This window comes from Microbulbifer aggregans, assembly GCF_001750105.1.
Classification (GTDB): domain Bacteria; phylum Pseudomonadota; class Gammaproteobacteria; order Pseudomonadales; family Cellvibrionaceae; genus Microbulbifer; species Microbulbifer aggregans.
In genome coordinates, this window is record NZ_CP014143.1 from 922,747 (window position 1) to 1,153,432 (window position 230,686).

Sequence of the window (230,686 nt, forward strand, 5' to 3'; positions counted from 1 at the left end):
TGGATGCGAGCGTTAATCTGGCGCGCTGCCACTGGCAGCCGCGTCGTAGATCACCTGCCCCCCGTGGTAACTGCGCAATACATCGAGTTCGCGCAGTGCTTTTGACCCAACCCCATCCGGGCTGTCAGCGACAATGGTGAAGTCCCCGCTCTCGCCCACCTCCAGCGCGCCCTCAATCCGCTCTGATACTTTAGGCCCATGCTGATCGTGCGAAGACTCCACCCGGGGGATGATGACATCCACAACCGCCATCGCCGCCGGCTCACGAAACACCCCGATGACCAGGCCGTTGTCGTCGCGCTCAATCACACCGCTACTCGGCTGCAGCGTGTCGATATTGATCCCGGCGGCGGCTACGGCTTCGGAATTGGTCCAAAGGGTTTGGTGATCAGCTGAGAACATCAAGATAGGAATCAGATCGCTCACCTGGTCCAGCTGGCCTTTATGGGGCGACTGGTCACCAAAGTCGGATTCTCGCCAACCCGCACCCACGACGAGCTGCTGCTCGGGATATGCTTCGATAAATTCAGCAATAGTGCGCTGATAGTCGCCAACACCGGTTACTCCATAAAGATTGACCAATGCCTCGACAGCGTAACGATGCATGCGGGGATCTATCACACCAGGCAACACTAACTTGCCCTCAAGGTTTTCTACTCGGGTGCGGTCCCCGGTCAGCCGCAAATCGCTGTCAGCATCTCCCAGGTAGGTTATGCGCCCGTCACGAACGGCAATGGTTTGCCCCTTGAGTAACTCGCTCTGACCAGAATAAGTGGAGGCATTGGTGAGCACCAGGTCTGCAAACTCTGGCCTGGCATCTTCCGGCGAGTGGGATCCCGCCCGATCAAATCGTTCACCAGGCTCCCCCTGGCGGGCATCCTTTCCGCAGCCAGCTGCGAGTAACAGAATGCACAGAACCCAGGCCCATCGCATGACGCCCATCCCCTTTACCCGCATGGCTACCAGAACCCTCACTATAAATACGTCGAAGTTCGCCGGCACGCACCGGATCGGCTACTCGCGGGCGAACCGTCGACTGAGTATAGGAGGGGTCAGCGCTGGCAACTGCCGCAGAAAAAGGTGCTGCGCTGGCCCAACACCTGATCGCGTACCGGCCGCCCACACTTGCGACAGGGTTGACCGGTGCGGCCGTAGACATTCAAACGCTGGGCAAAGTAACCGGGCTGGCCGTCACCTCCGACAAAGTCTCGCAGGGTGGTGCCGCCCTGCTCGATAGCGCTGGCCAGTACCTGCTTGATGGCATCGGCCAGACGCAGGTAGCGGGCACGGGAGATACCGCCGGCGGGGCGATCGGGGCGGATACCGGCCAGGAACAGTGCCTCACTGGCGTAGATATTGCCCACGCCAACGACGATGCGGCCATCCATGACGAACGTCTTCACCGACTGTCGCCGGCCGCGGGAGGCGGTAAACAGATACTCGCCGTTGAATTCCTCGGACAGGGGTTCCGGCCCGAGATGCGACAGCAGGTCGTGGGCCTCCGGATCACCGGTGGTCCAGAGCAAGGCGCCAAAGCGGCGGGGATCGTGATAGCGCAGGTGCCACCCGCTGTCGAGGATCCAATCGATGTGGTCGTGCTTGCGAACCTCCGCATCGGGCCGCACCAGTCGCAGGCTGCCGGACATGCCCAGATGCCAGATGGCACAGCCGCGGTCGGTGTGTACCAGCAGGTACTTGGCGCGGCGCTCCAGGCGCAGGATCCTGGCCCCGGCAATATGCCGTTCAAAATCCGGATCGACCGGCCAGCGCAGGCTGCGCTGGCGTACCACCGCAGAGCGCACGATATGACCCTCGAGATGCGGGGCCAAGCCACGGCGGGTCGTTTCTACTTCTGGGAGTTCCGGCATCTCTGTTCTCGCTGTATCACTGCGGGCCTTTGCTCGGGACTAGTGGTTTTTCGCGGTTTTATACCCATCGCCCAATCCCAAGGCAAAAAAAAGCCCGGTAAAAACCGGGCTTTTCTGTGCAGGGAGGGCAATTACTTGATCTTGCCTTCCTTGTACATCACATGCTTGCGAACGACGGGATCGTATTTTTTGATCTCCATCTTCTCAGGCATGTTGCGCTTGTTCTTGGTGGTGGTGTAGAAGTGTCCAGTGCCGGCACTGGAATTCAGACGAATTTTATCACGCATTGTTCTGTCTCCGATCTCTCAGCAGCTAGCTGCCAGTTACACTTTTTCGCCGCGGGCGCGCAGCTCGCTCAGTACGGTGTCGATGCCTTTCTTGTCGATCACGCGCATGCCTTTGGCGGAGACGCGCAGCTTCACAAAACGCTTCTCGGACTCAACCCAGAAACGGTGGCTGTGCAGGTTCGGCACGAAGCGACGCTTGGTGCGGTTTTTGGCGTGGGAAACATTGTTACCGGTGACCGGGCGCTTACCGGTTACCTGACATACCTTGGACATCTGTTGGCCTCTTCAAAACTCTCGTGCCCGCATGACAGGGAGTGCGGGGACATCTATTCGGGATTCTAATCCGGTTCCTGGGCGGCGGCGGAAACTGTTCAGAATCTGGCCCGGCCGCAAAGAGCGGCGTTTTATACCAGAACAGACCCCGGGGAGCAAGTTTTGTACAACAAATCATCTTCATCGGGAGACAGACCCCCGTTACGGGGCACTGAACCCGTGTGACCCTCCTACAACAGGCCCTGCTCGGCGAACGACAGTGCCGCTCCTTCGCCGACGATCATATGGTCGAGTACCTTGATATCCACAAGTTCCAGCGCCTGGGACAGGCGCTCAGTTATCCACAGGTCGGCCTGGCTGGGCTCACTGATGCCAGAAGGATGGTTATGGGCGAGGATGACCGCCGCCGCGCCCTGTTGCAGCGCCGCCTGCACCACTTCCCGCGGATAGACGCTGGCGGCATTGAGGGTGCCCTCAAACAGTTCCTCGAAGGCGATCACCCGGTGCTGGCTGTCCAGATAGAGACAGCAGAAGACCTCTCGCCGCCGGTGGCGCAGCTGCGCGGCGAGGAAATCCCGCACCGCCTGGGGGCTACACAGCGCATCGCTGCGCTGCAGAGTCTCGGCCAGATGACGACGTGCCATTTCCAAAACCGCCTGCAACTGCACGAACTTGGCGTCACCGAGCCCCTTGGCACGGCAGAAATCGGACCGACTCGCCTCCAGCAGGGGCCGCAGACCACCGAAATCCGCCAGCAGCTGGCGGGCAAGGTCCACTGCCGACAGGCCTGGTAGCCCTGTGCGCAGAAAAATGGCCAGTAACTCCGCATCGGAGAGGGCGCTTGCGCCCCGCTGCAACAGCTTCTCCCTCGGCCGCTCCGCCGCCGGCCAGTCCGTAATTGCCATGGTCTCCTCCCTGAGCCCCGCTTGCCTGATAAGATATGGCGCATCAATGCTAATCTTACCCGTTCCTCTAACTCCGGAAACAGCGCCCATGTCGTCTCTGGCCAACAAACGCATCCTGCTGGGTATCAGCGGCGGTATTGCCGCCTACAAGAGCGCCGACCTGGTACGCCGCCTGAAAGAGCGCGGTGCCGACGTGCGCGTGGTCATGACTGCCGGCGCCCAGGAGTTCATAAAGCCGCTCACGTTCCAGGCCCTGTCCGGCAATCCGGTGCACAGCGATCTGCTGGATCCGGCCGCGGAGGCCGCAATGGGCCATATCGAACTGGCCAAGTGGGCAGAGCTGATCCTGATCGCACCCGCCAGCGCCCAGGTACTGGCAAAGCTGGCTGCAGGTATGGCCGACGACCTGCTCAGCACCCTGTGCCTGGCCAGTGAAGCAACGCTGGCTGTGGCTCCGGCTATGAATCAGGCCATGTGGCGGCACCCTGCCACGACCGCCAACGTGGAAACGCTGCGGTCCCGCAATGTATCGATCTGGGGGCCTGCTGCCGGCAGCCAGGCCTGCGGGGACGTGGGGCCAGGGCGGATGCTGGAGCCAGAGGCACTGGCGGCAGAGGCAGAGTCTCTATTGCAGCCCTGCAGCGATTTGCACGGCAAGCACTTTGCCATCACCGCCGGCCCTACGCGGGAGTCCCTGGATCCGGTGCGCTATCTCACCAACCACAGCTCGGGCAAAATGGGGTTTGCCCTGGCGGCCGCGGCGCAACGCGCGGGTGCGGAAGTGACATTGATCGCCGGCCCGGTCAGTCTGCCGACACCACCGGGAGTCAAGCGCATCGATGTGGTGGATGCCCGACAGATGCAGGAAGCCGCCGAACGGGCCGCTGACCTGTGCGACGTGTTCATCGCCGCCGCTGCAGTGGCCGACTTCCGCCCCGAGCGGATAGCGCAGGAGAAGATCAAGAAGACCGATGACAGCAATCGCGACACCCTGGCGCTGGTGAAGAATCCGGATATTGTCGCCGCTATCGCTGCACGCTGCGAGAGAAGGCCGTTTACCGTCGGCTTCGCCGCAGAAACGGAAAAGGTCCTCGAGCACGCAAAGGGCAAGCTGGCGCGCAAAAATCTAGACATGATTATTGCCAATGATGTCAGCGAGGCAGATAGCGGCTTCAACAGTGAGCGCAACCGGGTAACCGTGATCGACCAGACTGGCGGCACTGAGCTGCCCTCCTCACTGAAGACAGAGCTGGCAGAACAGCTGATCCAAATGATCGCCACACAGGCTTTCGCACAATAACTACAAGACGTTCTGGATTTAACGTGGCTTCAAAATTCAATAACGCCCTCTCTTTCCATCGGCGACTCGTCCTTCCGGCAGCGCTCTGCGCGACCGTTTGGCTCGGGGGTGCCGCCCTGCTCGACCGCTCGGTGGTCTCACCCTATAACGCGGCTTCCGTAACCGAAGCCGCTGAGTCACTGGCGAAGAGCGAGTCCACCCGCCTGAATAGTGCGCTCGAACAGCAGGCTCAACAGTTACACGCCTTCGTTGCCGGCGGCGCGCGAAAAGCCACGGCCAAAAACGCCTCGCATCAAGAAGCCGGCGGGCGATTGCAGTACTTTTCACAAAGTGATCTCCGTGTCGGTGCAGGCTCCGAACCGGCCCTCAACTTTGCCCTGCTGGATCTGATCAAGCGCACCCTGGAGGCGGGTCCGCAAGCCGTGGAAATTCTGCGTACCGGCAGCGAGGACAGCTGGCAGCTGCACCGGGTGGTTGCCAATGGTGATGGGGCGCTGCTGCAATCGCGGCCATTTACCGAACTTGGACAGACACTGCAGGCTCTCTCTGAGGGCGCCGGAGAATGGGTGCTGCTGCAGCAGTTCCCCGGCGGACCGGCGCAGACTCTGTGGCGCGCGGGGCAGGGCGATGGTTCCCGGGTCAACGCGGCTGTTGCCGGCTCCCACCTGACCCTGGCTTTCCGCCCGGGCACGGAGTTTTCGAAACAACACAGTATCAGCGCCGCCTGGATATACAGCATCGCCATGATCGGCCTGATGCTTTCCCTGGCCGCCCTGTGGCGCTTCCTGCCCCGATATACCCAGGCACCCTGGGAGCAACAGGGCAAGCGCCCGCGGCCAGGCGGAGCGGCTCTGCAATCCCGGCAAAAGAAGAGCGAGGGGACTCCTGTCGCCGAATCCGGGGCACACAGCTCCGGCGCGCCGCTTTCCCCAAGGGACCAGCTGCAGGAGAAGGTGGAGTTTCCGCAGCACGTGTTCCGCGCCTACGACATCCGCGGCATCGCGGGTTCCGAGATCAACGAGCCCTTCGCCTACCAGCTCGGCCGCGCTCTGGGTACCTTGGCCCAGCGCGCCGGCGAAGATCTGCTGATGGTCGGCCGTGATGGCCGCAACAGCAGCGAGTTACTTTCCCGCTGTCTGGTAGAGGGCATCCTGGAAACCGGTTGCAGCTGCGTGGATCTGGGCCTGGTGCCGTCACCGCTGCTCTATTTCGCCTGCGCCCGCGGCACCAATACCAGCAGCGGTGTCGTGGTGACCGCCAGCCACAATCCGGCTGAATACAACGGCTTCAAGATTGTGATGAAAGGCCGGTCGATGGCAGAGGAAAAACTGCAAAAGCTCCGGACACTGATGCAGCAGGGGCCTTTCGACAGTGGCCAGGGCAGTTACCGCGAACAAGACATCCGCGACCACTATATCGACGAGATCTTCAACGACGTGGCGTTGGCCGGGCAGCCCCGCCTGGTCATCGATGCCGGCAACGGCGCCACCTCTAACCTGGCTCCTCAGCTGTTCGAACAACTGGGCTGTCAGGTGACACCGCTATTCTGCGAAGTGGACGGCAACTTCCCCAACCATCCGCCGGACCCGTCGCGACCCGAAAACCTACAGGCCCTGATCGACAGAGTGCGTGAAACCGGCGCCGATCTGGGTGTGGCACTGGACGGCGATGGGGACCGGGTGACCCTCATTTCCAGCTCCGGCCGCATCGCCTGGGCCGATCAGCTGGTGATGCTGTTGGCCCGGGATGTGCTGGCTCGTAACCCGGGCGAGGATATTGTCTTCGATGTGAAGTGCAGCCGCGCCCTGCGAGAGCTGGTCAACCAGTACGGCGGCCGGCCGGTGATGTGGAAGACCGGCCACGCTCCGATGAAGAGCAAAATGCTGGAAACCGGTGCCATTCTTGGCGGTGAGCTTTCCGGCCACATCTTTATCAAGGACCGCTGGTTCGGTTTCGATGACGGCCTCTATGCCGCCGCGCGGGTCCTCGAAATCATGGCCCTGCGTGAGCAGAGCCTCGATGAGCTGCTGGATTCGCTGCCCAAGATGGCCAGCACACCGGAAATCCTGCTGCCGGTACCGGAGGAGGACAAGTTCCAATTGGTGCAGGCAATCCAGGAAAATGCCGATTTCGGCGATGCGGATATCAACACCATCGACGGGCTGCGCATCGAGTTCGCCGATGGCTGGGGGCTGGTGCGCGCTTCCAATACCGGTGCCGCCCTGACACTGCGCTTCGAGGCGGAGACCGAGGAGCAACTGCGCCGCATCTACACCGCGGTGGGCAAGCAGCTTCTGGCGGTTTCACCGCAGCTGTCACTGCCCAAACTTTGACCCGGGGGGCTGGAGTAGAGCTCCTCGCCCGATCACTGGATAGGAAAGTCCAAGCATGTCACTGGATCAGAAATCAGCCCTGCGCGTAGCCCAGGTACTGAACGAGGCGCTGCCCTATATTCAGCGCTTTACCGGTAAGACCGTCGTCGTCAAGTTCGGCGGCAACGCCATGGTGGACGAGGCACTGCAGAACAGTTTTGCCCGCGACATCATTTTGATGAAACTGGTGGGGATGAACCCCGTGGTGGTGCACGGCGGCGGCCCGCAGATCGGCGGACTGCTGGATAAACTCAACATCGAGTCCCGTTTTGTCGACGGCATGCGGGTAACCGACAGCGAGACCATGGATGTGGTTGAAATGGTGCTGGGCGGCACCGTCAACAAGCAGATCGTCAATCTGATCAACAAAAATGGCGGCCGCGCGGTGGGCATCACCGGCAAGGACGGCCTGCTGATCCGGGCGCGAAAGCTGCAGATACAGAGCGAAACCGCCGGACTGCACGCTTCGGAGATCATCGACATCGGTCATGTGGGCGAAGTGGAACATGTCGATACGGCGGTCATCGACATGCTCATCCACGGCGACTTCATCCCGGTGATCGCCCCGATCGGCGTCGGCGAGGACGGAGCGTCGTACAATATCAACGCCGATCTCGTGGCCGGCAAAGTGGCCGAGTACCTGCACGCCGAAAAGCTCATGCTGCTGACCAATGTGGCCGGCCTGCAGGACAAGAATGGCGAGGTACTCACCGGGCTGACCACCCTGCAGGTGGACGGGCTGATCGCCGATGGCACCATCTACGGCGGCATGCTGCCAAAGATCGCCTGTGCCCTCGATGCGGTAAAAGCGGGTGTGACCTCCGCCCATATCATTGACGGTCGCGTCCCCCACGCCGTACTGCTGGAAATTTTCACCGATACCGGTGTCGGCACGCTGATCACCGACAACAGCGAGTGATCCACAGCGGCAGTGTTCCAGTAATTGAAGCGGCGCCGGTGAATCGTTAGGATTCCCGCGCCCGCCCTGTAATTTGCCGGGGCGATAACAAGAAACGATGTTCCCGGTCTCCTCCGGGTAAAAGGCAGTCAATGAGCAGCGAAAAAATCAACCGGCGCCAACAGATCCTGCAGGCACTGGCCCATATGCTGGAGGCCAGCCCCGGTGCCCGCATCACTACCGCGGCACTGGCCAAAGAGGTCGGCTTCTCGGAAGCGGCGCTTTATCGTCACTTCCCCAGCAAATCGAAGATGTTCGAGGGGTTGATCGAGTTTATCGAGGAGACCATCTTCAGCCGGGTTTCCCTGATCCTGCAGGATGAGCCCTCTGCACTGGCACGCTGTCAGAAAATCCTGCACTTGCTGCTCGCGTTCTGCGAGCGCAACCCGGGCATCACCCGCCTGCTTACCGGCGACGCACTGACCGGTGAAACCGAACGCCTGCACGGACGTATCCTACAGTTCTTCGACCGCCTGGAGACGCAACTGAAGCAGATCCTCCGCGAAGCGGAACTGCGGGAGCAACTGCGGCCCGCCATTCCCCTCGGCAGTGCCGCCAACCTGCTGCTGGCGAGCGCCGAGGGTCGTATCGTGCAGTACGTGCGCAGTGGCTTTAAACGCAAACCGACCGATTACTGGGCCGAGCAGTGGCCGGTCCTGATGGCGGGGTTTTTCCGCGAGCCGGCCGTAGCGACGGCCCGCTAGAGGGAAGGCAGAAGGAAAATTCGACTGTTCGAATAGGGCGGGGGGATTAGCCGGCGAACTACTTGCCGGCGATCTGGGTAAAACGCTCCGCCGCGCGGTCAAACTCACGCTCAATACGGACCGCTTCATCCTTGCGGTGCTGCATACGCTCGTTCAGCACCCTTACTTCCTCGCGCAGGTTGCTGATCCGTTGCAGCCTTTCGGGCGCCACCTCATCGCCGTGGCGCTGGATACGGGCCGCGGCAGCCTCTTCCTGCTCGATCTGCTGCCGGAGACTGGAAAGGTTGGAGCGCAACAGGGCCATATCCTGCTTGACGATGGCTATCTTGCGACTCTTAGCGCTCTCAATATCGGCCAGGCTGCTGTAGCGGCGCATCAGTTCGGCATCGGCCTGGCGCTGGGCCTCCAGCTGCCGCTTGCGCTCCAGCTCTTCGCCAGTCAGCTGCGGCGGCACCACCTCCAGTACCCGGCCGGAGGGAGTGAGGATTTCGTAGCCACGGGGCGCATAGCGTGGCGGCACCACGTCGTCCAGGACCTGAATGCCCTGCTCATTGGTATAGCGGAACAGCACCTCCCCCTTGCCGGGCAAAGCGCGGTTTTGCTCAGCACTGATTGCTGCGCCGGTGGCCATAAGTGCCAGCCATCCGGCGAGTATACGGGGGGCAACCCTCATCGAAGTTCTCACTGATTTCAGGCAGATCTGGGTAATCGTCGCCGCGCTACCCTCGCGCAGAGACCCCATAACGCTGCCGATACTCCACAATTTTTTTCAGAGTATCACCTTCTTGCGGCGCTTCCTCAAGGTAGCTGATGATGTCATCCAGCTCCACGATGCTGACCACGGGGACACTGTATTCACTTTCCACCTGCTGGATAGCAGACAGTTCCGTCTCCTCGCCGGCACGCTCCTGGCGGTTGAGGCCGATGACGACACCGGCCGGCTCTGCACCCTGGACTCGGATAATGTCCATGACCTCTCGCACGGCCGTACCGGCAGTAATAACGTCATCAATGATCAAAATCTTGCCTTCCAGCGGCGCACCCACTAAGGTTCCGCCTTCGCCGTGATCCTTGGCCTCTTTGCGGTTGTAACAGAAGGGCTTATCGACGCCTTTCTGCGCGAGCGCCACGGCGGTCACCGCTCCCAGCGGAATACCCTTGTAGGCCGGCCCGAAAATGACATCGAACTCCACTCCCGAGGCGAGGATCGCTTCGGCGTAGGCGTGACCCAATGCCGCCAGGGCAGCGCCGGAGTGAAAGCGGCCGGCATTAAAAAAATAGGGGCTGCGGCGACCCGATTTCAGGGTGAACTCACCAAAACACAGCACCTGATGATCCAGGGCCAGTTGGATAAAATCGCGCTGATACTGCTGCATGGAAATTTGGAAACTATTGGCTAAGGTGAAGGAAGACCTCCCCACGGGAAGCTGCGGGAGGGGTATGCACATAATGTTACTAATGATACACAGTCCGCTGGTAAGGGGCTAATAATGCGAATAGTGAGTTTGTCGGTTGACGGCATTCACCAAGCGGCACAGCGTGGCCTCTATGACTGGCTAGCGGAACAGGATGCAGACATCATTTGCCTGCAGGACTTACGTTCGCTGGAACCGGAGCTGGATCACCCGGTTTTCCACCCAGACGGTTACTACAGCTACTTCTTCGACTCCGGAACGCCCCACGAGAACGGCGTGGCCATCTACACCCGCAACCAGCCCAAAGCCATCATCTTTGGGATGGGCTTTGCGAACGGTGAAGATATGTATGGCCGCTATCTGCAGGCGGACTTTGAGCGCCTGAGTGTCGGCTCGCTGCTGGCACCGGCGGCAACCGATGAGTCGTCTCTGGAAAAGAAAGTACAGTTTTTCGACGACATGCAGGCGCACCTGATCAAAATCAGCCGCAAGCGCCGGGACTTCATCTTCTGCGGCAACTGGGGCATGGCCCACCGGCGCGCCGACGTCGAGAACTGGCAGGATCACCAGGACACCCCCGGCTTTATGCGCCACGAGCAGCGCTGGCTGGACCAGCTGTTCAATGAAATCGGTTACGTGGATGCTTTCCGCAAGGTAGTAAAGGACGCCGACGAGTTTAGCTGGTGGCCCAGTGGGACCGTGGGCGAGGGGGACGGCTGGCGGACTGATATGCAGGTGACCTCGGCCACCCTGAAAAACCGTATCGAGTACGGCGCCATCAACAAGAACGTGAGCTTTTCCAGTCACCTGCCGGTGATCATGGATTACGACCTGGAAGTCTGATCCCTCGGTTGCTCGCCCGCTCACCGAGAGCGGGCGGTGTCCCGCCCGCACCCAGCCCTTGTTACGACTGCCCTTATTTGGCCAGAGCCTTGCGTTGCAGTTCGATCAGCTCGTCAATGCCGGATTTACCCAGCGCCAGCATTTGCGCAAACTGCTTTTCCGTAAAGGGCGCTCCCTCGGCGGTCCCCTGCACCTCGATCATGCCGCCATCCGCTGCCATGACCAGATTCATGTCGGTATCGGCACGGCTGTCTTCCGGATAGTCCAGGTCGAGTACCGGCTCGCCTTCGTAGATCCCCACAGAAACCGCGGCCACCAGATTCTGGAGAGGATCCGTCGCGATCATTTTCTCCCGCTGCATAAAACGCAGTGCATCTACCAGTGCGACGCATGCCCCGGTGATCGCCGCCGTACGGGTGCCACCGTCGGCCTGGATTACATCGCAATCGAGCGTGATCTGGTTTTCGCCGAGCAGCTCCAGATCCACTGCCGCGCGCAGTGAGCGGCCGATAAGACGCTGGATTTCCACCGTGCGCCCGCCCTGTTTTCCGCGAGCTGCCTCCCGCGCCATACGCGAACCGGTCGAGCGCGGCAGCATGCCGTATTCAGCCGTGATCCAGCCGCTGCCCTGGCCGCGCAAAAAGCGCGGCACCTCGTCTGCAACCGATGCAGTGCACAACACCTTGGTGTCGCCGAACTCCACCAGCACAGAACCCTCCGCGTGGCGGGTGTAGTTGCGCGTGAGGCGCACGGGGCGCAGTTGCTCTGGTTTCCGGCCGCTGGGTCGCTGCATGAATTCACCTCGAAAAATTGCGTTGAAAAGACGACAGTATAACCCCGCGGCGGGAGACACCCGAGCCCTCAAAGCCCTGTGCTATGATGCCCGGCCAGCTCCAACACGCCCGCAGGGAAGAATATTATGGCCAGTAAAACCGTGCGCAGCATGACCGCTTTCGGTCGCGCTGAATCCTCATACGATTCCGGTATCGCGACATGGGAACTGCGCTCGGTCAACCACCGCTACCTTGAGCCCCATTTCCGCCTGCCGGAGACGGCACGCCCGCTGGAAAGCCAGCTGCGCGAGCGCCTTCGCAAACAGCTTGCCCGCGGCAAACTGGAACTGAGCCTCTCTCTCAAGGCCAATCCTGGTGAGGAAACCACGCTGCAGGTAGACGAGGACCTGGCACGGGCCGTCGTCGACGCCGCCAAGCGTGTGTCTCCCGGACTCGACACACTGCCGCTGAACCCGCTGCAGCTTCTGCAGTGGCCCGGCGTCATCGCCGAACGAGAGACAGACGCCGAAGCCCAATCCCGCGCAATCCTTGAAGCCTTCGAGGCAGCCCTGTCGCAGTTGAATGAGAACCGGGCCCGTGAGGGCGCAGAGTTACGTCGCTTTATCGAACAGCGCCTCGATGCCATTGGCGAACAAGTGGCAGGCGTGAGGGAACTCCTGCCTCAGATTCTGCAAGCCCAGCGGGAAAAGCTGCGCAGCCGGCTTGAGGAACTATTGGCTGAACTGGATCCCGAGCGCATCGAGCAGGAAATCGTATTGCTGGCCCAGAAGGCAGATGTGGATGAAGAGCTGGATCGCCTCGACGCCCATGTGACCGAGGCCCGGCGTGTGCTCGCCGGTGGCGGCCCCATCGGCCGGCGTCTCGACTTCCTGATGCAGGAATTCAACCGTGAGGCCAACACGCTCTCATCCAAATCCGTCGTCACGGATACCACTCAGGCAGCGGTTGAGCTGAAAGTGCTCATCGAGCAAATGAGAGAACAGGTGCAGAATATCGAATAGTTTTCTATTAATGCGCCTCTGATGTGCCTTAATTTCAGTTAAAAGCCGCAAATAATTTTGCGGCTTTTTTATTTATGCATGGCTATCTGTCCGGCCAGGCTAGTCCTTCTGCGATCCGTATCCCTTCCCGCGCGCATATCTCGCTTCAGAAAAATCCGCTCTCCCCACGAAGACAATACTGCGCCACTCACCGAGATTCAGTTCCCGAATTTTTTTCACTGCATCCAAGCAATGCTCTGAAGAGTAAATTTTGGCGCGAAATGGAAAGAGTTGTACGGCCAAGCCTATGTGGTAGCAGTGCCATTTATCGTCAAACCATCACCTCGGAAATAAACCCCGCAACACAATTGCAGCGTTTTTCCGCGGTGCACCGCTCAGGACCTCCGTGGTGTTAAAAGCGACGACTGAATCCAAGGTCGTCGACAAAAATAATCAAGGAGAAATTCACACCAATGAAATTTTCTGACTTTTTGAAAGGCTATCGCCTGGCTCTGCCAGTCGTTACTGCCGTTTTATTTGGCTCCGTAATCACGGCCAGTATTCCGGTCCATGCCGTCGAACCGAGCTTGTCTTCCGCAACTGTTGAGCCCCCGGAAGTGGTAACCGATCGCATCATCGTCAAGTACAAAAGCAGTATGCCGAGCGCCAACATGGCGGTAATGCCGCAAAACGCCATCGATCGTGTCTCACAGGTTGCCGGTCACCGGCTTGCCCATGTCCGCCAACTCGCAACCGGTGCGCAAGTACTGAAACTGCAACAACGCACCAACAGAGTGGAGCTCGAGGCCATCATCAACCGCTTGCGGCAGGACCCGCAGGTGGAATATGCAGAGCCAGACCGGATCATGCAGGTGATGGCCACCCCCAACGACACCTACTACAACCAGCAGTGGCACTATTTTGAAAGCACCGGCGGCCTCAACTTGCCTCCAGCCTGGGATGTAACCCAGGGTGAAGGGGTTGTGGTGGGTGTAATCGATACCGGCTATCGCCCGCATGCAGACCTGGCGGCAAATATCCTGCCCGGCTACGACATGATCTCCGACACGACCGTTGCCCAAGACGGGAATGGGCGGGACAGCGACGCCAGCGACCCCGGCGACTGGTCACCTGCAGGCGCTTGTGGTTCTGGCCAGCCTGCGCGTGACAGCAGCTGGCATGGTACGCACGTTGCGGGAACTATCGCCGCAGTCACCAACAACGGTACCGGCGTGGCCGGAGTCGCCTACAAGGCAAAGGTGGTACCGATCCGCGCGCTGGGACGCTGTGGCGGTTATACATCCGATATTGCCGACGGCATTATCTGGGGCGCCGGGGGCAGTGTCAGTGGCGTGCCGTCAAACCCCAACCCGGCCCAGGTGCTCAACCTGAGCCTTGGCGGCGGAGGCAGTTGTGATACCACCACTCAGAATGCGATCAATACCGCGCGCAGTCTTGGTACTACCGTGGTGGTAGCCGCCGGTAACTCCAACGCCAATGCCGGCAATTTCAGTCCTGCCAGCTGCTCCGGTGTCGTCACCGTGGCCTCGACCAATCGCGCTGGCGGCAGGGCTTACTATTCCAATTACGGCAGCGTGGTCGATGTGGCCGCACCGGGCGGTGAGACTTCGGTTTCCTCCAACGGCGTGCTCTCGACCCTGAATAGCGGCAGTCAGGGACCCGGGAGTGACAACTACGAGTTCTACCAGGGAACCAGCATGGCGGCTCCCCATGTCGCCGGCGCCGCAGCACTACTCTATGCCGTTGACGGCAGCCTGACCCCCGCCGAAGTTGAGTCACTGCTTGTCGATAGCGCCCGAAGTTTCCCCGCGGGTTGTAGCGGCTGTGGTGCAGGGATTGTGGATGCAGCGGCGGCCGTGGCAGCCGTATCCGGTGATCCCGGACCCGGCCCGGGCAACGGCGAACTGCAAAATGGTGTGCCCGAAACGAATCTCTCTGGTAACAGCGGCAGTGAACTCTTCTTCACCCTGGAAGTGCCCGCCGGGGCCAGCAACCTGACCTTCCAGATCTCCGGCGGCAGCGGTGATGCGGACCTCTATGTGCAGTTTGGCTCTGCTCCGACGACCAGTAGCTATGCGTGTCGCCCGTACCTGAATGGCAACAACGAGACCTGCTCCATCAGTAACGTACAGGCAGGCACCTATCATGTGATGCTGCGTGGCTATACCAGCTTTTCAGGGGTCACCCTGGTCGGCAGCTTCGATGAGGACAGCGGTGGTAGCGGGGCTTCCGGCTGGACCGAAAGCAACCTGTCTGGTAACTCCGGCGCCTGGCAGCATTTCACTCTGGAGGTTAATCCCGGTATGGCCACACTGGATGTCTTGATGTCCGGTGGCAGCGGCGATGCGGACCTCTATGTGCGATTCGGCTCACAGCCAACCACCAGTAGTTACGACTGCCGACCCTATCGATGGGGCAATGATGAAAGCTGCTCTTTCAGCAATCCGCAGTCTGGCACCTGGTACATCAGCATACGGGGCTATGATGCCTACTCCGGTGTGACTCTGGAGGCACTGGCGTCGCCGTAACATTTCGGCATGGTATAGGTATCATTATTAAGGCCGGCTTCCTGCCGGCCTTTTCCCTTTCCTCCAATGCCCGGCAAGGTTTGAGCTAGATGGAACCCGGCTCCCCGGCCAACAAATAGAACTCAGGGCACCAGTGCCGCGGGCCGAGATTTTCCGCCTGTTACTCCTCCTCTACTTCTTTTCTGGTGGCTGGATATTCGACCTCGTCGCACATTTTTCGCCCAGGCACGCTATATGTGATGTGACTGGGAGAAACGTATGTTTTCTGTTGTTGCGAGTGTTGCGAGTTGTGCAAAAGAGAATCGTGGATTGCGATGGCCTGCCCTGATGACCTTACTGGCGATCCTGTTGGTTACCCAAACACCGACGGCCGGAGCCCGGCAAAACCTGCGCCTGGTAGATGCCATTGATCGCACCCTGACTGAAAACCCGGAACTCGCGGTATTCCGCCTGCGGGAAGACGTACTACGGGGTCGAGTGCAAACTGCCGACCAGCGACCGCCTCTCGCAGTCCGCGGCGAATTCGAGAACTTCGCCGGGAGCAGTGGCGCTGCAGAGCCTGAACTGACAATTGCTCTGTCATCGGTGATTGAGCTCGGCGACCAGCGCCGCGCCCGCGTTGACGCTGCAGAGGCTTCATTAGATCTGTTGAGCGCAGAACAGCAGATCAAGGCGCTGGATCTTCTGGGGGAGGTGATACGTCGCTATGTCGAGGTTGTGGCAGCCGTAGAGAGAGTGGCGCTCGCCAATGAATCATTGCATATCGCGCAGCAGGCACTGGAAGCTGTCAGTCATCGGGTCAGAGCGGCGGCGGCGCCGCAGGCAGAGCAGCGACGCGCCGAAGCGGCACTGGCGGAGGCACGACTCACCCTTCAGTCAGAGCAGCGCAAACAGGAATATTACAAACTCGCACTTGCCGCGCTTTGGGGCGGCAATTCGGCGGAATTTCAGGTAGATAGCAGCGCGCTCTTTCGAATCGAGCCCGGCGCCGGATTTCCGGAGCTTTATGCCCGCGCACAGGAGAATCCTGCACTGACAATTTTTGCATCCCGCGAGCGTCTGCGCGCCATGGAACTCCGCTTGCAGGAAACCGAATCCAATCTGGATATCGGCTGGGCCGTCGGGGCACGTCGATTCAATACGACAGATGAAACGACGTTAGTGGCGCTCGCTGAAATACCGCTGTTTTCGGTTAGGCGCAATGCCGGGGCCGTGGCGTCAGCAGCTGCGGAGCTCGAGCGTGTCATGGTGGAGCGGGAGGCCGCCAGAATCCGCATCCATAGCCAGCTTTTTCGCGCCTACAACAGTCGCGAACAGGCCCTCGCTGCCGTGAACAGCTTTAATCAAGATGTCATTCCAGCACTGCGCGAGGCGCTACGTGAGGTAGAACAAGCATATCAGCGCGGTCGCTACTCTTATCTGGAGCTGGTATCCGCGCGTCGGGAACTGATCGCCGCCCAACGGGCAAAAATCGATTCGGCCGCCGCTGCACTGCGCTACGGTGCAGAGATCGAGCAGCTGACAGCATCCTCTCTGCTGCCTGCCGGGCGGACATTCACCAAATAAAGTTAGGTCATTTGATGAGAGGGTCGACCGCCATCCGTTCCATCCCGATCGCCCTGCTTTGGGTTATCGTCCTGTCGAGTTACCTCGGATTGGCCACTGCCCGCAAAGCAGTTGCTGGCAGTGGTGCGGTTTCGGAAGTGAGCACCGAACTGAGAGGACCCAACGGTGGAAAGTTATTGCGCGACGGCAATGTCACGGTCGAACTCAAACTGGTAGAGCAGGGCAACAAGGCACAGTTTCGCGCCTGGATTCAGCAGGACGAACGTTCAATCGCAGAGAAAAGTGCCGTGACTTTGTCGGTGGAATTGCAGCGCCTGGGTGGAGAGACCGAGCGCTATCGACTGGTTCCCGCAGACGATTACTGGCACAACGAGACAGCGGTTCGAGAACCGCACTCGTTCGATATCAATGTGTTACTGATCCTTAACGGTGAGAGAAGCGAATGGAATTACGCTTCCCACGAGGGCCGCGTCAAGATTGCCGATGACATGGCCGAAGAAAACGGCATCGCCACCGCGATTGCCGGGGCGGGAAAAATTCGCAGGGCACTGACCCTCTATGGCAGAACCGCCCTGGCCCATGAGGATATGCGCCACGTTCGCGCGCGCTTTCCCGGCCCGGTCACGGAGGTGCTCGCGGAACTCGGCGACCAGGTCCGCCGCGGCCAGAAGCTGGCCGTAGTGGAATCGAATGACAGCCTGCAGACTTATGCGGTGGTATCACCCATCGACGGTCTTGTCGTCGAGCATGAAATCGGTGCCGGGGAGTTCAGCGGTGACCGGGTGCTGTTTACGGTGGCCAACTACGACACCCTGTGGGCAGAGCTGCAGGTATTCCCACAACAGCAGGGTGAAATTCGCCGTGGGCAGCGTGTCACGCTGTCCAGCGACGAGCGGCGGGTCGGTACCACTATTTTCGACATACTGCCCAGCACCAGTGGCCAGTCATTTCTGCTGGCACGCGCGTCTTTCGACAACCGTGAGGAAAACTGGCCGCCGGGCCTGCTGATCGAGGGCAGGGTGATTGTTGAGGACGTTCAGGTGCCCCTGGTCGTGGAGAATCGGGCACTGCAGCCGTATCTGGATGGATTCGCGGTTTTTGTCAAAGTGGGCGACATTTACGAGGCCCGCCCGCTCGAGCTGGGGCGCAGGGATGATCAAGTCACCGAAATAGTGGACGGTTTGAAAGCCGGTGAACGCTATGTGACGGCCAACAGTTTCCTGATCAAGGCAGACATCGAGAAATCCGGTACGGCGCACGATCACTAGGGAGGGCAGGGGTTGATTGAATCCATTCTGCGCTTCTCCATTGCGCGGCGATATTTGATGCTGTCCCTGACCCTGCTGCTGATTGCTCTCGGGCTGTGGAGCTATCAACGGCTTCCCATCGATGCCGTGCCTGATATCACCAATGTGCAGGTGCAGATCAACACCGAGGCAGCCGGATTCTCGCCCCTGGAAACGGAGCAACGCATTACCTTCCCGGTGGAAACCGCCCTCGCCGGACTGCCGCAACTCGAATACACCCGCTCCCTTTCCCGGTATGGGTTGTCCCAGGTCACTGTAGTTTTTGAGGATGGGACAGACCTCTATTTTGCCCGCAATCTCATTAATGCGCGCCTCAATACCATCAAGAGCCAGCTGCCCCAGGGGCTCGAGCCGGAGATGGGCCCGATCGCCACCGGGCTCGGTGAGATTTTCATGTACACCGTCGAGGCACTACCCGGTGCCGCTGGACCCGACGGTGATCCCTATGACGCAATGGACCTGCGGGAAATCCAGGACTGGATTATCCGCCCGCAACTGGCTCTGGTGTCCGGCGTCACTGAAATCAATACGGTTGGCGGTTTCGACAAGCAATACCACGTGACCCCGGACCCGCGACAACTGCTCGCATTCGGCATTTCGCTCGGGGATATCAGCGCGGCACTGCGACGTAACAACGACAACCGGGGTGCCGGTTATATCGAAGGCAACGGCCGGCAGTTGCTGGTGCGCTCCCCTGGACAATTGCAGAGTATTGCGGATATCGAAAATGTGGTGGTCGCGGTGCGCTCGGGGACACCGGTGCGGATTGCGGATATTGCCGACGTCGCCATCGGCAGGGAACTGCGCACCGGTGCCGCCACGCGCGACGGCCGGGAGACCGTACTCGGTACAGCGATGATGCTGGTGGGGGAGAACTCCCGCGCCGTGGCCCGGAACGTTGCCACGGCTCTGGAGGCAATCAAGCCAACCCTGCCCGAGGGAATCAAGCTGGAGGCGGTCTACGATCGCACCAGTCTGGTGGACAAGACCATCTCCACGGTGCGAAAAAACCTGCTCGAGGGCGCACTACTGGTCATCGCGGTGCTGTTTCTGCTACTCGGCAACTTCCGCGCCGCACTGATCACCGCCGCGGTGATTCCGCTGGCAATGCTCGCCACCATCACCGGCATGGTCGAGGCCGGCATCTCCGCCAACCTGATGAGCCTGGGTGCACTGGACTTCGGTCTGATTGTCGATGGTGCGGTGATCATCGTCGAAAATACCGTGCGCCGTCTGCGCGAAGCACAGGAAGAGAAGGGCGGGGCGCTCATTCTGGAGGAACGGCTCGAAGTGGTGTTTCAGGCCACCGACGAGGTGATTCGGCCCAGCCTGTTCGGGGTTTTGATCATCACTGTGGTCTATATCCCACTCTTCTCGCTCACCGGGGTGGAGGGCAAGATGTTCCACCCCATGGCGGCTACCGTGGTGATGGCACTGCTCTCCGCACTGGTATTTTCCCTGACCGTCGTTCCCGCAGCCGTGGCGGTCTTCCTGCGCGGGGAAATCCGCGGCCGGGAAAGCCGGCTCGTCACCGGCGTTAAAGCGCTGTACAGACCGCTGCTGCTGGCCGCGATGAAAGTGCGCTGGCTGGTCCTCAGCGGAGCACTTGTGCTGGTCGTGTTTTGCGGTTGGCTGGCAACCACCCTGGGCTCGGAATTTATTCCCGAACTGGTCGAGGGGGATATCGCCATGCATGCCCTGCGGATACCCGGCACCGGACTCGAACAGGCTGTGGAGATGCAGGAGATCCTGGAGCGGCGTCTGCGCGCCTTCCCCGAGGTGGACAAAGTCGTGGCCAAGATCGGCACGCCGGAAGTGGCCACAGATCCGATGCCGCCGAACGTAGCGGACAACTTCATCATCATGAAACCCCGCTCTGCCTGGCCCGACCCTCGCAAGCCGCAGGCACAGCTGGTCGAGGAACTGGAGACCGTCGTCCAGCAGGTGCCCGGCAATAACTACGAGTTCACACAACCGATCCAGATGCGCTTCAACGAGCTGATTAGCGGGGTGCGCTCCGACCTGGGGATCAAGGTGTTCGGTGACGACCTGGGGTTGCTGCTCAATTCAGCGCAGGACATCCTGGGCGTCTTGTCCGGCATCGATGGCGTGGCGGACGCCCGTATCGAACAGGTTGACGACCTGCCGATGCTCTCCGTGGTCCCGGATCGGATCATGCTCGCCCGTTACGGGCTGGATCTTCAGGGCCTGCAAGATCTGGTAGCGGCAGCGGTGGGTGGTGAAATGGTCGGCCTGATCTACGAGGGGGACCGCCGCTTCAAACTGGTGGTACGCCTGCCCGAGTCGATCCGGCGCGATCTGGATCGGCTCGGCAACCTGCCGGTGCCACTTCCCGGTGGCGGATTTGTTCCCATGGAAGAAGTGGCCACCCTGCAGGTCACCCCCGCCCCGAGCCAGATCAGCCGCGAGAACGGAAAACGCCGCGTAGTGGTGACTGCCAATGTACGCGACCGTGATCTCGGCTCCTTTGTTGCGGAAACCAAAGAACGCATCGCCGATGAGGTAGTACTACCCGCCGGTTACTGGCTCGATTATGGCGGCACTTTTGAACAGCTGGAATCCGCCAGTCGGCGACTGGCGGTGGTGGTGCCGCTCACTCTGGCACTGATCTTCGCGCTTCTCATCACCGCGTTTGGCTCGGTGCGCGACTCGCTGATTATTTTTACCGGCGTGCCACTGGCCCTTACCGGTGGTGTATTGTCTCTGTGGTTGAGGGGCATGCCGCTGTCGATTTCCGCCAGCGTCGGGTTTATTGCTTTATCGGGCGTCGCCACCCTGAACGGGCTGGTGATGCTCGCATTCATCCGCGAGCTGTGGCGCGAGCGGACCGACCTGGAGTCCGCCATCATCGACGGTGCACTGATCCGGGTCCGCCCGGTGCTGATGACCGCGCTGGTAGCCAGCCTCGGCTTCGTGCCCATGGCGCTGAACACCGGCACCGGAGCCGAAGTGCAGCGCCCCCTGGCCACCGTCGTGATCGGGGGCATTATCTCCTCAACGGTACTGACCCTGTTCGTGCTGCCGCTGCTCTACCGCATCGTGCATGGTCGCGGTCATCGGGCCGACTGACACAGCCGCACATTGCGACGGCTATTTCCCAGCCTCAAGCACAACCCGGTAGCGTACGTCGCCATTTTTCAGCCGTTCCAGCGCATCGTTCACCCGGCTCATGGGAAAGCGCTCCACTCGGGGAGCAATTTTGTGGCGCGCAGCGAATTCCAGCATCTCGGCAATGGTGGTCGGACTGCCCACCGGGGAACCCGATACCTCTCGCTGGGCGAGGATCAGCTGGAAAACGTTGATATCCAGCGGCTCGGTGGTGGCACCGACGAAATGCAGGCGCCCGCCGGCCTTGAGCGTCGACAAGTAGAGATTCCAATCCAGCTTCACGCTGACCGTGGACAGGATCATATCGAAACGACCGGCGGCTTCAGCCACCGCATCCTCGTCACGGGAGTTCAGCGTATGGTCGGCACCCAGCTCCAGGGCCTCGTTGCGCTTGGCGTCGGAAGTGAACGCCGTAACCTCGCATCCCCAAGCGTGCAGGAACTGCAGGGCCAGATGGCCGAGCCCGCCGATACCGACCACCGCCACGTGGCTGTTGGGCTTGATGTCGAACTGCACCAGCGGATTGAAAACAGTGATACCTGCGCAGAACAGAGGGCCCGCCACGGACGGATCGATACTGTCGGGAATCGGCACCACACTGGCCGCCTCCGCCCGCACCTTATCGGCAAAGCCGCCGTGGTGGCCGATGATCGTCGGCTGTGCCTCACCACAGAGGTTCTGCTTGCCGGAGTTGCAACTGTGACAGTGGCCGCAGTATCCGGCGTGCCAACCGAGGCCCACCAGCTGGCCCTTGTCGAGATGGGTTACCTGGTCGCCGAGCTGACCAATGCGGCCCACGACTTCGTGCCCCGGCACCACCGGGAACTCGGACATGCCCCACTCGTCCTCAATCACGCTGAGGTCACTGTGGCAGAGTCCGCAATAGAGCACGTCGATTTCCACTTCGTGAGGGCGGAGCTCGCCGGGATCGTATGTGAATGGCTTTAATTCACCGCCGGCTTCGTGGGCAGCATAGGCATTGATCATCGTCTGTTCCCTCTGCAAGTGATCGGAGTTGGGTCAGAGTGTTACGGCGCCGCAGGCCGGTCGGACCTGCGACGCGGGGATTCACCGGTCGCTCAGCGCACGAATGGCTTGAACTGCTCGTCGACCGGGGTCTGGGCGAAGTGATTGATATAGTTGCTCATTACTTTTTGCGCCACGCCCACAATGATCTCCAGCAGGTTTTGCTGAGTGTAGCCCGCATCGTAAAAGCGCTTGAGCACGGCATCACTGACCACGCCGCGGTCGCGGACAATGGCCAGGGTGGTGTCCCGCAGAACCTCCAGCTTTTCATCCCCGAGAGCCTCTCCATCGCGCAATGCATCATTCAGCTTTCCATCAACCTTCATCGCCCTGGCAATGGCACTGTGTGCCGGCACGCAGTAGTGGCAATCGTGCTCCACGTTGATGGACTGCCATACCACGGTCTTTTCCTCGGCGGAAAACGAGGTGTTGAGGAACTGCTCGTGCAACTCCTGATAAGCGGCAAGGGCGGTGGGCGCCTCGGCCATGACGCCATGCAGGTTGGGAATGGAACCAAAGACGTCGACGGACTTTTGCAGCAGTGGTTTGCTGGCTGCGGGCCCGGATTGCTGATCGTGGACCTCAAACTTCTTCACGGGTTACCTCCCAGTGCAATGATGAATGACATGATTCGGCACTAAAATTGAGCGATTGCTCAAGCGCGCAAACATTAACCCATTTTGAACGGCCGCTCAACAGCCCGGAATTTGCCTGCCATGGTGGCAGCGGATACTATTTGAGCAGCTGTTCAAGAGAGGAGGATCATGGCTAACACCGCAAAGTTCGATCGCCGCGAGGTGCTGGAGAAAGCGACCCGGCTCTTCTGGCAGAAGGGTTTTCACGCCACCTCTACCCGTGATCTTCAGCAGGCAGTCGATATGCGCCCCGGCAGTATCTATGCCGCTTTTGGCAGCAAATCGGGACTGTTTCGCGAGGTTTTACACTTTTACGCCGACGATATGGCCTTGAGGTTGCAGCAGTGCATGGACAGCGAGCGTTCGGTTCTGGCGGGATTGCGTGCATTCTTTCGCCAGACCCTGCTCGAGGGCGGCGACAATGCGCCGAGCCAGCTGTGCCTGCTGGCCAAGTCCCTGTCGGAGCTGGAGCAGGGGGAAGAGGAACTGCTGCGAGAGACCCGAGCGCTGCTGGCCGCTACCGAGGCCACTTTCCGCCACCACCTGGAAAGCGCCGTTGCTGCGGGAGAACTGTCCCCGTTGGTGAAGCCGGCGGTACTGGCGCGCCAGCTGCAGGTCCAGCTGATCGGGCTGCGCAGTTACCTCCGCGCCACTGGCAACAGCGAGGCAACGGGCGAGCTTGTGAACAACCTCTTCAGCGGCATGTCTCCCTCGGCCGACTGACCCCCAACCGCGCCGGCAGTCCACCCTGGGGGCCGAAACCTAACGGATTTCAAAATTCGCCCCCTTTGGACATTTGCCCCCGGGAGTGCCTGTGGCATCGTTGGAGCCATCGACGGGACAAAAATAAACAGAGGCTGCCGTGAATCTCGTTACCCTGGCCATCCCCTTCTTTCTACTCGCGGTGCTGGTGGAGCTGGCGCTGGACCGCCGCTATGGCTGGGGCCTCTACCGCCTCAATGACGCCATCGGCAGCCTGAGCGCGGGCATACTGAGCCGCATCACCGGCCTGATCCGCAAGGGCCTGCTGCTGGTGATCTACATTCCCCTGTTCGAGCTGTTGCAGCCGTATTACCAGGCCATGGGTTTCAACTGGTCTCTGGACAACGGCTGGCACCTGCTGCTCGCCGTGGCAGCCTACGACTTCTGCTATTACTGGAAGCACCGCTTTGCCCACGAGATCAATATCTTCTGGGCCGACCACCTGGTGCACCACCAGAGTGAGGACTACAACCTCACCACAGCACTACGGCAGCCCAGTGGCGGACTGCCGATCGGGTGGATCTTCTACATGCCGCTGCTGTTGATCGGCATGCCCGCAGAGCTGCTGATTACTGCCGGCGCCATCGACCTGATCTATCAGTTCTGGGTGCACACACAGAAATTCCCCAAAGTGCGCTGGATGGAGTGGATACTGGTCACCCCCTCCAATCACCGGGTTCACCACGCCCAGAACAAGGTCTACGTGGACAGGAATTACGGCGGCGTCTTCATCATCTGGGACCGCCTGTTCGGTACCTATCAGGAAGAGCTGGAGGGTGAGCCCTGCATCTACGGCGTGCGCAAGCCGCTGAACTCCTTCGACCCCCTGGCCGCCAACCTGCAGCACTACAAGCGCATGGCGCTTGACGCCTGGCATACCAGGAGCTGGTGGGACAAGCTGACGCTGTGGTTCCGCCGTACCGGCTATCGTCCGGCCGATGCGGAGACCGCCATGCCGGTGCCTTCCTCGGATCTCGCGGATTTCCAGCGCTACGATCCGCAAATCAGCTCCGGCCAGCGCTACTATGCCCTTGCGCAGCATGTCGTCTACTCGGGTGCCACGCTGGTATTGATCTGGGCTGCCGCCCAGCTCAATTACGGCCAGCTGGTGGCCGCCGTGACCCTGCTTGGCACGGGACTCATCATCAATGGACGCATCCTCGACGGGCACCGGCTGGCACGGGTGGCAGAGCTGGCGCGCCTGGGCGTCCTGCTGGCCGCCGCGCCGCTACTGCCAGCCGCACTGGGGCTGGGGATTGGCACCTACGCGGTGCTGAGCGCGCTGACCTGGTGGCGGTTGGCTTTTGCAGACAAAGGCGCTACAGTCGCCATCGTTAGCGATTAGCAACAGGAAGTGAATACCGGCCACAGGGGGTTTGTGGTGGCCGGCCGATCTTCCGCAGGGCGACCCCGGCCGGGTTCGACGGCGCATGCAGTACCGCGCAGCCGAAACTCCCAACACTTCCCCCCCAACCGGCCGGGGTTTAGCCTCCCTGCTTTTTCCCGCATCAGCTTCCGTTCCCCACTCAATCCCCGCCCATGTTCGTTATAATGCGCGGCGCGTTTGCCTCGGAAACAGGATCAGTTGTGCAGAAAGGTACCCTCTATACCGTCTCAGCGCCCTCTGGCGCCGGCAAGACCAGTCTGGTCAAGGCCCTTGTGGACAGTGACAGCCAGGTCACCGTGTCGGTTTCCCACACCACCCGGGCCCAGCGCCCCGGCGAAGAAAATGGCATCAACTACCATTTCGTCGACCGCGAGGCGTTTCTCGCCATGCTGGATCGCAATGCCTTTCTCGAGCACGCCCAGGTTTTCGACAATTTCTACGGCACTTCCCGCGACTGGGTCGCCGAAACCCTGGACAGCGGCCGGGATGTCATCCTGGAAATCGACTGGCAGGGCGCAGCACAGGTGCGCAGGCTGATGCCGGACACCGTCGGCATCTTTATCCTGCCGCCCTCCCAGGAAGCGCTGCGTGAGCGCCTCACCGGCCGCGGCCAGGACGAGGCCAGCGTGATCGAACGGCGCATGGAGCAGGCCATCGATGAAATGTCGCACTACGTGGAAGCAGACTATGTGGTGATCAACGATGACTTCCAGGTGGCTCTGTCGGAGCTGAAATCGATCGTGGTGGCACAGCGCCAGCGCCTGGATCGGCAACAGCAGCGTCACGGCAAACTGCTGCAAGCGCTGTTGCAACACGACTGACGCCCCCATGCCACTGTTTTCTGTGGCGCCCCCGGCAACTGGTCGATTTACGTACACCGCCGGCTGCGTTAAACTTGCCGGTCCCGCGCCGGAAGAGCCGCAGGCACCCGCGCGCCCCGAATTCGCCCTCCCGGGCACTGCAATGGAACCGAGATTTTATGGCACGTATTACCGTTGAAGATTGCCTCGATAACGTCGACAACCGCTTTGAGCTGGTGATTGTGGGCAGCAAGCGCGCCCGCCAGATAGCAACCGGTGGCAAAGATCCGCTGGTGCCCGAAGAGAATGACAAGCCCACCGTACTCGCCCTGCGCGAAATCGCCGACGGCCTGGTGGATGCCAGCATCCTCGACGAGGTGGATGAAGACGAAGCACCGATGGAGCGCCCCTCCACTCCGGTCTACCTGTCCGAGCAGGATCTTTAATCCTCCACCGATCGTTTGAGTTCCTATCGAGAGGCGCGCGCGGCTTTGCATACCATCGACAGTCTGGCCCACCGCCTCTCCTCATATCTCCCTCCCGACCAGATCCAGATTGTCCGCCGCGCCTACTTCTACGCCGAGCAGGCCCATGACGGACAGCAGCGCCGCTCCGGTGAGCCCTACATCACCCATCCGCTGGCGGTAGCCACCATCCTCGCCAGCATGCATATGGACCACCAGAGCCTGGCCGCCGCCATGCTCCACGATGTAATCGAGGACACCGGTATTCCCAAAGCCGCGCTGGCAGAGCAGTTCGGTGAGGAAGTGGCGGAGCTGGTGGACGGGGTTTCCAAGCTGACCCAGTTCGAGACTGACAGCCCGGCGGAAAAGCAGGCGGAGAACTTCCAGAAGATGGCGCTGGCCATGGCCCGGGATATCCGCGTGATCCTGGTCAAGCTCGCCGACCGCCTGCACAACATGCGCACGCTGGGCGCCCTGAAACCGCAGAAGCGCGTGCGCATTGCCCGCGAGACCCTCGAAATCTATGCCCCCATCGCCCACCGCCTGGGCATGAACGATGTGCGCATCGAATTCGAGGACCGCGCCTTCTTCGCCATCTACCCGCTGCGGGCCAGCCGCCTGCGCGCGGCATTGGTAGCAGCGCGCGGCAACCGCAAGGAGCTGCTGGAAAAGATCCAGAACGCCATCGAGGTACGACTGCAGCGGGAGGGCATCGATGCACTGGTGATCGGCCGCGAGAAGCACCTGTACAGCATTTACCAGAAGATGCGCACGAAGAAGAAGTCGTTCAAGGAGATCATGGACGTCTACGCCTTCCGCATCATCGTCGACAGCGTCGATACCAGCTACCGGGTGCTGGGTGTAACCCACAACCTGTACAAGCCGGTCATCTCCGAGTTCAAGGACTACATCGCCATTCCCAAGTCGAACGGCTACCAGTCCCTGCACACGGTGCTGCTGGGGATGCACGGTGTTCCCATCGAAGTGCAGATCCGCACCAAGGAAATGGACGAGATGGCCAATAGCGGGATCGCCGCCCATTGGCTCTACAAGGCCTCCGGTGATGAAGTCATCAACACCGGCGGTACCAGCCAGGTGCGCGCGCGGCGCTGGGTACAGGGGCTGCTGGAGATGCAGCAGCGCGCCGGCGACTCGCTGGAATTCATTGAGAACGTGAAGATCGACCTCTTCCCGGATGAGGTCTACGTGTTCACCCCCAAGGGCGAGATCATCGACCTGCCCGCGGGTGCGACCGCCGTCGATTTCGCCTATTCAGTGCATACGGATATCGGCAATACCTGCGTGGCGGTGCGCATCAACCAGCGCCTGGCGCCGCTGTCCCAGCCCCTGCAGAGCGGGCAGAAGGTGGAGATCCTCACCAACAAGAAGGCGCAGCCGAACCCCAACTGGCTCAATTTCGTCGTCACCGCCAAGGCCCGCAGTGCCATCCGACACTTCCTCAAGCACCAGCGCCACCACGACTCGGTTGCTCTCGGCCGCCGCCTGCTGGAAAAGGCACTGGGCAAGTTCGATACCGCCCTGGACGAACTGAGCGAGGAGCAAATCGAACGCGGTGTCCGCGAGGCCAAATGCTCCTCACTGGAAAACCTGCTGGAAGAGATCGGCCTCGGCAACAAGGTGGCTTTTTCCGCCGCCAAACTGCTCGCCCCGCCCGGCAAGGAAGAGGCAGGGGCCAGCAACATTTCGTCGCCGCTGACCATCGACGAGCAGGAGGGCATGCTGATCAGCTTTGCCCGCTGCTGCCGCCCGATCCCAGGCGACACCATCATCGGCCACATCAGCTCCGGCAAGGGTGTGGTCGTGCATCGCGAGTCGTGCCGCAACACGGTGGATTTCCGCGATCATCCGGAGAACATCATGGCGGTCAACTGGTCACCGGATGTGAAGGGTGAGTTTCTCGGCGATGTGCGCGTCGAGGTGGAGTCCGAGCGCGGCATCATCGCCCGGCTGGCCACCAGGATCACGGAAGAGGGCGCCAGCATCGAGCAGATTCACGTCGATGAGAAAGACGCGCGCAACAGCGTTATCTCCCTCACCCTGGAAGTCAGCAATCGCGTGCATCTGGCGCGGGTGATGAAACGCCTGCGCAACCTGCCCTCGGTGATTCGTATCGCGCGGCCCGGCTGATCTTGTGACAGCCGCCGGCGATCCGGCACCGTTGCGACAAAAGTCTCACTTTCTGATTGGCTCGGCCCCGGCGCAGCTCCCATTCCCGCTTGAGGCGCGCTATATTTGCCCGCTTTCTTTTTCGGAAAGTGGTGGAGTTAACCATGACCAATCGCGCCGTAATAAAAACTGACAAGGCGCCGGCCGCCATCGGCAGCTATTCTCAGGCCGTCAAAGTAGACAATACCGTGTATCTCTCCGGCCAGATTCCCCTGAACCCGCAGAGCATGGAAATCGTCAGCAGTGATTTCACTGAACAGGCACGGCAGGTCTTCAGCAACCTGCGCGCAGTCTGCGAGGCCGCCAACGGCAGCCTGAGCCATATCGTGAAACTGAACCTCTATCTCACCGATCTCAGCGACTTTGCAGCCGTCAATGAAGTGATGGCGGAGTTTTTCGAACAGCCCTATCCGGCCCGCGCCGCGGTCGGAGTCAAGGAACTGCCGAAGGGTGCACTGTTCGAGGCCGAAGGGGTAATGGTGATCTGAACCGGGGAGCCCGGCTGGCGCGCTAGTCCAGATCCAGTAGCGCGCTGTAGCCAGCCCGGTAGTCCGGATATTTCAATGCGTAACCGGTAGCCAGCATGCGCCGGTTGCGGAGCCTCTTCGACCGCCGCTGGCTGGTCGTCACGTATTCGCGCAGGTGCGCGCCGGTATAACCCATGGCCCGGGCCAGCCACTGCTGTAACTCGTGCATGGGCACCGGTTCGTTGTCGGCGCCGATATAGACCCGTTCCGGCGACCAGCCAGCCTTCTGCCGCTCCATCAAGTGAGCAATAAAGCCGATGCAGTCATCCACATGGATGCGGTTGCTGAACTGGGGGGGCTCGGGCGGCGCACAGCGACCAGCCCGGACCTGTGACAGCAGGCGATCGCGGCCGGGGCCGTAGATGCCGGCAAAACGCAGCACCACCGCCTGCGGCACCGCACTGCAGATGATTTCCTCTGCCGCCAGCAGGGCATTCCCCTGAAAGCCATTCGGCACTGCCGGCGTCTCCTCATCCAGCCACTGGTCACCACCCTGGCCGTAAACCCGGCTCGAAGAAACCCAGATGACGAGACGCGGCGGCTTCTCCAGTTGCGGCAATGCCGCGGCCAGTGCCCGGGCCGTTTCCACGTAGGCGCGGCGATAGCCGCCTTCGGTGTATTCGTCCGGGGTGAAGGTGGCCAGTACTACATCGGCGCCATCGGAGAGCAGACGGAGGATGTCTTCCTCGCGGGTGGCATCGCCACGACGCCAGTTGACCACATCGGCGCGGCGTTTGCGGGCCAGCGCCACCAGCGGGTTTCGGCGCACGCCGAATACGCTATAAGACTTTTTATCCAGTTGCAGGGCCAGCCGTGCCCCCAGGTCGCCGCAACCAAATATCCAGAGTTTTTCTTTTGACATAAACAGTCCGCGCCAAGTTGCGGGCCGAACCGCACCCCCCTTGTCGCAATCCCCTTAAAAAACACCATCGGCCGGCAGCTCCCGCGCTGCCGGCCAACTCCAGTGGTCTCCAATCCCGGTTTCTCGCGGTCAGACGCTCTCCGTGCGGCGCCGCGACCCGGGAAAAGCGCTCTCAGCTGCCCCGACGGCGGAGAGCGCGAAAGATGAACAGGAAAATCAGCGCACCAATGGTGGCCGTCACAATATCACCGAAGCCGAAGCCGGTGACTGGACCGCCGATACCCACCAGTGAACCCAGCCAGCCACCGATGAACGCGCCGACAATGCCGATCACGATGGTCACCACCCAGCCACCCGGATCGGGTCCGGGCATGATCCACTTGGCCAGCGCACCGGCGATGAGTCCGAGAATAATCCAGGAGAAAATGCCCATGGGATCGCTCCGCTCAATTTGTTCTTACACATATAGCAAAATTTTGCGCCGTGTACGCTGAACAGAGCCCACAAATAGCAATTTTTACTAAAGAACCGGACTCGTATCACTGGTCAGACTTGCCGTTGGCCGACGGCGATTATTTATGAATAATTGCTATGGCCCCTTAACAATTGATTGTTTCCTCTATGACGCTCAACGAATTGCGCTACATCGTCACCCTGGCACAGGAACAGCACTTCGGCCGCGCTGCCGAGCGCTGCTTTGTCAGCCAGCCGACCCTGTCCATCGCGGTGAAAAAGCTGGAAAAAGAGCTGGGCGTAGCCCTGTTCGAACGGTCCAAGACCCGCGTCCAGGCCACCCCGCTGGGGGAACGCATCGTCGCACAGGCGCAGCTGGTACTGGAGCAGGCCTCAGCCATCAAGGACATCGCCAGCGCCGGTAAGGACCAGCTCTCCAGCCCCCTGTCGGTGGGCGCAATCTTTACCATCGGGCCCTATCTGTTTCCCCATTTCATTCCGCAGCTGCAGCGCATGGCGCCGGACATGCACCTTTTCGTCGAGGAGGGCTACACCGCTACCCTGCGCCAGCGCCTGCGCAAGGGGGAGCTCGACGCCATCATTATCGCGCTTCCGTTTACCGAGCCCGATGTGGTCACCCAACCGCTCTACGATGAACCGTTCGTGGTGCTGATGCCCGCCGGCCACCCGCTGGCGAAGGAAGAGAGCATCTCCCCGCATCAGCTGTCCGAGGACAATGTGCTGCTGCTGGGGGAGGGGCACTGTTTCCGCGACCAGGTGCTCGAAGCCTGCCCGCAGCTGCAGCAATCCATCGAGAAAGAGTCTGGCAGCGGACGAATCAGGACCGCAGCCGACGGCAGCTCCCTGGAGACACTGCGCCATATGGTGGCATCCGGGCTGGGTATCACGGTGTTGCCGCTGTCGGCGGCGACCGCATCCCAGTACGCCAGCGGCCTGCTGGAGACTCGCCCCTTTACCGCCCCCGCGCCGCGGCGCACGGTAGCGTTGGCCTGGCGGGCCAGTTTCCCCCGTCATCGCGCCATCGATATGCTGCGCGACGCGATCAGTCAGTGCCACCTGGGTGACCAGTGACGGATCTGGCCACCCAGCCGATTACCACCCTCAAGGGGGTCGGCGACAAGTTCGCGCAGGTGCTGGCAAAACTGCATATCGCCACCGTGCAGGACCTGCTGTTCCATCTGCCCCTGCGGTATCAGGACCGCACCCGCGTCACGCCCATTGCTGCGCTGACGCCGGGTCTCGATGCGGTGATCGAGGGCGAAGTGCGCGCCGCCGACGTGGTCTTCGGCCGGCGGCGCAGCCTGCTCGTGCGGCTGCAGGACGGCAGCGGCACTCTGTCGCTGCGCTTCTTCCATTTTTCCGCCGCGCAGAAAAACCGCTTTGCCCGGGGCGTGCGCCTGCGCTGCTTCGGCGAGGCCCGGCGCGGGTCCGCTGGGCTGGAACTGGTACACCCGGAGACAGAGATACTGGGCGAAAACAGCCCACCGGCCGAGGATACCCTCACCCCGATCTACCCGTTGACCGAGGGCGTCAGTCAGGCCCGTCTGCGGGGCCTCGCACAACAGGCCCTGGCCATGCTCGACTCCGGCGCGGTCAGCGAGCTGTTGCCTACCGAGCTGCTGCCGCAAGCCATGCGCTACCCCCTGGCGGCGGCACTGCGCTACCTGCACAGTCCGCCTGCGGGCACCGACCTGGCGCAACTGGCGGAGGGCCAGCACCCGGCCCAGCAGCGACTGGCACTGGAAGAGTTGCTGGCCCACCACCTGAGCCTGCTGGCCCTGCGCCGCGACACTGCTCACCTGCGTGCACCGGCCCTGCCCGGTGATCCGGCGCTGGAGCGGGACTTTCTCGGCCGCTTGCCGTTCTCACTGACCGGCGCCCAGCAACGGGTCTGCACAGAGATTGCCGAGGATCTGGCCAGCAGCCACCCGATGATGCGCCTGCTGCAGGGCGACGTTGGTGCCGGCAAGACACTGGTTGCGGCCATGGCCGCACTGCGCGCGGTGGGTTCCGGCACCCAGGTGGCCGTCATGGCGCCCACAGAAATCCTCGCCGAGCAGCATCGGCGCAACTTCCTCGGCTGGCTCGACCCCCTTGGAATCCGGGTGGCCTGGCTCACCGGCAGCCTCAAGGCGGCGGAGCGGCGCAAGCAACTGGCCGCCATCGCCAGCGGCGAGGCACAGCTGGTAGTGGGCACTCACGCACTGTTTCAGGCCGATGTGCTCTTCCATCACCTCGGACTGGTGGTGATCGACGAGCAGCACCGCTTCGGCGTGCGACAGCGCCTGGAACTGCGGGAGAAAGGCGCCGGTGAAGCCGGCTCGGTGCGGGTGCAACCTCACCAGCTGATCATGACCGCCACCCCGATTCCGCGCACGCTGGCCATGTCTGCCTTTGCCGACCTGGATTGTTCAGTCATCGACGAACTGCCCCCCGGCCGCCAGCCGATCAACACCGTTGCCATCTCGAACGAGCGCCGCGACGAGGTGGTGGAACGGGTGTACAACGCCGTAACCCAGGGGCGGCAGGCCTACTGGGTCTGCACGCTCATCGAGGAATCCGAAACCCTGCAGGCCCAGGCCGCAGAGTCCACTGCCGACGAACTCGCGGCTGCACTGCCGAATACCCGCGTCGCGCTGGTACACGGGCGCCTGAAACCGGACGAGAAAGAGCGGGTAATGACGGCGTTCAAGGCCGGTGAGGTGGACCTGTTGGTGGCCACCACGGTCATCGAAGTGGGCGTCGATGTGCCCAATGCCAGCCTGATGATCATCGAAAACCCGGAACGCCTGGGCCTGGCACAATTGCACCAGCTGCGCGGGCGAGTCGGTCGGGGATCGGTGGCCAGCCACTGCGTGCTTCTCTATGGCACCCCTCTGTCCCAGGGGGGCAAGGCCCGATTGCAGGCGCTGCGCCAGCATAGTGACGGCTTTGCCATTGCCGAGGAGGACCTGCGCCTGCGCGGTCCGGGCGAGATACTCGGCACTCGCCAGACCGGAGAGGTCCAGCATCGTATCGCAGACCTGCAGCGGGACGCCCACCTGCTGCCACAGGTGCAGCGAATCGCCGCCGCTCCGGGGCTGTCCGAGGGGGCACGCCAGCAACTCATCGCCCGCTGGCTGCAAAACAAGCCCCGCTTCGCCGAGGCGTGACCAGGCAGACACTCTCCGATACCAATTCTCTCTTTACGGTCACCAATATTTTTGCGCTATGCCGTTACTGGTGGCAGCCTGACCGGTAAGCCACATAAAAATAAGCGGCCCCAGCCGCAGGCAATTTGAGAGAAAACGGAGACCACCATGGACGACTCACGGAGCGATCGCACGGGGGCAGGTCCTGTGCGGACCACCCTCTTGGCGCTGCTGACCAGCGCAGTGCTAATGTCCAGTCACAGCGCCAGCGCGCAACAGGGCTTCTTCGGCGACGACGGGCAGGCCCCGAGTGTCACCCTTAACGCCGGGAATATCCGCCTCGATGTCCCAACCCCCGTGAGCGGCAACGATCTGGCACTGCTGCTGGCGCAGGCAAACAATGGCGGGCTCAGTCAGCTGAAATCGCAGGCCGCGGCCCGGTTCTCAGGCCATCTCCAGCAGGCATTGGACGCGCTGCTCCGCGAGCACTTCGAAGATGAGGAGGTACCGCTGGTACAACAGGGCGGCTTCCTCACCTTGCGCAGCCAGGTCGAGGCAACGATCAGCAAACAACTGACAGACCTGAACAATTCCGACCGCTACGAGACCGAACGCGGCACCCTCAAGGTAAGCGGCGAATTCCGCTACCAGCTGGTATCGCTCAACGGCCAGATGTTGCGGGAAAAACGCATCGATCTCGGCGATCTCCGCCTCGAACAACGCTACCGGGTCAGGACTGCCCACCGCAGTGGCGAAACCGAGGACAGCACCGACGAGGCGATCGAGGAAATGCTCGAGGAGATGGCGGAGCAACTTCTGGACCGCATCGAAGATCAGCTGGAGGCTGACGAGCTGCAGAAGCTGGCACAGCTATAGAGCGAAACAGGAAAAGCTCCCACAGACCTGCCGGTCAGCGATTGCTTTTGCTTCTGAGCTCCCGCAATGGCAGCCTAGCAATGAATTCGACCAGAAATATACATCTGGTCAACATAACGATAGGCAGAACGCAGGGAGAGTGCAGTGATCAGGTTCGCACGTCGCAGGCTGGCCATGGCCGGCTTGCTCTTGGTCTCGACCATCCATACCGCCCAGGCTCAGGGCTTTCTCGGCCTCGGCGGTGAGGACACCAACCCCAGCCTTTCCCTGGCACCGCCCTCCATCGCGCTCAATATCCCAATGCCGGTCAACAGCACCAACCTGACGCTGCTTCTGGCCCAGGCCGGGGAGGGCGGCAGCCTGACCTCGCTCAAGGAGGCCAAGGTACGGCGTTACAGCGAGCATCTGCGGGTGTCATTCGGAAGCGAGCTGCGGCAATTCCTGCTCGATGAAGAGGTCCCGCTGGTGGACGACCGCGGACAACTGGACCTGCTCACGGACTTTGACCTCACGGTCGTCAAGCAGCTCGGCGATATGCGCAGCGAGGGCAACTTCGACCTGGAGCGCGGCAATATCGAAATTACCGGTCGATTTTCCTACCGCATTGCCGATCGGGGCGGACGCTCCCTGCAGGAGGAAACACTGGATATCCACCGTCTGAAACTCCGTGAGCCATATCAGGTTCGGGTCCAGCGCGGGGGAGGTCAGGTCGAAGACACCACAGACCAGGCGATCCTGAAACTGCTGTCCGCTCTGGCAAGTAAGGTCATCACGAGGATTGATGGGGATATCGAGGCCGATGAACTGCGGGATCTGGTGGAGGGCTGATCGATTTCAGGGCGCTTTTCCATCCAACCACCGCGCAAAAAAAAGAAGGGTCGCTTATGCGGCCCTTCTCCGTATACGGCTCCCGGAGGAGCGCGCCTTTACCCTCAATGGCTGACCGGCAGTCAGCCCGGTGAACTCTCAACGCGGCCACCGTTGGCGACGCTGTCGTAGTTGCGATCGTAGAACACCTCTTCGGAGAAGGCGCCCTCGCTCTTCGCCACCACCGTACTCACCACAGAATCCCCGGTGATATTTACCGCGGTGCGCACCATATCCAGCAGGCGGTCGACGCCCATGACGATAGCGATACCCTCCAGCGGCAGTCCCACCTGCTGCAGCACCATGGCCAGCATGATCAGACCGACACCGGGCACGCCGGCGGTACCGATCGAGGCCAGGGTCGCAGTCAGTACTACGGTCAGATAGCCGGCAAGACCGATCTCGATACCGTACATCTGCGCGATGAATGCCGTGGCCACACCTTGCATGATGGCGGTGCCATCCATGTTGATGGTGGCCCCCAGTGGCACCGTGAACGCGGCCACCTTATTGTCGACACCGAGGCGCTTTTCCACCGTGGACAGGGTCACTGGAATGGTGGCAGCCGAGGAAGCCGTACTGAACGCAAAGACCATGGCCGGGCGCATTTTCTTGAGCAGTTCCAGCGGATTGAGTCCGGACAACAGCTTCAACAACAGCGAGTAGACGCCGAGACCGTGCAGGAACAGGGCACCGAGCACCACCAGGAAGTACTTGCCCAGCTGGAAGATGGCATCCGCGCCGAGCTGGGCGATCTTGTTGGCCAGCAGCGCGAATACGCCATAGGGGGCAAACACCATCAGTACACCCACCATGCGCAGGATCACATCGTTGAGATCATTGAAGAAGGAGGCCATTCGCCGACCCGGCTCACCACAGCGGGAGATGGCGTAGCCCATCAGCAGGGCGAAGACGATGATCTGCAGCATGTTGCCTTTGGCCATCGCATCCACCGGGTTGGTGGGGAAGATATCCACCAGCACCTCGGACAGGGGTGGCGAGGGCTTGGGTTCAAACGCGGCATCGGCCTGCAGCCCCTCCATGCCTGCGCCGGGCTGGAATACGAAGGCAAGCATCAGCGCCAGGGTGATTGCCAGCGCCGTGGTTACCAGGTACAGGGCAAGTGTCTTGCCGGCCAGTACACCGACACGGCCGCCCTCAGACAGGGCACAGGCACCACAGATCAGGGATACCAGCACCAGCGGCACCACCATCAATTTCAGCGACGCGATAAAGATCCGGCCGACGATGTCGAACAGGCCTCCGGTCAGGTAGCTGTTGATAAAACCGGTGACGGCACTGCCCAGTACCTGGGTGGAATCAAGAAAGTTGAACAGTACTCCGACGACAATGCCGAGCAGCATCGCCAGTACGATCTTGGTGGTCAGGCCCATAGGATGTTTTTCTCCGGAAGCGTCCGCGATTCTCTTTTAGTTAACGCATCATCATAGAGGAGCTGCCGCCACCGAGTACAGCCGCCAGTGCCTGACCTCGCGTGCGCCAGCCGTTACAATGGCGTCTTTGACCTTTTGATCCTGCTGCGGGGTTCGCGTTGTACCACTCTCCATTTTTGCCGGCAGCGGACTGGCAGGCCCAGCCGCTGGAATCCCTGCACGAGTCGCCGCCCGCTGATCTGCTGCCCTGGCTGCTGCACCCCGGTTCCCTGACGGCGGCGCTGAAACAGCTGAGCGGCGGCGACTTCGCCGTGCGGGTGCTCGACCAGAGCTGGCGCCAACCCACGCTGGAGGAGCGCCGTACCCTGGGGCTGCGGGATCGCCAGCGGGCACTGATCCGCGAGGTTCTGCTGTTCGGTCGCGGGCGCCCCTGGGTTTACGCCCGCAGCGTACTGCCGATGCGCAGTCTGCAGGGCAAATCCCGCTACCTGCGCAGCCTCGACAGTCGCCCGCTGGGCGAGCTGCTATTCAGTGAAGCCGGTATTCGCCGCGGGCCCATCACCCTCAACCGGCTGGAGCGCAACCACCGCTGCCTGCTGGAAGAGCTGGGCAATGAGAGCAGCAGTGCCTGGGGCCGACGCTCGACTTTCTGGCTGCGGGACAAGCCTTTACTGGTGGCAGAGACCTTTCTGTCTGCCTTTACCGCTGCCCATGACACCCTGCCGCACCCTCAGGAATCAAACACAGGGGAGAAAACCACGTGATCAGCCAAACCCTCGCCCGCCGCTGGCCGACAGCATTGCCCTACTGGCAACTGGCACGCCTCGATCGCCCCATTGGCTCTCTGCTTCTGCTGTGGCCCACCTGGTGGGCACTGTGGTTGGCGGCAGATGGCTGGCCCGGGCTGCACCTGTTTACCGTTTTCACCTTGGGTGTGCTGCTGATGCGCGCGGCCGGCTGCGCCATCAACGACTTCGCCGATCGAAAGATAGACGGGCATGTCAAACGCACCGCCGCGCGACCCCTCGCCACCGGTCAGGCGACACCACGGGGCGCACTGATGCTGTTTGCTGGCCTGTGCGTACTGGCTTTCCTGCTGGTGCTCACCACCAACCGTCTGACCGTATTGCTGTCACTGCCCGCGGTGGCCCTGGCCTTCTGTTATCCATTCGCCAAACGCTATACCCATCTGCCCCAGGTGGTGCTCGGTGCAGCGTTCAGCATGGGGATTCCCATGGCGTTCGCCGCCGCCACGGAAGAGGTACCCCCCCTGGCTTGGCTGCTCTATACCGCCAACCTGCTGTGGACCGTGGCCTACGATACCTTCTACGCCATGGTGGATCGGGACGACGACCTGAAAATCGGTGTGAAATCCACAGCCGTACTGTTCGGGGAGATGGATCGGGCCATGACCGGCGCCCTGCAGGTGATGGTGCTGTTCGCCTTGGTGCTGGCCGGTCAGCGCTTCGAGCTGGGCACTTTTTACTTTCTTGGATTAGCAGTGGCCGCCGGCTTGTTTGCCTACCAGCAATGGCTGATCCGCGAGCGTGAGCGGGATGCTTGCTTCCGGGCTTTCCTGAACAACAACTGGGTCGGTGCCGCGGTTTTTGCCGGCATCGCACTGCACTACCTGACCAGCTAGCCACGCTTTTTTGGATAACCTGTCGCCGGTCATATATTTGTAATGGAAATGCCGTTAAATAGCCGCAACGAAAGTGGGGCATGGCAGACAGATGCAGAGCAAAACCATACTGATCGTCGACGATGAAGCCGCAGTGCGCGATATGCTGCGGGTGGCGCTGGAAATGGCGGAATACCGCTGCCTCGAGGCGGAAAACGCCCAGGAAGCCCACGCCCTGATCATCGACGAAAAGCCGGACCTGATCCTGCTGGACTGGATGCTGCCCGATGTCTCCGGTGTGGAGCTGGCACGGCGCCTCAAGCGTGACGAGCTCACCTCGGCCCTGCCGATCATCATGCTCACCGCCAAAGGCGAGGAAGATCACAAGATCAAGGGCCTGGAGACCGGTGCCGATGATTACATCACCAAGCCTTTCTCTCCCCGCGAGCTGGTCGCCCGCCTGAAGGCGGTACTGCGCCGCGCAGGCCCATCCACGCCGGAAGAGCCCCTGACCGCCGGCCAACTGGTGCTGGATCCGATCAGCCACCGGGTAACCATCAACGGCAAATCCGTGGAAATGGGGCCGACGGAGTTCCGCCTGCTGACCTTCTTTCTCTCCCATCAGGAACGTGCCTACAGCCGCTCCCAGCTGCTCGACCACGTCTGGGGCGGCAACGTCTATGTGGAAGAGCGCACCGTGGACGTGCATATCCGCCGGCTACGCAAGGCACTCGCCATCGACGGACACGATCGCTACGTCCAGACGGTACGCGGAACTGGTTACCGTTTTTCTGTGCAAACCGCAGAAAAAGTGTGACAAACTTGCCCCACAAAATTTCAGTATCCCTTTGATGCGCTGACACAGGCGCGTCTGGCTGTCCTGCACGTCGGGCACGTACGCCGCCCGATCGCACACGGAGACCGCACATCCCATGCTGGAACGCAGTATCGGCGAATTCTCCCGCTTTCTGGTTATCGCTCTTGGCTTCACCATTTTTGGTTTTTCCACCGGAGAATGGTTGCTCGGCCTGACTCTGGCGCTGGCCATCTACCTGTTCTGGATCCTGCTGCAACAGACCCGTTTCGACCGCTGGCTGAGCAATGGCCGCCAGGGGCCTGCACCCACCAGTTTCGGCATCTGGGGCGAGATCAGCGATGACTTCTATCGCATGCAGCGCCGCCACCGCCGGGAAAAGCAGAAACTTCACGCCATGCTCCGCCGTGTACAGGACAGCACCAGTGCACTGCGCGAGGGTATCGTGGCCCTGGAAGACGATGGCAGTCTGGCCTGGTGGAATCCGGCCGCGGGAGAAATGCTCAAGCTGCGGTCGGAGGATGAAGGCCAACCGCTGATCAACTTCCTGCGCGATCCCGCCTTCGTCCGCTATATGCACGACGAGACGATCCAGGGTCCGCTGACACTGCCCGCGCCTGGCAACGACGCCCGTACGCTGCAACTGGAGATCACCCGCTACGGCAAGGACGAGGCCCTGGTCATCGTGCGCGATATCACCAGGCTGCACAATTTGGAGCAGATGCGTCGGGATTTCGTCGCCAATGTTTCCCATGAACTGCGTACGCCCCTGACCGTCATCGCCGGCTATCTGGAAACCCTCGAGGGCAGCGGGCAGGCACCCAAGCCCTGGGAGCGGCCGCTCGCGCAGATGCAGGAGCAGACCCGCCGCATGACTTCACTGGTCAATGACCTGTTGCTGCTGGCTCGGCTGGAGACCTCGGAACGCGATACCGGCCGGGAGAAAATCCACGCATGTGAGCTGGCGGAACGGGTTGCCCACGAAGCCCGCAGCCTCAGCGGAGGTCGGCACAATATCGTGGTGGATTGCGCCCAGGATGCGGTCCTGACGGGCGATTCCGGCGAGCTACACAGCGCGTTTGCCAACCTGGCACTCAACGCCGTGAAGTACAGCCCGGATGGCGGAGATATCGAACTGCGCTGGTGGGTGGACGAGCGGGGCGGGCACTTCTCTGTACGGGACCAGGGTATCGGCATCGATCCGATCCATATTCCCCGACTGACCGAACGCTTCTACCGGGTAGACGCCGGTCGCTCGCGGGAGAGTGGCGGTACCGGCCTCGGACTCGCGATCGTCAAGCACGTACTACTGCGCCATAGCGGCGAACTGAACGTGCAGAGTGTTCCCGGGCGGGGCAGTACCTTCTCACTGCACTTCCCCCCCAAAAAACTGGTCTCAATGGCTGACACCTGAGTGAGGCGCTACTCCAGTTCCTTCACCGGCTGTTCTTCGCCGTTCTTGGTGTAAGTGGGCTTTTCTCCCTCACTGATGGCATTGCACTGGCGGCGCAGAACCAGGTGGTGAAGGCGCATGTCGCCATCGCGCAACAGCAGATGCTCCCGCCCATCGTCATCCACCGGAAGCACGTCGGCGCTTACCAACGCATCCCGTAGCGTGCGCAGGCGTTTCACATCCCGGTAGCGATTCAGGTCATTGGATAGCCGCACTTTCATGCGCTCGCATTCGTGCAAAGCCGCCGCCGTCTCACGATATTTGGCCAGAAAAAATACCGCAGCGATGGCAAAAACAATGGTCACGCCAATCTCAAACCACTCGGGCATCTGTATTCCCCTCCGTTACTGCTCAATCAGTTTGTTTGTATTTTTTTCTTGGGACCGCCGCCAAACGACCAGGTGATTGTTGGCCGGCATGGCGATGGTCTCGCTGCGTGTCATCCCGACTCTGGCTGCCAGCGTATCGAGCCAGCACAGGTCGCGAATGCCGCTGTCAGGATCGCGCTCGCGCAACCAGCGGTCGAATTCCCGGTTGCTTTCCGCCGCGAAATCTCCCCCCTCACTGAACGGTCCGTACACAATCAGCTGCCCATCCTGGTCAAGTACTTGCGGGAGTGCAGCAAAAAAGGCCTCCACAGCCGGCGCCGACACAATATGCAGCGTATTGGCTGTAAAAATAGTGTCGGCGGAGACCGGCGGCCACCGGCCCTCCACATCCAGCGGAATGGGTGCAAGCAGGTTTTCAGCCGGGCATGCCTCCAACCACGCGCGGATACCCGCCAGTTTCGCCGGCAGATCCGTTGTCTGCCAGGCAAGGTGTGGAAGATGTGGGGCGAAATAGACCGCGTGCTGACCGGTACCGCTGCCGATTTCCAGTAGCCTGCGGCTATCGGCCAGGAGCCGTTTCAACTGCTCGAGGATAGGCTCGCGGTTGCGGCCGCAGGCTGGTGCATCTGGCAGGGATGGGGTGTCGGTCATTGCGGTTCGTCGCGAGTGAAGACCCAATCATTGCCGTCGGACAGAGAGGCATTGAAGGCATAGCCGCCGGCGTCAAAGCCCTTCAACTCTTCCGCCTTTTTCACCCGCTTGTCGATGGCCCAGCGGCTCATCATGCCGCGGGCTTTCTTGGCGAAGAAGCTGATCATCTTGTATTCACCATTCTTCAGATCTTTGAAGTGCGGGGTGATGATGTCGGCTTCGAGCAGTTTGGGTTTGACGGCCTTGAAGTATTCGTTGGACGCCAGGTTGACCAGTTCGCGGCTCTTGAGGCTTTTCAGCTGCTGGTTGAGCGCCGCGGTGAGCGACTCTCCCCAGAATTCGTACAGGTTCTTGCCGCGGGCATTGGCGAACCTGGTGCCCATCTCCAGGCGATACGGCTGCATCAGATCCAGCGGCCGCAGCAGTCCGTAAAGGCCGGAAAGCATGCGCAGGTGTTTCTGCGCATAGGCAAAATCCCGCTTGCCCATGGTCTCGGCCTCGAGGCCTGTATACACATCGCCCTTGAACGCCAGCAATGCCGGGCGGGCATTCTTGTCGGTGAACGGACGCTTCCAGTCCTGAAAGCGGTCGTAGTTCAGCACCCCGAGCTTGTCGGAAATTTTCATCAGGCCGGAGATGTCCTGTGGGCTCAGCGCCCGTAATTCCTTGATCAGCTGGGCTGAGTCATCAAGAAAACCTGGCTGGGTGGTTTCCAGGTCCGGAATCTCGCTCTCGTAGTCGAGGGTCTTGGCCGGGGAGATCACTATCAACATGGGCTAATGACTTTCCTGTGCGAAAAAAAGAGGGATGGAATTGCGATGCCCGGATCACTCCGGCTTGAGGATATCCTGCCACCAGTTCAGCGGCGTCTGGCCATCCTTCGGGTCGTAGACATTGCCGTAGTACCAGACACTGTTGGCGCCATCGCAGGCGCTGTTGAGAATCTGCTCGATCTTGTCGAAACCGCAGCTGACATGGATGCTGTAGACGAGCAGCCGCGGGGTTTCCATGTCCAGCTCGCCGCCGAGCTTCTCCAGCTGCGGTGTCAGCTGGTCGGAGAGGGCTGTGCTGTTGCCACGGCAGAACACGCGGATCGCCAGGTTACCAGAGCGTTTCACCAGCTCGAACTGCTGGTCTTCCTTGTTGACCTTGATGGTATCGCCACTGGCGATGCCCTTGATAAACGCGGGTGAGCGGACCAGCTGGCAGCTGTCATCCTCGTTGACGCGCACCTGCAGCCGCTCCACCACCGGCTCGCCATCCGGATTGGTACCGGCGAACAATTCAATTACCTGCAGTGCGGTCATAACCTCTCTCCCGGGACTGTGTAAAATGGATCGCTATGGATCACTATTGAACTGAGCATTATACAGGGAGGCCACCATGATTCCGCGCCTGATCACTTGCTGTGCCCTCACAGCGTCTCTTCTCTCCGGCTGTGCCGTCAACCCGGTCACCGGGGAGCAGCAGCTCTCTCTGATCTCTCAGGGCCAGGAAGTGGCACTGGGCGAGCAGCAGTACCCCATCAACCAGCAACAGCAGGGCGGCGAATATGTCGTGGATCCATCCCTGCAGGACTACGTCAGCCGTGTCGGCCAGAAGCTGGCAAAAGTCTCCGACCAGCCACAGCTGCCCTATGAATTCGTGGTACTAAACAATTCCACGCCCAATGCCTGGGCGCTACCCGGCGGCAAGATCGCCGTGAACCGGGGCCTGCTCACTATTCTCGAGGACGAGGCCGAACTGGCCGCGGTACTGGGCCATGAGATCGTCCACGCCGCCGCGCGCCATTCCGCCAGTGCCATGTCCCAACAGCAGGTGCTCGGTGCCGGCCTCGCCGTACTGGGAGCCACCACACAGAACACAGCCTACGGTGACCTGGTAGCCCTCGGTGGGCAGCTGGGCGGGTCCGCCTACATCGCCCGTTACGGCCGCAGCAATGAACTGGAAGCGGACAAGTACGGCATGAAATACATGGCCGCCGCCGGTTACGACCCCCAGGGGGCCGTGCGGCTGCAGCAGAAATTCGTCAAGCTGAAGGAGGGGCGCCAGTCCAGTGCACTTGAGGCACTCTTCGCCAGCCATCCGCCATCCCAGGCTCGAGTGAATGCCAATATCGAGTACGCCAAACAACTGCCAACAGGCAACGCCAATCGCGCCGCCTATCAGCGCGCCATTGCGCAGCTCAACCGCGATGCGGACGCCTACGGCAATTACGACCAGGCCCTGAAGGCAGCCTCCAACAAGCAATACGACCAGGCCCTGAGTCTGGTGCGCCGCGCCCAGCAGCAGCAACCCCGCGAAGCCGCCTTCTACCAGTTCGAGGGCGATCTGCTGACACACCAAGAACAGTACCAGGCCGCCTACAAGGCCTACGACAGCGCTGTGCAGAAAAACCCGGGGCTCTTCTCCCACTGGCTGAAGCGCGGACTCGTCGCCGCCAAGTTGAATAACTACACCGATGCCGAGCGCGACCTGACCCGTTCACTGCGCTACCTGGAAACACCGCACGCCCACTACTACCTGGGTCAGGTGTACGAAAAGAAAGGGGAAGTGAAAAACGCCTACAGCCACTACCAGACGGCGTCCAAGGCCGGCGGCGAAATCGGGTCGGCGGCCCAGGCGCGGATGCAGGCGCTGGGCAGTCAGGGTTAGAAACTATAAGAGTAAAATTGCGAGGCTTTTACCAAAAAGCGTGAGCAGGAATCAGGCCGCCCCGAGCGGCCTTTTTTGTACGCCTCCAGCTCAGTCGGGCTTCACCACCCACTCCGGTTCCTCAAACTCGCCGATCGGGGTGACCCCGACAAAAGGAGCGGCACTGCGAATGATCTCATCGATTTTCTGCGAGTGCTGCGCCTCCATCGCATCCCGATCTGCCTTGCTGTCCCAGCTTGCGATCGCCAGCAACGTATTGGGTTCTCCGATCTTGCGGCGTAATTCGGTACCACGAGCTCCGGGATGTTGCTGAATCAGCTCCGAAGCCCGCACCCAGGCATGTGCGTATTCCTCGACCGTGTGACCTTCCTTGATCCTGACCTCGAACAGGTATTTCACCGCTAGCCCTCCTTAACGGAAAAAGGCCGCAATTGCGGCCTTTTTCAGTCTAGTCCCTGGAGTCCTCAGACTTTCTTTAGATTGCTCTCGTGCCCGTGACGAATATCCGCTCCCTCGACCAGGTAGACCACCTGCTCGCAGATATTCTTGGCATGATCACCAATGCGCTCCAGTGAGCGCAGGGTCCACAGCACGTTGATCACGCGGGAGATACTGCGCGGGTCTTCCATCATATACGTGACCATTTCGCGTACGGCGCTGCGGTAGTCCATGTCCACCTGCTCGTCCTCCGCCAGGGTACTCATGGCCGCCTTCACGTCGAAACGGGTGTAGGCGTCGAGAGCGTCGTTAAGCATCTTGCGCACGGCATTGGCGATGTGGCGAATTTCCGTGTAACCCTTGGGGGCGGTGCCCTCGTCGGTCAGTGCGATCGCCATCTTCGCCACCTTGCTGGCCTCGTCGCCGACGCGCTCCAGATCGCGGGCAATACGAATGATGGACATCACCATGCGCAGGTCGGAAGCTGCGGGCTGGCGCTTGGCGATGATCAGCGTGGCGTGCTCATCGATGGCCATTTCCCGCTTGTCGATTTCCTCTTCGATGCGCAAGACTTTTTCCGCCAGCTCACTGTCGGCATTGGCGAGAGACTCCACCGCGTCGGCAACCTGACGGGTCACCATGCCGCCCATTTCCAGCATCTCGGTCTTGATGCTTTCGAGATCCTCATTGAATTGGCGGGAGATGTGTTGATCGAAATGCATTTCCATAGTTCGTTCGCTTTTGTTAGCGCAATAGTAGTTCAACCGATCAGCCGAAACGGCCGGTAATGTAGGCCTCGGTCAGCTCATGCTGCGGATTGGTGAAGACGGTTTCCGTATCGTTGACCTCCACCAGGTGACCCAGGTGGAAATAGGCCGTGCGCTGGCTGACACGCGCCGCCTGCTGCATGGAATGGGTGACGATAGCGATGGTGTAGTTCTTGCGCAGCTCGTCGATCAGCTCCTCGATGCGGGCGGTGGCGATCGGGTCCAGGGCAGAGCAGGGCTCATCCATAAGGATCACTTCCGGGCTCACGGCGATGGCGCGGGCGATACAGAGGCGCTGTTGCTGGCCGCCGGACAGGCCGGTGCCGGGCTTGTCGAGACGGTCCTTAACCTCGTTCCACAGACCCGCGCGGCGCAGGCTGTTCTCCACGATTTCATCCAGTTCCGCGCGGCGACTGGCGATGCCGTGGATCTTGGGGCCATAGGCGACGTTTTCGTAGATGGACTTGGGGAAGGGGTTCGGTTTCTGGAACACCATGCCCACCCGTGCGCGCAGCGGCACCACATCCACTTTCGGGCCGTAGATCGGCTCATCGTCCAGGGTCAGGTCACCTTCGACACGGCAACCCTCAATCGTATCGTTCATACGATTCAGGCAGCGCAGGAAAGTGGATTTACCGCAGCCGGACGGGCCAATCATGGCAACCACTTCGTTGCGGCCGATATCCAGGCTGACATTGTGAATCGCCTGGGTTTCGCTGTAGAAGACGTTCACGTTACGCATCTTCAGCTTGGCGTTGTCGCAGAAGGGGGCGCCCACGGTTTCGCGGACTTTAATCTGGCTATCCACAGTTTCGCTTTCCAGGGTTTGGGGGTTGGCCGGCTCAGTCAAGCCGGTGCCGTCCAGAGTCATGGTGTTCATCGAATCGATCCCAGTCTATCAGCCGCTACCAGCGGCGCTCGAGTTTTTTGCGCAGCAGCACTGCACTGGCATTCATCACGATCAGGAAGCTCAACAGCACCATGATCGCGGCGGAGGTGCGCTCGACGAAGGCGCGCTCGGGGCTATCTGCCCACAGGAAGATCTGTACCGGCAATACCGTAGCCGGGTCGGTGATACCGCTCGGCACATCGACAATAAAGGCCACCATGCCGATCATCAGCAGCGGTGCCGTCTCACCCAAAGCCTGGGCCATACCAATGATGGCGCCGGTGAGCATGCCCGGCATGGCCAGCGGCAGCACGTGGTGCAGCACCACCTGCATACGCGAGGCGCCCATACCCATCGCCGCTTCGCGGATGGAAGGCGGTACCGACTTCAGCGCCGCACGGCTTGAGATGATGATGGTGGGCAGAGTCATCAGGGTCAGTACCAGACCACCCACCAGCGGTGCCGAACGGGGCAGCTCAAAGAAGTTGATGAAAATGGCCAGGCCCAGCAGGCCGAAGACAATCGACGGTACCGCGGCGAGGTTGTTGATGTTCACCTCGATCAGGTCAGTCCAGCGATTTTTGGGCGCGTACTCCTCCAGGTAAATGGCCGCAGCCACACCGATAGGAAAGGACAGTGCCAGGGTTACCAGCAGGGTCAGAAGCGAGCCCACCAGCGCCGCGCGGATACCCGCCTGCTCTGGCTCGCGGGAATCACCATTGGTGAAAAAAGTAGTATTGAAGCGCTTTTTCAACTCGCCGCTGTCTTTCAGTGACTGCACCCAGGCCGCCATCTGGTCGGAGGTGCGGCCACGGAAACCCTCGGCGGAGTCATCGAGACTTTTGACGAAAGTATCCACATCGTCATCCGCAGCAAACCAAATGGTCTCGGTCTTGCCGAGCAGCTCCGGGTTAGCGTGCAAACGGTCACGCAGGGTAAACGGCGCCCCGGTAGAAACCAGAGAGTAGAGCTCGCGCTTCTCGCTGCGACCACTGACATCCGGGAAACGCTCCCGCAGCGCTTCGCGTACCACGCCGGTAAAGTTGGCCCAGGTCAGGCTCTCCTCGTCCACCTCATCGATACCCAGTACCGCAGGATCGTAGGTCACTTCCAGCTTCACCGCGGTCTGCACGAAGGCGCCATTGCCCTTGCTGATAATGTCGGTGAAGAGCACCAGTACCGCGAGCACGCCAAAGGCAATACTGGCGATACCGAGGCCGCGAAACAGTTTTTCCTTACGGTGGCGGCTGGCGAGGCGCTGCTCGATCCGCTCGCGCACCTGAATTTGTGTCAGATCAGTCATACTGTTCCCGATATTTTTTCACAACGTGCAGGGCAATAAAGTTCAGAACCAGTGTGGACAGGAACAGCATCAGGCCCAAGGCGAAGGCCGCCAGGGTCTTCGGGCTGTCAAACTCCTGGTCACCGACGAGCAGGGTCACGATCTGTACCGTTACCGTGGTGACAGATTCCAGCGGATTTGCCGTCAGGTTCGCAGCCAGGCCCGCAGCCATCACCACAATCATGGTTTCGCCGATCGCGCGAGACACTGCCAGCAGTACACCACCGACAATGCCCGGCAATGCCGCGGGGATGACCACCTTGCGGATCGTCTCTGACTGTGTGGAGCCAAGACCCAGCGCGCCATCGCGCAGGGACTGGGGCACCGCATTGATCACATCGTCGGACAGGGACGATACGAAAGGAATAATCATCACACCCATCACCAGGCCGGCGGCCAGTGCGCTCTCGCTGGAAGCCTGCAGACCAACTGCGGCGGCTGCTTCGCGAACGAACGGCGCCACTGTCAGTGCAGCGAAGAAGCCGTATACGACGGTCGGCACACCGGCGAGTACTTCGAGCACGGGCTTGGCCACGGCGCGCACGCGCTTGCCGGCGTACTCGGCCAGGTAGATGGCCGACATCAGTCCCACTGGCACCGCCACGAACATGGCGATGGCGGAAACCATCAGGGTGCCGGTAAAGAGGGGCACGGCACCGAAGGCTCCACTGGAGCCCACCTGATCCGCGCGTAGAGCCATCTGTGGGCTCCACTGCAGGCCGAACAGGAATTCCGTCACCGGTACCGACTGGAAGAAACGCAGCGACTCGAACAGCACCGACAGCAGAATGCCGACGGTGGTGAGGATCGCGGCCGAAGCACAGCCGAGCAGGATGATGCGGAATACCTTCTCCACCTTCTCCCGGGCGCGCAGCTGTGGTGAGAAGCGCAACATGGCAAAAGCACCGAGGCCCACGGACAGGATCAATACCAGAGCCGTTTGCAATATCTGGGCACCGCTGCGCAGGTGCGTAAGCCGCTCCGCCGCCGCTGCGACCTGGGGTGTTGCTTCACCGAACAGGTTGCCGGCAGCCTGGTTCTGTATTTGTGCGTAGAGCAGGTCGCGGCCGGCAATGGTCTCCGGCATGTCGGCGACACCATTCATGATCAGCGCACGGATAATCGGCTCGTCGAACACGAGCCAAACCGCCAGCAATAACAGTGCCGGGAGACCGCACCACAGTGCCGTGTGGGTACCGTAGTAACTTGGCAGGGCTGCCAGCTTGCGCATGCCGCCGCGGCCCCGGGCTGCGGCCGCTGCGCGACTGAAACCGGTGCCATAGGCAATCAGTACCAGCAGCAGCAACAGGGCAAAAAGGGTAGGTGTCTGCATCGAAATTCCGTGCGTTCGGTTTTTATCCAGGCCGCGGATTATTGCGGCTTTTCAGGCTTTTTTCATCGCCGCAAAAGGCGGCACTTCAATTACGAGAAAAGCCAAGCCCTTGCGGGCTTGGCTGGTAAATCCATCTACCTGTTCTTGTCGAAATCTTATCGCAACTTATTTCTGGGCCAGGTTGCTCAGGGCATTCATTTCGCGAACATTCTTGGCCACCTGCTGACGCTTGGCTGTGGGCAGGGGAATCATGCCCTTGTCCGCCAGGTAACCGTCTTCGCCCCAGGCGCGCTCGCTGGTGAATTCAGCCAAGAACTGCTTCATACCGGGGATCACGCTCGCGTGTGCTTTCTTCACATAGATGAACAGCGGGCGGGAAACCGGATAGCTCTGGTCGGCAATGCTGTCGAAGGTGGGCTTGTGACCTTCGATGATGGAACCGTGCACCTTGTCGGCGTTCTGGTCCAGGAAGCTGAAACCGAAGATACCCAGTGCGTTCGGGTTGGCCACCAGCTTATTCACGATCAGGTTGTCGTTTTCACCGGCTTCGATGTAAGCGCCATCTTCGCGTACGGTGTGGCAGATCGCCTTGTACGCATTCTTGTCTTCGCTTTTCTTGGCGGCAATCCAGTCAAACTTCTTACAGCCACCTTCCATCGCCAGCTCGGCGAACGCGTCGCGGGTACCGGAAGTGGGGGGCGGGCCCAGTACTTCGATCTTCACATTCGGCAGCGCAGGGTTCACTTCTTTCCAGGTCTTGTAGGGATTCTCGACCAGAGTTTCGGAACCGTCCGGATTCGGCACTTCCTTGGCCAGGGCCAGGAAGATGTCCTTGCGGCTCAGCTCGAAAGTCTCTTTGCTTTTGGCGTTGGCCATTACGATGCCGTCATAGCCCACCTGGACCTCAACTACATCGACGCCGTTCTCCTGACACATGTCCAGCTCGGACTGCTTGATGCGGCGGGAAGCGCCGGTGATATCCGCAGTGCTCTCGCCCACGCCCTGGCAGAACAGCTTCATACCGCCACCGGTACCGGTGGACTCAACGACTGGAGTCTTGAACTGGGTCGCGCGGCTGAAACGCTCCGCCACGGTGGTGGTGAACGGATAAACGGTGGAGGAACCGACAATGCTGATATGATCGCGGGCCGCAGTGGCCGCCTGGGACGCGGCGATGGTCAGTGCCGCCAGGGAAGTGGCCAGAATCTGTTTGTTCATGGATAGCTCCAATGTGTGCTTGTGTTTCAGCGGCGATGCTAGGAACAACGGGTGACGATTCTATGAATGAAATGTGACAAAAAGGTTACATGTCGCCCATTGCGGCCACTGGCACCGGATTGGCGCCGGGGTTAGTCTTTGCACACAGAACAATAAGATGTAGAGAGAGAACTCCCCATGCCCCCCCTGGTGCCCCTCGCCCGGCAACTTGACCGGCTGGCCACTTCTGCCGGCAGCCTGCTCGGCTGGTTTACCCTCGCCATGGTGCTGCTGCAGAGCGCCGTCGTCCTCCTGCGCTACGGTTTTGACGGGGGCTCGGTGGCCCTGCAGGACGCAGTCCTGTACCTGCACGGCGCAGTCCTGATGCTGGGCCTCGCCTACGCCCTGCACACCGACGCCCACGTGCGGGTGGACGTCTTCTACCGGCGCATGTCCCACCGTGGCCGGGCCTGGGTGAACGCAGTAGGTACCCTGGTCTTCCTGCTGCCCCTGTGTGTATTCATCATTCTCGGCAGCTGGCACTTCACCGCCGCCAGCTGGGCCGTGCGCGAAGCCAGCTCCAGCGCCGGCGGCCTGCCGGGTATCTTCCTGCTCAAGAGCCTGATTCCCCTGTCCGCACTGACACTGGGCCTGCAGGGCATCGCCCAGCTTTGCCGCAGCCTGGCGGAACTGATGCTGGTGGAGTCCAGGCCGCCGGCAGCGTCCGTTGTTGCCGAAGAACCCGTGACCAAAGCGGTAGAGGAGGCGGGCGCATGATGGAGCTCATCCCCCTGCTGATGTTTGTCGCCGTCTGCGCGGCGCTGATGTTCGGCTACCCGGTGGCTTTCACCCTGGGCGGCACGGCGCTGCTGGCCGCGGGCCTCGGTATCGTTTTCGGTGCCTTTGACGCCGAACTGCTGCGCGCCTTTCCCGACCGCCTGTTCGGCATCATGCAGAACGGCACCCTGATGGCGGTGCCGCTGTTTGTCCTGATGGGTGTCATGCTCGAGCGGGCGCGGATCGCGGAGGAACTGCTGGTGAATCTGGCGCGGGTATTCTCCCGGGTGCCGGCGGGGATGGCAGTATCGGTGGTGGTGGTCGGTGCGCTGCTGGCGGCCAGCACCGGCATCGTCGGTGCCACCGTGGTAACCATGGGCCTGATGTCCCTGCCCACGATGCTGAACCGTGGCTACTCGCCGCGGCTGGCCACCGGCACCATCTGTGCCACCGGCACGCTCGGACAGATCATCCCGCCGTCCATCGCCCTGGTCCTGCTCGGCGACACCCTTTCCAATGCCTACCAGCAGGCGCAGCTCTCTGCCGGTATCTTCAACCCGCAGCCGGTGAGTGTCGGCGACCTGTTCGTGGGGGCCATCATTCCGGGCCTGCTGCTGGTGGCGGCTTACATCATCTACCTGCTGTTCGTCGCCCGGCGGGAGCCGGCGGTGGCCAAGCCGGCGGCGGAAAGCGTGAACCTGGCCGAGACCCTGAAGAGCCTGGTGCCGCCCATCGGCCTGATGGTGCTGGTGCTCGGTTCGATCATCACCGGTGCCGCTACTCCTACCGAGGCAGCGGCCGTTGGTGCCCTCGGCGCCGGTATCCTGGCGGTGAGCCGCGGCGCCCTGAACTGGGACCGCGCCGGGGAAGTAGGGCAGAGCACGCTCAAGGTCACCGCCATGGTTTTCGCCATCCTGATCGGTGCGTCGCTGTTTTCGCTGGTGTTCCGCGGTTACGACGGCGAAGAACTGGTGACCCACTTCTTCAACAGCCTGCCCGGCGGTGTGGTGGGCGCCACCCTGCTGGTGATGGTGGTGATCTTCCTGCTCGGCTTTATCCTCGACTTTATCGAGATCACCTTCGTGGTGGTGCCCATTGTCGGACCGGTGCTGCTGGCCATGGGTGTGGATCCGATCTGGCTTGGCATCATGATCGCCATCAACCTGCAGACCTCGTTCCTGACCCCACCGTTTGGCTTTGCACTCTTCTACCTGCGCGGCGTGGCCCCGGAAACCGTCGCCACCGGTGCCATCTACCGCGGCGTGGTGCCGTTCATCATGATTCAGCTGCTGGTGATGATGCTGCTGGCCCTGTGGCCGTCGCTGGCTACCTGGTTGCCGGGGTATCTGGCGAGTTGAGGGAGGAATGCCGGATAAAAAATTCCGACAGATCAATAGGTATCTGTCAAAGGCGATGGCGCGTGGCTGCCAAGTCCCGGTGATCGTTAGCAAGCAGTAAGGCGTCGTAACTCTCACAGCCGGGGCGGCCGGAGCGTAGCGTAGGTTGTCCCGAGCAGGCCTGCAGGGCCGGAGCATACTGCCTGTGATTGTTAGGAGCGTGCTCTGATGTCATAAGTTGCTGCTAAATCTAGGATCAGACTCACCGTGGAGGCTTGATGATCTGATGCGGAAACCAACACCATCAATGTGTCGGCTCCTGATTCATTAGAAATGGCAAAGTCTAGCTTTTCAGATCCGCAGAATGAATATTCGAAGTATGCCGGAATTTCACTATCGGTACCCTCCATGCCAAATTCAATAGCGTCTATGTCGAGATCAGAAATTTTATAGCTAACTAGTCTAGCTAACTCATTAAGAACAAAGTCCTTATTGGATCGCCACACCCAAGAACTAACATTATATTTTTTCGCTGCGCTCAAACTAGTGAGCTACTAACGCCCGCCGCACAGGCGAGCAAATTGTTGTGAGTCCAGCGCATGAAGTGCGCGACTGTCCCGGCGCTTGTTAGGCAGAGTTACCTTCACAGGACATAGCCAGGCAACTAGCAGAAGTCGATAATTCAAAATAATTGCCCCCAATGTGTCAGGGATAGTATGGGAAATCATCCCTAGTAGCTGCCTCTAGCCATTCGCGATCAATTCCACCGCTAAAGCCAACAACAGAATCAAGATCGCAATACGGACATATGGCAGTTTTACCATTCTCACACCAAAATTTAATATCTTCTGGCTTAAACTCCATCAGACAGTTGAAGCATGCTGCGTAATCGCTTGCAAGAAGCTCCTTACGATGGAAGCAGCTAGCTGTCCTTACTATCTCCGTATATTTCTTGCTCAAGCTATCTGCCTAACACCCAAAGCAGCCGCTCAGACTACTGTGTCGGCTGCCTTAGCTTGTTAAGGGTCGATGGTCGATCCGCCCCCATTACGAAGTTGTGAAGCGCTTTACCTTTTCTAAGTAGGTAGTACGCCAAGCCAGTGTAAAGCAGAACCCTAATTAAGGCAGGAATAAAAACCGTCTCAGCACCAAAGCTAGCCAGTTCCGTTCCGAGAGTCTCAATATCTTCGATAAAGTTCACTCTAATCAGGAAGTAGCCATTCGCGATGACCTGAACCAAGCTCTCTAGCGACTTGTATAGAAAAAAGAGCCCCATTAAACGGATGGCGACCCAATATGTATCTGACTTTTCCAATATGTGGTCCTTAACGCCGTGCGCAGCGGCGGCTTACTTTGTGGAATTTTTGCGCAAAAGTGGGAGCGTAGCAACTGCGCAAAAAGTGCACAGAGTAAGACGTCGGTCTGCCGCACCTTGTTATGTGCGGGCTACCAGTACGCTCTTTTGTCTATATATGCTATTAATTTCGTATTTATATATGCAAAAAAGAATGCAAGGGGCGTTGTTATCGCCATAGGCTTTAACAAAACCCAAGAAAGCGCGCCAAGTGCGAGCAGAATATACTCTATGGCTAACATATGTGAGCGCCTTTTTACACCGAGTAAAAATACCCTAATGAACCATGGTTCAGATTTCCATGCTTCGCATTTTTTATCAATCACGATGATTTCCTCTGTAAGTTTTGAAAGTTCTACTTCAAAAACAGAGGCGAGTGATTTGAGAGTCTCTAGACTAGCTTTATTGCCTGCTTCAACTCTTTGGATAGTTCTTAAGCTCAAACCAGCTAGTTGAGCTAGCTGCTCCTGAGACCAATTTCGCTTTTCTCTTAGCTTCTTAACAATCATTCCAGTTCCTCACCTCTGTTCGAGGAAACTATGGGGTATTTTGAGTACTGTCGGTGACGTCATGCGGCCGCCACCATTGCGACTCGCTTAATAATTATGCACATAACGCCGCAATCAGACGCGGCTTACTTTGTGCACGTTTTGCACGAAAATGGGAGCGCAGCGACGGTGCAAAACGTGCACAAAGTAAGACGTCGGCTGCATTGCATTGTTATGGCCGGGAGCCAGGGCGGCTCTCTCCACCTTTGGTCCCCATCCGAAGACCGAGCCCTATTTTAAGGGTAACTAAGTGCAACCCTATTAAAGTTATTACCAACGCCGGAGCTCCGAAAATAAAACCGGCCACTAGAGCCAGCACTCCGAAAACAACAAAATTTTGAACCCAGCCAAGCTTTACATCTTGACCATCTAGATCACACCACTCCCACCAAAGTATGTTCCACCAAAGGCTCGAAGCAGCTATGTATTCCAGAAGTATACGTTTTGCTCCTACAACACCCCTGGATCTGAGTTCACCTTCAATTCGACTGATGTACTCATCATTAAATTGAGTATCGAGATAGCGATCTCCAATTAATGAAAATATGCTTCTTCTTGAAATACTCATAAGCCATAACAGTTTATTCTTAGGCGTGGTCATATCTGGCCACGTGAGTACATGCACCCATTTGGAGATAGATAAAGCCATAGATGGCCAGATATAGCCATGCCTTATATTTCGAAAGAGGCGGGGTGTCGATTGTGGCGCCAGCCGGCAGGCAGAGTATCGGCCACGACGTTCCAGAACTGTCGGCGCCAGTGCAGCGCCGACAGCTCTTATGGAGCAGTATTAATCGTGGCTTGAAAAACCCGGCCGGTGGCTTTCACTCACACCGGAAGCTACGAAGCATTGGCTAAATGACGCCCCTTCCAGAGTCGGTAGATCGCCGGAATCACCAATAGCGTAAGCAGCATGGCACTAACCATGCCACCCACCATTGGTGCGGCGATGCGCTGCATCACCTCTGAACCGACACCGGAGCCGATCATCACCGGGATCAGGCCGATAAAGACCGTAGCGGTGGTCATCAGCACCGGCCGCATGCGCTGGCCGGCACCCTCGCGAATTGCCCGCTGCAGGTCTTCCCGCGACAGGTCGCCGCCTGCCTCGGCGCGCTCTTCCTGCACCCGCTGCCAGGCCTGGTTCAGGTAGACCAGCATGATCACGCCGATCTCCACCGCCACGCCCGCCAGTGCGATAAAGCCGACCCCAACCGCCACCGAAAAGTTGTAGTCGAGCCAGTAAAGCAGCCACAGACCGCCGATCAGTGCCAGCGGCAGGCTGCCCATGATCACCAGTACCTCGCCCACATGGCGGAAACTGAGGTAGAGAAGCAGCACGATGATGCCCAGGGTCAGGGGCAACAGGATGCTGAGTCGCTCCCAGGCCCGTTCCATGTATTCGTACTGGCCGGACCAGATCAGCGAATAGCCAGGCGGCAGCTCCAGCTGATCCGCCACCGCCTGCTTGGCACTGGCGACCCAACTACCCAGGTCCACATCGGTAATGTCCACATAGATCCAACCATTGGGACGCGCGTTTTCAGTCTTGATCATCGGCGGGCCGTCCCGTACCTCAATGCGGGCCACGTCGCCCAGCGCCAGATGGCTGCCGTTCGGGGCGACCAGAGGCAGTTGGCGCATCTGTTCGGGGGAGTCCCGCCAGCTCTGAGGGTAGCGCAGGTTGACCGGATAGCGCTCCAGCCCCTCCACCGTGTCGCTGACGTTGCGGCCGCCGATGGCGGTGTCTACCACCGACTGCACATCGGTGATATTCAGGCCAAAGCGGGCGGCGGCGACGCGATCGATATCCACATCGATATAGCGCCCGCCGGCGACCCGCTCTGCGTAGACAGAGGCGGTACCGGGCAGATCGCCGAGAATGCTCTCCAGCCGCGTGCCGATCCGCTCGATCTCCATCAGATCCTGTCCGGCCACCTTGATGCCCACCGGCGTCTTGATGCCGGTGGCCAGCATGTCGATGCGGGTCTTGATGGGCATCACCCAGGCGTTGGTGACCCCGGGGACCTGCACCACCCGGTCCAGCTCGGCACGCAGCTTTTCCGGGGTCATGCCCGGCCGCCACTGTTCCTCGGGCTTGAAGCGGATGATGGTCTCGATCATGGTCAGGGGTGCCGAGTCGGTGGCGGTGTCGGCGCGGCCGATCTTGCCCCAGACCTGGGCCACCTCCGGTACCGTCTTGATCAGCTTGTCGGTCTGCTGCAGCAGTTCCCGCGCCTTGCCAATGGAAATGCCCGGATGGGTACTGGGCATGTACATCAGGTCACCCTCGTCCAGCGGCGGCATGAACTCAGTGCCGGTCTTGGTGAGCGGATAGAGGGCACTGGCCAGCAGGAGAAGGGCGGTGACAAGCACCAGGCGCGGAAAGCGTACCGCCAGCTCCAGCGCCGGACGGTAGACGGCCGTCAGGGCGCGATTGATCGGGTTGGCCTGTTCCGGCTTGACGTGACCGCGCACGAAATAACCCATCAATACCGGCACCAGGGTAATGGCCAGTCCCGCCGCCACCGCCATGGCGTAGGTCTTGGTATAGGCGAGCGGGCTGAACAGTCGCCCCTCCTGGCCCTCGAGGGCGAAGACCGGCAGAAAGCTCAGGGTGATGATCAGCAGGCTGAAAAAAAGCGGCGGCCCCACTTCACTCGCTGCTTCAGCCACCACCTGCCAGCGATTGCGCTCGGTCAGCGGAGTGCGCTCCATGTGCTTGTGCAGGTTCTCAATCATCACGATGGCACCGTCCACCATGGCACCGATGGCAATGGCGATGCCGCCCAGGCTCATGATATTCGCGTTGATGCCCTGCAGGTGCATGACGATAAACGCACCGAGAATCCCCAGTGGCAGGCTGAGGGCGATCACCAGCGATGAGCGCAGGTGATACAGGAACAACGCACAGACCAGCGCTACCACCAGGAACTCCTGCAGCAGCTTGTGGGCCAGATTCTCCACCGCGCTGTCGATGAGTTCGCTGCGGTCGTAAGTGGGTACAATTTCCACCCCTGCCGGCAGGCTTTGCTGAAGCTCGCCCAATCGTTCGGTCACCCGCTGGATCACAGCGCGAGCATTGTCGCCGAAGCGCATCACCACCACGCCGCCGACCACTTCGCCCTCGCCATCGAGTTCGGAAATGCCGCGGCGCATCTGCGGCCCCACGCGGATTTCTGCCACGTCACCGAGTAGCAGCGGTGTGCCGCTGTCGTCGACCCGCAGGGGGATCTGGCGCAGATCGTCGACGCCCTGGATATAGCCACTGGCGCGGACCATGTACTCCGCTTCCGCCATTTCCACCACCGAGGCACCGGTCTCCCGGTTGCCGCGCTGGATGGCGGTGCGCACCTGGTCGAGCGTCAGGTCGTAGGCGCGCAGACGCAGCGGGTCCACCACCACCTGGTATTGCCGCACCATACCTCCGACGGTGGCCACCTCCGAGACGCCGGGGATGGTCTGTAGCTCGTATTTCAGAAACCAGTCCTGGATCGAGCGCAGCTGGGCCAGATCGTGCTCGCCGCTGCGATCCACCAGGGCATAGCTGTAGATCCAACCGACACCAGTGGCATCCGGTCCGAGTTCCGGCTGGGCGCCGGCAGGCAGCCTGGGCGCCACCTGACTCAGGTATTCCAGCACCCGCGAGCGCGCCCAGTAGAGGTCCACGTCGTCATCGAAGATCACATAGACATAGGAATCGCCAAAGAATGAATAGCCCCGCACCGTGACCGCACCGGGCACCGACAGCATGGCAGTGGTGAGCGGGTAGGTGACCTGATCCTCCACCACCTCCGGTGCCTGGCCGGGATAGGAGGTCTTCACGATCACCTGCACATCGGACAGGTCGGGCAGGGCGTCGACCGGGGTGTGGCGCAGGCTGTAGAGGCCGCCGAGTAGCAGGGCGAAGGCGCCGAGCAGCACCGCAATGCGGTTGTGCAGCGACCAATGGATAATGCGGGCGATCATTTGTGCTCGCCCCCTTGGTCATGGTGGTCGTGGTGATCGTGGGAGTCGGACTTCTCCTCCTGCTGCGGCTGGTGGTGCTGGTGACCCGCCGCCGGTCGCACCGCCAGCACCTCGTACTTGCCATCCGGCCGTTCGCGGATCTGCACCTCGACCCGGCTATCGCTCTCCATCGCCTCACGCAACGCCTCGCCGGCGCCTTCCGCGACATAAAAGCCCATCACCATGCCCGGCCAGTCCCAGGCCGGTACCGGGTCGTGCTCCAGGCGCGCGTAGTGGTTGTCATCCGGCATGCTCAGCACCCGGGCGCCCACCCAGGGCTGGTCTCCGGCATCCAGGCGCTCGAGGCCGGCACTGACGCTGGACTCGGAATCCAGCAGGAACTGGGCGGAGGTCACCACCCGCTGCCCCGCCTCGAGCCCCTCGAGGATTTCCACCCGCTCGCCGAATTCGCGCCCGGACCGCACCTTGATGGAGCGGAAACGGCCGTCCCCCTCAGCGAGCACCACACGCTCCATGCTGCCGGTGCGGATCAGCGCTTCCCTCGGAATCGTCAACGCCTGCAGGGCGGGGCCGTCCAGTTGCAGTTGCACGAACATGCCTGGACGCAGGGTGCGGTCCGGGTTGTCGACCCGCACGCGCACGGTCAGGGTGCGCATCTGCTCGTTCAGCTGCGGCAGCACCTTGGCGATCTTGCCCAGCCAGATGCGACCGGGAGCAACGTCGGCGCGCACGGTGGCGGTATCCCCCGGCTGCACCTTGTAGCCCTGGCGGGGAAACACTTCACCCTCGATCCACACGGTCTGCAACGGCCCCACGCTCACCAGGGTGGTCTGCGGGGTAATGTACATGCCGTCGCGCACACCCAGGTTTTCCACGTAGCCGCTGGCTTCGGCATAGAGCGTAATCGCTTCGCGTGCCTTGCCTTCGCGCTCAACACTGGCAATCTCGGCGGCGGGAATACCCTGGCTGTGCAGGCGCTCGCGCGACGCGGCAATCAGGGCGCGATTGCCACTCTTGAGAGCGGCCAGCAGTTCCCGCTGGGACTTGACCAGTTCCGGTGAATAGATCTCGACCAGGGACTGGCCTTTTTCCACCCGGTCCCCCTTGGCCTTGACCCAGCTTTTTTGCACCCAGCCTGTCAGCCTGGAATGCTGATGCTCGATCCGGTCCTCGTCCAGGCGCACGATACCGACCGTGTTCAGCTTGGCGGACACGGAATCGCGCTCTGCCACGCCGGTGCGCACACCCAGGTTGCTCTCCACTGCCGGCGAGATACGCACAGTGCCTGCCGCCTCTTTTTCCTCTTCGCCCTCATACACCGGAATCAGGTCCATACCCATGGGCGACTTGCCCGGCCCGTCGCGACGGTAATTGGGGTCCATCGGCGCGACCCAGTAGAGGATCTTCTTTTCTTCCTGTGCCTGTTCAGACGAATCCCCGTCGCCGGCACCAAGCCACCAGCCCAGCGCCACGCCGGCCAGTACTGCCGCGGTGATCACGATTGGAGCCTTTTGCATCGTTCGTATTCCTATACAGTCCGCCCGCGGGGCGGGCCAATTCTTGTTGCTGGCAAGCCGCTCACTTGCCGTCCACCGGTACCGCGCCGGCGAGGTAATAGCGAATCCGCGCCAGCGCGCGGAAGTAGTCGTAATCCAGCTGCAGGGCCGCGATCTGCGCCTCGATGGCCTCCATTCGAGCGGTGATCACTGCGTCGAGGTCGGCGGTATTGGCGGCGTAGCCCTGCAGCAATGCCTCAGCCGTCGCCTCCGCCGTCGGCAGCAGCTGGCTTCGGTAAAGATGGCGCCGCGACTGCAGGCTCTCGGCCGAGGCCGCGGCACTGTTCAGGCCGCCGTGCAGCCGCTGCAGCAGGTTCTGGCGCTGAAGAATGCCGGCGCTCTCCCGCGCACGGGCGGCGGCGAGGCGCTGATCCTGGCGATTCTGGCGGAACAGGGGCAGGTCGACGGAAATGAGCGCGCTGGCGAAGTCGGCGCCGTCGCTCATGGGCGTGGGCTGGCGCTGGCCGTAGCTCAGCTCCAGCTTCCACTGCGGTTTGTAGGCCTCGTGAGCCAGCGCCACGTTGCGCGACTGCGCCTCCACCATGGCCCCGGCCGCATCCAGTGCCGGATGGCCGGCGATAGTCTCTGGCGGCACCGGCAGCTGCCGGGCCTGCAGCCAGGCCTCCGTGTCCGGCCAGTCCGGCAAGCGGGTGTTCACCGGCTGCCAGGCGGCTTCGCCGATCCAGCGGGTGAGTTCGCCGCGGGCGCGGTCGATATCGCCGTCCATGGTCTGCAGCCGGTCATCGATACGGGCCAGCGCCAACTGGGTCTGCAGCAGTCGCTGGGACTGGACTTCACCGGTGGCGAGGCGATTGCGGTCATACTCCACCAGCTGCTCCAGCCACTTGCGGTTTTCCAGCAGCAGCTGACGGCGCTCGAGCTGGGCAGAGAGCTGCAGGAAGGACTCATTCACCGCCAGCGCCAGCTGCAACTCACGATCGGCAGCATTCGCGTAGGAGGCCTCTGCCTGCAACAGACCGCGCTCGCCAGTCAGACGGGCGCTATCACCGCGGGGCAGCTGCTGGCTTACTCCCAACAGTTTCTGCGTCATGGGCTGCTCGTCGAAGGCAAAGCTGTCCGTGGGCAGGTTGGCGACGCCAAACTTGAGCATCGGGTCAGCCCACTGGCTGTCCGCCACCGCGCCGGCTTCCAGCGCCTCGGCCTCCAGGCGCTGGGCAGCGCTTTCCGGATCGAGCTCCAGGGCAATCTGCACTGCCTGGCGATGGTCTATGGATGCGAACGCCGGCGTCGCGAGGGCAAGCGCCAGTGCAATTGGGCCGCAACGCCGCGCGGCCCTTTTGGGGAAAAACATCGGTTATTCCTGTCTGTGTGATAGCTCGTCGGTGCGCAGAGCACCCGTTAACGGGACATCAGGCGGCGATAGGGGGCCGGAACAGACTGGAAAGAGGGGAATCGGGGCGGTCGATTGCGGAGAACAGGACCGTCGGGTGATAGGCGGCTACATCGAATGGCTGGAATACCGCCAGAACGGCAACCGGCGAGGCACAGGCACCCAGCGCACAGCTGAGCTGGCACTGGCTCGCCTGCTCCGAGGCTGCTACCGAGTTATCCACATCGTCGCAGCAGGGCATGTCACCTGGCATCTCGTGGTGCATATCCATGTCAGCATGGGACATGGAGCCGGCGCCACCCATTTCGCCACAGTCGTGCTGCACCGCAGAAGCGAAGCTCTGGGCGCTCAACATCAACAGCAGAAACAGGGTCAGGATGCGGTGCATGGCGGGATTCTAGGTGCCCCGGCAGCATCGGGCAAGTTCGCGCCGGGCTGAGGAACCGGGGAAGCTGCACCAGAGCGCACGATTGGCCTTGTCACCTGTGGCTAATTTATATGCACCCTGTGCTACAATGCGCCACCCGCTTCGCGGCAACACCCACAATAAGTCTAAGAGTTCGTAAGCAGTCCATGGCAGCACTAGATGAAGCGCCGCAACCTTCCGGCACCCTCACCCTGCAAACCCTGGCGATGCCCCGGGATACCAACCCCCAGGGGGATGTGTTCGCCGGCTGGCTGATGTCCCAGATGGACCTCGCCGGTGCCATTTTCGCCCAGACCATTGCCCGCGGCCGGGTCACCACTGTCGCCACGGGCAATATGGTATTCCTGCGCCCGGTGCCCGTAGGCTCGACTGTCAGCTGCTACGCAGAACCCGTCGAGGTGGGCCGCTCCTCTATCCGCACCATGGTGGAAGTGTGGCTGACACGGGTAGGCTCAGGCGAGCAGGTGAAGGTGACTGAAGGGGAGTTCGTGTTTGTCGCCATCGATGACAAAGGACACACCCGGCCCCTACCGAACTGACCTCATATCCCACGGGGCTTCCTACCGTGCGGCCCGAGTCAGTGGCGCACGTCTGAGTCGGGTAAGGTGATACCCAGTGTGCGCAGCTCGGCCGCCAGGCGAGGATCGCCGCTGGTGCGCCAGCGTTGATACAGGTTGATCACATCCGCCGCATCGAAGGCACGCTGCTTGGCACAGGCACGCGCGACCAATTCCAGCATGCGACTGAATTTTGCCGCCAGCTCGGCAAACACATGCCGGTACTGACGGGCGTTGTCGCCGAGATAGTCATATGCACCGCCGCCCATGCCGACAAAGTAATCCCTCACGATACCCTTGCGGGCGTAGCTCTCGGGGAACACCGCTCCGATAAACAGGGCGGTATCCCCCAGCTTGCGCAGTAACTGGCATCGCTCCCACTCACTGGGCGTTTCCACCGCATCCCGGTACAGGAGGGCAAGTGGCCGGATACCGCGCTCCCCCTGTTCGTAGGTAAACAACTCATCGCTGTCCCCGAAGCGGGCCAGCATATTGCCCATATACCAGAGCGTGTCCTCGTGGGGCGGCGGCGCCAGCTCCCGACCGTATTCCTGCAGGCGACCACGGAAATATTCCGCCAGGGTCAATTCAAAATCTGTGCGCTGTACCAATGCCATGGAGAATCCTCCCGCTCTCCCTGAGCCTCACAAAAACGCAGGAAAATCTCCAGCAATATTCCATTCCTAACAGCCCGGTTTATATAGATTTTCTTTCTAATAAATGCTGGCTGATCAGTGGCGGTGCCGGCCCACGAGAACAAACGACGGGCCGGCCCTGGGGCAGGCGGCATAGTGATACAGACATGGCGGCGTCAATAGCGCCCGGGGCGAGGGATTGCCCGGAGGGAGATGCGGTCGGCAATCAGCAGAGGATTTTTCCTCTGCTGAATTCATTGTCCGGCCATCACTTCCGCTGACGGCCAGGATGGCGCCCAATTATTGATCCAGCTCCAGTAAGCGAGTCTGGTAGTAAGCCTCTTCACTGATGCGGTGATAGGGAATCACTTGCGCCTCAAACTCGCGGAAGGCCTCATAGATGCGCGCGAACTGAGGGTCCTCTGCTGCCGTCTCCTCCAGAATCTCCGTGTTGATGGTCTTCAGGTGGGCCAGTACCTCGTCCGGCAGGCGCTTCAGTTGCACGCCGTGCTTATCCACCAACTCTTTCAGTGCACGGTTGTTGCGCGCGGTGTACTCGTCGAGCATGTCCTGATTGGCATCCCTCGCTGCAGCGCGGACGATGGCCTGCAGGTCCCCGGGCAGTTTCTCGAAGGCACTCTTGTTGATGATGAATTCGAGGATAGAGCCCGGCTCGTGCCAGCCCGGGTAGTAGTAGTACTCGGCAATCTGGTGAAAACCGAAAGCCAGGTCGTTATACGGTCCCACCCACTCGGTGGCATCGATCACACCAGTCTGCAGCGCGGTATACAGCTCGCCACCGGGAATGGTCACTGCGGTGCCACCGGCGCGATTCAGCACCTCACCACCGAGGCCGGGGATGCGCATCTTGAGGCCCTTCAGGTCCTCGACCGAGTTGATTTCCTTGTTGAACCAGCCCGCCATCTGCACACCGGTGGAACCGCCGGCCATGGGGATCAGGTTGAAGGGCGCGTAAAGTTCTTCCCACAGCTCCAGGCCACCACCGTGGTGCAGCCAGCCATTCATCTCCTGGGCATTGAGCCCGAAGGGTACGGCGGTAAAGAACTGCGCCGCGGGCAGTTTGCCCTTCCAGTAATAGGCGGCACCGTGGCCCATCTGTGCAGCACCCTCGGACACGGCGCCGAATACGCCCATAGCCGGCACCAGCTCACCAGCACCGTAGACCTTGATCTTCAGCCGGCCAGCGGACATTTCCTCGACTTTTTTGGCAAAGCGCTCCGGCGCACTACCGAGGCCGGGGAAATTTTTCGGCCAAGTCGTGACGAGTTTCCATTGAAAGGTTTCCTGCCCCGTGCCTTCGGCAAACTGCTGGGCCGGACCGAGAGAAGCGCGCGAAACCACCAGCGCGCCAAAGGTGATCACCAGCAGGGCCAGCAGGCCGAGAATGATGGGGGGGTACCAGTTGATCTTTTTCATTAACTGCCGTTTTTGTCTTTTCTTATGGTTGAAGTAGCCCTAACAAAATTATTTTACCTTACCCTTCACATTACTTCTTTCCATTTTAATCTTCGATTGACACATGTCATTCGCCTCAATAGCTTCAAATGGCTAGGCGAAATATAAGGATATAACCATGATAAAATCATCGACACGTAGACGGATTCTGATTTTCTTAGGATTTTCTTTGTTAGTTTCTATACCTTTCGGTGCCTCGGCTTTTCATATAAGTGAAACTAGTTGTACTAACTCATGCGTAGTTATATATGACTCTTCGACAGGTAGCTACACTATAAGAGATTGCTGCGGTGGCAGAGTTTATACAACGTTTCTTCCACACCCTGGAGAAGAATACCCAGGCGAAAAATAATTAACACCAGCACATTTTAACCCACATTTTCGCCTAGCCCTAATATCTTAATATAAGTGGAAATGAAATGAATAAGTCATTGATACTGGCATTCGCCTTCGCCTGCTCGACTGTTTTTTTTGCATTCGAGTACTTTAGACTCACCAATCCCCCAGAAGAGGCGATAACTAATAAAGAGACTTCTCACCTTACAGCTCACCAAGATACTGTAATGGCAATAAATCCAGCTCAACCGATAGTACCTATTGATGATTATGAAAACGAACATGAGCATTCAAATGAAAAGTCCACTTATAATATTCATGATGTTAAAAAAGAGCTTTGTAAGAGTGACCCGAGCGAACATTATTGCTCCATCAATACAGAGTTAGATTTGGCAGATATGATTTTCGATGGAAATCTAAGTGCAGCAAAAGTTGAAGAGACTGGCATCGTTCTTCAAGGCAGTAATTACAACGAAGTAATGCAGAATATCGTAGGAAACGATTCTGAAAACATCATGAAGTCTGAGGAATTCAATCAAAGAGCCATAGCTATGGCTAACAGTATTGATCCCCGGATTGAAAGCTCTTTCGCCTGCAATCCAAATCTTTGCCTGGCAAGTGTCCGGGCATATTCTGAGCAAAACTGGCAAGATTTTCAGGAGGCCTTCTTTACCGGGGACGCTGCTGGCAACCTGTTCATCCTTCCTGACCCGCATGAAGATCAGGTTTACAGGGTGCTCGTGGCGCTTGGGAACGGATTGCCCGTCCTGAAGAGAGAGAACTAAAACAGCGATTAGGAAAGGTGGCCATGTAGAAGCAGCTTTAAGACCTTCTTCCCAGTAAAGTAGGCCACCTACCTAACCCTGTTAATTGGTCGGTTACAGTGGCTGTAACTTGGCCATCGCCACCACCAGCCACTTGCTGCCGGCATCGTCGAAGTTGACCTGCACCCGCGCGCGCGGGCCGCTGCCCTCGAACTGGACCACCGTGCCCTCACCAAACTTCGGGTGATCGACGCGACCGCCCAGCGCCAGTGGCGGCAGATCGTCGAAATCCGGCGCCGGGTCGGAGAGTCGCCCCGCCTTGCCGTAGTCCGCGTTGAACAGTGGCCGCGAAATCTCGGTCTTGAGACGCACCTCGTGTACCAGCTCCGGCGGAATCTCACCAATGAAACGCGACGGGCTGTTGTAAGTCTCGCTGCCGAACAGGCGGCGGTTCTCCGCGTAGGTGATATACAGCTTCATCATGGCGCGGGTGATGCCCACGTAACAGAGGCGGCGCTCTTCCTCCATGCGGCCAGGTTCCTGCGCCGACATCTTGTGCGGGAACAGGTTTTCCTCCACCCCGGCCAGGAACACCAGCGGGAATTCCAGCCCCTTGGCGGAGTGCAGGGTCATCAGCTGCACCGCGTCTTCGAATTCGTCCGCCTGCCCCTCACCGGCATCCAGGGCGGCGCTGTCGAGGAACTGGTTCAGCAGCGGTGGCTCTTCCTCGCCTTCCGGAATCTCGATTCCGTCGAAATCGCGACAGGCACTCACCAGTTCCTGCAGGTTTTCCACCCGGGTCTGGCCTTTCTCGCCCTTTTCCTTGCCGTGGAAGTCCATCAGGCCACTGGTTTCGATCACGTCCTCGGCAATGGCGCCCAGCAGCTTGTCCTCGGCATTGGCCGCCAGCTGGTTGACCAGGTCCAGGAAGCCCTGCAGGGCGTTGCCGGCCCGCGCAGCCAACACCCGCTGCTGCAGCATGCGCGTGGCCGCCTGCCACATGGAGCAGCCGTGCTCGCGAGCGAAATTGCGCACCGCATCCACGGTGCGCGCGCCGATGCCGCGGGTAGGCGTGTTCACCACCCGCTCGAAGGCGGTGTCGTCATCCCGGTTGGTGATCAGGCGCATGTAGGACAGCGCGTTCTTGATCTCCATGCGTTCGAAAAAGCGCTGGCCGCCGTAGATGCGATAGGGCACCTGCTCCCGCAGCAGCGCCTCTTCCAGCACCCGCGACTGGGCGTTGGAGCGGTAAAGGATCGCCACGCTGTCGCGGCGGTGGCCGTCGCGGACCCAGTCCTGGATCCGCTCGACGATAAAGCGCGCTTCGTCCTGTTCGTTGTAGGCGGCGTAGAGGGAGATAGGCTCGCCTTCTTCACCGCGGGTCCACAGCTCCTTGCCCAGGCGGCCGGCATTGTGCTCTATCACCGCATTGGCGGCCTTGAGGATGGTACTGGTGGAGCGGTAATTCTGCTCCAGGCGCACGGTCTGCACCTCGTGCATATCGCTCTCGAAGTGCTGGATATTCTCGATCTTGGCACCGCGCCAGCCGTAAATGGACTGGTCGTCGTCGCCGACCGCGGTGATACGGCACTGGTCACCGGCCAGTAGCCGCAGCCAGGCGTACTGGATGGTGTTGGTGTCCTGGAACTCGTCCACCAGGATGTAGGGGAAGCGGTTGCGATAGTGCGCCAGTACGGAATCGTTGTTCAGTAGCAGCTCATGGGCGCGCAACAGCAGCTCACCGAAATCCACCAAACCACCGCGCTGACAGGCCTCCTCGTAGGCAAAGTAAGTCCTCACCATGGTCTGCAACCAGGGATCGCCGCCAGCCTCGATATACTGGGGGCGCAGGCCCTCATCTTTCTGGGCGCCGATCCACCACTGGGTCTCCCGCGGCGGCCACTTCTTCTCGTCCAGCCCCAGGTCATTCTGCACCCGCTTGATCAGGCGCAGCTGATCGTCGCTATCGAGGATCTGGAAGTTCTGCGGCAGGTTGGCCTCTTTGTAGTGGGCCTTGAGCAGGCGGTGCGCAATACCGTGGAAGGTGCCCACCCACATGCCAAAGGTGTTTACCCCCAGCAGTTCCTCGATCCGCGCGCGCATCTCGCGGGCGGCCTTGTTGGTAAAGGTGACGGCAAGGATGGAGTAGGGCGAGGCGCCCTCCACCTGCATCAGCCAGGCGATGCGGTGCACCAGCACACGGGTCTTGCCGGAGCCGGCGCCGGCCAGTACCAGCTGGTTACCGGGAGGTGCAGCAACGGCCTCGCGCTGCGCGTCATTGAGGGGGTCTAGAATCTGAGATACGTCCATGGGCGGCGATTGTACCAGAGCTGGCGCAATGGACCTGTGTAAATAAACAGGTTTTGGCCCTCAAGGCTGGAAGCGAAGGCTGCGATACCGGTCTCCTTGCGGGACTGTCGGCCGGAGGGATGTATGCACGGCGTGTCCCGCAAGCAGTCCCGGTATCCGAGCCGACCTGAAGTGACCGCAATGCCTGCTCGCCACAACAGGGAGCAGCCGCTAAACTGCGCGGTCTGTAATAGAGAAGGAAGTCCCGTGAAACCGGCGGAAGTCACGCAGAAAATCAGTGATCAGCTGTCGTCCATGCGCAAATCCGAGCGCAAGGTGGCGGAGTATATCCTCGCCAACCCGGACGAAGTCATTCATATGCGGATCGTCGACCTGGCCACCGAGGCCCAGGTAAGCGAACCCACTGTGGTGCGTTTCTGCCGTGCGGTGGGTTGTTCCGGCTTCCAGGAATTCAAACTCAACCTGGCCCAGCAACTGGCCTCCAGCCCCAGCTTTGGCCAGATCGCGGTCACCGAAACCGACACCATTGCCGAGTACAAGCGCAAAGTGTTCGACTCCACCGTCGACACCCTGCTCAATGTGCGCGACACCATCGACAACCGCGCGCTGGAAGCGGCCGTGGCCGCCATCGCCTCCGCCAAACGGGTGGAGTTTTTCGGTTTCGGCGCCTCCGGTGCCGTCGCCAGCGACGCCCAGCACAAGTTCTTCCGCCTGCAGGTGGCCACTGCCGCCCACTCAGACCATCACATGCAGAACATGTCCGCCATGTCGATGGAGCCCGGGGATGTCGTCGTGGCCATCTCCCAGAGCGGGCGCACCAAGGCGCTGCTGCATTCCATGGAGATGGTCAAGCAGCAGGGTGGCACCGTGATCGGCCTCGCCCCGAGCCGTTCACCAGTGGCACAGCAGGCCACCATCCCGCTGGAAGTGGATGTAGAAGAGGATATCGAGATCTACACGCCGCTCTCTTCCCGCATCGCCCACCTGGTGGTGATCGACACCCTCGCGATCGGGGTCGCCCAGCGCAAGGGACCACAGCTGCAGGACCACTTGCTCAAACTGAAACAGGGCCTCTACACCCTGCGCCAGGAGAAGTAACCCCGCGACGCTGGTAACACCGGGTCGGGGCCAGTACCATGCCGCGCCCACTGCCGGGGGCAGACTGCAACCCCCCCCGCTTCACCGAGCCCGTTATGAGCACCGCATCACTCACCGATGACAAACTGCCGCCACGCTGGCTGGCCCTTTGGCTCGCCGCCCTGGTGGCTCTGACGCCATTTGCGATCGATACCTATCTGCCAGCGATTCCCGCGATCGCCGAGTCGCTGGGTAGCGAGGTGGCGCGGGTACAGCATTCTGTCTCCAGTTTCCTGCTCGGATTCGCGTTGGGGCAGTTGCTCGGCGGACCGCTATCGGATCGCTGGGGGCGCCGCACGGTGGGAACCATCGGCCTGATCATCTTTATTGCCAGCACCTTCCTGATCCTGTGGATAAAAACTGCCGACCAGCTGATCGCACTGCGCTTCACCCAGGCCGTGGGTGGGGGATTCGGTACCGTTATCTGCGCCGCCATCGTGCGGGATCTCTACAGCGGCCGCGACGCCGCGCGGATCATCTCTGTCATCAGCACCATGATGTTACTGGCACCGCTGGCGGCACCGGTGATCGGCTCCTTGCTGGTGGTCGCCGGCAGCTGGCAGTGGATCTTCCTGTTCCTGCTCGGTTACGCCCTGGCAATGCTGATCCTGGTGCGGACCCTGCTGCCGGAGACCGTGTCCTGGTTCACCCGCGCCCGCCGGCAGTCGGCTCCCAAGCGTCACCTGCTGCGCAACTACGGCCAGGTGCTGCGCAACCGCCGCGCACTGGGCTTTCTCGGCACCCAGGCCTGCGTGAGTGGTTCGATGTTCATCTACATCACCACAGCGCCGTTTGTGTTTATGGAGTATTTCGATGTGCCCGCCGGACGATTCCCGCTGTTTTTCGGCGCCTGCGTCCTGGGGCTGATCACCATGGTGCAGATCAATATCCGCCTGCTGAAATACTTCGAGCCGCGGCAGATACTGCTGGCGGGAGTAGGCTTGCAGTTACTGGGTTGCGGGCTGCTATTGACCGGGACCCTGGCCGGTGAGCCCACATTGCTGCGCTGGATGGTGCCACTGTTACTGGTGATGGCCTGTATCGGCCTCACGGCCCCAAATGCGGCAGCCTGTTACCTGGAGTTTTTCCCCAACATCAGCGGCAGCGCCAACGCCCTTTACGGGGCCTCACTGTTTATAACCGGCGGTATTCTGGGTGGGCTGGTCAACGGGCTGCATACCGGCACCCTGGTGCCCATCGCCGCCGCCATGTGTGCCTGTGCGCTAACCGCCCTGACGCTGGTGTTGCTGGTGGCACGGGCCCGTGAGCCGATCACAATCGGTGGGGCCGACAAGCAAGTACCCACCCGGCTTCCCACCCGCTGAGATTACAGGCCTACGACAGTCCCTCGCTGTGCAGGGCCTCCTGGACGCCGGGGCGCGCCTTCATGCGTTTCTGAAAGGCCTGCAGTCGCGCCAGGTCGCTATAGTCCATACCCAACCGATCCATCCAGTTGGTCACGGTAAACAGATACGCATCGGCAACGGTGAACCGGTCGCCGAGGAGATAATCGCCAGCGAGCTGGCTGTCGACGTATGCAAAGCGCTCGCTCAGCTTCTCCTTCGCCGCCGCCTTTTCTTCCTCGGATCCATTCCAGAACAGCGGGACAAAGGTTTTGTGCAGTTCCGTGGAGATGTAGTTGAGCCACTCCTGTACCCGGTAGCGGTCCAGGCTGCCAACCTCCGGTAACAAGCCCGCATCAGGTTTCTGCTCGGCGAGGAACTGCACGATGGCAGGCCCCTCCGTGAGCCGCTCGCCGCCCTCCAGTTGCAGCACCGGTACATAACCCTTGGGATTGATTTCCCCGAAATCGCCACCGCTATCCACCAGGCGGTGGTTCTTCAGATCCACCTGAACGAGTTCGACCGGTATGCCCACCTCGCAGGCGACGATATGGGGGGAGAGGGAACAAGCACCGGGGGAATAAAAGAGTTTCATATCAGGCCTTCTCAGAAATCGGTCACTATTGCGTGAAGGTAAATTGACGCGCCCAGTACAGTGATGGCGGCGACTTCAGGGATGAGCCGCCGCCAGACTGCACGTCAATTCCGATGGTGGGGTGCGGAGTAATCCAGCTCCGGGCCCTTCGGCACCACGCCAGTGGGATTGATGGTGTCGTGGCTGGCGTAGTAGTGCGTCTTGATATGGTGGAAATCCACCGTCTCCGCCACACCGGGCCACTGGTAGAGCTCGCGCACATAGCCCCAGAGGTTGGGGTAATCCGCCAGGCGCTGCTTGTTGCACTTGAAATGGCCGTGGTAGACGGGGTCGAACCGCACCAGGGTAGTGAACAGGCGCCAGTCGGCCTCGGTTATGCGGTCACCACAGAGGTAACGGTTATCCGACAGGCGTCGCTCCAGCTGCTCCAGGGTGGCAAATAGCCGCTCGTAGGCGTGCTCATAGGCATCCTGCTGCGTCGCGAAACCCGCTCGATAGACACCGTTATTCACATTTTCGTAGACGATATCGTTCGTTGCATCGATATCGCCACGCAGATCGTCAGGGTAATAATCCTCGCTGTTGCCCGTGAGGCCATCAAACGCACTGTTGAACATGCGGATGATTTCTGACGATTCATTGCTCACCACGCAGCCGCGCTGTTTGTCCCACAACAGTGGCACCGTCACCCGACCGGTGTAGTCGGCCTTGTTGCGGGTGTAGACCTGATACAGGTAGTCACTCTGGAACAGGGCATCGCCGCTACTGCCCTCATCCTTGTTGAAGGTCCAGCCGTGCTCGTGCATGTAAGGACTCACTACCGACACACTGATCAGCTCGTCAAGGCCTTTCAGTTTGCGGAATATCAGCGTGCGGTGGGCCCAGGGACAGGCGAGGGATACATAAAGGTGGTAGCGATCCGCCTCCGCAGCGAAGCCACCCTCGCCGGAGGGGCCGGGGCTGCCATCGGCGGTGATCCAGTTACGCAGCTGCGCATCCTCGCGGACGAACTCGCCGCCACTTTTTTCCGTGTCGTACCAGCGGTCCTGCCACTTGCCTTTCACCAACAGGCCCATAACCCCTCCTCAATGGTTCAATAATTGTTCAACGTGTCGTTGCCGTGGCGCTTTCGCCGTCTCGGCAGTTATTTATTGCGTCGCAGCCAGTGATCGACGCTCAAATTTCCACCACCGGCGCAGGCCAGAATGAAGAAACCGCCGGCAATGGTGATGTTTTTCATGAAGCTGATCATCTGAGCCTGGTCCCCCGGGACATAGTGGAACAGCCAGGCGCTGGCGAGACAGAAGATCGCAAGGCCGAGCGCAGCCCAGCGGGTAAGGAAACCGAAGAGAATTGCCAGGCCACCGCCCAGCTCCGCAATGATGACCAGAGGTAGAAGGGCGCCGGGCACACCAGCTGACTCCATATAGGCTTGGGTGCCGGCATAACCGGCGATCTTGCTCCAGCCTGCACTGATGAATATCAGGGACATCAGCACGCGGCCGAGTAGTTTTCCGAAATCGCAGAGAGCTCCGCTGTTCATGGGCTATTCCTCACTGTGGATGCCAATCGAAAGTTGTCCACAGTGTAGTTCCAAGAACTGCGGTGAAAACCGCAAATTTTCGTGCCTTACATTCGATTTATTGAAACATCATTCCGGCATATACAGCCCGGAGCGCAGCACATCGATCAGGAAATGGGCGGCGGGACCCGTCTTGTCACTGTCCGAGTAGACCAGGTAGACGGTGACATTGCGCTCCCATGCCTCCTCCGTCGGCAGCGGCAGCAAGCGGTCGGCAGACAGGGATTCACGGATGCGGGTCTCCGGCAGCCAGGCAAACCCCAGGCCACGCTCGATCAGCTCGATGGAAGTCTGCACATTGGTGACGGTAATGCGCTGGTCGGAACCGAGCCAGCCAGAGTCCTGCCGGTTGCGGCTGGCGGAATCCCGCAACACGATCTGGCGGCTGGCCTTCAGATCCTTGCGCGCCACCGGCCGTCCCAGCCGGTGCAGCGGGTGATCCGGATGAGCGACCGGCAGGAAACGCACCACAGAAACCGGTTCGCCGACAAAGCCCTGCGGCACCCGCGCGGAGAGAATGAAATCCGCGTCCTGCTGCAGCAGCAACTCCTCCGCTCCGGACAGCACCGTCTCGCGCACCTCGAGCCGCGTCAGTGGAAACTCCTCGGCAAAGCGCTCGATGGCATTGAACAGGCAGTCGTAGTCGAAAATCACATCCACCGCGATGGTCAGAGCCGCCTCGCGACCGACCGCCAGGCTCGAGGCCACCGCTTCCAGCGCCTCGGCCTCGTTGAGCAGCCCCCCGGCCCGCGACAGCAGAATGCGGCCCGCATCCGTGAGTTCCGCCTTGCGCCCGCGCACTTCCAACAGGGGCACACCGAGGCTCTCCTGCAGTTTGTGCACAGCGTGGTTAATGGATGACTGGCTCTTGTGTACCGCCTGCGCGGCCTGGGAAAAGCCGCCGTGTTCGACGACGGACTGGAACATGCGCCATTGCTCGAGGGTGACCTTGGGCATTTGAGCTCCCTGCTCTGTGGTTGCCCGGAGGCAGTGATCCCCCCGGGCCTATTTATTCTCCGATGCAGTCGAACATATAGGGCGATTTTTTGCCATTTTCAATCGAATCCATCGTTTTATACTCAGAAAAATTCCATCGGGGAGGTGCGACATGAACAAACTCACGCTGCAACCGGGCGCTCGCCCACTGGTGCGGACTGTAGCCAGCCAGGCATCCGCTGACGGCGCCGGGGTAAAGATCCAGCGCGTGGCTGGTTTCCAGAGTCCGGATTTCAGCCCGTTCCTTATGCTGGATGAAATCCGCTCGGATAATGCTGATGACTATATCGCCGGCTTTCCACCGCATCCGCACCGGGGGATCGAGACGTTGACCTATATGCTGAACGGCGAGTTTGAGCATCAGGACCATCTCGGTAATCGCGGCGCCGTTTCCACCGGCGGCGCCCAGTGGATGCGCGCTGGCCGCGGCATTATCCACTCGGAGATGCCGGCACAGGGAGAGGGCGGCATGCACGGCTTCCAGCTATGGATCAACATGGCCGCCGCCAACAAGATGGACGCACCCACATGGCGCGATATCCAGGGTGGCGATATTCCTGAAGTGCCGCTGGACAGCAGGGGTTCTGTGGCGCGGCTGATCGCTGGCCACTGGCAGATTCAAGGTGAGGCAAAAACTGCGCCGCTGACGGAAACCGCAGCCGAGGCCGCAGTGGCCGACCTGCGCCTGCAGCCGGATACGGAATTCACGCTGCCAATGCCGGCCGAGCACGCGGTGCTGGTGTTCATCTACCGCGGCGGACTCATGTCCGAGCGCGGGCCCATCGGGCGCGGCAATATGCTGTTGTACGGTCGCGGGGAGTCGCTACAATTGCGCGCCGACGGCGAGGGCGCCGGACTCTTGTGCCTCCACGGACGACCCCTCAACGAACCGGTCGTGCATTACGGGCCTTTCGTAATGAACAGCCGTGAGGAGATCGAGCAGACACTGCGCGACTACAATAACGGCACCCTCGCCACCTGACTGGCCGCAACTTTCCTGCGGCAAATCCCCCGGCGCTTGATAGCGCCGGCAACCTGCCGCGACCGCGCCCGGTGGCCGCAGTATTTATCCTGCAATGGAGTCGTGCGCGACATGGAAGCCTATTACACCTTTTGTTTTCTCGCGGCGATTTCGGTCTTCCTGGGCTTCCTCAACCAGTATGTGCTGCGCGCGCAAACCACGATCGCCATCACTGCCGGTGCACTGGCGCTGTCGCTGCTGGTCATCGGCCTGGGCAAGCTCGGTATCCTGGAGCTGCGCGACTGGGCTGATCAGCTATTGCCGCTGCTCAATCTCGAAGACCTGTTACTCAAAGGTATGCTCGGCTTTCTGCTATTTGCCGGCAGCCTCCATATCGACCTGCTGATGCTGCGCAACCAGCGGCTGGAAATCGGTCTGCTGGCGGTAGTTGGGACGCTGATTTCCACCTTCGTGGTGGGCGCTCTTTTGTACTGGCTCCTGAATTTCCTGGGCCTGCCGGTGGCCTTCGTTTACTGCCTGTTATTTGGCGCGCTGATTTCCCCCACCGACCCCATTGCCGTACTGGCGATTCTCAAAAGCCTCAAAGCACCCGAGCAGGTGGCTATTCAGGTCGAAGGCGAGTCGCTGTTCAATGACGGTTTCGGGCTGGTGGTTTTTACCGTTATCTATGCGCTGTGCTTTGAGGGTGCCGATCCCTCGGTGCCGGCGGTCACGGAGTTATTTGCCATTGAGGCCATCGGTGGCGTGGTGCTGGGCCTACTGATCGGCGCACTGTTTCACTTTCTCATCTGCGCCACCGACGATCACAGCCTGGAACTGCTGCTGACCCTGGTGATCCCCACCGCCGGTTTCGCTCTGGCCAATATTCTCGGCGTTTCCGGGGCGCTGGCAATGGTGGTGAGCGGCATCATTATCGGCAACTTTACCCGCGAACAGGGTTTCTCCCGGGTGAGCCAACACGAACTGGATCATTTCTGGAGCATCACCGAAGACTTTCTCAACGGGCTGCTTTTCATGCTGGTGGGGCTGTTCCTGATCACCATTGATTTTGGCTCAATCGATTACATCCTGATGGCCGCGGCCATCGTGATTGTGCTGCTGGGGCGGGTGACGGCGGTGAACATACCGTTCTTCTTCCTCAAGCGCCGGCGCCGCTACCACCCCTACAGCGAACGCATCCTGATCTGGGGCGGACTTCGTGGAGGCCTGGCACTGGCTCTGGCTATGTCCATTCCCGCCGGCCATATCGCGATCGGCGACCAGGACCTGCGTCACCTGTGGGTGGTGATGACTTACGGCGTGGTAGTCTTTTCCATTGTCGTGCAGGGGTCGACCATTGGCCCGCTGATCAGACGCAGCCGCGCCGTGGCGGAGCCAGAGACCACCTCTGCAGAACCGGTGGGCTAAGGCCCGAACAGATACCGATTACAACCCGAATATAGTCGTATGGAACACAGCAGCTTTATCTTCCAGGCCGTCATCTACCTGGCCGCCGCCGTTATTGCCGTACCCCTGGCCACCCGGCTGGGCCTCGGCTCCGTGCTGGGTTACCTGATCGCCGGGGTCGCCATCGGTCCGCACGCGCTCGGCCTTGTCGGCGATGCCTCCGAAGAAATGCACGTGGCGGAATTCGGAGTGGCGCTGATGCTGTTCCTGATCGGCCTTGAGCTGCAGCCGCGCAAGTTGTGGCGTATGCGCGGTGCCATTTTTGGCACCGGCAGTGCGCAACTGCTGCTAACGGCAGCCGCAATTGCCGCCGTGGCACTGCTGATCTATGAAAAGAGCTGGCGTCCGGCCGTGGCCATCGGACTGATCCTGGCGCTGTCTTCCACCGCCATCGTCCTGCAGTCGCTGACCGAAAAGGGCTTACTGCGCACCGAGGGCGGTCGTGGCGCATTTTCCGTGCTGCTGTTTCAGGATATCGCCGTCATCCCCATCCTGGCACTGTTGCCACTGCTGGCCGGCAATCTGCCGGAAGTGGACGCCGGCGGCCTGAGTGGCTGGCGCTATGCGCTGGCAGTGATCGGCACCATGATCGCGTTCGTGCTGGCGGGACGCTATCTGCTCGGCCCGCTGTTGCGCCTGGTGGCCGGCAGCCAGCTGCGCGAGATGTTCACGGTGACTTCACTCCTGATCGTGGTCGGTGCGGCGGCAGTGATGATCTGGCTGGATTTATCGCCAGCCCTCGGCACATTTATGGCAGGCGTGATCCTGGCCGAAAGTGAATTTCGCCACGAGCTCGAGGCGGATATCCAGCCCTTCAAGGGCCTGCTACTGGGGCTCTTTTTCATCGCCGTAGGCGCCAGCGTCAACTTCAACCTGATCGCCCAGTACCCGCTGCTGTTGTTGGCCCTGGTAGTACTGCTGGTGGTGGTGAAATTCGCGGTGCTGTTCACACTGGCCAGGATCACCGGTATGTCGAAGGGGGAAGACTGGCTGTTTGCCTTGTCTCTGGCCCAGGCGGGTGAGTTTGGCTTCGTGCTGGTGTCCTTCGCCGCCCAGCGGCAAGTGCTGGAAGCGACCACCGCCAACTTGCTGGTGGTGGTAATTGCGCTGTCCATGGCGCTGACACCGATCCTGCTGCTGATTTACGAGCAGTTTGTGCAACCCCGTTATCTGCGCGGCACCAGCGTTGACCGCGAGAAAGAGGAAGCGCACCCGGAGGATCACGGTTCGCCGGTAATCATTATCGGCTACGGCCGCTTCGGGCAGATCGCCGGGCGCCTGCTGAATGCCTGTGGTTTCGAGACGACGCTGCTGGAGCGCAATGCGGAACAACTGGACCTGGTCCGGCGCTATGGCATCAAGGCTTACTATGGCGATGCCTCACGAGAGGAGCTGCTGCAGGCGGCGGGAGCCAAAAACGCGAGACTGGTGATCCTTACCCTGAGTGACCAGGCCGCTTCGCTGGAGATCGTCGCGCAGATCCGCAAGCATTTCCCGCACCTGATCATTCTCGCTCGGGCCCGCAACCGCATGCATCAGTACGCGTTGATGGAGGCGGGGGTGAAATACATCTTCCGCGAGACGGTGGACTCCGCCCTCTCCATCGGCGAGAAGGCGTTGCAGTTACTGGGCCTGTCCCCGCTGCAGGCCCGCCGCGCCACAAGGAAGTTCAAGCAGCACGACCAGCGCATGCTGGAATCCCTGTTCCCTTACTGGCGGGATGAGTCCCAGCATATCGCCCAGACCAAGATTTACCGCGAACAGCTGCTGCAGGCCCTGAAGGAGGATCGCCGGGACAAGGACCTGCACCTGGACCACCACTGGGATCAGGAGGAGGCCAAGAGCAAGCCGGGTCTGTGAATGGAAGCGTTCCGACGCTCAGTCGAACATATCCGGCTGTTCGGCGCAGATGGTGTCGTATAGCGGCTGAAAACTGAACATACCCGCCAGCTCGGTACCCACCACCGCGCGGGTACGGATCGCCACCTCCGGCTCGATCAGTTTTGGCGTGCCGGCGGCCTCGGCCAGTAGCTGTGCCTGGCAGCTGCGCTCCATGGTGATATACCACCAGGCGGCCTCGTCCACGCTCTTGCCCACGGTCAGCAGGCCGTGGTTCTGCAGGATCAGTGCTTTCTTCTGCCCCAGCGCCTGCACCAGTGCCTCACCTTCGCCCATTTCCAGCACCACGCCAGAAAAGGTCTCCAGCAATGCATGATCGTCGTAGAAAGCACAGGCATCCTGAGTGATAGGGTCGAGCAACCTGCCAAGGGAGGACCAGGCCTTGCCGTAGAGTGAGTGGGCATGAGCAGCAGCCACCACGTCCGGACGCATTCTGTGGATATGGGAGTGGATGGTGAAGGCCGCACCGTTCAGGAAACCATCCCCCTCGACCACCTCACCGGCGTGATTCACCAGCAACAGCTGCGACTGACGTAACTGCTTGAAGGAGACGCCCATGGGGTTCACCCAAAAATGATCTTCCTCCACTGGGTCGCGCACAGTGATATGCCCGGCCACCCCCTCATCGAAGCCGAATTTGCCGAACAGGCGGAAGGCAGCGGTAAGTTTCCGTTTGCGCTCTTCGCGCACTTCCTCCGGGGGCAGGGAGGGCTCCCCCAAAAGCATGTTCACATCGCCGTTCATCACCGGCGCATTGGGTTCGGAAGAAACCGCTGGCTTTTGATCGGTTTTCACGTCTGCAGTGGTCATACCCCGGCCTCTTTTCATAATTTGCCGAGCGCTGGTTATAGCACGGCGATTTCAGCGACGGCGAGGGGGAGTTTCTTGGTTGGCGCAAAATGAATCGCGAGCGGCAGCGAGAGGGCTTGGATCCACAGGGAAGGGAGAGGGATTGCCCGGCAGTGTTTCACTGCCGGGCGGTGCCGGTTACTCGACGGTGACGGACTTGGCCAGGTTGCGCGGCTGGTCCACGTCGGTGCCCTTGAGCAGGGCCACGTGGTAAGACAGCAACTGCAGCGGCACGGTGTACAGAATCGGGTGCAGGCTCTCCGGGGCATCCGGCACTTCCACCACGGTGATGCCCGGTTCGCTGGTGAAGCCGGCCTTGGGGCTGGCGAAAACGAACAGCTCACCGCCGCGGGCACGTACTTCCTGCAGGTTGGACTTGAGCTTCTCCAGCAGTTCGTCATTCGGGGCCACCACGACCACCGGCATATCCGCATCCACCAGCGCCAGGGGGCCGTGCTTCAGCTCGCCGGCGGGATAGGCCTCGGCGTGGATATAGGAAATCTCTTTCAGCTTCAACGCACCTTCCAGGGCAATCGGGTATTCGACGCCCCGACCCAGAAACAGAGCGTGGTGCTTCTCGGCGAAGGCCTCACTAGTGTCCTGCACGGTCTTGTCCAGCCCGGTGAATGCCTCCATCAGTTCCGGTAACTGGTGCAGGGAACGCACCAGCTCAGCCTCGCGATCTTTGGGCAGGCCGTTGACCTTGGCCAGAGCGATGCAGAACAGCTGCAGCGCCACCAGCTGGGTGGTGAAGGCCTTGGTGGAGGCGACACCAATCTCCGGACCAGCCTCGGTCATCAGAGAAAGTTCGGACTCCCGCACCAGCGAGCTGTTCGGTACGTTACAGATGGTCATCGAGGCCAGGTAACCCAGTTCCTTGGCCTGCCGCAGTGCTGCCAGGGTGTCAGCGGTCTCGCCGGACTGGGAGATAGTGACAAACAGGGTGCCGGGGCGAACCGCCGTTTTGCGGTAGCGAATCTCACTGGCCACTTCCACCGAGCAGGGGATTCCAGCCCAATCCTCCAGCCAGTAGCGGGCAACCAGACCGGCATGGTAGCTGGTGCCACAGGCGACAATCTGCACCTGTTTCACTTCCGGCAGGATCTCGTTGGCCCGCGCACCCAGGGCTTCCGGCAGCACCGTCTCGTTGCCGATACGCCCGGCCATGGTGGCAGCCACCACGGCTGGCTGCTCGAAGATTTCCTTCTGCATGTAGTGACGATAACGTCCCTTGTCGGCGGCATCGTGGCCACCATCCAGCTTGTGCACCGGGCGGCTCACTTCCTCGCCATTCCTGTCGCGCACGGCAATGCCCGCCGCAGTGACTTCCGCCACATCACCTTCTTCCAGGAAAATAAAGCGGTCCGTCACCTGGCGCAGGGCCATGGGGTCAGAGGCAATGAAGTTTTCCTCGATGCCCACCCCGATCACCAGTGGACTGCCGGAGCGGGCACAGACCAGGTTGTTCGGCTCCCGCGCACTGATCACGCCCAGCGCATAGGCGCCGTCGAGGCGCTCTGTGGCCGCCGTGACCGCGGACAAAAGATCGTGCCCTTCATCCGCAAGCGAGTGAATCAGGTGCACCACAACTTCCGTATCGGTGTCCGAGATGAACTGATAACCGCGGGCTTTCAGCTCCTCGCGCAGGCTCTGGTGGTTTTCGATGATGCCGTTGTGCACCAGGGCAAAATCGCCGGAGACATGCGGGTGGGAATTTCTGTCAGAGGGCGCACCGTGGGTGGCCCAGCGCGTGTGGGCGATACCCAGGCGGCCGGATGCCGGGCTGGCGGCGAGGCGTGCTTCCAGATCAGCAACTTTGCCTTCACTCTTACGCAACTGCAGCTGCCCGTCGCTGTCCAGCAGGCAGACACCGGCGGAGTCGTAACCGCGGTACTCCAGGCGGCGCAACCCCTCCAGCAGGATTTCATTCACATTGCGCTGGGCCAGCGCTCCGACGATTCCACACATATTAACAAACCTCTTCTCAGTCGGGCGGTACGGCTGCCCACCCTTTGGAAATAGAATTGCGGCTCTTGTCAGCCGCCTGATTCGCTAGGCGTAAGCGCTTACTTCGGCGCAGATCAGATTCACGCCGAGGGCCTCGATGGCGGTCGCGGTGGCATCTTCCAGCCCCGCGTCGGTCACCAGCGTGGAGACACTCTCCCAGGGCAGCTCCAGATTCGGGATGCGTCGACCCACTTTGCTGGACTCCGCCAGCACCACCACTTCGCGCGCCACTTCCGCCATGACGCGGGACAGGCCTATCTGCTCATTGAAGGTGCAGGTGCCACGCTCGAGGTCGATACCATCGGCACCGATAAAGGCGCGGTCGAAGTCATAGCCGCGCAAAACCTGCTCAGCCACCAGCCCCTGGAAGGCCTCGAAATGGGGATCCCAGGTGCCGCCGGTCATCAACAGAGTCGGCTCGTTCTCCAGTTCCCGCAGGGCATTCGCCACGTGCAGGGAGTTGGTCATTACCACCAGTCCACGCTTGTGGTTCAGCTCCGGAATCATGGCGGCGGTCGTGCGGCCATAGTCGATCACGATGCGGTGGTGGTCCGGGATCAGCGCGGCAGCGGCGCGACCGATGGCGCGCTTGACCTCGGACGGGGCCTCCTCGACCACCAGCTCCCGCGGCACGGGTATGGCACCGCCATGGCGGCGCAACAGCAGGCCGTGATTTTCCATCGCCGTCAGGTCCTTGCGGATCGTAACCTCTGAGGTTTCGAATCGCCGGGCCAGCTCCTCGACAGTGGCTTCGCCATTTTCGGTGACCACAGCGAGAATCTGGTGGCGGCGCTGCTGGGTATTGCGTTTCGACATACTTTTGCAAAGTTTCGTTTCGAAACTTAAATATAGCAAAGCGAAACCATTGCGCCCACCCCGGAGCCCCCTTATTTCGACAGGGCGGTGCCCAGAGCGGCGAGAAATCGGGCCAGCTCACCCCCGGTTACCGCCCGATGGTCGGCGCTCACGGAAAGCGGTAACAGCGGTCGCACAGCGGGTTTCCCATCGATGGGTACCACCGATTCCACCGTGCGACCGGCACCGATGATCGCCACGGTAGGAGGCATGACGACCGGCGTGGCGAATCGCCCGGCAAGGGCGCCGAAGTTGGAGAGCAGTATGGTGGCTCCCTGCAGGTCCTCGCGGTTGATACCGCTCTCCCGCGCCTGACGTTTGTAAGTGTCGATTTGCTGCAGCAGCTCCTCGTCGGTGCGCGCGCCAATATCCCGCAGGACGGGGACAAACAGCCCCCGGGGAGAGTCCACCGCAAGACCGAGATTGACGCCCGATGCAGGCGTGAGGCGATCGTCCTCATAGAGTGCGTTGAGGTTGGGCTCCGCCCGACAGGCGGCTTCGATGGCGCGGATCAGGCGCAGTGTCGCAGATTCTTTGCCCCACCAGCTGTGCACATCGACCTCGTCCAGAAGGGTCATAGGGGCGACCTGGTCCCGGGCTCGACTCATGGCGAGAGCCATGGCACGGCGCGCCGGTGAGCGGGTATCGTCCTTTTGCTGTGCAGCAGGCCGCAGCGTGCTTCCGGATTCAGCCCGGGTGGGCGCGGCGGCCGCGCGCACTTCTTCTGCAGTAAAACGCTCCGCGGCCGGGGTCAGTTGATCGAGGTCAACACGAAGTAGGCGGGCTAGCGCCCGCACCGAGGGTGTCGCGCGCCTGGCTGTGAGCGGTTGCGGCGCGAGCTCGGCGCCGATGCTGCCACCGCCCGCCTGAATCCTGCCCACCACCGTGCCGGCATCCGCAGTCTCTTTACTCGGCTCGGCCCGCTCATGGTGCCTGTCGCGCTCCCGGCGATCCGCCTCCTCGGCAAATCCGACCAGCGGTTGGCCGACATCCAGTGTCTCATCCTCGGCGGCAAACAATTTTTCGATGCGCCCGCCCCAGGGGGCCGGTACCTCGACCAATGCCTTGGCGGTCTCTACCGTGACCAGAGGCGCATGGGCCGCGATGGTATCCCCCTCGGCCACATGCCACTCGCGGATTACCGCGTCCGGCAGGCCCTCACCGAGGTCCGGCAGCTTGAAGAGCTTCACCGATCACCTCCCGCCGGGTAGTCGAGAGTCTTTCGCACGGCAGCGAGAATCCGCTCGCCATCCGGCAGGTAGCAATCCTCCAGCCGGTAATAGGGCATCACCGTGTCGTAACCGGTGACCCGCTGTACTGGTGCTTTCAGCAGGTCGAAGGCGTACTCATTGATCTGTGCAGTGATTTCCGCTCCCAGACCCGCAAATCGCGCCGCCTCGTGGATAACCACACAGCGGCCGGTCTTTTCCAGAGAGTCGATAATGGTGTGGATATCAAGGGGCTTCAGTGTCGCGGGGTCGATCACCTCTGCCTCGATGCCTTCCGCGGATAGCGCCTCTGCGGCTTCGAGGGTTTCCTTGAGGGCCGCTCCCCAGGCGACCAGAGTGACATCGCTCCCGTCGCGCAGGCGGAAACAGCGATCCAGTGGCAGGGCCTCGCCACCGTCCGGCACCTCCTGACGCACTGCCCGGTAGATGCGCTTGGGCTCGAGGAACACTACCGGATCGGGGTCACGGATTGCCGCCAGCAGCAGGCCGTAAGCCCGCGCCGGGGAAGAGGGCACCACGACCCGCAGGCCGGGGATGTGGGCAAAGATGGCCTCGGTATTCTCCGAGTGATGCTCCGGCGCGTGGATGCCACCACCATAGGGCGCGCGGTAGACCACCGGGCAGGACAGGCGCCCCCGGGTCCGGTTTCGGTAACGGGCAGCGTGACTGAGAATATGGTCGAGACCGGGGTAGATAAACCCCATGAACTGGAACTCCGCCACAGGCCGCAGTCCCTGCACCGCCATACCCACCGCGATCCCCGCAATCATGTTTTCCGCCAGCGGCGTGTCCCGTACCCGCTCATCGCCGAAACGCTTCTGCAGGCCGTCCGTGGCCCGGAAAACGCCGCCATTGGCACCGATATCCTGGCCGAACAGGATTACCCGCGGATCCGCTGCCAGCTCATGGGCCAAGGCCTGATTCACCGCCTCGACCAGCGTGATTTCAGCCATCAGCCAGACTCCTGCCTGTCGCGGGCACGCAGATACTGCAACTCTTCGTACTGCTCCAGAAATGCCTCGGGAAGCGTCCCGTAAAGATGGTCAAACATGGCGGTGGGCGACTCGGCAGGTCTTGCGTGGTAAGCCTGTAGCGCTCGCTCCATGACTTCTGCCTGCTCCCGCTGCATCTCACTCTCGGCGCCATCGTCCCAGAACCCCTGTTCGCGCAAGTAGGTACCCAGGCGCAGCAGCGGTTCCCTGGTCCGCGCCTGTTCCAACTGCTCCGGGGGACAGTAACGGCTGGCATCGTCGGCGGTTGTGTGGTCACACAGGCGGTAGGTGACCGCCTCGATCAACGCCGGGCCCTCACCACCACGCGCCAGTTCGATGGCGTCCGCGACTGCCGTACGCACCGCGATGACGTCATTGCCATCCACCTGCAATCCCTGGATGCCGGCGGCAATGGCTTTCTGGGCGATGGTTCTGGAGGCACTCTGTGCTCCGCGGCTGACAGAGATGGCCCACTGGTTGTTGTTAATGACAAAAACGACCGGCAGCTTCCACACGCCGGCCAGGTTCAGGGCTTCGTAGAAGTCGCCCTTGGAGGTGGCGCCGTCTCCGGCACAGGTGACGGCCACCCGGGCCGACTCTCCCATCTGTCGCTGCTTGTACTGGAGCGCGAAGGCGACCCCCGCGGCGTGCAGTAGCTGGGTGGCGATGGGGACACAGAGCGGCAGGTCCTCGGGGGCGTGCTGGTAATCCTGGCCGCGTTCATCGCCGCCCCAGATTGCGAGGATTTCCTCGATTTCGACACCCCGCTCAAGCAGTGCGCCGGTCTCACGGTAATAGGGGCAATACACATCGTCGGCTTGCATGGCGGAGCCGACACCGACCCCGATCGCCTCCTGGCCGAGACTGGAGGGATAGGTGCCAAGACGACCAGTGCGCTGCAGCTGCACCGCACGCTGATCCACCAGCCGCGCCAGGTTCATCTGCCGGTACAGGGACTGCAGCAGGTCCGGTGTGGCCGAATCCGGCAGCGCCTGAGTGGCCTGACCCCGCTCGTCCAGATACTGGAGAAAATTGATGTCGAATGAGGCAACCGGGTGCAGTCGCGGCTTGTGCATCGGGTTTTTCCTTATGATCCCGAAGCGCAAGTGTAGATGGGTAGGCCGGGACGGCCCGGAAGGGGAAGTGGGGATTCCCGCCGGAATTGCAGCAGTATGCGACCAAAAAGAACCGCAAGGCTCGAGCTTGGGTACGGTCAGCTCGTCGGCAAATATTTAACGTTCAGTTTTTTTGTCGACGAGCTGACCGTGCCCGAGCCCCACACAAGCAATTCAAGAGGAGCTGCCAAGGCAGATATGAAAGCTCCCGTAGGCGGGTCCAGACACAGGGTGTGCTCCAGCAAAAAACCTGATCGGTAAATATTTGCCGGAGCACACCCTGTGTCTGGACCCATCTGACTTCAGTTGACGGGAGCCTGGCTCAGACCGATATCACTTCTTTTTAGTCGGGCGCTGCCAGCCACTGATATTGCGTTGCTTGCCCCGCGCCACCGCCAGCTCGTCGCCGCCCACTTCACGGGTGATGGTGGAACCAGCGCCCACGGTCGCACCCGCTCCAACAGAAACCGGTGCCACCAGCGCAGTATTGGAGCCGATAAAGGCGCCGTCGCCGATCTCGGTGGTGGACTTGTTCACGCCGTCGTAGTTGCAGGTGATAGTACCGGCGCCGATGTTGACCCCCTCGCCAACCAGGGCATCACCCACATAGGAGAGGTGGTTCACCTTGGAGCCGCGGCCAATCTTCGCCTTCTTGGTCTCGACGAAGTTGCCGATCTTGGCCCCGTCGGCCAGCTGGGTGCCAGGACGCAGGCGGGCAAACGGCCCGATGGTGCAGGATTCGCCCACCTCGGCATCCTCGATGATGGAATTGGCTTCCACCCGGGTGCCATCGGCGAGTCGGCAGTTCTTCAGCAGGCAGTTGGGCCCGATCTGCACTCCGTTGCCGAGGATCACCTCACCCTCGAACACACAGTTGATATCAATGGAGACGTCGCTGTCGCACTGCAGGCTGCCGCGGATATCGATGCGCTGCGGGTCCAGCAGGGTGACACCGGCATTCATCAAAGCCAGCGCACGGCTGTGCTGCAGGGCGCGCTCCATTTGTGCCTGTTGCACCCGGCTGTTGACTCCGGCCACTTCCAAAGGGTCGCTGGCGCGCACACCGGTCACCGGCACTTCCTCACTCACCGAGCGGGCAATGACGTCGGTCAGGTAGTACTCACCCTGGGCATTATTGTTGGACAGTTCCGGCAGCCAGCGGGACAGCAGGTCGGCCGGGGCGGCGAGGATGCCCGTATTCACCTCGCGGATGGCGAGGGTGTCGGCATCCGCATCCTTCTCCTCGACGATGGCCAGCACGCGTCCGGCGTCATCCCGCACGATCCGGCCATAGCCAGCCGGGTTCGCCATATCCACGGACAGCAGGGCCGGGCCCTTGTCCGAGGCGCTGAGCAGGGATTGCAGGGTACCGCTCTTCACCAGTGGCACGTCGCCATAGAGCACCAGCACCGTCGACCCGGCGCGGAAGTTCGGGATCGCCTGGGCCACCGCATGGCCGGTGCCCAGCTGCTCGGTCTGCTCAACGAACTTCACGCCGCTTTCGGCAAAGCGCTCCTGCACCAGCTCGGCGCCATGGCCCACCACCACCGTAATCTCCACCTCACCCAGTTGCTTGGCGGCCTCGATGACCCGGCCCAGCATCGGCTGGCCACCAATAGGGTGGAGTACTTTGGGCAGATCGGAACGCATGCGGGTGCCTTTACCGGCGGCGAGGATCACAACATCAATGGTCATTGCAGGCCTTTGTGGGCTGGATGATTGGAAAGGGCCGCTATTTTGGCGGCTGAGCCGGATTGGCTCAACCCCGCTCCCGGGTCACCCCGGTCTGACGGAGTTCGCCGAGATTCGTTTGCCGCCACGGTCCGTTGCCGGTAGTTTAACCGGGTTGAGGCAACCCGCCTTGTTTCCCTGATGACTATCAGCAGATCGCTCGCCCAAAAGGCGTGGCGAAAGGACTAATAAATGACAACGATCAAGCAGAAACCACTGCGCCAGCAGCTGCTCGGTTTTACGGCGGCAGCGCTGCTGCTGCCGCTTGGCACCGGGGCGAATACCGGTGCCACCGAAGCTGTTAAAGAGAAAGAGAGCGCCGGCCAGGCCGAAAGCTGGGACGTGAACCAGCCCCCCTATGAATTCAAGCCGATTGCGCTGGATACCCGCGAGACCACCTGGAGCAACCTGGACGTCAGCCCGGATGGCAGGACCATCCTGTTCGACATGCTCGGTGACATCTATCAGGTGCCCGTAAGCGGCGGCAAGGCGAAGGCCCTGACCAACGAGCTCGCCTGGAACATGCAGCCGCGCTTCAGCCCGGATGGCCAATCCATCGTCTTTATCAGCGATCGCGACGGCGCCGACAACATCTGGGTCATGGATCGCAACGGCGACAAACTGCGCCAGCTGACCACCGAGAAGGAAAACCTGGTGCACTCTCCCAGCTGGAGCCCTGATGGCCAGCACCTGGTTGCGCGCAAGGGCTTTATGTCCGGGCGCAGTATTCCCGCCGGTGAAATCTGGATGTACCACTACGGTGGCGGCGAGGGCCGCCAGCTGAAGGAGCGCCTGGGCGGTGAGATCGCGCAGAAGAATATCGCCGATCCGGTGTTCTCCCCGGACGGTCGCTACATTTATTACTCAATCGATACCACCCCGGGCACGGTGTGGGAATACAACAAGAATTCCACCCAGCAGATCTTTGCCATTAACCGCTACGATCTGCAGGACGGCAAGGAAGAGACTTTCGTCTCCGGTCCCGGCGGCGCCATCGCGCCGATGCCGTCACCGGATGGCAACCAGCTGGCGTTTATTCGCCGCCAGGACAACAAAACCTCCCTGTTCCTGAAGGATCTGGAAACCGGCCTGGAAACCCCGGTATACAGCGAATTGGAGCGGGATCTGCAGGAGACCTTCGGTTCCCACGGCAACTACGTGCAGTACGACTGGATGCCCGACGGGGAATCCCTGATCGTCTGGTCAAAGGGCAAGTTCCAGCGTATCGCCGCCGATGGCAGCGGTAGCGAGGAAATCGCCGCTCACATCCAGGTCGAGAAGCAGGTGGCGGACGCGGTGCGCTTCCCTGTCGACGTCGCCCCGGAGGAGTTCCAGGTCAAGATGATCCGCTGGGCACAGAAGTCCCCGGATGGTCGGCAGATCGCTTTCCAGGCCCTGGGCAGGATCTATATCCAGGATGTGGAGAGCGGTGAACGCCGTCGCCTGACCCGCCAGGACGACCACTTCGAGTTCTATCCCAGCTGGTCCCGCGATGGCCGACAGATCACTTACGTGACTTGGGATGACGAAAAGCTGGGCCACGTGCGCGTTGTGTCCGCCCGCAGCGGTCGCGGCGAGAACATCACCAGTCAGCCGGGCCTGTACGTGGAACCGAGCTTCTCCCCCAGCGGTGAAACCGTCGCTTACCGCCGCTTTACCGGCGGTTATCTGCTCAGCCCGGAGTACTCGCTGGAACCCGGTATCTACCTGGCCGATGCCGATGGCGACTGGCAGCGGCGAATTGCCAAGGCTGGCTACGAGCCCCATTTCGGCGCCGATGACGAGCGGATCTACTTCTCCGAGTTTGTCTACGACGGCGGCGGCAAGCGGGTGCTGAAGAGTGTCGATGCCAACGGCAAGGATGAGCGCGAGCACCTGCACGGTGCCGAGATTACCTCCTTCCGCCTGTCCCCGGATGGCCGCTGGGTGGCCTTCACTCAGGACTTCAAGGCCTATGTGGCGCCGTTCATGCACACTGGCAAGTCCGAATCCATTGGCCCCAATGCCAAGGCAGTGGCAGTCAAACAGGTTTCCGCCCGTGCCGGCGAGCACCTGCACTGGTCTGCCGACAGCCGCACCCTGGGCTGGTCTCATGGCCCGAAGCTGTACGAGCAGCAGCTGAGGAATGCCTTCGACTTTGTCGCCGGCGCGCCAGAAGCCTTGCCGGAGCCGGTGGCCGAGGGCGTGGACCTGAGCTTCGTCCAAAAGCACGAAAACCACGATCGCCTGGTTGCGCTCACTGGCGGCAAGGTGGTCACCATGCGTGACGCCGAGCAGTCCCGGGAAGTCATCGACAACGGCGTGGTGCTGTTCCGCGGCAACCGCATCGTCGCGGTGGGCCCGGCCAATGAAGTGGAGATCCCGCTGGGTGCCAAGCGTATCGATGTCAGCGGCAAGACGGTGTTGCCGGGCCTGATCGATGCCCACGCCCACGGTGCCCAGGGCCGCGAAGAGATTATCCCGCAGCAGAACTGGAATCTGTTCTCCAGCCTGGCATTCGGGGTTACCACCATTCACGACCCGTCCAACGACAGCAGCGAGATCTTCTCCGCCGCCGAGATGCAGAAAGCCGGCCTGATCACCGGCCCGCGCATCTTCTCCACCGGCACCATCCTTTATGGCGCCAAGGGTCCCGGTTACAAAGCCAAGATCAACTCTCTGGAAGATGCCCAGTTCCATGTGGGCCGACTGAAAGAGATGGGCGCAATCTCGGTGAAAAGCTACAACCAGCCCCGTCGCGAGCAGCGCCAGCAGGTACTGCAGGCAGCCCGCGAGCAGGGCATCATGGTCGTGCCCGAGGGCGGCGGTAAGTTCCAGCACAACATGAACATGATCGTCGACGGCCACACCGGTGTAGAGCACTCCCTGCCCATCGCCAACGTCTACACCGACGTGGAGCAACTGTGGGGCCAGACGCAGGTAGGTTACACGCCGACCTTCGTGGTCGCCTACGGAGGCCTCTCCGGTGAGTACTACTGGTATGACCGCACCGAGGTGTGGAAAAACGAGCGCCTGACTACCTTTACTCCGGACTTTATCGTCAATCCGCGCAGTATCCGCCGGCCGACAGCCCCGGACAGCCACTACAACCACTTCAATGTGGCGCGCCACGCCAAGCAGCTGCGCGACAAGGGCGTTACCGTGCACATCGGTGCCCACGGCCAGCGCGAGGGCCTAGGTGCGCATTGGGAGTTGTGGATGATGGGGCAGGGCGGTTTCACTCCCTGGGAGGCGTTCCGTGCCGGCACCATCGACGGCGCCCGCTATCTGGGCATGGACGGTGACCTTGGCAGTATCGAGCCGGGCAAACTGGCCGACCTGATCGTGGTGGACGGCAATCCGCTCGAGGATCTGCGTCAGTCTGAAAACATTGCCTATACGGTGATCAACGGCCGCATCTTTGACGCCAGTACCATGAACGAGCTGGACAGCGAGGACCGGCTGGCCTTCTTCCACGAGCGCCTGCCGATCAGCGCCATGCCGACGCCCACGGCTGAAGCCATCCAGGAAAAGATGGAGCGCCATCACTGGGTACACTGATCTCAAACGATCGGTAGCCTGAAATGAAAACCCGCGGCCCCGGCTGCGGGTTTTCTTTTTTCAGCTGGTAAAAAATTACCGCGCTCTGTTGGAGGCGACACGGGTATTATCCACAGAACCACGGCAGCTATGCTGTTGGGACAAATTTCAGTGCCAATGACATCGAGCGAACACAGGCATGGAAAAGCTAGAGAACCGCGGGTTGTGGCTTTCGATCACCGGCTGCCTGTTTATGGCCGCGCTGGCTTTTGTATTCGCCCACCTGTCTGGATCGGCAGCGATCTTCCTGGATGGTGTCTTTTCGCTGGTAAATTTCCTTATGTCCCTGGTGATGCTGCGGGTTTCGCGGCTGATTCAGCGAAAGGCTGACCCTCGCTTTCCGTTCGGGTATGCCAGTTTCGAACCGGCCTTCAATGTGCTGCAGAGTCTGGTCTCCCTCGGCGTGATGTTAATGGCACTCTCTTCCGCGGTGTTTTCCCTGTTTCGGGGCGGGCGGGAGCTGGACACCGGCATCGCCACTATTTATGCCGCGGTCGCGTCACTCGGTTGCCTGGTGATTTACCTCTACCTGCGCAGAATCGGCAAAGTCACCGAGTCGAGCCTGATCCAGGTAGATGCCTTTACCTGGATGATTGACACGGTACTGAGTGCCGTCGTGCTATGCGCATTTGCATCCGCCTGGCATTTCGGTGAAAAACTCGGCGGTTTCCTGCCCTACCTGGATGCCTGGCTGGTGATCGGCATGGTGGTGTTGATGCTGCCGGTTCCGTTCAGAATCCTCTACCAGAACCTGATGGAGGTGCTGCTGGCAGCACCTTCAGCGGAGCACCAGCTATTGATTCACCAGGCCTTCACGAAGGCCATGCGGGATATCCCGGCTCAGGACTGGTCACTCAGTATCAGCAAGGCGGGACGATCTACCTACCTGCATGCACGGATCCTGCTGAAGGAGGGGGAGGACCAGTGCCCGATTGCGCTGGCGGATGAGTGGCGCGAAAACCTGACGGAACGGATGCGGGACTATGTTCAAGAGCGGGAGTTCGATGTGGTTTTTACCACCGATGCCTCCTACCTGTGATCCGGTGTCCACGGTCAGTCGTTGCTGATGTAGCCGTACTTGAGCATTCCCACAAACACCGCGCCGCCGATGGTATTACCAGCGGTGGCGATCAACTGGAATCGCAGCACGTCCATCCCGGTCAGTCCATTATCCGTCCCCAGCCAGGCGCTGAACGCCGCCACCGCACCGGCAATACAGTGCGCCAGGCCTCCCAGGCCGATAACGAACGTGATCAGACTGATCACCACAATGCGGCCGATGGTATCGGTGGAGGAAGCCACCACCCATCCAAGCAGCCCCATCAACCAACCGGCAAATACTGCGCCCAGAAAGAGACCGCTGCCGCCATCCACCATCATCTTGTCGCTGTAGTAGTCGAAGGCGAGACTGTCGACATTATCACTGAGCAAGGCAAAACGGATAAAGATCAGGCTGAAAATCAGGGCGCCGAGCATATTCCCGCCGTAGATCAACCCCCATACCCGCATCAGACTCAGGGGGCTCTGCTTGCCATCGAGTACGGGCAGGATCGCCAGTGTCGTATGTTCGGTGAAGAGATCACTCCTGCCGATAATGACGAGGATAAAGCCGACCGGATAACTCAAAGCGAGTATCAGATGCAGAAGAGAAGTGGTGACCTCCTGATGGAACTGGGTAAACAGCACGGCCATCAGAAAAAAACTGAAGCCAATCTCCAACCCTGCAGCCGTTGAGGATAGGGCCAGCGAAAGGCTGTTACGCTGGTATTCATGCTGACTCGCCTCCATCTGCTCCTGCAGGATCTGGCGGTCACTCTTCGGCTTGCTGTGCTCGGGCGCCGTCTCTTCCATTTGACTCTCTGTATGAAGGGGGGTGCAGAGCCGGTTGGTACGACCAAGCCCTCAGAGAGCTTAGATCAAGTTTGGATGGATCAAATCGGGCACTACGGCAGGGATAAGTTTCCTCAACTGCGGCGCCCACCAGACAATAAAAAAGCCCGCCGGTTGGCGGGCTTTTTCGTCGCTCGGGACGGGGATCAGTCGTTCAGGTGCGCACAGCGACCAAACTCTGCACCGCCCTGGACTTCCGCGATCAGCTGTTTCGGGAAGCTGACTTCGCGATCCTGCCCATCCTTACAGACAAAGGCAGTGTCCATGTCGATATCGAAAGTGATGGTGGCGCCAGCCAGGTTGCCCATCATTTCCGAACCGTCACCACTCAGGGCCAGCGGGTTGTCCACCGGGAACTGCGAGGCCTCGACCACACCCTGCTTGTTGAAGAAGTCACGGGTATTGATCCAGCCGATACCTTCCAGGTAAACCGCGCCGATAAAGCCGGTGAAGAAGGAGCCGGCGCGACCGACGATCACGCTGCCATCTTCATTCATATCGATCGGCATCACCTGAATCGGGCCGAAGTAGTTCTGCACGAACTCAGCGCCGTAACGCGGGTTGGTGCACAGGTTGCCGAGGAAGAAATGGTTGTAGTCCATGTCTTCACACCAGGTCAGACCACCGATACTTTCAAGCTCATCAGTTTTGGTATTCCAGAGCTGCACCCCGGTGTCCGTATCCAGCGCAACCATGCTGCCATCGCGAGTCATGGCAGTGGCATTTTTAGCCCCGAACTCGCTGTACAGGTCACGGAATTCACCATCGACCCACGCCACCTGCTTGTAGGTGTTGGAGCCAGTGATGACCTCGCCGTTACCGGAAACGCGGTCCGCGCGAACCCACTGTACATAGCCGGGAATATCATAGGGAAGCTCTTCGATGTTACCGTGCTTATCCCACTTGACCGGCACCATTTCGCCACCGCCGTTTCTCTGGCAGTTGCCATCGCCATCGACATCCTTGTAGCCCAGGCCGACCATCACCTCACCGGTGTCGTCCATGTCCCAGACAGATGCGGCCTGAGTGCCAAGGGAACCAGAGCCGCCACAGCTGTTGCCATTCAGGTCCTGCATGGGCTTCAGCTGATTGCTGGCGAGATCCCACATGACGGGCTCGCGGATGCCATTGCCGTCGAGGTCGGCAGTGGTCACGGCCTTGGTGGCGTTCTTGTTCATCTTGCCGCCGTTGGTACGGAGGTCGACATTGGGGTGCAGGGAGTAAGATTTCTGCACGGCGTCGTAAATGAACGGAATACCGTTACCCACGGTACCGAAGGCTTTCTTGCCATTCTTGGCCAGGTCGGTGACGAACGCCTGCACCAGCGGCGTGTACTGGATGCCATCCTCGTAGCCGTTGAAGTACATGTCCGTGCGCTTGGTCTCGCCAGCCTGCACGGTAATCGGCGTGAAGCTACAGGCGCGATCCTCGGCGGGGTTTGTGCTCTCGCCAGCGTTCCAGTACTCGGACTCGGAAACGATGGAAGTCGGCGCTGTCGGGTAGCCACCGGCCTTGATGGTGTCGGTGTACAGAACATAGCGCGCACCCGGCTGCAGGCCGTTGATGGTGAAAGTGCCATCCGGGCCGACCAGGCCCTGAGTCTGGTTACCAGACTGCTGGGTGATCACGTCATACATCGGATTGTCGATGTTGCGGGCGACCATGTTGATGCCGGAATATTCGCTGACACCGTCTTTCAGGTACAGCTTGCCGGTAATGGAACCGTACTGAGTCTTGTAGGCCTCGGTCGGATACAGGTCGGAGATATTCACGATATCATCCCGCACACTGATGCTCGCCTGCTGGCGGCCCTGCTCGCCGCGTACATTGATGTATGGGAACATGGTCTCGATGGTGTCTGCTGCCGGCTTGGGGAAGCCCTTGTAGACATTGGCAGTATCACAGCCCGGTACACCGTCGTAGTAGGGACGGTACGCCGCAGCCATGTAACTGAAGTGGCCGTTGGCCTGCGAGTGGGACATGTTCATGGCGTGGCCGAATTCGTGGGTGAACACGCCGGCGACCATTTCGCCCTCAGTATCGTTGATGTCGACGAACCAGCCGTTCATCAGGGCCGTGGCTTCAAGGATTTCACCTGTTTCCTCGTCCGCCCACTCCGGGAAAGCGATACCCAGTACCTGGTTTTTCGGCACACCGAAATACTGCTCCAGGATCTGTCCATCGGTGTCGTAATTGACCCAGAAACCGTAGCCGTTTTCTTTCGCGTAAATTTCGCCAACGTTGGTTTCGTTGACGTCTGCGATACCAGTCTGCTCTTCAATAGTGCCCTGAATGGACATGCGCAGAGTGGAGGTTTCGACATTGGACCACTCAGCGACTGCTTTTGCAGTCACCGCATTGGCCTGCTCGATACTCAGGAATACGGTGCCATCGTAATTGACGGTAAACGCCGGTGCTTCACCGCCATCGGCAGTGGGAGTCATGGGGCCACCATCGGTGTAGACAGGGATTTCACCTTTGGAGGTATCCCACTTATACGGCTGCATGGTCGGCTCGTGGATGTACAGGGGGCCACCCGCCTGTGCGCCGGCAGAAGCCAGGGCAAGACCTATCGCGATGCTGAGCTTATTCATTTTCATTTTTTGCTCTCCTCAACCAGCTTGCCGACGTAACCCATGAAGGTCGCTGAGCTGACCGCGCCAGGGTTGGTAATCATGTTCTGCTCTTCAGCGGACATATTGGAGGTGTCCATGCCTTCGAACAGGCCGTAGTTATTGACAGCGTTCATGACCTTGTCGTTGCTCACTACAAACTTGCCCTGGGCCATGCCTGCAGTGGTCTGGAAGCCGGTCATGCTGGCTTTTTTGTACATGAAGGCCACAACCTGTTCGCCCTCGTGCCACTTGGCAAAACCTTCCGGAGTTACGCCCAGGTAAACCTTGCCGTTACCCATGGAGCGCGGCTTCAGCAGACCGAACTGACGGAAAGTGTATTCAGTGTCTTCCTTGACCTTGCCCTTGGCATCGTTGCCGACGCGGATGGTGACTTCGGTGTAGGGAGCGTTGTTCTGGAAGCCGTCAGTGACGCTGACAACCTGGCCCAGCAAAATGCTCTCTGAAGCAGTCACCAGCTGCTCAAGGTTTTGACTTTTGAGTTTCATGGCATGCGCTGAAACGGAGAGCAGAGCTGCTGCCGCCAGCGTCGCCAGTAGGGAGATGCGCGAGAAAAGTTTCCCGGTTGGCATGGAGACCTCCTGACAGGATTTATTGTTATGAGATGTCGCGACAAAAACCGCAATTCACGACTCTTGACCACCCCAATAGATCACAAATCTATGCCCTCAGAAGTAACAGTCTGTAACAGCGCAACAGGGTTTTTTTGGCTTTTAGTGACCAATTGAGTGTCGCTTTTCGCGATGGTGCCTTTAGGGATAGCTGCAGCAAAAACACTGAAAAAGCGGGGAAAAGCATCGTGCTGAGGCAATTTCCGTTTAGATTTTTTACCGTTTGATCATCAGTTTTCGGGTGAAGCCCACTCTGTAACGCCGGTCGACTTCGCCTCATGGCCCTGCTGTGCAGGGTAGGAATACTGCAAAATTGAGACGGCATCACAGTTTCAGCGAGACACTGTGCCTATCGCTAATGATGCAGAAAGTGAGTGAAAGGCGAGTTTGTCAGCTGAGAGAGCCGCCCCAGAGCGGTCGGGACAGCGCACGAATCGGGGGATGGTAAAAACAGGACGGACACAAAAAAAGCAGCCGGAGCTGCTTTTTCTGACGCTTCGAAAGAAGCATTTACTTGCCGGCGGCCTTGCGAATGGCCTGCAGAGTGCGCAGGCGGGCTTCGGCTTCGGCCAGCTGGGCGGACACTCTTGCGTAGTCCACCTCGGAAGGCGCCTTGTGCAGGGCATGAGTCGCCTCTTCACGGGCCTTCTGTGCGGCCTCTTCATCAATCTCCCGCTCGGCGACATCCGCCAGAATGGTGACGATGTTCGGCTGCACTTCGGCGTAACCGCCGCTGACAAACAGCACTTCCTCTTCACCACCTTGCTTGATGATGCGCACCGGACCGGGCTTGAGGGCGGTGAGTAGCTGGGCGTGGCCGTAGGAAATCCCCAGCTCACCCTCGATACCGCTCACGATCACCATCTCCACCAGGCCGGAGAAGAGGGATTGCTCAGCGCTTACAATGTCGCAATGTACAGTCATAGCCATAAGGCTACCTCATTCTCTGGTAATTGCCTGAAGGAAATCCGGACCCCGCCGATAAGCAGGGCCGCGAATCTCTGCGCTTACTTGGCCTTATTGGCTTTCTCGACAGCTTCGTCGATGGTGCCGACCATGTAGAACGCCTGCTCCGGCAGGTGGTCGTAGTCGCCATTCAGGATGCCCTGGAAGCCACGGATGGTTTCCTTCAGGGAAACGTATTTGCCCGGCGCACCGGTAAATACTTCTGCAACGTGGAACGGCTGGGACAGGAAGCGCTCGATCTTACGGGCGCGAGCCACGATCTGCTTGTCTTCCTCGGACAGTTCATCCATACCCAGAATGGCGATGATGTCCTTCAGCTCCTTATAGCGCTGCAGTACGGACTGCACGCCACGGGCGACTTCGTAGTGTTCCTGACCGATCACCAGCGGATCCAGCTGACGGGAGGTGGAGTCCAGCGGATCAACAGCCGGGTAGATACCCTTGGCGGCGATGTCACGGCTCAGTACGACGGTAGAGTCCAGGTGCGCGAAGGTAGTAGCCGGAGACGGGTCGGTAAGGTCGTCCGCCGGTACGTATACAGCCTGGATGGAGGTAATGGAACCGGTCTTGGTGGAGGTAATACGCTCCTGCAGAACGCCCATCTCTTCCGCCAGAGTCGGCTGGTAACCTACCGCAGACGGCATACGGCCGAGCAGGGCGGATACTTCGGTACCGGCCAGGGTGTAACGGTAGATGTTGTCGACGAACAGCAGTACGTCACGACCTTCGTCACGGAATTTCTCCGCCATGGTCAGGCCGGTCAGGGCAACACGCAGACGGTTACCGGGCGGCTCGTTCATCTGACCGTAAACCATTGCTACCTTGGACTCGGAGAAGTTCTCGACGTTTACAACGCCGGCTTCCTGCATTTCAAAGTAGAAGTCGTTACCTTCACGGGTACGCTCACCAACACCAGCGAATACAGACAGACCGCTGTGCTCGGTGGCGATGTTGTTGATCAGCTCCATCATGTTTACGGTCTTGCCCACACCGGCACCACCGAACAGGCCAACCTTACCGCCCTTGGCGAACGGACATACCAGGTCGATTACCTTGATGCCGGTCTCCAGCAGCTCGGTGGAGCTGGACTGCTCTTCATACGTGGGAGCAGCGCGGTGGATGGAAGCGCGTTCTTTTTCACCGATCGGACCACACTCGTCGATCGGGTTACCGAGAACGTCCATGATACGGCCCAGGGTCTCGGTACCAACCGGTACGGAAACCGGTGCACCGGTGTTCTTCACCGGCAGACCGCGGGAGATACCCTCGGATGAACCCATGGCGATAGCGCGTACAACGCCGTCGCCGAGCTGCTGCTGCACTTCCATGGTGAGGTCCTTGCCCTCTACCACGAGTGCGTCGTATACCTTCGGCACGGAGTCGCGCGGGAATTCCACGTCGATTACCGCTCCGATAACTTGCACAATTTGCCCGTTACTCATTTCCGGATCCTCAAATCAAAATTCGTTCAGCCGCTTAAACCGCTGCGGCGCCGCCCACAATCTCGGACAGCTCCTGGGTAATCGCTGCCTGGCGCGCCTTGTTGTAAACAAGCTGCAGCGCATCGATGAGCTCGCCGGCGTTATCCGTGGCGCTCTTCATCGCGATCATTCGCGCGGCCTGCTCACAGGCCTTGTTCTCGACCACGGCCTGGTACACCTGCGACTCGATATAGCGAGCCAGCAGACCATCCAGCAACTCCACCGGCTCGGGCTCGTAGAGGTAGTCCCAGTCGTGACTCAGCTCTTCGTCTTCATCCCTCGGCAGGGGCAGCAACTGCTCGACCCGCGGCTTCTGGGACATGGTGTTGACGAATTCGTTGGACACGAGGAACAGACGGTCGATCTCGCCCTCGGCGAAACGATCCATCATGACCTTGACCGAACCAATCAGCTTGTTGGCCTGGGGTGCGTCACCGACATCGCGCAGGGCCGCAACCACCTTGGCGCCGATACTGCTGAAGAAACCGGCAGCCTTGTTACCGACTGCGCAGACCTCAACATCGACACCCTTGTCGGACCAGGCCTGCATCTCGCGAATCGCTGCCTTGAACATATTGATGTTCAGGCCACCACAGAGACCACGGTCAGTCGATACCAGGATAAAGCCGACCCGCTTGGCTTCGCGCTCCTGCAGGTAGATATGCTGGTACTCGGCCGAGGCGTTGGCGACGTGGCCGATCACCTGGCGTATGCGCTGGGCGTAAGGACGCCCCAGTGCCATGCGATCCTGAGCTTTACGCATCTTACTCGCCGCGACCATTTCCATCGCGGAGGTAATTTTCTGCGTGCTCTTGATGCTGGCAATTTTTGTGCGTACTTCTTTTCCGCCTGCCATAGTGTTTTACCTTTTTGCTCGTTTCTTCCCTATCCCCCGCCCTCGCCTGAAAGGGGAGGGCGGAAGGTGGAATTACCAGCTACCGGTAGCCTTGAACTTCTCGATAGCGCCCTTGAAGGCTGCATCGATTTCGTCGTTGTAAGCGCCGGTGCTGTTAACCTTCTCCATCAGCTCTGCGTGTTCGCTGTTCATGTAAGCGAGCAGGGCGGATTCGAAGTCGAGCACCTTGTTTACTTCTACGTCGTTCAGGTAACCCTTGTCGGCGGCGTAAACGGAAACAGCCATTTCCGCGATGGACAGCGGAGAGTACTGCTTCTGCTTCATCAGCTCGGTAACGCGCTCACCGTGGTCCAGCTGGGCCTTGGTGGCTTCGTCCAGGTCAGAGGCAAACTGGGAGAATGCCGCCAGTTCACGGTACTGGGCCAGCGCGGTACGGATACCACCAGACAGCTTCTTGATCACCTTGGTCTGGGCGGAACCACCCACTCGGGATACAGAGATACCCGGGTTGATGGCCGGACGGACACCGGCGTTGAACAGGTCGGTTTCCAGGAAGATCTGACCGTCGGTAATAGAGATCACGTTGGTCGGTACGAACGCGGAAACGTCACCAGCCTGGGTTTCGATGATCGGCAGTGCGGTCAGGGAACCGGTTTTACCTTTCACTTCACCGTTGGTGAACTTCTCTACGTAATCGGCGTTTACACGCGCGGCGCGCTCCAGCAGGCGGGAGTGCAGGTAGAAAACGTCACCCGGGTAGGCTTCACGGCCCGGCGGGCGCTTCAGCAGCAGGGAGATCTGGCGGTAGGCCCAGGCCTGCTTGGTGAGGTCATCGTAAATAATCAGGGCGTCTTCACCGCGGTCGCGGAAGTACTCACCCATGGTGCAACCAACGTACGGAGCCAGGAACTGCATGGCAGCCGGGTCAGCGGCGCCGGCAGCAACCACGATGGTGTGATCCATCGCACCGTGCTCTTCCAGCTTGCGCACCACATTGGCAATGGAGGACTGCTTCTGGCCGATGGCAACGTAGACACACTTAATACCGGTGCCTTTCTGGTTGATGATCGCATCGATCGCAACCGCAGTCTTACCGATCTGGCGGTCGCCGATGATCAGCTCACGCTGGCCACGGCCAATCGGGATCATGGTATCAACCGCTTTCAGACCAGTCTGTACCGGCTGATCTACGGATTGACGGGCAATTACGCCGGGGGCTACTTTTTCTACCGCGTCGGTCAGCTTGGTGTTCAGCGGACCTTTGCCATCGATCGGGTTACCCAGCGCATCTACAACGCGGCCCAGCAGTTCAGGACCCACCGGGGTCTCCAGAATGCGGCCGGTGCAGCGACACTTCTGGCCTTCGGCCAGATCTTTATAGTCACCCAGTACGATCGCACCAACGGAGTCGCGTTCCAGGTTCAGCGCCATACCGTAGACGCCGCCTTCGAACTCGATCATCTCACCGTACATGGCATCAGCCAGACCGTGAATGCGGATGATACCGTCGGATACGGAAACAATAGTGCCCTCGTTCTGGGCCTGAGTGCTCACATCGAGATTCTCGATGCGGCTCTTGATAATTTCACTGATCTCAGAGGGATTCAGTTGCTGCATGCTCTGTTCCTCAAGTTCCTAAATGCTTAGGAAAGTAATTAGGAGTTCATCGCCTCGGCGAGTTTGGCCAGTCGGCCGCGCACCGTGCCATCGATCACTGTGTCACCGGCGCGCACGATGGCGCCACCCAGCAGGCTTTCGTCTACCGAGCTGTGCAGGTGTACTTCGCGTCCGAATTTCTTGCCGAGCGACTTGGTCAGCTCTGCCGCCTGGGCATCGCTGAGGGCTCGTGCGGACACGACTTCCACGTCGATCGTGGACTCCGCTTTTGCTTTCAGTTCTTCGAACAGCGCGGAAATTTCCGGCAACAGCGGCAGGCGGTGGTTTTCCGCCAGCAACCGGATAAAGTTCTTACCGGATTCACTGAGGTCATCTGAACAGATGGACAGGAATTTGTCTGCGCGCTCTTCGCTGGTGAGCTGCGGGTTTTCCAGCAACTCACTCACTTTCTCGCTCTGGCTGACCGCGGCTGCAGTAGCCAGCGCAGCGCTCCAACCGGAGAGGTCGGAGGCTTGCTGCGCATAGGCAAAGGCTGCTTTGGCGTAGGGCCGGGCCAGTGTGCTGAGTTCCGCCATTGGGGTTCCTCGCTTACAGCTCGGCTGCCAGTTTATCGATCAGATCGTCGTGGGCCTTGGCATCGATATTGATCGACAGGATTTTCTCAGCACCGGCCACGGACAGCTCAGCTACGCGGCTGCGCAGTTGCTCCTTGGCACGGTTCACTTCCTGTTCGATCTCAGCCTTGGCGGCGGCCTTCAGGCGGTCGCCTTCAGCGAGCGCAGCTTGCTTGGCCTCATCGACAATCTGGTTGGCGCGTTTGTTGGCACCGTCGATGATTTCCGCTGCTTGCTCTTTGGCTTCCTTAAGCTGATCAGCGGCTTTGCGCTGTGCCAGCTCCAGGTCCTTGCCTGCACGCTCCGCCTCTTCGAGACCAGTGGCGATCTTCTGCTCGCGCTCTTTCATCACGCCCAGCAGGGGCGGCCAAACGAACTTCCAGCAGAACCACACGAAGGCCAGAAAGGTAATCGACTGGCCGATTAGAGTCAGGTTGATATTCACACCGACACCTCTTGCTCTTTAAAAAGGGTTAAGGGCAATTGGAACGATGGAATTAACCAGCCAGACCAGGAGCAACTGCGAAGATCAGGTACATGGCGATACCAACACCGATCATCGGAACGGCGTCGAGCAGACCCGCCATCAGGAACATTTTGCCCTGCAGAGCCGGAGCCTGTTCCGGCTGACGCGCAGAACCTTCCAGCAGTTTGCCACCCAGAGTACCGAAACCGATCGCAGTACCCAGTGCGCCCAGACCGATCAGCAGTGCGCTCGCGATGTAAACCAGACCAAGTGCTTCCATTGTATTCTCCAATTAAAAGTTAAGAGTTGATTGAAAGGTTAGTGAAACGTAACTGTCGAAAAATTAGTGGTCGTTCTTGTGCTCATCTTCCCGGTCATGGGCCATGGCCATGTACACGGTAGTCAGCACCATGAACACGAACGCCTGCAGGGTAATCACCAGGATGTGGAAGATCGCCCAGCCCATCTGCAGGAAGCCGGCACCAATAAAGCCGAGAACACCGACGCCAAACACGATGGCGATCAGGATGAAAATCATTTCCCCGGCGTAGAGGTTACCGAACAGACGCAGACCGAGAGAAACCGGCTTCGCCAGCAGGGATACCGCCTCCAGCAGGAAGTTAAACGGAATCAGGAAAATATCGATGTACCACTTGCCGGAATGGAAGGGGTGCAGCGTCAGCTCCTTGAGGAAGCCGATCGGACCCTTTTCCTTGACGCTGAAGATCAGCATCAGGGCAAACACAGCCAGAGCCATGCCCAGTGTGGCGTTCAGGTCGGTGGTCGGTACCACCTTGAAGAACAGGTGCGGGTTACCGGAGATTCCGGCCGCAGCCATCGGCAGCCAGTCGACCGGGATCAGGTCCATCAGGTTCATCAGGAACACCCACACGAAGATGGTCAACGCCATGGGCGCCACCATGCTGTTGCGGTGCGGGAAGGTTTCCTTCACAAGCTTGTCAACAAACTCGGTCACCATTTCCACGAAGCTCTGCAGGCCATTCGGCACACCACTGGTGGCCTTTTTGGCGCCGCGGGCAAACAGGAAACAGAACAGCATACCGAGCACCACGGACCAACCGATGGTGTCGATATGGATCGCCCAGAAGCCCATATCGGCTGCTTCCTGGGATGAATGCGCCAGAGTCCAGGTGCTCTCCTGCAGAACGGTACCGTCGTAACGGGTGTAACCCGCCGGCAATTTGCCGTACGCCATGTTCTGCAGGTGGTGTTGGATATACTCCGTCGCGGTTTGAGCTTCGCCTGCCATAGTTCCTCAGCAATCGTCAAAGTAAGAATTCTGTCGTCGGGGTCAGCGCACTAAGCGCGCCACCAACAGCCACTGCACGATCACACAGAGGCTGTAACTGATAAACAGTGCGGCCGCATTGAGCGGCCTGATTGCGGCAAAGACAGCTGCGAACCCGACCAGGGTGAGCACGAATTTACCGGTCTCCGCCCGGTAGAAGGATTCCACTACCCGGGGGGCTGCGCGTGCTCCACTGTGGCGGAAAGCACGCAGCGCAAAATATGCGTTTGGCAACGCACACAGGGCGCCGCCAAGAAATATCGACAGCGCCGTCACCGGGTTGCCAACAAAGTGCCAGGTTGCACTGACCAGCGATACCAGCAGGAGCTGTACCGCGGCAATTTTCAACACCGGGGGTTTAGACATAGGCGGGGTCAAGCCGGCCAATATTAGCGCTGTCCGCCCAAATTTTGGGCGAGCGAATTATAGGAGCAACCGCATTGCCGGTTCAACCGGCAAATGCCGTCAAGTTGTTTAAATTTCGGCGGTTTTTGCCAGCCGAATCCGAGCTTTGTGAGCACTCACCAACACCTGTTGATGCACCAGTTTGGCGCGCGGTGACACTCAGTGCGATGGCGCTCAGTCTTCGCTGTAGCCCAGGTGCCCGAGAATGCCCTGCAGTTCGTCCAGGCTGCTGTATTTCAGCACCAGGCGGCCGGCGCCCTTGTCATTGCAGTCGATGCTCACAGGAACACCGACCTTCTCCGACAAACGCTCGCTCAGGCGGCGGATATTGGGATCCTCCTTGGGCTTCGCCGGGGCAGGGCTGTGGGCCTGCTGCTGCAGGCGGCGGACCAGCGCCTCGGTCTGGCGTACGGTCAGTCCCCGGTCCACCACCTGGCGGGCTGCGGCCCGCTGGGTTTCACCGCCGAGGCCGAGCAGGGCCTTGGCGTGACCAAGCTCCAGGTCACCCCGCTCAAGGAAGGTGCGGACCTCATCGGTGAGACTCAAGAGTCGCAGCAGATTGGTAACGGCGGTGCGGGACTTGCCCACGGCCTCGGCCACCTGCTGCTGGGTCAGCTCGAATTCGTCCTGCAGGCGCTTGAGAGCGGTGGCTTCCTCAACCGGATTGAGGTCCTCGCGCTGGATGTTTTCGATGAGCGCCATGGCCACGGCGGCCTCATCCGGAACGTCGCGTACCAGGGCTGGCACCCGGTCCAGCTCGGCCAGCTGGGCGGCTCGCCAGCGGCGCTCACCGGCAATAATCTCGAACTTCTCGCCCGCAGGCCGCACCACGATAGGCTGCATGATGCCCTGGGCGCGGATGGAATCCGCCAGCTCCTGCAGGGATTCCTGGGGAAAGTCACGGCGCGGCTGGTAGCGGCCGCGCTGCAGATATTCGATCGGCAGTTCGCGCAGTTCGCCGTCCACGCTTTCACTGCTGTCACCGGTAGCCATGGCAATCGCCTGGCTCGCCTCACCACTGATCAGATGGGATAGATTCCTGCCCAAACCTTTGCGTCGGCTGGCCATATTGTTTACCTCGATTAAACGGCTTGCGCGACGGGGGCCGCCTGACTGGCACCGCGTCCAGCACCATGGCGCCGGGTCATTTCACCGGCGAGGGCCAGATAGGCGATGGCACCCTTGGAATGGCGGTCGTACTCCAGTGCCGGCTTGCCGTAGCTGGGGGCCTCGGCAAGGCGCACGTTGCGGGGAATACAGGTGCGATAGAGCCGCTCACCGAAATATTCGGACAGCTGCTCCGATACATCGCTGGTCAGGCTGTTGCGCGGGTCATACATGGTGCGCAGGATACCCTCGATCTTGAGCTCCGGGTTTGCAGCGCGCTGAATCTGGGTAATCGTATCGATCAGGGCGGACAGCCCCTCCAGCGCGTAGTATTCACACTGCATCGGAATCAAGACGCCGCTGGCAGCGCAGAGCGCATTCACCGTGAGCATATTCAGAGAGGGCGGGCAGTCGACGACGATGTAGTCATAGTTGTCGTGCTCCTCACGCAGGGCACGGCGCAAGCGGGATTCGCGGCCTTCCATGTCGAGCAACTCCACCTCTGCGGCAGACAGGTCGCCATTGGCCGGCAGCAGATCGTAGCCGCTGTCAGTGGGGACAATCGCTTTGCGCGCCGGCAGGCTATCAGCCAGTACGTCGTACACAGACAGCTGCAGCTCACCTTTGTTGACGCCACTGCCCATGGTCGCGTTGCCCTGGGGGTCGAGGTCGACCAGCAGAACCCGGCGCTTGTTGGCTACCAGAGAAGCGGCCAGATTGACGCAGGTGGTGGTTTTGCCCACCCCGCCTTTCTGATTGGCCACTGCGAATATCTTGCTCAAGGTTTTTATCCTTTGTTGTCCCGAAGGCGCTCTCCCCGGCTGCCATCGAGCCACCGCTGCACGCGGCGTCATATCGGGCGCAGGTGTCCCGAGGGGAGTGCGCAGGTCTTGGAAACAGGAATCGTCGTTCGCGGGATTTACGCCAGGCCGTCGCTTTCTGCGGCGCGGCTCAAAACGATTAGGTGGCGATCCGCATCGCAACCCGGTACCGAAAGGGTATGCACCCGATCGACCTTAATCCCTTTTGGAAGTGCGCTCAACTCATCTTGTGGAAACTTGCCCTTCATAGCGTAAAACCTACCACCCGGGGCTAGCAAGTGCTCACTACCAGCCACCATGTCAGCGATAGTGGCAAACGCTCTCGATGTCACCGCTGCAAAGGGTTCCGCCGGCTGAAAAGACTCCAGGCGCTCGTTCATGACGGTCACGTTGGGCAACGGTAACTGGGCGGCCACCTGGAACAGGAAGCGGGTTTTTTTGCCGTTGCTATCCAGCAGGGTTATCGGGCGCTGTGGATGAACGATCGCCAGGGGAATCCCCGGCAGGCCACCGCCACTACCGACATCGATCAGCGGTGCGGAGTCGTTACCACAGAGATTGACCACGCTAAGACTGTCGATGATATGACGCTCCAGCATGTCCGCCGGATCGCGCACCGCGGATAAGTTGTAGGCGGCATTCCAGCGCGCAAACAGGGCCAGGTATTCCAGCAGCAGGGTCTGCTGCTCATCAGTCAGTTCAACCGACATCTGCGCAGCGGCATCCACCAGGCGCGGGCGGAAGGATTCCATCTGTGACAAAACGTGCCTCTCCTAAACCGCTTTCTTTCGCGTCAGAAGACCGCGCTTTTTCAGTTGGATCAGCAGCAGGGAAACCGCAGCCGGTGTCACACCGGGGACCCTGGAGGCCCGGGCCAGGGTATCCGGACGGGTATCTCCCAGCTTTTGTTTTACTTCACTGGAGAGCCCTGACACCTCGCTGTAGTCAAAATCGGCGGGAATCGGTGTGTCCTCATAGGCCCGCAGGCGCTCGATCTCATCGCGCTGACGGTCGATATAGCCGGCGTACTTGGCGGAGATCTCCACCTGCTCGGCAACACGCTCGTCGGACACAGGCTCGCCTTTCAGGGGGGCCACGTCGCTGTAGCGCAGCTCCGGTCGGCGCAGCAGATCCATCAGGTTGTACTCACGCGCAAGCGGCTGGGGCAACTTGGACTCGGCCGCGGCCGCCTGAGGGGTATTCGGGTGTATCCAGGTTTCCTGCAGGCGCTGGCGCTCGCGCTCGATCGCCTCGCGCTTTTCAGTGAAAGCGTGCCAGCGCTCATCGCTTACAAGCCCTAATTCGCGGCCTTGCTCGGTCAGGCGCAGATCAGCGTTATCCTCACGCAGCAGCAGCCGGTATTCGGCGCGGCTGGTGAACATGCGGTAGGGCTCTTTGGTGCCAGTGGTGATCAGGTCGTCCACCAGAACCCCCAGATAGGCCTGATCGCGGCGCGGAGACCAGGCGTCGCGCTCCTGGGCGCGCAGCGCGGCATTGGCGCCCGCCAGCAACCCCTGGGCCGCAGCTTCCTCGTAGCCGGTGGTGCCGTTGATCTGCCCGGCGAAGTAGAGTCCCTGAATGAACTTGGTCTCCAGTGAGGGCAGCAGATCCCGCGGATCGAAGAAATCGTATTCGATGGCGTAGCCCGGGCGGGTGATGTGGGCGTTTTCGAAGCCACGGATGGAGTGCACCAGGGCCACCTGCACGTCGAAGGGCAGGCTGGTGGAAATCCCGTTCGGGTAGAGCTCATTGGTGGTCAGCCCCTCGGGCTCGACGAAGATCTGATGGCTGTCCTTATCGGCGAACCGGTGGACCTTGTCCTCGATCGAGGGGCAGTAGCGCGGACCGACCCCCTCGATCACCCCGGAGTACATAGGGGAGCGGTCGAGGCCGCCCTGGATGATCTCGTGGGTGCGGTTGTTGGTATGGGTAATCCAGCAGCAGACCTGTCGGGGATGCTGCTCGCGGCTGCCCAGGTATGACATCACCGGTGTTGGCGTATCGCCCCATTGCTCTTCCAGCTCGGAAAAGTCGACCGAGCGGGCGTCGATACGCGGCGGTGTACCGGTCTTCAGGCGCTCTACACGAAAGGGTAATTCGCGCAGACGCTCCGCCAGCGCAATCGAAGGGGGGTCGCCGGCGCGACCGCCTGAATGGCTATCGAGCCCGATATGGATGCGGCCGCCGAGGAAGGTTCCGGCGGTAATCACCACAGTTTTCCCACGGAAGCGGATGCCGGCATTGGTCACTACGCCCACCACACGCTCCCCTTCAACGATCAAATCGTCGGCGGCCTGCTGGAAGATCTCCAGGTTCTGCTGTCGCTCGAGAATCGAGCGGATCGCACTTCGGTAGAGTGCCCGGTCTGCCTGGGCGCGTGTCGCCCGGACCGCCGGGCCTTTGCGGGCATTGAGAACGCGAAACTGGATCCCACCCAGATCCGTTGCCTCGGCCATGGCGCCGCCCAGGGCGTCCACTTCCTTCACCAGGTGGCTTTTACCGATTCCGCCGATTGCCGGGTTGCACGACATCTGCCCCAAGGTCTCGATGTTGTGAGTCAGCAGGAGCGTCGAAGCCCCCATGCGCGCAGCGGCAAGGGACGCCTCGGTTCCGGCATGGCCGCCGCCGATCACGATCACGTCATATTGCTTGGGGAAGTCCATCGCTACCGCCACAGGGTCAAAAAAGGGGCGCACATTTTATAGTCAGTGCCCACTGAGCAGCAAATACTGTTCGTCACTCGATGTGCGAGCCTCATGCCGCCAACTATAGGGTCCCGGGTGAGTGATTGTGATGGGAGTGGAAGAGGGAGTGGAGGAACACCCGACGGGGAGCTTTGGCCTTTCAAGTTAATCCTTCGTCTAAGACCTTACTAATTAACTTATACATATCTTATGTATGAAAGAGTGTTTGTATTAGTTGTTTTTATTAGGGGCGGCCAGATCGCTGGGTAAGTTAAAAAAAACTATTTAAAACAATGGCTTACAAGCCCTGTTAGGTTGCCTATAACCCCTGCTTGTGCGGGGGGGTAAGTGCGGTAGGGCGCTGTGGATGAATGGGATAACTTTGCCCATTTTTTGTTTCCGGCAAGTTATGCCCGGCCCAGTACCCAGGAATCGACGCCTTTTCCCCCGCTTTTGCCCACAACCGGCCAGGAAACAAGGTGAAATCCCCCACGGGGAGTGGGCAAGCTGCTGGTGAGTTGTGGACAACTGGGCTGGTTTGGATAAGCCTGTGGGTAGCTGTGGGCAACTTCTGTGTAGTGGGCGTGGAAATGGACGGCTGGACCGGGTTTCTGTGTTGAGCGTGAGGGAACCCGGTCAGGATAGCGTGGGCTTTGACGGAGATGGGTGACTACTTGCCGATACAGAAGCTGCCGAAGATTTTACCCAGCAACTCATCCGCGGTGACCTCGCCAGTAATCTCACCCAGTGCCTGCTGGGCTTGCCTCAGGTCTTCTGCAAGCAGCTCACCGGCACCACTTTCATGCAGTTGTGCGGCCCCCTGCTCGATAAACTGACGGGCGCGCTCCAGGGCTTCCAGGTGTCGGCGGCGGGCGCTGAAAGTCCCCTCGGCGGCTCCTGTGTACCCCATGCAGTGTTTGAGGTGTTCCCGCAGGGCATCCAGGCCAGCGCCGGTTTTGGCACTGACCGCTATGACGGGCACGCCGTCAGTGTGCGCCTGCAGACCCGCGCTGTACTCAGTCAGATCAATCTTGTTCAGAACCAGGGTGAGCTTCTCCGGGTCGGGAAGCTGGCTGGTGAACTCGGGCCAGGCGGACTCCGGATCCAGACTGTGGGCCTGCTCCGCATCCACCACCAGGAGCACGCGGTCGGCACCTTTAATTTCTTCCCAGGCCCGCTGGATGCCAATCTGCTCGACGCGATCGGGAGAATCCCGCAGGCCCGCGGTGTCGGCAAACAGCAGCGGCATCCCGTCGATATGGACCTGCTCGCGCAGGATGTCCCGGGTTGTGCCGGCGATATCTGTGACGATCGCCGCGTCCCGGCCAGCCAGAGCGTTCAGCAGGCTCGACTTGCCGGCGTTGGGGCGGCCAGCAATTGCTACCTCCATCCCCTCTCTCAGCAGGCTTCCCTGGCGGGCCTGGACCTCAACGGCGGCTAAGTGGCCGAGCAGGGCGTTAATATCCGCAGCGACTTTGCCATCAGCCAGAAAATCGATTTCTTCCTCTGGAAAATCGATCGATGCTTCGACATAGATGCGTAAATGGGTCAATTGAGTGACCAAGTTTTCGATTTTTTCGGAGAATGCACCTTGCAGGGAGCGCATCGCATTGCGGGCGGCCTGCGCGCTTCCGGCTTCGATCAGGTCGGCGATTGCTTCCGCCTGGGCCAAATCGATCTTGTCGTTGAGAAATGCGCGCTCGGAAAACTCACCTGGTCTCGCCTGTCTGGCGCCGAGCGCGACAGTGGCTTGCAGTAGCTGATCCAGAATGACGGGGCCACCGTGACCCTGCAGTTCCACAACATCCTCACCGGTGAAGGAGTTCGGGCCGGGGAAAAACAGGGCGATGCCCTGATCGATCAACAGGCCATCTCGTGTGAAATCGCAGTAGTGGGCGTGGCGCGGCTTGAATTCCCGGTCGCCGCAGATCGTTCGGGCAATCTCGAGGCTCTGGGGCCCGGAGAGGCGGATGACGCCGATACCGCCACGACCCGGTGCGGTGGCCACGGCGGCGATGGTGTCTCTGGGAGGCGTGGATTCAGTTTTCGATTCGGTCATGGGGAAAGTGTACTCAACGGAAACGAAACAGGGCCGCAAAAGCGGCCCTGGGAATGATGTCTGCGGCGGATGCCGATCAGCTCGAGGCCGACTCGACCTGCTTGTTGATATACCAGGTCTGGGCAATGGAGAGCACGTTGTTGGCAATCCAGTACAGCACCAGGCCGGCCGGGAACCACAGGAAGAAGAAGGTCATCATTACCGGCATCAGCTGCATGATCCGCGCCTGGGTCGGATCCGTGGGCTGGGGCTGCAGTTTCTGCATCAGCCACATGGTCAGGCCCATGATTACCGGCAGGATAAAGTAGGGATCCTTGGCCGACAGGTCGTGGATCCACAGGATCCAGGGCGCGTGGCGCAGCTCGACGGTTTCCATCAGCATCCAGTACAGACCGATGAATACCGGCATCTGTAGCAGGATCGGCAGGCAGCCGCCCATGGGATTGATCTTCTCACGGCGGTAGAGCTTCATTGTCTCTTCCGCGAGTTTCTGGCGGTTGTCCTTGTACTGTTCCTGCAGTTTCTTCATCTGCGGCGCGAACTTGCGCATGCGCGCCATCGATTTCAGGCCGGCGGCGGACAGCGGGTAGAGCAAGGCCTTGATAAAGACGGTCAGCAGTACGATGGCCCAGCCCCAGTTGGAGATGATGTTCTCGTAGATGAAGTTCAGCACCCGGAACATCGGCTTGGCCAGCCACCAGAGCCAACCATAATCCACGGTCAGGTCCAGGTAGGGGGAGATTTCTTCCAGGCGGAAGACATCTTTTGGCCCGGCGTAGAAGGCGGCACTCAGCTCACCCTGGCTGTTGGCCGGGATCTCTACCTGCGGAGCTGTGAAGCCCATACGGAACAGGCCACTGGACAGCCGCTTCAGTTCAAAGGTATTGCGCTCTTCCTGCGGCGGAACCCAGGCGCTGATGAAGTAGTGCTGCACCATGGCCACCCAGCCGCCGACAATGGATTCACGTGTGGGGGTCTCGGCTATCTCTTCGAAATCCTGCTTGAAGTAGTTCTCCTCACTGGTACGCAGGGCTGCGCCCAGGAAGGGTGACATGCCGATGCCCACATCCACCGGTGGCTCGGCACTGTCGCGTTTGATCTGACCGAACATGGCGGCTCGCCAGGGCTGATCGCTGGTGTTATCGACCAGATACTTGACGTCTACCAGGTAATCGCCGCGGTTGAAGGTAAAGCGTTTGGTGATGTTGGCGCCTTGCCGGTTCAGTTTGAGGTCGACCACGAGGCTGTCGCTGCCAGCCTTCAGGGCGTATTCCTGTTCGGCCGCAGTGAACAGCGGGCGTCCGGCGGAACTATCGGTACCGTTGTGACCGATCAGGCCACTCTGGGCAATATAGGTGTGGTCTCGGGTCTGATTGAGGAGAATAAACGGGCGGTCCGGGGTATTCAGCTCTTCATAAAAGTTGCGCAGGGCGACTTTGACGATGTCGCCGCCGCGGGGATCGATCAGCAGGCTGAAGACGTCAGTCTCGACGGAAATCAACTGCCGCTCGCCCCTGGCTTGATCCTGGGTTGCCGTCTCGCCCTGAAGAGTCGGTACATCTCCTGCGGCGTCTCCGGACTCTGGGGCGGTGACGGTTTCAGGAAGCTCGCTGCGTACGACGGTTTCCTGATCTACTGCGGGCGTGCGCTCTTCTTTAAATTCGTTCCACTGGAAGATGAGAGCGAGGATAACTGCGGCGATTCCGCCCAGCAGCGTATAGCGTTGCCAATCCATTTGTTTACCTAAGTTCGCCCCGGTTCGGGTCAGTGTCCGGGTTGGAATGTTTTTCGTCCCGCGGCGGGACTGGGTCCAGGCCGCCGGGATGCCAAGGGTGGCATTTTATAAGGCGCCGCAAGGTTAAATAACCCCCTTTTCCCAATCCATAGGTCTTTAATGCTTCCTCTGAATAATGAGAGCAGGTGGGGTAAAAGCGGCACTGGTTGCCGATCCAGGGGCTCAGCAGATAGCGGTAGACGTGGATCAGCTTGATGGCCAGTCGAGTCACTGGTCCCTCTTGCGGGCTTTGCCGCTGGGCTTGCGACCCCGATTGCTATCCCGAGGAGCTTCGGGTTCGGCAGCACGGCGGGTCAGTTTGCGCCAGAGTTTGTCGAGCAGCTTTGCCAGCTCCTCATTGCTCAACTCACCGGTTCCAGGGCGTGCCAGGACCACCGCATCAAGCGCAGGAAGTTCGTGCTGACGGAGGCGGAAACTTTCGCGCACGATGCGCTTAACCCGGTTGCGGTCAGAAGCCAGGCGGACATGCTTTTTGGCAACGACAAGGCCGAGACGTGGGGAGGGGAGATCGTTGCGTCTGGCAATGATCAAGAGGTTGGGGTGCGCGGCACGAATCTCGGTACCGCTGAACACGGCACGATACTGTGCCGCGTTAAGCAGGCGCAGCGCTTTGGAGAAGCCGAAGTCGCTGCGCGCCTGTTGCATGAATAGAGCGTTCCCGGAGAGGGAAGGCGCTTATGCAGACAGTACTTTGCGGCCTTTGGCGCGACGGCGGGCCAGGATCTTGCGGCCGTTCTTGGTTGCCATACGAGCGCGGAAACCGTGGTTGCGCTTGCGCTTCAAGTTGCTGGGTTGAAAAGTACGTTTCATTGTCTTGCTACCTGAGACTTGTGTTCTGAATTTCGCCGGTGGACCCGGTCGCTGCCTGCGCTCCCGTGCAACCGGTGTTCCGGGCGTTGGAGCTGCGCACTGCGAAGGCGGCGGATTGTATAGAAAGGCACCAGTTAAATCAACGCAAAGACAGGAATTTCCTGTGCGGCAGAGACTGCCCGGGAACAGATTAACGATAGCGCGCCCGGGGGGCTCCGGCGACGTTTCTGGGGCGTGGAAGGTGCAAGTTATTGACTCCATTTAGAAAACGCATTCGGCGCACGGCTTGGCCCCAGCCTATCCACAGATTGCTGTGGATAAGTATGATCGAGGTGCCGCGTGTGGCTGGTTAAATATTGTGCAACCCCTTGAAAAATAGTTAGTTTTTTATCGATCTAAACGGCCTTTTTCAGTCTCGATCTGTGGATAACCCCGCGGTGGAGCGGTATACTACCCGGCTCTTTAGCTGTGCTGGTGTGGGTTGTTTCCGACCCGCCGGTGCCACATTCTTTCTTCCTTCTATATAGATTTGGGGTCTCAGGGGGTTTCTTGTCTGAATCCGTTTGGCGTCAGTGTGCCGCCAGCCTTCAGGATGAATTGCCGTCGCAGCAGTTCAATACCTGGATTCGGCCGTTGCGGGTCAGTCCGTCTGCTGCCGTGGGTGAGCTGCGCCTGGTGGCGCCCAACCGTTTTGTGCTGGATTGGGTCGGCGATAAATTCCTGAAGCGGATTAACGAGCTGGTTAATCACTTTAGCGCGGAGGCGCCGCTGGAAATTGTGCTGGAAATCGCTGAGCGGCGCCCGGCCCGCTTCCAGCGCAGCCGGGGGGCTTCCCAGCAAGTCCCCACAGCCAGTGCTCAACCCAGTGCACAGGTCCAGTCGCCCAATCACGGGCAGGCAGAGGCGCCTGCCCCCTCCCTTGGTGGTTTTTCGCCCCCGGCTTCGGTGAATGGCGCAGCAGCGCCCGTGGTGACGAGGGAGGCTGCACCAGCCGTCCAGCCCCAGCCCCGTCCGCCGGCAGAGACGCGGAAGGTTGAAGTGGAGGGGGCAATCAAGCACGGCAGTGCGCTCAATCGCAATTTCACGTTCAAGTCTTTCGTAGAGGGCAAGTCGAACCAGCTCGGTCTGGCGGCGGCCCAGCAGATTGCGGATAACCCCGGCGGTGCTTATAACCCCTTGTTTATCTATGGTGGTGTGGGCCTGGGTAAAACGCACTTGATGCATGCGGTGGGCAATGCGCTGCTGGAGCGCAACCCGAACGCGAAGGTGGTCTATCTCCATTCAGAGCGATTCGTCGCCGACATGGTGAAGGCGTTGCAGTTGAATGCCATCAGTGACTTCAAACGCTATTACCGGTCGGTAGATGCTCTGCTCATTGATGACATTCAATTTTTTGCTGGCAAGGAGCGCTCACAGGAAGAGTTTTTCCATACGTTCAACGCGCTGCTCGAGGGCGGGCAACAGATTATTCTGACCTGTGACCGCTATCCGAAAGAGATTGACGGTCTTGAGGAGCGCCTCAAGTCCCGTTTTGGCTGGGGTCTGACTGTCGCCGTAGAACCACCGGAGCTCGAGACCCGGGTAGCGATCCTGATGAAAAAGGCGGAGCAGGTCGGTGTTGAGCTGCCACATGATTCTGCCTTCTTTATTGCCCAGCGTATCCGCTCCAATGTGCGGGAGCTGGAGGGCGCCCTGCGGCGGGTGATCGCCAACGCGCAGTTTACCGGTCGCGCCATCGATGACGTTCTGGTACGCGAGGCCCTGAAGGACCTGTTGGCGCTTCAGGATCGGCTGGTCAGTGTGGACAACATCCAGCGCGTTGTGGCGGAGTATTACAAGATCAAGGTGGCGGATCTGCTTTCTAAGCGCCGCAGCCGCTCGGTCGCGCGACCGCGTCAGGTAGCCATGTCCCTGGCCAAGGAGCTGACCAACCATAGCTTGCCGGAGATCGGCGATGCATTTGGCGGGCGCGACCATACCACCGTTCTGCATGCTTGCCGGAAAATCCGCGAGCTGCAGGAAACGGACGCGGATATCCGCGAAGATGTGAAATTATTGACGCGCTCGCTGACCACCTGACGGGATAATGCGAGTACCAGTTAGCGAATAAAACCAACGAAGGCGAAGATACCGATGAAATTCAATGTAAGCCGGGATGCGCTGCTCAAGCCCCTGCAGCTGGTGGCCGGTGTTGTGGAAAAACGTCAGACCCTGCCCGTATTGGCGAATGTGCTGATGCAGTTGCAGGGACAGGAACTGTCTCTGACGGGGACCGACCTCGAGGTGGAGATCGTTGGCCGCCTGGGGGTAGAGGGCGTCGAGATGGAGGGTGAGGTCACTGTGCCCGCCCGCAAACTGCTGGATATCTGCCGCTCGCTGCCCGATGGCGCGGAGCTGAAGTTTGAGCGCGATGGCGAACGTCTGATTCTCCGCAGTGGCCGCAGCCGGTTCCAGCTTTCCACACTGCCGGCCTCCGACTTCCCCAACCAGGAAGAGACCAGTGCCCAGACACGCTTCTCGATTTCTCAGAGAGAAATTCGTCGCCTGATCGAAGCGACGGGCTTTGCCATGGCTCAGCAGGATGTCCGCTACTACCTGAACGGTCTTTTGCTGGAGTGCCGTCCTCAGCAGCTACGCGCAGTGGCGACAGATGGTCACCGCCTCGCGTTGTGTGATCGGGATGCACCGGGCCTCAATGTAGAGTCGCCGATTCAGGCGATCGTGCCCCGTAAGGGCGTTCTGGAGCTGGGGCGTCTGCTCGAGGATACCGACGCTCCCGCCGAAGTAGTGCTGGGTAACAATCATATCCGGGTGATCAGCGGCCAGTTCACCTTTACTTCCAAGCTGGTGGACGGCAAGTTTCCCGATTACGAGAGGGTGTTGCCACGTTCCACGGGGAACGAGATCTACGCAGATCGCCAGGCACTGCGTCAGGCCTTCTCTCGAGCCGCAATTCTCTCCAACGAGAAATACCGGGGAGTCAGACTCCAGGTTTCCGAGGGGTTGCTGCAGATCGTGGCTAACAACCCTGAGCAGGAGGAGGCCGAGGAGCAGCTGGTCGTCGACTATGTCGGTGAGCCCCTCGAAATCGGCTTTAATGTGGGTTACCTGCTCGATGTGACTGGAGCTATCCATAGCGATCAGATTCGAATCGGCTTGGCAGATGCAAACAGCAGCGCGCTGCTGCAGCAGCCCGAAGAGGGGGATGCCCTTTACGTGATCATGCCGATGCGCCTTTGAGGCGATGGGCTGAAGTTGGAATCACAGAAGTGCCGTCATATCCCCGGGTATGGCGGCACTTTTGTATTCGGGGTGCGGTGACGGAAGTTGAGGAGTGGACTATTTGGCCGGCCTGAGTCGTTTGGTGTTGGCGAATTTCCGCAATATCAGTAGTGCGGACATCGCTCTCTGTTGCAGTGTAAATCTCTTCTACGGCGTTAACGGCAGCGGTAAAACTTCCGTGCTGGAAGCCGTACACATGCTTGCTACCGGGAGATCTTTTCGTTCCCGGCAGCACCAGCCCGTCATCCAAGCCGACGCAGAACAGCTGGCAGTCTTTGGGCGGCTCAAAGATGGGTTAACGATCGGTGTAGAGAAGAGACGTTCTGGGCCTGGCGGCAGGATCCGCATCAATCGTGAGGCTGCGGAGTCCAGCTCTCAGTTAGCGGCTCTGTTGCCGCTGCAGTTGATCAATAGCGATAGCTTCTCGGCACTGGAGGGTGGTCCTGGCGTCCGCAGGCGCCTGCTGGACTGGACGGTGTTCCACGTGGAACAAAGCTACCTGCATGCATTGAAGGACTATCAAATCGCACTACGGCAGCGAAATGCCCTGTTACGTCGTGGTAAAATCGGGTCAGATCAGCTGGATATCTGGGATGGGCGCATGGTTATAGCGGCCGTCACCCTGGATCGATTGCGCGAAGAGGTTTTCGAGCGTCTTGGCACTGTCACTCGTGAGCTTTTACTGGATCTTCCAGTCTCGCCGCTCCAGCAGGTGTCGATCCGATACCGTCGTGGATGGAAACAGGGCGTGGACTTGGGTGAGGCCTTACAGGCCTCCAGAGATGCGGATATGGCTGTTGGTCATACCCGAGTGGGCCCTCATCGGGCCGATATGGTTTTTACCGTGGACTCGCAGCCAGCGCAGTCGATTCTCTCGCGAGGCCAGCAAAAGATGTTGGTCTGTGCACTGAGAACGGCGATGGCGCGGGTGGTTTCAAACAGCAGGAAGCCACCGGTGTTTCTGATTGATGATCTACCGGCTGAACTGGATGACGCGCACCAGGTCATTTTTGCCCGCTGGGTCAGTGATTGTGCGGGACAGGTACTGGTGACCGGTATAGAAAGGGAGTCTACTTGCCGACCATGGTTGAGTCTGGCTGCCCCCTGGAATAAGCCGTCTGTGTTCCACGTGGAACATGGGCGAATTAGCGCCGAGCTAGATCCGGCGCCCAATAATGAATGGAGCGAGTAAATGTCAGAGCAGAACAGCTATGACTCCAGTAGCATCAAAGTCCTGAAGGGCCTGGACGCGGTGCGCAAACGCCCGGGCATGTATATCGGCGATACGGACGATGGCACCGGCCTGCACCACATGGTGTTTGAAGTCGTGGACAACTCCATTGATGAGGCGCTGGCTGGCCACTGTGACGAGATCCGGGTCACCATCCACCCGGATGAATCGGTCTCCATCTCGGATAATGGCCGCGGTATTCCGACAGAAATGCACCCGGAAGAGGGCGTCTCTGCCGCCGAGGTGATCATGACGGTGCTGCACGCTGGTGGTAAGTTCGACGACAACACCTATAAAGTCTCCGGTGGCCTGCACGGTGTGGGCGTTTCAGTAGTGAATGCTCTGTCAGAAGAGTTGAAGCTGACCATTCGTCGCAATGGCAAGATCCATGAGCAGATCTATCGCCACGGTGTGCCTGACGCGCCGTTGGCTGTCATTGGTGACACGGATAGCAGTGGCACTAGCGTGCACTTCAAGCCCTCCGCCGAGACGTTCACCAATATCGAGTTCCACTTCGATCAACTCGCCAAGCGCTTGCGTGAGCTCTCATTCCTCAACTCCGGCGTACGCATTGTGCTGAAAGACGAGCGCTCCGGTAAGGAAGAGGTTTACGAATACGAGGGTGGCCTGCGCGCCTTCGTGGAGTACCTGAATCACGCCAAAACCCCGATCAACAAGGTGCTGCATTTCCAGAGCCAGCGAGAGGACGGGATCGGCGTCGAAGTGGCGCTGCAATGGAATGATAGCTTCCAGGAAAACCTGTACTGCTACACCAACAATATCCCCCAGAGGGATGGTGGTACACATCTGGCGGGCTTCCGCGCTGCCCTGACCCGTGGTCTCAATAACTATATCGAGCGCGAGGGACTGGGGAAGAAGGAAAAGGTCAGCACCACTGGTGACGATGCCCGGGAGGGCCTGACTGCAATCATTTCAGTCAAAGTGCCGGACCCGAAATTCTCTTCGCAGACCAAAGACAAACTGGTTTCCTCCGAGGTGAAGCCTGCGGTAGAGCAGGAAATGGGACAGCACTTCAACGACTACCTGCTGGAACACCCGCAGGAAGCCAAGGCCGTCGTTACCAAGATGATCGACGCTGCCAAGGCCCGGGAAGCCGCCCGCAAGGCCCGGGAAATGACACGCCGCAAGGGCGCCCTGGATATCGCCGGCCTGCCCGGTAAGCTGGCAGATTGCCAGCAGAAGGATCCGGCGCTGTCTGAAATCTACCTGGTGGAGGGTGACTCCGCCGGTGGCTCGGCCAAGCAGGGTCGCGACCGTCGTACCCAGGCCATCCTTCCGCTGAAGGGCAAGATCCTGAACGTGGAAAAGGCCCGTTTCGACAAGATGTTGTCCAGTGCCGAGGTCGGCACCCTGATTACTGCACTGGGTTGCGGTATCGGCAAGAGCGAGTTCGACCCGGACAAGCTCCGCTACCACCAGATCATCATCATGACGGACGCCGACGTGGACGGTGCCCACATTCGTACTCTACTGCTGACTTTCTTTTTCCGGCAGATGCCGGAGCTGATCGAGCGGGGCCACATCTACATTGCCCAGCCGCCGCTGTACAAGATCAGCAAGGGCAAGCAGGAGCAGTACTTGAAAGATGAGGCTGCACTGACCCAGTTCCTGACTAACGCCGCACTGGAAAGTGCCAGCCTGTTCGTCAATGCAGACGCGCCGGGCCTCTCTGGCAGCGCTCTGGAAGCGTTGGTGGCCGAGTACCGGGCGGTAATGGCAACCATCGATCGCCTCTCCCGACTGTATCCGGAGGAGGTGCTGCGCAGCATGATCTATCTGCCGAGCCTGGTCGCTCAGGACCTGCAGGATCGGACCAAGATGGAATCCTGGTGCCAGCAGCTGCAGGAGCAGCTGGCCACTGAAAGCAGCGGTGGTGGGCGTCGCCACGAGGTGAGTGTGTATGAGAACACCGAGCGTGATTTGTACTTGCCGCAGATTCATATCGTTGCCCACGGTGTCAGCAGCGACTACCAGGTAAGCCACGAGTTTTTTGAGTCCGCAGAATATCGCGCCATCCAGACCCTGGGGGAGAAGATGGTTGGTCTCCTGGAGGAGGGCGCCTATATCCAGCGGGGCGAGAAACAGCAGCCGGTTTCGACCTTCCCGGAAGCACTGGACTGGCTCATGAACGAAAGCCGCCGCGGTTACAACATCCAGCGCTACAAAGGCCTCGGCGAGATGAACCCGGAGCAGCTGTGGGACACCACCATGAATCCGGAAACCCGTCGTATGCTGCAGGTGACGGTGGAGGATGCCATCGCTGCAGACCAGATCTTCACCACGCTGATGGGGGATCAGGTGGAGCCGCGCCGGGAATTCATCGAAAGCAACGCGCTGGCAGTGGAAAACCTGGACGTATAAAGGTCTAAAGACCCCCGGTCCCGACCTAATAAAAACGGCCGCATGCGCGGCCGTTTTTATTTCTGGGCAAAGGGCTTCAGCCTACTTTTGCAGTAATAGTCCACACTCACGGTGCTCCTCACCCTTGGTGGGATCGAAGTAGACATCATTGTCGGGCAGTTCTTTCTCCACCACGTACTCCTCGACGTCCAGTTCATTCAAATGGAACATCGGTGCCACGCGGATGGTGCCATGGCTGCCTTTGGTGAATATGTCCAGACCCTTGCGGTGTGCATTCTGATCGTGCCGGATACCGTTTAACCACACGTCGGGCTGCAGGTCTTCCATCGCGCGATTGAAGGGTTCCAGTTTGACCGTACGGGAAAAGAAATCGTGCTCCGGAGTGTCCAGCGCCGGGATACCCCCGTAAACCGCGTTGTAGTGCGCCGCGGACATCTTGGGCGCGTAGGCGTACAGGTTAAGCCCGAAGTCTTTGATCAGCCGCTCGATATGACGATAGGTTTCGGGAGTGTTGTACCCGTGATCGACCCAGATGACAGGGATATCAGGTTTGATTCGCGTAACCAGATGGAGAAAGGCCACCGCGAGCGGACGGAAGTTGGTAAAGACCACCGGATTACGTGCATGCTCGATGGTGAACCGCATGATCTCGCTGGGCTTGTCATTGCGGAAACGCGCATTCAGCGACGGCAAATCCATATCGTGACGGAAGAGCGGTTCTACATCTTTGCTGGCGGCGAGATTAGTGCTAGTGCGAGCCATGGCTTACCAGTTTAGAAAAGTGACAATGGTAAGAATCCTACTCTGCCTCGAAAGTACTGAGAAACATTAAAAAGAAGTGTATCCCTAACTTTTAGTTATAACTCTCAGGCGGCAGGTCTGCTTTTGTTTCTACTCTGGTACTGCATCAGGAGTCGGTGCTGTCCACCGGCCGCAGGTTGGCGCTCGCGCTCGACGAAACCCTGCTCCTGCAGGAAATAGCGGGCCCACAGGTTTTCCTGGAGCACCCAGGTATGTAACTGCTCACGGTCATGTTTCACGACTGCCATCAGCGACGAGCCGATTCCCCGCCCGGTGATCGCCGGACTCACGCAGAGCCAGGCCAGCACATTGCCGGGTTCCACGAGTGCGAACGCATCCGCCGCTTTGCTTTTCGCGGATGCGAACACCACGCACATTTCGGCGCCGAGGCAGCTTCTGCGGAAAACGCACAGACGGTCCTGCCAGTATTGCCGGGGCAGGGACGGATGAGCGGAGACGACGGTGTACAACCACAGTTGTTCCAGCCGTTCTAGATCTGTGCACGTTGCCGGTCTGATCATACTGCACCGTTAGTAAACACTCGCGCACCATGCTAGTCCCGCACACCGCCGACTCCTAATGCGGTCACAGCGTGCAAGGGGAAGGGATACGCTGACAGGGAAGAGCTGCGGTGGGACAAAATTTTCATAAAAGCACTACAAAAATAAAAAATGCTGATAAAATACAATCATTCTCATTTCCAACACGATTAATAAGTCTAACGACTCTCTCCCGGAGGATGTATGACCCGCTTTGTTCTGTCGCCGCTCGCCTTAGCTCTCGCGACTGTGGCCGCTGCTCCTGTGCTGGCCGAAGAACAACCCGCTCATCTGGAAACAGTGACCGTTATTGGTGATAACGCGGAAGCCGAACGCCTACCCGGCTCGGCGCATGTGGTAGATGCTGAGGATCTGGCAAAGTTTGAATTTGTCGATATCAACCGTATCGTGCGCTCCGTTCCGGGGGTCTATCTCCGCGAAGAGGATGGTTATGGCCTCCGTCCGAATATCGGCATCCGTGGCTCCGGCAGCGGCCGTTCCAGCAAGATCTCCCTCATGGAGGATGGAGTCCTGGCGGCACCCGCACCATACGCGGCTCCCTCCGCTTATTATTTCCCCACCACCGGCCGCCTGAATGGCATCGAGATCCTGAAGGGCCCCTCAACCCTGCAGTACGGCCCGTTTACCGTGGGTGGTGCGGTGAACCTGCTGAGCACACCCATCCCCGATAGCAGCGCCGGAGTGGTCAAGCTCGAGGCGGGACAGAACGGTGAAAACCGACTGCACACCTATTACGGCAGCAGCACCGAGAATGCGGGCTGGCTGCTGGAAACACACCAGCAGGTTGCCGATGGCTTCCGCGATATCGATCGCGCTGGCAGCGCGGATATCCAGAAAGAGGACTATCTGCTGAAAGGCCGACTGAAGTCGGATGCAACCGCAACTTACCAGCAGCAACTGGACGTCAAACTGCAGTATTCCGAAGAACTGTCCGGTATGAGCTATGTGGGCCTAACCGACGCAGATTTCGATGCCGATCCGAATCGTCGCTACGGTCTCACCGCTCTGGACGAAATGCAGAACCGTCACAGCACCGTGCAGTTGAATCACACCATTGCGCTCAGCGATAGCTTCGCACTGCACACGCAGGCCTACCAGAACGAGTTCAAGCGCGACTGGTTCAAGACTGATAATGTCGGTGGAATCCTGGATGCCGCCAATGAAGGGGACAGCTTTGCCCAGGCAGTACTGGACGGGGATGCCGATTACGCCGGCATCGAACTCAAGCACAACAACCGAAAATACGAGTCCCGCGGTGTCCAGTTCAGCGCTGAATGGCAACTGGCTACCGGAGATATCTCCCACAACCTGAATATCGGCGTGCGTCGCCACTGGGATGAAGTGGATCGCTTTCAGCCGGTAGAGACTTTCGACCAGGTCGATGGACAGCTGTTGTTTGTAGAAAAAGAGTTGCCGACGGGCAGTAACAACCGCGTCGAAGAGGCCGATGCCACCGCCCTGTTTATCTACGATGAGATGGGCCTGACCGAAAAGCTGACCCTGACCGCAGCCCTTCGTTATGAAGATGTGGAAACCTCCCAGCAGCGTTACGACGACGTGGCCCGCAATGTAGACGGAAGCTACCGCAGCAATGCCGTTGACGAGTGGCTGCCGGGCGTTGGTCTGGTCTACGACCTGAACGCCGAGTGGTCGTTGCTGGCGGGTGTCCACCGCGGCTTTGCGCCTCCCGGGGCGGGTTCCGAAGACGGCGTGGGCGCGGAACTGTCCACCAACTACGAGTGGGGCGCTCGCTTCGACAACGGTGCGCTGACCGGGGATGTCATCGCCTTCTTCAGTGACTACGAAAACACCGTGCAGAACTGCACCATCGCTGTGAACTGCCCCAACGGCGCCGACAGTGGCACCTACAGTCTGGGCGAGGCGGAAATCCAGGGTATCGAAGCTTCCCTCGGCAGTGAGTGGGCACTCGCTAACGGTTGGGTCATGCCGCTGCGGGCCACCTATACCTACACTGATGCCGAGACCACCGGTGACGCCGATGGCGGCGAGGTGCTGGCAGGCGACAACCTGGCCTACGTGCCGGAGAACGTCTTCGCCGTTTCCACCGGTATCGACAGCGGTGCTGACTGGCGCTTGAATCTGACCGCGGCCTACCAGGATGAGATGTGCATCAACACCAGCTGCAACCGTCCGGGCAGCGATGCGATGAACCGCACCGAGTCCCTGTGGGTGGTTGACGCCGCTGCGCACTACGACTTCAGCCAGGCACTGAGCGGTTACCTCAAGATCGACAACCTGCTGGACGAGCAGGCGATCATCAGTCGCGATCCGGACGGCGCCCGCGCGAACAAGCCGCGCACCGCAATTGTGGGAATGCGCTACGCCTTCTGATCCGTCGGGAGAAATCGGAAGCAAGAAAAAGCCGCGGTATGACCGCGGCTTTTTTATGTCTGATAGTAATCTTCGATGTCAGCGCAAGTGAACAAAATGTGCCTTCAGGTAACGGGTTTCAGGAATTGCCGGGTGCACCGGGTGATCGGCACCTTGATAGCCGCTGGCGAGAACGCCAGCTTCCCGTCCCAGTTTCCGTGAGGCGCCGCGAATACATTCCATGAGTTCGTCGGCTGCCAGGTGCATGGAGCAGGAAGCACTCACTAACAGGCCGTCACGCGGCAACAGTCGCATGGCCAGTTCATTGATATGTCGATAGGCGGCGAGCCCCGCCTTATGATCCTTGCGCCGTTTGATAAATGCCGGTGGATCCAGCACCACCACATCATAACGGTTACCGGCAGCCACCAGTTCCTTGAGGACATCCACGGCCTTCCCGCGTAGGGTCTCTAGCCTGTCCCCGGCATTGTTGTGGTCTCCGTTTGCCCGACACCAGTCCAGCGCCTGCTGGGAGGCATCGACGCAAGTGGCATGGGAAGCGCCACGGGCGAGTGCCTGAACGCCCCAGCCTCCGGCATAGGAGAAGAGATCGAGCACACGTTTGCCTGAGACCCAGCGATTCAGCAGTGCGCGATTTTCCCTGTGATCATAGAACCAGCCAGTTTTTTGGCCGGAATGTACGGGAGCCAGCAGGGATACTCCGTTTTCCTCGAAGGGAGCCAGTTCAGGAACATTTCCTTTTACCACTTCGTTAACGAGTGGCATGTCTTCCATCGAGCGTCCCTGATGGTCGTTGCGGAGCAGAATGCCACTGGGCTGAACGAGCGTATCGAGGATTTCGATGACATCGGAAAGCCAGTGTTCCATCCCCCAGTTGCTGACCTGCACTACCAGGACATCATTAAAGCGATCCACCACCAGACCAGGGAGCAGGTCCGAATCTCCATAGACGAGGCGATAACTGGGATGTGGGAAATAGCGCTCGCGTATGACCAGGGCCTGCCGCAGGCGTTCCTCCAGGAGCGCACGGTCGAGAGGAGCCCCACGGGAGACTAACCGGCCACAGATAAGCTGGCTGGGGTTTACGAACGCGGAACCCAGCGGTTTCCCCTGACTGTCGACGACGGCGCACTGGCTGCCGGCTTCGATGCCCTTGAGGGGCGAGCGCCTGGTATCCACCTCGTTGCTGTAGATCCACAAGTGTCCCCGTTTCAACCGACGCTCAGCACCGCGGTTCAGAATAAGTTCTGCCAAAATAGGCTCCAGTTCGCGAAAAATTGCCGCAATTCTCACCCTTGCCACACAGCAGTCAAGCTTCGTGGACTGGCATTAAACAATCTAGGCAAGGTTGGCAACGCTGGTTAGTATTGACCGCTATTTAGACACTTTGTCGAATGGTCCCTGCGGGGAGCCCAACGGGAGATACCATGCGCGAATCTGATCAGGCGACGCCCCACACGGAGGAACAGGCAACGGAGCAACCCGGCAAGGTTGGTTTCGTCTCACTGGGTTGCCCCAAGGCAACGGTCGACTCCGAGCGCATCCTCACCCAGTTACGCATGGAGGGGTATCAGGTGGTGCCCTCCTACGAGGAGGCCGACGTGGTGGTGGTCAACACCTGTGGCTTTATCGACAGTGCCAAGCAGGAATCCCTCGATGCCATCGGCGAGGCGCTGCACGAGAACGGCAAGGTGATTGTCAGCGGTTGCATGGGGGTAGAGGAGGACGCTATCCGCCAGGCACACCCGAGCGTCCTGTCAGTGACCGGGCCGCAGCAGTATGAGCAGGTGGTCAACGCCGTTCACGAGGTGGTGCCACTACAGGCCCAGCATGACCCATTTGTCGACCTGGTACCGCCGCAAGGGATCAGGCTCACTCCCAGGCACTATGCCTACCTGAAAATTTCCGAGGGGTGTAATCACTCCTGCAGCTTCTGCATTATTCCCAGTATGCGCGGCAAGCTGGTGAGTCGGCCTGTGGGCGATGTCCTGGGCGAAGCCGAGCGGTTGGTGAACGCCGGGGTACAAGAGCTGCTGGTGATTTCTCAGGATACCAGCGCCTACGGTGTGGACCTGAAATACAAGCTGGATTTCTGGGATGGGCGCCCGGTAAAAACCCGCATGCTCGAACTGTGCGAGGCGCTGTCTTCCCTGGGCGTATGGGTGCGCCTCCATTACGTCTACCCCTACCCGAATGTGGACGATGTGATTCCACTGATGGCGGCGGGCAAGCTGCTGCCGTACCTGGATATTCCGTTCCAGCATGCGGCACCAAAAATTCTCAAGGCCATGAAGCGTCCGGCGTTTGAAGACAAGACTCTGGCACGCATCAAGAAGTGGCGGGAAATCTGTCCCCACCTCACCATCCGCTCCACCTTCATCGTCGGGTTTCCGGGTGAGACGGAGGACGATTTCCAGTATCTGCTCAACTGGCTTACCGAAGCACAGCTGGATCGTGTCGGTTGCTTCAAATATTCACCCGTGGATGGTGCACCGGCGAACGATCTCGCTGACCCGGTCCCCGAAGAGGTCAAGCAGGACCGCTGGGAGCGTTTTATGGCGCACCAGCAAAAAATCAGCGCCGCGAGGTTGCAGCGCAAAATGGGCCTTGAAATCGAAGTTCTGATCGATGAGGTCGATGAAGAGGGGGCAATCGGACGCAGCTGGGCCGATGCTCCCGAGATCGACGGCATGGTGTTCCTGAACGGTGAGCAGTCCTTGCAGCCAGGTGACAGGGTGCGCGTGCGGGTGACCCATGCCGATGAGTACGATCTCTGGGCAGAGGTAGTGCCGGTCTAGCCCGTCAGGCGGGCTGCCTGGTGCAGCGGCAAGTTGCCGTTCACGTTGGCGGGAGACTAGAACTGGGCTTCTCGTTCCCAGCGTCCAGAGGTGGGCCCATGTCCAGAGTATTCGCCCTAATGCTGGCTCTCTGTCTCTCCGCCAATCTGCCACTGGCCGCGAATGCGGCCGAGCCGGAAGACCCGGGTCTGCGCAGCGCCGGTGAGCTCGCCCTGCGCCTCACTGCCAATTACGTCGGCGTCCCCGAAGAGCAGCTGCGCCTGCAGTCGCTCCAGGCCGTGCAGTGGCAGGACAGCAGTCTCGGTTGCCCCAAGCCGGGCCGCCGTTATCTCCCCAGCGTCATCAACGGTTACAAGGCGGTCGTGTCCCATGGGGCGCGCGATTATGCGGTACACATGGCCGATGGGAGGGGAACGGTGTGTGAAGGGGTATTGCGGGAAGGGCCCTGAGAGAACAGAACCTACCGCTCGATCCGAATGGGTTGAGTCCTGAAAGGGCAAATCCATCGGGCTATTCGAACCGTTACGCGCGTTGCTTCCCTAGTGGTGCTGTTGCAAAAGGAAGCTGGAGAAATGGGCCAGATCGTCGAACACCGCCGTGACGGCGAGCGCAGGGTCCGGCGCACTGAGCAGGGACTCCAGGGTCTCGCTGCCGTGACCGGTCCGCACCAACACTGGCTTGCAGCCTTTGGCGACTGCCGCCTGCAGATCCCGCAGCCGGTCGCCGACGAAATAAGAGTCGTGCAGGCTGGTATCGAATTCCGCTTCGATCGCATCGAGCAGTCCGGTTTCCGGTTTGCGACATCGACACCCATCATCAGGCCCGTGGGGGCAGTAGAAGATGGCTGCGATCTCCCCTCCGGCATCCTCCACCAGACCTCGCATCTTGGCGTGCATCGCCTCCAGGTCGTCCAGATCGAAGAGGCCATGGGCCAGGCCCGGTTGGTTGGTGGCGATCACCAGTTGATAACCGGCCTGGCTCAGTGCCGCCATAGCCTCGATACTGCCCGGCAGGGGCTGCCACGCATCGGCAGAGGTCACGCCCTCTGCCGGTTCGCAGTTGATTACCCCATCCCGGTCCAGCACGATCACGGACATTAGCGCTTACTTCGCAGGTGCCAGCAGGGAGATGTCGGCAACTTCCAGGAACAGCGCGCGCAACTGGGCCAGCAGCGCCAGACGGTTGTTCCGCAGAGCCTCGTCGTCGGTCATCACCATGACGTGGTCGAAGAAGCTGTCGACGGTTTCCCGCATACCGGCGAGGCCTGCCAGGCCTTCGGTATAGCGGCGCTCGGCATAAATCGGCGCTACCTGCGCCCGCGCATCCTCTACTGCGGCATAAAGAGCTTTCTCGGCATCTTCCTGCAGCAGGCTCTGGTCCACGTTGCTGGGTACCGGGCCCTCGAGCTTGGCGAGAATATTGGAAACCCGCTTGTTGGCGGCGGCCAATGCCTGAGCTTCCGCCAGCTGGCTGAACGCGTAAACTGCCTGCACGCGGTTGTCGATATCCAGCGGCTGCGACAGGTTGCGCGCCGCCACTGCCATAAATACCTCCGCCGGTACGCCCTGGTCCTCGTAGCGGGCGCGGAAGCGCTCCAGCACGTAGGTCAGGGTCTGGTCGACCACGGTGTTGTACTCGCCCAGTGCGGTGCGCGGGTATTGGTCGCGGGCCAGTTCCAGCAGTGCGCGCAGGTCCAGGTCCAGGTCTTTCTCCACCAGCAGGCGAATGATGCCAAGGCTGGCGCGGCGCAGGGCAAAGGGGTCGCGGGAGCCACTGGGGGGCTGACCGATACCGAAGATTCCGACCAGGGTATCCAGGCGGTCGGCGAGGGCGATCACCGTGCCGATATCACTCTTCGGCAGCTCATCACCGGCGAACTTCGGCATGTACTGCTCGTACATGGCCTTGGCCACATTCAGCGGCTCACCATCGTTTTCCGCGTAGTAGTAGCCGGCGATACCCTGCATATCGGCAAATTCGAACACCATTTCGGTGACCAGATCGGATTTGCACAGGGCCGCGGCGCGCTCCGCCTGGGACTCGTCCGCACCAATCATCTTGGCAATGGCCGGCGCGAGCCGCGCGAGGCGCTCGGTCTTGTCGTATACCGTGCCCAGCTTCTGCTGAAAAATCACCTGCTTGAGTTTTTCCCGGCGGGCTTCGAGACTGGTCTTCTTGTCGGTTTCGAAAAAGAAAGCGGCGTCGGAGAGACGCGGACGGATGACCCGCTCGTTGCCATGGATTACCTGAGCCGGATCCTGACTCTCGATGTTGGACACGGTAATAAAGAAGGGCAGTAGCTGGCCGTCTCCGTCCACGACGTGGAAGTACTTCTGGTGTTCTTTCATGGAAGAGATCAGTGCTTCCGCTGGTACCTCGAGGAAACGCTCCTCGAAGCGACCGGTCAGGGCCACCGGCCATTCCACCAGCGCGGTCACCTCGTCCAGCAGATCGTCGTCGATAACAGCCTCGCCATTGACGTTGTGGGCCTCGGCGGTGACCTGCTCGAGGATCATCTCGCGGCGTTCGGCAAAGTCGGCGACGACATAGCCCGGCTCGCGCAGCTGCTGCACGTAGTCCTGGGCAGAGTGAATCTCCAACTCGCGGTTGCAGTGGAAGCGGTGGCCGCGGGTGGTGTTGCCGGCCTTGAGGCCCAGGACCTCACCGTCGACGACGCGGTTGCCGAACAGCATCAGCAGCCAGTGTACCGGGCGCACGAATTCCTCTCGGCGCGCACCCCAACGCATGCGTTTGGGAATGGGCAGTTGTGCCAGCGCCTTGTCGACGATGCCCGGCAGCAGGGAGTCAGTGGCAGCACCTTTCTGTTCGCTGACAAAAGCCAGCCGCTCACCCTTGTCGGTTTCCTTGCGGGACAGTTGCTCCACGGTTACGCCATTACTGCGGGCAAAGCCCTGGGCGGCCTTGGAGGGGTTGCCGTCCTTGTCGAACGCGGCCTGCACAGCGGGACCGAGTTTCTCTACCTGCTTGTCCTGCTGCTTTTCTGCCAGACCGGATACGGCGACGGCCAGACGGCGCGGGGCGGCATAGGCCTTGAGGTCACCATATTCGAGCTCGGCGGCCTGCAGCCCCTGGGCGATGCCGTCGGCGAAGGCGTTCATCAAAGTGCGCAGTGCTGTCGGCGGCAGCTCCTCGGTGCCCAGTTCAACCAGAAAATCCTGCGCCATTACTGCTTCTCCTCTTGCTTGGCTTCTGCTTTCGCATGTTCGGCCAGGATATCGGCCTTGAGTTCCTCTGCTGCCAGCGGGAAACCGAGGGAGCGGCGCGCGTCGTAATAGGCCTGGGCCACGGCGCGGGCCAGGGTGCGCACACGCAAGATGTAGCGCTGGCGCTCGGTGACGGAAATCGCGTGACGGGCGTCCAGCAGGTTGAAGGCGTGGGAGGCTTTCATCACCTGCTCGTAGGCGGGCAGGGGGAGTCCCAGCTCGATCAGGCGCTGGCTCTCGCGCTCACAGTGATCGAAGGTGTTAAACAGGAACTCTACATCCGCGTGCTCGAAGTTGTAGTGGGACATTTCCACTTCGTTCTGGTGGAACACATCACCATAGGTGACTGGGCTGCCATCCGGATTGCGGGTCCAGATCAGGTCGTAGATGGACTCGACACCCTGCAGGTACATGGCGATACGCTCGAGTCCGTAAGTAATTTCCCCGGTGACCGGGAAGCACTCCAGGCCGCCCACCTGCTGGAAGTAGGTGAACTGGGTGACCTCCATCCCGTTCAGCCATACTTCCCAACCGAGGCCCCAGGCGCCGAGAGTGGGGGATTCCCAGTTATCCTCGACAAAGCGGATATCGTGCACGGCCGGGTCGACCCCCATGGCGCGCAGGCTGTCCAGATACAGCTCCTGGATGTTGTCCGGCGAGGGCTTCAGTACCACCTGGTATTGGTAGTAGTGCTGCAGGCGGTTGGGGTTTTCCCCGTAGCGGCCGTCGGTGGGGCGGCGGCAGGGCTGCACATAGGCCGCGTTCCAGGTCTCAGGGCCGATGGCGCGAAGGAAGGTGGCCGGGTGGAAGGTGCCGGCGCCCACTTCCATATCCAGAGGCTGTAGAATGACGCACCCCTGGCGCGCCCAGTAATCCTGCAGGGCAAAAATCAGGCCCTGGAAGGTGCTGAGGTCGTATTGCTTGGACACCGCTATCTCCGGCTGTGATGTGTTCGGTCCGCCGCGCCCCGCTGGGGCGGGCAAAGGGACGCAATTATAGCGGTAGCGGGTTACGCACTAAAGGCGCCTTCGGCGGGAATCGGCCGGGAATCCGTGCGCAGGTGTGCTGCCGCGCAAATTTGTATAGGAAGTTTTGGCATTGGACATCAAAGGGGCACTGGCTGCTGGTGCACTGAAACTGGTGGGGAAATTACCGCTGCGCTGGTCGCGCCGCCTGGGGAAGGTTGTCGGCTGGCTGGCGGTGCTGTTCCGCGGCGAGAGCCTGCGGGTGACCCGCATCAACCTGAGCCTCTGTTACCCGAGCATGGATCCCGGCGAGCGGGAGCGGTTGGCGCGCCAGAGTGTGGTGCACACCGCCGTGACCGGCTTCGAAGTGGCGACTCTGTGGCGCCAGCCCTGGAGCCGCAGCGAGGATCTGATCATGCGGGTCCGCAACCAGCAGCTACTGACCGACGGCGTTGACGAGGGCCAGGGCGTGCTGGTTTTGATGCCCCACACCGGCAACTGGGAAATCTTCGGTATGTACCTGGCCACCCTGGGCCCGTCCACGGCACTCTACGCGCCACCGAAGATTGCCGCACTGGATCCGATTATTCGCGCCGGGCGTGAGGCCACCGGCACCCAGATGGTGCCCACCAACGTGCACGGGGTTCGCGCCCTGCTCAAGTCGTTGAAGAATGGCGATATCGTCATGGTGCTGCCGGACCAGGAACCAGATACCTCCGGCGGCGACTTCGCGCCCTTCTTTGGCAAGCCGGCCCTGACCATGACCCTGGCCCACAATCTGCTCAAGCGCACCAAGGCCCGCTGTGTGTTCGGCTTTGGCAGGCGCGTTGAGGGCGGCTTCGAACTGGTGTTTCTGCCCGCCGAGCAGGCCATTTACAGCGACGAGCAGAAGGTTTCCCTGGCCGCCATGAATCGAGGCGTTGAGGCCTGTATCGCCGAGGCGCCGGAGCAGTACCAGTGGGAGTACAAGCGTTTCCGCCGGGGCCCCGAGGGCAAGACCCGACTCTACGCCAAGGGCTGAAGCGTAGCGGGGCGCCACCTCCGGCAGGGACCGGGAATCAAAATCCCTGCAACAGGCCCACTACCGTTCCCGTCATGCAGGTCGCCAGCAGGCCGGCAAACAGTGCGCGGGTGGCCAGGTAGGCCACCTCCGCCGTGCGCCCCGGCACGATGGTGGAAATGGTGCCCACCACCAGGCCGAGACTGGCGAAGTTGGCGAAGCCGCAGATCGCATAGACGAGGATCAGGTTACTGTGTGGCGACATGGCCTCGGGCCCCAACTCCGCCATCTTCTGGTAGGCCACAAACTCGTTAAAGATCAGCTTGATACTCATCAGTTCGGCCGCCAGCGGGATATCCGCGCTATCGACACCCATCAGCCAGACCACCGGGTGGAACAGGATCGATGCCAGATACTCCAGGCTGATGCCCTCCCCGAAAATTGCTCCCAACAGTGCGTTGACCAGGTAGATCAGCGCAAATAGCACCACGATCATGCCGATAATGTTGAGCAGCAGCTTCACCCCGTCTTCGGTGCCGCGCACCAGCGCATCGAGGGTGCTCTGCGCCTCGCTCTGCACCGTCGGCACGTGATGCTCCAGCCGATCCGCCGGCGGTATCCACAGCTGGGCGAAGAGCACCGCAGCAGGCATGCTGATCAGCGATGCCACCAGAATGTGGCCGGCCGGGTTGGCGACGATATTCTCAAGCTGGCTGGCGTACAGCACCATTACCGTCCCCGCTACCGTGGACATGGCGGCGGTAATCAGCAGAAATAGCGTCGAGCGGGACATGGACTGGAAATACGGGCGCACCAGCAATGGCGCCTCGACGATGCCGAAAAAAACACTGGAGGCGACGCTGAAGGTCTGCAGGCCGTCGAGGCGCAGGGCTTTCTGCAGTAGAAAACCCAGGCCGCCGATCACCTTCTGCAATACTCCCCAATAGAACAGGATGGCCGACAAGGCACTCATCACCAGTACAATGGGCAGTACCTGGAAGGCAATGATAAAGGGTGTGCCGGGACCGTCCGCGACGAAGGGCAGATCTCCCCCGCCGAGATAGCCGAACATATAGCTGCTCCCCGCCAGTGCCGCCTGTTCGAGGGTCTTCACTGCGCTGTTGAGGCTGAGCAGGGCAGTCTGCACCCAGGTAACTTTCAGCATGATCCAGGCGGTAGCAAATTGCAGTAACAGACAGGCGAGGATCATCCGCGGTGAAATGGCTCTGCGGTTTTCACTCACGAGAATCGGGATGGCGGTGAAAACCAGAATCCCCAGAAGGCCTTGCCACATGAAAAAAAATCCCCCGGCGCCAAACGGCGCGACTGAAACAAAATGACAGAAGAACAAGCTCCGACAATCTGGCGCCACCTGCCCAATGTGCTCTCAACCCTGCGCATCCTGCTGATCCCGGTGATCATCTGGCTGTCACTAGCCGAGCAGGCTGAAGCGGCCCTGGTGGCTTTTATCATTGGCGCACTGACCGACTTTTTCGACGGCCGGCTGGCGCGGCGCTTTCACTGGCACAGCCATGTTGGCGCGCTGCTGGACCCGGTAGCGGATAAACTGTTTGTGCTCTGCCTGATGCCATTGGTCTGGCACCTGAGTTCTGTACTTACATTGTTTGTGTGGCTGGTCGTAATCCGCTACGCGCTGCAACTCAGTGTATTCCCGGTGCTGATGGGCTGGCTCAAGCGCCCCTTCAAGGTCGCACCAAAGCTCATTCCCAAGGTCGCTACCGCCGTGGCTTTTCTGGTGCTGGGACTGGGTTTCGCCCAGCAGGTGGCGCTGGAGTGGACACCCCATTACGCGCCCAGTGGAAACTTCTTTGGCCAGTCCATCATGGCCATGAGCGCACTGGGGTGCCTGCTGGAAACCTGGGTGCTGGTCACCTTCGTGCCGCGTTATTTCCAGATTATCGTCGGCACCAGAGACACCTTCGAATAAACGTTTGGCCGTTCAGTGTCGCCAGAAGGCCGGAGTTAGCAGCACCAATAATGTGAAAATCTCCAGGCGACCCATCAGCATGGCCAGAATCAAAAACCACTTGGCGACCTCATTTACTTCGCCATAGTGGGCCGCCGCATCCCCCAGCGCCGGGCCGATATTGCTCAGGCAGGAAGCGACGGTGGAAAACGAAGTAACAAAATTTTCACCGGTCGCCATGACGATAATCGTGAGCACGAAAAACGACAGAATATAAACGGCGAAAAATCCCCACACCGCATCCGTTACCCGTTCGGGCACAATCTTTTTGTTTACCTTGATCGGTACCACCGCATTGGCATGTACCAGCCGGTTCAGCTCCCGCATGCCGGACTTCATGATCAGCATCCCGCGCACCGCCTTGATGCCGCCACAGGTGGAACCGGCACAGGCACCGAGAATGCCCAGCATCAGCAAAACGTACGGAAGAAAAGCGGGCCAGGCCGAGAAGTTTTCGGAGGCGAAACCGGCCGTGGTGCCGATGGATACGACCTGGAAAACACCGTGCAATAAACTGCTGCCTGCACCAAAAATTCCCTGGCTCCACAGGTAGAAGCTGATCAGCACCGCCGCAAAAAAAGTCAGCGTTACCCAGAAACGAAATTCGGAGTCTTTCCAGTAATGGGACAGGGTGCGATTGCGAAAGGCAAAAAAGTGCAGGCCAAAGTTGATGGCCGCAGTAAACATAAACACGATACAGATGGCCATGATTGCATGGTTGTTGGCATAGAAGCCCATACTTGCATCGTGGGTTGAGAAGCCCCCATTGGCAACCGTGGAAAATGCGTGCCCTACCGCATCGAAGACCGTCATACCGGCCCACCAGTAACCGAGTCCGCACAATACGGTGAGAATGATATAAATCACAAACAACGCCCGTGCCGTTTCCGCAATGCGCGGGGTGAGCTTGGTGTCTTTCACCGGCCCTGGTGTTTCTGCTTTATAGAGCTGCATACCACCAATGCCGAGCATCGGCAGGATTGCCAGTGCGATCACGATCACCCCGATGCCGCCAAACCACTGTAATTGTTGCCGGTAATAGAGGATGGCCGGCGGCAGGTTGTCGAGCCCGGTAATCACCGTCGCGCCGGTAGTGGTCAGCCCTGAGATACCCTCGAAAATAGAGTCGGTAATACTCAGGTCCGGCTGCGGACTGATAATGAGTGGCAGCGAACCGAAACTGCCGAGAACCAGCCAGAACAGTGATGTCACCACGAAACCGTCACGGGTACGCAGGTCCTGACGCAGGTCGTGCACCGGCAGCCACATGAAAAGACCGGTCACCAGGGTAATGATGAAAGCAGCGGAAAAAGCCGTGTGGGTACCGTCGTGATACCAGAGGGATACACCGATGGGCGGCAGCAGTGTCAGGCTGAACACTGTCAGGAGTATTCCGAAAATTCGCGCAATTACTGCTATTCGCATCGGCGCTGGTCAGCCTGTTGTCAGAAGAAACTGAAGCCCACTTGGAACAGCTGCTCCACGTGGCGGGTGTGACGGCGGTCTACCAGGAAGACGATCACGTGGTCATCGGTCTGCACCACCACGTCGTCATGGGCAATGAGCACCTCACTGCCTTGATCCGTCTCCCGCACAATAGCGCCGATGGCGGCGCCCTCGGGGAGATCGATATCCTCGATTTTTCGGCCCACCACTTTGGAAGTGCGCTGATCGCCGTGGGCGATCACTTCAATGGCCTCGGCTGCGCCGCGCCGCAGGGAATGCACGTTTACCATATCGCCCCGGCGCACGTGGGTGAGCAGGCTGCCGATGGTGTTCTGCTGCGGCGAGATGGCAATGTCGATTTCTCCCCCCTGCACCAGGTCCACGTAGGCGCGGTTGTTGATCAGTGTCATCACCTTACGGGCACCGAGGCGCTTGGCCAGCAGTGACGACATGATGTTGGCTTCGTCGTCGTTAGTCAGGGCGAGGAAGACATCGGTATCTTCAATATTTTCCTCGAGCAGCAGATCCTGATCCGAGGCGCTGCCGTGCAGGATGATCGAGTTGGATAATTCCTCGGACAGGAAAATGCAGCGCTCATGGCTCTGCTCGATAATCTTGACCGAATAGCGGTTTTCCAGCTTGTGGGCCAGGCGCAGGCCGATATTGCCGCCGCCGGCAATGGTGACGCGCTTGTACCCCTGCTCGAGGCGACGCAGTTCACTCATCACCGCACGAATATCGGCGCGGGCGGCAATGAAAAACACCTCATCACCGGCCTCGATGACCGTATCCCCCTGGGGAATGATGGGGCTGTTGCGACGGTAGATGGCGGCCACCCGGGTATCCACCTTGGGCATATGCTGGCGCAGGTAGCGCAGCTGGTGGCCGACCAGCGGGCCGCCCTGTACGGCACGGACGGCAACCAGCTGTACGCGGCCGTCGGCAAAATCCAGTACCTGCAGGGCGCCCGGGTTTTCCATCAGGCGGGCGATATATTCCGATACCAGTTGCTCAGGGCTGATCAGAACATCGATGGGAATGGCACCGGGATCGAACAGCTGCGGGTATTGAAGGTAAGAGGCGGCGCGCACCCGGGCGATCTTGGTGGGCACCCGGAACAGGGAGTGCGCGATCTGGCAGGCGGCCATATTGGTTTCGTCGTTATTGGTGACAGCGACGAGAATGTCCGCATCCTCGATACCCGCCTCCAGCAGGATATCCGGATGGGATGCATGGCCGACGACCACGCCGATATCGATGCGATCGCGCAATTCGCGCAGCGTTTTTTCGTCGCTGTCGATAAGGACAATGTCGTTGCGCTCGGAGGCGAGGCTCTCCGCCAGGGAACCGCCCACCTGGCCCGCGCCGAGAATGACAATTTTCATAGCTGAAAACAGCCGCCTTTATTTTTTGGCCGCGGGCTTGAGCCTACGACTTCTGTAGCAGGGCATAGTAAAAACCATCCCCGCCCTCTGGCCGGGGGAACAGTTGCCGGCCGGCAGACTGTGCTGCACCCCACTCCATGCCACACAGCAATTCCGGTGTATTGTCGCGCGCATCCGGGGTATCCGCAATGAAGCGCGCCACCACTTCGCTGTTTTCAGCCGGCAGTATCGAGCAGGTGGCATAAAGAAGCGTGCCACCGGGTTTTAACAACTGCCACTGGGCGCGCAGCAGCTGCCCCTGTAATTCTGCCAGCGCGGGGATGTCATCGGCGCGCCGTAACAGCTTGATATCCGGATTGCGGCGAATAACGCCGGTGGCGGAGCAGGGGGCATCCAGCAGGATGCGATCGAAGGGCTCGCCGTCCCACCAGGCATCGGTCTGGCCGGCATCGGCACAGATGAGCTCAGCTTCGAACCCGCCGCGGGCGAGATTATCCGCCACGCGATCCAGGCGCTCCTCGTCGATATCGAGGGCACTGACACGAAGGTCCGCAGCCAGCTCCAGCAGATGAGAGGTTTTGCCACCGGGCGCAGCACAGGCGTCCAACACCCGCTCGCCCTCTACTGGTGCCAGCAGCAGCGCCGCCAGCTGGGCGGACTCGTCCTGAACGCTGACCCGCCCCTCGGCAAAGCCGGGCAGGGAATCAACCGGGCAGGCGGCCTCCAGGGTGATGCCCACCGGGGAAATCGCGCAGGCGGTGGCGGCGATTTCTGCTCGCTGCAGCTCACCCAGATAGTCGTCGCGACTCTGGTGTTGCTGGTTGACCCGCAGTGTCATCGGCGGGTTGGTGTTGTTGGCGCGAAAAATCTCCGCCGCCTGTGTTCCCCAGGCGCTCTTGATTGCCTGCTGGAGCCAGGCGGGGTGCATGGAGCTGAACTGCGGATTGCCCGAGAGTTTGCGTTGCAGGGTCTCATGGTTGCGCAGCGCATTGCGCAAGACACCATTGATCACGCCGGTGGCCCGATCGAGTCCCAGGCTGCGAGCCGCATTGACGGTCGCGGAAATCGCTGCGTGATCGGGAATACGGGTGAACTCCAGCTGGTAAAGCCCGAGCAGAATCAGGGCGCGCACCTCGATATCCGCGGGTGGTTTGCGCAGCAGCTTATCGGCCAGCAGCTGCAGGCGCGGCGCCGTGCGGGCGCCGCCATAGCAGAGTTCCCGCAACAGGGAGCGGTCCCGTTCGGGAACGGTGTGTTCCGCTGCCGGCAGCAGTCTCGCCAGGGAACCGCGGGACTGCAGCAGTTCCGCCAGCACGCGAGCGGCGGCGGCACGGACGTCGATGCGGTTCTTTTCATTCATGGTGATTGAGTTGCTCTGCGCACATATTCAGTCATTGCCCCAGCTGGCAGCCAGGCGCCAGCAGCTGTCCGTGTCCGCGCAGGAGTTCATCTGCGGACAGGACTTTCTTTCCGGGCAGCTGCAATTGCTGCAGGCGCAGCGCTTCACGCCCGCAGGCGACCAGGATGCCCTCTTCATCAGCGGCGATGATCGTGCCGGGGACCTCGCTGTGACAGCCGCGCTCCAGTCGTGCGCGGTAAATACGCAGACGCTGTTCGCCCTTGCCGTCGTTCAGTGTGGTCCAGCAGACCGGGAAGGGGTTGAAGGCCCGGATACCGCGCTCGATTTCAACAGCCGGACGTTGCCAGTCGATCCGTGCCTCATCCTTGCTGATCTTGGCTGCGTAATTTGCCTGGCTGTCGTCCTGCACCTGAGGTAATGCTGTGCCTGCGGCGAGCTGTTCGAGTGCCTCGAGCAGGGCGGGGCCGCCCAGTTCAGCGAGCTTATCGTGCAGGCTGCCACCGGTTTCAGCGGGGCCGATCGGGCAGCGTCGCTCCACCAGTACCGGACCGGTATCCAGTCCGGCCTCCATCTGCATGATGGCAACCCCGCTCTCCGGGTCGCCGGCCTCGATGGCCCGCTGGATGGGTGCGGCGCCACGCCAGCGGGGCAAGAGTGAGGCGTGGACGTTGACGCAGCCGAGCCGCGGAATATCCAGTACGGCCTGCGGCAGTATCAGTCCGTAGGCGACCACCACCATGATGTCGGCGCCGAGCGCCCGGAGTTCTGCCTGAGCATCGGCATCGCGCAGGCTCTGGGGCTGGTAGACCGGAAGATCGTGCTCCAAGGCCAGCGCCTTCACCGGGCTGGGCAGCAGTTTCTTGCCGCGGCCGGCGGGCCTGTCCGGCTGGGTGTATGCGGCAACAACGGTGTGCTCGCTGTCCAGCAGTGCCTGCAGGTGGGCGGCAGCAAAGTCCGGCGTGCCGGCGAAAATAATTTTCAGTGGTTTGGCCATGGCTCTCTTATAAACGCAGACCGCCGGTGGTTGCCGGCGGTCGAGTAATGGGGCTGTGGTGGGCTTGCCGTTCGGTCAAGCGCGCTGGCGATGGGCTTTTTCCAGCTTGGAGCGGATGCGGTTGCGCTTCAGCGGGGAAATGTAGTCCACGAACAGTTTGCCATTGAGGTGGTCGAGTTCGTGCTGGATACACACGGCGAGCAGGCCTTCCGCCTCCATCGCAAACGGCTCACCTTCACGGTCGAGCGCCTTGACGCGCACGCGGCGCGGCCGCTCCACGGTTTCATAAAAACCGGGCACGGACAGGCAACCCTCATCGTACTGGTGGTGCTCCTCGTCGAGCACTTCGATTTCCGGATTGATGAAGACGAGCGGTTCACTCTGGTCTTCGGAAACGTCGATAACAACGATGCGCTTGTGTACATTGATCTGCGTGGCGGCGAGGCCCACCCCTGGCGCGTCGTACATGGTCTCAAACATGTCGTCCACCAGGGATCGCAGCTCGTCGTTCACCTTGTCGACGGGCTTGGCGACCTCGCGGAGGCGCGGATCGGGGAATTCGAGGATCTCAAGCTTGGCCATAACACCTGTGACAAACTTCTAGTAATCGTGGAACTTGCGCTGATAACATAATGATCGCGCTCGATATTTGCCGCAGGGAGCCCTATATCTGCCGGTCTCGCGCCGGTGCTCTTCGGGTCTCCCGCCACTCTGGCCGTGGCCCGGCGCTGTGAATTATAGCGATAAAGAGCATAGGAATGCTTCCATGAGAAAAATTATTCTGGTCGCCACACTCCTCCTGGCGGCCATTGGCCTTCACGCGCAGGACGACGTTCGCCTCAATCCCGACCACCCCGATGTCTATGTCGTCCAGAGGGGCGACACCCTCTGGGACATCTCCGGGCGCTTCCTTACTCAACCCTGGTTCTGGCCCGAGATCTGGCAGGTAAACCCCCAGGTGGAAAACCCGCACCTGATTTACCCGGGTGACCGCCTGCGCCTGATCTATGTAGCAGGGCAGCCGCAGCTGCAGCTGGAGCGCGGGCCGCAGGCTTACAAGCTCTCCCCGGTTGCGGACGCCAGCCGCCTGACCCCGCAGGTGCGTCGCGAGGCCATCGATGACGCTATCCCGGCGCTGCCGTTGGACGCGATCAACGCTTTCCTGTCCCGTACCCGCATCGTTGCGCCGAACGCCTTCGAGGGTACGCCCTACGTGATCTCCGGTGCCGATCAGCGCATTCTGATGGGGGCCGGAGAGAAGCTGTACGCCCGCGGCGACTTCCGCACTCCGCTGGCTTCCTACGGGATCTACCGTCCCGGCGAAGTCTATACCGACCCCTACACCGGTGAAGTGCTCGGCATGAAGGCTCTGGATGTGGGCTCCGTGGATCTATACCAACTGGATCCGGATAACCGCCAGGACTTCGCCATCGCCACTATGCACATCACCCGCACTTCTCGTGAGATCCGTCTGGAAGACCGACTGTTGCCTGCTGAAGAGCGTGCCATTGAGGCGTTCTTCCAGCCCAGCGCGCCGTCGGTTGCCGTTGATGGATTGATCATGGGTGTCGAAGAAGGCGTGACGCAGATCGGCAAGTTTGATGTGGTGGCCATCAATCGTGGCTTCCGCGAGGGCATCGCATCGGGCAATGTGCTCGCCATCTACAAGCGCGGTGCTACCGTGCGCGATCGTATCGAGCGCGACGAGGTCAAGCTGCCGGACGAGCGCGCGGGCATCATGATGGTATTCCGTACTTTTGAAAAAATGAGCCTGGCGCTGGTACTGGAAGCGGATCGCCCGCTGGAAGTCATGGACTTGGTACGTAATCCCTGACTTCTCATCCCTGATTCCTTTCCTGTGAGGGCCCCTGTCAGCCGGGCCCTCACTATTAATCTCTCTCTCGAGGTGTAGATGCATGGATGCGCTCACCGCTACGCTGGCCCTGATGCGACTGCAAGGCATGGGGCCGGCCCGTTACTGGCAATTGCTGGAACACTTTTCCTCCGCCGTCGAGGCACTGGAGCAGCTTCCCGAAAGCCTGCTGCAGAAACTTCCTGAGCGAACTCAGTTCCAGTGGCGACAGTGGCATCAGCACGGGCAGAGCAGTGAACTCATGCACTGGGTCGACAACGAGCGCGCTCGTTGTGATGAGCTGGGCGTGACTCTGATCTGCGCTGGCGATGATGACTATCCAGCCCTGCTGACGGAAATTTCCCGGCCGCCACCGATCCTCTATGTGCGCGGCAATATTCACGCACTCCACCTGCCACAGATTGCCGTGGTTGGTGCTCGCCGAGCTACCAGCGCCGGACTGGATAACGCCCGCGCTTTCAGCCGCGCGCTGGCCAGTGCAGGTTTTGCCATCACCTCCGGTTTGGCCCTCGGTGTGGACGCCGCCGCCCATCGCGGTGCTCTCGACGCGCAGGGAATGACGGTCGGTGTACTCGGCACCGGGATCGATCGTCTGTACCCGCGGCGCAACGTGAAACTGGCTGGAGAAATCCTCGAGCGAGGCGGCGTCCTGGTGAGTGAATTTGCTCTTGGCACCGGGCCTGAGGCTGCGAATTTTCCACGACGGAATAGGGTGATCAGTGGTCTCTCCACCGGCGTGCTTCTGATCGAGGCGGCGTTACGTTCCGGCTCACTGATCACCGCGCGGTTGGCGGCCGAACAAAGTCGCGAGGTCTTCGCTATTCCCGGTTCGATTCACAATCCCCTTGCGCGTGGCTGTCATCGGATGATCAGGGAGGGCGCCATACTGGTGGAGACGGCTGCCGATATCGTTACCGAGCTGGGCGGTCTTTTGAGCGATCGCGGTGCGACACCGGCGGAAGTTGCCATGCAGCCTGTCGCCTCTACATCATCACTGGGAAGCGTGGCACAACGTCTGGTGATGGCATTGGGCGGAGATCCCAGAACACTGGAACAGATTGCCCGTGACACCGGTGTGGAAGCGGGTGCGCTGATGGCGGAATTGTTACAGCTTGAGCTGGCAGGACTCGTAGAGACTCTGCCCGGTGGCTATCAGCTGACGGCGGAGGGAGCACGGTTTCTGGAAGTGGTCGAATAGAAAATAGTGGGCGGAAGCTGGCGTCAATCAGGCCGTGATAGCCGTGTGGACGTCAATACTTGGGGAGGGACACAGACTCCCGCAGACACCCAGTCCCCGGCGAGCCGTAAGTGCAGCACCTTGTACGGCGCCGGGCAATCCGCTAGATTGCCGCGTCGTTTCGCGCAGTCTTTTCGCACCATCGTGCAGAGAGAGCTGAAATGAGCAAGCCCTTCGTAGCTATCGTGATGGGGTCCGATTCCGACCTGCCAGTAATGGAAGCCGCCTTTGGCCTGCTGGACAAGTTCGATATCGCCTTCGAGGTCAGGCTGACTTCTGCGCACCGCACGCCGGACAGCGTGCGCAGCTATGTTACGGATGCCGACGAGCGCGGCTGCGCTGCATTTATCTGTGCCTCGGGCATGGCAGCCCACCTGGCCGGCGCCGTTTCCGCGGCGACCCTGCGACCTGTTATCGGTGTGCCGCTCGATGCCAGCCTGAACGGTCTCGATGCGTTGCTCTCCACGGTGCAGATGCCCGGTGGCAACCCGGTGGCGACGGTCGCGATCGGCAAAACCGGTGCAGAAAATGCCGCCTATCTGGCAGCACAGATTATCGGTGTCGCCGACCCGGAGATGCATAAAAAGCTCGTGGATGAGCGTCGGGCCAACGCTGAGGCCATTACTGCCAGAGATGCGCACCTGCAAAAGACCCTGCAGGAGCGCAGGGCAAACTAGGGCTTTAGCGGTTCTGAAGAGAAGAAAGAGTCCCAGTCATATGGTGTTTTCTACCCTCGATGTGCGCTTTGCCGCACGGGCCCTGGCCGCCGGCGGTGTTATCGCCCATCCCACCGAGTCCGTCTGGGGGCTCGCCTGCGATCCCTTCAACCGCGATGCGGTGGAGCGGCTGCTGCAATTAAAAAACCGGCCGCTGGCCAAAGGGCTGATCCTGGTATCCGGCGATGAGGTTGATTTCAGCGACCTGCTCGACAATCTCACATTGGAACAACGTCAGAAACTGGCGGATTCCTGGCCGGGACCAGTGACCTGGCTGGTGCCACATTTCGGTCGCGTGCCCCCCTGGGTCAGTGGCGATCATCACTCGGTGGCACTGCGCTGCACTGATCATCCTTTTACCGCAGCGCTGGCCCGCGCCTTCGGCGGTGCCATTGTCTCCACCTCGGCCAATCCCGCTGGCTGCCAGCCGGCACGCGCCAAGTACCAGGTACTGCGCTATTTCGGTGACGCCCTTGATTTCGTTGGCGGTGGTACCACGGGAGGGCGCCGCTCCCCCAGCGAAATCCGCGATCTGGTCACCGGCAAGATCATGCGACCGGGCTGACTTGGGCCATTAATCCTCAAACACAATCGGGTGCAGAAAGAATGAGTGAAGTGGATATCCACGCGGTAAAAAATTACCTGCTGGATTTACAAGACCGTATCTGTCAGTCCCTCAGCGCTGCCGATGGCAGCGCCTTTCAAGAGGACAGCTGGGAGCGTCCTGGCGGCGGCGGCGGCCGCACCCGGGTGTTGGAGGAGGGAGCACTGATCGAGAAGGGCGGTGTGAATTTTTCACACGTACACGGCGACGGACTGCCGCCCTCTGCCACCGCCAACCGACCAGAGCTGGCCGGTCGATCGTTCGAAGCCATGGGTGTTTCCCTGGTCATCCACCCGCGCAATCCCTACATTCCCACCAGCCATGCCAATGTGCGATTGTTTGTGGCGGAGAAACCCGGCGCGGAGCCGGTGTGGTGGTTTGGTGGTGGTTATGACCTCACCCCCTTCTACGGCTTCGAAGAGGATGCCGTCCACTGGCACCGCACGGCCCGCGATGCCTGTGCCCCGTTCGGTACGAATGTCTATCCGCGCTTCAAGCAGTGGTGCGATGATTACTTTCACCTGAAACATCGGGACGAGGCGCGCGGTGTCGGCGGACTCTTTTTCGATGATTACCACGAGGGTGGTTTCGACAACAGCTTTGCCCTGATGCGCGCCATCGGTGACAGCTACCTGGATGCCTACCTGCCGATCGTGCAGCGCCGTCGCGGAATGGAATACGGCGAGCGGGAACGACAGTTCCAGCTCTATCGCCGCGGCCGCTACGTCGAGTTCAACCTGGTCTACGACCGCGGCACCCTGTTCGGGCTGCAGAGCGGTGGGCGCACTGAGTCGATCCTGATGTCACTGCCGCCTCTGGTGCGCTGGCAATACGACTGGCAGCCGGAGCCCGGCTCTGCGGAGGCAAAACTCTACAGGGACTTCCTGCCACCACGCGACTGGGTATGAGCATGAGTCGCGAGCGCGAGGCCCAAATCGGAAAGCTGTTTCTCGACTACCGGCGGACTTTTGAGAGCGGGGATGCCCAGCAGGTCGCAGATTTCTATCGCTTCCCGCTGCACTATTACGCCGAAGATGGCACCAAGGCGGTGGTGAGTCGCGAAAACTTTGTCCGCCGTGTGGAGAAACTTCTGTCTTTTTACCGGCAGCTCGGTGTGCAGCAGATTGTCGGTACAGTGAGTGGCCAGACGGCGCTGAATGCGAACAGCAATCTTGTCTCGCTGAACTGGATTCTGCTACAGAAAGCGGCGGACAAGCCTGTCGAGCTCTATACCGCCACGACCCGTTACCTGGTGGCTGATGTTTCAGATGGGCTCAAGATCGATGCGCTGTTCGCGGTCGACGAGGCCATCAAGTTGCGCCAGGTCCTGCGCGCCCAGCGCTGAAGCCGCTGGCCGTGATTGCCACAAAAAATTTCACAAGGAAACTCCGTGACCGACAGTTATGCCGTGATCGGCAACCCGGTGGAGCACTCGCTCTCACCGTGGATTCACAATGCCTTTGCCCAGCAGACCGGTGAAGATATTGCCTACGAGAAACTGACTGCGCCCAGGGACAGTTTCGAATCAGTGGCGCGGCGCTTTTTAGCCGCCGGCGGTCGTGGCCTGAATGTCACTGTGCCCTTCAAGCTGGACGCCTATGACTTTGCAGATCGCCTGACCGAGCGGGCGCGAGCCGCGGGTGCCGTCAACACACTGGCGCTGCAGCGAGATGGCGGAATGCTCGGCGACAATACCGACGGCGCCGGGTTGGTGGCCGATATCCGCGAGAACCTGGCCTGGCCCATCGCCGGGCAGAGGATTCTGATCGTGGGTGCCGGTGGTGCAGCACGAGGCGCCCTCCTGCCTCTGCTGGAGCAGCAACCGTTGCGGGTCCATATTGCCAACCGCACCGCGGCCCGCGCTGAAAGGCTGGCGCGGGAATTTGCCCGGCAGGGAACGCTCACCGGAGGCGGGTTTGAGGGACTGAGCGAGCCGTTCGATTTGATCATTAATGCCAGCTCCGCCAGCCTCAGTGGCGATCTGCCACCGCTATCGGAGCGGCTGGTGACGCCCAGTAGTCATGTCTATGACATGGTTTACGGCGCCGAGCCGACGCCATTTATGGCCTGGGCGGCGGCTTTCGGTGCCGCCACCTCCGATGGTCTTGGCATGTTGGTGGGACAGGCGGCTGAATCGTTTATGCTCTGGCGCGGAGTTCGACCGGAAACCGGGCCGGTGTTGCGGGAACTGCGCGTCCAGCTACAGGCGCGATAACAAATAACGAGTTGTTGAATGGCGGGGGGAGTTTTGCGGGAATTTTTGCGTAATCTGTCGATGTGTTTTGCTGTTGGTGCTGCCGGCGGACTGATTTATGCCCTGGCTCTGTGGGCCATGGGACGTTACGGGCTCTCCTACCGTCTGGGTGTGGATATCGCCCCATACCTCTCTAATGCCTATCTCTACCAGCGCATCGTCTGGGGTGGGATCTGCGGCCTGGTGCTGCTGTTGCCATTCCAGCGCGCCTGGTTTTCGCGTGGTCTGATACTCTCCCTGATTCCTGCCGGCGTGCTGCTGCTGGTGGTGTTGCCCATGCGCGGTTACGGCCCGGGCGCGCTCGGTCTGGGGACACTGACACCGCTGGTGGTGTGGCTTGCCTGTGCGGCCGGTGGCGTCATGGCTTCCGGCCTGCTGCGGGCCCAGGGCAAGTAGCGGCAGATTGAGACTGGGGAAAATAAAAAAAGGCGGCCTCTGGCCGCCTTTTTTTATGGGAAAAACCGCGTCCTTATCCCGGCTTGCGCGCCAGGGGCTGGCACATGCAGTGCACGCCGCCACCACCAGCAGTGATCATGGAAATATCCGGATCGATCACTTCGAGGCCGCGGGCCCGGCACTTTTCCTTGAGTTCGGTATTGTCAGCGGGGAGCATCACACGGTCGTTACCCAGCGCTACCACATTGACACCCAGCTCCATCACCTGCGGGTAGGAAATGTCGATAATTTCGAAGTTGCGCGACTTGAACCACTGCACCAGCTCCGGTTCCACCGCGTCTACGCAGACAGCGACGAGCTTTTCCGCCAGCGCGGCCACGAGCACGTCGATGTGCAGGAAGTAGGGGTCGAACTCATAACCTTTTACCTCCCAGCCCTCCTTTTCGATCCAGCTTTTCATCTGGTTGAAGCCTTGCGGGGAAGTGCGCTCGCCACTGTAACCACACAGGATGACACCGGGCTCCAGTACCATAAAATCGCCGCCTTCCAGGCTGCCGGCGGTAATGATGTCGTAAATCGGGATATCCAGCTGTTGGTAGGTCTTGACCACGTCGACCCACTCGCCGCGCCGCCAGGGACTGTACATTTGCGTCACGATCGGGCCCCAGGGGGTCATGACAGAGGAATCGCGGGCGTAAAGCTGGTAAGGCAGATTGGCATCCGCTGGCAGCAGGTGGGTGGCAACGCCTGCATGCTTGTAGGCATCCAGCATTTCCTGATGCTGGCGCTTGGCCACTGCGGCGTCGAACTTGCGGCCCAGGCGCAGTGAGCGGCGTGAAGCCGCATTGCCGGTCTGCCAGGTGTAATGGTCGATGGGGCCGACGAGCAGGTCGGTGAGCACACCGTATTCGGAGTCGATACCCCAGCGCTGCAGGGGTGCGGTATTGCCGTTGTCGTCGCGGTGCTTGTACGTAAAGTCAGTCATTTTCGCCTCAAAATCACTCTCTCTAACGGGGCGTTGATCACACCCCGGGCGAGCCGGCTGCCGGCTCTGCATATCAGGTTTCTGTTGGGTGTCAGCCGTTGGCCATCTTCAGCATGGCGTGCAGCAGTACATTGGCGCCCGCTCCCAGGTCAGCCGGGTCGGCGTTTTCGGCCTCGTTGTGGGACAGTCCCTTCTCGCAGGGCACGAAAATCATGCCGGTGGGAGCGACCCGGGAGATGTAAACCGAGTCGTGGCCGGCGCCGGATACCATTTCCTTGTTGCTGTAGCCGAGTTCGGCGACCGAGGCGCGCACGGCCTCTACACAGCGGCTGTCGAAGGCCACTGCAGGTGAGCGCCACTCGTCGCGAATTGCGGCTTCTACGCGGGTTTCGGCGGCGATCTCGGCGGCAATTTCGCGGAAGCGACGATCCATGGTGTCCAAGACCTCCTGGTCCGGATGGCGCAGGTCGACGGCCAGCACCAGCCGCTCGGGCACGGTGTTGCGGCTGCCCGGCTCGGCGCGGATATCGCCGAAGGTGGCGCGGGCCCAGGGACCGAACTCGGCTGCCAGTTTGTACAGGCGGTCGAGGATGCGATGCAGCGCCATAAACGGGTCGCGACGGCCTTCCATGGGGCTGGGGCCGGCATGGCAGGGCTGGCCGGTGAGGGTCAGGTCGTACCAGTACATGCCCTGCACGCCGGAGAGAACGCCCACCTGCTTTTCCTCGGCTTCCAGAATGGGGCCCTGCTCGATATGCACCTCGAAAGCCGCGGCCAGCGGGCGCGCCTGCGCCGGGGTTTGTCCGCGGTAGCCGATACGCTCCAGTTCCTCGCCAAAAGTCTTGCCGGCCTTGTCGGTGCGGGCATAGGCGTAGTCCTGGTCAAAGTTACCGCTCCACACACCGGAGCCGATCATCGCCGGCGAGAAGCGCGCGCCTTCCTCGTTGGTCCACACAGCGACTTCCAGTGGGGCCTCGGTCTCGATGCCGGCGTCGTTGAGGGTGCGCACGACCTCCAGCCCCGCCAGCACGCCGTAAACGCCATCGAACTTGCCACCAGTGGGTTGGGTATCGAGGTGCGAGCCGGTGAGGACGGGTGGGAGGTCCGGGTTGCGTCCGGGACGACGGGCAAAAATATTGCCCATGCTGTCGACGTCGATGCTGCAGCCGGCGTCTTTACACCACTGCACGAAGAGGTCGCGACCCTGCTTGTCGAGATCGGTCAGGGCCTGGCGGTTGCATCCGCCTTTATCTGTGGCGCCGATGGTGGCCATCTCCATCAGGGCATCCCACAGGCGCTGGCCGTTAACACGGGCCTGGCTGGTGTCGGTCATGAAAGGCTCCAACTCTCTTATTGTTCGGAAGGGTGAATCGGGTCTAGTGCAAGTCTATGGTTTGATTTTGTTATAGCAATTAACTTTTAATTGCCAGCCTGGTGCCTTTTAGGCACCGAAAATCAAGTATGCGACAGCTGGAACACGATGGCCGCGGAACTCAGAAACCTGTCCCTTACCTCGCTGCGCAGTTTCCATGCGGTGGGCCGGCACTGCCACCTGCGCCGTGCGGCCGAGGAATTACACGTGTCCCACCCGGCCCTGAGCCGCCAGATCCGTGATCTCGAGGAGCGTGTGGGTACACCGCTGTTCCTGCGCACCGGCAATCGCCTGGAGCTGACCGCCGCCGGCCGGCGGCTGCACGGGGTGGTGAGCGAGGCATTCGCGCGACTGGAAAAGGGCCTCTTGTACCTCGATCCGGACAGCCTCAGCGGCGAGGTGGTGATCGCCTCCACCGCCACCATCGCCATGCGCTGGTTGCTGCGCATCCTGCGCGAAGTACAGGCACGCTATCCGGAAATCCGCCTGCGTCACGTCACCATCGAGCCGCGGGCGCAGCGCCTCAGCGGCGAAGTGGACCTCGCCATCTGCCTCGGCGAGCCGGAGGCGCCCGGGCGCGAGGTGCGGGCGTTGTATCAGGAGCACTACCTGCCGGTGGCCAGCCCGCAGCTGCTGCAGGCCCGTGGTGGTGGCAGGAGCCTGGCAAAGCCCCGGGATCTACTGCAATTGCCGCTGATTCACGACCGCCAGCAGCAGTGGCCGGGCTGGTTTACTGCCCAGGCCGTGGAATATGCCCCATCGGCCGAGGGCCTGACGGTGGATTATGCCTACCAGGCGATGGAAGCGGCGCGGTTGGGGATGGGTGTGGCGCTGGCGGATCGACTGGAGGTGAGTGAAGACCTGAAGAGCGGACGCCTGGCCACCGTGACCGAGCGCCCCTTCACCATCGGCCAGTCGCTGTATCTGGTCAGCGACCGACTGGAGACACTCAATGGCCGCAGCCGGCTGGTGCTGGGGCAGGTATTCCGGTGGCTGACGTCCCGGGGCGCGCCGCTGGCGCCGGAAGCCCGGGCTTGGCAGCAGGCGCTGGCAGGTAGCAGCGGTGCCGAGGCGGGGGAACGCTAACCGGGTCCAGCTTGCCGGCCCATCCTCCCTCACCCGTTCAGGTGATAGTGACCCATTGCTTGATCAGACATACTGAATAATCCTTCGGGTACGGTTATCTATTGTGCAGATTGTCCGTTTGGTGGACGATGCACGGTAGTGGCACGTTGAATTCAGTGCCAACCCGGAGCCCGAATATCAGACCCGAGGGCAGTCGATATGCAATCACTGCCTGCCGCCACGAAAGAAGTGAGCAAGTCGGCAAGATGAATAACCATAACAAGCTTTATATTGATGGCCAGTGGGTGGAGTCCACCTCCAGTCACTGGCTCGATGTCATCAATCCCGCCACCGAAGAAGTCATCACCCGTGTGCCCGCGGCTTCTCGCGAGGATGTTGATCGCGCGGTTCAGGCCGCCGCCCAAGCCTTCGACCGCTGGGCGAATACCCCTGCCAGTGAGCGCCGAGCGCTGTTACTGCGTGTCGCCGAGTTAATGGAGGTGCGTCGGGATGAACTGGTGGATGCCGTTACCGACAGCCTGGGCTGCCCGCGCCATATCACTGGCTGGCTGCATGTGGAGGGTCCCATCGAGGCGTTCCGCCTGTTTGCCGAGCACGCCAGCATCACCGAAGAGACCGCCGAACACGGCCACTCGCTGGTGTGGCGCGAGGCGGTGGGTGTGTGCGGTTTTATCAATCCCTGGAATTACCCCCTGCACCAGTTTGTCGGCAAGGTAGGTGCGGCGCTGGCAGCCGGTTGTACCATGGTGGTGAAGCCGTCCGAGCAGACGCCGTTGCAGGATTACCTGATGGCGGAAATCCTGCATGAAGTGGGCCTGCCGGCAGGTGTATTCAACCTCGTGCCCGGCCATGGCCCGGAAGTGGGCCAGGGCCTGTGTGAGCATCCGCAGGTGGATATGGTGTCCTTTACCGGCTCGACCCGCGCCGGTATCGAGATCGCCCGCGCCTGTGCCCCCACCGTCAAGCGTGTGACCCAGGAACTGGGTGGCAAGTCTCCCTACATCATTACCGAAGACTGTGATTTCACCGCAGCGGTACGCTACGGCGTGGACGACGTGATGATCAATAGCGGCCAGACCTGCACCGCACTGACTCGCATGCTGGTGCCTGCCGGCCGCTACGACGAGGCGCTGGAGATAATCCGCACGCGCGTTGGCGAAATCGAAGTGGGCATGGGCGAGGGCGCCTTTATGGGGCCGCTTTCATCCATGCGCCAGTGGCAGCAGGTCCAGGACTATATCCAGCTGGGCCTCGACGAAGGCGCCACGCTAGTGTGCGGCGGCCCGGGGAAACCAGAGGGACAGGGGCAGGGCTTCTATGCACGCCCGACGGTCTTCGCCGGTGTTACCAATGCCATGTGCATCGCCCGCGAGGAGATCTTTGGCCCGGTGCTGTGCGTGATTGCCTATGACGACCTGGACCAGGCCGTAGCTATCGCCAATGACACACCCTACGGATTGTCATCCGGGGTTTATGCGCGGGACCACACTGCTGCGCTGGCTATTGCCCGCCGTATCCGCGCCGGCCTGTGTTTCGTCAACGGTGGCGAGTTTAATTACCAGGCGCCGTTTGGCGGTTACAAGCAGAGCGGCAATGGTCGCGAGTTTTCCATCCACGGGGTGGAAGAATTTACCGAGATCAAATCGGCCCAGCTGGGTGTGCCCGCGCAATAGCGCTGGGAGCTCGGCTGAAAATAATAACGAAAGACAATCCACGGGAGTTTGCCGTGACAGATGTTGCAGTAAAGAAAAACCTGGGCAAGCGGGACATGATCCTGTTCACCGTCTCCGCCATTTTGCTGGTGGATACCCTCGCGGCCACCGCCGCGATCGGTACCTCCAGTATTTTCTGGTGGCTGTTCCTGGGGCTGGTGTTCTTTGTGCCCTTTGCCCTGGTATCGGCCGAACTCGGTTGTGCCTACCCGGAAAAGGGCGGCATCTACGCCTGGGTCCGGGATGCCTTCGGCGGGCGCTGGGGCTCCCGCATCAGCTGGAGTTACTGGGTCAATGTGGCCATCTGGATGCCAGCCATTTTCATCCTGTTTGCCGGCGTCGCGCGTCAGTTATTCTGGCCTGAGATGGGTGTCGCCGGGCAGATTGGCCTCGGCGTTGCGCTCACCTGGATCGCGGTGCTCGCCAATGTGGTCACCCTGAATGTGGGCAAGTGGGTGCCGAATATCGGTGCCATCTTCAAGATCATCATCTTCGGGGCGATTATTGCCGGTGCGTTTTTCTACGCGGCCGACAATGGACTTGCCAACCCGATTACCCTCGACAGCATCAAGCCGACTTTCGCCGGCAGCCTGCAATACATTCCGGCAATCATTTACGGCATGCTCGGCTTCGAGCTGATCAGTGCCAGCAGTGAGGAAATGCGCAACCCGCAGCGGGATGTCCCGCGTTCCATCCTGGTGTCCGGCATCATCATCCTGACTCTCTACATCCTCGGTACCACCGCTATCCTCGCCGCTATCCCGGCACAGGAAATTGATCTGGTGGAGGGGTTGGTGGATACGCTGCGCTTATTCTTCGCTCAGCTGCCGCTTGGCGACACGCTGGTGATGCTGCTGGGACTGGCTGCGCTGTACACCTTCTTCTCCAACGGTGTGACCTGGGCCATCGGCGGTAACCGCGCTGCGGCAGAAGCGGCAGAAGAGGGCGAGCTCCCGTCTGCCTTCGCCATCAAGAGCCGCAGCCGCAACACACCGGTGGGTGCCGCCGTGCTGATGGGCCTGATGAGCACCCTGATCCTGGTGCTGTACGGCTTGCTGGTGGAGTCCAACGAGGATCTGTTCTGGTCACTGTTCGCCTTCAGTGGTGTTATTTTCCTGCTGCCCTACGTGGGTATGTTCCTGGCCTTCATCAAGATGCGCCAAATAGACGGTGGGCGCCCGCGGCCATTTCGCGTGCCGGGTGGTGATGGCGTCGCTTTGGCCCTCACGGGGCTGTGTGTGGCAGTACTCCTGGGCAGCATCTTCCTGTTCGTCTACACCCCGGGCGAGGGCGTGCAGTGGCCGGTTCTGATCGGCTCGGTCGTGACCCTGATATTGGGTGAAATGGCGATCCTCTGGGCCGAAAAAGAATCCGCTGCGGAAGCAACCGGAGGCGCTGAAGCGCCCACCGCCGCCGCTACCTGAGGCCGGCGTCCTCTTCTTCTCCAGTCCTTACTTTCTCCAACAACCCGCTCCGGCGGGTTTTTCCCGTTGTGGCATAACTTGAAGCAAAATTCGGTTTTCTCACCCCATCGGGTGATACCCGAATTACCCTTCGGTTTTTATCCTCTCTCTCACGATAAAACAGATAATTGCTTTTGCAGAGGGACAGGTATGCGCCGATCGAGCACGACCCACCAGCATCATTCCAAGAACACCCTGGCACTCGCCATTACCGGCGTCCTGGTTTCGGGCACGGCCCTGCCGGCAGCGGCCGCGCAAATTGAGGAAGTCAGCGTTACTGCGCAAAAGCGCGAGCAGTCGGTCAACGATATTGGTGTCTCCGCCAGTGCCATGACCGGCGACATGATGGAAAGCATGGGTGTCGACAGCGCCGTGGACCTGGGCGCGCATACGCCCGGCCTCGTCACCGTCAATGCCACATCGGGTGGCACACCGGTATTCGCCATTCGCGGTATCGGTCTCGACGACTTCAGTCCCAACAACAGCAGTGGTGTGGGTATCTACACCGACGAGGTTTTTGCCAGCAATCCTGCGTTCCTGGGAGGTCAGCTGTTTGATATCGAGCGCGTAGAAGTGTTGAAGGGCCCCCAGGGCACCCTTTACGGCAAGAACACCACCGGTGGTGCCATCAACTTTATCAGCCGCAAGCCCTCCAGCAAGTTTGAGGCCTATGTGGAAACCGGCCTCGGCAATTTCAACGCGCAGGAATTGACCGGTGTGGTCGGCGGTGAGATCAGTGGTGAGGTTTTGGGTCGCCTGAGCCTGAATATGTCCCGCGCCGATGGCTGGCAGGAGGATGTCGAGACCGGCCGCGAATTCGGTGGTGTGGATCGCATGTCGGGTCGCGGCCAGGTGCTGTTCCCGTTTGCCGGCAATGGCGAGGCGCTGGCCAAGGTGTACTTCACTTCCGATCAGTCCAGGCCCGTATCGCCACAGGTCAGTGGCCTTGGTGAGGCCTTTGGCGACCCGTCATTCGATGCATTGAACAGCAGCGACGACCCGACCAAAGTCAATGTGGGCGATCTGGATGTCAGCCGTGACGAGAGTGGCTACGGCGCTTCACTGAACCTGAACTACGGTTTCGAGAATTTCGACCTGATTTCCATCAGTGCCGTTGATAGCTACGACCGCCAGGTGGTGGATAACTACGGCGGTTCCGCGGCGGCGATCCTCGATCTGTACCAGGACAACGAGATCAGCCAGTGGTCACAGGAATTCCGTGTGGTCAGCAACGGCGATGGCGCCATGACCTGGGTCGCCGGGGTCAATATTTCAGAAGACACCGTGACCGTCACCGACGTGTTTGATGATTCGTTCTTTGTGACCGACTCCGTCGCCAGCACTTTTGTGCTGGATCCCGCCGATGTGCCGGTACAGGGCTGGGATCTGCTGACTGCCAACTACGAACAGGTGACCAGCTCCTGGGGCGCCTACCTGCACACCGAGACTGCGGTCAGCGACAGCCTGAACCTGATCGCCGGCATCCGCTACAGCGCCGATGAGCGCAGCTTCGACGGCGTATCGACCAACCATGACGCACTTTATTCGTTCAACGATGTGATCGCTGTGATGGATGAGACCCGCAACGAGAGCGCGCTGACGGGCAAGCTGGGTATCGACTGGCAGGCCAGCGACGACCTGCTCGTATACGCCAATGTGGCCAACAGCTACAAAGGGGGTGCGTTTTACGGTGCGGCCATTCTCGATGACGCCAGCTGGGCCTATGTGGATCCCGAGCAGGTGGTTTCCTACGAGGCCGGTTTCAAGGCCACCCTGTTCGATGCGTCCCTGCAACTGAACGGTGCAGTTTTCAGCCTCGACTACACCGATCGTCAGTCGCTGGTGACCATTATCGTCGACGACTTCAGTAATTATCTGGAATTCCCGGTGGCCGACACCACCCTGGTGAATGTGCCGGAATCCACTACCAATGGCTTCGAGCTGGATATGCACTGGTTACCGACCGATCACCTGACGGTGATGGCCGGTGTGGCTTATCTCGACAGCGAAGTGACCCGCGCCCCGAGCACCGCCGATATGCGTGGCATCGAGTCGGACGCCAGCGTCAACGACGCCGCGGACGGCATCGAGCAGCCTTTTGTTGATGCGCTCGCAGCGCCGCTGCCCGCCGGTGCAGCGTTGTCCCAGTCACCAGAATGGAGCTACAACGGACTGGTCGCCTACGACCTGCCGCTGACCGATTACAACCTGCGCCTGCAGACCAGCTATAGCTACAGCGACGAGATGACTGCTCAGCTTGCGGACGACAATGCGCTTTCCGGTCCGGTGCATTCCTGGGATGCGGAAGCGGCTCTGAGCGACACGAATGAAAGCTGGCGGGTGAGCGCCTGGATCAAGAACATCGAGGACAGCAGCGCGGAAACCTATGCGTTCTCCAGCTTTGCCGGCCGCTCTTACTACCGTCAGGCGCCGACCACTTTCGGACTTTCGCTGCGCTACAACTTCTACTAATCGGCGCGGCGGCGTCAGGTTGATGATGAGAAAAAACATGTGTGATGAACAGACCCGGACGGACGCCCTAGAAGCGCTTGCGGGCACTACCTTCTTCCCATACTGGCTGGACGCGCCGCAGCGTCCACGGGACGAACCGGCGCTGCAGACGCCCGAGTCCTGTGACCTGCTGATCGTAGGGGGCGGCTTTACCGGCCTGTGGGCCGCCGTCCAGGCGAAGGAGGCTGATCCCGATCGGAATGTTGTATTGATCGAAGCCAACAGCATTGCCATCGGTGCCTCCGGGCGACCGGCGGCAATCCTGTCTACTTCGGTGATGCACGGTCTGGCCAACGCACAGCGCCTCTACCCGGATGACATGGAAGAACTGGAGCGGCTTGGTAAAGAAAACCTCGACGGCTTTCGCGAGACCATCGAGCGCTATGGCATCGACTGCGACCTGGAGTGGGGCGGCGAGTTGACCGTGGCCATCGGTGAAGAGGGCCTCGAAGATATCAAGAAAGAGCACAAACTCTACTGCCACTACGGTCACGATGCGCACCTGCTGGACGAGGACGCGATCCGGCACGAGATCAACTCGCCGCTGTTCAGCGGTGGCCTCTGGTCGAAGAAGCGCTCCGGCACCGTGCACCCGGCAAAACTGGCCTGGGGACTGAAGCGAGTCGCCTTGGAGCTGGGTGTACGGATCTACGAAAACACCCCGATGGTGGAGAACCGCAAAAGCGGGACCGGTGTCGAGATCACCACCCCAAAGGCCAGCATTCAGGCCAACCGGGTACTGCTTGCCACCAATGCCTTCGCGGCGGGTAATCGCAAGATCCGCACCCGTGTGGCCGCGATCCGCGACCGTATCGTGGTAACCGAGCCTCTGACCGAAGCACAGCTGTCGGAAATCGGCTGGCAGAACCGTCAGGGTATCTACGATACCCGCACGCAACTGAATTACATGCGGCTCACCGCTGACAACCGCATTCTTTTTGGTGGACGCCTGGATTATTTCTTTGGAAACAATACCGATCCGGATGAAGACAAGGCGCCGGAGCCTTATGTGCGGCTGATCGATAATTTCTATCGCACTTTCCCCACATTGCGGGGTATTCGATTTACCCATGCCTGGAGTGGCCCTATCGCATTGACGACGCGAATGGCGGTGCACTACCAGTACTACCACGGTGGCAAAATGCTTTATGCCGGCGGGTACTCCGGCTTTGGGGTGACTGCGACCCGCTTCGGCGCGCGTGTGGCTTTGGCGATTCTCGATGACAAAAAGACACCGGAACGGAAATTGAAATTTGCCAGCTCAAAGCCGGCCTATATTCCGCCGGAACCGTTCCGCTGGATTGGGGCCAAGATCACGATGTATGCGCTGGATACACTGGATGAAAAAGGTGGCTGGCGCGTGCCCTGGGTACGGATGGTAGAGCGGATGGGCTTCCCGGTAACGCAGAAATAACCCCGGGATCACTTCTGTTGTAATTACGCTGTTAATGTCCTGTAGACGCTTGCCCGCGCGGTCCCGTTGGAGCCTGGCTCCCGACGGAAGGCCCCGCGGGATTTTTGCTTAAAACCTCCTGCCGCTATTTTTCCAGGCTGGCAAGAGGGTCGGGATCATTATTGTTATGATGGCGCAACGCGCTGATGAACAGATAAAACAGTTCTGACTGCGAGGTGACATCCAGCTTGGCATAAATATGTTTGCGATGTGTTTTAATCGTATCCACACTCGCGTCGAGCTTGTCGGCCATGGACTTGATTGAGTGTCCCCGCATGGTCATATGCAGTACCTGACACTCACGCTTGGTGAGTACCGAGCTGCCAAAGCTTTCCAGGGCGTGGTCGAGACGATGCCCAAAACTTCCCTCCGAAGACTCGATGTTGTCACGTTGCGATATCCAGCGGGACAGCAGGCTGCGCACCAGTGGCCACAGTGAGTGCAGCAATGCTGCCTGTTGTCGTGAGAAGCGGCCGCCACCAAATTCAGAAGCGCGGCCAATGGACAGACTGGCGATTACTCCGCCTTCGCCCCGAACCAGATAGCACGCCTCATCGATAAGTTTGGCCTCGCGATAGTACATGCGGAAATATTCGGTTTGGCTGAAAGCATCCGGCGCTACATCGCGCAGAAAGAACAGCCCCTGGCGTTTTTCATCCACTGCCGCGCGATAAAATGGATCCAGAAGATAGGCGCCTTCGATATAGCGATCTACCTGTGTGCTGGGCTGCTCGTTTGCCAGCAGGCGGTGGTGGGTAATTTCGGGTTCACTGTGCGCCGGGTAGAGAATCGCCATACTGCTGTTTCCATCCACCAGCGCCTCGGCGCCTCGCAGTAACTCTCTGATGCGCAGGGAATCGGTTTCGCACTCAAACAGTGTAGCGAGGCATTGGTGCCAAGCGGTGAGATCTGGAGTAGTCATCATGCAACAACCCGGCGGCTACTGAGGTACTCGAAATCAGCTCCCAAGCATTGGATGGGTAGCGTCGAGGGTCAAATTGATGTCCGTCGGCAAGGCTGAAAATACCAAGATCCGAAAAAAGAAATCAACAGCGAAGAATTTTACCAAAGAAGCGATCGGGGTGGTTGCCTATAAGGGGGGGCTACCCAGTTATTTATGACCTGCGTAGAAGTCAGGTTCACGCGCACCCGAGCTGAATATCCAGCTCGGATAGCACGGAACACCGTGGTCCTCAGGGTTGTTCCTGACCGGTCAGGTACTCGTTCTTCAACTTGACGTAATTGTCGGCAGAGTAACGGAAGAACTGCCGCTCTTTCTCGCTCAGGGGGCGCGCCTGTTTACAGGGCGCTCCCACATACAGGTAGCCGCTTTCAAGTTTCCTCCCCGGAGGCACCAGCGCGCCGGCAGCAAGCACCACTTCGTCTTCGATAACAGCACCGTCCAGGACAATAGCGCCAATGCCGATCAATACCCGGTTGCCGACGGTGCACCCGTGCAGGCAGGCCTTGTGGCCGATAGTGACATCATCGCCGATATTGAGTGGCCAGCCATCAGGATTAAACGGTCCGGCATGGGTGATATGCAGTACTGCACCATCTTGCACACTGGTGCGGGCACCAATACGAATCCGGTGCATGTCACCCCGCAGCACCGCCATCGGCCATACGGAACTGTCCTCGCCGATGGCGACGTCGCCGATTACGGCGGCCTGGGGATCGACGTAGACGTTGTCACCCAGCTGGGGGCATTGTTGATTGGGGCCTTCGCCGTGGGGACGCAATGGGAACATGGGCAACCTCCTGTACAATCAGTCTCTGGTTTACTACCCCTATGATAACTGTTGGCGGGGCTGCTGCGATGCCGCAGTACTGCCGGGGTCAATCACAAACAAGGTGTCCGATGTCCAACCCGCTGCAAGAACTCCCGTCACTGCCCAGTTTTGACCGACTTGAGCCGGAGCAGGTCGAGCCGGCCATCGACGCCCATCTGGCGGCGTGCGACGCCAAACTGCAGAGCGGGCTTTACCAGCGGGGCTGGGACAACGCCGTAGCACCACTCGAGGAGGCCCAGGATCGCCTGAGCCGGGCCTTTTCACCGGTCAGTCACCTCAACAGCGTGCTCAGCGGCCCGTGGCGGGCCCCTTATGAGGCTGCGCTGGCAAAGATCACCAACTATTGGACGGAGCTGGGCCAGAATCGCGAACTGTATGACCTCTATCGCGAACTGGCAGCGAGCGCCGATTTTGCGTCGTGGCCACAGGCGCGGCGCAAGACCATAGAACTGGCGCTGCGAGACTTTCACCTCGGCGGGGTGGCCCTCGAGGGCGATGAGCGAACACAGTTCGCGGCAAACAGCCGGCGGCTGGCAGAGCTCTCAAGCACTTTTGCCAACAATGTCCTGGATGCCACCAATGCCTGGACCTACCGCACCGAAGACGAAAGTGAGCTGACCGGCCTGCCGGACACCGCGGTGGAAACTGCCCGTGCCGCTGCAGAGAATCGGGGCGAGCGTGGTTGGGTGATCACACTCGATGGCCCGAGTTATCTGGCCGTCATGACCCATGCTGAGAACCGGGATCTGCGTAAAATGGTGCATCTGGCATTTGTCACCCGCGCATCGGAGCAGGGACAGCATGCCGGTCGTTTTGATAACAGCGCGGTGATGACCGAAATTCTCGCACTGCGGGCGCAGCAGGCGAACTTGCTGGGTATGAACAATTACGCGGAACGCTCGCTGGCAAGCAAGATGGCAGAGAGTAACGACGTGGTGTTGGATTTCCTCCATAACCTGGCGCGACGAGCGCGGCCAGCGGCGGAGCGCGAGTTTGCCGAACTGCAGGCATTTGCCACTGAGCAACTGGGCCTGGACCAGCTTGAACCCTGGGATATTGCCTGGGCTGCGGAGAAGCTGAAGCGCGAGCGCTATGCGGTAAGCCAGGAGGAACTGAGACCTTATTTCCCGTTTCCGAAGGTGCTTAAGGGGATGTTCGCCGTGGTCGAACGGCTGTTCGGCGTCACCGTGGAAGCCGATTCTTCCGTGACCGTCTGGCACCCTGATGTAGAGTTTTTCTGGTTGAAGCGGGGTGGCGAAAAGCTGGCGGGTTTCTACCTGGATCCTTTCGCCCGTGAGAAAAAGCGGGGTGGAGCATGGATGGATACGGTCAGCACGCGCCGGCAGGGCGCGGAAGGCCTTCAGTTGCCAGTGGCCTATCTGGTCTGCAATTTCAGTCCACCCACCGGCGCCAAACCGTCACTCCTGACGCACTACGAAGTGACGACGCTATTCCACGAATTCGGCCACGGGCTGCACCATATGCTGACCCGGGTGGATGTAGGCCCGGTCTCCGGGATCAACGGAGTCGCCTGGGACGCCGTGGAGTTGCCGAGCCAGTTCCTGGAAAACTGGTGTTGGGAGCCCGAAGCGATCGCCATGATCTCTGGTCATTATGAAAGCGGTGAACCCCTGCCGGAGGCCCTGCTGGACAAGATGCTGGCGGCCAAGAACTTCCAGTCCGCCATGTTTACCGTGCGGCAACTGGAGTTTGCCCTATTCGACTTTCAGCTCCATTGCCGCGAGCAGGGTGCATCGGCAGAGGACGTGCAGGCGTTACTGGATCAGGTTCGTAGCGAAGTCGCTGTGGTGCCGGTGGCGCCAGAGAACCGTTTCCAGCACAGCTTTAGCCATATCTTTGCTGGCGGCTATGCGGCAGGCTATTACAGCTACAAATGGGCGGAAGTTCTGTCAGCGGATGCGTTTTCCCTGTTCGAGGAAAGGGGGATTTTTGATCAGGAAACCGGCGAGCGCTTCCTGCGGAGTATTCTCGAGCAGGGGGGCAGCCGGGATGCCCTCGAACTGTTCACCGAGTTTCGCGGTCGTGGACCGGAAATTGATGCCCTCCTGAGACACTCTGGCATCGAAGCCTGATTGCAGTAAGAAAGAGGTAACCCGATGCAGGATGAAAAAAACAAACCGGTAAAAAGGCGCTTTATTGCTGGAGCAGTATGCCCCCGCTGTGGAGAAATGGATACCATTGTCAATTACCGGCTCGGTGACAAAAATTATCGAGAGTGTGTGAATTGCGGATTCAAGGATGAAATACGTATTCAGTCGAGGCCCGCGGAGATCCCCACACGCGTGAATGAAAGTGGTTTGGATAAAGAAGTCGAAACACCGGTTAAAATTCTCGAGCCAGGGCCCGCGAAAAAAAATAGAAAATAAAGCGAGAGACGAATCCGCGTGAATAAAAGTATTGGCCTTGTTGTGCTGATGGGCGGGGCCCTGATAGCTGCAGCGCTGGTTTACGGGGAGTGGCAACGACGCCAGGAGGATGATCGCCAGCAGGCCGCTCACCTACTGGCTAGCTGCGTCAATCAGGGGCTGCTTTCTCTCTTTCGTTTGCAGGCGAATGACTGGAAGAAAAAACCAGATTTTCATCGCCAGGAAGAAATCTCCCTGCAAGTGGCTGTTGCTGAGTTGCCGGAAAAAATTCTTGCAATAAAGCCATCCGACTACTCCGGGCGCATTGCCAATGCGGTAGCGCTTTGTGAATCACTGACCGAGAACAGTATTCGCCAACATGGGACAATTTTTGGACCTGTGGGCAATTTTGCCGAGGCGGGGCCTGTTGATCCGGCAGCTCTGGTTGTGGAGAAAAACCGGTCCCGGCAGGCGCGAACCCTGCGGCAATTGCATATTTCGGCCCGCGCCGCAGAGCGTTATCTGGAGGATCTGGAGACAGATCTGGAATCAAAGCTGATCGCTGCGAAACTGGACGCAAGGACCGAGGAATTGGTGCGCAAAGAGATCCGTTCAGAAGTGCTGGATTATTATCAGCAGGGTGACTTCTCCCGCAGTAGTGTGGAGCGTTATATCGCCCGCAGGGAAAAGTTGGCACAACTGTTGGCAGACAACCCGCGTGGATATAGCCGGCGTGGTGGCACGCTGTACTTTTATGACCCGGCTCTCCGTCGCAGTGTTGACAGTCTCAGCCGCGCCCTGTCGCAGGGGCATACAGATGTCATTGGCAACTGGCAGCGGATCGTTCGCCATCAGCAGCGGCGAGTCGAACAAGAACGCGAAGCAGAATGATGCTGGATCGGGGCATCCAGGCAGCTAAAGTCGTAAGCACGATAGAAATACCGGGAAAAGGAACAGCGGGCACCACAGGGATTTCAGCCCGCCCAAGTTTTCCATCCTGAGTGCCTTTATTGTAATGCTGTAGTGCCTAGTCGGGCCTACTGATTCCCGGTCATCAGGCTCTCTCTCCTCGATGCCGATGCAGGGGAATCAGTGGAGGGTCTCTTCTTCCAGTTCCTCCTCGAGAATATGTAGCCGGATTTGCATCTCGGCGGCAAAATCAGGCCAGCGGCCTGGTGTGGAGGAGTGGCATTGTCGCCCGACAATGAGTGCCACGACCCGCTCACTGGCCAGCTGAATATCATCGAAATCCCGGGCCGCGCGCAGGCTGATACGATCCAATGCCGCCGCCTTTTCCTCTCCAATCAATTCCCGCACCACCAGGTTTGCCACCATGGGATCCATTGGCAGTAACGGCATGCCCAGGCTGAACTGCAGGCGATCATTGGCCTCTTCAAGGAGTCGGTGGCAGAGGTAGACGTACGGTAGCAATGCCTGCGCGGGTAGTGGGCGACCCTTCGTGGCGGCCATGCGTTCGGCACGGGCGAAAGTGCGCCGGAAAAGTCTTCGCATGATCCGTGTCGAAATGCCAGCGGCATGACACAGTCCGACCATCTGCTCAAACCAGTAGGGCAGTGTCTCCATGTAACGGATAGCGAAACTCGTCAGTATCAGCACCCCATCGCCCTGGGGCAGGCTCACAGTATGGTGAAGATCGGGCAGATTACTACGGAGAGCACTTTTGAGGCTGCCATCGCGATGCTCATCTTCGACCGAGCGCTGGATGATGGCCTGCAGGGACTGGAATTCGTTTTGCGTCATCTAGCTTTACTATCAATGCCGGAACCCTCGAGCCGCTTTCGCTTCGCCTTCCAAAATCCTGGGAGTGAAGCTCACTCGATTTGGGATAGCTTTGCTTATGTCGCTGGTAGAAGAAACCGGAATCGCTCTTTTTAAATCCAGATTTTTTTTAAAGTGTAGTAGTAAAAATAGAGGATCAAACCGATAGACCGTGCGATAAACCACAAAAAAAGGCTGAACCAAACGCCATGATTGCCCCAGGAGGTTGTCAGCCACCAAACGGGAAGAAAAATCATAGCCGTGGCGATAAACATGGTATCGCGCATCTGACGACTTTTTCCCGCGCCGATGAATACGCCATCGAGTTGATAACACCAGACCGCAATCAATGGCAGTGCACACAGCCAGCCGTAAACGCTGTTCGCTTCGGCGAGCACTGAATCCAGATCGGTAAACAGAGGAAGAATCAGGGGCTTGCCAAATAGAAAAAACAGTGTGATAGCGCAAGCAGTACCAAGCGCCCATTTTCCAGCACTGCGGACAGTGGAGCGGAATTGTCTCTGTGATTGCCTTGAGATCGCATCGCCAACCAGGGCCTCGGTGGCATGGGCGAAACCATCGAGTGCATAGGAGGTCATCATCAATAACTGGATCAGGATGGCATTGGCTGCCAGTACCGCATCACCCTGCGCCGCTCCCTGCGCGGTAAAGAAAGCAAAGGTAAACAACAACAGCAGGGTGCGCAGAAACAGGTCGGTATTGATCCGCAACAGCTCGATCCAGGGTGCGACATCCTGCCAGGGAAAAAACCCTGCCCGCCGTAGCCGATCGACCAGTGACTCCAGTATCTGTCGGTCAATTCTGCGCAGGAGCACCATGCCGAGGGAAAAGGCAAAAACATCCGCGCACACAGTTGCGAGGGCTGCTCCGCGTGCGCCCATATCAAGGCCGATAATAAACAGCACGTCCAGAGCGATATTGAGCAGATTCGCAGCCAGCAGCAGATAGAGCGGTGCGCGGCTGTCCTGCCTGCCAATGAAGAATCCCAGTAGGGCGAAATTGGCCAGCGCGAGTGGTGCGCTCAACAGGCGGATTTTCAGGTAGGCCTCTGCATGGGGTGCAGCTTCAGTGCTCGCGTTCATCCACTCCACAGCCTGGCCAATGATGGGCCAGGAAAGGGGGAGCAGGATAAGGCCGAGACCAAATGCAAGAATCAGTGCCCGCAACAGCCATTCCTCGCCACCGCCAGTGCTGCGCGCGACCAGGCCAGTAGTACCCATCCGCAGAAAGCCAAACGCCCACAGCAACATGCTGACCACCGCCGCACCGATCGCCACGCCGGACAGGTACTCCGCCGTGGGCAGGTGGCCGAGGATGGCTGTATCCACGGCGCCAAGCATCGGTACGGAAATATTGCTCAGGATCATCGGCCAGGCGAGATCCAAGACGCGACGGTTCGGGTTGGAGGTAGTTTGTGACTGGGACATCCGTGGGAGACTTAAGTTGGCGGATTAATTGACTTTTTGCTGGCGATGTGTTCCTGTTGATGATGCAAGTAGATGCAACAAAACAGGTTGTTGGTTGTACCTTCCGGACGACGACATCTGAAGTAAAATCTTTTACGAAGAATAACAAGTTGCACTGTCGGCAGTATCGCGGGATCCCCTTCCCGCCCAGTGTATGTAGTCTTGTCTTACTACAGCATGTCCACAAAGAATGTGTGGAATAGCCTAGGGATCGGTGTGTCCGGTCGGGCGACTCCAGTTATCCGTGCGCAGCCAGCGGCTGAAGATAATAATCACGACTCTCCATTTGGGGGTATGGGCCTAGCAGTGCGCCTTCTGTAGTACTGACCGAGGTCAATCTCCGGCTTGGGGATCGCTATACACGGAGATCTGTAGGCGATGTTGAGAGGCTTCAATCGGCTGTTCGCCTTGATGGCCACGGCGCTGCCGGCCGGCACCGCTCTGGCGGAAGATAAGGCACCGGAACGCTGGGGGGTCAACATGCCCCGGGGGGTCACGGAGGTCGCACAGACCACCTATGACCTGCATATGCTGATCTTCTGGATCTGTGTTGCCATTGGTGTGCTGGTGTTCTCGGTGATGTTCTACAGCATGTGGCGTCACCGCAAGAGCAAAGGGTACAAGGCGGCCCAGTTTCACGAGAGCACTGCGGTGGAACTGGTCTGGACCATTATCCCCACTATCATCCTGATCCTGATGGCGATCCCTGCCACCAAGACGCTCTACGATATCTACGATACCGAGGAAGCCGATCTCGACATCATGATCACTGGCTACCAGTGGAAGTGGAAATACGACTATCTCGGTTCCGATGTCTCCTTCTTCTCCAATCTCTCCACCCCCCGCGCCCAGATCGACAACCAGCTGCCCAAAACCAGCAACTATCTGCTCGAAGTGGATGAGCCGGTGGTGGTGCCTGTGGGCAAGAAGGTGCGATTCCTGATTACCGCCAACGACGTTATCCACGCCTGGTGGGTACCGGATCTGGCCGTGAAGAAGGATGCTATCCCGGGCTTTGTCAACGAAGCCTGGACCCGGATCGAAGAACCGGGCATCTACCGCGGCCAGTGCGCGGAACTGTGCGGCAAGGACCACGGCTTTATGCCGATCGTTGTGAAGGCGGTGCCCCAGACCGAATACGATCAGTGGCTTGAAAAGCGTGCGACCGAAGCCGCCAAGATGCGCGAGCTCACCGAAAAGACGTTTACCTTTGACGAGCTGTTTGCCCGCGGAAAGGAAGTCTACAACCGCAATTGCGCAGCCTGTCACCAGGTCAATGGCCAGGGCGTGCCACCGACGTTCCCGGCCATTGCCGGTTCCTCTGTTGCCACTGGCCCGATGAAAGCGCATCTGGGTATCGTGGTGCACGGCTCGGAGAAAAACCCAGCCATGCAGGCATTCGGGCCACAGCTGTCCGAAGCGGATATCGCCGCGGTGATCACCTATCAGCGCAATGCCTTTGGCAACGATATGGGCGATACCGTGCAGCCCATCGATATCCTCAATTTCAAGAATAACCAGCAGTAAGAGCCGAGAGGAACAGAGTTATGGCACACGGCCCCAAACCCGGATTGTCCCGGTGGCTCTATACCACCAACCACAAAGACATCGGAACCATGTATCTGTGGTTCAGCTTCGCCATGTTCCTGCTCGGCGGATGCATGGCGCTGGTGATCCGCGCAGAACTGTTCGAGCCGGGACTGCAGATCGTGCAGCCCGAATTTTTCAACCAGATGACCACCATGCACGGCCTGATCATGGTCTTTGGTGCCGTGATGCCGGCATTCGTTGGCCTGGCCAACTGGATGATCCCGATGATGATCGGTGCTCCAGACATGGCCCTGCCACGCATGAATAACTGGAGCTTCTGGATTCTGCCATTCGCCTTCACCATGCTTGCCTCCACCCTGTTCATGGATGGCGGTGCGCCGAATTTTGGCTGGACTTTCTATGCCCCGCTGTCGACTGAGTACGCGCCGCCGAGCGTGACCTTCTTCATCTTCTCCATTCATATCATGGGTGCTTCGTCGATCATGGGGGCGATCAATATCATCGCTACCATCCTCAATATGCGTGCCCCGGGCATGACCCTGATGAAGATGCCGCTGTTCGTGTGGACCTGGCTCATTACCGCGTATCTGCTGATTGCCGTGATGCCGGTGTTGGCTGGTGTGGTCACCATGATGCTGATGGATATCCACTTTGGTACCAGCTTCTTCAGCGCTGCCGGTGGTGGTGATCCGGTCCTGTTCCAGCATGTGTTCTGGTTCTTCGGCCACCCCGAGGTCTACATCATGATCCTGCCGGCTTTCGGTGTCGTGTCGGCGATCATCCCGACATTCGCGCGCAAGCCGCTGTTCGGTTACAGCTCCATGGTCTACGCGACTGCGTCGATCGCCTTCCTCAGCTTCATCGTCTGGGCCCACCATATGTTCACCGTGGGGATGCCGATCGCCGGTGAGCTGTTCTTCATGTATGCGACGATGCTCATCGCGGTACCGACCGGCGTGAAGGTGTTCAACTGGGTCACAACCATGTTCCGGGGGTCCATGACCTTTGAAACGCCGATGCTGTTTGCGGTGGCCTTCGTGATCCTGTTCACCATTGGTGGTTTCTCTGGCCTGATGCTGGCTATCGCACCGGCTGACTTCCAGTATCACGATACTTACTTTGTGGTGGCGCACTTCCACTACGTACTGGTACCGGGTGCCATCTTCTCCATTACCGCAGCGGTGTATTACTGGCTGCCGAAATGGACCGGCAACATGTACAACGAAACCATGGGCAAGGTGCACTTCTGGCTGTCCTTTATAGGCCTGAATGTGACTTTCTTCCCCATGCATTTCGTTGGCCTGGCCGGCATGCCGCGCCGAATCCCGGATTACGCCCTGCAGTTTGCCGACTTCAACCAGATTGCCAGTATGGGTGCCTTCCTGTTCGGTGCATCGCAACTGCTATTCCTGTTCAACGTGATCCGCACTATTCAGGGTGGCAAAAAAGCCAGCGATGAAGTCTGGGAGAATCCGGAAGGCCTTGAGTGGACTGTGCCTTCTCCAGCGCCCTACCACACCTTCAGCACGCCACCGGCGGTGCGTTGAGGAGAAACCGGACATGGCCTGGAGTGAGAATGCAAAGGTCACGGCAAAACTGCTGACGCTCGCCGTCAGCATGCTGGCCTTTGCACTCTTTATCATGCCGCCGCTGTACGATGCCTTCTGTGAGATCACCGGTCTGAATGGCAAGACAGGAGCGAAGTATGAAGCGGTACCTGCAGCGGTGGATACCGAGCGTCTGGTCAAGGTTCAGTTTGTTGCCAGCAACAACGAGAACATGCCCTGGCAATTTCGTCCCAGTGTTATTTCCGTGAAAGTGCATCCGGGGGAACCGATGGATACGGTCTTCCTGGCAGAAAACCCTACCGGCAAGTTGATGGTCGGCCAGGCCATTCCGAGCGTGGTCCCGTCCAAGGCGGCACAGTATTTTCACAAGACGGAATGTTTCTGTTTTAACCAGCAGACACTCGCCGCGGGTGAAAGCGCCGAGTTACCACTGCGTTTTATTGTCGACCCGGACCTGCCACCGGGCGTCAACACCATTACCCTTTCCTATACGCTGTTCGATGTCACGGAAAGAGTTTCAGTTAATCGCGAGATCGATAACAAAAACACCGACTCCGCGCGAGAGGGATAAAAACTATGGCCACCGAAAGCAGCTATTACGTACCCGAGCAGTCACGGCTGCCCATATTCGCCACCATCGGCATGTTCCTGATTGCATTTGGCGCAGCGAACTGGATCAATGGTGGCAGCGCCTACATATTCTTCGCCGGTGCACTGGCCATGGCTACAGTGCTGTGGTTCTGGTTCGCGGCAGTGATACGGGAGAATATGGCCGGCCTCAACAGCGATCAGCTAAAGCGTTCCTATGTCTGGGGCATGGGCTGGTTTATTTTTTCCGAAGTGATGTTTTTTGCCGCCTTCTTCGGGGCGCTCTATTACATTCGTACTTTCGCCTTACCCTGGCTCGGTGGCGAAGGTGACCGGGGCAGTTCGAATATGCTCTGGCAGGGCTTCGAGAACAACTGGCCCCTGATGGTGACCCCCGATGCGGCAGCGCACGGTGATGCAGCCAAAATCGTGGGTCCCAAGGACATTATTGATCCTTGGCACCTGCCATTGTTGAACACGGTGCTGCTGCTGGCCTCGAGCTTTACCGTGCATGTGGCCCATGTTTATCTGAAGAAGAACAAGCGCAATGCCTTCAACCTGTGGCTCACCGCCACTGTGGCGCTGGGCTTCGCATTCCTCTACTTCCAGGCAGTGGAGTACTATGAGGCCTACCAGCATCTGGGCCTGACTCTCGAATCGGGTATTTACGGTACGACGTTCTTTATGCTGACCGGCTTCCACGGTGCCCATGTGACCCTGGGAACGATCATGCTATTGATTATGTTGTTGCGTTCGGTGATCGCCCACCACTTCAAGCCGAACGATCATTTCGGGTTTGAGGCGGCCAGCTGGTACTGGCACTTCGTGGACGTAGTCTGGGTGGCCCTGTTTATCTTCGTCTACGTGCTGGGCGGATGATGCGATCAGGCGCGGATGGATGTCCGCGCCTGCTCAGGAAACGAACTTAATATTTGTTGGCCCAGGGTGCCGTATTGGAGAGGATACCGCTGTCGAAGCCATACCAAATGGCAATCAGCAACAAGGCAGCCAGGGAGATGCGGATGCCCAGGGCATAGAGGGTACGCTTCGATTCGGGCGCACCCATATCACGCAACAGAAAAAATAGAGCGCTGGACAGGCTGACCAGCACGGCAAGAAACAGCAAGACAATCAATACTTTCAGCCACATATTTGTTCGCCACTTGATGTAGGAGCCTGCAGTAAAGGCTAATCGGCATGACAGTAAACCACACCCCGGCGCGGTCGCAGACTGCCAGTGTAGCATTGATCCGTAACTGGCCAGTCACCTTCCTCAGTGCCTGTTTCCTGCCCCTTCTACTTGCGCTGGGATTCTGGCAGCTCGACCGTGCGGGGGAAAAAGCGGCAATTCTGTCGGTGATCGATGCGCGGCTCGGCGCGCAGCCCCGCAAACCCGCTGACCTCGAGACCCTACAGACATTCACACCCGTACGCCTGATGGGCTTCTATACCGGCGAGCTACTGTATCTGGATAACCGCACGCGAGATGGCCGCGCCGGCTATGAAGTGCTGCAGGTGTTTGTCTCGGGCGGTGAACGCTGGCTGGTGAACCGTGGTTGGGTGCCGGTGGGTGAGGATCGCAGCATTCTGCCAGCGGTGTCCTGGCCTCTTGCGGCCAAATGGATCACGGGGTTTCTGCATCCAGTCGATGAAAATGGCCCAGCTGCTGCAGCGGTCATGGAGTTTGAGGCCGGTACCGGGGTGGAGCCGGAGAGCTTACGGCGGATACAGGCTCTGGGAGCCGATGTGCTGGCAGCAATGAACGTGGATGAGACCGGCTGGACGATCCGCCTGAGTGCCGATTCCGATACCGCACTGCGCACTGGCTGGCAATTCGTCAACAGCCAGCCGGAGCGACATACCGGTTACGCAGTACAGTGGTTTGCGATGGCGGCCGCCCTGTGTATTCTGTGGTTGATAGCCGCCACCAATATTCCCGCGGTGCTGAAAAAAAATAATTACAAGAGAGGAAACGGATCGTGAGTCAACAGTCTCCAACGGCTGCCGGTGGCGAGGGCCGGGAACGGCGTGCAGCGACCGGACGCCTGCAAGGCCTTTCGCTGATTGCCGCCGTCGCCCTGCCGATCGTCGCCGCTTATGTGGTTTACCACACGGGTCTCGGCATGCCCGATGGCACCATCAATCAGGGCGAGCTGCTGCAGCCTCCCGTGGATATCGAAGGGTTGGCTCTGCGGTCGGCGTCCGAAGAGTCCGCAAGTCAGGCAGTGTCTTTTGAGTCTGCTCCCCACAAGTGGCGCTACCTGATTCTGCCTGATGGCGCCTGCGAGTCTGCCTGCGACAATCTTCTTTATACCAGCCGCCAGGTGCATATCCGGCTGGCAGAAAAGGCTGACCGCGTGGAGCGGCTACTGGTGACGCCCGAACCGCTGCCTGCGGAGCGCCGCGCCGCCATTGCCGCCGAACACCCGCGTCTGCGTTTTGTGACCGCCGATGCGTCTGCGTTGCAGACACTGCGCCGCGAAAGTGGTCTGGTCATGGCGGAGGGACCACAGGCGGTGCTGGTGGACCAGAAGGGCTTTGCCATGATGCGCTACGGCAATGAACACACCGGCAACCAGCTATTAAAAGATATCAAGCGCCTGCTGAAGTACTCCTACGAGCAGTAAACGGGGTAAAGGAGAGAGAGATGGCAAGACATCCCATGGCGGCGCAAGAGAGCGCGGCCCATACAGACTGGCGCCTGCGCCTGGCGCTGGCAGGGACACTGCTCGCCGTGGTGGTGGTCGTGCTGGGAGCCTTTACCCGCTTGGCCGATGCCGGTCTGGGCTGCCCGGACTGGCCCGGCTGCTACGGGCACCTCACCTGGCCCGATGAGGAGCACGAGATCGTCCGTGCCAATGAGGCCTTCCCCCACGCGCCGGTCGAGACCGACAAGACCTGGCCGGAAATGGTGCACCGCTACTTTGCCGGCAGCCTTTTATTGCTGGTTGGTGGCCTCACCGTTCTGGCGTGGCGTCGCCGTGGCCAGCGCGCCTTCAAACAGACGCATTTTCTGCTGGCGCTGATTATCCTGCAGGCTGCCTTCGGCATGTGGACCGTGACTCTTAAGTTATGGCCGCAGGTGGTCACAGCGCATCTCCTCGGTGGCATGGCGACCCTGTCGATGTTGTGGCTGATCGCCGAGCGATTACGCAACAGGGGACGCAGTATCCCGGTGCATGAATACCGGGCCCTGCAGAAAATCCGGCCGCTGGCCATAATCGCTGTGGTCGCAGTGGTGCTGCAGATAGCCCTCGGTGGCTGGACCAGTTCCAATTATGCGGCGCTGGCCTGTGCTGACTTCCCGACCTGCCACGGCGAATGGTGGCCGCAGTCGGATTTCCAGCAGGGTTTCAACATTGCCCAGCACATTGGCCCCAACTACCTTGGTGGCGCCCTGGAAAGCGATGCGCGCACCGCCATCCATGTCACCCACCGCATTGGCGCACTCGTGGTGAGCCTGCTGGTGCTGGCACTGGCGATGTTGGCCTGGCGTGCCGGCTCCCGCCGCTGGGCGATCGGCCTCGCTGGCGCCCTGGCGTTACAGGTGGGGCTCGGCATCGCTAATGTCGTGTTCTTCCTGCCACTGCCTGTGGCAGTTGCCCACAATGCCGGCGCAGCTCTGTTACTGCTGGGGCTGCTGACATTCTGTTATCGGATCCAGACTGTGCAGCCGGCAGTCCGACACCCCTAGGCTGTCGAAGTCGGGGTGCCGGGCAATCATCAATAACAATAACGAGGTGAGACCATGAGCGTACAAACTGCAGTCCTGAGCCGGGCCAGCTGGCGCGATTATTACGAGCTGACCAAGCCGCGGGTGGTGATGCTGATGATCCTGACCTCGGTGATCGGCATGCTGCTGGCGGTACCGGGCATGGTGCCGCTGGATATCCTGTTGCTCGGCAATCTGGGGATTGCGCTCTGTGCCGGCGGCGCGGCGGCGGTGAATCACCTGGTGGACCGCCACATCGATATCAAAATGGCCCGCACCAGCAACAGGCCAGTGGCACGGGGCCGTGTGGAACCACAAAAAGCCGTACTGTTTGCGCTGCTACTTGGCTGCGCCGGTATGGCCATTCTGCTGGTATTCGTCAACGCACTCACCGCCTGGCTTACCCTCTTTTCCCTGTTGGGCTACGCCGTCGTTTACACCATGTTCCTGAAACGTGCGACGCCGCAGAATATCGTCATCGGTGGCATCGCCGGCGCGGCACCGCCGCTGCTGGGTTGGACGGCGGTTACCGGTGAGATACACGGCCACGGCTTGCTGTTGATGTTGATCATCTTCGCCTGGACACCGCCACATTTCTGGGCGCTGGCGGTGCACCGTCGCGACGACTATGCCCAGGCCGATATTCCAATGTTGCCGGTGACCCACGGTGTCGCCTATACCAAGCTGCACATCCTGCTGTACACGTTCATCCTATTTGCCGTCAGCCTGTTGCCATTCGCCACCGCCATGCTGGGCTGGCTGTACCTGCTGGGCGCAGTGGTGCTGGGGCTTGGCTTTATCTACTGGGCCATCGAGATGTTGCGGGATCGCAACCCGAATGCGGGCATGGAGACCTTTCGCTATTCCATCATCTACCTGATGGCGTTGTTCTGCATCATGCTGCTCGACCACTACCTGATCGCGGTGTAAAAGATGGATATTGAAACTCAGCAAAAATCGCCGGAACAACAGCGCGGGATACTGATCACCGTGGTGGTGCTGGTATTGATGATGCTGGCGGTTCTGGCAGGCTTCCTCAACAAGATGGGGCAGCCCCGCATCATTACCGATTCCGAGCTTCGCGCAAACGGGGCGATCGAGTTGGAGCGCCCGCGAATCTTGGATGAATTCAGCCTGCTGGCTGATAGCGGTAGGGAGTTCAGTACCAATGACCTTGCCGGCCGCTGGACGCTGGTGTTTTTTGGCTTTACCCACTGCCCGGATATCTGTCCCACGACCATGTCGACACTGAATAGCTTCTATCAGACGCTGGACGAGGAGACACGGGCGGACACAGATATCGTACTGGTATCGGTGGATCCGAAGCGTGATACACCGGAAAAACTGCACGACTATGTGCGTTACTTCAATAAGGATTTTCGCGGACTCACCGGTGAATTCCTCGACTTGAAGCGCTTCGCCAACCAGCTGAATGTACCTTTCAACAAGGTGCCTTTGGAAGATGGCAACTATACCGTCGATCATGGCTCTCAGGTGGTGTTGATCAATCCCCGTGGCCACTACCACGCCTTCTTCCGTGCACCGCTGGACCCGGCAAAAATGAAACTGACCTATCGATCAATGCGGGCGACGTTCAACGGCTGAATAATATTCCGGAATTGTAATGAGAAGACTTTTTGTGACGGCAGTGATTGCCAGCCTGTTGGGTACGGCAATGTCTGCGAAACTCCTTGCCGCTGAATACAGTGACGAGGAGCGTTTTGCCGCGGCCTATGCGTTAGTGGCAGCCTCGGACGGAGAGGACCTGTCGGAGAAAATGACCAACACCATGGTGGAAAACCAACTGCAGCAGAACCCGGCGCTGATCCCCTACCGCCGGGTATACACCGAGTTCCTGCAGGAGGTGGTTGGCCATGAGACTCTGCGTGAGGAGATCGCCGAACTGTATCTCGACTATTACACCGTCGAGGAAATGCGGACGCTGACAGCGTTCTACAAATCGCCGACCGGCAAGAAAATGCTTCAGGTAACTCCGGAGCTCACCGGCCAGCTGATGCAGGTGGTCCAATTCCGGATTCAGGAAAACCTGCCGCGGTTGCAGGAGTTGATCCGTGTCGAAGCAGAACGGTTGGCGATGAAACAGGAATAGCATTCCCGTGGGGAGCTTATCCGAAAGCCTGCAACGGGGCCGGGGCGATGACATCGGCTCCCATAAGCCCACCGAGAAAAGTCGGTTCGTGGGCGCGATGCTGTTATTGTCGCTCTGTGTTGTGCCATTTGGCTGGGTAGGACTTGCGGCACCACTGGTCTGGCTCGCACTCCACGCCATAGAAGTGACCTCGGGTTGGCGGATGGTGCTGGCCTTTCTGGGCGCTGCCTCGGTAATGTTGATTTCGGCGCTCGGTCTGGTTCCCGGCGGTGAGCGCATTGAGTGGCTGGCCGCCTATACCGATGCCAGTGGCAACCTTATCTCTGCGGGCTTTAATCCCGGCAAGGCTGCGATTGCCGCAGGCGTGCTCGGCTTTATGCTGCGCAGTCGCAACTGGCTTGAGTTCAGCGACTTGCGTTATGTACTGGTCGCTATTGCTGTGCCCTCCCTTTTCGGGCTCGCGCTCTTCGGTACCTCGCCAAAATTTGCGGCGACGATTATCGCGGCGCTGTTGACCAACTTCCTGGTGGTGGCGATCAGTGAAGAAGCCTTTTTCCGTCTGGTCGTACAGCGAGGTGGCGAGCTGTTCATGCATCGCGCTCGCTGGCTGGTCGCCTTGCTGGTGACAGTGCTGTTCACCTTCCTGCACACGGGCTGGGCAGCTTCCCCGGTTGCCCTTGTCGTTGTCGCAGCTGCTGGCCTTAGTTATGCGTTGCTTTGGATGCGCACGCAAAATTTCTGGGCCTGTGTATTGGCCCACGGGGGCATCAATGCGTTTCACATGCTGCTCCTGCCATACCCGCTACCCGGCTGAGACTGCCCCGTCAATTTGGCATTTGCCCGCTGGGCTGAACTACCTCGCACTACACTGCGTATAGCACTGAGTTGAAAGGCCGTATGGTGTCGCGCAGGTAGCCGATGTTCACACTCATATACGATGGTCGTTGCCCGCTTTGTATGAGGGAGATTGCCCATCTGCGCCGTTGGAATACCGCCGGCCGGGTGCGTTTCGTGGATATCCACAGCGAAACATTCCGCAGAGAATTTCCCCAGTTGCAATCCGAAGACGCCATGGAAACGTTGCACGGACAGCTTCCCGATGGTCGCATCATCACCGGTTTTGAAGTCACGGTAGAAGCCTGGGAGAGGGTGGGGAAAGGCCATTGGGTACGTTGGCTCCGGTGGCCTGGAGTACGCCGGTTGAGTCCCTTTTTCTATCGGCTATTTGCCCGCAACCGGCACCGTCTCGCCAAGTTGCTCACCGGTCGCCGACGCTGCGAGTCAGACGACTGCGATCAGGGTTAGGGGGTGAAATTGGAAAATTTTCGTCAGTGGAATGCCGCAGACCTGGACAACCTGGAACAGCGCTACCGGGCAAACCTGGTCAACAGTCTGTCTGGCTTCAAGAGCGCGAACCTGATTGGCACCATTGATTCCTCCGGAACGAGTAATCTCGCCATCGTCAGCTCGGTCGTCCATCTGGGGGCCAACCCGCCACTGATCGCGTTCATCAACCGCCCTGACACGGTAGAACGACATACGCTCGACAACCTGACGGCTACTGGCTGGTTCACCGTTAACCAGGTGAATGTGGACTATTGGCAGCAGGCCCACCAGACATCGGCGCGCTATCCGCAGGATGTTTCCGAGTTCGATCCCGCGGGCCTTACCGCCCAGTTCAGCGGGTCGTGTCCGGCCCCCTATGTCGCCGAAAGCCGATTGCGCTTTGCCTGCCAGGTGGTGGAGCAACAGCGCCTCGCCGTCAATGGCACCGTGATGGTGATCGGCCGTATCGTCGAACTTCAGGTTGCGAACGGCGTGGTGGTGGAGGACGGCTATGTCGATATCGAGGCACTGGGCACCGTCGCTGTCAGCGGATTAGACAGTTACCACCGCACCGAGCGCCTCGGGCGACTCTCCTATGCCAAACCGGACCGCCCCCCGCGCCGGATCGATTGATCTTCCCTAATCCTAATGGAAGTGCGAAGCGCCAACTCCATGGGATAACTGATCACCCCTCGCCTGCTGTCCGTAGGCATCAACTACTGTGTTAGCAAGCCGGTACGCCCCCGTGCCAAGAGGGTCTCTGCAACCGTGAAAAACCTCTTTGACAGATTTGCCCGCTCGCGCCGGGCCCGACGGCTCGTGGGTTGGACGGGGGTGGTGCTGGTGGTTCCCTTTGCCATCTGGCTTCCCCTGTCGGCTCTGCAACTGGTGCCATCGATCGTAGAGGTTTTCGGGGTGCCGGGATTGAGAATTCCCGCCACAGTGGTGATCAGTGGACTACTGATCGCCGCTATCGGGTTCTGGGATTACGACGACAACTGATTGTTTCACTGCCGGGAGTGCGCATGTTCAAACTATCGGATCTATTCATCCTGCTGGCCGTTGCGGTGTCCTTCATCCTGTCGGGCTACCTCTGGTTTAACGGCTACAAGGAGCAGGGCATTTTCACCGCCCTGTGGGTGCCCAGCATCCTGTGCTTCGGAATCTACTTCAAGGTGTCAGCACTGCTGGCCAGGAGGAAGTAGCCATGTCAGAGGGACTGATACTCGCCATCGCGATAGGCGTCTTTATTATGCTGTTGATCGGCATTGCCCTGACGATCTACGAATTCCACAAAGCCGGTGAAGAGCCGGCGGAGGACATTCGCAGGAAATCTGACAAGCCCGGGCGCTGACCGCTCAATGCTTTTGTGGCCGGGCCTGGGTGAAGAGGAACAGCAGCGCCGCGGCCAGAACGATGGACGGACCGGCGGGTGTATCCCAGAGCACCGACGCGAGCAGGCCCAGCAGGACGGACAGACCGCCGATCAGCGCTGCCAGCAGAGCCATGCGCTCCGGGGTGGCGGCCAGGCGGCGCGCTGCCGCTGCGGGAATGATCAGCATTGCGGTAATCAGCAGTATCCCCACCACTTTCATGGCGATCGCGATCAGCAGTGCCAGCATCAGCATGAGTGCCAGCCGCACGCGCTCTATCGGAACGCCTTCCACTGCTGCCAGCTCTTCGTTGAGTGTGAAGGCGAGCAGTGGCTCCCACAGGTAGAACAGCAGCCCGGCGATCAAAGCACCGGCAGCCGTCATCAGCACTACGTCCGCCGGGCTGACCGCCAGCAAGTCGCCGAGCAGGAGCGACAGCAGGTCCACATTGATATCGAACAGGCTCACGGTGACGATACCGAGGGCCAGCATGGAGTGGGAGAGAATACCCAGCAGGGTATCGACTGACAGTTTCTGCCGCCGCTGCAGGTAAACCAGCAGCACGGCCAGCCCGCAACAGGTGGCGCCGACCGCCAGCGTCGGCTGCAGGTGTAGAAGGAAACCGAGGGTGACGCCCAGCAGTGCGGAGTGGGCCAGGGTATCGCCGAAATAGGCCATGCGCCGCCACACGGCAAAACATCCCAGCGGGCCGCTCACCGCGGCGACGATCAAACCTGCTGCCAGCGCCAGCCACAGAAACTGGCTGTAGAGCAGTGCGGTAACCTCACTCATCACTCGTCCCCCTGCCGGTCGTGGTCGTGATTACAGCGACCATTGTTCTGCAGTATGTCGCCGCTCAGGTCATGGGCGTGATTGTGCTGGTGGGTGTAAGGGGCCAGTTTGTCGCCAAACAGTTCCAGGTAGGCGGGATCCCGGCTCACCTGCTCAGGATGACCGTGGCAACAGATATGCTGGTTGATGCACAGCACGTGATCGGTCGCCGCCATCACCATATGTAGGTCGTGGGAGACCAGCAGGACGCCACAACCGAGTTCGTCGCGCAGTGCGGCAATGAGCTGGTAGACCTCGGCCTGCCCGCTGACGTCCACGCCCTGGGTGGGCTCGTCCAGTACCATCAGCTGTGGCTTGCGGGAGGCGGCCCGGGCCAGCAGCACCCGCTGCATTTCGCCACCGGACAGATCCGCCAGGCTGGCGCGCCGCAATTTTTCCGCCCGCACCCGCGCCAGGGCTGCGTCGGCCTCGGCCCGGCTGATCCCTGGCTGGCCGAGCTCCAGGAAGCGCTCGACGGACATGGGCATGGAGGAGTCCACCTGCATGCGTTGCGGCATATAGCCGAGTCGCAGTCCGGGGCGTCGCCGGATACTACCGGCAGTGGGGCGACTCAGGCCCAGCAGCAGCCGCAACAGGGTGGTTTTACCGGCACCATTGGGGCCGATCACGGTCACGATCTCCCGTGGACGCAGCTGGAGCGAAATGTCCTGCAACAGGGTGCGGCCAGCGACCTCGAGGCTGAGGTTTTCGGCGGTAATGAGGGGTTCGGAATGACTCAGGGGATGGCTCCGCGATCTGCGTGGCGATGGAAAACGGCGATGGACGCCGGCGGTCTGCCCGCACCGGTCTGGCGGGCAAAGGCCGGCTGTGATTATATCGCACTTTTTTCGCCGGCCCCTTAGTTCGCCTTTTTGCCGGCCATTGCTTTACCGGATTCTGATGATCGCCACTAAGCGTTTGAACGCCCTGCTCACTGCTGTTGCTCTCCTCGCTATCGCCGCCTGCTCTGACGACGCACCACCCGCAGACGGGGCTCTCGTCGTCAGTGTGCGCCCACTCGCATTGATCGCCCGCGAGATCGCTGGCGATGAGCTGGAAGTTCGGGAACTGATTCGAAATGGCGATCCTCACCACTATGCGCCCTCGGTCTCCGATCGCGCGATGCTGGAACGCGCCGCCCTCGTGGTGTGGCTCGGCCCGGGAATGGAATCTGTGCTGGCGAAACAGCTGTCACAGGTGCCGGCCGAGCGCCAGCTATTGCTGCTGGAGCAGGGCGAGTACGAGATGAAGGGCGCCGCATCGGGTGATCCCCACGTGTGGTTGCGGCCGCGCAATGCGGCAATCATCGGCGCGGTGATGGCGGAGCGGCTGGCGCTTCAGTACCCCGGCGCGGCGGAGAATTTCCGTCGCCGGGCACGGGATTTCTCCCGCCAGATGGCCAACCTGCAGAAGGTACTCGACCGTGCCCTGTGGGCTTACCGCGATGTGCCCATTGTGGTCACCCACGATGCTTACGGGCACTTCTTTGGCAACGCCGGCGTTGTCACCAGTGCGCTTGGTGGCAGCGGCGGCGAGAACCGCCGCGGCGCCCGCACGATGCTGGCGCTCGGTGAGGTGGAGGACGGTTGCCTGTTCGGCGAGGCGCCTGCGAACGATCGCGACCGCCAGGTGGCGGAAAATCTCGGACTGCGCTATGTCGCTCTGGACCCGCTGGGCCAGCAGCTCGCCGGGGACGCACGCTATACGGATCTGATCCAGGCGTTGCTGGGCGATGCCCGCCGCTGCCTGGGCGAAGTACCGGACCAGACAGCGGATTCAGCGAAGGATCCGGACTCGCAGTGATACCGGACCGCGGTCAGGAGGCCTCCTCGCGCTCCTCTTCCTGACCATCCTCACGGGCGGCCTCGCGCTCAAGGCGCAGGCGCTCAGCCTCGGCGGCGGCCCGGGCGCGCTCCTCTCGCCGCAGAGCCTGTTCCAGCAGGTTCATCTGGCGCGTCACCAGTGACTGCAGTTGTTCCTGTTTGCCGGCACTCAACAGTCCGGCGGCGATGGACTCGACCAGGAGCGTTCGCTCCCGCTGGGCGGCGCCCGGATCGGCGGAGTCCGTTACCTCCAGGTATTCCATCGGACCGGGCGCATTTATCGGCTCATCGACCGCATCTGCCTGCACCGGGAAAGCATTACCGGCCGCCAGTAACATGGCGCAGGAAATCAACGCACACTTCATGATCACATCCCTCTCCAGAAGCCGCTCTTGCAGTGGCCGGGTGGCCCCGCGAGCGATCACTGCCAACTCACTACAAGCCTAGAAGTGCTGGGGGATATTGCCGGCGCGGCTGCGGTGACTGACCTGCTTCTGTCGCTGGAACGAGCGAAAAAATCCGATCGCGGTTATCCTGTCGCGCAAACACAGAACCCACGAAGTTATTCCAGTATTCGGATCGTTATGAGTAAAACAGCGCCCAGCGCCGCGCCACTGATTCTGGTGGACGGATCCTCTTATCTCTATCGTGCCTTCCACGCCCTGCCTCCCCTCGCCACCAGCGATGGCAGGCCTACCGGTGCGGTCCGTGGAGTGATCAGCATGCTGCGCCGCCACCTCAAGGAGCACCCGGACAGCACCGTCGCCGTTGTTTTCGACGCCAAGGGCAAGACATTCCGCGACGAGCTGTTTGAGGATTACAAGTCTCACCGGCCTCCTATGCCGGACGACCTGCGCGAGCAGATCCAGCCCATCCACGACATCATCGACGCCATGGGTTTGCCGCGACTGGTGATTGACGGCGTCGAGGCGGACGACGTGATCGGCACCCTGGCATTGCAGGCTGCAGAGCAGGGCCAGCAGGTCATCATCTCGACCGGCGACAAGGACATGGCCCAGCTGGTGCGCCCCGGTATCACTCTCGTGAACACCATGTCGAATACTGAGATGGACGCAGACGGCGTACGCGAGAAGTTCGGTGTTGGCCCGGAGCTCATTATCGATTTCCTCGCCCTGATGGGGGACAAGTCCGACAACATTCCCGGTGTGCCCGGTGTCGGTGAAAAGACCGCGCTGGCGCTGCTACAGAACCTGGGCAGCCTCAAGGACATCTACGCCGATCTCGATGCCATCGCACCGCTTGGTTTCCGCGGCAGCAAGACCCTGGCCAAGAAGATGGAGGAGCACCGCGAAGCGGCAGAGCTTTCCTACCTGCTGGCCACCATCAAGACCGATGTGGAAATGCCCTACCAGCCACAGAACCTGCACAACGCCGAGCCCGACCGGGACAAGCTGCTCCAGCTTTTCGGTGCGATGGAATTCCGCGGCTGGCTCGACGAACTGAGTGGTGGTGAGGATGCCGCCGAGGCGATGCAGGAGGCGGTGGAGCGGGAGTACGAGATCGTTACCCAGCAGAAGACGTTCGATGCCTGGCTGGAAAAACTGAAGACCGCTGAGATCTTCGCCTTCGATACCGAAACCACCAGCCTCAATTACATGCAGGCCAAGCTGGTGGGGGTGTCCTTCGCCGTTGAGCCCGGCAAGGCGGCCTATGTGCCCCTGGCCCACGACTACATGGGTGCCCCGGAGCAGCTGCCGTTCGAGGAGACACTGGCGGCCCTGAAGCCGCTGCTCGAGGACCCGACGCAGCAGAAAGTGGGCCAGAACCTCAAGTACGACAGCCATATCCTGGCCAACTACGATATCCGGCTGGAGGGCATCGCCCGTGACACCATGCTGGAATCCTACGTGCTCGACAGCACCGCCAGCCGTCACGATATGGACAGCCTGGCCCTCAAGTACCTGGGTGAAAAGACCGTGCACTATGAGGACATTGCCGGCAAGGGCGCCAAGCAGCTGACCTTCAACCAGATCGAACTCGACAAAGCCGGCCCCTACGCCGCCGAGGATGCGGATATCACCCTGCGTCTCCATCGGGAACTCAGTGGCCGGCTGGCGAAGATCCCGTCACTGGAAAGAGTGCTCGACGAGATCGAAATGCCACTGCTGCCGGTGCTGGTGCGAATTGAGCGCAACGGTGCCTACCTGGATGCTCAAATGCTGGGCAAGCAGAGTGCTGAGCTGGAGCAGAAGATGCACGAGCTGCAGCAAAAGGCGTTTGAGGAGGCGGGAGAAGAATTCAATCTGGGTTCCACCAAGCAGCTCGGCCATATCTTGTTCGAGAAGCTGGGGATCCCGGTGATCAAGAAGACTCCAAAGGGCGCCCCCTCTACCGCGGAGGCGGTGCTTCAGGAACTGGCGCACGATCACGCCCTGCCGGCTCTGATCATGGAATACCGCGGGCTCGCCAAGCTAAAGAATACCTATACCGACAAGCTGCCAAAGATGATCGACCCCGGTACCGGCCGCGTGCACACCTCCTACCATCAGGCGGTGGCCGCTACCGGGCGCCTGTCTTCCAGCGATCCGAACCTGCAGAACATTCCCATTCGCAGTCCCGAGGGGCGCCGTATCCGCCAGGCGTTCGTGGCGCCACAGGGGAGTGTCATCATCGCCGCGGATTACTCGCAGATCGAGCTGCGTATAATGGCCCACCTGTCCGGCGACAAAGGGTTGGTGGACGCCTTCGCCCACGGTGCTGACATTCACCGCGCGACTGCGGCGGAGGTGTTCGAAGTGCCCGCGGACGAGGTAACCGATGAGCAGCGCCGGCGCGCCAAGGCGATCAATTTCGGCCTGATCTACGGTATGTCAGCGTTTGGTCTGGCCCGCCAGCTGGGCATTCCCCGCGGCGATGCACAGACTTACATCGACCGTTACTTCGAGCGCTACCCCGGCGTACTGCGCTATATGGAGAACACCCGCAAGCAGGCCGCTGATGAGGGCTATGTGGAAACCCTGTTTGGTCGCCGGCTCTACCTGCCGGAGATCAAATCCCGCAACGGTGCCATGCGCCAGGCCGCCGAACGCACCGCCATCAATGCGCCCATGCAGGGCACCGCCGCCGACATCATCAAGCGCGCCATGATCGAAGTGGACGCCTGGCTCACGGAAGAAAAACTGCAGAGCAAGCTCATCATGCAGGTACACGATGAGCTGGTGCTGGAAGTGCCTGAGGATGAGGTGGAGAAAGTCCGAGAGGGACTGATCGGGCGCATGCAGGGCGCTGCCGAGCTGGATGTGCCCCTGATCGTGGATGTGGGGCAGGGCGCCAGCTGGGACGAGGCGCACTGAGCCGCGCTTCGGGGATTTTGCTAGAAATCTGCATCTGGCGGTGAATCTACCGCCAGTTTTGACACTTTTTTACAAATCCCGGGGGAACTGTGGCGGAAAGGGGGTCTCTAAGAATGCAAGATCGTTGGAATGCGTCATCATCCCCCAAGGAAGTCAGATGTTAGCCCCGGAGCTCCCCCAAGTCCGGGGTTTTTTTTGTCTGCCATTTGCTGACAGTGTCAGTTGGCCGTCTCAGAGCCTGCCGGCAACTTCCCGTGCGGCAGCCAGATAGCGCTCGGTTTTCTGGCGCCACTTGTCCGGCTCGGCAATATCGCCGTCCAGCAGGTGGGCGCCGGCCAGCTGTCCGCGCAGCAGCGCCCGGTAGGCGCGGTAGAAAAATGTCAGCTGCTCCGGCGGTTGGTCCGCGCATTCTTCGGTGTAGGTGGCCCGCACGAATTCCGCCAGATCCGGCCGCCCCAGCATTTCGCACTCCAGCGCCAGATAACCCACTTCATCCACCGGATCCACGCAGCGCAAATCGCGGTCGAACTCCAGGCAGTCGATGATCTGCGGTGGTGTGGTCAGGAAGCAGTGCTCCGGACGCAGGTCGCCGTGCCCCTCGAGAATACGGCCCTCCTCGGCGCGCCGGGTAAACATAGTCGCCTGGCTATCGATGAACTGCAGCAGGCCGGATGCCAGTGGATTGATCAGGCGCGGATCCAGCGCCAGGGCCGGCAGCAGTAACTGGCGCCACAGCGCGCCAATCTGGCGGCGGAAATGGGCGAGGTACTGTTCACCGGTTATCCGCACCGGTTCGCTGCGGCGGTAGAAATCGCACAGGCGGCGGAGCAGGGGTAGCAGTTCATCGGCCTGCACCGAGTCCACGCGCCGCACGAGACAGTCGTCATCGGGCAGGCGCCGCATCTTTACCAGCCACTCCACAGCCAGCCCTTCGTCTCCCCCCAGCACCAGCGCACCGCCCGCGACCATACGCAGTGGGACGACTGCCAGGTAAACATCGTCGGTGAGACGCCGATTCAGCCGTAGTTCCTCGCTGCAGACGCCGTAGCGCTTGTCGAGGCTGCTGAAATCCAGGTAGCTGCTGCGTACCGGCTTCTTCATCTTGTAGGCGTGGTCCTCAGTGAGGAATACCCGGGCCATATGGGTTTCTACCAGCGTCACCTGCCTGGTGGTTCCGCCATAACTTGCAGGGTCGAGCAGGAACCGGGTCTTTTCTTCCAGGTCCGGGCGATTCGGCGGTGTCGGGCTCAGGGTGACAGTCATGGTGCGGTTTCCGGGCATTTCCGTTTGCTAGTCTAGTTTTATCCTTAACAAAGCAACGCCGCGGGGTTTTCCGCTGTGATGGAGCCCTTCACTGACCGCACCGAGGCTGGCCGACGCCTGGCGCAGACGCTCACGGACCTGGCCGGTCGCGATGACGTTCTTCTGCTGGCCCTGCCGCGCGGCGGCGTACCGGTGGGCCTGGAGTTGGCCCGCGCGCTGCGCGTACCCCTGGATCTATTGCTGGTGCGCAAACTGGGTGTGCCGGGTCACGAGGAGCTGGCCATGGGCGCCGTTACCGCCAATGCCCGGGTCCTCAATGACAGCGTCCTGGCGAGCCTTGGCATCAGCGAGGCCGCGTTGGATGAGGTGACCCGTACTGAGCGGCAGGAGCTCGAGCGCCGTTCGCGGCGCTACCGAGGCGACAGGTCTGTGCCGAAGCTCACGGGCAAGACGGTGGTGCTGGTGGACGACGGTATCGCCACCGGCGCCACCATGGAGGCAGCGGCGCGGGCAGTCAGGGAAGAAAACCCCGCAGAATTGATACTCGCGGTACCGGTTGCGCCACCGGATGCCCTGCATCGTTTCGCTCCCCTGGTGGATCGCATCGAATGCCTGATGAGCCCCCAGTCCTTCTGGGCCATCGGTGCCTGGTATCGGGATTTTTCCCAGCTGACGGATGAGCAGGTACTCGAGCAGATGCGCGAGGCCGAGCGGATTGCGGGGACCGGTGATGAATAGCGAAACCCCCAATGACGAGCGCGAAGTCATCATCGATGCGGAGGGGGAGCCCCTCGGTGGCTTCCTGACCCTGCCTCCCGGCAGCCATACGCTGGTGCTCTTCGCTCATGGCAGCGGCAGCAGCCGCTTCAGTCCCCGCAACCGGGCGGTGGCCGCGGAGCTGAACCGCGCGGGCTTTGGCACGCTTCTCTTCGATCTGCTGACGGCCGATGAAAACCGCATCGATGAGCAGACGCGGGAATACCGCTTCGATATCCCTCTGCTGGCCAAACGTCTCACCGGCGCACTGGACTGGGCGCACCTGCAACCGGACCTGGCCCAGCGTCACTATGGCCTGTTCGGCTCCAGTACCGGTGCCGCCGCCGCACTGATCGCCGCGGCCCTGCGACCAACGCTGGTGCGCGCCGTGGTCTCCCGGGGTGGGCGCCCGGATCTGGCCGGCCAGGCACTGCCGCGGGTGCAGGCGCCGACGCTGCTGGTGGTCGGCAGTGAGGATCACCAGGTCATCGAGCTGAATCGGGAAGCGGCCGCTGCCATGGGGCAGCCGCCACAACTGGAACTGGTGCCGGGGGCAACGCACCTGTTCGAGGAACCGGGAACCCTGGACCAGGTGGTGCGCCTGGCCATCGACTGGTTTGATACCCACCTCAGCTGATATGTCCACCGAGAAGCTGCGAGTGTTCAGCCTCGAAGCCGGCGCAGCGCTGGCGGATGCCGTGGCGGCCGAACTGGGTATCGCGCGCGCCCGGCACGAAGAGCGTGACTTTACCGATGGGGAACACAAATTGCGTCCCCTGGACGACGTCGAGGGCGCCGATGTTTACCTGCTTCAGTCCCTCTATGGTGACAACCACAGCAGTGTCGATGACAAGCTGATCCGGCTGCTGTTCTTTATCGCCACCCTGAAGGACGTCGGGGCCCGCCGGGTGACGGCGGTCGTGCCGTACCTTTGCTACGGGCGCAAGGACCGCCGCACGAAACTTCGCGACCCGCTGTCGAATCGTTACCTGGCCAGCCTGTTCGAAGCCATGGGCACCGATGCCGCGGTAACACTGGATGCTCACAACCAGGCCGCTTTCGAGAATGCCTTCCGCTGTCGCAGTCTGCACCTGCAGGCCATGCCGCTGTTCGTCGACTACGCCGCGCAGGCGCTGAAAGGGGAGGAGCGCCCCCTGGTCGTGGCCTCCCCCGACGTGGGCGGGGTCAAGCGGGCCGAGGCACTGCGATCCGCCCTCGGCGAAAAACTCGGACGGCAAATCGGCCGCGCGTTTGTCGAGAAATATCGCAGCGAGGGCCAACTCAGCGGTGGGACCTTGGTGGGGGATGTGCGGGATGCCGCGGTGCTGATCGTCGATGACCTTATCTCCGGTGGCGGTACCATCGAGCGGGCGACAGCGGCGCTGCACAATGCCGGTGCCGCCAGGATTCTGGTGGCAGCCAGCCACGGCCAGTTCAGCGACGGGGCCCGCGAAAAGCTCGGCGGCTTGCCGCTGGACGCAGTGGTCGTCACAGACTCGCTGCCACAACCCACCACCTCGGGGCCGATCTCCATACTCACTTGCGCCCCGCTGCTGGCCGAGGCCATTCGTCGCCTGCACGGTGGCGGTCCCGCCTGCGAGCTGAGCCTCTGAGATGGACCCGATCCAGGCAGAAATCTCCCGCTACGTCTGGGAGACCAAGTACCGCTGGTGCAATGGACCCGGCCCGCCGGAACAGTCGCTCGAAGACAGCTGGCGCCGGGTGGCCAACGCGCTGGCCGGGGTCGAGAAAACGGACCGGACTCTCTGGGCCGAGCGTTTTTACCGCAACCTCACCGGCTTCTGCTTTCTGCCCGGCGGCAGGATTCTTGCCGGTGCGGGCACAGAGCGCCGGGTCACGCTGTTTAACTGCTTTGTGATGGGCACTATCGCCGATGATATGGCGGCGATCTTCGACCGGCTGAAGGAAAGCGCGCTCACCATGCAGGCAGGTGGTGGTATCGGCTGCGACTTCTCGACCCTGCGCCCGGCGGGCTGTATCGCGAGGGACTCGGCCACCATTGCCTCGGGGCCGGTGTCATTTATGCGTATCTGGGACAGCATGTGCGCCACCTTGCTGTCCACGGGAAGTCGTCGCGGCGCCATGATGGCCACTCTCCGCTGCGATCACCCGGATATCGAAGCCTTTGTGGCTGCCAAGCGCGATTCGACGGCGCTGCGTCACTTCAACCTCTCCGTATTGGTGAGCGATGCTTTTATGGCGGCAGTCAGCGCGGACGCCGACTGGCCGCTGGTGTTTCCCGACCGCGCGCTGGCTCCGGAATCCGGTCGCGAGTTGCTGGAGTGTCACTGGAGCGGTGCCGTTAGCGGGGAGTCTTGCCGGGTGTTCCGGCGGGTAAGCGCCCGGGAGCTGTGGACGCAGATCATGCGCGCCACTTATGACTGCGCGGAGCCCGGGGTGCTGTTCGTGGACAACATTAACCGCTTTAACAACCTCGCCTACCGGGAGCGCATTTCCGCTACCAACCCCTGCGGGGAGATACCATTGCCGCCCTTCGGCGCTTGCAACCTGGGCTCGGTCAACCTGCTGCACTTCGTCCGCGCCCCGCTGACCGCGCAGGCGGCGCTGGATTGGCAGGGCATTGCCGATTGTGCGGCCCTGGGGGTGCGGATGCTGGACAATGTAATCGATCTGTCCCGCTATCCGCTGCCGGAACTGGAGCGCCAGGCGAAAGGCAGTCGCCGGCTCGGCCTGGGCATCACCGGCCTCGCAGACGCGCTGATTGCGCTCGGGCTCCACTACGACAGCGACGGGGCGCGCCGGCTGGCGACCAGGGTGATGACGCTGCTGCGGGATACCGCCTACCGTACCTCCATTGACCTGGCCAGTGAGAAGGGCAGCTTCCCCCAGCTGGAAACGGGGCCTTTTCTGGCGGGAGACTATGCGCAAACACTGCCCGACGAGATCCGCCGGGCAATCGCTGCCCGCGGGTTGCGCAACAGCCACCTGCTGGCCATTGCGCCCACAGGCACCATCAGTCTGCTTGCCAACGGGGTTTCGAGCGGGGTGGAGCCGGTGTTTGATTTCCATCACCGGCGACGGGTGGTGACCACAGACGGGGGGTGGCGAACTTTCCAGATCGAGGATCCGGTGCACCGGCTCTGGCGAGAGCGGCACAAGGGGAGTGAGACGGCGGTCCCGATGCCAGACTCGTTCGTCTCCGCGACCCAGATTCCGCCCCGCGGGCACCTCCTGATGGAGGCTGCGTTGCAGCCGCTGGTGGATAACGCCATTTCCAAGACGGTGAATGTGCCGGAGGATCTGCCATTCGCGGCTTTCGAAGGTCTCTACCGGGAGGCCCACACGCTCGGGCTGAAGGGCTGTACCACGTTCCGGCCCAACCCGGTGACGGCTGCGGTGCTGACACCGACCTCCGGTTGTTGTGATCTGGACCGGGAAGGGGAGTGAGTTGGGGGAGTGTTTACGCTTCTTTACTCAGCCCCGGGAACCCGGGCGGCATTTGCCTCTCTAATCGTACAGATCGTTATGGATACAGTGTGAAACTCCCAAGATTTGACGCTCTAGACCCCACCCCTGAGAAAGTCAGTTCCCCTCGCCCCGATACTCCCCAACATCGGGGCTTTTTTTGTGCGTCGTTGCCTGGCAGAGCATTGTTCGATTGATAGACAGGGACAATGTCGTCAATTGGGAAATATGTACCATTACTGGCCCTTGAAATGGGATATGATGCCTCTAGATCTCGGTACTGAGATCCGACGTGTGTGCGAAAAGATTTTGTGGGGAGAATCCCCCTTCGAGCTTAATCTTGCCCACAGCTGGAGAGAAAAGTGATCCGATCGTCGACAACGAGCGAATCACTGCAGCGAGAACCCACAGGCGTGCCCGTCCCCCTGGGCGCGTCTGGCTAGGTACCCATCCCCAAGGGTACCGACCCCTGGCCGGCAGCCCCCATCTGCCGGCTTTTTTTTGCCTGCCCGTCGGGCCTCAGTCGGCCTTCAGCTCCAGCCACTGGTTCAGCCTCCGCTCAAGCTTGTCCAGCCCGGCGCGCTTGGTGGAGGAAAATGTCTGGACTGTCACCCCGGTATCCAGCCCCTGCTCCCGCAGGGCCTTCTCCACTGCGAAGCGGGCGTTCTGGGCGGGCCCGTTCTTCAGTTTGTCCGCCTTGGTCAGCAGGATGTGGACCGGCAGGCCCGCCTGCACTGCCCAGGTCAGCATGTGCAGGTCGAACTCCTTCAGTGGCTGACGGATGTCCATCAGCAGTACCAGGCCCCTGAGGCACTGGCGCTGCTCCAGGTAAAAGGCCAGGTGACGCTGCCACTCGTCTTTCATGGAGCGGGCAACCTTGGCGTAGCCATACCCGGGCAGATCCACCAGCCGCTGGTCGTCACTGATGCTGAAGAAGTTGATCAGCTGGGTGCGCCCCGGTGTTTTTGAGGTGCGTGCCAGCTTGTTGTTTCCAGTGAGGGCGTTGATGGCGCTGGACTTGCCGGCGTTGGAGCGGCCGGCAAATGCGACCTCTGCGCCACTGTCCTCGGGACACTCCGCCAGTGTCGGTGCGCTGGTTAAAAATTGAACGGTGCGAAAATTGATGGGCTCTGGGCGCTGTTCTGACATGGTTTGTCCGTCTGATTCGGTACACTCGGTTGGCGCGCAAGTATATAATGCCGCGGTTTACGCGTCGCAGGGGGTTCTCTTGAGCGGCGCAGTGATCCGGCTGCCGGATCAAAATGCATTAATTCAGCGCGCTATGGGACGACGTATGAACAGCATTGTAAAGAATACCGCTCTGGCCATCGGCCTGGCTTTCGCCGCCACTTCCACCCTGGCGGCCGAAGGGGACCCGAACGCGGGCAAGGCCAAGGCCGCCCAGTGTGCCGCCTGTCACGGTGTCGACGGTAACAGTATCGCTCCGGCTTTCCCGAAAATTGCCGGGCAGGGTGAAAATTACCTCTTCAAGCAGCTGATGGATGTGAAGACCGGCGAGCGCGAGATTCCGCAGATGATCGGCCAGCTGGATAACTTCAACGAGCAGGACCTGCGCGACATCGCCGCTTACTTTGCCTCTCAGCAGATGCAGGTGGCGGGTGCCCAGCCGGTATCCGTGATGCTGAACAGTGGCGAGAACGTCGATGGCCTGATCCTGGGCCGCGACCTGTTCCGCGCTGGCAACCCTGCAACTGGCGTACCCGCTTGTATGGGCTGTCACTCCCCGACTGGCCTTGGCAATGCGCCGGCAGGCTATCCGCGTCTGGGTGGCCAGTATGCCGATTACATCGAGACCCAGCTGAAGGCGTTCCGTGCCGGTACCCGCGCTAACGACGGTGAAACCCGTGTCATGCGTTCGGTTGCCAAGCAGCTGTCCGATGCCGAGATCACGGCCCTGTCCCAGTACATTGCCGGCCTGACTGACTGATCTGGCGCAACAAAACCCCCGAAAGGCCGGTCTCGCACCGGCCTTTTTGCTTTTTGGCGGCCACTTCTTGCGCTGCTGCCGGGGAACTTCAATAATCGGCGCTGTCTATTTGAATAGCTTTTGCGCAGAAGAAAAACGTTGGAGAAGACTATGAGAGCGGTTGTCGCCCCCATCACCATGCTGCTGACCCTGTTGTTCAGCATTACTGCCTGTGCCCAGGAGAGCGGCCAGTTCAAGGCCGGCCAGCACTATCAGGTGCTGCCTCAAGCTGTGCCCCAGAGGGATGACAGCAAGATCGAGGTGACCGAACTGTTCTGGTATGGCTGCGGCCACTGCTACCACTTTGAGCCACTGCTCAACAGCTGGAAGAGCGACATTCCCGAAGATGTCACCCTGCGCAAATTGCCGGCCATCTGGCAGCCGGTGATGGAAGTCCACGCCCGTATGTTCTATGTGGCTGACGCCATGGGCGTACTGGATACCATGCACGCGCCGATCTTCAATGCCATCGCCCAGCAGCGCAAGATGTTCGCCGAGCGCGACGGCCGCGACTGGAACCCGGACAACGCCGCCATCGCAGCGCTGTTCAACAAGCACGGTGCCAACGGCGAGAAGGCGGTGAAACTGATGAATTCCTTCGCGGTCAACAGCAAGGTGAAGCAGGGCATGGCCAACCAGCGTGCCTACCAGCTGTCCGGCACGCCGGAAGTCGTGGTGGCGGGCAAGTACCGTATCAGCACCTCCCTGCCGGGCCTGAAGGGCAAGAGCAACGGCCAGGAGCTGATGCTGCAAGTGGCGGACTACCTGATTGAGAAGGAGCGCGCCGAGCGCGGCTGATCCGCTGCGAGATCGCAATTCCTGAACCCCGCTTAAAGCGGGGTTTTTTGTGCCCGCCTGCTACGCTGTTTCCGAGCCATTCAACCGTGATCCCCTATGGGCCTTCTGCACAAAACCGGCCTTTGCTGCTCTCTCATCGTGACCCTGTCAGTGGTTTTCACCTGGCCCGCCGTCGTGCGCGGGGAATCCGAGACAGTGGCTGCACAGGCACTCAACCTGTTGTCGTCCTTTGCCGCTGACTATGCCGATGCGGTGCAGGAGGAGCAGGTGATCGATGAGCGCCTTTACCACCAGCAGAGCCGCCAGCTCGAGCGAGTACAGAAGTTAGTGCGGGAGCTGCCGGACCGCCCGGGGCGGGCTTCCCTGGAGCGCACCCTGGATGCATTACAGCGTGACTTCACCGCTCGCGGAAATGCCGAGCAGGTGCAGCGCCGCGCCAACACGGCGGCGGACCGGCTGGCGGCGCTCTACCAACTGCAGCGCTCGCCCATCCACCCGCTGCCGGCAGCGGAAGAGGGTGCCCCGTTGTATCGCCAGCACTGTGCCCGCTGCCATGGCCTGCGGGGAGGAGGCACGGAAGGTGGCCCAGCTCTGACCAGCCCCGAACGGGCCGCCCAGTTCAGCCTGTTCGATTTCTACAATCTGCTGGATCCCAGTGCCGATACGCTGCACGGATCGCAACTGGGGGCCGATCTCAACAGCTGGCAGCGATGGGCTCTGGCGGTGGCCGTTGCGGGTTTTCCGGTTGCGGACCAGCTGCCACCACCGGCGGACCTGGCACAGCGCTACCCGGCGCTGGTGGCCCTGCCCGGCATGGCGGTCACCCGTCCCGGCGCTTTACCCGAAGAGGCCGCCGCAGCCTTTCTATGGTGGCGCGGCCATCCGGACGCCGTGCGCGCGCTGGAACATCCCCTGGTCCGGGCTGGCGGTCTGCTGCAGCTGGCCGAGACCGCACATCGGGCAGGGGACACGACCGGAGCCTATTACAAGGCGGTGCTGGCCTACCGGCAGGGGTACCTGCCACTGCGGAGCCAGCTGGAAAAACGCGATCCTGCACTGGCGGCCCAGATCCAGGGGCAGTGGCGGGAGCTGCGTGAAGCCCTGAGTGGCGACAGCAGCAACGCCGGCGTCCTGGCGGCCTCGCAGCGTTTACGGGCGAGTCTGGCGCAGGCACGAAACCGGCTGGAGCCGTCTACTGAACGGCCCGCCTATGTGTTGTGGGCGGCGGTTCTGTTCGCGCTGGCCGCTGTCACCGGTCTCCTCTGGTGGCGGCTGCTGCGTCGTCGACAGGGTCGTCAATCGCGCTAATTGGCACCATTTCGTTGCAGCTGCCTCTATTTCTCTGCTGATCAAGTTCTTTTCTATCACGTTAAGCATGCTGTCTGTTGGCGTCGGAATGCGGTTTTTTGAGGCATCCTCTGCCAGGGACGGTTTTAACGTCTAGCCTTTAAATCAATAGGGAACCGAAAACGCGCGCACGCGATTTTCTTTCCGGTGCTGGCCCCAGGGCTGGCTCCGGCCGGGACAACCGGTGGTCCAGCCGGGCCGCCAATCGCAACCAGCCAAAGGTAGAGTCGCGCATGAAGTACCTGCGATATCCTTCCTTCTCCCGCCTTCTCCTTTCATTGCTCCAGGCCTACGCACTCGTGCTACTGGTGTTTTTTCTGGTGCCTTTTGCCGTCGCCGCCGAGCCCGACCAGAAAGCCTGGGCCGGCAACTGGCTGGTGGTAGGGGAATCCGACCAGCAACTTGTATGGCAACTCAATGCGGATGGCTCCGGTTTTGCCTATGGCTTTCAGCCCGATGGGCGCCTATCCCACGGATTTGCGATCAATTGGCAGCTGGACGGCGACCGGGTGCACGTACGCACCGGCGCATCGGTGCGCTGCAACGGTGGTGTTGTCGCCGTGGCTTTTTCCGGATGGAGTGCCGCGACCCTAGACTTCGCGATAGTGGATGGGCGTCACTGGTTGCAGCGCAACGGCGGCCTTCTGGCCTTCCAGCGCCGGCTGAGCGGCTGGGAGACCCCGCGCGCCGGCACTGAATGCCCAAATCTGGCCAGTTAACGCAACTGGCAACTGCGAGAGCCGCCCCGACCGGGGGCGGCATCAGGGAACTCAGGGACGAGGAGAGCGAACTGGAGAGACGCTGTGGCTCAGCGACGCTTGTTTCTGACACTCCTCATTGTTTTTACGGCCCTGCAGGTGACGGCACTGGGTGCCAGTGAACGGTCTTCCAATGTCGAAGGGCAGGAGGACGGCCTGTCCGCAGAGGAGACTCCCGGCTGGGGGTGGGAGGCGGAATCGCGCCTCGAAGCCCAGCAGTGGGTTGGGGATTGGTTGATTTCCCGGGACGGCGAGGCACGCCATGTCTGGAGCCTCAGTGCAGATGGCACGGGGCGATCCTATGCCTTTCTCGAAAACAGTGATGGCGAAATGCGATTCGCTTATGGCTACGACATCCACTGGTACTACGACCCATTTACCCAGATGGCCAATATCAAGACCGAGCGGAGGATCGTCTGCCGCAGCGGCCGGCTTTACCCCTACTTCCTTACCCTGAAGTCTTACGAAAGCGATTACGCGGTGCGAGGCAAGTTTGCCTGGCAGACCACCTGGACCGAGGCCAGTATTGGCGAAAACTACCTGCATAAATCGCTGGTGGTCTTCGTCGCCCCCCTGTCTGGATGGCACAATCCCTCCAAAGATGCGCCCTGTCCGGAATTTCCGAGTCTGGCACTGGAGCGCGATATCGACGCCGCCCTCGATCGTTGGGACCAAGAGGCGCGGGCGGAAGCCGGTGGTGTCGACGGCCTCGACGTCGATACCACACCAGCTCCCGGAGAGCCGGAATTCGATGGCGAGTCCTTTGAATAGCGCAGACGCTGTCATGTGCTGGTAAACCTTGATCGCTAGGGCAGATAGATATGAACGCGGAAGTCCGACTCGACACCCTGCTGCAAACCCTCGATCCACAGCTGGAGGAGGGCAGCTTCGTATTCTGTGGACTCGACGATGGTCGGGCCGCGCAGCTATGGTCGCACTGCTTGTGTCTGTTCCGGGAAACAGAGGGCTGGAGCGCTGTGATTGATCATGGCCTTGCCCAGCGTGAAGGCCTCGATTGCAGCGTCGGTTTCCGCCAGATCACGCTGCAGGTCTATTCCAGCCTCGAAGCTGTGGGGCTCACCGCGGCCGTTTCCAGAGAACTCGCTGCCGCCGGCATCAGTGCCAATGTGGTGGCGGCACTGCACCACGATCACGTATTCGTGCCAGAAGCACGGGCCGAGGAGGCCCTTCAGCTCCTGCGCGGATTGCGGAACCGGGCCCAGTACAGCTGAGTGCCCGGTTGATGCTGCGCTCCCATGCAGATCGACTATCCCCTCCCTCAGCCCCACGGTGAAATTCGCCGGCTGTTGCCGGACCTTTTCTATGTGCCGGGTACCCAGCGGTTGGGGCCTGCACTGACCGTCAACCGCAACATGGCTGTACTCCGCTTCGACGACGAGCTGGTGCTGGTCAATCCGGTGCGGCTGCGGCCGGCTCAGGAAGAGAAGCTGGAAGATCTGGGTCAGATCCGCCACGCGGTGCGCCTGGGTTACTACCATGGCTGCGATGACCTTTACTACCGGGACCGCTACAACCTCACTTTCTGGCGGCAGCTGGACTCCGATCTGTATCCGGCGCCGGCTGCAGACGCACCGATACGTGAGGCCGGCGAGTGCCCCGCTCCCGGTGGAAAATTTTTTGAGTTCACCCACAGCTCCCATCCCGAAGCGGCGCTCTGGGTGCCGATCAGTGGTGGCCTGCTGCTCACCTGTGATGCCCTGCAGTACTGGCAGTCCTGGCGGGGCTGCACCTGGCTGGGTCGCAACTTGATGCGCCTGGCTGGATTCCGGCGGGGTATGCAGGTGGCCCCCACCTGGCGAATGCGCATGACGCCCCGCGGCTGCGATCCGGGTCAGTGGCTTGGAGAAGATTTCGAACGCCTGCTGGAGCTGCCCTTTGTCCACCTCCTCGGTGGCCACGGTAATTTCTGCCCGGATACCGCCCACGAAAAAGTGGAACTGGCGGTGCAGAAAAGTTTTCCGGGCCTGCACTGAACTGCGTCCTCGACAGTAATTTTCATCGCTGAGAACCGTCACTGAATTTGCTATCGTTGCGCCGATAAAAATAACCGGAGCGCGCTGTGCAGAACCTCTCACTGCCGATCAGGCTTGCTGTCATTCTCCTGTGGGTCGTTTTTGCGTTTTTTCTCGCGGCACTCCTCGCAGCGGGCGCTGAGCAAAAGCTCGGCCTGTTTATTCTGATTGCCGCGGCCGGGCTATGGATGAGCGAAATTGTGCCGTTGCCAGTCACGGCCCTGCTGGTGCCGGCCGCCGCCTACTTTTCCGGTTTGATGCCAGCGGCCGAGGCACTCGCGCCTTTCTCGAGCACCATTATTTTCCTGTTCATGGGTGGATTTACCCTGGCGGCGGTATTGCAGGCTCACGGTATCGACCGGCGGCTCGCTGGAGCGGTATTGCGGCTGGGCGGCGGCCGTCTGTGGCCAACCCTGATCGGTTTCCTGGCAACCGTCTCCTTCCTGTCCATGTGGATCAGCAACACGGCGACGACGGCAATGATGCTCCCAATCGCCTTGTCGATGGTCGACCGCGACAATCCCCGCACCCGTGCTTTTGCGGTACTGGGCACCGCCTATGCGGCAAATATTGGCGGTCTCGCCACCATCGTCGGCAGCCCTCCCAATGCCATCGCTGCGCGGGCCCTGGGAGCAGATTTCGTCAGCTGGCTACAGGTTGGCCTGCCGGTGACACTGACCATGTTCCCGCTGGTGCTCGCCGTCCTGTGGCTGGTGATGCGACCGGATCGGGAGCGCGCTGAAATCACGCCGCCGGAAGTGGGCAAGCGCGAATGGGATGTCGGCGCCCTTGGCGCACTTGCGCTGTTTGTCCTCGCCGTTTGCGCATGGACATTTTCGACCCTGCTCACCCGCTGGCTGGGGCTCGGCGGCAGCTTTGATGCGGTGGTCGGGCTGACCATCACGGCGCTGGCACCACTGGTGGGGCTGGTCTCATGGCCGCAGCTGCAGAGCCAGATCAACTGGGGCATCCTGCTGCTGTTCGGGGGTGGCCTGTGCCTATCGGCGATCCTGCAGCAAACCGGGACCTCGGTCTGGCTGGCCCAGTCGCTCCTTGGGGGCCTCGGTGATGCACCGGGGTGGCTACTGATCATGGCCTGCATCGCGTTGATGATTTTTCTCACCGAACTGGCTTCGAACACAGGCAGCGCCGCAATCCTGGTGCCCGTCATTTACGCCCTGGCGCAACAACTGAATCCGGCGATTACCTACGCGCTGGTCTTCGGTGTGGGTATCGCGGCCACCTGCGCGTTTATGCTGCCGGTGGCCACGCCACCCAACGCCCTCGCCTATGGCACCGGTGTGGTCCTGCAGGGGCAGATGCTGCGCGCGGGTCTGTTGCTGAACGTGATCGCCATACCCTTGATTTGGATCATGGTAAGCTTGCTCGCCTGATGTCAGCCGGGTCTGGCTGGCGCGGGGTAAGCAAGACAGAAAGATTTCCGATGAAGATAACCACCCTGACAGGCGCTCTGTTTTTGGGCGTCCTCGTGGCCTGTGCCACCCTGCAACCGGCGCCGTTGCCGGTTCCGGATGCAGAGAACATGCGCCGACATGTCGAATACCTGGCCTCGGACGAGCTGGCCGGGCGGGAGACGGGTACCGAGGGTTACAACCTCGCCGCCGAGTATGTCGCCCAGCAATTTGAGGCCATGGGGCTGCAACCTGCCGGCAGCCAGGGCTTTATGCAACCGGTGCCGTTCCGGCGGGCCAGCTGGGGGGGACGCGAGCCCACCATGGTCCTGCGCGGCAATGATGGCGATATCACTTTCAAATTTGGGGAGGATTTCGTCGCTTCGCCGTCGACGGTGAGCGAGCACTCGAAGACAACCGCACCCCTGGTCTTTGTAGGCTTTGGAATCGAGGCGCCAGAGTACGGTATTGATGACTATGCCGGCCTGGATGTGCACGGCAAAATTGTGGTCATCCTGAGCGGGCGCCCCAAGACCATGCCCAGCGAGGTAGGCGCCCACTATGCGGCCACCCGCACCAAGCGTCAGGCGGCCGCGCGTCAAGGTGCTGTGGGTTACATTCTCCTGAACACACCGCAGCGGGAGCAGCGTTCCCCCTTTGCCCGCTCCGCCAAGCACGCCGGGGATGACAACTTCGACTGGATCGATGCGGACAATGTGCCCGGCAATGCGATCACCGGTCTGCACCCCGGCATTTACCTGGACATGCCGCCGGCGCGCCAGCTGTTTATGGGTGCTGCGCGGAGTCTGGATACTATCTTTACTGAAATTGAAAACGGCCTCACCCCGGCCGGGTTCCCACTGCCTTACAGCGCCTCTCTCACCAGCGGCGCCAGCCACGAGACCCTGCTGAGCCCGAACGTGGTGGCGATGCTGCCGGGCAGCGATCCTAAGTTGAAGGACGAGTACGTGGTTTTCACGGGCCACCTGGACCACACCGGCACGGATGACGGCGAGGGTGATCAGATCAATAACGGCGCCCAGGACAATGCTGCCGGTATTGCCGTGATGCTCGAGACAGCCCGCCTGTTCGTGGAATCCGGTCGCGCGCCGCGCCGCTCCCTGCTGTTCGTTGCTGTGACCGCGGAGGAGAAGGGTCTGTTGGGTTCCGATTATTTCGCCCAGCACCCGCCGGTGCCGCCGAGTTCCATGGTGGCCAATATCAACCTCGATATGCCCATGTTGCTGTACCCGTTCCGCGACATCATCGCCTTCGGCGCCGAACACTCCACCCTGGGTGAAACCACTGCCCGGGCCGCAGAGCGGGCGGGCCTGAAAATGAGTCCGGACCCGATGCCGGAGCAGGTGATCTTCGTGCGCAGTGACCACTACAGCTTCGTGCGCCAGGGTGTACCGGCCATTTATCTGATTACCGGCCGCGAGGCGCTGGATCGGGCCGTGCACGGCACGGCGATGCAGAACGCGTTCTTCAAGGAGCGTTACCACCAGCCCGCCGACGAGGCAGACGAGCAGGTCGACTACGTGGCAGCGGAACAGTTTGCCCAGGTCAATTACGCCATTGCCCGCGAAGTGGCCGATGCACGCCGCAAGCCCGCCTGGTACGAGGGCGATTTCTTCGGCGAGCTCTTCTCCGCTCCCCGCTAATTGCGCTTACTGCGGCTTCTCCGCGCACCGCTTTCTTACCACGACGGCGGTGCGCAGCCTCTCCTTCCCGAATAACGACATCCTGGCGAAATCGTCGCGGGCAATGGGCAGGTACTGGTTCTCCAGAGGATCGAGACCGTCGTCGCTGTCCGGATCGTGCACATAGAGACAGCGTTCATCGATGCCACTCAACGTTACCCAGTGGGGCACGCGTTTGCCGTCGAGGCGATAGGTGCTGATCAGCAGTAGTGCCAGGGCTCCCTCCTGCAGTAGCTGCTGTAGTTGTTCCTGGGTGAAGTCCTCGCACAAAACCGGTATCCCGGCCCCATCTGCTGCGGTGCGGAAATCCGCATCCACCCGCCGCATTACCGCCTTTTTCTCCTCGGAACGCACCCCGTCGATAAACAGCGGTGTCGCCTGATTGAGGTAAACGGCACAGCTGTAGCCCCGCCGCTGCATGGCAAGCGCCAACCCCAACGGATGGCAGCCGCCGTGACCGGAGGTCATGAAAATCGTGGTGGCCTCCCGCCAGAGGGCCAGTTCCTCACTGACCGACGGGCGGTAGTCCACACTCAGCGCCGCCATGGCCATCATCGCGGCGGCCGGGCCGCAGGTGAATTCGGTGGTCTGGCCATACCAGGGCACTGGCAGGCTGTGCAGGTCATCGGAGCGGTGGCGGATACGTTTCTGCATCCGCAGTGCGTCGCCGGCATCCTCGTAGTAACCGGGGTAGTGGCCGAAGGTCCGGTAGCCCAGCTGGTGGTAGAGCCCGATCGCGGCCGTATTACTCGCCGCCACTTCGAGACGCATGAACAGGCGGCCATTCTCGACGCTGGCCTGTTCGGCCGCTAATAGCAGAGCGCGGCCCAGGCCCCGGCCGCGACCAGCAGCGGCCACGGCGAGGGAATAGAGGCGGGCGAGACGGGTGCCGCGGCGCAGTAATACCAGCGCATAGCCGATCAGCTGGTCGCCCTGTTCCGCCACCAGAAAAACCCGGTTGTCGGCGGCCACCCAGTGGCGCAGCCGCCGGCGGCTGAGTCTGTCCGTATCGAAACAGCTCTGCTCGAGCGCATGAAGCGGTGCTATATCGCCTGTGCGGACGGGCCGGATAGAGAAGGAAAACTTGTCGGGAGAGGGCATGGATATGACCGCCTCGGGCGGCGCAGAACACCGCGAAACTGCGGCCCGGCAACATTAGCAAAAGCGCGAAAAAAAGATAGGAGCCGGATGAGAATTCCTCTATCTTTCGCCGGTCCAGCCTGTCTCTTTTTCTGCCGAGGCAACCCGCCGAATGTCCCAGGTTCTTATCGTCGTCGACCAGCCCAGTGACTGGGCGCCCTACTATCCCAGCGAGCGCGTCATCACCTTTTCTGACTATCTGCAGTTGTCTGCCCGCCCACAGCGGGTCCGGGTCATCAACCTGTGCGCAGATTACGACTACCGCGCCGAGGGTTACTACTGCTCGCTGCTCGCGGAGGCCAGGAACCACCGGGTGCTGCCGAGTGTCCGCACGCTCAATGACCTGTCCGTGCCGCAGCTGTACAAACTGCAGTTGAACCGGGTTGCGCCGGCACTGAACAAGTTGCGGCTGCCGGAAGGAGAGGAGACAGAACTGCGGGTGAAGTCCTATTTCGGTTTCTGCCCCGAGGGGGCCCTGCAGCCGCTGGCGCGGTTGTTGTTCGACCGCTTCCCCTGCCCGGTGCTGGAAATGCATCTCTCCTGTCGATCCGGCCATTGGGAAATCGTCGATCTGCATATCTGCTCTCACCGTGGACTGAGCGATCCGGAGGAAACTGCCTTCGCAGGGGCCCTCGACCGGTTCAGCAATCAGGTCTGGCGGACGCCGAAGCGCAGTGAGAACAGCCGCTACGACCTGGCAATCCTGGTCGATCCGGAAGAGCGCCTGCCGCCTTCCGACGCCACCGCATTGAAAAAATTTGCCAGCGTGGCGCGGGAACTGGGTTTTGCCGTCGAGATGATCACCGCCGCCGATTACATGCGTCTGCCGGAATTCGATGCGCTGTTTATCCGCGAGACCACGGCGATTGATCACCACACCTACCGTTTCGCCAAGAAGGCCGAGGCGGAAGGGCTGGTAGTACTGGATGATCCTTCCAGCATCCTGCGCTGCACCAACAAGATCTACCTCGCCGATCTTTTCGCTACCCACAAGGTGCCCGCGCCGCGGACACGGATCCTGCACCGCGGCGACGAGGAGGGCATCCGCACAGCGGTGGAGGAACTGGGTTTGCCGATGGTGATCAAGATTCCCGATGGTTCCTTTTCCCGGGGCATGGTCAAGGTGCAGGACGAGGGCGAGCTGCGGGAAAGTCTGAATGCACTGTTCGAGGAGTCGAGCCTGCTGCTGGCCCAGGAGTTCCTGTACACGGAGTTCGACTGGCGCATCGGTGTGCTCAACAACAAACCGTTGTATGCCTGCCGCTATTACATGGTCAAGAACCACTGGCAGATCTATAACCACGGCGACGGTAAAACCAGCAGCGGCGGCTTTACCACCCTGCCGACTTTCGAGGTACCCAAAGCCGTATTGCAGGCAGCCCTCAAGGCGACCAAACCTATTGGCGATGGTTTCTACGGCGTCGACGTCAAGGAAGCCGGTGGCAAAGGCTATGTGATCGAGGTGAATGACAACCCTTCCATCGACAGCGGTGTCGAGGACAAGTATCTGGGACGGGAGCTTTACCGGCTTATCCTGCAGGAGTTCCTGCGGCGTCTGGATGCGCGTCGGGAGGGGCGGTCCGTGCGGGCCTGATACCGGGTGACGGCCTGTAATGCCGTGTAATGAAAAAAGTGCCAGATGTGAACCAGTTCATGCTAGTCTGCCGCCCGGCTGGCGCTTTATGCGACCAGCCGTTCGAAAAAAACAATTCTAGGAAAGAACATGTTCAAGAAAATTGCCTTGGGGGCCTCCATCGCCGCACTGACCCTGGCCAGTGGCTGTGCCAGCATCGTCAGCGACAGCAAGTATCCGGTAACCATCGCCAGCACCCCTTCCGGTGCCAACTTCTCTGTGGTTAACGAAGCCGGGCTGGACGTTCACTCCGGCGTCACTCCGGACACCATCACGCTGGATGCCTCCGATGGTTTCTTCTCTTCCTCCACTTACACCATCAAATACCAGATGGCCGGTTACAACGAGCAGAGCTTCCAGCTCAAGGCCGGCATTGATGGATGGTACTGGGGCAATATCCTGTTTGGCGGCATTGCTGGTATGTTGATCGTGGATCCTGCCACCGGTGCCATGTGGAAACTGCCGGAAACTGCGCATGTAAAAATGCACGCTCTTACTGCGGGAAATAGTGTCGACAGCCTGACCATTGCCTCCATCGACCAGGTACCGGAAGAGCTGAAAGCCCAGCTGATCCCGGTCAAGTAAGTCCCCGGAACCGGTGACTGCAGAAAAGCCAGCCCCCTCGGGGCTGGCTTTTTTATTGGCCGACGATCAACTGACCTGCCGACATAGCTCCAGCCAGCGCTCGATACCGGCACTGCGATATTTTTGTTTGTGCAGAACGAAATGGAACACTCTGCGGAAGTCCCGTTGCGGCACACGCAGTTCCACCAGTGAACCGCGGCGCAATGCATCCGACAGGGACACGCGGGACAGGCAGCTGATGCCCAGCCCGGCTTCCACCGCGCGCTTGATCGCCTCGGTGTGCTGCAGCTCCAGCAGGATATGCAGCTTGGGCAGCAACCCGGAGACGGCGCGCTCGAAGGTCTGGCGGGTGCCCGAACCGGGCTCGCGCAGGATCCAGGTGGCGCTGCAGAGATCGCGATCTGTCAGGCGCTCTTTTTCCGCGAGGGGATGCTCAGGCGCACAGAACACCACCAGTTCGTCGTCCCGCCAGGGGATCATCTCCAGGTCCGGGTGGTTGAGTTCACCCTCGAGCAACCCCAGATCCAGTTCGAAGCCCAGCACCTTATCGGCAATCGCGGCGGTATTGGCGACTTCCAGCTCTACACGGGTGCCCGGCTGCTCTGCCATGTAACGGGCCATCACTGCGGCGGCCAGGTAGTTGCCGATGGTCAGGGTGGCGCCGATCTTGAGCCGGCCCAGGTCGCCGTGGGCCGCGAGGGTCTGCTCCAGTTCGCGGGCCCGCTCCAGCAGCTCCTCCGCCCGAGGCCACAACTGCCGACCCAGCTCGTTGAGGCGCAGGCGTTTGCCGGTGCGCTCGAACAGGCGCAGCTCGAACTGCTGTTCGAACTCCTTCAGCGCCGTGGAGGCGGCAGACTGGGACATGCTGAGGCTGGCCGCTGCACGGCTCACGTTCTCGTGGTGGGCGCAGGCGAGGAATACCTCGAGCTGGCGGAGGGTATAGCGCATCAGTAGGGGTTTTCGTTATCGAAAAAGAATATAAGCAATATCGAAATATCCCATTTTGCCGATACTTGTTCCAGCGCTAGAATTCAATTATTAAGAGATTTCAGGAATAAGTGGTTCTAAATCAATGTCTAATTTGAATATAGAAAGGGTGCTTGAAGTTCATCATTGGAACGACACCCTGTTCAGTTTCAAGACCACCCGGGATCCGGGCTTCCGCTTCGAAAACGGCCACTTTGTGATGATCGGCCTGCCGCAGGATAACGGCCGCCCACTGTTGCGGGCCTATTCCATCGCCAGCGCCAACTATGAGGATGAGCTGGAGTTTTTCAGCATCAAGGTGCCGGATGGCCCGCTGACTTCGCGCCTGCAGAAGATTCAGCCGGGGGATGAGATCTTCGTCAGCCGCAAGCCCACCGGTACCCTGGTGGCAGACCACCTGCTGCCGGGCAAGCGCCTTTGGCTGCTGTCTACCGGTACCGGCCTGGCGCCGTTCCTGAGCATCATCAAGGACCCGGATGTCTACGAACGCTTCGACCAGGTGATCCTCACCCACGGTGTGCGTTACGTGTCGGAGCTGGCCTACCAGGACCACATCGAAGAAGAACTGCCAAACCACGAGTATTTTGGTGAGATGGTGCGCGACCAGCTGCGCTACTACCCGACGGTGACCCGCGAGCCCTACAAGAACACCGGCCGCCTCACCGACCTGATGCGTTCCGGCAAGCTGTTCGAGGACTTGGGGGTGCCCAAGCCAACTCTGGAGGATGACCGCTTCATGTTGTGCGGCAGTCCGGCGATGCTGAAGGAGCTGACCAGTATTCTGGACGACTGGGGCTTCCGCGAGACCCGCGCCGGCATCCCCCACGAATACGTGATCGAGCGCGCCTTTGTGGAAAAGTAATGCTCAATCAGCCTGAGGTGCCACGTTCGCTGGCGCTCAACTACACTGAGTGACGTGGAGGCCACCCTTGAGGGTGGCCTCTGCATTTGTGCCAGTTGTAAGAAGTAGGAGCCTTTCCATGAAGAAGTGGCTGTTGCCCTTTTGCCTGTGGCTCGCGGCCTGCACCGGTTTGCCAGAGAATGTCGAGCCCGTGCAGGGGTTTGAGCTGAATCGCTATCTGGGGAAGTGGTACGAGATCGCGCGACTCGATCACTCCTTCGAGCGCGGGATGAGCCATGTCACCGCCCAGTACAGTCTCAATGATGACGGCTCGGTAAAGGTGGTGAATCGGGGTTACTTGGTGGAAGACGGCAAGTGGAAGGAAGCCGTAGGCCGGGCGAAATTTGCCGGTGACCCGGGCACCGGCCACCTGGAGGTGTCTTTCTTCGGGCCCTTTTACGCTTCCTACGTGGTGGTGGCGCTGGATGAGAATTATCGCCACGCGATGGTGACTGGCTACAATCGCGACTACCTGTGGCTGCTGTCCCGCGAGCCAACAATTCCCGGGGCAGAACTCAAGCCGTTACTGCAAAAGGCGCGCGAGCTGGGTTACGACACTGACCGGCTGATCTTCGTTGATCACCGAGGCGAGCCGTCCGGAGATTAGGGTTCAGGCTATCCCCCGGCGGATTCAATGCGGCCGCTGTTGGCGTCAGCGTTTAAGTTTCCGCTCCCCCCACCAGCTGATTGCCAGCAGGCAGGTCAGTAGCAGCCCCAGCCAGTGGCGGGGCAGGGGCCGGGCCGGTGCGGGTGAGTCGGGGGAGGGCCCCAGCCTCGCGGTGGCCATCTGTTTTGTCGCTTCCGCTTTCAGCGAACGTTGCCAGGCTGGCCAGGCATCGGCCGCGAAGACATACAGGCTGAAAGGTGCCACGCCTTTCTCGTTTATCCCCTCAAGTCGGTACCAGCCATGCTCGCGTGGCCAGTAGGCGTAACAGCCTTGAGCGGCCGGCGTCCCCTCGAGACGGTGTTCGCCGTCGACCGCAGACAGTGTCGGAGCATTACTGGTGAACCCTCCACTACACAGGGTTACCCGGTAGCCCGCGCGGGGCATTGCCTCGCGTACTGCCACCGGCACCCCGCGCCCCAGATAGGCCAGTTGCGGCTCCAGTACCTCCTGCCAAAGGCGTGCAAACGCATCGTTGTAGCCGGCGGTAATCCAGCGATAGCTGTTGCGGAAAAATACAAACCCCAGCGCCCCATCGGTCTTCGCGCGGCCCCAGTAGAGCGCAAGCTGATCGGTACTGGCAGGGCCGATGTGGGTACCCCGCAGTAAGTGGTCAGCGGGCTGCAGTGCAGCGGGCCCGAAACCGGTGGTGCCCAGGGCCGGGGTCTCACGGTCAGCGGAGGGCACCCGCAATTCGGTGACGGCGCCACGCTCGAGCAGCATGCCGTTTGCGCGGGCATAGTCGATGAAGCTGTCTGGTGTCTCGTCGCCCACCAGCCATAAGATCGATTCCCTTTGCTGCAATTGTTCTCGCTGGCGCGGTTTCAGTTGCGGCCACAGCTGGCTGTCGAGGATCAGCAGATCAAAATCATTGGCGGGGTCCAATGGGGCGCGACTGCCGCCGTCGAACCCGTTCAGATTCCGGGTGCGTTCGATCCCGGGAGCCAGTCGGGTCACGACCCTGGCCGGGACACCGGATTCCCGCAGCCAGCGGGACAGGGCGGCGGACTCGAAACCCGGCCGGGCCAGCCACAGCAATATCCTGGGTTGCTCGTGCCGATCCACCTGCACCGGCACAGGTTCACGCCATGCCGTCTGGCCCTCTCCCAGCTGCACCTGGTATTCCCAGCGCCCGGCCAGTCGTGGTGTATCTGCCAGTTTGATGCTTTTGACGCTACTGGCAGTGCCGGCGGTAGTCCCGACAGTGGTTTCCGCTACCACGGTGTCGAAGGGATTGAGCAGCTTCACCGGGGTACCTGCGGGCAGTTCGGCGGGCAAGGACAGCTGCAGGGAAAGCTCCTGGCCCAGGGTTAACCGCTGTGACCAGCGCGGCAGCCAGCCATCGTCCGCGGCGACTGCGGGATCAGTGTTTTCCCTCGCCAGTCGCACCGGTGGAAGCGTTATGAGTTGTTCCCGGTACAAGCCAGTGCCACTCACCGCCAGTGCCGGCAGTGCGGCAAGTTCACCATCTACGAGCGCCGGTATGATCGCCTGGCGCGCGCCCCCCGTTGCCGGGGGCAAGTCATTGCTGGCAGCCAGGCGTTCACTATCCAGTACCGCGGCGCTGGGCGCGGGTAGGAGTTGCGGTGGCTCAACCAGCAGCCACGCGCTCAGCCAGATAGCGAGCTGCAGCAGTGCGGCAGCGGCGCGCCGGTGGGGCGAAGTACGACGTCGGGCGACCAGAATGAGTGATAACAGGGCGCCGGTGATACAGGTTGCGGTGATCCACCAGCTCATCGCATCTCCCCGCTTTGTCCCGCTTGTCCTTTGCGCGTGTTGGCGGCACGCATCCAGTCGGTATAGCTGCCGTTGCTATCGCCAGTGACTGGCACAGACGGCGCCGCTGTCGGGGGCGGCAACAGTTGGTAGAGCTGGGCCTGCAGTTGCCGTCGGCACTGGATACACGCCGGGTCCTGACGGAACCGACGCAGGGCCTTACTGATTTCCAGATGTTCCCCTGGGAGTTGCGGAGCGGACTGCTGTGCAGCTTGTAGCAATGCCGGCAGGTCGGCGAGGTCTTCCTCGGTTGGGGTATCGCCGGCCAGCAGGCTGCGCAGGATGGATTCGAGCCTGGTGCGGTCAGGGGCGTCGAAACTGGCTGCAACCTGTGGTGGTGTTACCTCGTCGCGCTCGCCGGTCAGGCGGCGCTCTTCATCAATGGGCGGGGGCTCAAAACCGACGCGTTGCAGATAAATGCGCGACGCCTGCTGTACTTCCTTGATATACCGCAGCGCGAGATGCTGGTGGGGTAATGACGCCTGTGGTTCCACGATCGACAGCTCGCGCCAGGAACTCCACATGGCATTGAGAGCGCTGCGCAGCAGTTCCTTCGTCTGCGGATCGAACAGGGTGGCATGCTCGGAATTGTCATGCTGGTGACCCGCCGAAGCGACAATACCGGCAGCGTCGCCAAAGCGTGCGCTTTCCTGCTGCGGACCGCTACTTTCACCGGCATGTCCGTCGCTCTTGCCGCCCCCGTGCTCGTCATGGCCTGGCCCGGCATCAGCATGTCCTTCGTCATGTCCCGGTCCGTCGCGGTGCGCCATCCCGGAGTCATCCTGTTGCTCCATGGCCGAGTCCTCCTCGCCGAGGAACTTGCCATAGCGCATACGCAGCAGGTTCTGTTCATAGGCCAGGGATTCGGCGCGCTTGCGGAATTCGTCCGGGGAGATTTCCGGCTTGTCCGCCAGCAGCGCTTCTGTGTCGATGATCAGCTGGCGCTGGCTGCGGAAATATTCCGGCATCACCTTGATCGCCATGCCCTCGGCATCACTCAGGCCGAAGATTTCTTCCTGCTGCCAACGCAGGATAAAGCGCTGGCTTGAGGCGACGTTGGCAGTGGGAGCGCGGTTGTCGGAGGTTTCGAGGAACCAGTAGAGCTCATCGCCGGGCTCGATCGCGAACCGCTCCACCGGTACCTGGAATTCAAAGCGCTGTCGCGATCCATCGGCGGAGACTGGTTGCAGGAGAATGCGCTCGTTGCGAAAGCGCACGTTCTCACCGTTGCCGCTGGCCAGGGTCACCACCAGCGCGGTGTCCCCGACATGGAAGTCGTCTTCCACTGTGGCGACCACCCGCAGCGACGCATCACCGGAAGCCAACTCGCTGTTCACTAGCGTCAGGCTATCGCGAGGCAGGCTAAAGTCGAATTGCGGCGCCCGGTCCGGGGTCACCTCGATATTGTGGATTTCCGGCAACAGCATCTCACGACCGTTGCGGGTTACCGCCAGCTGGTAGAAGTCACTCTCTGTGAGCTGGCGCTCCAGCACCCATTGGTTAGTAGGGACTTCTCCCTGTGGATGAAAATCGAACTCCGCATCCGCGGCCTGCATCTGCAGTTCTTCCGCCGGGTCCGAAAGGATCACCAACCACTGCGCGCGGGCATTTTCTGGCGCGCTCACCTGCAGTGCCTGTTGCCGCTGCGGCAGGCCGGTGTACACGGGTGGCGTTACTAGAACCTGTGCGCTGCGAATGCGGATGGTATCTGGCATGTCCGCTTCATCCGTTTGTGCCGATGCGACTGTTTCGCCCTGTCCGTCACCCGGCTTATCCATCCACTGCGCAAATATCGAAACCATCACCGGGGCCAGCAGCACTGCGAGAGACAGGATCAGAGTGAGGCGAATGGCAGGTCGCCAGCCCTGCGGTTGGAAGTGTTGCAGTGCTCCACCGGCCATCAATTGCTCCAGCGCGGTGCAGGCGCGCTGCTGCTGCAGGCGGGCGAGCGGTGGCAGCGATTCCGGAGGTTCAAGCAGCAGGGCAGTGCTGTCCTGTAATTGAGGGTAGCGGGCGTCCAGCAGCGCACATAGGGCCCGGTCGCTGGGCTGCCAGCGGCGATCAAGCCAGGCGCCCAGGCCGGTAATCAGCGCGGCCCCGACGCCGCCCCACAGGGGCCAGCCCAGCAGGCTGTAGCTTCCCAGGCCCAGCAATACCATCAGCAACGCCAGCACGATATACGGAGTCAGGCCACGCGCGCGCCACCGGCGCCGCGCACAGTGCAGCGGGGCGGGCAGGGGTGCGGGTAAAGGTGCGGAAGGGCCGTGAGCCATCGGGTTACCCATGGGTCTGCCTCCGCGACAATGTGAGCGCTCGCTCCGCCAGCAGTACCAGCAACAGCGCCAGCAGCAGCGGCTGCTGCAGCGGCTCACGGGAAACAGGCGTCACCTCGCTGTCGGCTACGGGTAGGCCCCGTGGTTTGCCTGCCGGCCAGCGCGGTTGCTGCGCTGCCTGAAACGGCCAGTCCTGCTGCGACCACTGTAGCCATAGCTGCTCCGGTAGCCGGGTGCGGCGGAAGAAGGCCGCGTCCTGCCAGTTGCCCCGGTAGCGCAGCCAGCTGCCGCGCCCCAGCGCTACCGCCTCGCGAGAGGGTCCGCCATCATCGGCAAGAGGCACAAAGTTGAGTGTCTCTGGGTTTGTCACCGAGCTGTCGCTCAGCAGCAGTCCACCTGCGCGTACGAATGAGAGTGCTGCCTCCGGCAGTAGGCCCGGTCGGTTGTAGAGTAGCCAGTCGAATTTCTGCGGATCCAGTAATCCCGGGTCCGACAGTAACTGCGGTTCCAGCCGGGCGGTACCGCTCTCCCCTAGCTGCTGCAGGGCCGGCGCCAGCCAGGCAGGTGCATCGCCGATGATTGCGATGGAAGGCGTGGGGGTATGATCTTCAATCGAGTCACTGCCGGTAGAGGCGGTGGTATGCCATTGCCAGTGGGGGCTGTAGCGCAGGGCGCGGTAACCGGTGGCCGTACCCGGGTCGAGCAGAATGTGTGCGCGGCGATAGCGGGGCTCTGCCGCCAGTGTGGAGAGGCTGTGCCAGCTGTCGTGTACACGGCGATCGCTATCGGCGACCGGTGTTGGCTGCGCCTGCAGCCATAGTATTTGCGCGAATGGTCCTTTCGATTCGGTAAATGCGCCCAGTTCGCTGAGCGTCACCGCCGGGTCTACCAGTAGCAGCGGGCCGGCCTCTTCCCGCTGCTCCAGCAATGGTGTCGCCAGCAGTACGACCAGCAGCGCCAGCAGCAGTAGCCGCAGGCACAACAGCCAGGTATCACGCAGCTGCAGGCGTTTCCAGCTCTGCGGCGGGCGGCGCTGTAGCCACTGGACGGCGGCGAAGGTGATTTCCCGCGGCGCACTGCGCTGCAGCAAGTGGATCAGCAGCGGGATCAGTAATACCAGCAGCAGCCACAGCCACTGCGGGGATTGCCAGCTCCAGGGTAACCACGACATCTCAGCTGTTCCCCATATCAGGCAATCCGCGAGTGCAGGTGGACGAAGCGTTGCAGGCCATCCGTCAGCGGGCGCTCGATCTGTACGCTGGTGAGCGGGCTCTGACGCCCGGCGAAGCCCGCTGCCAGGGACTGCTGTGCCCGGGTGAATGCCTCCAGGTACTGCGCTCGCTGGCTGTGCGCATCCACTTCCCGCAGCCGCGAACCGGCAGCGCCGGACTCAGGATCACGCACCCGCAATTCGCCGCTGAACGGGAAGGTTTCTTCCGCTTCCACCAGTAGCTGCAGGGGTAGGCAGGGGCGGCCGGCAGCATGCAGCCGCACGGCGAAATCACTGATTTCCTGTCCGCGCTCGAAAAAGTCGCTGACCAGCACCACCTGGCAGTTGGTGTCGAACTGGGACCAGAGTGGTTGCAGTTCAGCCGCACCCGGCCAGTGGCCCGCAGCCTGGCTGCGCTGCAGTTCCAGCGCGATACGGTGGTGGTGGGCCTCCCCCTGGCCGGCAGGAACGCGACGCAGGTCCACGTCGTTCAGTACCAGCAGGGAACAGCGATCGCCCTGGGCCTGCAACAACCAGCACAGGGTGGCGATCCAGCATTTCCCGAATTGCAGTTTGGTGAGTTCCGGCACGGCAAAACTGGGCTGGGCCATGGAGGCGCTGGCGTCGAGGACAAAGCAGACATGCATCTGGCTTTCCTGCTCGGCCTCGCGCACATAGTAGCGGTCGGAGCGCGCGAAAAGCTTCCAGTCGATATGGTTGATGGCATCGCCGGGCTGGTAGCTGCGGTACTGCTGGAATTCCAGCCCGGCGCCGCGGCGCTGGCTGTGCTGCGCACCCAGCATGACGCCCGCGGCAAGATGCCGCGATAACCATGCCAGGTCGCGGGTGCGGGCGAGCGTCAGCGGGTCCAACAGCTCCACGGGTTCAGTCCTGCCCCGGCTCCGGGCAGGCCCGCAGCAGTTCGTCGATCACACGCTCAATACCGACACCTTCAGCCTGGGCGTGGAAGCTCAGCAGGATGCGGTGGCGCAGCACTGGCAGCAGCAATGCGCGAATATCCGCGCGGGTCACCGCCAGCCGCTGATTCAGGAGCGCGCGGGCCTTGGCCGCCAAGACCAGTGCCTGGCCGGCGCGGGGCCCGGCACCCCACTGGATCCACTGGCCCAGGGATGAGTCTTTACCCCCCTTAGAACCCGTGACGGGGCGGGAGGTACGCACCAGCCGGGCAATATAACCGTAAAGGTCGTCGCTGATATGTACCTCGCGCACCAGTCGCTGCATCTCGATGATGGCGTGGCCGTCGAGGCAGGGTGACGGCGTTTCCGCCTCACCGCCGGTGGTGCCGCGGAGGATGGCGATTTCGTCTTCCTCGCCCGGGTAATCGATATGGATATTGAGCAGGAAACGGTCCAGCTGCGCTTCCGGCAGGGGGTAGGTACCCGCCTGCTCGATCGGGTTTTGTGTCGCCAGCACGAAATAGGGACGCGGTAGCGCCATGGTCTCCCCGGCCATGGTCACCGCGTATTCCTGCATCGATTCCAACAGGGCCGCCTGGGTTTTCGGCGGAGTGCGGTTAATCTCGTCCGCCAGCAGGATATTGGTAAAGATGGGGCCGCGCTGGAACTTGAAGAAGCGTTTGCCGGTGCCGTGATCCTCTTCCAGGATTTCGGTACCGAGGATATCCCCTGGCATCAGGTCAGGGGTGAACTGCACCCGCTTGAAATCCAGCTCGGTGGCTTGTGCCAGGGTTTTTACCAGCAGCGTCTTGCCCAGACCGGGTACGCCCTCCAGCAGCGCGTGGCCGCGGGCCAGTAGGCAGATCAGCAGTTGGTCCACCACCTCCCTCTGGCCGACGATGACACGACTGATTTCGTCCCGTAGCTGGTCTAATGCCGACAGGGTTTGCTCGACGCCGCTCTCGGTTGTGGTGCGGGTTTCAGTTTCCATGTTTGTTCACGTGGTTAATGCGTAGATAACGATATTGACCGCGAATTTCGTATTGTCGATCGCAAGCCAGCGTTTGTTGCGGTAGTCATAGTCCCACTCACAGCCGAAATCCTTGTTGCTGTAAAGCACCGCGATACGACCATCGATGACAATGGCTTTTAGATAGTCATGTACCAGGTCATCCCCCCAGCCATTCAGCTCGAAGCTGGTGACCGGCAGCTCGTCGAACTCGAAAAAGCAGCGATAGAGTTCGTGATCCTCAGGTAGTTTCTGCAGGCAGCCATCGCCGAACAGTTCCACCATTTGTGCTTCAAAGGACTTGGCAAACAGGCCATCGATATCGTGGTTGCAGTCGTCCACGAAGACGAAGCCGCCCCGGTTGACATAATCGCGGAAGTTGCGCGCCTCTGCCGCAGTAAATTCCACCAGCTTGTGCCCGGCCAGATAACAGAACGGTGCCAGCAACATGGCAGAGTCTGCCAGCGGCACGATGCGTTCCCTGGGGTCGACTTTGAGGTTGGTATATTCGATCAGCGAGTTCAGCACATTGGACGGCATGCGCTGGTCCACGTCCCAGTCGCCGGATTCGTACATCAGGCGTGTGAAATAGAAATCGTAATATTCCCCAGGCTCCGCGCGTGCACCTGCTGGCAGCGCCAGGGCGCTGCAGCTGAGCAATAGTTGGTTTAAGAAGTGCCGACGGGAAAGGGACACGCTTACTACTCTGGAACAGCTTGTAGAGAAAAAGTACCGGGCAGTAGAGGCCTGCATGCAGGCCCTACTGCCCGTCACTGGTGTTAACCGAGCTTGCGCTTGGTGTTGATCACATTAACGCCGTCAAAGCGCGTAGTGGAGCTACCGTGGGAGACAGTGCTTACCTGGCCCGGCTGGCCCTTGCCATCAAAGAAGGAGCCACCCAGGCGGTAGTCGCGCTTGTCACAGATCTGTGAACAGGAGTTCCAGAACTCCTGTGTATTGGACTGGTAGGCAACATCCTCCAACATGCCGGTGATCTTGCCATCCTCAATTTCGTAGAACAGCTGGCCGCCGAACTGGAAGTTATAGCGTTGCTGGTCGATGGAGAAAGAACCGGCACCGATGATGTAGATGCCCTTTTCCACATCCTTGATCATCTCGTCCAAGCTCAGCTCGTCTTTACCCGGCAGCAGCGAAACGTTCGGCATACGTTGGAATTGCACGCTGGACCAGTCATCGGCGTACGAACAGCCGTGGGACTTTTCCTGTCCGAGCATGTGTACCTGGTCGCGGGTGGCCTGATAGTTCACCAGGATGCCATCCTTCACCAGATCCCACTGGCCGGTCTGAACGCCTTCGTCGTCATAGCCGACGGCACCCAAGGAGCCGGGTTGCACTTTGTCGGCAAAGAGATTGACCTTGTCACTGCCATACTGGAATTTGCCGCTGCGCCACTTGTCCAGAGTGGCGAACGAAGTGCCCGCGTAGTTGGCCTCGTAGCCGAGCACGCGATCCAGCTCCAGCGGGTGACCGACAGACTCATGGATGGTGAGCCACAGGTGGCTCGGATCGAGTACCAGGTCATACTTGCCGGGTTTCACCGACTTGGCGGTGAGCTTTTCCTGTGCCTGTTGTGCGGCCAGTTTCGCATCCTCGATCATGTCGTAAGAATCGCGATAAAGCACTGTCTGTGACTGCACTTTGTCTTCGGCGCGGCCATCCAGGTACTCGAAGCCGCGGCCGACCGGTTGGCTCAGGCCGTTGCGGGTGCGGAAGCCGCCGCTTTTCTTGTCCACCGCAGTGACGGTCATCGGCGCCCACAGACGGTGTACATCCTGGTCGATATAGGAGCCGTCGGTGGAAGCGAAGTACTTCTGCTCGTTGACCAGGTAGAGACTGGAATTGATAAAACTGGCGCCCGCATCCAGGGCCGACTTGTTGACTTCCATCAGCAAGTCGATCTTTTCCGCCAGGGGTACTTGCATGGCGTTTTTCTGGATCGGGGTTTTCCAGCTTACTTCGCCAAAGCCTTTTTGCTCTGCCAGTTGCACCGGTTCACTCTGGTGCTTCGAGTTGGCCTTGGCGGTGGCCACGGCCTTGCGGGTAGCCTTCGCGATACCGTCGACGGTCATGTCATTGGTGGCACTGAAACCCCAGGTGCCATTGGCAATCACCCGCACGCCCATGCCGATAGACTCGGTATTGACCACATTCTGCAACTGCAGCTCGCGGGTCAGCACGTACTGGTTCAGGTAACGGCCGATACGTACATCGGCATAGGTAGCCCCGAGTTTGGTGGCGGTGTTCAGAGCGGCATCGGCCAGCTCTTTCTTGACGGAAAGGTCAATGCCGTTGGTGGTCAGCTGGCTCTCGGCAATCAGGTTGCCGGAGAACGGCAGCATGGATATACCGGCGCCGGCGCCACTCAACTGGAGAAATTTTCTTCTGTCCATGTCAGGTCCTCATGTTGGCTGGCGCTGTTAAACCGCGTCTGAAAGGCTGCTGAAGGTGAAATCGCGCACTTTCAGTGCCGGCACCATGGCGGAGAAGCCCCACATGCCCACACGCTTGGCCTGGCCCATCTCCTCAATGTTGTTGAGCATGATTACCGGGCTCTCGTTGAAGCGGAAATTTTTCACCGGATACTTGATCTTGCCGTTCTCGATATAGAAAGTGCCATCGCGGGTCAGGCCGGTCAGCAGCAGGGATTGTGGATCCACCATGCGGATATACCAGGTGCGAGTCACCAGAATGCCGCGGCGGGTATTTTTGATCATTTCCTCGGTGCTCTTGTCTCCGCCGACCATGATCAGGTTGCCGGGAGTCGGGATCGCCTCTTCCTCATTCTTTTCGGCCCAATACCGGCTGCGTGGCATATTGGTAGCTACACCATCCTTGACCCAGTCGATGCGCTGCAGGGCCATATGGTCTTCCTCGGACCATGGCGTAGCGGGCACATTGGCGTCGGCGGGATCCGAGTAGATATGCACGCGCTTGTCGAACATTTTCTCACCGAGCCGGTTACCGCCGCCCTTCTTGCTCATAAAGCTGCGGCCCTCGTCGGCATTGCGGGCGTCATAGCTATACATCATGTAGCCCAGCAGTCCGGAGACGGCATTGGGTTCCAGGATCACGGTGTACTTACCGGGTTCGAGCGCACGGGCTTCCTGTGACTGCACGGCCTTGTCGATGGCAATACCGGAAGTCATGGCGGTGCTCATATCATCAAAGTCGGTCACGTCGCTCTCGGCCCAACCGGAACCCAGCCCATTCTCTGTGCGCATGGTTACGGTGAAATTGGCAGAGGTGGCGACGTGATAGCCGAACAGCCCCTCGGTGTTGGCAACTGCGGCAAAGGAGCGGTCGTCTTCCAGATAGCCGGCTGCGACCACCTTGTCTTTCTTGGCGGCCATGATGGAATCGGCCGCGGCCTTGGCGCGCTGCTCCGGGGTGATGTTGGCAGTGCCTTTGGCAAAGGCTCTGACGTCCATGTATTTCTGTGGACCTAACAGTGGCATGGCTTCCGGGTTGTCTGGAGAAAGCTTCGCCAGCTCTTCAGCGCGTCGCATGACTTTTTCCAGGGCAGCATCGCTGAACTCATTGATGGTCGCGACACCGGACTTTTTGCCAAAGCGGGCCTCAACGGCCAGCTCGATATTATCCACAATGCCACTGGTGGAAACGCTGTTGCGGGCGTAGCGGATGTTGCCAGTTTCGGCGCCGGTCAGCTGTGCACTGGCACCATCGGCGCGGCTGTACTTCAGCACCTTGTCGAGAATGCCTTTCGCTTCACTTCTGGTCAGGATTGCCATTATTTTTTCTCCGGTTACTTATTCTTTTGACGGGGCAGTTGCCCGAACAGTGTCCTACGAAATATTACGCTTGGTATTGATCACATTGATTTTGTCAAAGCGAGTGGTGGCGCAGCCGTGCGAGACTGCGCTCACCTGGCTGGGCTGGCCCTTGCCATCAAAGAAGGTGCCACCGAGGCGGTAATCACTCTCATCGCAGATAGCGGAACAGGAATTCCAGAATTCCTGGGTATTCGACTGGTAGGCGACATCTTCAACCTGGCCGACAATCTCCCCGTTCTTGATCTCGTAAAACAGCTGGCCGCCGAACTGGAAGTTGTAGCGCTGCTGGTCAATGGAGTAGGAGCCGCGCCCGAGAATGTAAATGCCTTTTTCGACATCGCGGATCATGTCGTCGACGGAGTACTTCTCCTTGCCCGGCGCCAGGGATACGTTGGGCATGCGTTGGAATTGCACACTGTCCCAGCTGTCGGCATAGGAACAACCGTGGGATTCGTCCTGGTCGATCATGTGGACCTGATCGCGTGTAGCCTGGTAGTTCACCAGGATGCCGTCCTTGACCAGGTCCCAGCGTTTGGCTTTTACCCCTTCATCGTCATAACCGACGGCACCCAGGGATCCGGGCTGGGTCCGATCGGCAAACAGGTTGACCTTGTCACTGCCGTACTGGAATTTACCACTGCGCCACTTGTCCAGTGTGGCGAAGGAGGTGCCTGCATAGTTGGCCTCATAGCCCAGTACCCGGTCCAGCTCCAGCGGATGGCCCACTGATTCGTGGATGGTAAGCCGCAGGTGCAGGGGTTCCAGCACCAGGTCGTATTTGCCAGGATCAATGGATTTCGCCGAGAGCTTGGCTTTGGCTTGATCGGCGGCGAGGATGGCATCCTCGGCCATATCATAGGAATTTTTATACAGGGTGGTCTGGCCGAGGATCTTGTCTTCCTCGCGGCCATCCAGGTACTCGTATCCCATTCCCACCGGAGTGCTCAGGCCGTCTCGGGTCTTGAACACGCCAGTGTCTTTGTCCACTGCGGTGACAGTCATCGGCGCCCAAAGGCGGTGTACGTCCTGGTCGATGTAGGAGCCGTCGCTAGAGGCGAAATACTTCTGCTCGTTGACCAGATAGAGGGAGGAGTTGATAAAGCTGGCACCCGCCTTGAGCGCACTGTTGTTGACCTCCATCAGGTAGTCTACCTTCTCGCCGACCGGCACCTCGAAGGCATTTTTTTCGATCGGGGTCTGCCAGGCTACCTCGCCCACACCCTTCACCGGTGCCAGCTGTACCGGCTCCACCTGGTACTTGGAATTGGCCTTGGCGATGGCTACCGCACGGCGCGCCGCCTGGGCGATGCCATCATCAGTCAGGTCGTTGGTGGCGGCAAAGCCCCAGGTCCCGTTGGCGATCACGCGGACACCGGCACCGAAGGACTCGGTGTTGACGATATTCTCGACACGGGTTTCACGGGTGATGACAAACTGGTTCAGGTAGCGGCCGATACGCACATCGGTATAGGTGGCGCCGGCCTTGCGCGCGGTATTCAGCACGATATCCGCCAGCGTCTTCTTGCGCCGCACATCCATGCCATTTTGGGTCAGCTCCGCTGCGGTCACGCGGGCTCCGTACACGGGTAGCAGGATACCGCCGGCACCGACACCGGCCAGCCTCAGGAATTCTCGTCTCTGCATGGTCCTCCCCAGCCCGGTACACCGCAGGGCGGTAGTGCCGGGAGTATTGGTTATTGTTCTCTGGTCGCCGGGTCAGTGTCCCAGCCGTGTATCCAACCTACCACAATGGTGGTGGCCGGTCAGCGCATCACGCGGCCACTGCCGGAGATACAAAATTTTGAGCAACACTCAGGTTCCTTCCGGGGAGAGTTGCCTGTAAAGCCGTCGTCGTTGAGCTGAAGCGAGGATCAGTTGAGTTGAGGTGGTTGCAGCCGATTTAGGGGGGGGAGCGGGAAAGTGGAATGAAAATGAAGAAGTGGTCAATATTGCGCCAACTATTGTCAGATTTGCGCGCGTTGCCGAACTTCGTCGAAGCCGGTTTCCCGTAACAGGCGCCCGTCCCGGTATACCGGCTGTAACAGGTTGGTGCGCTGGTTCAGTGCTTCAAGCCGGATTGTCTCCAGCTTCCCGGTCTCCCCCCGGATCAGGGCCAGGCGGCCACGCTTGGATTTTTTCTCGGGCCCGGTCACGGGATCTTTCCATACGTCATGCCAGTTACCATCGATACAGATGGCGCTGGCCTTCATGGCAAAGCTCAGAGTGTCCCGATCAAGTTTCTGTAGCAGCTCACCACCCATGCCAAATGTGATGTTTTCGGCACTGATTCGCTGTTCCTTCATGGCCTCCAGTATCTTGGGGATGGAAAAGCGCGAGACGCCGTCGCCCTGAATCAGGCGAATGAAATCTGGCAGAACCCGGTAGCCCTTGCCGTTTTGCCGCGCACCGAAAATGCGCATCAGCCTCTCGAGGCTCTCGGTCACAATCGACACCGGGTCACCGGAATCCGGGCGCACCACCAGGGTACCGCCACTATTGATCACCTGATCTTTGAGGGTGCCACCCCAGATATTCTCGATCGCATGCCAGAGGTCATAACTATCACTGACCACAGCCACAACCTGATCCGGGCCGATAAACTGTCGCAACATATTTGCGTAGGCCTGGTCTTCGCGATCCTTCCCCCACGCGGTCATGGTGCTGTGCTCTGCGGCGGGGATGGAGAAGGCCGGCATGTCAGCCCCATAAAATCGTCGCGCTGCGACCAGTGCGGAAACCGTATCGGTACCCTGGAAGTTCACCAGGTGTGACATGCCTCCAAGCATGGCGGACTCGAGGCTGCTGGCACCGCGGGCGCCGAAGTCATGGAGCTTGAACTCGAGACCGGCACGACTACCGGCAGTGTCATCGAGGTAATGGGCGAGGATCTTCTTGATCTCCCGGCTTTGAGTGGCGACGGTCACCGGATACCAGATAGCGCGTACCAGCGCCGTTTCGATGTAGCTGGTGAGCCAGAAACACGCGGGATCGGTATTGACCACCTGCAGCATGACGTTGTGCAGCGGTACCGGCGTCCCTTCCTGGACGGCACTGATTTCGAGTGGTAGCCGGCCATTGTGTCTGTGCAGGATGTGCTCCCAACCCTGTCGATGAAACGGAAGCCCATGGGCTGTGAGTACCGTTTCCGCCTTATCAATGTCGCCGGCGTGAATCGGCGTCAGAAGATATTCCTTGATGAATGCCTGCAGGCCAAAGAAGACCGGAGCAGCAAAGTCGCCACCGCGGCACTCGATATAGCTACTGATGTATTCCGCGCCCGGCGGATACTGCAAGAAGTGGCTCGCCTTGTAGCTGTCGACATTGAGTATCAGGTTATGCGCACTCATGCGGATCTGATGGGTCGTCCGGTATGTTCATTACTTCCAGCAAAGCACAGAAGTGCCTGCGTCCTGCTTCATGCAATGACTCTCGGCACATAATCCTTCCGCATCTCAATGGCGGTGCGCGAAAAAAGAAAGCTGGAGCTTTTTCCCGCCAAAACGAACCTTGTAATCAGTTGTAATTGACCGCGCTACGGCTTGTGTGTACTTTTGTATACATCGGTCAGGGAACCTTAGCCTGACGAACTCCCAAATGCTGCCGGCGGTACCAGGCAACTGTTAACTGGTGACTGCCATGCTCAATAAATCCCAGTCTATCTCCGCCCGGCTCTCCCCCGAAGATTACGCCTACCTGATGTCCATTGACCGCAACGGCGCGGTTACCCAAAGCGAGAAGGTTCGCGAGCTGATTGCCATGGCGCGGGAATCCGTCGGCATGCAGAGTTTTTCCCGTGCTTACATTTCCTCATCTGAGGCCGTGCTGCCTATCAAGGCGCGCTACGCAGAGGGGAATCATCGCAGCCTGCTAGTAGAGGCTCTAATGGATCTGCTCGCCGAAGGCGCTGCGGCCGTGCAGAGCTGCGCTGAAGAAGAATTCATAACGCCGTTACTGGAGGAAAGGTCGCTGCCTGCAATCGAGGCGTTCCTCGAAAAAATTCTATTAGTGATGGTGCAGAAAAACCCGCGTACTGCCCATCCTGATTCGTCAGAAAGAATCAAGAAACAACTCGATAGTCTGTTGAATAAATAGTTAAATTCCGGAAAAGGAAGGAGAAAACAATGAAAGAAGGATTGGTAAAACGTATATCCCGCCTGATATCTGCGTCCGCAAATGCTCTGGTGGATTCTGTCGAAAATGCGACCCCGCAGCTGGTGATGGAGCAGGCCATTCGGGAAATCGACGACGCCATCGCCGAAGTCCGGGATCAGCTTGGCAAGGCAGAAGCGGCAAAATATTTAAGTAGTAAAACCCTCAACGACGAAAACAATCGTCACGCAGCACTGGCAGAACAAATCGATATCGCCGTCAGGGAAAGCCGTGATGATCTGGCCGAGATCGCGATCGCAAAACAGATGGACATTGAAGCCCAGTTGCCGGTGCTGGAGAAAGCCATCGCGGATGCTGATGCCGAAATTCGGGAGCTGAATGCCTACATCAGTGCGCTTCAGGGCAAAAAGCGCGAAATGCGTGAGCAATTGCGAGAATTCGCCAAAGCCAGTGAGCACATCGCCAATGGTGTGAATGGTGAGCAGCGCGGCAGTAGCCGTAGCACCGCCGATAAGGTTGACCAGGCAGAGGGCGCATTCAATCGCGTGCTGGAATCGGCTGGTGTGCCAACGGTGCAGTCCAGTGCAGATGCCAGCAAGCTGGCGGAACTGGAAGAGCTGGCGCGCAACAACCGCATCAAGGAACGTCTGGCGAAAATCAAATCGGAGGCCTGATGGCGTTCCTACTTCAAGACGGCAACCAGCTTTTTACCGGTGCACTGGTACTGATGCTGATGATTGCAATGCTCGAAGGGGTCATGATCCTCATCGGCGTCGGTCTCTCTGAGGTGCTCGATAATCTATTGCCTGACATGGATATCGATCTTGATGCCCCAGACGCCGAGCCCGGTGGCGTCCTGACCAAGCTACTTGGTTGGCTGCGGTTCGGCGAAGTGCCGGCACTCATCTTGCTAGTGGCATTTCTGGTTGCTTTTGGCATCACCGGTTTACTGATCCAGATGGTCGTGGCTTCGTTCATTGGCTCCCTGTTGCCGTCGTGGTTGCTGGTGCTACCGGTACTGCTGCTGGCACTGCCGCAAGTGCGGTTCGTCGGTAACGTATTGCGGCGTTTCGCGGTTGGTGATGAAACTGAAGCCGTGGGAAGGAAGACCTTTATTGGTCGGGTGGCAACGATCACGATTGGGCAGGCGACGACCGGATCGCCAGCGGAAGCACGCTTTAGTGACGAATTTGGCACTACCCACTATGTGATGGTGGAGCCAGATGCACATGAGACTTTTGGCCAGGGAGAGCAGGTGCTGCTGGTTGAAGAGCGCGGAGCAAGCTTCCGTGTCATCCGCCCGACCAGCAAACACCTGATGGAACAAAATTAAAACAAGGAATTACGAAAAGTGAACCAGATAGAAAATTTCTCCACGATCTTATTTATGGCCGGTGCAGTACTGGTTGGCCTGATTGTCATTGGCACCATCTTCGCCCGCCTGTATACACGGGCCTCCAAGGAGCGCTCTTTTGTGCGTACGGGTATGGGAGGACAGAAGGTCATCATGAACGGTGGTGCGCTGGTCCTGCCGGTGCTGCATGAAATCATCCCGGTGAACATGAATACCCTGCGTCTGGCGGTATCACGCAAGGAACACCAGGCGCTGATTACCAAGGATCGCATGCGGGTGGATGTACTGGCTGAATTTTACCTGCGGGTAAAGCCGGATACTGATGCGATTGCCAATGCTGCGCAGACCCTCGGTGTTCGCACGCTGGATCCCGAAGCGTTAAAAGAGATGATCGAGGGTAAGTTCGTTGATGCCCTGCGTTCCGTTGCTGCAGAAATGGAAATGGCCGAGCTGCATGAGCAGCGCAGCCAGTTTGTACAGAAAGTGCAGCAGGTGGTCTCAGAAGACCTGTTGAAGAATGGCCTGGAGCTTGAGTCTGTCTCCCTGACCGGCCTCGATCAGACGCATAAAGAGTTCTTTAACCAGGATAACGTATTTGATGCGGAAGGCCTGGCCAGCATGACCCGCTCTATTGAGGCGCGGCGCAAAGAAGTCAACGATGTCGAGCAGGAAACCATGGTGCAGATCGAGACTAAAAATCTCGAAGCAGAGCGCCAGAAGCTGGAGATCGAGAAAGAAAAGCGCTACGCCTATCTGGAGCAGCAGCGTGAACTGGAAAATCGCGAGGCAGCGCAGAAAGCGGATATCGCTCGCGAGCAGGCGGCGCAGGAGCGTGCAGCTCGGCAGGCGGAGATTGAGGCTCAGCGGGAGGTGGATCAGTCCCGTATCGGTGCAGAGCAGGCCACTCGCCTGCTTGAGATCGAAAAAGAGAAGCGGCTGCAGGAACAGGAAATCGAGCGCGAGCGCATCCTCGATGAACAGCGTATCTCCAAGCAGAAATCCGTCGAGATCGCCGAGCAGGAACGTGCGATTGCTGTTGCCGAAAAATCCAAGGAGCAGTCGGTTGCCGATCAGCATGCCAATGTTGCGCTGGCCGAAGCGGTGAAGGCTGAGGAACAGGTGCGTACGGCCAAGGATGTGGAAGTGGCGGAGCGGGACAAGCGAATTGAAATCATCGAGGCGCAGAAGGAAGCGGAGCGCCAGGCTACTGCCATCAAGGTGGCTGCAGAGGCTGAGAAATCCGCTGCCGAAGATAAGGCCGAAGCCCTGCGATTGCAGGCAGCTGCGGAGGCGGAAGCCGTAAGGATAAAAGTCGATGCTGACCGGGAAAAATACGCAGTGGATGCTGAAGGCCAGCGACTGATGAATGAAGCTCTGAACAGCCTGAGTGATGCACAGATCGCGCTGAAGCAGGTCCTCAGCCTGCACGACAAATTGCCGCATATCATCCGCGAAAGTGTCAAACCGCTGGAGAGTATCGAGGGTATGAAGATCATCTCTGTCGAAGGCCTCAATGGTGTCGATGGACGAGTAGGTGGTGGCATCCTGGATACGGACGGCGAATCCAGAAGCCAGAGCCTCCCAGAAGCCCTGGTAGGCAGCGCACTAAAACATCGGGCCATGGCGCCTCTGGTGGACTCACTCTTAAAGGAAGCTGGTGTGGGCGAGTTGGGGAAAGTGGCTGAAACGGAAAGCTGATCCGCATTGCGGACTCAGCAGAGGTCGCGTCAGTCGGTCTGGCGCTGCCGTCACATTTCTTAAAAGGGCGTCAATAATGAAGGGAATCATCAGGAAACTGATATTGAGCAGTGTTCTGTGGTTGCCAGGCTTGTCTCTGGCTGAGACGAGTCCGGCACTGCAATCGGTCATGGCATGGTTTGAAGCCGTGGACAGTGGAGCCTACGCCCAAAGCTGGGAGGAGTCGGCGCCGCTGTTTCGCCAGCAGGTATCCAAGGAAGACTGGCAGAAAGCATTGAAGGGTGTTCGCGAACCGCTGGGCGAGGTTCTCTCCCGTGAGGTGGCGTCCCTGAGCGAGCACAATTCCCTGCCGGGTGCGCCTGATGGTCAGTACGTTGTGGTAAGGCTGGCCAGCAGTTTCGAGCACAAGGCGCGGGCGACTGAGACCGTGACTTTTGCCAGGGTTCAGGGCGATTGGCGTGCTGTGGGCTACTTTATCAAGTAGCTGGCCTCGGTAAATGTCGGCTGTTGCGAGGCAAGAAAATGCCTGGTTAGAGTAAGGTTCCGGGCATTACCGGTGCGGACCAATAGACACGGGGTGGGCATGCCATGGAATACAAGGACTACTACCAGATCCTCGGCCTGGAGCGGGATGCCAAGCAGGATGAGATCAAGCGCGCTTATCGCAAACTGGCGCGCAAGTATCACCCGGATGTTAGCAAGGAAGAGGCGGCTGAGGATCGTTTCAAGGAGGTGAGTGAAGCCTACGAGGTGCTCAAGGATCCGGAAAAGCGTGCCGCTTATGATCAGCTGGGTGCCGGTTATCACTCCGGAGAGGATTTCCGGCCGCCACCCAACTGGGATTCCGGCTTTGAATTTCACGGTGGCGGCTACACCGAGGCCGACCCCGGGGCATTCAGTGATTTCTTTGAAAGTCTATTCGGCCGTGCAGGCGGTTTCGGACACGGGTTTGGCGCTGGTACCCAGCGCCGCCAGTTTCACGCCCAGGGTGAGAACACTTACGCCAAGATCACCATTGACTTGGAGGACAGCTATCGCGGTGGGACACGCCAGATAGCGCTGAAACATTCCGTGCTCGGAGCGGATGGCCGGCCGGAGCTCAAAGAGCGCAAGCTCAATGTCAAAATTCCCAAGGGCATTACCGAAGGGCAGCAGATTCGGCTCGCCGGTCAGGGTGAGCCGGGAATCGGTGAGGGCAAGCCCGGCGACCTTTACCTCGAAATCACCTTTTCGCCCCACCGCCTGTACCAGGCCGAGGGCACCACGGTTTACCTGAATCTGCCGCTGGCCCCATGGGAGGCCGCGCTGGGAGCCAAAGTGCAGGCACCAACGCCCGATGGGCCTGTGAACCTGACGATACCCCCCAACAGCAAAGATGGCAGCAAGCTGCGACTCAAGGGTCGCGGTATCCCTGCCAGGGAACCCGGTGACCTCTTCGTGGTGTTGAACGTGGTCGCACCGCCAGCCAATACCGAGGCGGAGCAGGAAGCCTACCGCCAGTTCAGCCAGGCGTTCACATTTGATCCGCGCAGCGGCATGGGAGGTTAAGAATGGCGAACAACAATCAGCGCGAGATCACGGGTCCCATCCTCGATGAAGAGAGTGAACTCACCCTGGCAGAGCTGTGCCGGGCCTGTGGCATGCCGGCGGAGCAGGTCATTGCTTTGGTCGAGGAAGGTATCATCGAGCCTCGCGGCAGCCGCACGCGCTGGCGTTTCAGTGGTATTTGCGTGCGGCGTGTGCGCAAGGTGTACACGCTGGAACGGGATCTGGGTGTCAACCTGGCCGGTGCCGCCCTGGCCCTGGATTTATTGGAAGAAATCGAGCAGCTGCGCGCTCGCCTGCAGCGGCTCGAGCGGAAGCGCTGAACTCCCGCCCGCGCCGGCGATCTTCGTGCCTTCAGTTCGCTGCCGCGGCGCCGGTGATCTCGTGAATCAGGTAGGCGTTGTAGGCGACATAGGCCAGCAGTAATGCGGCGCCCTCGAAGCGGTTGATGCGTCCCTGGCGCCCGCGGAAACCGTAGGCAAATACAAACAGCGCGATCGTGAGTCCAACCACCATCGGCCAGTCGCGGGTGATGACTTCTGTCGGCACATCGGACATGGGGGCGATGGCACCGGCGATTCCCACCACCGCCAGCAGGTTGAACATATTGGAGCCGACCACGTTGCCGATGGCGATATCGTGCTCTCCCTTCCTCGCGGCAATCACCGTCGCTGCGAGCTCTGGCAGGGAAGTCCCCAGGGCGACGATGGTCAGGCCGATGATCAGGTCGCTGACGCCCAGCGCTTCCGCCACATTCACCGCACCCCAGACCAGTAGTCGTGAACTCACCAGCAGCAGGGCCAGGCCGGCGACCAGCCAGAAGAGGGCGCGCCCGAGCGGCATGGCGTGTGCCTCGAGCTCGCTCTCAATCTCAGACTCGGCCACGTCGCCCTTGCCCCGCAGGGCGGAAATGATGGTCCAGACAATCAGCGCGAAAAAGCCGCCCAGCAGGACCAGCGACTCCCAGCGCGCCAGCTCGAAATTCCACAGAAAGGCCCCGGTCAGGCAGCTGATGGCCAGCAACAGGGGCAGCTCCTTGCGGACGATCTTCGAGTGGACGGCCATGGGCACGAAGACCGCGGTCAGGCCGAGAATCAGGCCAGTATTGGCGATATTGGAGCCATAGGCGTTGCCGATCGCGAGCCCCGGGCTGCCATCCAGTGCCGCAATGGCGGACACCACCATCTCCGGCGCCGAAGTGCCAAACCCGACGATCACCATGCCGATCAGCAGCGGCGGCATGCCCGCATGGTTGGCCGTGGCCGCCGCACCCTCCACAAAGCGATCGGCACTCCAGACCAGCAGGGCAAAGCCGACGATGATGGCGGCAAGGGATAACAGCATGAGAAGTCCTTGTTTGTTCTGGCGGTGGCTTGTGCCTGATGCAGGTGGGCTATGTACGGGCATTCTAGCGGCTGCGGACAAAGGCCGGTACAGCCGGGGCTGGGATTGTACGGATTGTTAGCCCCCGCGGAAGCACCGGAGGCATGGAAGCGGGTAAATCCGGAATGGTTGGTCGCTGTTCTACAGTTTCAAGAGTCACGCCACTCGCCAGGGAGTAACCATGAACAAGAAGCTGCTGCTCGGCGCCCTGATCGGCGCCGGAATTTCCATGTTAAACAAGAAAAAGCGCCAGCAGGCGAATCCGAGACTGGATACGCCACCACCGGATTTTTCCCGTGTTCCACCACCGAATCAGCGCGGTACGCAGGCTGACAGTGCCAGCCTCGACGACATTTTCGGCAAACTGCAGCCGGGTGGTGCGGCTGCTGCGCCTTCCGGAGGCGGTATGGGCGGTGCTGTACCCGGGGGAGCGATTGCCGCCGGCGGTATGGGTGTTTTTGCGGAAATCGCCCGACGGATCTTTGAGCAGATGCAGCAGTCCGGTGGACAAGCACCGGGGGGCGCCCAGCCGGGTGGGCAGTCCGGCGGTGTCCTGGCCGATATCCTCGGCCAGATCTTCGCCCGTAACAACGGTAAATTCGCCCAGCCGGGCGGCGGTGCCAAGGCGCCGGAACCCTCTGGCCAGTGGGGTGCGGGTCTGTTCCAGTTTGCCGAGGCTGGTGATCAGGGTGATGAGCAGGCCGACCTGATGGTGCTGGCCATGGTTGCTGCCGCCCAGGCGGATGGCCTTATCGATGAGCGGGAACAGCAGAATATCGTCGCCGCTTTGCAGGACGAGCTCGACCCTTCAGACCTCGATGAGCTGCGCCAGCTGCTGGTCCGGCCCGTGGATATGGAGTCAATCGTCAGCCGGGTCAACGACCCCGCCACTGCCTTCAATCTCTACCTGGTCTCTGCCATGACCATCAATGAGGACAACCCCGCCGAGAAGCAGTACATGGACACCCTGGCAGCCAAGCTGGGGATTTCCGAGCAGGCTGCCGAAATCATCGAGCGGCAGCTCCCTCACTAAATAATTGTCCGGCATTTCATTCAGCCAACCGGAAGAAATGCCGTCAGCGCCTATAATTTTTTGCGCTGTGGTAGGCGTGAGAACTGCGGCACCAGTCTGGCCCCGATTCCCGGAGTGCAACGCTCCGGGGCGGGAAGGTTGGCGTTGTAGGCGATTTCCAGAGAGGGAGATCGGGCAGAACTTGCCGTCCATGCCCACCCGGTCCAAATAAGACGGATATTTCTCTTTTAATAACCTCGCGGAAGTTTCATGGAAGAGCCATCGCGCATCAAGACGTTCCTGCGTCACGTAAAGCACTGGTGGGTACTCAAGACCTCACCACGTCAAAACCGGGTTTACACCCAGTTCTACCGGTTCCCCAATCAGTACCGGGCACTGATCGACAAGATTGTGCCGCGCATCAGGTCTCAACGCGATGGGCCATTGCAGGTACTTGTTTTTGGCTGTTGCAGTGGTGCCGAGCCTATTTCCCTCGCGTCGATATTGAAAAAACACTTTCCGGATCTGGATTTCCAGATTCGAGCGTTCGATATCGTTCCCGAGGTGATCGAGCGGGCCCGCAGCCCCCTCTATTCCGCCGAGGAGGTTTACCAGGGCCCCTTTGTCACAGATGAATTCGTCGCCGATACCTTCGACAAAACGGAGGAGGGTTATCGGGTCAAACCATCCCTGATGTCGCATATGACATTCGCCGTCGGCGACATGCTCGACAGGGTTTTTATCGAGAGCCTCGGCAAGGTTGACCTGGTCTTTGCACAGAATGTGCTGTTTCACCTGCCTCCCGCCAGCGCGCGGCGCGCGTTTGCCAACCTGAACCTGGCTCTGCGCCCCGGCTCCGCCCTGTTTATCAACGGCATGGATGTGGATATGCGGGTCAAGCTCACCAAGAAATTCTATCTCGACCCGCTGGAATACCTGATCGAGGAAATCCACAACGATGCCAGGGTTGACCGGGGTAACAGCTGGGCCGCGGCCTACTGGGGACGCAAACCCTTTAGTACCCGCTCCAGGGAGTGGATCAGAGAACACTGCACGATTTATAGCAAGGCACGAGTATGAATATCGTCGAGCATCTCTCCGCCAATTTTTCCCGTTTCACGTTGGGGGAAACGGAGCAGTCGATCGCGGAACGCTTTGAAAAGATTGCCCTGCTATATGGCGGGCGTTTGGCAATTACTGATGCCAATTCATCCATTACTTATGGTGCGCTGAACCAGCTCGCCAATCGAATGGCGAGAAATATCCTTTCCGTAGCGCCGGCCGAAGAGCCGGTACGCATCGCGGTTTTCATGGAAAAGGGCATCCAGAATATTGCCGCCATTCTCGCCGTGCTGAAGTGCGGCCATGCTTACGTCCCCATCGACCCCGAGTTTCCGGAAGAGCGGAACCGTCATATCTACCGGGAGTCCGGGGCTGCCCTGCTGGTAACCAATACCAATAGCCGCGCAGCGGCAGCCAAACTGGCCGGGGACACTGCCCGCATCCTGGATCTGGATGGGATCCCGGAGAGCACCAACAGCGATAACCTCGATGTCGATATCTCGCCGGATGCCCTTGCGTACATCATCTATACCTCCGGCTCCACTGGCAGACCCAAGGGGGTGGTGCAGAACCAGCGCAATGTGCTCCATGGCTGCATGCGTCGCACTAATCTGCAGAAGGTGATTCCCCAGGACCGGATGACGCTTTTCTATTCCTGCAGTGTCATCGCCTCGGTGTACTGCATTTTTGGTGCGCTGCTGAACGGTGCATCTCTATTTCCCTATGATTTCCGCACCGATGGGGTGGAGAAGCTCGCGAATTGGCTCCGCTCGCGCCGGATTACCATCTACCACTCGGTGGCCTCGGTCTTTCGTGAGTTTGCACGCTCATACCAGGGCGCGGATGATGTGTTTGATGTCCGCCTGGTGATCTTTGGTGGCGAGCGCGTGCTGACCAGCGATGTGGAATTAGCGCGCAAGGTCTTCTCCCGAAAAATCGCCTTTTACACGGGTCTCGGCTCTACCGAGACCGGCACCATGCGCTATTTCCCGATTGACGAAGATACGGAGATCGATGAGGAAGTGGTGCCGATCGGATACCCGGTCGAAGGTATCGACGTGCTGCTCCTGGATGAAGAGGGCAATGAAGTAGCGGCGGGCGAGGTGGGCGAGATTGCTGTCCGCAGTCGCTATGTCGCCCTCGGCTACTGGAAAAATTCCGAGGCGAGCGAGAAGGCGTTCTACTCCGATCCCAAAGATCCCGACGTCCGTATCTACCGCACCGGCGACCTGGGCCAGATGGAACAAGACGGCTTGCTGCGCCACCGCGGCCGCAAGGACTTCCAAGTAAAGATTCGCGGCTTCCGGGTTGAGGTGAGTGAGGTAGAGGCCAACCTGATCGATCATCCGGCGATCTCCGAGGCCGTGGTGGTGGCGCGTGACCTCCGTGGCGAGACCCAGCTGGTGGCGTACATTGTGCCCGCGGAAGGAGAGCTGGTAACGGTACAGGGGCTTCGCAATTATCTTGCCGATCGGCTCACCTACTACATGATCCCCACAGTGGTGGTGTGTCTCGATCAGTTGCCCAAAACGCCGAATAACAAGGTCGACCGCAACGCGCTACCCGAGCCGGACGAGAAAAATATCCTTGCAACCGAGACACGGGTGCCCCCCCAGGGGGCGACGGAATCGCAACTGGTGGAATTTGCTCGTGAAGTGCTGGACCGGGAAGATATCGGCACCAACCAGAACTTCTTTGACCTCGGCGGCCACTCTCTGCGTGCCATGCAGTTACTTGCCCGTATCCGCGAGCATTTTGCTGCGGACCTGTCGGTGCGGGCAATTTTTGAAGCGCGGGACTTCAAGGACCTGGCAACAGCGATTGATGCGGCACCACCACTGAGTGAGGATTCTCAGCCGGAATTCATTCATGCGCCGGAAACGGCTCGCCTGCCATTGTCATCGGCGCAAACCAGAATGTGGCTGGCAGACCAGCTTTACGGCGGTGGAGCGGCTTACAACATCTCCAATACCGTTTACCTGGAGGGCGAGCTGAACCTGCCGGCACTGGAAGAGGCCATTGGCCAAATCGTGTCGCGGCACAGTATTCTGCGCACCCGGTTCCCAAGCGATGAGGCGGGACCCCGCCAGGAAATTTTGCCCGCAGACGCATTCGAGCTGAACGTGATCGATCTGCGCGCGATGGCAAAAGCGGAGCGCGCAAAACGTGCGATGCAGATCTGTCGCCGTCTCCTGGAGGCGCGTCAGGATCTGGCTGATGGGCCACTATTCTGCAGTACTCTGGTACGAGTGGGCGAGCGGGCGGCCGTATTGGCGCTCGTTTTCAACCATATCATTTACGACAATATCTGGTCTTCGGCGATCTTCTTCAGAGAGTTGGCCCACCTCTACGGTGCGCTGAGCCAGGGCCATGCGGCCTCGCTGCCGCCGCTGGAATTCCAGTTTGTCGATTATGCCTATTGGGAGCAGAGCCAGGCGCAAAGCCCGAGTCAGGCAAAGCAGTTGGCATTCTGGCGCGATCAGCTGTCGGGCGCTCCGGAGACCCTGGACCTGCCGGCGGACCATCCCCCGCAGGGCAAACCCGACTTCAGCGGCGGTATCGTACGCTTCAAGTTGCCGACTGCTCCTTGGGCTGCGGCCAGGACAGTGGCAAAGCAGGAGTCAGTCACCGGCTTCATGGTATTGCTTGCCGTCTGGCAGTTGCTACTGCATCGCTACTCCGGCCAGGACGACATCCTTGTCGGCACACCTACTGGTCGCCGTCCGCTGACCCAGACCGAGGACATGATCGGCCTGTTCATCAACACCCTGGTACTGCGCACCGACTTTTCCTCAGCGCCAGGCTTCCGTGAATTACTGGCGCAGGTGCGTGCGACCACCATCGACGCCTTCTCCAATGACCAGGTTCCCTTCGAACGCGTAGTGGCAGATTTGAACCCGGATCGTCGCGGGGGAACAGCGCCGTTGTTCCAGCACCTGTTCATACACCGCCAGATGGAGGGGGATCAGTGGCAGCTGCCGGGACTGCAGGTCAAGCCACTGGAAATTCACAGTGGCGGATCCAAGTTCGATCTGACACTTTCTGTGCTTGAAAAAGCAGATGAAGTCGCTTGCACAATCGAATATCGCCGCGCGCGGTTCGAACGGCAGACTATTGAGCGGATGAGCCAGCATTTCACCCAGCTCCTCGAGGGTGCCGTCACTGCACCGGACTGCCCCGTCGGTGAGCTGCCAATGATCGGCGCGGCGGAGCGCTGCAAGCTGCGGGAACAGGTGCAACGCACGGCGCGCACACTGCCGGTGCAAGAGACAACCGCGCAACTGTTCGAGCGTGTAGCCACATTGCGCTCCGAAGAGATTGCCGTGATTGCCGGCACCGAGCAGTTAACCTATAGCGCGCTGAACCGAGCAGCCAATGCACTGGCTCGCGATCTTATCGATCGTGGTCTCAAGCCTGGACAGCTGGTGGCCGTATGCATTGACCGGGAAATCTCCATGGTCAGCGCATTGCTGGCGGTCTGGAAGGCCGGGGGCGCATATGTGCCGCTGGATCCCCACTTCCCGGCAGAGCGGCTGTCCTACATGCTCGAAGATTCCGGCGCGGGCTTCCTGATTACAGCAGCGGCACTGCGGGACCGTTTTTCAGACTTTTCCGGAGAGGTGCTACAGCCGCCCGAGCCAGACGAAGTGCTGGCACGGGATCGCTGTCGGAATCTGCAGCCCCTGGCCGGCGGCAATGACCTCGCCTATGTCATTTATACCTCCGGCTCTACCGGCCGACCGAAAGGGGTGGAGATTACCCACCGCAGCCTGGTGAACTTCCTCTGCGCCATGCAGAAAGAGCCTAGTTTCAGCGCGGATGACCGGCTGCTGGCAGTAACCACACTCTGCTTCGATATCGCCATGCTGGAGATTTTCCTGCCGTTGATCAGTGGTGGCAGCGTCGTGATCCAGGATCGCCGTGGATGCATGGATCCGCAGAAAATCCGCGAGGCGATCGAAAAACACAACATCAGCGTCATGCAGGCGACTCCAGCGACCTGGCGTATGTTGCTTGATTTTGGCTGGCAGGGTGAACCGAGTGTCCGCGTATTCTGTGGTGGCGAAGCCATGGGCGAGGATCTTGCGGCGAGCCTGTTGGAACGCGGGCTGGAAGTCTGGAATCTCTACGGCCCCACCGAGACCACGATCTGGTCGGCTGCGGGCAGAATTCGCGCGCCTGCTGAGGCCCGTTTCGTCGGGGCCCCGATTGCGAACACGCGACTGTATGTCCTCAACAGCGCCGGCGCGTCACAGCCCGCCGGTGTGCCGGGCGAGTTGTGTATTGGTGGTGCGGGACTGGCGCGGGGCTATCGCAACCGGGAAGAACTGACCCGGGAAAAATTCTTCTCTTCAGAACTCGACCCGCACGGACGCCTTTACCGCACTGGGGACCTGGTCGTACAGCGGCTGGATGGCAGGCTCGAGTTCCTCGGCCGTATCGATCATCAGGTCAAAATCCGTGGTTTCCGGGTCGAGCTGGGCGAGATCGAGAGCGCCCTGCTTGGCGATGATATCCGGCGAGCGGTGGTGATCGCTCACAATGATGATTTCGGCAGTCAGTATCTGGCGGCTTACCTGATCCCGGTGGATGGAGCGAAGATCGATATTACCGCATTGCGAACCCGGCTGCGACAGACGCTGCCGGAATATATGGTACCGGCACACTTTGTCACCCTGGATGCCTTCCCGATGACAGCCAATGGCAAAGTGGATCGCAAGGCTTTCCCGCCGCCGTCCGACAACGCCGCCGCCGGCCAGGATCCGCAACCGCAAACTCAGACACCGCCGGACTCAGAGCCAGCCGGGCCTGCACCAATCAAAGTGAAAGTGCAGCAGCCACGGAAAGCTCCTGCTCCGGAACACAGCAAGTCAACTGTGACACCGTCCAAGGAGCAGCCCAAAAAAACAGTTCTGCGCGAACCTGAGGCTGAAGTTGAGCCCCCACAGCAGACCGCGGTCAAGCAGACCCGGGAAATTGTCGGTGTCGACGCTGTACCGAATAATCCACCTGGCAAAGCAACACCGTCTCCGGTGGAAGATGTGGTGCGCGCAGTGTTCCGCGACGTACTG

Annotated in this window: 209 protein-coding genes (1 of these 209 cut by a window edge); 106 read left to right on the top strand and 103 right to left on the bottom strand. The window is 60.3% G+C overall.

Annotation, left to right across the window (positions count from 1 at the left end; genetic code table 11):
- Positions 1–12 precede the first annotated feature (12 nt).
- From AUP74_RS03975 to radC, 5 genes are all read right to left on the bottom strand, one after another.
- Entirely contained in the window at positions 13–942 is a 930-nt protein-coding gene (locus tag AUP74_RS03975; RefSeq protein WP_158514537.1) for an amidohydrolase family protein, read from the bottom strand.
- A gap of 110 nt (positions 943–1,052) precedes the next feature.
- Positions 1,053–1,868 carry a bifunctional DNA-formamidopyrimidine glycosylase/DNA-(apurinic or apyrimidinic site) lyase gene (gene mutM / locus AUP74_RS03980; RefSeq protein ID WP_069946429.1) on the bottom strand — a complete coding sequence of 272 codons (816 nt, stop codon included), beginning with the start codon at positions 1,866–1,868 and terminating at the stop codon, positions 1,053–1,055.
- A 131-nt stretch (positions 1,869–1,999) separates the two neighbouring features.
- On the bottom strand, positions 2,000–2,155 hold the full coding sequence (gene rpmG / locus AUP74_RS03985) for a 50S ribosomal protein L33 (protein WP_069946430.1): 156 nt from the start codon (positions 2,153–2,155) through the stop codon (positions 2,000–2,002).
- Positions 2,156–2,191: 36 nt separating this feature from the next.
- On the bottom strand, positions 2,192–2,428 hold the full coding sequence (gene rpmB, locus AUP74_RS03990; RefSeq protein ID WP_067083837.1) for a 50S ribosomal protein L28: 237 nt from the start codon (positions 2,426–2,428) through the stop codon (positions 2,192–2,194).
- A gap of 230 nt (positions 2,429–2,658) precedes the next feature.
- Complete coding sequence (gene radC, locus AUP74_RS03995) at positions 2,659–3,333, bottom strand: RadC family protein (RefSeq protein WP_069946431.1); 675 nt, start codon at positions 3,331–3,333, stop codon at positions 2,659–2,661.
- 88 nt (positions 3,334–3,421) lie between these two features.
- Between radC and coaBC the strand changes: the two genes are divergently transcribed.
- From coaBC to slmA, 4 genes are all read left to right on the top strand, one after another.
- Entirely contained in the window at positions 3,422–4,633 is a 1,212-nt protein-coding gene (coaBC, locus tag AUP74_RS04000) for a bifunctional phosphopantothenoylcysteine decarboxylase/phosphopantothenate--cysteine ligase CoaBC (protein ID WP_069946432.1), read from the top strand.
- A gap of 23 nt (positions 4,634–4,656) precedes the next feature.
- Positions 4,657–6,966 carry a phosphomannomutase/phosphoglucomutase gene (locus tag AUP74_RS04005; protein WP_069946433.1) on the top strand — a complete coding sequence of 770 codons (2,310 nt, stop codon included), beginning with the start codon at positions 4,657–4,659 and terminating at the stop codon, positions 6,964–6,966.
- 55 nt (positions 6,967–7,021) lie between these two features.
- Positions 7,022–7,924: an acetylglutamate kinase gene (gene argB, locus AUP74_RS04010; RefSeq protein WP_069946434.1), complete on the top strand. Its 903-nt coding sequence runs from the start codon at positions 7,022–7,024 to the stop codon at positions 7,922–7,924.
- A 131-nt stretch (positions 7,925–8,055) separates the two neighbouring features.
- Entirely contained in the window at positions 8,056–8,667 is a 612-nt protein-coding gene (gene slmA, locus AUP74_RS04015) for a nucleoid occlusion factor SlmA (RefSeq protein ID WP_069946435.1), read from the top strand.
- Between the two features lie 58 nt (positions 8,668–8,725).
- On the opposite strand, the gene AUP74_RS04020 is transcribed toward slmA, so the two are convergent.
- Both AUP74_RS04020 and pyrE read right to left on the bottom strand, forming a co-directional pair.
- Positions 8,726–9,298, bottom strand: coding sequence for a hypothetical protein (locus AUP74_RS04020; protein ID WP_226999887.1), 573 nt, complete (start codon positions 9,296–9,298; stop codon positions 8,726–8,728).
- Between the two features lie 88 nt (positions 9,299–9,386).
- Positions 9,387–10,043: an orotate phosphoribosyltransferase gene (gene pyrE / locus AUP74_RS04025; protein WP_069946437.1), complete on the bottom strand. Its 657-nt coding sequence runs from the start codon at positions 10,041–10,043 to the stop codon at positions 9,387–9,389.
- A 114-nt stretch (positions 10,044–10,157) separates the two neighbouring features.
- Here pyrE and AUP74_RS04030 point away from each other — a divergent pair, with 114 nt between their 5' ends.
- Positions 10,158–10,925, top strand: a complete 768-nt coding sequence (locus AUP74_RS04030) for an exodeoxyribonuclease III (RefSeq protein ID WP_069946438.1) — start codon at positions 10,158–10,160, stop codon at positions 10,923–10,925.
- Between the two features lie 73 nt (positions 10,926–10,998).
- Here AUP74_RS04030 and rph read toward each other — a convergent pair whose 3' ends face one another.
- A complete protein-coding gene (gene rph / locus AUP74_RS04035) occupies positions 10,999–11,718 on the bottom strand; it encodes a ribonuclease PH (RefSeq protein ID WP_069946439.1) in 720 nt (239 codons plus the stop codon).
- Positions 11,719–11,844: 126 nt separating this feature from the next.
- Between rph and AUP74_RS04040 the strand changes: the two genes are divergently transcribed.
- The 5 genes from AUP74_RS04040 to AUP74_RS04060 all read left to right on the top strand — a co-directional run bounded on the left by AUP74_RS04040 (position 11,845) and on the right by AUP74_RS04060 (position 21,211).
- Entirely contained in the window at positions 11,845–12,720 is an 876-nt protein-coding gene (locus AUP74_RS04040) for a YicC/YloC family endoribonuclease (RefSeq protein WP_069946440.1), read from the top strand.
- Between the two features lie 452 nt (positions 12,721–13,172).
- Positions 13,173–15,248: a S8 family peptidase gene (locus tag AUP74_RS04045; RefSeq protein ID WP_069946441.1), complete on the top strand. Its 2,076-nt coding sequence runs from the start codon at positions 13,173–13,175 to the stop codon at positions 15,246–15,248.
- 258 nt (positions 15,249–15,506) lie between these two features.
- Entirely contained in the window at positions 15,507–16,814 is a 1,308-nt protein-coding gene (locus AUP74_RS04050) for a TolC family protein (protein WP_069946442.1), read from the top strand.
- 14 nt (positions 16,815–16,828) lie between these two features.
- Positions 16,829–18,082: an efflux RND transporter periplasmic adaptor subunit gene (locus AUP74_RS04055; RefSeq protein ID WP_069946443.1), complete on the top strand. Its 1,254-nt coding sequence runs from the start codon at positions 16,829–16,831 to the stop codon at positions 18,080–18,082.
- Between the two features lie 12 nt (positions 18,083–18,094).
- On the top strand, positions 18,095–21,211 hold the full coding sequence (locus AUP74_RS04060; RefSeq protein ID WP_069946444.1) for an efflux RND transporter permease subunit: 3,117 nt from the start codon (positions 18,095–18,097) through the stop codon (positions 21,209–21,211).
- Between the two features lie 21 nt (positions 21,212–21,232).
- Here the strand turns inward: AUP74_RS04060 and ahr are convergent, their stop codons facing one another.
- On the bottom strand, positions 21,233–22,237 hold the full coding sequence (gene ahr / locus AUP74_RS04065; protein WP_069946445.1) for an NADPH-dependent aldehyde reductase Ahr: 1,005 nt from the start codon (positions 22,235–22,237) through the stop codon (positions 21,233–21,235).
- Between the two features lie 92 nt (positions 22,238–22,329).
- Positions 22,330–22,872, bottom strand: a complete 543-nt coding sequence (locus AUP74_RS04070; RefSeq protein ID WP_069946446.1) for a carboxymuconolactone decarboxylase family protein — start codon at positions 22,870–22,872, stop codon at positions 22,330–22,332.
- A gap of 168 nt (positions 22,873–23,040) precedes the next feature.
- On the opposite strand from AUP74_RS04070, the gene AUP74_RS04075 reads away from it, so the two are divergent.
- The 6 genes from AUP74_RS04075 to AUP74_RS04100 all read left to right on the top strand — a co-directional run bounded on the left by AUP74_RS04075 (position 23,041) and on the right by AUP74_RS04100 (position 28,999).
- Positions 23,041–23,634, top strand: a complete 594-nt coding sequence (locus tag AUP74_RS04075; protein ID WP_069946447.1) for a TetR/AcrR family transcriptional regulator — start codon at positions 23,041–23,043, stop codon at positions 23,632–23,634.
- A gap of 139 nt (positions 23,635–23,773) precedes the next feature.
- A complete protein-coding gene (locus AUP74_RS04080) occupies positions 23,774–25,018 on the top strand; it encodes a sterol desaturase family protein (RefSeq protein ID WP_069946448.1) in 1,245 nt (414 codons plus the stop codon).
- Between the two features lie 242 nt (positions 25,019–25,260).
- A complete protein-coding gene (gene gmk / locus AUP74_RS04085) occupies positions 25,261–25,881 on the top strand; it encodes a guanylate kinase (protein WP_226999888.1) in 621 nt (206 codons plus the stop codon).
- A 158-nt stretch (positions 25,882–26,039) separates the two neighbouring features.
- Positions 26,040–26,306, top strand: a complete 267-nt coding sequence (gene rpoZ / locus AUP74_RS04090; protein ID WP_069946449.1) for a DNA-directed RNA polymerase subunit omega — start codon at positions 26,040–26,042, stop codon at positions 26,304–26,306.
- A 45-nt stretch (positions 26,307–26,351) separates the two neighbouring features.
- Positions 26,352–28,472, top strand: coding sequence for a bifunctional GTP diphosphokinase/guanosine-3',5'-bis pyrophosphate 3'-pyrophosphohydrolase (gene spoT / locus AUP74_RS04095; RefSeq protein ID WP_069948701.1), 2,121 nt, complete (start codon positions 26,352–26,354; stop codon positions 28,470–28,472).
- 143 nt (positions 28,473–28,615) lie between these two features.
- Positions 28,616–28,999 (top strand): RidA family protein, encoded by a 384-nt coding sequence (locus tag AUP74_RS04100; protein WP_069946450.1) that lies wholly within the window; start codon positions 28,616–28,618, stop codon positions 28,997–28,999.
- Between the two features lie 22 nt (positions 29,000–29,021).
- Here the strand turns inward: AUP74_RS04100 and AUP74_RS04105 are convergent, their stop codons facing one another.
- Together AUP74_RS04105 and AUP74_RS04110 are read right to left on the bottom strand one after the other, a co-directional pair.
- Entirely contained in the window at positions 29,022–29,900 is an 879-nt protein-coding gene (locus tag AUP74_RS04105) for an NAD-dependent epimerase/dehydratase family protein (protein WP_069946451.1), read from the bottom strand.
- Between the two features lie 172 nt (positions 29,901–30,072).
- Positions 30,073–30,333, bottom strand: a complete 261-nt coding sequence (locus AUP74_RS04110) for a GlsB/YeaQ/YmgE family stress response membrane protein (RefSeq protein WP_069946452.1) — start codon at positions 30,331–30,333, stop codon at positions 30,073–30,075.
- Positions 30,334–30,521: 188 nt separating this feature from the next.
- Here AUP74_RS04110 and AUP74_RS04115 point away from each other — a divergent pair, with 188 nt between their 5' ends.
- From AUP74_RS04115 to AUP74_RS04130, 4 genes are all read left to right on the top strand, one after another.
- Entirely contained in the window at positions 30,522–31,445 is a 924-nt protein-coding gene (locus tag AUP74_RS04115; protein WP_069946453.1) for a hydrogen peroxide-inducible genes activator, read from the top strand.
- Positions 31,442–33,526 carry an ATP-dependent DNA helicase RecG gene (gene recG / locus AUP74_RS04120; RefSeq protein ID WP_069946454.1) on the top strand — a complete coding sequence of 695 codons (2,085 nt, stop codon included), beginning with the start codon at positions 31,442–31,444 and terminating at the stop codon, positions 33,524–33,526. Before AUP74_RS04115 ends, recG begins: the two co-directional genes overlap by 4 nt.
- Before the next feature lie 147 nt (positions 33,527–33,673).
- Positions 33,674–34,381: an LPS assembly lipoprotein LptE gene (locus AUP74_RS04125; protein ID WP_069946455.1), complete on the top strand. Its 708-nt coding sequence runs from the start codon at positions 33,674–33,676 to the stop codon at positions 34,379–34,381.
- A 144-nt stretch (positions 34,382–34,525) separates the two neighbouring features.
- Complete coding sequence (locus AUP74_RS04130; RefSeq protein ID WP_069946456.1) at positions 34,526–35,209, top strand: hypothetical protein; 684 nt, start codon at positions 34,526–34,528, stop codon at positions 35,207–35,209.
- A 122-nt stretch (positions 35,210–35,331) separates the two neighbouring features.
- On the opposite strand, the gene AUP74_RS04135 is transcribed toward AUP74_RS04130, so the two are convergent.
- The gene (locus AUP74_RS04135; RefSeq protein ID WP_069946457.1) at positions 35,332–36,642 is read right to left on the bottom strand and encodes a dicarboxylate/amino acid:cation symporter; all 1,311 of its coding nucleotides are present in this window, start codon (positions 36,640–36,642) and stop codon (positions 35,332–35,334) included.
- A 158-nt stretch (positions 36,643–36,800) separates the two neighbouring features.
- On the opposite strand from AUP74_RS04135, the gene AUP74_RS04140 reads away from it, so the two are divergent.
- From AUP74_RS04140 to phoR, 4 genes are all read left to right on the top strand, one after another.
- Positions 36,801–37,406: a chorismate--pyruvate lyase family protein gene (locus AUP74_RS04140; RefSeq protein ID WP_069946458.1), complete on the top strand. Its 606-nt coding sequence runs from the start codon at positions 36,801–36,803 to the stop codon at positions 37,404–37,406.
- Positions 37,403–38,284: a 4-hydroxybenzoate octaprenyltransferase gene (ubiA, locus tag AUP74_RS04145; RefSeq protein WP_145924312.1), complete on the top strand. Its 882-nt coding sequence runs from the start codon at positions 37,403–37,405 to the stop codon at positions 38,282–38,284. The genes AUP74_RS04140 and ubiA overlap by 4 nt, the downstream gene beginning before the upstream one ends.
- Positions 38,285–38,375: 91 nt before the next feature.
- Positions 38,376–39,080: a phosphate regulon transcriptional regulator PhoB gene (gene phoB / locus AUP74_RS04150; RefSeq protein WP_069946459.1), complete on the top strand. Its 705-nt coding sequence runs from the start codon at positions 38,376–38,378 to the stop codon at positions 39,078–39,080.
- 115 nt (positions 39,081–39,195) lie between these two features.
- On the top strand, positions 39,196–40,491 hold the full coding sequence (gene phoR / locus AUP74_RS04155) for a phosphate regulon sensor histidine kinase PhoR (protein WP_069946460.1): 1,296 nt from the start codon (positions 39,196–39,198) through the stop codon (positions 40,489–40,491).
- Between the two features lie 8 nt (positions 40,492–40,499).
- Here phoR and AUP74_RS04160 read toward each other — a convergent pair whose 3' ends face one another.
- Genes AUP74_RS04160 through AUP74_RS04175 form a run of 4 tightly spaced genes read right to left on the bottom strand, consistent with a single transcriptional unit; the run spans position 40,500 to position 42,817 of the window.
- Positions 40,500–40,859 carry a hypothetical protein gene (locus tag AUP74_RS04160; protein ID WP_069946461.1) on the bottom strand — a complete coding sequence of 120 codons (360 nt, stop codon included), beginning with the start codon at positions 40,857–40,859 and terminating at the stop codon, positions 40,500–40,502.
- A gap of 15 nt (positions 40,860–40,874) precedes the next feature.
- Positions 40,875–41,510, bottom strand: a complete 636-nt coding sequence (locus tag AUP74_RS04165) for a DUF938 domain-containing protein (RefSeq protein WP_069946462.1) — start codon at positions 41,508–41,510, stop codon at positions 40,875–40,877.
- On the bottom strand, positions 41,507–42,283 hold the full coding sequence (yaaA, locus tag AUP74_RS04170; protein ID WP_069946463.1) for a peroxide stress protein YaaA: 777 nt from the start codon (positions 42,281–42,283) through the stop codon (positions 41,507–41,509). Before yaaA ends, AUP74_RS04165 begins: the two co-directional genes overlap by 4 nt.
- Before the next feature lie 54 nt (positions 42,284–42,337).
- Entirely contained in the window at positions 42,338–42,817 is a 480-nt protein-coding gene (locus AUP74_RS04175) for a DUF4265 domain-containing protein (protein WP_069946464.1), read from the bottom strand.
- A gap of 76 nt (positions 42,818–42,893) precedes the next feature.
- Between AUP74_RS04175 and AUP74_RS04180 the strand changes: the two genes are divergently transcribed.
- Positions 42,894–44,165, top strand: coding sequence for a M48 family metalloprotease (locus tag AUP74_RS04180; RefSeq protein WP_069946465.1), 1,272 nt, complete (start codon positions 42,894–42,896; stop codon positions 44,163–44,165).
- Between the two features lie 90 nt (positions 44,166–44,255).
- On the opposite strand, the gene AUP74_RS04185 is transcribed toward AUP74_RS04180, so the two are convergent.
- The 6 genes from AUP74_RS04185 to AUP74_RS04210 form a co-directional block, all read right to left on the bottom strand.
- Positions 44,256–44,564: an antibiotic biosynthesis monooxygenase family protein gene (locus tag AUP74_RS04185; protein WP_069946466.1), complete on the bottom strand. Its 309-nt coding sequence runs from the start codon at positions 44,562–44,564 to the stop codon at positions 44,256–44,258.
- 65 nt (positions 44,565–44,629) lie between these two features.
- On the bottom strand, positions 44,630–45,331 hold the full coding sequence (phoU, locus tag AUP74_RS04190; RefSeq protein WP_069946467.1) for a phosphate signaling complex protein PhoU: 702 nt from the start codon (positions 45,329–45,331) through the stop codon (positions 44,630–44,632).
- Between the two features lie 40 nt (positions 45,332–45,371).
- The gene (gene pstB / locus AUP74_RS04195) at positions 45,372–46,112 is read right to left on the bottom strand and encodes a phosphate ABC transporter ATP-binding protein PstB (protein WP_249023390.1); all 741 of its coding nucleotides are present in this window, start codon (positions 46,110–46,112) and stop codon (positions 45,372–45,374) included.
- 163 nt (positions 46,113–46,275) lie between these two features.
- Positions 46,276–47,562 carry a phosphate ABC transporter permease PstA gene (pstA, locus tag AUP74_RS04200; protein ID WP_069946468.1) on the bottom strand — a complete coding sequence of 429 codons (1,287 nt, stop codon included), beginning with the start codon at positions 47,560–47,562 and terminating at the stop codon, positions 46,276–46,278.
- A complete protein-coding gene (gene pstC / locus AUP74_RS04205) occupies positions 47,555–48,934 on the bottom strand; it encodes a phosphate ABC transporter permease subunit PstC (RefSeq protein ID WP_069946469.1) in 1,380 nt (459 codons plus the stop codon). The genes pstA and pstC overlap by 8 nt, the downstream gene beginning before the upstream one ends.
- A gap of 165 nt (positions 48,935–49,099) precedes the next feature.
- A complete protein-coding gene (locus AUP74_RS04210) occupies positions 49,100–50,152 on the bottom strand; it encodes a PstS family phosphate ABC transporter substrate-binding protein (RefSeq protein ID WP_069946470.1) in 1,053 nt (350 codons plus the stop codon).
- Between the two features lie 177 nt (positions 50,153–50,329).
- On the opposite strand from AUP74_RS04210, the gene AUP74_RS04215 reads away from it, so the two are divergent.
- The gene (locus AUP74_RS04215; RefSeq protein ID WP_069946471.1) at positions 50,330–50,908 is read left to right on the top strand and encodes a TRAP transporter small permease subunit; all 579 of its coding nucleotides are present in this window, start codon (positions 50,330–50,332) and stop codon (positions 50,906–50,908) included.
- A complete protein-coding gene (locus AUP74_RS04220; protein ID WP_069946472.1) occupies positions 50,905–52,266 on the top strand; it encodes a TRAP transporter large permease in 1,362 nt (453 codons plus the stop codon). Before AUP74_RS04215 ends, AUP74_RS04220 begins: the two co-directional genes overlap by 4 nt.
- Positions 52,267–52,457: 191 nt before the next feature.
- Here the strand turns inward: AUP74_RS04220 and AUP74_RS17150 are convergent, their stop codons facing one another.
- The 8 genes from AUP74_RS17150 to AUP74_RS04250 form a co-directional block, all read right to left on the bottom strand.
- Complete coding sequence (locus AUP74_RS17150; RefSeq protein WP_145924313.1) at positions 52,458–52,787, bottom strand: hypothetical protein; 330 nt, start codon at positions 52,785–52,787, stop codon at positions 52,458–52,460.
- A gap of 452 nt (positions 52,788–53,239) precedes the next feature.
- Positions 53,240–53,560: a hypothetical protein gene (locus AUP74_RS04225; RefSeq protein ID WP_145924314.1), complete on the bottom strand. Its 321-nt coding sequence runs from the start codon at positions 53,558–53,560 to the stop codon at positions 53,240–53,242.
- Positions 53,561–53,691: 131 nt separating this feature from the next.
- The gene (locus AUP74_RS04230; protein ID WP_069946474.1) at positions 53,692–54,108 is read right to left on the bottom strand and encodes a helix-turn-helix domain-containing protein; all 417 of its coding nucleotides are present in this window, start codon (positions 54,106–54,108) and stop codon (positions 53,692–53,694) included.
- Positions 54,109–54,319: 211 nt separating this feature from the next.
- Positions 54,320–54,748 (bottom strand): hypothetical protein, encoded by a 429-nt coding sequence (locus AUP74_RS17155; protein WP_145924315.1) that lies wholly within the window; start codon positions 54,746–54,748, stop codon positions 54,320–54,322.
- A 239-nt stretch (positions 54,749–54,987) separates the two neighbouring features.
- Positions 54,988–58,116: an efflux RND transporter permease subunit gene (locus tag AUP74_RS04235; protein WP_069946475.1), complete on the bottom strand. Its 3,129-nt coding sequence runs from the start codon at positions 58,114–58,116 to the stop codon at positions 54,988–54,990.
- Positions 58,113–59,633 carry an efflux RND transporter periplasmic adaptor subunit gene (locus AUP74_RS04240; RefSeq protein ID WP_069946476.1) on the bottom strand — a complete coding sequence of 507 codons (1,521 nt, stop codon included), beginning with the start codon at positions 59,631–59,633 and terminating at the stop codon, positions 58,113–58,115. The genes AUP74_RS04235 and AUP74_RS04240 overlap by 4 nt, the downstream gene beginning before the upstream one ends.
- A gap of 61 nt (positions 59,634–59,694) precedes the next feature.
- Entirely contained in the window at positions 59,695–60,984 is a 1,290-nt protein-coding gene (locus tag AUP74_RS04245) for a TolC family protein (protein ID WP_069946477.1), read from the bottom strand.
- A gap of 58 nt (positions 60,985–61,042) precedes the next feature.
- Complete coding sequence (locus AUP74_RS04250) at positions 61,043–61,411, bottom strand: hypothetical protein (protein ID WP_069946478.1); 369 nt, start codon at positions 61,409–61,411, stop codon at positions 61,043–61,045.
- Between the two features lie 185 nt (positions 61,412–61,596).
- On the opposite strand from AUP74_RS04250, the gene AUP74_RS04255 reads away from it, so the two are divergent.
- Positions 61,597–61,989, top strand: a complete 393-nt coding sequence (locus AUP74_RS04255) for an acyl-CoA thioesterase (RefSeq protein WP_069946479.1) — start codon at positions 61,597–61,599, stop codon at positions 61,987–61,989.
- Positions 61,990–62,027: 38 nt separating this feature from the next.
- Here AUP74_RS04255 and AUP74_RS04260 read toward each other — a convergent pair whose 3' ends face one another.
- Together AUP74_RS04260 and AUP74_RS04265 are read right to left on the bottom strand one after the other, a co-directional pair.
- The gene (locus AUP74_RS04260; protein ID WP_069946480.1) at positions 62,028–62,624 is read right to left on the bottom strand and encodes a hypothetical protein; all 597 of its coding nucleotides are present in this window, start codon (positions 62,622–62,624) and stop codon (positions 62,028–62,030) included.
- 318 nt (positions 62,625–62,942) lie between these two features.
- The gene (locus AUP74_RS04265; RefSeq protein ID WP_069946481.1) at positions 62,943–64,079 is read right to left on the bottom strand and encodes a TRAP transporter substrate-binding protein; all 1,137 of its coding nucleotides are present in this window, start codon (positions 64,077–64,079) and stop codon (positions 62,943–62,945) included.
- Between the two features lie 458 nt (positions 64,080–64,537).
- Between AUP74_RS04265 and AUP74_RS04270 the strand changes: the two genes are divergently transcribed.
- Positions 64,538–65,239: a hypothetical protein gene (locus tag AUP74_RS04270; RefSeq protein ID WP_069946482.1), complete on the top strand. Its 702-nt coding sequence runs from the start codon at positions 64,538–64,540 to the stop codon at positions 65,237–65,239.
- Positions 65,240–65,332: 93 nt separating this feature from the next.
- Here the strand turns inward: AUP74_RS04270 and uvrD are convergent, their stop codons facing one another.
- Entirely contained in the window at positions 65,333–67,528 is a 2,196-nt protein-coding gene (gene uvrD, locus AUP74_RS04275; protein ID WP_069946483.1) for a DNA helicase II, read from the bottom strand.
- A 246-nt stretch (positions 67,529–67,774) separates the two neighbouring features.
- On the opposite strand from uvrD, the gene hexR reads away from it, so the two are divergent.
- Together hexR and AUP74_RS04285 are read left to right on the top strand one after the other, a co-directional pair.
- A complete protein-coding gene (gene hexR / locus AUP74_RS04280; protein WP_083260813.1) occupies positions 67,775–68,626 on the top strand; it encodes a transcriptional regulator HexR in 852 nt (283 codons plus the stop codon).
- Positions 68,627–68,721: 95 nt separating this feature from the next.
- Entirely contained in the window at positions 68,722–69,990 is a 1,269-nt protein-coding gene (locus AUP74_RS04285) for a multidrug effflux MFS transporter (protein ID WP_069946484.1), read from the top strand.
- Positions 69,991–70,000: 10 nt separating this feature from the next.
- Here the strand turns inward: AUP74_RS04285 and gstA are convergent, their stop codons facing one another.
- The 4 genes from gstA to AUP74_RS04305 form a co-directional block, all read right to left on the bottom strand.
- A complete protein-coding gene (gstA, locus tag AUP74_RS04290; protein ID WP_069946485.1) occupies positions 70,001–70,603 on the bottom strand; it encodes a glutathione transferase GstA in 603 nt (200 codons plus the stop codon).
- A 104-nt stretch (positions 70,604–70,707) separates the two neighbouring features.
- On the bottom strand, positions 70,708–71,679 hold the full coding sequence (locus tag AUP74_RS04295; RefSeq protein WP_069946486.1) for a glutathione S-transferase family protein: 972 nt from the start codon (positions 71,677–71,679) through the stop codon (positions 70,708–70,710).
- 68 nt (positions 71,680–71,747) lie between these two features.
- Positions 71,748–72,146: a DoxX family protein gene (locus AUP74_RS04300; protein WP_069946487.1), complete on the bottom strand. Its 399-nt coding sequence runs from the start codon at positions 72,144–72,146 to the stop codon at positions 71,748–71,750.
- Between the two features lie 108 nt (positions 72,147–72,254).
- Positions 72,255–73,142, bottom strand: coding sequence for a LysR family transcriptional regulator (locus tag AUP74_RS04305; protein WP_069946488.1), 888 nt, complete (start codon positions 73,140–73,142; stop codon positions 72,255–72,257).
- Positions 73,143–73,293: 151 nt separating this feature from the next.
- On the opposite strand from AUP74_RS04305, the gene AUP74_RS04310 reads away from it, so the two are divergent.
- The 3 genes from AUP74_RS04310 to AUP74_RS04320 all read left to right on the top strand — a co-directional run bounded on the left by AUP74_RS04310 (position 73,294) and on the right by AUP74_RS04320 (position 77,469).
- Positions 73,294–74,163: a pirin family protein gene (locus AUP74_RS04310; protein WP_069946489.1), complete on the top strand. Its 870-nt coding sequence runs from the start codon at positions 73,294–73,296 to the stop codon at positions 74,161–74,163.
- A 111-nt stretch (positions 74,164–74,274) separates the two neighbouring features.
- Positions 74,275–75,570, top strand: a complete 1,296-nt coding sequence (locus AUP74_RS04315) for a cation:proton antiporter (protein ID WP_069946490.1) — start codon at positions 74,275–74,277, stop codon at positions 75,568–75,570.
- A 39-nt stretch (positions 75,571–75,609) separates the two neighbouring features.
- Complete coding sequence (locus AUP74_RS04320) at positions 75,610–77,469, top strand: monovalent cation:proton antiporter-2 (CPA2) family protein (protein WP_069946491.1); 1,860 nt, start codon at positions 75,610–75,612, stop codon at positions 77,467–77,469.
- A gap of 18 nt (positions 77,470–77,487) precedes the next feature.
- Here AUP74_RS04320 and AUP74_RS04325 read toward each other — a convergent pair whose 3' ends face one another.
- The 7 genes from AUP74_RS04325 to glmU form a co-directional block, all read right to left on the bottom strand.
- Complete coding sequence (locus AUP74_RS04325) at positions 77,488–78,252, bottom strand: class II aldolase/adducin family protein (protein ID WP_193427361.1); 765 nt, start codon at positions 78,250–78,252, stop codon at positions 77,488–77,490.
- Positions 78,253–78,495: 243 nt separating this feature from the next.
- A complete protein-coding gene (gene glmS / locus AUP74_RS04330) occupies positions 78,496–80,325 on the bottom strand; it encodes a glutamine--fructose-6-phosphate transaminase (isomerizing) (RefSeq protein ID WP_069946492.1) in 1,830 nt (609 codons plus the stop codon).
- Between the two features lie 84 nt (positions 80,326–80,409).
- The gene (locus AUP74_RS04335) at positions 80,410–81,180 is read right to left on the bottom strand and encodes a DeoR/GlpR family DNA-binding transcription regulator (protein WP_069946493.1); all 771 of its coding nucleotides are present in this window, start codon (positions 81,178–81,180) and stop codon (positions 80,410–80,412) included.
- A gap of 71 nt (positions 81,181–81,251) precedes the next feature.
- The gene (locus tag AUP74_RS04340) at positions 81,252–82,409 is read right to left on the bottom strand and encodes a dihydrolipoamide acetyltransferase family protein (protein ID WP_069946494.1); all 1,158 of its coding nucleotides are present in this window, start codon (positions 82,407–82,409) and stop codon (positions 81,252–81,254) included.
- Complete coding sequence (locus AUP74_RS04345; RefSeq protein ID WP_069946495.1) at positions 82,406–83,401, bottom strand: alpha-ketoacid dehydrogenase subunit beta; 996 nt, start codon at positions 83,399–83,401, stop codon at positions 82,406–82,408. Before AUP74_RS04345 ends, AUP74_RS04340 begins: the two co-directional genes overlap by 4 nt.
- Entirely contained in the window at positions 83,401–84,516 is a 1,116-nt protein-coding gene (gene pdhA / locus AUP74_RS04350) for a pyruvate dehydrogenase (acetyl-transferring) E1 component subunit alpha (protein ID WP_069946496.1), read from the bottom strand. The genes AUP74_RS04345 and pdhA overlap by 1 nt, the downstream gene beginning before the upstream one ends.
- A 372-nt stretch (positions 84,517–84,888) precedes the next feature.
- A complete protein-coding gene (gene glmU / locus AUP74_RS04355; RefSeq protein ID WP_069946497.1) occupies positions 84,889–86,250 on the bottom strand; it encodes a bifunctional UDP-N-acetylglucosamine diphosphorylase/glucosamine-1-phosphate N-acetyltransferase GlmU in 1,362 nt (453 codons plus the stop codon).
- A 228-nt stretch (positions 86,251–86,478) separates the two neighbouring features.
- Here glmU and AUP74_RS04360 point away from each other — a divergent pair, with 228 nt between their 5' ends.
- Both AUP74_RS04360 and AUP74_RS04365 read left to right on the top strand, forming a co-directional pair.
- Complete coding sequence (locus tag AUP74_RS04360; protein ID WP_069946498.1) at positions 86,479–89,826, top strand: amidohydrolase family protein; 3,348 nt, start codon at positions 86,479–86,481, stop codon at positions 89,824–89,826.
- Between the two features lie 178 nt (positions 89,827–90,004).
- Complete coding sequence (locus AUP74_RS04365) at positions 90,005–90,904, top strand: cation diffusion facilitator family transporter (RefSeq protein ID WP_069946499.1); 900 nt, start codon at positions 90,005–90,007, stop codon at positions 90,902–90,904.
- Positions 90,905–90,918: 14 nt separating this feature from the next.
- Here AUP74_RS04365 and AUP74_RS04370 read toward each other — a convergent pair whose 3' ends face one another.
- The 21 genes from AUP74_RS04370 to rpmH form a co-directional block, all read right to left on the bottom strand.
- On the bottom strand, positions 90,919–91,716 hold the full coding sequence (locus tag AUP74_RS04370; RefSeq protein ID WP_069946500.1) for a formate/nitrite transporter family protein: 798 nt from the start codon (positions 91,714–91,716) through the stop codon (positions 90,919–90,921).
- Between the two features lie 185 nt (positions 91,717–91,901).
- Complete coding sequence (locus AUP74_RS04375) at positions 91,902–94,355, bottom strand: zinc metalloprotease (RefSeq protein ID WP_069946501.1); 2,454 nt, start codon at positions 94,353–94,355, stop codon at positions 91,902–91,904.
- Complete coding sequence (locus AUP74_RS04380; RefSeq protein ID WP_069946502.1) at positions 94,352–94,960, bottom strand: hypothetical protein; 609 nt, start codon at positions 94,958–94,960, stop codon at positions 94,352–94,354. Before AUP74_RS04380 ends, AUP74_RS04375 begins: the two co-directional genes overlap by 4 nt.
- Positions 94,961–95,509: 549 nt before the next feature.
- Complete coding sequence (locus AUP74_RS04385; RefSeq protein ID WP_069946503.1) at positions 95,510–95,929, bottom strand: F0F1 ATP synthase subunit epsilon; 420 nt, start codon at positions 95,927–95,929, stop codon at positions 95,510–95,512.
- 77 nt (positions 95,930–96,006) lie between these two features.
- The gene (gene atpD / locus AUP74_RS04390) at positions 96,007–97,407 is read right to left on the bottom strand and encodes a F0F1 ATP synthase subunit beta (RefSeq protein ID WP_069946504.1); all 1,401 of its coding nucleotides are present in this window, start codon (positions 97,405–97,407) and stop codon (positions 96,007–96,009) included.
- A 34-nt stretch (positions 97,408–97,441) separates the two neighbouring features.
- Complete coding sequence (atpG, locus tag AUP74_RS04395) at positions 97,442–98,302, bottom strand: F0F1 ATP synthase subunit gamma (RefSeq protein ID WP_069946505.1); 861 nt, start codon at positions 98,300–98,302, stop codon at positions 97,442–97,444.
- 72 nt (positions 98,303–98,374) lie between these two features.
- Positions 98,375–99,919 carry a F0F1 ATP synthase subunit alpha gene (gene atpA, locus AUP74_RS04400; RefSeq protein ID WP_069946506.1) on the bottom strand — a complete coding sequence of 515 codons (1,545 nt, stop codon included), beginning with the start codon at positions 99,917–99,919 and terminating at the stop codon, positions 98,375–98,377.
- Positions 99,920–99,957: 38 nt separating this feature from the next.
- On the bottom strand, positions 99,958–100,494 hold the full coding sequence (locus AUP74_RS04405) for a F0F1 ATP synthase subunit delta (RefSeq protein ID WP_069946507.1): 537 nt from the start codon (positions 100,492–100,494) through the stop codon (positions 99,958–99,960).
- Between the two features lie 13 nt (positions 100,495–100,507).
- Positions 100,508–100,978: a F0F1 ATP synthase subunit B gene (locus AUP74_RS04410; protein WP_069946508.1), complete on the bottom strand. Its 471-nt coding sequence runs from the start codon at positions 100,976–100,978 to the stop codon at positions 100,508–100,510.
- A 52-nt stretch (positions 100,979–101,030) separates the two neighbouring features.
- Positions 101,031–101,279, bottom strand: coding sequence for a F0F1 ATP synthase subunit C (gene atpE, locus AUP74_RS04415; RefSeq protein ID WP_067084854.1), 249 nt, complete (start codon positions 101,277–101,279; stop codon positions 101,031–101,033).
- 63 nt (positions 101,280–101,342) lie between these two features.
- Positions 101,343–102,269: a F0F1 ATP synthase subunit A gene (gene atpB / locus AUP74_RS04420; protein WP_069946509.1), complete on the bottom strand. Its 927-nt coding sequence runs from the start codon at positions 102,267–102,269 to the stop codon at positions 101,343–101,345.
- A gap of 42 nt (positions 102,270–102,311) precedes the next feature.
- Positions 102,312–102,674 (bottom strand): ATP synthase subunit I, encoded by a 363-nt coding sequence (locus tag AUP74_RS04425; protein WP_069946510.1) that lies wholly within the window; start codon positions 102,672–102,674, stop codon positions 102,312–102,314.
- Between the two features lie 213 nt (positions 102,675–102,887).
- Complete coding sequence (locus AUP74_RS04430) at positions 102,888–103,781, bottom strand: ParB/RepB/Spo0J family partition protein (protein ID WP_069946511.1); 894 nt, start codon at positions 103,779–103,781, stop codon at positions 102,888–102,890.
- Between the two features lie 14 nt (positions 103,782–103,795).
- Entirely contained in the window at positions 103,796–104,602 is an 807-nt protein-coding gene (locus tag AUP74_RS04435) for a ParA family protein (protein WP_069946512.1), read from the bottom strand.
- A gap of 137 nt (positions 104,603–104,739) precedes the next feature.
- On the bottom strand, positions 104,740–105,393 hold the full coding sequence (gene rsmG / locus AUP74_RS04440) for a 16S rRNA (guanine(527)-N(7))-methyltransferase RsmG (protein WP_069946513.1): 654 nt from the start codon (positions 105,391–105,393) through the stop codon (positions 104,740–104,742).
- Positions 105,394–105,414: 21 nt separating this feature from the next.
- Positions 105,415–107,304, bottom strand: a complete 1,890-nt coding sequence (mnmG, locus tag AUP74_RS04445) for a tRNA uridine-5-carboxymethylaminomethyl(34) synthesis enzyme MnmG (RefSeq protein WP_069948706.1) — start codon at positions 107,302–107,304, stop codon at positions 105,415–105,417.
- 691 nt (positions 107,305–107,995) lie between these two features.
- The gene (gene mnmE, locus AUP74_RS04450) at positions 107,996–109,384 is read right to left on the bottom strand and encodes a tRNA uridine-5-carboxymethylaminomethyl(34) synthesis GTPase MnmE (protein ID WP_069946514.1); all 1,389 of its coding nucleotides are present in this window, start codon (positions 109,382–109,384) and stop codon (positions 107,996–107,998) included.
- A gap of 76 nt (positions 109,385–109,460) precedes the next feature.
- Positions 109,461–111,119 carry a membrane protein insertase YidC gene (gene yidC, locus AUP74_RS04455; RefSeq protein ID WP_069946515.1) on the bottom strand — a complete coding sequence of 553 codons (1,659 nt, stop codon included), beginning with the start codon at positions 111,117–111,119 and terminating at the stop codon, positions 109,461–109,463.
- A gap of 4 nt (positions 111,120–111,123) precedes the next feature.
- Positions 111,124–111,390 (bottom strand): membrane protein insertion efficiency factor YidD, encoded by a 267-nt coding sequence (gene yidD, locus AUP74_RS16980; RefSeq protein ID WP_083260814.1) that lies wholly within the window; start codon positions 111,388–111,390, stop codon positions 111,124–111,126.
- Positions 111,387–111,824, bottom strand: coding sequence for a ribonuclease P protein component (gene rnpA, locus AUP74_RS04460; RefSeq protein WP_069946516.1), 438 nt, complete (start codon positions 111,822–111,824; stop codon positions 111,387–111,389). The genes yidD and rnpA overlap by 4 nt, the downstream gene beginning before the upstream one ends.
- Positions 111,825–111,854: 30 nt before the next feature.
- On the bottom strand, positions 111,855–111,989 hold the full coding sequence (gene rpmH / locus AUP74_RS04465; protein WP_067084833.1) for a 50S ribosomal protein L34: 135 nt from the start codon (positions 111,987–111,989) through the stop codon (positions 111,855–111,857).
- A 549-nt stretch (positions 111,990–112,538) separates the two neighbouring features.
- Between rpmH and dnaA the strand changes: the two genes are divergently transcribed.
- The 4 genes from dnaA (at position 112,539) to gyrB (ending at position 118,884) form a co-directional block, all read left to right on the top strand.
- The gene (gene dnaA / locus AUP74_RS04470; protein ID WP_069946517.1) at positions 112,539–114,068 is read left to right on the top strand and encodes a chromosomal replication initiator protein DnaA; all 1,530 of its coding nucleotides are present in this window, start codon (positions 112,539–112,541) and stop codon (positions 114,066–114,068) included.
- A 54-nt stretch (positions 114,069–114,122) separates the two neighbouring features.
- Positions 114,123–115,229, top strand: a complete 1,107-nt coding sequence (gene dnaN / locus AUP74_RS04475) for a DNA polymerase III subunit beta (RefSeq protein WP_069946518.1) — start codon at positions 114,123–114,125, stop codon at positions 115,227–115,229.
- A gap of 94 nt (positions 115,230–115,323) precedes the next feature.
- On the top strand, positions 115,324–116,463 hold the full coding sequence (gene recF, locus AUP74_RS04480) for a DNA replication/repair protein RecF (protein WP_226999889.1): 1,140 nt from the start codon (positions 115,324–115,326) through the stop codon (positions 116,461–116,463).
- Positions 116,464–118,884, top strand: a complete 2,421-nt coding sequence (gene gyrB / locus AUP74_RS04485) for a DNA topoisomerase (ATP-hydrolyzing) subunit B (protein WP_069946519.1) — start codon at positions 116,464–116,466, stop codon at positions 118,882–118,884. It abuts the gene before it with no gap.
- 81 nt (positions 118,885–118,965) lie between these two features.
- Here gyrB and AUP74_RS04490 read toward each other — a convergent pair whose 3' ends face one another.
- Together AUP74_RS04490 and AUP74_RS04495 are read right to left on the bottom strand one after the other, a co-directional pair.
- Positions 118,966–119,646 carry a phosphoadenosine phosphosulfate reductase domain-containing protein gene (locus AUP74_RS04490; RefSeq protein WP_083260815.1) on the bottom strand — a complete coding sequence of 227 codons (681 nt, stop codon included), beginning with the start codon at positions 119,644–119,646 and terminating at the stop codon, positions 118,966–118,968.
- 104 nt (positions 119,647–119,750) lie between these two features.
- On the bottom strand, positions 119,751–120,155 hold the full coding sequence (locus AUP74_RS04495; RefSeq protein ID WP_158514538.1) for a GNAT family N-acetyltransferase: 405 nt from the start codon (positions 120,153–120,155) through the stop codon (positions 119,751–119,753).
- Between the two features lie 273 nt (positions 120,156–120,428).
- Between AUP74_RS04495 and AUP74_RS04500 the strand changes: the two genes are divergently transcribed.
- Positions 120,429–122,597, top strand: a complete 2,169-nt coding sequence (locus AUP74_RS04500; RefSeq protein ID WP_069946522.1) for a TonB-dependent receptor family protein — start codon at positions 120,429–120,431, stop codon at positions 122,595–122,597.
- A 78-nt stretch (positions 122,598–122,675) separates the two neighbouring features.
- On the opposite strand, the gene AUP74_RS04505 is transcribed toward AUP74_RS04500, so the two are convergent.
- Positions 122,676–123,851 (bottom strand): class I SAM-dependent rRNA methyltransferase, encoded by a 1,176-nt coding sequence (locus AUP74_RS04505; RefSeq protein ID WP_069948708.1) that lies wholly within the window; start codon positions 123,849–123,851, stop codon positions 122,676–122,678.
- A gap of 173 nt (positions 123,852–124,024) precedes the next feature.
- Here AUP74_RS04505 and rimO point away from each other — a divergent pair, with 173 nt between their 5' ends.
- Positions 124,025–125,395: a 30S ribosomal protein S12 methylthiotransferase RimO gene (gene rimO / locus AUP74_RS04510; RefSeq protein WP_069946523.1), complete on the top strand. Its 1,371-nt coding sequence runs from the start codon at positions 124,025–124,027 to the stop codon at positions 125,393–125,395.
- Positions 125,396–125,493: 98 nt separating this feature from the next.
- Positions 125,494–125,844 carry a hypothetical protein gene (locus AUP74_RS04515; RefSeq protein ID WP_145924316.1) on the top strand — a complete coding sequence of 117 codons (351 nt, stop codon included), beginning with the start codon at positions 125,494–125,496 and terminating at the stop codon, positions 125,842–125,844.
- A 90-nt stretch (positions 125,845–125,934) separates the two neighbouring features.
- On the opposite strand, the gene gmhB is transcribed toward AUP74_RS04515, so the two are convergent.
- Genes gmhB through glyQ form a run of 3 tightly spaced genes read right to left on the bottom strand, consistent with a single transcriptional unit; the run spans position 125,935 to position 129,548 of the window.
- Positions 125,935–126,492, bottom strand: a complete 558-nt coding sequence (gene gmhB, locus AUP74_RS04520) for a D-glycero-beta-D-manno-heptose 1,7-bisphosphate 7-phosphatase (RefSeq protein ID WP_069946525.1) — start codon at positions 126,490–126,492, stop codon at positions 125,935–125,937.
- Positions 126,493–126,498: 6 nt separating this feature from the next.
- Entirely contained in the window at positions 126,499–128,580 is a 2,082-nt protein-coding gene (gene glyS, locus AUP74_RS04525; protein WP_069946526.1) for a glycine--tRNA ligase subunit beta, read from the bottom strand.
- On the bottom strand, positions 128,580–129,548 hold the full coding sequence (glyQ, locus tag AUP74_RS04530) for a glycine--tRNA ligase subunit alpha (RefSeq protein WP_069946527.1): 969 nt from the start codon (positions 129,546–129,548) through the stop codon (positions 128,580–128,582). The genes glyS and glyQ overlap by 1 nt, the downstream gene beginning before the upstream one ends.
- 169 nt (positions 129,549–129,717) lie before the next feature.
- Between glyQ and AUP74_RS04535 the strand changes: the two genes are divergently transcribed.
- Positions 129,718–130,605, top strand: coding sequence for a lysophospholipid acyltransferase family protein (locus tag AUP74_RS04535; RefSeq protein ID WP_069946528.1), 888 nt, complete (start codon positions 129,718–129,720; stop codon positions 130,603–130,605).
- A gap of 37 nt (positions 130,606–130,642) precedes the next feature.
- On the opposite strand, the gene AUP74_RS04540 is transcribed toward AUP74_RS04535, so the two are convergent.
- Positions 130,643–131,878 (bottom strand): NupC/NupG family nucleoside CNT transporter, encoded by a 1,236-nt coding sequence (locus tag AUP74_RS04540; RefSeq protein WP_069946529.1) that lies wholly within the window; start codon positions 131,876–131,878, stop codon positions 130,643–130,645.
- A 42-nt stretch (positions 131,879–131,920) separates the two neighbouring features.
- Between AUP74_RS04540 and AUP74_RS04545 the strand changes: the two genes are divergently transcribed.
- A complete protein-coding gene (locus AUP74_RS04545; protein WP_069946530.1) occupies positions 131,921–132,532 on the top strand; it encodes a CDP-alcohol phosphatidyltransferase family protein in 612 nt (203 codons plus the stop codon).
- 12 nt (positions 132,533–132,544) lie between these two features.
- Here the strand turns inward: AUP74_RS04545 and AUP74_RS04550 are convergent, their stop codons facing one another.
- The 5 genes from AUP74_RS04550 to def all read right to left on the bottom strand — a co-directional run bounded on the left by AUP74_RS04550 (position 132,545) and on the right by def (position 138,338).
- Positions 132,545–133,996 carry a TrkH family potassium uptake protein gene (locus AUP74_RS04550; RefSeq protein WP_069946531.1) on the bottom strand — a complete coding sequence of 484 codons (1,452 nt, stop codon included), beginning with the start codon at positions 133,994–133,996 and terminating at the stop codon, positions 132,545–132,547.
- Positions 133,997–134,016: 20 nt separating this feature from the next.
- The gene (gene trkA, locus AUP74_RS04555; RefSeq protein WP_069946532.1) at positions 134,017–135,402 is read right to left on the bottom strand and encodes a Trk system potassium transporter TrkA; all 1,386 of its coding nucleotides are present in this window, start codon (positions 135,400–135,402) and stop codon (positions 134,017–134,019) included.
- A gap of 43 nt (positions 135,403–135,445) precedes the next feature.
- Positions 135,446–136,762, bottom strand: a complete 1,317-nt coding sequence (gene rsmB / locus AUP74_RS04560; RefSeq protein WP_069946533.1) for a 16S rRNA (cytosine(967)-C(5))-methyltransferase RsmB — start codon at positions 136,760–136,762, stop codon at positions 135,446–135,448.
- Positions 136,763–136,793: 31 nt separating this feature from the next.
- Positions 136,794–137,756, bottom strand: a complete 963-nt coding sequence (gene fmt / locus AUP74_RS04565) for a methionyl-tRNA formyltransferase (protein ID WP_069946534.1) — start codon at positions 137,754–137,756, stop codon at positions 136,794–136,796.
- Between the two features lie 75 nt (positions 137,757–137,831).
- Positions 137,832–138,338: a peptide deformylase gene (gene def, locus AUP74_RS04570; protein WP_069946535.1), complete on the bottom strand. Its 507-nt coding sequence runs from the start codon at positions 138,336–138,338 to the stop codon at positions 137,832–137,834.
- A 184-nt stretch (positions 138,339–138,522) separates the two neighbouring features.
- On the opposite strand from def, the gene AUP74_RS04575 reads away from it, so the two are divergent.
- From AUP74_RS04575 to AUP74_RS04610, 8 genes are all read left to right on the top strand, one after another.
- Positions 138,523–139,590, top strand: a complete 1,068-nt coding sequence (locus AUP74_RS04575) for a LysM peptidoglycan-binding domain-containing protein (protein ID WP_069946536.1) — start codon at positions 138,523–138,525, stop codon at positions 139,588–139,590.
- Positions 139,591–139,672: 82 nt separating this feature from the next.
- Positions 139,673–140,827, top strand: a complete 1,155-nt coding sequence (dprA, locus tag AUP74_RS04580; protein ID WP_069946537.1) for a DNA-processing protein DprA — start codon at positions 139,673–139,675, stop codon at positions 140,825–140,827.
- Positions 140,828–141,027: 200 nt separating this feature from the next.
- Positions 141,028–141,543, top strand: a complete 516-nt coding sequence (gene purE, locus AUP74_RS04585; RefSeq protein ID WP_069946538.1) for a 5-(carboxyamino)imidazole ribonucleotide mutase — start codon at positions 141,028–141,030, stop codon at positions 141,541–141,543.
- Positions 141,544–141,583: 40 nt separating this feature from the next.
- Complete coding sequence (gene tsaC, locus AUP74_RS04590; RefSeq protein WP_069946539.1) at positions 141,584–142,147, top strand: L-threonylcarbamoyladenylate synthase type 1 TsaC; 564 nt, start codon at positions 141,584–141,586, stop codon at positions 142,145–142,147.
- Positions 142,148–142,188: 41 nt separating this feature from the next.
- Positions 142,189–143,094, top strand: coding sequence for an oxygen-dependent coproporphyrinogen oxidase (hemF, locus tag AUP74_RS04595; RefSeq protein WP_069946540.1), 906 nt, complete (start codon positions 142,189–142,191; stop codon positions 143,092–143,094).
- Between the two features lie 2 nt (positions 143,095–143,096).
- On the top strand, positions 143,097–143,531 hold the full coding sequence (locus AUP74_RS04600; RefSeq protein ID WP_069946541.1) for a hypothetical protein: 435 nt from the start codon (positions 143,097–143,099) through the stop codon (positions 143,529–143,531).
- Between the two features lie 45 nt (positions 143,532–143,576).
- Positions 143,577–144,401: a shikimate dehydrogenase gene (gene aroE, locus AUP74_RS04605; RefSeq protein WP_069946542.1), complete on the top strand. Its 825-nt coding sequence runs from the start codon at positions 143,577–143,579 to the stop codon at positions 144,399–144,401.
- Between the two features lie 18 nt (positions 144,402–144,419).
- On the top strand, positions 144,420–144,836 hold the full coding sequence (locus AUP74_RS04610) for a hypothetical protein (RefSeq protein WP_069946543.1): 417 nt from the start codon (positions 144,420–144,422) through the stop codon (positions 144,834–144,836).
- A gap of 73 nt (positions 144,837–144,909) precedes the next feature.
- On the opposite strand, the gene AUP74_RS04615 is transcribed toward AUP74_RS04610, so the two are convergent.
- Both AUP74_RS04615 and AUP74_RS04620 read right to left on the bottom strand, forming a co-directional pair.
- The gene (locus tag AUP74_RS04615; protein WP_069946544.1) at positions 144,910–145,821 is read right to left on the bottom strand and encodes a dimethylarginine dimethylaminohydrolase family protein; all 912 of its coding nucleotides are present in this window, start codon (positions 145,819–145,821) and stop codon (positions 144,910–144,912) included.
- Between the two features lie 91 nt (positions 145,822–145,912).
- A complete protein-coding gene (locus AUP74_RS04620) occupies positions 145,913–147,154 on the bottom strand; it encodes a Zn-dependent hydrolase (protein WP_069946545.1) in 1,242 nt (413 codons plus the stop codon).
- A gap of 147 nt (positions 147,155–147,301) precedes the next feature.
- On the opposite strand from AUP74_RS04620, the gene AUP74_RS04625 reads away from it, so the two are divergent.
- The 5 genes from AUP74_RS04625 to AUP74_RS04645 all read left to right on the top strand — a co-directional run bounded on the left by AUP74_RS04625 (position 147,302) and on the right by AUP74_RS04645 (position 155,379).
- A complete protein-coding gene (locus AUP74_RS04625) occupies positions 147,302–148,279 on the top strand; it encodes a LysR substrate-binding domain-containing protein (RefSeq protein WP_069946546.1) in 978 nt (325 codons plus the stop codon).
- A gap of 245 nt (positions 148,280–148,524) precedes the next feature.
- Positions 148,525–149,952, top strand: a complete 1,428-nt coding sequence (locus AUP74_RS04630; RefSeq protein ID WP_069946547.1) for an aldehyde dehydrogenase family protein — start codon at positions 148,525–148,527, stop codon at positions 149,950–149,952.
- 53 nt (positions 149,953–150,005) lie between these two features.
- Positions 150,006–151,415, top strand: coding sequence for an APC family permease (locus AUP74_RS04635; RefSeq protein WP_226999890.1), 1,410 nt, complete (start codon positions 150,006–150,008; stop codon positions 151,413–151,415).
- A 189-nt stretch (positions 151,416–151,604) separates the two neighbouring features.
- Positions 151,605–153,926 (top strand): TonB-dependent receptor, encoded by a 2,322-nt coding sequence (locus AUP74_RS04640; protein WP_069946548.1) that lies wholly within the window; start codon positions 151,605–151,607, stop codon positions 153,924–153,926.
- 37 nt (positions 153,927–153,963) lie between these two features.
- Positions 153,964–155,379 carry an NAD(P)/FAD-dependent oxidoreductase gene (locus AUP74_RS04645; protein WP_069946549.1) on the top strand — a complete coding sequence of 472 codons (1,416 nt, stop codon included), beginning with the start codon at positions 153,964–153,966 and terminating at the stop codon, positions 155,377–155,379.
- A 124-nt stretch (positions 155,380–155,503) separates the two neighbouring features.
- Here the strand turns inward: AUP74_RS04645 and AUP74_RS04650 are convergent, their stop codons facing one another.
- Both AUP74_RS04650 and AUP74_RS04655 read right to left on the bottom strand, forming a co-directional pair.
- Positions 155,504–156,343, bottom strand: a complete 840-nt coding sequence (locus tag AUP74_RS04650; RefSeq protein WP_069946550.1) for a helix-turn-helix transcriptional regulator — start codon at positions 156,341–156,343, stop codon at positions 155,504–155,506.
- A 268-nt stretch (positions 156,344–156,611) separates the two neighbouring features.
- Complete coding sequence (locus AUP74_RS04655) at positions 156,612–157,169, bottom strand: gamma carbonic anhydrase family protein (protein ID WP_069946551.1); 558 nt, start codon at positions 157,167–157,169, stop codon at positions 156,612–156,614.
- A gap of 110 nt (positions 157,170–157,279) precedes the next feature.
- Between AUP74_RS04655 and AUP74_RS04660 the strand changes: the two genes are divergently transcribed.
- Genes AUP74_RS04660 through AUP74_RS04670 form a run of 3 tightly spaced genes read left to right on the top strand, consistent with a single transcriptional unit; the run spans position 157,280 to position 160,468 of the window.
- Positions 157,280–159,304 carry a M3 family metallopeptidase gene (locus AUP74_RS04660; protein ID WP_069946552.1) on the top strand — a complete coding sequence of 675 codons (2,025 nt, stop codon included), beginning with the start codon at positions 157,280–157,282 and terminating at the stop codon, positions 159,302–159,304.
- A 24-nt stretch (positions 159,305–159,328) separates the two neighbouring features.
- On the top strand, positions 159,329–159,598 hold the full coding sequence (locus AUP74_RS04665) for a YheV family putative zinc ribbon protein (RefSeq protein WP_069946553.1): 270 nt from the start codon (positions 159,329–159,331) through the stop codon (positions 159,596–159,598).
- An 18-nt stretch (positions 159,599–159,616) separates the two neighbouring features.
- Entirely contained in the window at positions 159,617–160,468 is an 852-nt protein-coding gene (locus AUP74_RS04670) for a hypothetical protein (protein ID WP_069946554.1), read from the top strand.
- 198 nt (positions 160,469–160,666) lie between these two features.
- On the opposite strand, the gene AUP74_RS04675 is transcribed toward AUP74_RS04670, so the two are convergent.
- Both AUP74_RS04675 and AUP74_RS04680 read right to left on the bottom strand, forming a co-directional pair.
- Positions 160,667–161,338 carry a hypothetical protein gene (locus tag AUP74_RS04675; RefSeq protein ID WP_069946555.1) on the bottom strand — a complete coding sequence of 224 codons (672 nt, stop codon included), beginning with the start codon at positions 161,336–161,338 and terminating at the stop codon, positions 160,667–160,669.
- 131 nt (positions 161,339–161,469) lie between these two features.
- A complete protein-coding gene (locus AUP74_RS04680) occupies positions 161,470–162,804 on the bottom strand; it encodes an MATE family efflux transporter (RefSeq protein WP_226999891.1) in 1,335 nt (444 codons plus the stop codon).
- A 417-nt stretch (positions 162,805–163,221) separates the two neighbouring features.
- Between AUP74_RS04680 and coxB the strand changes: the two genes are divergently transcribed.
- Genes coxB through AUP74_RS04700 form a run of 4 tightly spaced genes read left to right on the top strand, consistent with a single transcriptional unit; the run spans position 163,222 to position 167,429 of the window.
- Entirely contained in the window at positions 163,222–164,370 is a 1,149-nt protein-coding gene (gene coxB, locus AUP74_RS04685; protein WP_083260817.1) for a cytochrome c oxidase subunit II, read from the top strand.
- Positions 164,371–164,390: 20 nt separating this feature from the next.
- A complete protein-coding gene (ctaD, locus tag AUP74_RS04690; RefSeq protein ID WP_069946556.1) occupies positions 164,391–165,941 on the top strand; it encodes a cytochrome c oxidase subunit I in 1,551 nt (516 codons plus the stop codon).
- 13 nt (positions 165,942–165,954) lie between these two features.
- A complete protein-coding gene (locus AUP74_RS04695) occupies positions 165,955–166,533 on the top strand; it encodes a cytochrome c oxidase assembly protein (RefSeq protein WP_069946557.1) in 579 nt (192 codons plus the stop codon).
- A 5-nt stretch (positions 166,534–166,538) separates the two neighbouring features.
- Complete coding sequence (locus AUP74_RS04700) at positions 166,539–167,429, top strand: cytochrome c oxidase subunit 3 (RefSeq protein WP_069946558.1); 891 nt, start codon at positions 166,539–166,541, stop codon at positions 167,427–167,429.
- A gap of 46 nt (positions 167,430–167,475) precedes the next feature.
- On the opposite strand, the gene AUP74_RS04705 is transcribed toward AUP74_RS04700, so the two are convergent.
- Positions 167,476–167,700, bottom strand: coding sequence for a DUF2909 domain-containing protein (locus tag AUP74_RS04705; protein ID WP_067084745.1), 225 nt, complete (start codon positions 167,698–167,700; stop codon positions 167,476–167,478).
- Positions 167,701–167,747: 47 nt separating this feature from the next.
- Between AUP74_RS04705 and AUP74_RS04710 the strand changes: the two genes are divergently transcribed.
- From AUP74_RS04710 to AUP74_RS17305, 12 genes are all read left to right on the top strand, one after another.
- The gene (locus AUP74_RS04710) at positions 167,748–168,533 is read left to right on the top strand and encodes an SURF1 family protein (RefSeq protein ID WP_069946559.1); all 786 of its coding nucleotides are present in this window, start codon (positions 167,748–167,750) and stop codon (positions 168,531–168,533) included.
- Positions 168,530–169,177 (top strand): hypothetical protein, encoded by a 648-nt coding sequence (locus tag AUP74_RS04715; RefSeq protein WP_226999892.1) that lies wholly within the window; start codon positions 168,530–168,532, stop codon positions 169,175–169,177. Before AUP74_RS04710 ends, AUP74_RS04715 begins: the two co-directional genes overlap by 4 nt.
- 20 nt (positions 169,178–169,197) lie before the next feature.
- A complete protein-coding gene (locus tag AUP74_RS04720; RefSeq protein WP_226999893.1) occupies positions 169,198–170,244 on the top strand; it encodes a COX15/CtaA family protein in 1,047 nt (348 codons plus the stop codon).
- Between the two features lie 54 nt (positions 170,245–170,298).
- Positions 170,299–171,192, top strand: coding sequence for a heme o synthase (gene cyoE / locus AUP74_RS04725; RefSeq protein ID WP_069946562.1), 894 nt, complete (start codon positions 170,299–170,301; stop codon positions 171,190–171,192).
- 3 nt (positions 171,193–171,195) lie between these two features.
- On the top strand, positions 171,196–171,867 hold the full coding sequence (locus tag AUP74_RS04730) for an SCO family protein (RefSeq protein ID WP_069946563.1): 672 nt from the start codon (positions 171,196–171,198) through the stop codon (positions 171,865–171,867).
- A gap of 19 nt (positions 171,868–171,886) precedes the next feature.
- Entirely contained in the window at positions 171,887–172,372 is a 486-nt protein-coding gene (locus AUP74_RS04735) for a DUF2059 domain-containing protein (RefSeq protein ID WP_083260818.1), read from the top strand.
- A gap of 7 nt (positions 172,373–172,379) precedes the next feature.
- Complete coding sequence (locus tag AUP74_RS04740; protein ID WP_069946565.1) at positions 172,380–173,186, top strand: CPBP family intramembrane glutamic endopeptidase; 807 nt, start codon at positions 172,380–172,382, stop codon at positions 173,184–173,186.
- A gap of 104 nt (positions 173,187–173,290) precedes the next feature.
- Entirely contained in the window at positions 173,291–173,677 is a 387-nt protein-coding gene (locus AUP74_RS04745) for a thiol-disulfide oxidoreductase DCC family protein (RefSeq protein WP_069946566.1), read from the top strand.
- Between the two features lie 3 nt (positions 173,678–173,680).
- On the top strand, positions 173,681–174,331 hold the full coding sequence (locus AUP74_RS04750) for a flavin reductase family protein (RefSeq protein WP_226999894.1): 651 nt from the start codon (positions 173,681–173,683) through the stop codon (positions 174,329–174,331).
- Positions 174,332–174,466: 135 nt separating this feature from the next.
- Positions 174,467–174,700, top strand: coding sequence for a hypothetical protein (locus AUP74_RS04755; protein WP_069946567.1), 234 nt, complete (start codon positions 174,467–174,469; stop codon positions 174,698–174,700).
- 23 nt (positions 174,701–174,723) lie between these two features.
- Positions 174,724–174,903, top strand: a complete 180-nt coding sequence (locus AUP74_RS04760) for a hypothetical protein (RefSeq protein ID WP_069946568.1) — start codon at positions 174,724–174,726, stop codon at positions 174,901–174,903.
- Positions 174,904–174,905: 2 nt separating this feature from the next.
- The gene (locus AUP74_RS17305) at positions 174,906–175,052 is read left to right on the top strand and encodes a hypothetical protein (RefSeq protein WP_158514539.1); all 147 of its coding nucleotides are present in this window, start codon (positions 174,906–174,908) and stop codon (positions 175,050–175,052) included.
- A 4-nt stretch (positions 175,053–175,056) separates the two neighbouring features.
- Here AUP74_RS17305 and AUP74_RS04765 read toward each other — a convergent pair whose 3' ends face one another.
- Complete coding sequence (locus tag AUP74_RS04765) at positions 175,057–175,863, bottom strand: iron chelate uptake ABC transporter family permease subunit (protein ID WP_069946569.1); 807 nt, start codon at positions 175,861–175,863, stop codon at positions 175,057–175,059.
- A complete protein-coding gene (gene znuC, locus AUP74_RS04770) occupies positions 175,863–176,642 on the bottom strand; it encodes a zinc ABC transporter ATP-binding protein ZnuC (RefSeq protein ID WP_069946570.1) in 780 nt (259 codons plus the stop codon). The genes AUP74_RS04765 and znuC overlap by 1 nt, the downstream gene beginning before the upstream one ends.
- A gap of 160 nt (positions 176,643–176,802) precedes the next feature.
- Here znuC and AUP74_RS04775 point away from each other — a divergent pair, with 160 nt between their 5' ends.
- The gene (locus AUP74_RS04775) at positions 176,803–177,705 is read left to right on the top strand and encodes a metal ABC transporter substrate-binding protein (protein ID WP_083260819.1); all 903 of its coding nucleotides are present in this window, start codon (positions 176,803–176,805) and stop codon (positions 177,703–177,705) included.
- 13 nt (positions 177,706–177,718) lie between these two features.
- Here the strand turns inward: AUP74_RS04775 and AUP74_RS04780 are convergent, their stop codons facing one another.
- On the bottom strand, positions 177,719–178,150 hold the full coding sequence (locus tag AUP74_RS04780) for a hypothetical protein (protein WP_145924317.1): 432 nt from the start codon (positions 178,148–178,150) through the stop codon (positions 177,719–177,721).
- 159 nt (positions 178,151–178,309) lie between these two features.
- On the opposite strand from AUP74_RS04780, the gene polA reads away from it, so the two are divergent.
- The gene (polA, locus tag AUP74_RS04785) at positions 178,310–181,039 is read left to right on the top strand and encodes a DNA polymerase I (protein ID WP_069948714.1); all 2,730 of its coding nucleotides are present in this window, start codon (positions 178,310–178,312) and stop codon (positions 181,037–181,039) included.
- Positions 181,040–181,270: 231 nt separating this feature from the next.
- Here polA and AUP74_RS04790 read toward each other — a convergent pair whose 3' ends face one another.
- Positions 181,271–182,302, bottom strand: a complete 1,032-nt coding sequence (locus AUP74_RS04790; protein ID WP_069948715.1) for a hypothetical protein — start codon at positions 182,300–182,302, stop codon at positions 181,271–181,273.
- Positions 182,303–182,380: 78 nt separating this feature from the next.
- On the opposite strand from AUP74_RS04790, the gene AUP74_RS04795 reads away from it, so the two are divergent.
- Genes AUP74_RS04795 through AUP74_RS04810 form a run of 4 tightly spaced genes read left to right on the top strand, consistent with a single transcriptional unit; the run spans position 182,381 to position 186,487 of the window.
- Positions 182,381–183,040, top strand: a complete 660-nt coding sequence (locus AUP74_RS04795) for a phosphoribosyltransferase (protein ID WP_069946572.1) — start codon at positions 182,381–182,383, stop codon at positions 183,038–183,040.
- On the top strand, positions 183,033–183,695 hold the full coding sequence (locus AUP74_RS04800; RefSeq protein ID WP_069946573.1) for a dienelactone hydrolase family protein: 663 nt from the start codon (positions 183,033–183,035) through the stop codon (positions 183,693–183,695). Before AUP74_RS04795 ends, AUP74_RS04800 begins: the two co-directional genes overlap by 8 nt.
- A 1-nt stretch (position 183,696) precedes the next feature.
- A complete protein-coding gene (locus AUP74_RS04805) occupies positions 183,697–184,671 on the top strand; it encodes a ribose-phosphate diphosphokinase (RefSeq protein WP_069946574.1) in 975 nt (324 codons plus the stop codon).
- A gap of 1 nt (position 184,672) precedes the next feature.
- Entirely contained in the window at positions 184,673–186,487 is a 1,815-nt protein-coding gene (locus AUP74_RS04810; RefSeq protein WP_069946575.1) for an adenosylcobalamin-dependent ribonucleoside-diphosphate reductase, read from the top strand.
- Positions 186,488–187,024: 537 nt separating this feature from the next.
- Here AUP74_RS04810 and yihA read toward each other — a convergent pair.
- Positions 187,025–187,654 carry a ribosome biogenesis GTP-binding protein YihA/YsxC gene (yihA, locus tag AUP74_RS04815; protein WP_069946576.1) on the bottom strand — a complete coding sequence of 210 codons (630 nt, stop codon included), beginning with the start codon at positions 187,652–187,654 and terminating at the stop codon, positions 187,025–187,027.
- A gap of 145 nt (positions 187,655–187,799) precedes the next feature.
- Here yihA and AUP74_RS04820 point away from each other — a divergent pair, with 145 nt between their 5' ends.
- The 9 genes from AUP74_RS04820 to AUP74_RS04860 all read left to right on the top strand — a co-directional run bounded on the left by AUP74_RS04820 (position 187,800) and on the right by AUP74_RS04860 (position 196,504).
- On the top strand, positions 187,800–188,453 hold the full coding sequence (locus AUP74_RS04820) for a c-type cytochrome (RefSeq protein ID WP_069946577.1): 654 nt from the start codon (positions 187,800–187,802) through the stop codon (positions 188,451–188,453).
- Between the two features lie 150 nt (positions 188,454–188,603).
- On the top strand, positions 188,604–189,290 hold the full coding sequence (locus tag AUP74_RS04825; RefSeq protein ID WP_069946578.1) for a thiol:disulfide interchange protein DsbA/DsbL: 687 nt from the start codon (positions 188,604–188,606) through the stop codon (positions 189,288–189,290).
- A gap of 96 nt (positions 189,291–189,386) precedes the next feature.
- Positions 189,387–190,598 (top strand): c-type cytochrome, encoded by a 1,212-nt coding sequence (locus AUP74_RS04830; protein ID WP_069946579.1) that lies wholly within the window; start codon positions 189,387–189,389, stop codon positions 190,596–190,598.
- Between the two features lie 272 nt (positions 190,599–190,870).
- A complete protein-coding gene (locus AUP74_RS04835; RefSeq protein ID WP_069946580.1) occupies positions 190,871–191,356 on the top strand; it encodes a hypothetical protein in 486 nt (161 codons plus the stop codon).
- An 84-nt stretch (positions 191,357–191,440) separates the two neighbouring features.
- Positions 191,441–192,166, top strand: coding sequence for a hypothetical protein (locus AUP74_RS04840; protein ID WP_145924319.1), 726 nt, complete (start codon positions 191,441–191,443; stop codon positions 192,164–192,166).
- Between the two features lie 50 nt (positions 192,167–192,216).
- A complete protein-coding gene (locus AUP74_RS04845) occupies positions 192,217–192,627 on the top strand; it encodes an ACT domain-containing protein (protein ID WP_069946582.1) in 411 nt (136 codons plus the stop codon).
- 24 nt (positions 192,628–192,651) lie between these two features.
- Entirely contained in the window at positions 192,652–193,389 is a 738-nt protein-coding gene (locus tag AUP74_RS04850; protein ID WP_083260821.1) for a hypothetical protein, read from the top strand.
- Positions 193,390–193,475: 86 nt separating this feature from the next.
- Positions 193,476–194,822 (top strand): SLC13 family permease, encoded by a 1,347-nt coding sequence (locus AUP74_RS04855; RefSeq protein ID WP_069946583.1) that lies wholly within the window; start codon positions 193,476–193,478, stop codon positions 194,820–194,822.
- Between the two features lie 50 nt (positions 194,823–194,872).
- Positions 194,873–196,504 carry a M28 family metallopeptidase gene (locus tag AUP74_RS04860; RefSeq protein ID WP_069946584.1) on the top strand — a complete coding sequence of 544 codons (1,632 nt, stop codon included), beginning with the start codon at positions 194,873–194,875 and terminating at the stop codon, positions 196,502–196,504.
- 6 nt (positions 196,505–196,510) lie between these two features.
- Here the strand turns inward: AUP74_RS04860 and AUP74_RS04865 are convergent, their stop codons facing one another.
- On the bottom strand, positions 196,511–197,644 hold the full coding sequence (locus tag AUP74_RS04865) for a peptidase C39 family protein (RefSeq protein WP_069946585.1): 1,134 nt from the start codon (positions 197,642–197,644) through the stop codon (positions 196,511–196,513).
- A gap of 151 nt (positions 197,645–197,795) precedes the next feature.
- Between AUP74_RS04865 and AUP74_RS04870 the strand changes: the two genes are divergently transcribed.
- Positions 197,796–199,277, top strand: a complete 1,482-nt coding sequence (locus tag AUP74_RS04870; RefSeq protein WP_069946586.1) for a RimK family protein — start codon at positions 197,796–197,798, stop codon at positions 199,275–199,277.
- A 129-nt stretch (positions 199,278–199,406) separates the two neighbouring features.
- Complete coding sequence (locus AUP74_RS04875) at positions 199,407–199,901, top strand: hypothetical protein (protein WP_069946587.1); 495 nt, start codon at positions 199,407–199,409, stop codon at positions 199,899–199,901.
- A 66-nt stretch (positions 199,902–199,967) separates the two neighbouring features.
- Here AUP74_RS04875 and AUP74_RS04880 read toward each other — a convergent pair whose 3' ends face one another.
- Complete coding sequence (locus AUP74_RS04880; RefSeq protein WP_069946588.1) at positions 199,968–200,849, bottom strand: LysR family transcriptional regulator; 882 nt, start codon at positions 200,847–200,849, stop codon at positions 199,968–199,970.
- A 124-nt stretch (positions 200,850–200,973) separates the two neighbouring features.
- Here AUP74_RS04880 and AUP74_RS04885 point away from each other — a divergent pair, with 124 nt between their 5' ends.
- The gene (locus AUP74_RS04885) at positions 200,974–201,750 is read left to right on the top strand and encodes a ferredoxin--NADP reductase (protein ID WP_069946589.1); all 777 of its coding nucleotides are present in this window, start codon (positions 200,974–200,976) and stop codon (positions 201,748–201,750) included.
- Between the two features lie 118 nt (positions 201,751–201,868).
- A complete protein-coding gene (locus tag AUP74_RS04890) occupies positions 201,869–202,396 on the top strand; it encodes a lipocalin family protein (RefSeq protein WP_069946590.1) in 528 nt (175 codons plus the stop codon).
- Between the two features lie 45 nt (positions 202,397–202,441).
- Here the strand turns inward: AUP74_RS04890 and AUP74_RS04895 are convergent, their stop codons facing one another.
- The 10 genes from AUP74_RS04895 to AUP74_RS04940 form a co-directional block, all read right to left on the bottom strand.
- The gene (locus AUP74_RS04895) at positions 202,442–204,190 is read right to left on the bottom strand and encodes a hypothetical protein (protein ID WP_069946591.1); all 1,749 of its coding nucleotides are present in this window, start codon (positions 204,188–204,190) and stop codon (positions 202,442–202,444) included.
- Positions 204,187–206,514, bottom strand: a complete 2,328-nt coding sequence (locus AUP74_RS04900) for a hypothetical protein (protein WP_069946592.1) — start codon at positions 206,512–206,514, stop codon at positions 204,187–204,189. Before AUP74_RS04900 ends, AUP74_RS04895 begins: the two co-directional genes overlap by 4 nt.
- Positions 206,507–207,673 (bottom strand): BatA domain-containing protein, encoded by a 1,167-nt coding sequence (locus AUP74_RS04905; protein WP_069946593.1) that lies wholly within the window; start codon positions 207,671–207,673, stop codon positions 206,507–206,509. Before AUP74_RS04905 ends, AUP74_RS04900 begins: the two co-directional genes overlap by 8 nt.
- 17 nt (positions 207,674–207,690) lie before the next feature.
- Positions 207,691–208,593, bottom strand: coding sequence for a DUF58 domain-containing protein (locus tag AUP74_RS04910; protein ID WP_069946594.1), 903 nt, complete (start codon positions 208,591–208,593; stop codon positions 207,691–207,693).
- A gap of 4 nt (positions 208,594–208,597) precedes the next feature.
- Complete coding sequence (locus AUP74_RS04915; RefSeq protein WP_069946595.1) at positions 208,598–209,620, bottom strand: AAA family ATPase; 1,023 nt, start codon at positions 209,618–209,620, stop codon at positions 208,598–208,600.
- 6 nt (positions 209,621–209,626) lie between these two features.
- A complete protein-coding gene (locus AUP74_RS04920) occupies positions 209,627–210,334 on the bottom strand; it encodes a DUF4159 domain-containing protein (protein WP_069946596.1) in 708 nt (235 codons plus the stop codon).
- Positions 210,335–210,417: 83 nt separating this feature from the next.
- The gene (locus tag AUP74_RS04925; RefSeq protein ID WP_069946597.1) at positions 210,418–212,049 is read right to left on the bottom strand and encodes a TldD/PmbA family protein; all 1,632 of its coding nucleotides are present in this window, start codon (positions 212,047–212,049) and stop codon (positions 210,418–210,420) included.
- 27 nt (positions 212,050–212,076) lie between these two features.
- Positions 212,077–213,408 carry a TldD/PmbA family protein gene (locus AUP74_RS04930; protein ID WP_069946598.1) on the bottom strand — a complete coding sequence of 444 codons (1,332 nt, stop codon included), beginning with the start codon at positions 213,406–213,408 and terminating at the stop codon, positions 212,077–212,079.
- A gap of 54 nt (positions 213,409–213,462) precedes the next feature.
- Positions 213,463–215,094: a TldD/PmbA family protein gene (locus AUP74_RS04935; RefSeq protein WP_069946599.1), complete on the bottom strand. Its 1,632-nt coding sequence runs from the start codon at positions 215,092–215,094 to the stop codon at positions 213,463–213,465.
- A gap of 320 nt (positions 215,095–215,414) precedes the next feature.
- Complete coding sequence (locus AUP74_RS04940) at positions 215,415–216,797, bottom strand: nicotinate phosphoribosyltransferase (RefSeq protein ID WP_069946600.1); 1,383 nt, start codon at positions 216,795–216,797, stop codon at positions 215,415–215,417.
- Between the two features lie 289 nt (positions 216,798–217,086).
- On the opposite strand from AUP74_RS04940, the gene AUP74_RS04945 reads away from it, so the two are divergent.
- The 7 genes from AUP74_RS04945 to AUP74_RS04975 all read left to right on the top strand — a co-directional run bounded on the left by AUP74_RS04945 (position 217,087) and on the right by AUP74_RS04975 (position 222,480).
- Complete coding sequence (locus AUP74_RS04945; RefSeq protein ID WP_069946601.1) at positions 217,087–217,542, top strand: hypothetical protein; 456 nt, start codon at positions 217,087–217,089, stop codon at positions 217,540–217,542.
- Positions 217,543–217,571: 29 nt separating this feature from the next.
- Entirely contained in the window at positions 217,572–218,234 is a 663-nt protein-coding gene (locus AUP74_RS04950; RefSeq protein WP_069946602.1) for a PspA/IM30 family protein, read from the top strand.
- On the top strand, positions 218,234–218,893 hold the full coding sequence (locus tag AUP74_RS04955) for a YqiJ family protein (protein ID WP_069946603.1): 660 nt from the start codon (positions 218,234–218,236) through the stop codon (positions 218,891–218,893). Before AUP74_RS04950 ends, AUP74_RS04955 begins: the two co-directional genes overlap by 1 nt.
- An 18-nt stretch (positions 218,894–218,911) precedes the next feature.
- Positions 218,912–220,612, top strand: a complete 1,701-nt coding sequence (locus AUP74_RS04960; protein WP_226999895.1) for a flotillin family protein — start codon at positions 218,912–218,914, stop codon at positions 220,610–220,612.
- Between the two features lie 103 nt (positions 220,613–220,715).
- Entirely contained in the window at positions 220,716–221,096 is a 381-nt protein-coding gene (locus AUP74_RS04965; protein ID WP_158514540.1) for a DUF4019 domain-containing protein, read from the top strand.
- Positions 221,097–221,200: 104 nt separating this feature from the next.
- Complete coding sequence (locus AUP74_RS04970; RefSeq protein ID WP_069946605.1) at positions 221,201–222,160, top strand: DnaJ C-terminal domain-containing protein; 960 nt, start codon at positions 221,201–221,203, stop codon at positions 222,158–222,160.
- Between the two features lie 2 nt (positions 222,161–222,162).
- Entirely contained in the window at positions 222,163–222,480 is a 318-nt protein-coding gene (locus AUP74_RS04975) for a chaperone modulator CbpM (RefSeq protein WP_069946606.1), read from the top strand.
- A gap of 31 nt (positions 222,481–222,511) precedes the next feature.
- On the opposite strand, the gene AUP74_RS04980 is transcribed toward AUP74_RS04975, so the two are convergent.
- Complete coding sequence (locus tag AUP74_RS04980; RefSeq protein WP_069946607.1) at positions 222,512–223,501, bottom strand: calcium/sodium antiporter; 990 nt, start codon at positions 223,499–223,501, stop codon at positions 222,512–222,514.
- Positions 223,502–223,721: 220 nt separating this feature from the next.
- On the opposite strand from AUP74_RS04980, the gene AUP74_RS04985 reads away from it, so the two are divergent.
- The 3 genes from AUP74_RS04985 to AUP74_RS04995 form a co-directional block, all read left to right on the top strand.
- Positions 223,722–224,573, top strand: a complete 852-nt coding sequence (locus AUP74_RS04985) for a DUF533 domain-containing protein (protein WP_069946608.1) — start codon at positions 223,722–223,724, stop codon at positions 224,571–224,573.
- A 249-nt stretch (positions 224,574–224,822) separates the two neighbouring features.
- The gene (locus AUP74_RS04990; protein WP_069946609.1) at positions 224,823–225,632 is read left to right on the top strand and encodes a CheR family methyltransferase; all 810 of its coding nucleotides are present in this window, start codon (positions 224,823–224,825) and stop codon (positions 225,630–225,632) included.
- On the top strand, positions 225,629–230,686 hold the 5' portion of the coding sequence (locus tag AUP74_RS04995) for a non-ribosomal peptide synthetase (RefSeq protein ID WP_069946610.1). 954 nt of this gene lie beyond the right edge of the window; 5,058 of the gene's 6,012 nt are visible here — the first part of the coding sequence; the start codon lies at positions 225,629–225,631; its stop codon lies beyond the right edge, outside the window. Before AUP74_RS04990 ends, AUP74_RS04995 begins: the two co-directional genes overlap by 4 nt.

What these genes read in the sequence shown, in the direction of transcription:
- AUP74_RS04260 (WP_069946480.1), bottom strand. Translation starts at nt 62,624, where the DNA reads ATGGCATTGGTACAGCGCACAGATTTTGAATTGACCCTGGCGGAATAT.
- hemF (WP_069946540.1), top strand. Translation starts at nt 142,189, where the DNA reads ATGAGTGAAGTGGATATCCACGCGGTAAAAAATTACCTGCTGGATTTA.
- AUP74_RS04705 (WP_067084745.1), bottom strand. Translation starts at nt 167,700, where the DNA reads ATGTGGCTGAAAGTATTGATTGTCTTGCTGTTTCTTGCCGTGCTGGTC.
- AUP74_RS04385 (WP_069946503.1), bottom strand. Translation starts at nt 95,929, where the DNA reads ATGGCTATGACTGTACATTGCGACATTGTAAGCGCTGAGCAATCCCTC.
- AUP74_RS04180 (WP_069946465.1), top strand. Translation starts at nt 42,894, where the DNA reads ATGATTCCGCGCCTGATCACTTGCTGTGCCCTCACAGCGTCTCTTCTC.
- uvrD (WP_069946483.1), bottom strand. Translation starts at nt 67,528, where the DNA reads ATGGACGTATCTCAGATTCTAGACCCCCTCAATGACGCGCAGCGCGAG.
- AUP74_RS04760 (WP_069946568.1), top strand. Translation starts at nt 174,724, where the DNA reads ATGTTCAAACTATCGGATCTATTCATCCTGCTGGCCGTTGCGGTGTCC.
- AUP74_RS04915 (WP_069946595.1), bottom strand. Translation starts at nt 209,620, where the DNA reads ATGGAAACTGAAACCCGCACCACAACCGAGAGCGGCGTCGAGCAAACC.
- trkA (WP_069946532.1), bottom strand. Translation starts at nt 135,402, where the DNA reads ATGAAAATTGTCATTCTCGGCGCGGGCCAGGTGGGCGGTTCCCTGGCG.
- glyS (WP_069946526.1), bottom strand. Translation starts at nt 128,580, where the DNA reads ATGGCGCAGGATTTTCTGGTTGAACTGGGCACCGAGGAGCTGCCGCCG.
- AUP74_RS04700 (WP_069946558.1), top strand. Translation starts at nt 166,539, where the DNA reads ATGGCCACCGAAAGCAGCTATTACGTACCCGAGCAGTCACGGCTGCCC.
- AUP74_RS04550 (WP_069946531.1), bottom strand. Translation starts at nt 133,996, where the DNA reads ATGCGAATAGCAGTAATTGCGCGAATTTTCGGAATACTCCTGACAGTG.
- atpB (WP_069946509.1), bottom strand. Translation starts at nt 102,269, where the DNA reads ATGGCAGGCGAAGCTCAAACCGCGACGGAGTATATCCAACACCACCTG.
- AUP74_RS04675 (WP_069946555.1), bottom strand. Translation starts at nt 161,338, where the DNA reads ATGACGCAAAACGAATTCCAGTCCCTGCAGGCCATCATCCAGCGCTCG.
- AUP74_RS04765 (WP_069946569.1), bottom strand. Translation starts at nt 175,863, where the DNA reads ATGAGTGAGGTTACCGCACTGCTCTACAGCCAGTTTCTGTGGCTGGCG.
- AUP74_RS04720 (WP_226999893.1), top strand. Translation starts at nt 169,198, where the DNA reads ATGGCAAGACATCCCATGGCGGCGCAAGAGAGCGCGGCCCATACAGAC.
- AUP74_RS04660 (WP_069946552.1), top strand. Translation starts at nt 157,280, where the DNA reads ATGTCCAACCCGCTGCAAGAACTCCCGTCACTGCCCAGTTTTGACCGA.
- AUP74_RS04285 (WP_069946484.1), top strand. Translation starts at nt 68,722, where the DNA reads ATGAGCACCGCATCACTCACCGATGACAAACTGCCGCCACGCTGGCTG.
- purE (WP_069946538.1), top strand. Translation starts at nt 141,028, where the DNA reads ATGAGCAAGCCCTTCGTAGCTATCGTGATGGGGTCCGATTCCGACCTG.
- AUP74_RS04850 (WP_083260821.1), top strand. Translation starts at nt 192,652, where the DNA reads ATGCAGATCGACTATCCCCTCCCTCAGCCCCACGGTGAAATTCGCCGG.
- gstA (WP_069946485.1), bottom strand. Translation starts at nt 70,603, where the DNA reads ATGAAACTCTTTTATTCCCCCGGTGCTTGTTCCCTCTCCCCCCATATC.
- rpmH (WP_067084833.1), bottom strand. Translation starts at nt 111,989, where the DNA reads ATGAAACGTACTTTTCAACCCAGCAACTTGAAGCGCAAGCGCAACCAC.
- AUP74_RS04310 (WP_069946489.1), top strand. Translation starts at nt 73,294, where the DNA reads ATGAACAAACTCACGCTGCAACCGGGCGCTCGCCCACTGGTGCGGACT.
- AUP74_RS04175 (WP_069946464.1), bottom strand. Translation starts at nt 42,817, where the DNA reads ATGACCGCACTGCAGGTAATTGAATTGTTCGCCGGTACCAATCCGGAT.
- radC (WP_069946431.1), bottom strand. Translation starts at nt 3,333, where the DNA reads ATGGCAATTACGGACTGGCCGGCGGCGGAGCGGCCGAGGGAGAAGCTG.
- pdhA (WP_069946496.1), bottom strand. Translation starts at nt 84,516, where the DNA reads ATGCACAAGCCGCGACTGCACCCGGTTGCCTCATTCGACATCAATTTT.
- coaBC (WP_069946432.1), top strand. Translation starts at nt 3,422, where the DNA reads ATGTCGTCTCTGGCCAACAAACGCATCCTGCTGGGTATCAGCGGCGGT.
- polA (WP_069948714.1), top strand. Translation starts at nt 178,310, where the DNA reads ATGAGTAAAACAGCGCCCAGCGCCGCGCCACTGATTCTGGTGGACGGA.
- AUP74_RS04695 (WP_069946557.1), top strand. Translation starts at nt 165,955, where the DNA reads ATGGCCTGGAGTGAGAATGCAAAGGTCACGGCAAAACTGCTGACGCTC.
- dprA (WP_069946537.1), top strand. Translation starts at nt 139,673, where the DNA reads ATGGATGCGCTCACCGCTACGCTGGCCCTGATGCGACTGCAAGGCATG.
- phoU (WP_069946467.1), bottom strand. Translation starts at nt 45,331, where the DNA reads ATGGAAATGCATTTCGATCAACACATCTCCCGCCAATTCAATGAGGAT.
- AUP74_RS04300 (WP_069946487.1), bottom strand. Translation starts at nt 72,146, where the DNA reads ATGAACAGCGGAGCTCTCTGCGATTTCGGAAAACTACTCGGCCGCGTG.
- AUP74_RS04405 (WP_069946507.1), bottom strand. Translation starts at nt 100,494, where the DNA reads ATGGCGGAACTCAGCACACTGGCCCGGCCCTACGCCAAAGCAGCCTTT.
- AUP74_RS04270 (WP_069946482.1), top strand. Translation starts at nt 64,538, where the DNA reads ATGAATAAGTCATTGATACTGGCATTCGCCTTCGCCTGCTCGACTGTT.
- AUP74_RS04955 (WP_069946603.1), top strand. Translation starts at nt 218,234, where the DNA reads ATGGCGTTCCTACTTCAAGACGGCAACCAGCTTTTTACCGGTGCACTG.
- AUP74_RS04645 (WP_069946549.1), top strand. Translation starts at nt 153,964, where the DNA reads ATGTGTGATGAACAGACCCGGACGGACGCCCTAGAAGCGCTTGCGGGC.
- AUP74_RS04825 (WP_069946578.1), top strand. Translation starts at nt 188,604, where the DNA reads ATGAGAGCGGTTGTCGCCCCCATCACCATGCTGCTGACCCTGTTGTTC.
- AUP74_RS04865 (WP_069946585.1), bottom strand. Translation starts at nt 197,644, where the DNA reads ATGCCCTCTCCCGACAAGTTTTCCTTCTCTATCCGGCCCGTCCGCACA.
- AUP74_RS04940 (WP_069946600.1), bottom strand. Translation starts at nt 216,797, where the DNA reads ATGAGTGCGCATAACCTGATACTCAATGTCGACAGCTACAAGGCGAGC.
- yihA (WP_069946576.1), bottom strand. Translation starts at nt 187,654, where the DNA reads ATGTCAGAACAGCGCCCAGAGCCCATCAATTTTCGCACCGTTCAATTT.
- AUP74_RS04950 (WP_069946602.1), top strand. Translation starts at nt 217,572, where the DNA reads ATGAAAGAAGGATTGGTAAAACGTATATCCCGCCTGATATCTGCGTCC.
- AUP74_RS04125 (WP_069946455.1), top strand. Translation starts at nt 33,674, where the DNA reads ATGGACGACTCACGGAGCGATCGCACGGGGGCAGGTCCTGTGCGGACC.
- AUP74_RS04305 (WP_069946488.1), bottom strand. Translation starts at nt 73,142, where the DNA reads ATGCCCAAGGTCACCCTCGAGCAATGGCGCATGTTCCAGTCCGTCGTC.
- AUP74_RS04600 (WP_069946541.1), top strand. Translation starts at nt 143,097, where the DNA reads ATGAGTCGCGAGCGCGAGGCCCAAATCGGAAAGCTGTTTCTCGACTAC.
- AUP74_RS04745 (WP_069946566.1), top strand. Translation starts at nt 173,291, where the DNA reads ATGTTCACACTCATATACGATGGTCGTTGCCCGCTTTGTATGAGGGAG.
- AUP74_RS17155 (WP_145924315.1), bottom strand. Translation starts at nt 54,748, where the DNA reads ATGACCACGCCTAAGAATAAACTGTTATGGCTTATGAGTATTTCAAGA.
- atpD (WP_069946504.1), bottom strand. Translation starts at nt 97,407, where the DNA reads ATGAGTAACGGGCAAATTGTGCAAGTTATCGGAGCGGTAATCGACGTG.
- ctaD (WP_069946556.1), top strand. Translation starts at nt 164,391, where the DNA reads ATGGCACACGGCCCCAAACCCGGATTGTCCCGGTGGCTCTATACCACC.
- AUP74_RS04545 (WP_069946530.1), top strand. Translation starts at nt 131,921, where the DNA reads ATGACAGAAGAACAAGCTCCGACAATCTGGCGCCACCTGCCCAATGTG.
- gyrB (WP_069946519.1), top strand. Translation starts at nt 116,464, where the DNA reads ATGTCAGAGCAGAACAGCTATGACTCCAGTAGCATCAAAGTCCTGAAG.
- AUP74_RS04800 (WP_069946573.1), top strand. Translation starts at nt 183,033, where the DNA reads ATGAATAGCGAAACCCCCAATGACGAGCGCGAAGTCATCATCGATGCG.
- rpmG (WP_069946430.1), bottom strand. Translation starts at nt 2,155, where the DNA reads ATGCGTGATAAAATTCGTCTGAATTCCAGTGCCGGCACTGGACACTTC.
- AUP74_RS04870 (WP_069946586.1), top strand. Translation starts at nt 197,796, where the DNA reads ATGTCCCAGGTTCTTATCGTCGTCGACCAGCCCAGTGACTGGGCGCCC.
- AUP74_RS04790 (WP_069948715.1), bottom strand. Translation starts at nt 182,302, where the DNA reads ATGACTGTCACCCTGAGCCCGACACCGCCGAATCGCCCGGACCTGGAA.
- AUP74_RS04810 (WP_069946575.1), top strand. Translation starts at nt 184,673, where the DNA reads ATGGACCCGATCCAGGCAGAAATCTCCCGCTACGTCTGGGAGACCAAG.
- AUP74_RS04430 (WP_069946511.1), bottom strand. Translation starts at nt 103,781, where the DNA reads ATGGCCAGCCGACGCAAAGGTTTGGGCAGGAATCTATCCCATCTGATC.
- AUP74_RS04100 (WP_069946450.1), top strand. Translation starts at nt 28,616, where the DNA reads ATGACCAATCGCGCCGTAATAAAAACTGACAAGGCGCCGGCCGCCATC.
- AUP74_RS04380 (WP_069946502.1), bottom strand. Translation starts at nt 94,960, where the DNA reads ATGCCAACCGGGAAACTTTTCTCGCGCATCTCCCTACTGGCGACGCTG.
- AUP74_RS04630 (WP_069946547.1), top strand. Translation starts at nt 148,525, where the DNA reads ATGAATAACCATAACAAGCTTTATATTGATGGCCAGTGGGTGGAGTCC.
- AUP74_RS04220 (WP_069946472.1), top strand. Translation starts at nt 50,905, where the DNA reads ATGATGGAGCTCATCCCCCTGCTGATGTTTGTCGCCGTCTGCGCGGCG.
- dnaN (WP_069946518.1), top strand. Translation starts at nt 114,123, where the DNA reads ATGAAATTCAATGTAAGCCGGGATGCGCTGCTCAAGCCCCTGCAGCTG.
- AUP74_RS04830 (WP_069946579.1), top strand. Translation starts at nt 189,387, where the DNA reads ATGGGCCTTCTGCACAAAACCGGCCTTTGCTGCTCTCTCATCGTGACC.
- AUP74_RS04235 (WP_069946475.1), bottom strand. Translation starts at nt 58,116, where the DNA reads ATGATCGCCCGCATTATCCATTGGTCGCTGCACAACCGCATTGCGGTG.
- AUP74_RS17305 (WP_158514539.1), top strand. Translation starts at nt 174,906, where the DNA reads ATGTCAGAGGGACTGATACTCGCCATCGCGATAGGCGTCTTTATTATG.
- AUP74_RS04500 (WP_069946522.1), top strand. Translation starts at nt 120,429, where the DNA reads ATGACCCGCTTTGTTCTGTCGCCGCTCGCCTTAGCTCTCGCGACTGTG.
- AUP74_RS04250 (WP_069946478.1), bottom strand. Translation starts at nt 61,411, where the DNA reads ATGCACCGCATCCTGACCCTGTTTCTGCTGTTGATGTTGAGCGCCCAG.
- rph (WP_069946439.1), bottom strand. Translation starts at nt 11,718, where the DNA reads ATGCAGCGACCCAGCGGCCGGAAACCAGAGCAACTGCGCCCCGTGCGC.
- AUP74_RS04160 (WP_069946461.1), bottom strand. Translation starts at nt 40,859, where the DNA reads ATGCCCGAGTGGTTTGAGATTGGCGTGACCATTGTTTTTGCCATCGCT.
- AUP74_RS04730 (WP_069946563.1), top strand. Translation starts at nt 171,196, where the DNA reads ATGGATATTGAAACTCAGCAAAAATCGCCGGAACAACAGCGCGGGATA.
- AUP74_RS04655 (WP_069946551.1), bottom strand. Translation starts at nt 157,169, where the DNA reads ATGTTCCCATTGCGTCCCCACGGCGAAGGCCCCAATCAACAATGCCCC.
- rnpA (WP_069946516.1), bottom strand. Translation starts at nt 111,824, where the DNA reads ATGCAACAGGCGCGCAGCGACTTCGGCTTCTCCAAAGCGCTGCGCCTG.
- AUP74_RS04425 (WP_069946510.1), bottom strand. Translation starts at nt 102,674, where the DNA reads ATGTCTAAACCCCCGGTGTTGAAAATTGCCGCGGTACAGCTCCTGCTG.
- AUP74_RS04735 (WP_083260818.1), top strand. Translation starts at nt 171,887, where the DNA reads ATGAGAAGACTTTTTGTGACGGCAGTGATTGCCAGCCTGTTGGGTACG.
- AUP74_RS04360 (WP_069946498.1), top strand. Translation starts at nt 86,479, where the DNA reads ATGACAACGATCAAGCAGAAACCACTGCGCCAGCAGCTGCTCGGTTTT.
- phoB (WP_069946459.1), top strand. Translation starts at nt 38,376, where the DNA reads ATGCAGAGCAAAACCATACTGATCGTCGACGATGAAGCCGCAGTGCGC.
- argB (WP_069946434.1), top strand. Translation starts at nt 7,022, where the DNA reads ATGTCACTGGATCAGAAATCAGCCCTGCGCGTAGCCCAGGTACTGAAC.
- AUP74_RS04990 (WP_069946609.1), top strand. Translation starts at nt 224,823, where the DNA reads ATGGAAGAGCCATCGCGCATCAAGACGTTCCTGCGTCACGTAAAGCAC.
- rsmB (WP_069946533.1), bottom strand. Translation starts at nt 136,762, where the DNA reads ATGAATGAAAAGAACCGCATCGACGTCCGTGCCGCCGCCGCTCGCGTG.
- atpA (WP_069946506.1), bottom strand. Translation starts at nt 99,919, where the DNA reads ATGCAGCAACTGAATCCCTCTGAGATCAGTGAAATTATCAAGAGCCGC.
- gmhB (WP_069946525.1), bottom strand. Translation starts at nt 126,492, where the DNA reads ATGTCCGTGATCGTGCTGGACCGGGATGGGGTAATCAACTGCGAACCG.
- AUP74_RS04845 (WP_069946582.1), top strand. Translation starts at nt 192,217, where the DNA reads ATGAACGCGGAAGTCCGACTCGACACCCTGCTGCAAACCCTCGATCCA.
- coxB (WP_083260817.1), top strand. Translation starts at nt 163,222, where the DNA reads ATGTTGAGAGGCTTCAATCGGCTGTTCGCCTTGATGGCCACGGCGCTG.
- mutM (WP_069946429.1), bottom strand. Translation starts at nt 1,868, where the DNA reads ATGCCGGAACTCCCAGAAGTAGAAACGACCCGCCGTGGCTTGGCCCCG.
- AUP74_RS04615 (WP_069946544.1), bottom strand. Translation starts at nt 145,821, where the DNA reads ATGACTGACTTTACGTACAAGCACCGCGACGACAACGGCAATACCGCA.
- mnmE (WP_069946514.1), bottom strand. Translation starts at nt 109,384, where the DNA reads ATGACCGAATCGAAAACTGAATCCACGCCTCCCAGAGACACCATCGCC.
- AUP74_RS04835 (WP_069946580.1), top strand. Translation starts at nt 190,871, where the DNA reads ATGAAGTACCTGCGATATCCTTCCTTCTCCCGCCTTCTCCTTTCATTG.
- pyrE (WP_069946437.1), bottom strand. Translation starts at nt 10,043, where the DNA reads ATGCAGCAGTATCAGCGCGATTTTATCCAACTGGCCCTGGATCATCAG.
- AUP74_RS04240 (WP_069946476.1), bottom strand. Translation starts at nt 59,633, where the DNA reads ATGCAAAAGGCTCCAATCGTGATCACCGCGGCAGTACTGGCCGGCGTG.
- AUP74_RS04245 (WP_069946477.1), bottom strand. Translation starts at nt 60,984, where the DNA reads ATGTTTTTCCCCAAAAGGGCCGCGCGGCGTTGCGGCCCAATTGCACTG.
- AUP74_RS04665 (WP_069946553.1), top strand. Translation starts at nt 159,329, where the DNA reads ATGCAGGATGAAAAAAACAAACCGGTAAAAAGGCGCTTTATTGCTGGA.
- AUP74_RS04030 (WP_069946438.1), top strand. Translation starts at nt 10,158, where the DNA reads ATGCGAATAGTGAGTTTGTCGGTTGACGGCATTCACCAAGCGGCACAG.
- rpoZ (WP_069946449.1), top strand. Translation starts at nt 26,040, where the DNA reads ATGGCACGTATTACCGTTGAAGATTGCCTCGATAACGTCGACAACCGC.
- AUP74_RS04135 (WP_069946457.1), bottom strand. Translation starts at nt 36,642, where the DNA reads ATGGGCCTGACCACCAAGATCGTACTGGCGATGCTGCTCGGCATTGTC.
- AUP74_RS04345 (WP_069946495.1), bottom strand. Translation starts at nt 83,401, where the DNA reads ATGGCTGAAATCACGCTGGTCGAGGCGGTGAATCAGGCCTTGGCCCAT.
- AUP74_RS04045 (WP_069946441.1), top strand. Translation starts at nt 13,173, where the DNA reads ATGAAATTTTCTGACTTTTTGAAAGGCTATCGCCTGGCTCTGCCAGTC.
- AUP74_RS04105 (WP_069946451.1), bottom strand. Translation starts at nt 29,900, where the DNA reads ATGTCAAAAGAAAAACTCTGGATATTTGGTTGCGGCGACCTGGGGGCA.
- AUP74_RS03975 (WP_158514537.1), bottom strand. Translation starts at nt 942, where the DNA reads ATGGGCGTCATGCGATGGGCCTGGGTTCTGTGCATTCTGTTACTCGCA.
- pstA (WP_069946468.1), bottom strand. Translation starts at nt 47,562, where the DNA reads ATGACTGATCTGACACAAATTCAGGTGCGCGAGCGGATCGAGCAGCGC.
- AUP74_RS04975 (WP_069946606.1), top strand. Translation starts at nt 222,163, where the DNA reads ATGGCGAACAACAATCAGCGCGAGATCACGGGTCCCATCCTCGATGAA.
- cyoE (WP_069946562.1), top strand. Translation starts at nt 170,299, where the DNA reads ATGAGCGTACAAACTGCAGTCCTGAGCCGGGCCAGCTGGCGCGATTAT.
- AUP74_RS04935 (WP_069946599.1), bottom strand. Translation starts at nt 215,094, where the DNA reads ATGCAGAGACGAGAATTCCTGAGGCTGGCCGGTGTCGGTGCCGGCGGT.
- atpG (WP_069946505.1), bottom strand. Translation starts at nt 98,302, where the DNA reads ATGGCAGGCGGAAAAGAAGTACGCACAAAAATTGCCAGCATCAAGAGC.
- AUP74_RS04370 (WP_069946500.1), bottom strand. Translation starts at nt 91,716, where the DNA reads ATGGAAGAGACGGCGCCCGAGCACAGCAAGCCGAAGAGTGACCGCCAG.
- AUP74_RS04875 (WP_069946587.1), top strand. Translation starts at nt 199,407, where the DNA reads ATGTTCAAGAAAATTGCCTTGGGGGCCTCCATCGCCGCACTGACCCTG.
- AUP74_RS04335 (WP_069946493.1), bottom strand. Translation starts at nt 81,180, where the DNA reads ATGTCGAAACGCAATACCCAGCAGCGCCGCCACCAGATTCTCGCTGTG.
- AUP74_RS04890 (WP_069946590.1), top strand. Translation starts at nt 201,869, where the DNA reads ATGAAGAAGTGGCTGTTGCCCTTTTGCCTGTGGCTCGCGGCCTGCACC.
- AUP74_RS04775 (WP_083260819.1), top strand. Translation starts at nt 176,803, where the DNA reads ATGATCGCCACTAAGCGTTTGAACGCCCTGCTCACTGCTGTTGCTCTC.
- AUP74_RS04265 (WP_069946481.1), bottom strand. Translation starts at nt 64,079, where the DNA reads ATGAAAAAGATCAACTGGTACCCCCCCATCATTCTCGGCCTGCTGGCC.
- AUP74_RS04040 (WP_069946440.1), top strand. Translation starts at nt 11,845, where the DNA reads ATGGCCAGTAAAACCGTGCGCAGCATGACCGCTTTCGGTCGCGCTGAA.
- AUP74_RS04860 (WP_069946584.1), top strand. Translation starts at nt 194,873, where the DNA reads ATGAAGATAACCACCCTGACAGGCGCTCTGTTTTTGGGCGTCCTCGTG.
- def (WP_069946535.1), bottom strand. Translation starts at nt 138,338, where the DNA reads ATGGCCAAGCTTGAGATCCTCGAATTCCCCGATCCGCGCCTCCGCGAG.
- AUP74_RS04925 (WP_069946597.1), bottom strand. Translation starts at nt 212,049, where the DNA reads ATGGACAGAAGAAAATTTCTCCAGTTGAGTGGCGCCGGCGCCGGTATA.
- AUP74_RS04820 (WP_069946577.1), top strand. Translation starts at nt 187,800, where the DNA reads ATGAACAGCATTGTAAAGAATACCGCTCTGGCCATCGGCCTGGCTTTC.
- AUP74_RS04945 (WP_069946601.1), top strand. Translation starts at nt 217,087, where the DNA reads ATGCTCAATAAATCCCAGTCTATCTCCGCCCGGCTCTCCCCCGAAGAT.
- AUP74_RS04255 (WP_069946479.1), top strand. Translation starts at nt 61,597, where the DNA reads ATGGCAGCACTAGATGAAGCGCCGCAACCTTCCGGCACCCTCACCCTG.
- AUP74_RS04710 (WP_069946559.1), top strand. Translation starts at nt 167,748, where the DNA reads ATGACAGTAAACCACACCCCGGCGCGGTCGCAGACTGCCAGTGTAGCA.
- AUP74_RS04020 (WP_226999887.1), bottom strand. Translation starts at nt 9,298, where the DNA reads ATGGCCACCGGCGCAGCAATCAGTGCTGAGCAAAACCGCGCTTTGCCC.
- AUP74_RS04315 (WP_069946490.1), top strand. Translation starts at nt 74,275, where the DNA reads ATGGAAGCCTATTACACCTTTTGTTTTCTCGCGGCGATTTCGGTCTTC.
- AUP74_RS04980 (WP_069946607.1), bottom strand. Translation starts at nt 223,501, where the DNA reads ATGCTGTTATCCCTTGCCGCCATCATCGTCGGCTTTGCCCTGCTGGTC.
- AUP74_RS04620 (WP_069946545.1), bottom strand. Translation starts at nt 147,154, where the DNA reads ATGACCGACACCAGCCAGGCCCGTGTTAACGGCCAGCGCCTGTGGGAT.
- AUP74_RS04295 (WP_069946486.1), bottom strand. Translation starts at nt 71,679, where the DNA reads ATGGGCCTGTTGGTGAAAGGCAAGTGGCAGGACCGCTGGTACGACACG.
- ahr (WP_069946445.1), bottom strand. Translation starts at nt 22,237, where the DNA reads ATGATCAATGCCTATGCTGCCCACGAAGCCGGCGGTGAATTAAAGCCA.
- tsaC (WP_069946539.1), top strand. Translation starts at nt 141,584, where the DNA reads ATGGTGTTTTCTACCCTCGATGTGCGCTTTGCCGCACGGGCCCTGGCC.
- fmt (WP_069946534.1), bottom strand. Translation starts at nt 137,756, where the DNA reads ATGGCCAAACCACTGAAAATTATTTTCGCCGGCACGCCGGACTTTGCT.
- AUP74_RS04680 (WP_226999891.1), bottom strand. Translation starts at nt 162,804, where the DNA reads ATGTCCCAGTCACAAACTACCTCCAACCCGAACCGTCGCGTCTTGGAT.
- AUP74_RS04115 (WP_069946453.1), top strand. Translation starts at nt 30,522, where the DNA reads ATGACGCTCAACGAATTGCGCTACATCGTCACCCTGGCACAGGAACAG.
- AUP74_RS04625 (WP_069946546.1), top strand. Translation starts at nt 147,302, where the DNA reads ATGGCCGCGGAACTCAGAAACCTGTCCCTTACCTCGCTGCGCAGTTTC.
- AUP74_RS04055 (WP_069946443.1), top strand. Translation starts at nt 16,829, where the DNA reads ATGAGAGGGTCGACCGCCATCCGTTCCATCCCGATCGCCCTGCTTTGG.
- rsmG (WP_069946513.1), bottom strand. Translation starts at nt 105,393, where the DNA reads ATGGAATCCTTCCGCCCGCGCCTGGTGGATGCCGCTGCGCAGATGTCG.
- AUP74_RS04210 (WP_069946470.1), bottom strand. Translation starts at nt 50,152, where the DNA reads ATGAACAAACAGATTCTGGCCACTTCCCTGGCGGCACTGACCATCGCC.
- pstB (WP_249023390.1), bottom strand. Translation starts at nt 46,112, where the DNA reads ATGCGTAACGTGAACGTCTTCTACAGCGAAACCCAGGCGATTCACAAT.
- AUP74_RS04970 (WP_069946605.1), top strand. Translation starts at nt 221,201, where the DNA reads ATGGAATACAAGGACTACTACCAGATCCTCGGCCTGGAGCGGGATGCC.
- yidC (WP_069946515.1), bottom strand. Translation starts at nt 111,119, where the DNA reads ATGGATTGGCAACGCTATACGCTGCTGGGCGGAATCGCCGCAGTTATC.
- AUP74_RS04325 (WP_193427361.1), bottom strand. Translation starts at nt 78,252, where the DNA reads ATGAACGGCGATGTGAACATGCTTTTGGGGGAGCCCTCCCTGCCCCCG.
- AUP74_RS04985 (WP_069946608.1), top strand. Translation starts at nt 223,722, where the DNA reads ATGAACAAGAAGCTGCTGCTCGGCGCCCTGATCGGCGCCGGAATTTCC.
- AUP74_RS04515 (WP_145924316.1), top strand. Translation starts at nt 125,494, where the DNA reads ATGTCCAGAGTATTCGCCCTAATGCTGGCTCTCTGTCTCTCCGCCAAT.
- slmA (WP_069946435.1), top strand. Translation starts at nt 8,056, where the DNA reads ATGAGCAGCGAAAAAATCAACCGGCGCCAACAGATCCTGCAGGCACTG.
- AUP74_RS04075 (WP_069946447.1), top strand. Translation starts at nt 23,041, where the DNA reads ATGGCTAACACCGCAAAGTTCGATCGCCGCGAGGTGCTGGAGAAAGCG.
- glmU (WP_069946497.1), bottom strand. Translation starts at nt 86,250, where the DNA reads ATGACCATTGATGTTGTGATCCTCGCCGCCGGTAAAGGCACCCGCATG.
- yaaA (WP_069946463.1), bottom strand. Translation starts at nt 42,283, where the DNA reads ATGTTGATAGTGATCTCCCCGGCCAAGACCCTCGACTACGAGAGCGAG.
- AUP74_RS04365 (WP_069946499.1), top strand. Translation starts at nt 90,005, where the DNA reads ATGGAAAAGCTAGAGAACCGCGGGTTGTGGCTTTCGATCACCGGCTGC.
- AUP74_RS04540 (WP_069946529.1), bottom strand. Translation starts at nt 131,878, where the DNA reads ATGTGGCAAGGCCTTCTGGGGATTCTGGTTTTCACCGCCATCCCGATT.
- AUP74_RS04650 (WP_069946550.1), bottom strand. Translation starts at nt 156,343, where the DNA reads ATGATGACTACTCCAGATCTCACCGCTTGGCACCAATGCCTCGCTACA.
- AUP74_RS04165 (WP_069946462.1), bottom strand. Translation starts at nt 41,510, where the DNA reads ATGACCGACACCCCATCCCTGCCAGATGCACCAGCCTGCGGCCGCAAC.
- glmS (WP_069946492.1), bottom strand. Translation starts at nt 80,325, where the DNA reads ATGTGTGGAATCGTCGGAGCGCTGGCCCAGCGCAATGTGAATGAAATC.
- AUP74_RS04050 (WP_069946442.1), top strand. Translation starts at nt 15,507, where the DNA reads ATGTTTTCTGTTGTTGCGAGTGTTGCGAGTTGTGCAAAAGAGAATCGT.
- AUP74_RS04905 (WP_069946593.1), bottom strand. Translation starts at nt 207,673, where the DNA reads ATGTCGTGGTTACCCTGGAGCTGGCAATCCCCGCAGTGGCTGTGGCTG.
- AUP74_RS04215 (WP_069946471.1), top strand. Translation starts at nt 50,330, where the DNA reads ATGCCCCCCCTGGTGCCCCTCGCCCGGCAACTTGACCGGCTGGCCACT.
- AUP74_RS04930 (WP_069946598.1), bottom strand. Translation starts at nt 213,408, where the DNA reads ATGGCAATCCTGACCAGAAGTGAAGCGAAAGGCATTCTCGACAAGGTG.
- AUP74_RS04490 (WP_083260815.1), bottom strand. Translation starts at nt 119,646, where the DNA reads ATGGCTCGCACTAGCACTAATCTCGCCGCCAGCAAAGATGTAGAACCG.
- AUP74_RS04885 (WP_069946589.1), top strand. Translation starts at nt 200,974, where the DNA reads ATGTCTAATTTGAATATAGAAAGGGTGCTTGAAGTTCATCATTGGAAC.
- phoR (WP_069946460.1), top strand. Translation starts at nt 39,196, where the DNA reads ATGCTGGAACGCAGTATCGGCGAATTCTCCCGCTTTCTGGTTATCGCT.
- AUP74_RS04900 (WP_069946592.1), bottom strand. Translation starts at nt 206,514, where the DNA reads ATGGGTAACCCGATGGCTCACGGCCCTTCCGCACCTTTACCCGCACCC.
- pstC (WP_069946469.1), bottom strand. Translation starts at nt 48,934, where the DNA reads ATGCAGACACCTACCCTTTTTGCCCTGTTGCTGCTGCTGGTACTGATT.
- AUP74_RS04610 (WP_069946543.1), top strand. Translation starts at nt 144,420, where the DNA reads ATGGCGGGGGGAGTTTTGCGGGAATTTTTGCGTAATCTGTCGATGTGT.
- AUP74_RS04230 (WP_069946474.1), bottom strand. Translation starts at nt 54,108, where the DNA reads ATGATTGTTAAGAAGCTAAGAGAAAAGCGAAATTGGTCTCAGGAGCAG.
- AUP74_RS04805 (WP_069946574.1), top strand. Translation starts at nt 183,697, where the DNA reads ATGTCCACCGAGAAGCTGCGAGTGTTCAGCCTCGAAGCCGGCGCAGCG.
- rimO (WP_069946523.1), top strand. Translation starts at nt 124,025, where the DNA reads ATGCGCGAATCTGATCAGGCGACGCCCCACACGGAGGAACAGGCAACG.
- AUP74_RS04375 (WP_069946501.1), bottom strand. Translation starts at nt 94,355, where the DNA reads ATGAAAATGAATAAGCTCAGCATCGCGATAGGTCTTGCCCTGGCTTCT.
- rpmB (WP_067083837.1), bottom strand. Translation starts at nt 2,428, where the DNA reads ATGTCCAAGGTATGTCAGGTAACCGGTAAGCGCCCGGTCACCGGTAAC.
- AUP74_RS04320 (WP_069946491.1), top strand. Translation starts at nt 75,610, where the DNA reads ATGGAACACAGCAGCTTTATCTTCCAGGCCGTCATCTACCTGGCCGCC.
- AUP74_RS04895 (WP_069946591.1), bottom strand. Translation starts at nt 204,190, where the DNA reads ATGAGCTGGTGGATCACCGCAACCTGTATCACCGGCGCCCTGTTATCA.
- AUP74_RS04640 (WP_069946548.1), top strand. Translation starts at nt 151,605, where the DNA reads ATGCGCCGATCGAGCACGACCCACCAGCATCATTCCAAGAACACCCTG.
- AUP74_RS04575 (WP_069946536.1), top strand. Translation starts at nt 138,523, where the DNA reads ATGAGAAAAATTATTCTGGTCGCCACACTCCTCCTGGCGGCCATTGGC.
- AUP74_RS04880 (WP_069946588.1), bottom strand. Translation starts at nt 200,849, where the DNA reads ATGCGCTATACCCTCCGCCAGCTCGAGGTATTCCTCGCCTGCGCCCAC.
- atpE (WP_067084854.1), bottom strand. Translation starts at nt 101,279, where the DNA reads ATGGAAGCACTTGGTCTGGTTTACATCGCGAGCGCACTGCTGATCGGT.
- AUP74_RS04795 (WP_069946572.1), top strand. Translation starts at nt 182,381, where the DNA reads ATGGAGCCCTTCACTGACCGCACCGAGGCTGGCCGACGCCTGGCGCAG.
- mnmG (WP_069948706.1), bottom strand. Translation starts at nt 107,304, where the DNA reads ATGGACTTCCCCAAGCAATATGACGTGATCGTGATCGGCGGCGGCCAT.
- AUP74_RS04110 (WP_069946452.1), bottom strand. Translation starts at nt 30,333, where the DNA reads ATGGGCATTTTCTCCTGGATTATTCTCGGACTCATCGCCGGTGCGCTG.